This is a genomic window from Micrococcales bacterium (genome assembly GCA_016703125.1).
Classification (GTDB): domain Bacteria; phylum Actinomycetota; class Actinomycetes; order S36-B12; family UBA10799; genus JADKAV01.
Window position 1 is genome coordinate 172,430 of record JADJCR010000003.1, and the last position, 230,686, is coordinate 403,115.

At 68.5% G+C, this 230,686-nt stretch carries 207 protein-coding genes, 5 tRNA genes and 14 pseudogenes (2 of these 226 cut by a window edge); 133 read left to right on the forward strand and 93 right to left on the reverse strand.

Features of this window, described 5'->3' with window-relative positions; all coding sequences use genetic code 11:
* Positions 1–276 carry the 5' end (the start) of an alpha-1,4-glucan--maltose-1-phosphate maltosyltransferase gene (locus tag IPG68_05155; protein MBK6762689.1) on the reverse strand. 1,698 nt of this gene lie to the left of the window's left edge, so 276 of the gene's 1,974 nt are visible here — the first part of the coding sequence; the start codon lies at positions 274–276; its stop codon lies beyond the left edge, outside the window.
* Between the two features lie 317 nt (positions 277–593).
* Between IPG68_05155 and IPG68_05160 the strand changes: the two genes are divergently transcribed.
* Positions 594–1,556: a hypothetical protein gene (locus tag IPG68_05160; GenBank protein ID MBK6762690.1), complete on the forward strand. Its 963-nt coding sequence runs from the start codon at positions 594–596 to the stop codon at positions 1,554–1,556.
* Positions 1,557–1,559: 3 nt separating this feature from the next.
* Here IPG68_05160 and glgX read toward each other — a convergent pair whose 3' ends face one another.
* On the reverse strand, positions 1,560–3,563 hold the full coding sequence (glgX, locus tag IPG68_05165; GenBank protein ID MBK6762691.1) for a glycogen debranching protein GlgX: 2,004 nt from the start codon (positions 3,561–3,563) through the stop codon (positions 1,560–1,562).
* Between the two features lie 112 nt (positions 3,564–3,675).
* On the opposite strand from glgX, the gene IPG68_05170 reads away from it, so the two are divergent.
* The 5 genes and pseudogenes from IPG68_05170 (at position 3,676) to IPG68_05190 (ending at position 7,906) form a co-directional block, all read left to right on the forward strand.
* A complete protein-coding gene (locus IPG68_05170) occupies positions 3,676–4,443 on the forward strand; it encodes an enoyl-CoA hydratase/isomerase family protein (GenBank protein ID MBK6762692.1) in 768 nt (255 codons plus the stop codon).
* 3 nt (positions 4,444–4,446) lie between these two features.
* Positions 4,447–5,383: pseudogene (locus IPG68_05175) on the forward strand (class I SAM-dependent methyltransferase).
* Positions 5,380–6,081 carry an acyltransferase gene (locus tag IPG68_05180; GenBank protein ID MBK6762693.1) on the forward strand — a complete coding sequence of 234 codons (702 nt, stop codon included), beginning with the start codon at positions 5,380–5,382 and terminating at the stop codon, positions 6,079–6,081. Before IPG68_05175 ends, IPG68_05180 begins: the two are co-directional and overlap by 4 nt.
* Positions 6,082–6,135: 54 nt before the next feature.
* Positions 6,136–7,605 carry an ATP-grasp domain-containing protein gene (locus tag IPG68_05185; protein MBK6762694.1) on the forward strand — a complete coding sequence of 490 codons (1,470 nt, stop codon included), beginning with the start codon at positions 6,136–6,138 and terminating at the stop codon, positions 7,603–7,605.
* Positions 7,606–7,621: 16 nt separating this feature from the next.
* A complete protein-coding gene (locus IPG68_05190; GenBank protein ID MBK6762695.1) occupies positions 7,622–7,906 on the forward strand; it encodes a hypothetical protein in 285 nt (94 codons plus the stop codon).
* Position 7,907: 1 nt separating this feature from the next.
* On the opposite strand, the gene IPG68_05195 is transcribed toward IPG68_05190, so the two are convergent.
* The 3 genes from IPG68_05195 to IPG68_05205 are packed head-to-tail and all read right to left on the reverse strand — an operon-like array spanning position 7,908 to position 11,295.
* Positions 7,908–9,104, reverse strand: a complete 1,197-nt coding sequence (locus IPG68_05195; GenBank protein ID MBK6762696.1) for a glycosyltransferase family 4 protein — start codon at positions 9,102–9,104, stop codon at positions 7,908–7,910.
* Positions 9,104–10,543, reverse strand: coding sequence for a DUF1957 domain-containing protein (locus IPG68_05200; GenBank protein MBK6762697.1), 1,440 nt, complete (start codon positions 10,541–10,543; stop codon positions 9,104–9,106). Before IPG68_05200 ends, IPG68_05195 begins: the two co-directional genes overlap by 1 nt.
* Entirely contained in the window at positions 10,540–11,295 is a 756-nt protein-coding gene (locus IPG68_05205; GenBank protein ID MBK6762698.1) for a class I SAM-dependent methyltransferase, read from the reverse strand. Before IPG68_05205 ends, IPG68_05200 begins: the two co-directional genes overlap by 4 nt.
* An 81-nt stretch (positions 11,296–11,376) precedes the next feature.
* Here IPG68_05205 and IPG68_05210 point away from each other — a divergent pair, with 81 nt between their 5' ends.
* From IPG68_05210 to mnmA, 7 genes and pseudogenes are all read left to right on the forward strand, one after another.
* Positions 11,377–12,159 carry an electron transfer flavoprotein subunit beta/FixA family protein gene (locus IPG68_05210; GenBank protein ID MBK6762699.1) on the forward strand — a complete coding sequence of 261 codons (783 nt, stop codon included), beginning with the start codon at positions 11,377–11,379 and terminating at the stop codon, positions 12,157–12,159.
* A gap of 14 nt (positions 12,160–12,173) precedes the next feature.
* Positions 12,174–13,127, forward strand: coding sequence for an electron transfer flavoprotein subunit alpha/FixB family protein (locus IPG68_05215; GenBank protein ID MBK6762700.1), 954 nt, complete (start codon positions 12,174–12,176; stop codon positions 13,125–13,127).
* Positions 13,128–13,632: 505 nt separating this feature from the next.
* Entirely contained in the window at positions 13,633–15,153 is a 1,521-nt protein-coding gene (locus IPG68_05220; GenBank protein ID MBK6762701.1) for an MBOAT family protein, read from the forward strand.
* Positions 15,154–15,163: 10 nt separating this feature from the next.
* A complete protein-coding gene (locus IPG68_05225; protein MBK6762702.1) occupies positions 15,164–16,276 on the forward strand; it encodes a DUF459 domain-containing protein in 1,113 nt (370 codons plus the stop codon).
* Positions 16,188–18,688: pseudogene (locus IPG68_05230) on the forward strand (glycogen/starch/alpha-glucan phosphorylase). Before IPG68_05225 ends, IPG68_05230 begins: the two are co-directional and overlap by 89 nt.
* Positions 18,689–18,720: 32 nt before the next feature.
* A complete protein-coding gene (locus IPG68_05235; GenBank protein ID MBK6762703.1) occupies positions 18,721–19,830 on the forward strand; it encodes a cysteine desulfurase in 1,110 nt (369 codons plus the stop codon).
* Complete coding sequence (gene mnmA, locus IPG68_05240; protein ID MBK6762704.1) at positions 19,830–20,888, forward strand: tRNA 2-thiouridine(34) synthase MnmA; 1,059 nt, start codon at positions 19,830–19,832, stop codon at positions 20,886–20,888. Before IPG68_05235 ends, mnmA begins: the two co-directional genes overlap by 1 nt.
* On the opposite strand, the gene IPG68_05245 is transcribed toward mnmA, so the two are convergent.
* Together IPG68_05245 and IPG68_05250 are read right to left on the reverse strand one after the other, a co-directional pair.
* On the reverse strand, positions 20,866–21,549 hold the full coding sequence (locus IPG68_05245; GenBank protein ID MBK6762705.1) for a TRIC cation channel family protein: 684 nt from the start codon (positions 21,547–21,549) through the stop codon (positions 20,866–20,868). The two genes, mnmA and IPG68_05245, sit on opposite strands and share 23 nt — an antisense overlap.
* Positions 21,546–22,226: a TRIC cation channel family protein gene (locus IPG68_05250; protein MBK6762706.1), complete on the reverse strand. Its 681-nt coding sequence runs from the start codon at positions 22,224–22,226 to the stop codon at positions 21,546–21,548. Before IPG68_05250 ends, IPG68_05245 begins: the two co-directional genes overlap by 4 nt.
* Positions 22,227–22,308: 82 nt before the next feature.
* Here IPG68_05250 and IPG68_05255 point away from each other — a divergent pair, with 82 nt between their 5' ends.
* Both IPG68_05255 and ligA read left to right on the forward strand, forming a co-directional pair.
* On the forward strand, positions 22,309–23,214 hold the full coding sequence (locus tag IPG68_05255) for a methionine synthase (protein MBK6762707.1): 906 nt from the start codon (positions 22,309–22,311) through the stop codon (positions 23,212–23,214).
* Entirely contained in the window at positions 23,214–25,316 is a 2,103-nt protein-coding gene (gene ligA, locus IPG68_05260) for an NAD-dependent DNA ligase LigA (protein ID MBK6762708.1), read from the forward strand. Before IPG68_05255 ends, ligA begins: the two co-directional genes overlap by 1 nt.
* 45 nt (positions 25,317–25,361) lie before the next feature.
* Here the strand turns inward: ligA and IPG68_05265 are convergent, their stop codons facing one another.
* Entirely contained in the window at positions 25,362–26,120 is a 759-nt protein-coding gene (locus IPG68_05265; GenBank protein ID MBK6762709.1) for an SDR family oxidoreductase, read from the reverse strand.
* A 74-nt stretch (positions 26,121–26,194) separates the two neighbouring features.
* Here IPG68_05265 and gatC point away from each other — a divergent pair, with 74 nt between their 5' ends.
* The 9 genes from gatC (at position 26,195) to IPG68_05310 (ending at position 35,962) form a co-directional block, all read left to right on the forward strand.
* Positions 26,195–26,491: an Asp-tRNA(Asn)/Glu-tRNA(Gln) amidotransferase subunit GatC gene (gatC, locus tag IPG68_05270; GenBank protein MBK6762710.1), complete on the forward strand. Its 297-nt coding sequence runs from the start codon at positions 26,195–26,197 to the stop codon at positions 26,489–26,491.
* A gap of 1 nt (position 26,492) precedes the next feature.
* A complete protein-coding gene (gatA, locus tag IPG68_05275; protein ID MBK6762711.1) occupies positions 26,493–27,953 on the forward strand; it encodes an Asp-tRNA(Asn)/Glu-tRNA(Gln) amidotransferase subunit GatA in 1,461 nt (486 codons plus the stop codon).
* Positions 27,935–29,437: an Asp-tRNA(Asn)/Glu-tRNA(Gln) amidotransferase subunit GatB gene (gene gatB / locus IPG68_05280; GenBank protein MBK6762712.1), complete on the forward strand. Its 1,503-nt coding sequence runs from the start codon at positions 27,935–27,937 to the stop codon at positions 29,435–29,437. Before gatA ends, gatB begins: the two co-directional genes overlap by 19 nt.
* Positions 29,438–29,444: 7 nt before the next feature.
* A complete protein-coding gene (locus IPG68_05285; protein MBK6762713.1) occupies positions 29,445–29,957 on the forward strand; it encodes a VanZ family protein in 513 nt (170 codons plus the stop codon).
* Positions 29,958–30,026: 69 nt separating this feature from the next.
* A complete protein-coding gene (gene sbcD / locus IPG68_05290; protein MBK6762714.1) occupies positions 30,027–34,094 on the forward strand; it encodes an exonuclease subunit SbcD in 4,068 nt (1,355 codons plus the stop codon).
* The gene (locus IPG68_05295) at positions 34,091–34,435 is read left to right on the forward strand and encodes an MGMT family protein (protein MBK6762715.1); all 345 of its coding nucleotides are present in this window, start codon (positions 34,091–34,093) and stop codon (positions 34,433–34,435) included. Before sbcD ends, IPG68_05295 begins: the two co-directional genes overlap by 4 nt.
* A gap of 16 nt (positions 34,436–34,451) precedes the next feature.
* Positions 34,452–34,802 (forward strand): metallopeptidase family protein, encoded by a 351-nt coding sequence (locus IPG68_05300; GenBank protein MBK6762716.1) that lies wholly within the window; start codon positions 34,452–34,454, stop codon positions 34,800–34,802.
* A gap of 36 nt (positions 34,803–34,838) precedes the next feature.
* The gene (locus tag IPG68_05305; GenBank protein ID MBK6762717.1) at positions 34,839–35,603 is read left to right on the forward strand and encodes a hypothetical protein; all 765 of its coding nucleotides are present in this window, start codon (positions 34,839–34,841) and stop codon (positions 35,601–35,603) included.
* Positions 35,600–35,962 carry a DUF2089 domain-containing protein gene (locus IPG68_05310; GenBank protein ID MBK6762718.1) on the forward strand — a complete coding sequence of 121 codons (363 nt, stop codon included), beginning with the start codon at positions 35,600–35,602 and terminating at the stop codon, positions 35,960–35,962. Before IPG68_05305 ends, IPG68_05310 begins: the two co-directional genes overlap by 4 nt.
* 4 nt (positions 35,963–35,966) lie before the next feature.
* Here IPG68_05310 and IPG68_05315 read toward each other — a convergent pair whose 3' ends face one another.
* A complete protein-coding gene (locus tag IPG68_05315) occupies positions 35,967–36,713 on the reverse strand; it encodes a 1-acyl-sn-glycerol-3-phosphate acyltransferase (protein MBK6762719.1) in 747 nt (248 codons plus the stop codon).
* A gap of 15 nt (positions 36,714–36,728) precedes the next feature.
* A complete protein-coding gene (locus IPG68_05320) occupies positions 36,729–37,484 on the reverse strand; it encodes a hypothetical protein (protein ID MBK6762720.1) in 756 nt (251 codons plus the stop codon).
* Between the two features lie 108 nt (positions 37,485–37,592).
* On the opposite strand from IPG68_05320, the gene IPG68_05325 reads away from it, so the two are divergent.
* A complete protein-coding gene (locus IPG68_05325; GenBank protein ID MBK6762721.1) occupies positions 37,593–38,051 on the forward strand; it encodes a hypothetical protein in 459 nt (152 codons plus the stop codon).
* 495 nt (positions 38,052–38,546) lie between these two features.
* Positions 38,547–38,990, forward strand: coding sequence for a hypothetical protein (locus IPG68_05330; GenBank protein ID MBK6762722.1), 444 nt, complete (start codon positions 38,547–38,549; stop codon positions 38,988–38,990).
* Between the two features lie 179 nt (positions 38,991–39,169).
* Here the strand turns inward: IPG68_05330 and IPG68_05335 are convergent, their stop codons facing one another.
* Positions 39,170–39,850 (reverse strand): hypothetical protein, encoded by a 681-nt coding sequence (locus tag IPG68_05335; GenBank protein ID MBK6762723.1) that lies wholly within the window; start codon positions 39,848–39,850, stop codon positions 39,170–39,172.
* A gap of 285 nt (positions 39,851–40,135) precedes the next feature.
* A tRNA-Arg gene (locus IPG68_05340) sits at positions 40,136–40,210 on the reverse strand.
* 655 nt (positions 40,211–40,865) lie between these two features.
* On the opposite strand from IPG68_05340, the gene IPG68_05345 reads away from it, so the two are divergent.
* Genes IPG68_05345 through thrB form a run of 6 tightly spaced genes read left to right on the forward strand, consistent with a single transcriptional unit; the run spans position 40,866 to position 47,900 of the window.
* A complete protein-coding gene (locus tag IPG68_05345) occupies positions 40,866–42,512 on the forward strand; it encodes an arginine--tRNA ligase (GenBank protein MBK6762724.1) in 1,647 nt (548 codons plus the stop codon).
* Between the two features lie 11 nt (positions 42,513–42,523).
* The gene (locus IPG68_05350) at positions 42,524–43,318 is read left to right on the forward strand and encodes an SDR family oxidoreductase (GenBank protein MBK6762725.1); all 795 of its coding nucleotides are present in this window, start codon (positions 42,524–42,526) and stop codon (positions 43,316–43,318) included.
* A 43-nt stretch (positions 43,319–43,361) separates the two neighbouring features.
* Positions 43,362–44,753, forward strand: a complete 1,392-nt coding sequence (lysA, locus tag IPG68_05355) for a diaminopimelate decarboxylase (protein MBK6762726.1) — start codon at positions 43,362–43,364, stop codon at positions 44,751–44,753.
* Between the two features lie 53 nt (positions 44,754–44,806).
* A complete protein-coding gene (locus IPG68_05360) occupies positions 44,807–46,102 on the forward strand; it encodes a homoserine dehydrogenase (GenBank protein ID MBK6762727.1) in 1,296 nt (431 codons plus the stop codon).
* Between the two features lie 8 nt (positions 46,103–46,110).
* Entirely contained in the window at positions 46,111–47,142 is a 1,032-nt protein-coding gene (locus IPG68_05365) for a threonine synthase (GenBank protein ID MBK6762728.1), read from the forward strand.
* Complete coding sequence (thrB, locus tag IPG68_05370; protein ID MBK6762729.1) at positions 47,142–47,900, forward strand: homoserine kinase; 759 nt, start codon at positions 47,142–47,144, stop codon at positions 47,898–47,900. The genes IPG68_05365 and thrB overlap by 1 nt, the downstream gene beginning before the upstream one ends.
* Positions 47,901–47,978: 78 nt before the next feature.
* Here the strand turns inward: thrB and IPG68_05375 are convergent, their stop codons facing one another.
* A complete protein-coding gene (locus IPG68_05375; GenBank protein ID MBK6762730.1) occupies positions 47,979–48,650 on the reverse strand; it encodes a metalloregulator ArsR/SmtB family transcription factor in 672 nt (223 codons plus the stop codon).
* Between the two features lie 57 nt (positions 48,651–48,707).
* Here IPG68_05375 and IPG68_05380 point away from each other — a divergent pair, with 57 nt between their 5' ends.
* Together IPG68_05380 and IPG68_05385 are read left to right on the forward strand one after the other, a co-directional pair.
* Positions 48,708–49,058 carry a DsrE family protein gene (locus IPG68_05380; GenBank protein ID MBK6762731.1) on the forward strand — a complete coding sequence of 117 codons (351 nt, stop codon included), beginning with the start codon at positions 48,708–48,710 and terminating at the stop codon, positions 49,056–49,058.
* Between the two features lie 7 nt (positions 49,059–49,065).
* Positions 49,066–50,214 (forward strand): cysteine desulfurase, encoded by a 1,149-nt coding sequence (locus tag IPG68_05385; protein MBK6762732.1) that lies wholly within the window; start codon positions 49,066–49,068, stop codon positions 50,212–50,214.
* An 8-nt stretch (positions 50,215–50,222) separates the two neighbouring features.
* Here IPG68_05385 and IPG68_05390 read toward each other — a convergent pair whose 3' ends face one another.
* Complete coding sequence (locus IPG68_05390; protein ID MBK6762733.1) at positions 50,223–50,696, reverse strand: CoA-binding protein; 474 nt, start codon at positions 50,694–50,696, stop codon at positions 50,223–50,225.
* A 298-nt stretch (positions 50,697–50,994) separates the two neighbouring features.
* Between IPG68_05390 and IPG68_05395 the strand changes: the two genes are divergently transcribed.
* The 7 genes and pseudogenes from IPG68_05395 (at position 50,995) to prmC (ending at position 56,301) form a co-directional block, all read left to right on the forward strand.
* Positions 50,995–51,342, forward strand: coding sequence for a Rho termination factor N-terminal domain-containing protein (locus IPG68_05395; GenBank protein MBK6762734.1), 348 nt, complete (start codon positions 50,995–50,997; stop codon positions 51,340–51,342).
* Positions 51,302–52,636: a transcription termination factor Rho gene (gene rho / locus IPG68_05400; GenBank protein ID MBK6762735.1), complete on the forward strand. Its 1,335-nt coding sequence runs from the start codon at positions 51,302–51,304 to the stop codon at positions 52,634–52,636. Before IPG68_05395 ends, rho begins: the two co-directional genes overlap by 41 nt.
* 243 nt (positions 52,637–52,879) lie before the next feature.
* Complete coding sequence (locus IPG68_05405; protein ID MBK6762736.1) at positions 52,880–53,215, forward strand: PadR family transcriptional regulator; 336 nt, start codon at positions 52,880–52,882, stop codon at positions 53,213–53,215.
* Positions 53,212–54,126: a hypothetical protein gene (locus tag IPG68_05410; GenBank protein MBK6762737.1), complete on the forward strand. Its 915-nt coding sequence runs from the start codon at positions 53,212–53,214 to the stop codon at positions 54,124–54,126. Before IPG68_05405 ends, IPG68_05410 begins: the two co-directional genes overlap by 4 nt.
* A 101-nt stretch (positions 54,127–54,227) precedes the next feature.
* Entirely contained in the window at positions 54,228–54,443 is a 216-nt protein-coding gene (rpmE, locus tag IPG68_05415; GenBank protein MBK6762738.1) for a 50S ribosomal protein L31, read from the forward strand.
* A complete protein-coding gene (gene prfA / locus IPG68_05420) occupies positions 54,444–55,520 on the forward strand; it encodes a peptide chain release factor 1 (GenBank protein MBK6762739.1) in 1,077 nt (358 codons plus the stop codon). It begins immediately after the preceding gene.
* Positions 55,517–56,301 (forward strand): annotated as a pseudogene (gene prmC, locus IPG68_05425) (peptide chain release factor N(5)-glutamine methyltransferase). Before prfA ends, prmC begins: the two are co-directional and overlap by 4 nt.
* Before the next feature lie 30 nt (positions 56,302–56,331).
* On the opposite strand, the gene IPG68_05430 reads toward prmC, so the two are convergent.
* The gene (locus tag IPG68_05430) at positions 56,332–56,949 is read right to left on the reverse strand and encodes an L-threonylcarbamoyladenylate synthase (protein ID MBK6762740.1); all 618 of its coding nucleotides are present in this window, start codon (positions 56,947–56,949) and stop codon (positions 56,332–56,334) included.
* Between the two features lie 100 nt (positions 56,950–57,049).
* On the opposite strand from IPG68_05430, the gene IPG68_05435 reads away from it, so the two are divergent.
* The 11 genes and pseudogenes from IPG68_05435 (at position 57,050) to IPG68_05485 (ending at position 67,115) form a co-directional block, all read left to right on the forward strand.
* Positions 57,050–58,312, forward strand: a complete 1,263-nt coding sequence (locus tag IPG68_05435; protein ID MBK6762741.1) for a serine hydroxymethyltransferase — start codon at positions 57,050–57,052, stop codon at positions 58,310–58,312.
* A gap of 10 nt (positions 58,313–58,322) precedes the next feature.
* Entirely contained in the window at positions 58,323–59,414 is a 1,092-nt protein-coding gene (locus tag IPG68_05440; GenBank protein MBK6762742.1) for an undecaprenyl/decaprenyl-phosphate alpha-N-acetylglucosaminyl 1-phosphate transferase, read from the forward strand.
* Between the two features lie 33 nt (positions 59,415–59,447).
* A complete protein-coding gene (locus tag IPG68_05445; protein MBK6762743.1) occupies positions 59,448–59,912 on the forward strand; it encodes a hypothetical protein in 465 nt (154 codons plus the stop codon).
* 312 nt (positions 59,913–60,224) lie between these two features.
* On the forward strand, positions 60,225–61,010 hold the full coding sequence (atpB, locus tag IPG68_05450; GenBank protein ID MBK6762744.1) for a F0F1 ATP synthase subunit A: 786 nt from the start codon (positions 60,225–60,227) through the stop codon (positions 61,008–61,010).
* A gap of 56 nt (positions 61,011–61,066) precedes the next feature.
* A complete protein-coding gene (gene atpE / locus IPG68_05455) occupies positions 61,067–61,297 on the forward strand; it encodes an ATP synthase F0 subunit C (GenBank protein ID MBK6762745.1) in 231 nt (76 codons plus the stop codon).
* Positions 61,298–61,304: 7 nt separating this feature from the next.
* Positions 61,305–61,853, forward strand: coding sequence for a F0F1 ATP synthase subunit B (locus IPG68_05460; GenBank protein ID MBK6762746.1), 549 nt, complete (start codon positions 61,305–61,307; stop codon positions 61,851–61,853).
* Positions 61,853–62,671 (forward strand): F0F1 ATP synthase subunit delta, encoded by an 819-nt coding sequence (locus IPG68_05465; GenBank protein MBK6762747.1) that lies wholly within the window; start codon positions 61,853–61,855, stop codon positions 62,669–62,671. Before IPG68_05460 ends, IPG68_05465 begins: the two co-directional genes overlap by 1 nt.
* Before the next feature lie 27 nt (positions 62,672–62,698).
* The gene (locus IPG68_05470; GenBank protein MBK6762748.1) at positions 62,699–64,333 is read left to right on the forward strand and encodes a F0F1 ATP synthase subunit alpha; all 1,635 of its coding nucleotides are present in this window, start codon (positions 62,699–62,701) and stop codon (positions 64,331–64,333) included.
* A 3-nt stretch (positions 64,334–64,336) separates the two neighbouring features.
* Positions 64,337–65,281 (forward strand): annotated as a pseudogene (locus tag IPG68_05475) (F0F1 ATP synthase subunit gamma).
* A 5-nt stretch (positions 65,282–65,286) separates the two neighbouring features.
* Positions 65,287–66,732, forward strand: coding sequence for a F0F1 ATP synthase subunit beta (gene atpD, locus IPG68_05480; protein MBK6762749.1), 1,446 nt, complete (start codon positions 65,287–65,289; stop codon positions 66,730–66,732).
* Positions 66,733–66,734: 2 nt separating this feature from the next.
* Positions 66,735–67,115 (forward strand): F0F1 ATP synthase subunit epsilon, encoded by a 381-nt coding sequence (locus IPG68_05485; GenBank protein MBK6762750.1) that lies wholly within the window; start codon positions 66,735–66,737, stop codon positions 67,113–67,115.
* A 135-nt stretch (positions 67,116–67,250) separates the two neighbouring features.
* On the opposite strand, the gene IPG68_05490 is transcribed toward IPG68_05485, so the two are convergent.
* The 3 genes from IPG68_05490 to IPG68_05500 all read right to left on the reverse strand — a co-directional run bounded on the left by IPG68_05490 (position 67,251) and on the right by IPG68_05500 (position 68,872).
* Positions 67,251–67,565, reverse strand: a complete 315-nt coding sequence (locus tag IPG68_05490) for a hypothetical protein (GenBank protein MBK6762751.1) — start codon at positions 67,563–67,565, stop codon at positions 67,251–67,253.
* A complete protein-coding gene (locus IPG68_05495; GenBank protein MBK6762752.1) occupies positions 67,540–68,028 on the reverse strand; it encodes a hypothetical protein in 489 nt (162 codons plus the stop codon). The genes IPG68_05490 and IPG68_05495 overlap by 26 nt, the downstream gene beginning before the upstream one ends.
* A gap of 280 nt (positions 68,029–68,308) precedes the next feature.
* Positions 68,309–68,872: a cob(I)yrinic acid a,c-diamide adenosyltransferase gene (locus IPG68_05500; GenBank protein ID MBK6762753.1), complete on the reverse strand. Its 564-nt coding sequence runs from the start codon at positions 68,870–68,872 to the stop codon at positions 68,309–68,311.
* Between the two features lie 72 nt (positions 68,873–68,944).
* On the opposite strand from IPG68_05500, the gene IPG68_05505 reads away from it, so the two are divergent.
* From IPG68_05505 to murA, 3 genes and pseudogenes are all read left to right on the forward strand, one after another.
* Positions 68,945–70,879, forward strand: a complete 1,935-nt coding sequence (locus tag IPG68_05505; GenBank protein ID MBK6762754.1) for an alpha/beta-hydrolase family protein — start codon at positions 68,945–68,947, stop codon at positions 70,877–70,879.
* A 57-nt stretch (positions 70,880–70,936) separates the two neighbouring features.
* Entirely contained in the window at positions 70,937–71,638 is a 702-nt protein-coding gene (locus IPG68_05510) for a CPBP family intramembrane metalloprotease (GenBank protein MBK6762755.1), read from the forward strand.
* Between the two features lie 92 nt (positions 71,639–71,730).
* Positions 71,731–72,992 (forward strand): annotated as a pseudogene (gene murA, locus IPG68_05515) (UDP-N-acetylglucosamine 1-carboxyvinyltransferase).
* Here the strand turns inward: murA and IPG68_05520 are convergent.
* The gene (locus tag IPG68_05520; GenBank protein MBK6762756.1) at positions 72,973–73,302 is read right to left on the reverse strand and encodes a hypothetical protein; all 330 of its coding nucleotides are present in this window, start codon (positions 73,300–73,302) and stop codon (positions 72,973–72,975) included. The pseudogene murA and the gene IPG68_05520 overlap by 20 nt on opposite strands.
* A 58-nt stretch (positions 73,303–73,360) precedes the next feature.
* Here IPG68_05520 and IPG68_05525 point away from each other — a divergent pair, with 58 nt between their 5' ends.
* The 3 genes from IPG68_05525 to nucS are packed head-to-tail and all read left to right on the forward strand — an operon-like array spanning position 73,361 to position 75,311.
* Positions 73,361–74,206: a 3-hydroxyacyl-CoA dehydrogenase family protein gene (locus tag IPG68_05525; GenBank protein ID MBK6762757.1), complete on the forward strand. Its 846-nt coding sequence runs from the start codon at positions 73,361–73,363 to the stop codon at positions 74,204–74,206.
* On the forward strand, positions 74,203–74,640 hold the full coding sequence (locus tag IPG68_05530; GenBank protein MBK6762758.1) for a hypothetical protein: 438 nt from the start codon (positions 74,203–74,205) through the stop codon (positions 74,638–74,640). The genes IPG68_05525 and IPG68_05530 overlap by 4 nt, the downstream gene beginning before the upstream one ends.
* Entirely contained in the window at positions 74,640–75,311 is a 672-nt protein-coding gene (nucS, locus tag IPG68_05535; GenBank protein ID MBK6762759.1) for an endonuclease NucS, read from the forward strand. Before IPG68_05530 ends, nucS begins: the two co-directional genes overlap by 1 nt.
* Positions 75,312–75,317: 6 nt before the next feature.
* Here the strand turns inward: nucS and IPG68_05540 are convergent, their stop codons facing one another.
* On the reverse strand, positions 75,318–76,172 hold the full coding sequence (locus IPG68_05540) for a GNAT family N-acetyltransferase (protein MBK6762760.1): 855 nt from the start codon (positions 76,170–76,172) through the stop codon (positions 75,318–75,320).
* 41 nt (positions 76,173–76,213) lie between these two features.
* On the opposite strand from IPG68_05540, the pseudogene IPG68_05545 reads away from it, so the two are divergent.
* Together IPG68_05545 and IPG68_05550 are read left to right on the forward strand one after the other, a co-directional pair.
* Positions 76,214–77,887 (forward strand): annotated as a pseudogene (locus IPG68_05545) (3-hydroxyacyl-CoA dehydrogenase family protein).
* A gap of 28 nt (positions 77,888–77,915) precedes the next feature.
* Positions 77,916–78,164, forward strand: a complete 249-nt coding sequence (locus IPG68_05550) for a hypothetical protein (GenBank protein ID MBK6762761.1) — start codon at positions 77,916–77,918, stop codon at positions 78,162–78,164.
* Here the strand turns inward: IPG68_05550 and IPG68_05555 are convergent.
* Positions 78,158–78,565: an OsmC family protein gene (locus IPG68_05555; protein ID MBK6762762.1), complete on the reverse strand. Its 408-nt coding sequence runs from the start codon at positions 78,563–78,565 to the stop codon at positions 78,158–78,160. The genes IPG68_05550 and IPG68_05555 overlap by 7 nt on opposite strands.
* A gap of 188 nt (positions 78,566–78,753) precedes the next feature.
* On the opposite strand from IPG68_05555, the gene IPG68_05560 reads away from it, so the two are divergent.
* The 9 genes from IPG68_05560 (at position 78,754) to IPG68_05600 (ending at position 86,760) form a co-directional block, all read left to right on the forward strand.
* The gene (locus tag IPG68_05560; GenBank protein MBK6762763.1) at positions 78,754–79,737 is read left to right on the forward strand and encodes a sensor domain-containing diguanylate cyclase; all 984 of its coding nucleotides are present in this window, start codon (positions 78,754–78,756) and stop codon (positions 79,735–79,737) included.
* 30 nt (positions 79,738–79,767) lie between these two features.
* Positions 79,768–81,012, forward strand: coding sequence for an ATP-binding cassette domain-containing protein (locus IPG68_05565; GenBank protein ID MBK6762764.1), 1,245 nt, complete (start codon positions 79,768–79,770; stop codon positions 81,010–81,012).
* A gap of 153 nt (positions 81,013–81,165) precedes the next feature.
* Positions 81,166–82,248 (forward strand): hypothetical protein, encoded by a 1,083-nt coding sequence (locus tag IPG68_05570; protein MBK6762765.1) that lies wholly within the window; start codon positions 81,166–81,168, stop codon positions 82,246–82,248.
* Between the two features lie 13 nt (positions 82,249–82,261).
* Entirely contained in the window at positions 82,262–82,996 is a 735-nt protein-coding gene (locus IPG68_05575) for an alpha/beta fold hydrolase (GenBank protein MBK6762766.1), read from the forward strand.
* Complete coding sequence (locus IPG68_05580; protein ID MBK6762767.1) at positions 82,993–83,751, forward strand: SDR family oxidoreductase; 759 nt, start codon at positions 82,993–82,995, stop codon at positions 83,749–83,751. The genes IPG68_05575 and IPG68_05580 overlap by 4 nt, the downstream gene beginning before the upstream one ends.
* 45 nt (positions 83,752–83,796) lie before the next feature.
* The gene (locus IPG68_05585) at positions 83,797–84,201 is read left to right on the forward strand and encodes a hypothetical protein (GenBank protein MBK6762768.1); all 405 of its coding nucleotides are present in this window, start codon (positions 83,797–83,799) and stop codon (positions 84,199–84,201) included.
* A complete protein-coding gene (locus IPG68_05590; GenBank protein MBK6762769.1) occupies positions 84,198–84,929 on the forward strand; it encodes an alpha/beta fold hydrolase in 732 nt (243 codons plus the stop codon). Before IPG68_05585 ends, IPG68_05590 begins: the two co-directional genes overlap by 4 nt.
* A gap of 92 nt (positions 84,930–85,021) precedes the next feature.
* Positions 85,022–86,671 (forward strand): ABC-F family ATP-binding cassette domain-containing protein, encoded by a 1,650-nt coding sequence (locus IPG68_05595; protein ID MBK6762770.1) that lies wholly within the window; start codon positions 85,022–85,024, stop codon positions 86,669–86,671.
* On the forward strand, positions 86,638–86,760 hold the full coding sequence (locus IPG68_05600) for a hypothetical protein (protein ID MBK6762771.1): 123 nt from the start codon (positions 86,638–86,640) through the stop codon (positions 86,758–86,760). Before IPG68_05595 ends, IPG68_05600 begins: the two co-directional genes overlap by 34 nt.
* Here IPG68_05600 and IPG68_05605 read toward each other — a convergent pair.
* The 4 genes from IPG68_05605 to mce all read right to left on the reverse strand — a co-directional run bounded on the left by IPG68_05605 (position 86,754) and on the right by mce (position 89,430).
* Entirely contained in the window at positions 86,754–87,119 is a 366-nt protein-coding gene (locus IPG68_05605; GenBank protein MBK6762772.1) for a VOC family protein, read from the reverse strand. The two genes, IPG68_05600 and IPG68_05605, sit on opposite strands and share 7 nt — an antisense overlap.
* A 62-nt stretch (positions 87,120–87,181) precedes the next feature.
* Positions 87,182–87,571, reverse strand: a complete 390-nt coding sequence (locus tag IPG68_05610) for a PPOX class F420-dependent oxidoreductase (protein ID MBK6762773.1) — start codon at positions 87,569–87,571, stop codon at positions 87,182–87,184.
* Positions 87,571–88,905, reverse strand: a complete 1,335-nt coding sequence (gene ccrA / locus IPG68_05615) for a crotonyl-CoA carboxylase/reductase (GenBank protein ID MBK6762774.1) — start codon at positions 88,903–88,905, stop codon at positions 87,571–87,573. Before ccrA ends, IPG68_05610 begins: the two co-directional genes overlap by 1 nt.
* A gap of 102 nt (positions 88,906–89,007) precedes the next feature.
* The gene (gene mce, locus IPG68_05620) at positions 89,008–89,430 is read right to left on the reverse strand and encodes a methylmalonyl-CoA epimerase (protein MBK6762775.1); all 423 of its coding nucleotides are present in this window, start codon (positions 89,428–89,430) and stop codon (positions 89,008–89,010) included.
* A gap of 49 nt (positions 89,431–89,479) precedes the next feature.
* On the opposite strand from mce, the gene IPG68_05625 reads away from it, so the two are divergent.
* Entirely contained in the window at positions 89,480–90,664 is a 1,185-nt protein-coding gene (locus IPG68_05625; protein ID MBK6762776.1) for an acetyl-CoA C-acetyltransferase, read from the forward strand.
* Positions 90,665–91,579, forward strand: a complete 915-nt coding sequence (gene meaB / locus IPG68_05630; protein MBK6762777.1) for a methylmalonyl Co-A mutase-associated GTPase MeaB — start codon at positions 90,665–90,667, stop codon at positions 91,577–91,579.
* Here the strand turns inward: meaB and IPG68_05635 are convergent.
* Together IPG68_05635 and IPG68_05640 are read right to left on the reverse strand one after the other, a co-directional pair.
* A complete protein-coding gene (locus IPG68_05635; GenBank protein MBK6762778.1) occupies positions 91,576–93,312 on the reverse strand; it encodes a fibronectin type III domain-containing protein in 1,737 nt (578 codons plus the stop codon). The genes meaB and IPG68_05635 overlap by 4 nt on opposite strands.
* Positions 93,309–93,680, reverse strand: coding sequence for a hypothetical protein (locus tag IPG68_05640; protein ID MBK6762779.1), 372 nt, complete (start codon positions 93,678–93,680; stop codon positions 93,309–93,311). The genes IPG68_05635 and IPG68_05640 overlap by 4 nt, the downstream gene beginning before the upstream one ends.
* Positions 93,681–93,906: 226 nt before the next feature.
* Between IPG68_05640 and IPG68_05645 the strand changes: the two genes are divergently transcribed.
* Positions 93,907–94,767 (forward strand): universal stress protein, encoded by an 861-nt coding sequence (locus IPG68_05645; GenBank protein ID MBK6762780.1) that lies wholly within the window; start codon positions 93,907–93,909, stop codon positions 94,765–94,767.
* 15 nt (positions 94,768–94,782) lie between these two features.
* On the opposite strand, the gene IPG68_05650 is transcribed toward IPG68_05645, so the two are convergent.
* The 6 genes from IPG68_05650 to trmB all read right to left on the reverse strand — a co-directional run bounded on the left by IPG68_05650 (position 94,783) and on the right by trmB (position 100,043).
* Positions 94,783–96,174: a wax ester/triacylglycerol synthase family O-acyltransferase gene (locus IPG68_05650; protein MBK6762781.1), complete on the reverse strand. Its 1,392-nt coding sequence runs from the start codon at positions 96,172–96,174 to the stop codon at positions 94,783–94,785.
* Positions 96,175–96,272: 98 nt separating this feature from the next.
* On the reverse strand, positions 96,273–97,202 hold the full coding sequence (locus IPG68_05655; protein MBK6762782.1) for an alpha/beta hydrolase: 930 nt from the start codon (positions 97,200–97,202) through the stop codon (positions 96,273–96,275).
* 9 nt (positions 97,203–97,211) lie between these two features.
* A complete protein-coding gene (locus IPG68_05660) occupies positions 97,212–98,048 on the reverse strand; it encodes a biotin-dependent carboxyltransferase family protein (GenBank protein MBK6762783.1) in 837 nt (278 codons plus the stop codon).
* Positions 98,045–98,614 carry a carboxyltransferase domain-containing protein gene (locus IPG68_05665; GenBank protein MBK6762784.1) on the reverse strand — a complete coding sequence of 190 codons (570 nt, stop codon included), beginning with the start codon at positions 98,612–98,614 and terminating at the stop codon, positions 98,045–98,047. Before IPG68_05665 ends, IPG68_05660 begins: the two co-directional genes overlap by 4 nt.
* The gene (locus tag IPG68_05670; protein MBK6762785.1) at positions 98,611–99,357 is read right to left on the reverse strand and encodes a LamB/YcsF family protein; all 747 of its coding nucleotides are present in this window, start codon (positions 99,355–99,357) and stop codon (positions 98,611–98,613) included. Before IPG68_05670 ends, IPG68_05665 begins: the two co-directional genes overlap by 4 nt.
* Complete coding sequence (gene trmB / locus IPG68_05675; GenBank protein MBK6762786.1) at positions 99,354–100,043, reverse strand: tRNA (guanosine(46)-N7)-methyltransferase TrmB; 690 nt, start codon at positions 100,041–100,043, stop codon at positions 99,354–99,356. The genes IPG68_05670 and trmB overlap by 4 nt, the downstream gene beginning before the upstream one ends.
* 40 nt (positions 100,044–100,083) lie before the next feature.
* Here trmB and IPG68_05680 point away from each other — a divergent pair.
* A tRNA-His gene (locus IPG68_05680) sits at positions 100,084–100,159 on the forward strand.
* Positions 100,160–100,359: 200 nt separating this feature from the next.
* Here IPG68_05680 and IPG68_05685 read toward each other — a convergent pair.
* The 7 genes from IPG68_05685 to IPG68_05715 form a co-directional block, all read right to left on the reverse strand.
* The gene (locus IPG68_05685; protein ID MBK6762787.1) at positions 100,360–102,378 is read right to left on the reverse strand and encodes an EAL domain-containing protein; all 2,019 of its coding nucleotides are present in this window, start codon (positions 102,376–102,378) and stop codon (positions 100,360–100,362) included.
* Positions 102,375–102,953, reverse strand: a complete 579-nt coding sequence (locus tag IPG68_05690) for an MASE1 domain-containing protein (GenBank protein MBK6762788.1) — start codon at positions 102,951–102,953, stop codon at positions 102,375–102,377. Before IPG68_05690 ends, IPG68_05685 begins: the two co-directional genes overlap by 4 nt.
* On the reverse strand, positions 102,953–103,630 hold the full coding sequence (locus IPG68_05695; protein ID MBK6762789.1) for a pyridoxamine 5'-phosphate oxidase family protein: 678 nt from the start codon (positions 103,628–103,630) through the stop codon (positions 102,953–102,955). Before IPG68_05695 ends, IPG68_05690 begins: the two co-directional genes overlap by 1 nt.
* A 149-nt stretch (positions 103,631–103,779) precedes the next feature.
* Positions 103,780–104,823 carry an L-glyceraldehyde 3-phosphate reductase gene (gene mgrA / locus IPG68_05700; GenBank protein MBK6762790.1) on the reverse strand — a complete coding sequence of 348 codons (1,044 nt, stop codon included), beginning with the start codon at positions 104,821–104,823 and terminating at the stop codon, positions 103,780–103,782.
* 403 nt (positions 104,824–105,226) lie between these two features.
* Positions 105,227–105,748 (reverse strand): oligoribonuclease, encoded by a 522-nt coding sequence (orn, locus tag IPG68_05705; protein ID MBK6762791.1) that lies wholly within the window; start codon positions 105,746–105,748, stop codon positions 105,227–105,229.
* 54 nt (positions 105,749–105,802) lie between these two features.
* Entirely contained in the window at positions 105,803–108,265 is a 2,463-nt protein-coding gene (locus tag IPG68_05710; protein MBK6762792.1) for a hypothetical protein, read from the reverse strand.
* Entirely contained in the window at positions 108,265–111,048 is a 2,784-nt protein-coding gene (locus tag IPG68_05715) for an MMPL family transporter (protein ID MBK6762793.1), read from the reverse strand. Before IPG68_05715 ends, IPG68_05710 begins: the two co-directional genes overlap by 1 nt.
* 111 nt (positions 111,049–111,159) lie before the next feature.
* Here IPG68_05715 and IPG68_05720 point away from each other — a divergent pair, with 111 nt between their 5' ends.
* The 6 genes from IPG68_05720 (at position 111,160) to IPG68_05745 (ending at position 118,127) form a co-directional block, all read left to right on the forward strand.
* Complete coding sequence (locus IPG68_05720; protein MBK6762794.1) at positions 111,160–111,993, forward strand: crotonase/enoyl-CoA hydratase family protein; 834 nt, start codon at positions 111,160–111,162, stop codon at positions 111,991–111,993.
* A gap of 38 nt (positions 111,994–112,031) precedes the next feature.
* Positions 112,032–112,724 (forward strand): NAD(P)-binding domain-containing protein, encoded by a 693-nt coding sequence (locus tag IPG68_05725; protein ID MBK6762795.1) that lies wholly within the window; start codon positions 112,032–112,034, stop codon positions 112,722–112,724.
* Positions 112,725–113,147: 423 nt separating this feature from the next.
* Positions 113,148–115,565 (forward strand): PAS domain S-box protein, encoded by a 2,418-nt coding sequence (locus IPG68_05730; GenBank protein ID MBK6762796.1) that lies wholly within the window; start codon positions 113,148–113,150, stop codon positions 115,563–115,565.
* A 58-nt stretch (positions 115,566–115,623) separates the two neighbouring features.
* Entirely contained in the window at positions 115,624–116,508 is an 885-nt protein-coding gene (locus IPG68_05735; protein ID MBK6762797.1) for an amino acid ABC transporter substrate-binding protein, read from the forward strand.
* Positions 116,509–116,511: 3 nt separating this feature from the next.
* Positions 116,512–117,384: an amino acid ABC transporter permease gene (locus IPG68_05740; GenBank protein MBK6762798.1), complete on the forward strand. Its 873-nt coding sequence runs from the start codon at positions 116,512–116,514 to the stop codon at positions 117,382–117,384.
* A complete protein-coding gene (locus IPG68_05745; protein ID MBK6762799.1) occupies positions 117,381–118,127 on the forward strand; it encodes an amino acid ABC transporter ATP-binding protein in 747 nt (248 codons plus the stop codon). The genes IPG68_05740 and IPG68_05745 overlap by 4 nt, the downstream gene beginning before the upstream one ends.
* Before the next feature lie 9 nt (positions 118,128–118,136).
* Here IPG68_05745 and IPG68_05750 read toward each other — a convergent pair whose 3' ends face one another.
* Positions 118,137–119,768 carry a SulP family inorganic anion transporter gene (locus IPG68_05750; protein MBK6762800.1) on the reverse strand — a complete coding sequence of 544 codons (1,632 nt, stop codon included), beginning with the start codon at positions 119,766–119,768 and terminating at the stop codon, positions 118,137–118,139.
* 83 nt (positions 119,769–119,851) lie between these two features.
* On the opposite strand from IPG68_05750, the gene IPG68_05755 reads away from it, so the two are divergent.
* The gene (locus tag IPG68_05755) at positions 119,852–120,931 is read left to right on the forward strand and encodes a GGDEF domain-containing protein (protein MBK6762801.1); all 1,080 of its coding nucleotides are present in this window, start codon (positions 119,852–119,854) and stop codon (positions 120,929–120,931) included.
* A 1-nt stretch (position 120,932) separates the two neighbouring features.
* Here the strand turns inward: IPG68_05755 and IPG68_05760 are convergent, their stop codons facing one another.
* The 6 genes and pseudogenes from IPG68_05760 to IPG68_05785 form a co-directional block, all read right to left on the reverse strand.
* On the reverse strand, positions 120,933–122,108 hold the full coding sequence (locus IPG68_05760; GenBank protein MBK6762802.1) for an endonuclease/exonuclease/phosphatase family protein: 1,176 nt from the start codon (positions 122,106–122,108) through the stop codon (positions 120,933–120,935).
* Between the two features lie 316 nt (positions 122,109–122,424).
* Entirely contained in the window at positions 122,425–124,296 is a 1,872-nt protein-coding gene (locus IPG68_05765; GenBank protein ID MBK6762803.1) for a propionyl-CoA synthetase, read from the reverse strand.
* A gap of 119 nt (positions 124,297–124,415) precedes the next feature.
* The gene (locus IPG68_05770; protein MBK6762804.1) at positions 124,416–125,126 is read right to left on the reverse strand and encodes a hypothetical protein; all 711 of its coding nucleotides are present in this window, start codon (positions 125,124–125,126) and stop codon (positions 124,416–124,418) included.
* The gene (locus IPG68_05775) at positions 125,123–126,118 is read right to left on the reverse strand and encodes a HAMP domain-containing protein (GenBank protein ID MBK6762805.1); all 996 of its coding nucleotides are present in this window, start codon (positions 126,116–126,118) and stop codon (positions 125,123–125,125) included. The genes IPG68_05770 and IPG68_05775 overlap by 4 nt, the downstream gene beginning before the upstream one ends.
* 164 nt (positions 126,119–126,282) lie before the next feature.
* A pseudogene (locus IPG68_05780) lies at positions 126,283–127,253 on the reverse strand (fibronectin type III domain-containing protein).
* Positions 127,189–127,608 carry a hypothetical protein gene (locus tag IPG68_05785; GenBank protein MBK6762806.1) on the reverse strand — a complete coding sequence of 140 codons (420 nt, stop codon included), beginning with the start codon at positions 127,606–127,608 and terminating at the stop codon, positions 127,189–127,191. The pseudogene IPG68_05780 and the gene IPG68_05785 overlap by 65 nt, the downstream one beginning before the upstream one ends.
* Before the next feature lie 1,246 nt (positions 127,609–128,854).
* On the opposite strand from IPG68_05785, the gene IPG68_05790 reads away from it, so the two are divergent.
* Both IPG68_05790 and IPG68_05795 read left to right on the forward strand, forming a co-directional pair.
* On the forward strand, positions 128,855–129,013 hold the full coding sequence (locus IPG68_05790; protein MBK6762807.1) for a hypothetical protein: 159 nt from the start codon (positions 128,855–128,857) through the stop codon (positions 129,011–129,013).
* Between the two features lie 109 nt (positions 129,014–129,122).
* A pseudogene (locus IPG68_05795) lies at positions 129,123–131,643 on the forward strand (cation-transporting P-type ATPase).
* A 57-nt stretch (positions 131,644–131,700) separates the two neighbouring features.
* Here the strand turns inward: IPG68_05795 and IPG68_05800 are convergent.
* The 3 genes and pseudogenes from IPG68_05800 to IPG68_05810 all read right to left on the reverse strand — a co-directional run bounded on the left by IPG68_05800 (position 131,701) and on the right by IPG68_05810 (position 133,963).
* Complete coding sequence (locus IPG68_05800; GenBank protein ID MBK6762808.1) at positions 131,701–132,408, reverse strand: Ig-like domain-containing protein; 708 nt, start codon at positions 132,406–132,408, stop codon at positions 131,701–131,703.
* A gap of 16 nt (positions 132,409–132,424) precedes the next feature.
* Positions 132,425–133,699 (reverse strand): annotated as a pseudogene (locus IPG68_05805) (IgGFc-binding protein).
* A 117-nt stretch (positions 133,700–133,816) separates the two neighbouring features.
* Entirely contained in the window at positions 133,817–133,963 is a 147-nt protein-coding gene (locus tag IPG68_05810) for a hypothetical protein (protein MBK6762809.1), read from the reverse strand.
* Between the two features lie 437 nt (positions 133,964–134,400).
* Here IPG68_05810 and IPG68_05815 point away from each other — a divergent pair, with 437 nt between their 5' ends.
* Positions 134,401–134,586: a hypothetical protein gene (locus IPG68_05815; protein MBK6762810.1), complete on the forward strand. Its 186-nt coding sequence runs from the start codon at positions 134,401–134,403 to the stop codon at positions 134,584–134,586.
* 25 nt (positions 134,587–134,611) lie between these two features.
* Entirely contained in the window at positions 134,612–135,127 is a 516-nt protein-coding gene (locus tag IPG68_05820) for a DUF664 domain-containing protein (protein MBK6762811.1), read from the forward strand.
* Positions 135,128–135,132: 5 nt separating this feature from the next.
* Here IPG68_05820 and IPG68_05825 read toward each other — a convergent pair whose 3' ends face one another.
* Positions 135,133–136,362 carry a saccharopine dehydrogenase NADP-binding domain-containing protein gene (locus tag IPG68_05825; protein MBK6762812.1) on the reverse strand — a complete coding sequence of 410 codons (1,230 nt, stop codon included), beginning with the start codon at positions 136,360–136,362 and terminating at the stop codon, positions 135,133–135,135.
* 131 nt (positions 136,363–136,493) lie between these two features.
* Between IPG68_05825 and IPG68_05830 the strand changes: the two genes are divergently transcribed.
* Positions 136,494–138,035, forward strand: coding sequence for a peptidase S15 (locus IPG68_05830; protein MBK6762813.1), 1,542 nt, complete (start codon positions 136,494–136,496; stop codon positions 138,033–138,035).
* A gap of 61 nt (positions 138,036–138,096) precedes the next feature.
* Here the strand turns inward: IPG68_05830 and IPG68_05835 are convergent, their stop codons facing one another.
* The 4 genes from IPG68_05835 to IPG68_05850 all read right to left on the reverse strand — a co-directional run bounded on the left by IPG68_05835 (position 138,097) and on the right by IPG68_05850 (position 141,119).
* Positions 138,097–138,522, reverse strand: coding sequence for a DUF805 domain-containing protein (locus IPG68_05835; protein ID MBK6762814.1), 426 nt, complete (start codon positions 138,520–138,522; stop codon positions 138,097–138,099).
* Positions 138,523–138,613: 91 nt separating this feature from the next.
* Complete coding sequence (locus tag IPG68_05840) at positions 138,614–139,780, reverse strand: hypothetical protein (protein ID MBK6762815.1); 1,167 nt, start codon at positions 139,778–139,780, stop codon at positions 138,614–138,616.
* Positions 139,780–140,289: a hypothetical protein gene (locus IPG68_05845; protein MBK6762816.1), complete on the reverse strand. Its 510-nt coding sequence runs from the start codon at positions 140,287–140,289 to the stop codon at positions 139,780–139,782. Before IPG68_05845 ends, IPG68_05840 begins: the two co-directional genes overlap by 1 nt.
* Positions 140,274–141,119: a hypothetical protein gene (locus IPG68_05850; protein MBK6762817.1), complete on the reverse strand. Its 846-nt coding sequence runs from the start codon at positions 141,117–141,119 to the stop codon at positions 140,274–140,276. The genes IPG68_05845 and IPG68_05850 overlap by 16 nt, the downstream gene beginning before the upstream one ends.
* Before the next feature lie 280 nt (positions 141,120–141,399).
* On the opposite strand from IPG68_05850, the gene IPG68_05855 reads away from it, so the two are divergent.
* The 3 genes and pseudogenes from IPG68_05855 to IPG68_05865 all read left to right on the forward strand — a co-directional run bounded on the left by IPG68_05855 (position 141,400) and on the right by IPG68_05865 (position 145,334).
* Positions 141,400–142,971, forward strand: a complete 1,572-nt coding sequence (locus IPG68_05855) for an FAD-binding oxidoreductase (protein MBK6762818.1) — start codon at positions 141,400–141,402, stop codon at positions 142,969–142,971.
* Positions 142,968–144,526: pseudogene (locus IPG68_05860) on the forward strand (FGGY-family carbohydrate kinase). The gene IPG68_05855 and the pseudogene IPG68_05860 overlap by 4 nt, the downstream one beginning before the upstream one ends.
* Positions 144,523–145,334 (forward strand): annotated as a pseudogene (locus IPG68_05865) (uracil-DNA glycosylase). Before IPG68_05860 ends, IPG68_05865 begins: the two co-directional pseudogenes overlap by 4 nt.
* 6 nt (positions 145,335–145,340) lie before the next feature.
* Here the strand turns inward: IPG68_05865 and IPG68_05870 are convergent.
* The 5 genes from IPG68_05870 to IPG68_05890 form a co-directional block, all read right to left on the reverse strand.
* Positions 145,341–146,228 carry a fructose bisphosphate aldolase gene (locus tag IPG68_05870; GenBank protein MBK6762819.1) on the reverse strand — a complete coding sequence of 296 codons (888 nt, stop codon included), beginning with the start codon at positions 146,226–146,228 and terminating at the stop codon, positions 145,341–145,343.
* Positions 146,229–146,353: 125 nt separating this feature from the next.
* A complete protein-coding gene (locus IPG68_05875) occupies positions 146,354–148,318 on the reverse strand; it encodes a hypothetical protein (protein MBK6762820.1) in 1,965 nt (654 codons plus the stop codon).
* Between the two features lie 3 nt (positions 148,319–148,321).
* Positions 148,322–148,525 carry a hypothetical protein gene (locus tag IPG68_05880; GenBank protein MBK6762821.1) on the reverse strand — a complete coding sequence of 68 codons (204 nt, stop codon included), beginning with the start codon at positions 148,523–148,525 and terminating at the stop codon, positions 148,322–148,324.
* 13 nt (positions 148,526–148,538) lie between these two features.
* A complete protein-coding gene (locus IPG68_05885; GenBank protein ID MBK6762822.1) occupies positions 148,539–150,068 on the reverse strand; it encodes a hypothetical protein in 1,530 nt (509 codons plus the stop codon).
* Positions 150,035–151,234 carry an adenylate/guanylate cyclase domain-containing protein gene (locus tag IPG68_05890; protein ID MBK6762823.1) on the reverse strand — a complete coding sequence of 400 codons (1,200 nt, stop codon included), beginning with the start codon at positions 151,232–151,234 and terminating at the stop codon, positions 150,035–150,037. Before IPG68_05890 ends, IPG68_05885 begins: the two co-directional genes overlap by 34 nt.
* 122 nt (positions 151,235–151,356) lie before the next feature.
* On the opposite strand from IPG68_05890, the gene IPG68_05895 reads away from it, so the two are divergent.
* From IPG68_05895 to IPG68_05915, 5 genes are all read left to right on the forward strand, one after another.
* Complete coding sequence (locus IPG68_05895) at positions 151,357–151,764, forward strand: hypothetical protein (GenBank protein ID MBK6762824.1); 408 nt, start codon at positions 151,357–151,359, stop codon at positions 151,762–151,764.
* Positions 151,765–151,772: 8 nt separating this feature from the next.
* Positions 151,773–152,825 carry a ferritin-like protein gene (locus IPG68_05900; GenBank protein ID MBK6762825.1) on the forward strand — a complete coding sequence of 351 codons (1,053 nt, stop codon included), beginning with the start codon at positions 151,773–151,775 and terminating at the stop codon, positions 152,823–152,825.
* A 274-nt stretch (positions 152,826–153,099) separates the two neighbouring features.
* Positions 153,100–154,434: an MFS transporter gene (locus tag IPG68_05905; GenBank protein ID MBK6762826.1), complete on the forward strand. Its 1,335-nt coding sequence runs from the start codon at positions 153,100–153,102 to the stop codon at positions 154,432–154,434.
* Positions 154,435–154,443: 9 nt separating this feature from the next.
* The gene (locus tag IPG68_05910) at positions 154,444–154,743 is read left to right on the forward strand and encodes a DUF4333 domain-containing protein (protein MBK6762827.1); all 300 of its coding nucleotides are present in this window, start codon (positions 154,444–154,446) and stop codon (positions 154,741–154,743) included.
* 262 nt (positions 154,744–155,005) lie between these two features.
* Positions 155,006–157,579, forward strand: a complete 2,574-nt coding sequence (locus IPG68_05915) for a DUF4062 domain-containing protein (GenBank protein MBK6762828.1) — start codon at positions 155,006–155,008, stop codon at positions 157,577–157,579.
* Between the two features lie 11 nt (positions 157,580–157,590).
* Here the strand turns inward: IPG68_05915 and IPG68_05920 are convergent, their stop codons facing one another.
* From IPG68_05920 to IPG68_05930, 3 genes are all read right to left on the reverse strand, one after another.
* Entirely contained in the window at positions 157,591–159,399 is a 1,809-nt protein-coding gene (locus IPG68_05920; GenBank protein ID MBK6762829.1) for a cation:proton antiporter, read from the reverse strand.
* Between the two features lie 66 nt (positions 159,400–159,465).
* On the reverse strand, positions 159,466–160,560 hold the full coding sequence (locus IPG68_05925; GenBank protein ID MBK6762830.1) for a DUF222 domain-containing protein: 1,095 nt from the start codon (positions 160,558–160,560) through the stop codon (positions 159,466–159,468).
* 90 nt (positions 160,561–160,650) lie between these two features.
* Positions 160,651–162,219 carry an RDD family protein gene (locus IPG68_05930; GenBank protein MBK6762831.1) on the reverse strand — a complete coding sequence of 523 codons (1,569 nt, stop codon included), beginning with the start codon at positions 162,217–162,219 and terminating at the stop codon, positions 160,651–160,653.
* Positions 162,220–162,324: 105 nt separating this feature from the next.
* Between IPG68_05930 and IPG68_05935 the strand changes: the two genes are divergently transcribed.
* Complete coding sequence (locus IPG68_05935; GenBank protein ID MBK6762832.1) at positions 162,325–163,989, forward strand: glycerol-3-phosphate dehydrogenase/oxidase; 1,665 nt, start codon at positions 162,325–162,327, stop codon at positions 163,987–163,989.
* Between the two features lie 9 nt (positions 163,990–163,998).
* On the opposite strand, the gene IPG68_05940 is transcribed toward IPG68_05935, so the two are convergent.
* Positions 163,999–164,865 carry a universal stress protein gene (locus IPG68_05940; GenBank protein MBK6762833.1) on the reverse strand — a complete coding sequence of 289 codons (867 nt, stop codon included), beginning with the start codon at positions 164,863–164,865 and terminating at the stop codon, positions 163,999–164,001.
* 73 nt (positions 164,866–164,938) lie between these two features.
* Between IPG68_05940 and IPG68_05945 the strand changes: the two genes are divergently transcribed.
* Together IPG68_05945 and heR are read left to right on the forward strand one after the other, a co-directional pair.
* Positions 164,939–166,324, forward strand: coding sequence for an APC family permease (locus IPG68_05945; protein ID MBK6762834.1), 1,386 nt, complete (start codon positions 164,939–164,941; stop codon positions 166,322–166,324).
* A 240-nt stretch (positions 166,325–166,564) separates the two neighbouring features.
* Positions 166,565–167,362 (forward strand): annotated as a pseudogene (gene heR, locus IPG68_05950) (heliorhodopsin HeR).
* Positions 167,363–167,377: 15 nt separating this feature from the next.
* Here heR and IPG68_05955 read toward each other — a convergent pair.
* The 4 genes from IPG68_05955 to IPG68_05970 all read right to left on the reverse strand — a co-directional run bounded on the left by IPG68_05955 (position 167,378) and on the right by IPG68_05970 (position 172,518).
* Positions 167,378–169,528, reverse strand: coding sequence for a penicillin acylase family protein (locus IPG68_05955; protein MBK6762835.1), 2,151 nt, complete (start codon positions 169,526–169,528; stop codon positions 167,378–167,380).
* A gap of 228 nt (positions 169,529–169,756) precedes the next feature.
* Positions 169,757–170,341: a hypothetical protein gene (locus IPG68_05960; GenBank protein MBK6762836.1), complete on the reverse strand. Its 585-nt coding sequence runs from the start codon at positions 170,339–170,341 to the stop codon at positions 169,757–169,759.
* 243 nt (positions 170,342–170,584) lie between these two features.
* The gene (locus IPG68_05965; protein ID MBK6762837.1) at positions 170,585–171,364 is read right to left on the reverse strand and encodes a hypothetical protein; all 780 of its coding nucleotides are present in this window, start codon (positions 171,362–171,364) and stop codon (positions 170,585–170,587) included.
* Between the two features lie 83 nt (positions 171,365–171,447).
* On the reverse strand, positions 171,448–172,518 hold the full coding sequence (locus tag IPG68_05970; protein MBK6762838.1) for a DUF222 domain-containing protein: 1,071 nt from the start codon (positions 172,516–172,518) through the stop codon (positions 171,448–171,450).
* Positions 172,519–172,773: 255 nt separating this feature from the next.
* Between IPG68_05970 and IPG68_05975 the strand changes: the two genes are divergently transcribed.
* From IPG68_05975 to IPG68_05990, 4 genes and pseudogenes are all read left to right on the forward strand, one after another.
* The gene (locus tag IPG68_05975) at positions 172,774–173,370 is read left to right on the forward strand and encodes a hypothetical protein (protein ID MBK6762839.1); all 597 of its coding nucleotides are present in this window, start codon (positions 172,774–172,776) and stop codon (positions 173,368–173,370) included.
* A gap of 23 nt (positions 173,371–173,393) precedes the next feature.
* Complete coding sequence (locus tag IPG68_05980; GenBank protein MBK6762840.1) at positions 173,394–174,026, forward strand: DUF1298 domain-containing protein; 633 nt, start codon at positions 173,394–173,396, stop codon at positions 174,024–174,026.
* A gap of 133 nt (positions 174,027–174,159) precedes the next feature.
* Positions 174,160–174,987 (forward strand): beta-lactamase family protein, encoded by an 828-nt coding sequence (locus IPG68_05985; GenBank protein MBK6762841.1) that lies wholly within the window; start codon positions 174,160–174,162, stop codon positions 174,985–174,987.
* Positions 174,870–176,252, forward strand: a pseudogene (locus tag IPG68_05990) (serine hydrolase). The gene IPG68_05985 and the pseudogene IPG68_05990 overlap by 118 nt, the downstream one beginning before the upstream one ends.
* A gap of 573 nt (positions 176,253–176,825) precedes the next feature.
* Here the strand turns inward: IPG68_05990 and IPG68_05995 are convergent.
* The 4 genes from IPG68_05995 to IPG68_06010 all read right to left on the reverse strand — a co-directional run bounded on the left by IPG68_05995 (position 176,826) and on the right by IPG68_06010 (position 180,231).
* Positions 176,826–178,097: a hemerythrin domain-containing protein gene (locus tag IPG68_05995; GenBank protein ID MBK6762842.1), complete on the reverse strand. Its 1,272-nt coding sequence runs from the start codon at positions 178,095–178,097 to the stop codon at positions 176,826–176,828.
* Between the two features lie 342 nt (positions 178,098–178,439).
* On the reverse strand, positions 178,440–179,174 hold the full coding sequence (locus IPG68_06000; GenBank protein MBK6762843.1) for a hypothetical protein: 735 nt from the start codon (positions 179,172–179,174) through the stop codon (positions 178,440–178,442).
* Between the two features lie 417 nt (positions 179,175–179,591).
* Positions 179,592–180,014, reverse strand: coding sequence for a PIN domain-containing protein (locus IPG68_06005; GenBank protein ID MBK6762844.1), 423 nt, complete (start codon positions 180,012–180,014; stop codon positions 179,592–179,594).
* A complete protein-coding gene (locus IPG68_06010; GenBank protein MBK6762845.1) occupies positions 180,004–180,231 on the reverse strand; it encodes a ribbon-helix-helix protein, CopG family in 228 nt (75 codons plus the stop codon). Before IPG68_06010 ends, IPG68_06005 begins: the two co-directional genes overlap by 11 nt.
* 175 nt (positions 180,232–180,406) lie before the next feature.
* On the opposite strand from IPG68_06010, the gene IPG68_06015 reads away from it, so the two are divergent.
* Positions 180,407–180,919, forward strand: coding sequence for a hypothetical protein (locus IPG68_06015; GenBank protein MBK6762846.1), 513 nt, complete (start codon positions 180,407–180,409; stop codon positions 180,917–180,919).
* A gap of 787 nt (positions 180,920–181,706) precedes the next feature.
* Positions 181,707–182,288: a class I SAM-dependent methyltransferase gene (locus IPG68_06020; GenBank protein ID MBK6762847.1), complete on the forward strand. Its 582-nt coding sequence runs from the start codon at positions 181,707–181,709 to the stop codon at positions 182,286–182,288.
* Positions 182,289–182,676: 388 nt separating this feature from the next.
* On the opposite strand, the gene IPG68_06025 is transcribed toward IPG68_06020, so the two are convergent.
* Positions 182,677–182,749 (reverse strand) — tRNA-Arg (locus IPG68_06025).
* Positions 182,750–182,806: 57 nt separating this feature from the next.
* Entirely contained in the window at positions 182,807–183,679 is an 873-nt protein-coding gene (locus IPG68_06030; protein MBK6762848.1) for an LLM class flavin-dependent oxidoreductase, read from the reverse strand.
* Positions 183,680–184,097: 418 nt separating this feature from the next.
* Here IPG68_06030 and IPG68_06035 point away from each other — a divergent pair, with 418 nt between their 5' ends.
* Entirely contained in the window at positions 184,098–185,249 is a 1,152-nt protein-coding gene (locus IPG68_06035) for a beta-lactamase family protein (GenBank protein ID MBK6762849.1), read from the forward strand.
* An 8-nt stretch (positions 185,250–185,257) separates the two neighbouring features.
* Here the strand turns inward: IPG68_06035 and IPG68_06040 are convergent, their stop codons facing one another.
* Genes IPG68_06040 through IPG68_06065 form a run of 6 tightly spaced genes read right to left on the reverse strand, consistent with a single transcriptional unit; the run spans position 185,258 to position 189,241 of the window.
* Positions 185,258–186,028, reverse strand: a complete 771-nt coding sequence (locus IPG68_06040) for a Pr6Pr family membrane protein (GenBank protein ID MBK6762850.1) — start codon at positions 186,026–186,028, stop codon at positions 185,258–185,260.
* 44 nt (positions 186,029–186,072) lie between these two features.
* Positions 186,073–186,828: a sulfite exporter TauE/SafE family protein gene (locus IPG68_06045; GenBank protein ID MBK6762851.1), complete on the reverse strand. Its 756-nt coding sequence runs from the start codon at positions 186,826–186,828 to the stop codon at positions 186,073–186,075.
* A 6-nt stretch (positions 186,829–186,834) separates the two neighbouring features.
* Positions 186,835–187,188 (reverse strand): rhodanese-like domain-containing protein, encoded by a 354-nt coding sequence (locus IPG68_06050; GenBank protein MBK6762852.1) that lies wholly within the window; start codon positions 187,186–187,188, stop codon positions 186,835–186,837.
* Between the two features lie 7 nt (positions 187,189–187,195).
* The gene (locus tag IPG68_06055; protein MBK6762853.1) at positions 187,196–188,632 is read right to left on the reverse strand and encodes an MBL fold metallo-hydrolase; all 1,437 of its coding nucleotides are present in this window, start codon (positions 188,630–188,632) and stop codon (positions 187,196–187,198) included.
* Positions 188,629–188,925 carry a rhodanese-like domain-containing protein gene (locus IPG68_06060; GenBank protein ID MBK6762854.1) on the reverse strand — a complete coding sequence of 99 codons (297 nt, stop codon included), beginning with the start codon at positions 188,923–188,925 and terminating at the stop codon, positions 188,629–188,631. Before IPG68_06060 ends, IPG68_06055 begins: the two co-directional genes overlap by 4 nt.
* A gap of 58 nt (positions 188,926–188,983) precedes the next feature.
* Positions 188,984–189,241 carry a metal-sensitive transcriptional regulator gene (locus IPG68_06065; protein ID MBK6762855.1) on the reverse strand — a complete coding sequence of 86 codons (258 nt, stop codon included), beginning with the start codon at positions 189,239–189,241 and terminating at the stop codon, positions 188,984–188,986.
* Between the two features lie 230 nt (positions 189,242–189,471).
* Here IPG68_06065 and IPG68_06070 point away from each other — a divergent pair, with 230 nt between their 5' ends.
* From IPG68_06070 to IPG68_06080, 3 genes are read left to right on the forward strand one after another with little or no spacing between them, the layout of a single operon-like run.
* Positions 189,472–189,831, forward strand: coding sequence for a carboxymuconolactone decarboxylase family protein (locus IPG68_06070; protein MBK6762856.1), 360 nt, complete (start codon positions 189,472–189,474; stop codon positions 189,829–189,831).
* Between the two features lie 49 nt (positions 189,832–189,880).
* Positions 189,881–191,569 (forward strand): energy-dependent translational throttle protein EttA, encoded by a 1,689-nt coding sequence (ettA, locus tag IPG68_06075; GenBank protein MBK6762857.1) that lies wholly within the window; start codon positions 189,881–189,883, stop codon positions 191,567–191,569.
* Positions 191,569–191,958: an acyl-CoA thioesterase gene (locus IPG68_06080; GenBank protein MBK6762858.1), complete on the forward strand. Its 390-nt coding sequence runs from the start codon at positions 191,569–191,571 to the stop codon at positions 191,956–191,958. Before ettA ends, IPG68_06080 begins: the two co-directional genes overlap by 1 nt.
* Here IPG68_06080 and IPG68_06085 read toward each other — a convergent pair.
* The 6 genes from IPG68_06085 to IPG68_06110 form a co-directional block, all read right to left on the reverse strand.
* Entirely contained in the window at positions 191,948–192,850 is a 903-nt protein-coding gene (locus tag IPG68_06085; GenBank protein ID MBK6762859.1) for a diguanylate cyclase, read from the reverse strand. The genes IPG68_06080 and IPG68_06085 overlap by 11 nt on opposite strands.
* A gap of 44 nt (positions 192,851–192,894) precedes the next feature.
* On the reverse strand, positions 192,895–194,397 hold the full coding sequence (locus tag IPG68_06090; GenBank protein MBK6762860.1) for an SDR family oxidoreductase: 1,503 nt from the start codon (positions 194,395–194,397) through the stop codon (positions 192,895–192,897).
* A gap of 42 nt (positions 194,398–194,439) precedes the next feature.
* Positions 194,440–194,856: a globin gene (locus IPG68_06095; GenBank protein ID MBK6762861.1), complete on the reverse strand. Its 417-nt coding sequence runs from the start codon at positions 194,854–194,856 to the stop codon at positions 194,440–194,442.
* The gene (locus tag IPG68_06100; protein MBK6762862.1) at positions 194,853–195,254 is read right to left on the reverse strand and encodes a hypothetical protein; all 402 of its coding nucleotides are present in this window, start codon (positions 195,252–195,254) and stop codon (positions 194,853–194,855) included. Before IPG68_06100 ends, IPG68_06095 begins: the two co-directional genes overlap by 4 nt.
* Before the next feature lie 65 nt (positions 195,255–195,319).
* Positions 195,320–195,685: a DUF4386 domain-containing protein gene (locus tag IPG68_06105; GenBank protein MBK6762863.1), complete on the reverse strand. Its 366-nt coding sequence runs from the start codon at positions 195,683–195,685 to the stop codon at positions 195,320–195,322.
* A 393-nt stretch (positions 195,686–196,078) separates the two neighbouring features.
* Positions 196,079–196,996 carry a mechanosensitive ion channel family protein gene (locus IPG68_06110; GenBank protein ID MBK6762864.1) on the reverse strand — a complete coding sequence of 306 codons (918 nt, stop codon included), beginning with the start codon at positions 196,994–196,996 and terminating at the stop codon, positions 196,079–196,081.
* Between the two features lie 54 nt (positions 196,997–197,050).
* Between IPG68_06110 and IPG68_06115 the strand changes: the two genes are divergently transcribed.
* The 3 genes and pseudogenes from IPG68_06115 (at position 197,051) to malQ (ending at position 200,814) form a co-directional block, all read left to right on the forward strand.
* The gene (locus IPG68_06115; GenBank protein ID MBK6762865.1) at positions 197,051–197,359 is read left to right on the forward strand and encodes a LapA family protein; all 309 of its coding nucleotides are present in this window, start codon (positions 197,051–197,053) and stop codon (positions 197,357–197,359) included.
* Positions 197,356–198,754: pseudogene (locus IPG68_06120) on the forward strand (amidase). Before IPG68_06115 ends, IPG68_06120 begins: the two are co-directional and overlap by 4 nt.
* Positions 198,748–200,814, forward strand: coding sequence for a 4-alpha-glucanotransferase (gene malQ / locus IPG68_06125; protein ID MBK6762866.1), 2,067 nt, complete (start codon positions 198,748–198,750; stop codon positions 200,812–200,814). The pseudogene IPG68_06120 and the gene malQ overlap by 7 nt, the downstream one beginning before the upstream one ends.
* A 130-nt stretch (positions 200,815–200,944) precedes the next feature.
* Here the strand turns inward: malQ and pepN are convergent, their stop codons facing one another.
* Entirely contained in the window at positions 200,945–203,500 is a 2,556-nt protein-coding gene (gene pepN / locus IPG68_06130) for an aminopeptidase N (GenBank protein ID MBK6762867.1), read from the reverse strand.
* 99 nt (positions 203,501–203,599) lie between these two features.
* Here pepN and rpiA point away from each other — a divergent pair, with 99 nt between their 5' ends.
* From rpiA to IPG68_06165, 7 genes are all read left to right on the forward strand, one after another.
* On the forward strand, positions 203,600–204,280 hold the full coding sequence (gene rpiA / locus IPG68_06135; GenBank protein ID MBK6762868.1) for a ribose-5-phosphate isomerase RpiA: 681 nt from the start codon (positions 203,600–203,602) through the stop codon (positions 204,278–204,280).
* Positions 204,280–205,041: a putative protein N(5)-glutamine methyltransferase gene (locus tag IPG68_06140; GenBank protein MBK6762869.1), complete on the forward strand. Its 762-nt coding sequence runs from the start codon at positions 204,280–204,282 to the stop codon at positions 205,039–205,041. Before rpiA ends, IPG68_06140 begins: the two co-directional genes overlap by 1 nt.
* A 9-nt stretch (positions 205,042–205,050) precedes the next feature.
* Positions 205,051–205,452, forward strand: a complete 402-nt coding sequence (locus IPG68_06145) for a hypothetical protein (GenBank protein ID MBK6762870.1) — start codon at positions 205,051–205,053, stop codon at positions 205,450–205,452.
* Positions 205,453–205,492: 40 nt separating this feature from the next.
* Positions 205,493–205,735: an acyl-CoA-binding protein gene (locus IPG68_06150; protein ID MBK6762871.1), complete on the forward strand. Its 243-nt coding sequence runs from the start codon at positions 205,493–205,495 to the stop codon at positions 205,733–205,735.
* Entirely contained in the window at positions 205,735–206,478 is a 744-nt protein-coding gene (locus IPG68_06155) for a methyltransferase domain-containing protein (protein ID MBK6762872.1), read from the forward strand. The genes IPG68_06150 and IPG68_06155 overlap by 1 nt, the downstream gene beginning before the upstream one ends.
* A 136-nt stretch (positions 206,479–206,614) precedes the next feature.
* Positions 206,615–207,202, forward strand: coding sequence for an ankyrin repeat domain-containing protein (locus IPG68_06160; GenBank protein ID MBK6762873.1), 588 nt, complete (start codon positions 206,615–206,617; stop codon positions 207,200–207,202).
* A gap of 417 nt (positions 207,203–207,619) precedes the next feature.
* Complete coding sequence (locus tag IPG68_06165) at positions 207,620–208,153, forward strand: hypothetical protein (protein MBK6762874.1); 534 nt, start codon at positions 207,620–207,622, stop codon at positions 208,151–208,153.
* 125 nt (positions 208,154–208,278) lie between these two features.
* Here IPG68_06165 and IPG68_06170 read toward each other — a convergent pair.
* Positions 208,279–208,352, reverse strand: a tRNA-Gly gene (locus IPG68_06170).
* Between the two features lie 28 nt (positions 208,353–208,380).
* Between IPG68_06170 and IPG68_06175 the strand changes: the two genes are divergently transcribed.
* The 6 genes from IPG68_06175 (at position 208,381) to IPG68_06200 (ending at position 212,955) form a co-directional block, all read left to right on the forward strand.
* Positions 208,381–208,453: transfer RNA gene (locus IPG68_06175), tRNA-Pro, on the forward strand.
* A gap of 43 nt (positions 208,454–208,496) precedes the next feature.
* Positions 208,497–209,924, forward strand: coding sequence for a trigger factor (locus IPG68_06180; GenBank protein ID MBK6762875.1), 1,428 nt, complete (start codon positions 208,497–208,499; stop codon positions 209,922–209,924).
* Between the two features lie 108 nt (positions 209,925–210,032).
* Positions 210,033–210,650, forward strand: a complete 618-nt coding sequence (locus IPG68_06185; protein ID MBK6762876.1) for an ATP-dependent Clp protease proteolytic subunit — start codon at positions 210,033–210,035, stop codon at positions 210,648–210,650.
* Entirely contained in the window at positions 210,650–211,276 is a 627-nt protein-coding gene (locus IPG68_06190; GenBank protein MBK6762877.1) for an ATP-dependent Clp protease proteolytic subunit, read from the forward strand. Before IPG68_06185 ends, IPG68_06190 begins: the two co-directional genes overlap by 1 nt.
* A gap of 108 nt (positions 211,277–211,384) precedes the next feature.
* Positions 211,385–212,656 carry an ATP-dependent Clp protease ATP-binding subunit ClpX gene (gene clpX / locus IPG68_06195; protein ID MBK6762878.1) on the forward strand — a complete coding sequence of 424 codons (1,272 nt, stop codon included), beginning with the start codon at positions 211,385–211,387 and terminating at the stop codon, positions 212,654–212,656.
* Positions 212,653–212,955, forward strand: coding sequence for an antibiotic biosynthesis monooxygenase (locus IPG68_06200; GenBank protein MBK6762879.1), 303 nt, complete (start codon positions 212,653–212,655; stop codon positions 212,953–212,955). The genes clpX and IPG68_06200 overlap by 4 nt, the downstream gene beginning before the upstream one ends.
* Here IPG68_06200 and IPG68_06205 read toward each other — a convergent pair.
* The 4 genes from IPG68_06205 to IPG68_06220 form a co-directional block, all read right to left on the reverse strand.
* Positions 212,949–213,761: a hypothetical protein gene (locus IPG68_06205; GenBank protein ID MBK6762880.1), complete on the reverse strand. Its 813-nt coding sequence runs from the start codon at positions 213,759–213,761 to the stop codon at positions 212,949–212,951. The genes IPG68_06200 and IPG68_06205 overlap by 7 nt on opposite strands.
* Positions 213,762–213,812: 51 nt before the next feature.
* Positions 213,813–214,790, reverse strand: a complete 978-nt coding sequence (locus tag IPG68_06210) for a hypothetical protein (protein ID MBK6762881.1) — start codon at positions 214,788–214,790, stop codon at positions 213,813–213,815.
* A 36-nt stretch (positions 214,791–214,826) separates the two neighbouring features.
* Entirely contained in the window at positions 214,827–217,355 is a 2,529-nt protein-coding gene (gene valS / locus IPG68_06215) for a valine--tRNA ligase (GenBank protein ID MBK6762882.1), read from the reverse strand.
* 374 nt (positions 217,356–217,729) lie between these two features.
* Entirely contained in the window at positions 217,730–219,319 is a 1,590-nt protein-coding gene (locus IPG68_06220; protein ID MBK6762883.1) for a PD40 domain-containing protein, read from the reverse strand.
* A gap of 89 nt (positions 219,320–219,408) precedes the next feature.
* On the opposite strand from IPG68_06220, the gene IPG68_06225 reads away from it, so the two are divergent.
* Together IPG68_06225 and IPG68_06230 are read left to right on the forward strand one after the other, a co-directional pair.
* Positions 219,409–220,734 (forward strand): dihydrofolate synthase, encoded by a 1,326-nt coding sequence (locus tag IPG68_06225; GenBank protein MBK6762884.1) that lies wholly within the window; start codon positions 219,409–219,411, stop codon positions 220,732–220,734.
* A complete protein-coding gene (locus IPG68_06230; protein MBK6762885.1) occupies positions 220,731–221,048 on the forward strand; it encodes a DUF4233 domain-containing protein in 318 nt (105 codons plus the stop codon). The genes IPG68_06225 and IPG68_06230 overlap by 4 nt, the downstream gene beginning before the upstream one ends.
* Position 221,049: 1 nt before the next feature.
* On the opposite strand, the gene IPG68_06235 is transcribed toward IPG68_06230, so the two are convergent.
* On the reverse strand, positions 221,050–221,553 hold the full coding sequence (locus IPG68_06235) for a hypothetical protein (protein MBK6762886.1): 504 nt from the start codon (positions 221,551–221,553) through the stop codon (positions 221,050–221,052).
* Between the two features lie 96 nt (positions 221,554–221,649).
* Here IPG68_06235 and ndk point away from each other — a divergent pair, with 96 nt between their 5' ends.
* The 9 genes from ndk to IPG68_06280 form a co-directional block, all read left to right on the forward strand.
* Entirely contained in the window at positions 221,650–222,060 is a 411-nt protein-coding gene (ndk, locus tag IPG68_06240) for a nucleoside-diphosphate kinase (protein ID MBK6762887.1), read from the forward strand.
* 87 nt (positions 222,061–222,147) lie between these two features.
* On the forward strand, positions 222,148–223,188 hold the full coding sequence (locus IPG68_06245; protein MBK6762888.1) for a rod shape-determining protein: 1,041 nt from the start codon (positions 222,148–222,150) through the stop codon (positions 223,186–223,188).
* Between the two features lie 2 nt (positions 223,189–223,190).
* Entirely contained in the window at positions 223,191–223,919 is a 729-nt protein-coding gene (locus IPG68_06250) for a rod shape-determining protein MreC (GenBank protein ID MBK6762889.1), read from the forward strand.
* Positions 223,916–224,419, forward strand: coding sequence for a rod shape-determining protein MreD (gene mreD / locus IPG68_06255; protein MBK6762890.1), 504 nt, complete (start codon positions 223,916–223,918; stop codon positions 224,417–224,419). Before IPG68_06250 ends, mreD begins: the two co-directional genes overlap by 4 nt.
* Positions 224,416–226,341, forward strand: a complete 1,926-nt coding sequence (locus IPG68_06260; GenBank protein MBK6762891.1) for a penicillin-binding protein 2 — start codon at positions 224,416–224,418, stop codon at positions 226,339–226,341. Before mreD ends, IPG68_06260 begins: the two co-directional genes overlap by 4 nt.
* Before the next feature lie 98 nt (positions 226,342–226,439).
* Positions 226,440–227,477, forward strand: a complete 1,038-nt coding sequence (locus tag IPG68_06265; GenBank protein ID MBK6762892.1) for a rod shape-determining protein RodA — start codon at positions 226,440–226,442, stop codon at positions 227,475–227,477.
* A 54-nt stretch (positions 227,478–227,531) separates the two neighbouring features.
* Entirely contained in the window at positions 227,532–228,146 is a 615-nt protein-coding gene (locus tag IPG68_06270) for a disulfide bond formation protein DsbA (protein ID MBK6762893.1), read from the forward strand.
* A gap of 62 nt (positions 228,147–228,208) precedes the next feature.
* Positions 228,209–230,113, forward strand: a complete 1,905-nt coding sequence (locus IPG68_06275; GenBank protein MBK6762894.1) for a TIGR03960 family B12-binding radical SAM protein — start codon at positions 228,209–228,211, stop codon at positions 230,111–230,113.
* 53 nt (positions 230,114–230,166) lie between these two features.
* A protein-coding gene (locus tag IPG68_06280) for a DUF2344 domain-containing protein (GenBank protein MBK6762895.1) crosses the window boundary here: on the forward strand, positions 230,167–230,686 show its 5' portion. Its footprint extends 110 nt past the window's final position; 520 of the gene's 630 nt are visible here — the first part of the coding sequence; the start codon lies at positions 230,167–230,169; its stop codon lies beyond the right edge, outside the window.

Consider the following 230,686-nt stretch of genomic DNA (forward strand, 5'->3'; position numbering starts at 1 on the left):
TCCCTCGGTGTTGGGCCGGAAGTTGCCATCCCACACGTCGGTGCCGTTGTCGCGCGAGATCATCGGCACGCGCACCGAACGGCCCTGCGGATCGGTGGCCACGAGGTCCACGCCGATCGTGTCGTGCCCCTCGCGGAAGGCCACGCAGTTGACCATGACCATCTCCCCGACGACGGCCTTCACCGGCCGGCGGCCACCCTCGACCCGCGGCCAGACGTCGAGTACGGGGAAGCGGCCGGTGAGCGTCTCCGGCGGCGTGAGGTTGTGCGAGGGCAGGGTGTTCCAGTAGTCGACGGCGGCCGCCGATGGCGCACCCGAGCCTGCTGTGGAGTTGTCGCTCACGGATTCGACGGTAGTCGCTGCGAGCGACGGATGGCGCGGCGCGTCCGTCCGGGGAGGCGGCGCCTGGCCCCGGTTGCGATCAGAAGATGGCGCGGGGTCGAATCCGTCCGATGTCGCGTTCTTGCGGTCTCAGCGCGGCAAAGCCGGCACACGATCAGCCCCACGCGGGTGACAGCTTCGTGACGGCTTTCAGTCGTGGCTGCTGACTGCTTCAGGTGTAGTATCGGCCGAACCGGTGCGAGGAGTGGGCCATGACAGCTAGAGCAACGATCGTCATTGCGACCGCGGCGGCCCTCACTTCGGCTCCGGTGGTGCTGGGGGCGCCTGCTCAGGCGGCGGAGGGCCGTCCGGCGACAGTCCAGGCCAAGAATGATCTGGCCCCGCTGCTCAAGACCAGGCAGTTGATCGCGGGGGACACCTGGCGCCAGACCGTGCGGGTCAAGGGCTACCGACAGATCAAGCTTCAGGTCAGGTCCGGCGGTGGGCCGTTCCGGACCGTCAAGTCCTACAAGGTGCCGAAGAACGGGAAGGTCAAGTTGTCCCGCACCTTCGCGACCCCCGGGCAGTACTCCTTGCGCAGCATCGCGGTACCCGACGGTGCGGGGCGCGATGTGAAGTCGCGGCCGGTCATCATCACGGTGTTCGCGAGGCAGTACCAAGGGAGTTTCGGCGGGGAACAGAACTCCGGCACGTCGTGGAACGGATCCATCACGTACCAGTACCAGGAGCGCGACCCCATCATCAACACCCGGTGGAACGACGGCGCGATCCACTACACAGGCATCGCGGGCTCGGTGACGTGGAACTACGACGCCTCCGTGCTCAACGGCGGGATCCGGCGCAACTGTTCAACGGCGCAGAGCAGCGGACAGTTGGACGTCAGCACCTTGGATGCGACGATGACCGTCGACCAGAAGACGGATGATACGTACAAGGGCCGCAGGTACGACCTGAACGTGTCCGTGTCCCCGACGCCGCGGATCTCCTACACCTGCGAGTACTTCGATGGTGAGTTCTGGGTGGCCGAGACGCGCGAAGCGGGCCTGACGTTCGGGCCGAACCTGGGGGATCTGTTGACGAACGGCCTCAGCGTCGATGCGACCGGAGTCGCTGGCCGTTACACCAAGAGTCTGGCCGCGCCCCTGGTCGGCGACATCAACCGCCCGCCGGAGGCCGTGACGAACCGGTGGTACTGGAACCTCACGGCCGGCTGAGGTCTACTCGTCCTCGGGGAGCACCTCGGCGACCACGATCGAGTAGCAAGGAACTCTCACCCCGGCGGAGGGGTCGACGCCGGTCAGTGTCACGTCCTCGCTGGCGAGCACCACCCGCGCGGGCATGGGGAAGATCATCTCGACGATCTCCGGGCCCGTGTTCAGGCACAGCAGGACCGACGGCTCGCCCTTGAACATGGCCTGCACCACCCGGACGTCGGGGTCGTTCCACTGCTCGGAGGTGAGCACCGTGCCCTCCTCGTTGAACCAGTGGAGATCCTCCGGGGAGGGGTGCACGCTGGGTCGCAGCACGGCGTAGCGATCACGGATCCGGAGCAGCAGCTTCGTCCAGTCGATGAGTCCGCGGTCCAGGTTCTCCCAGTCCGTCCAGGACAACTCGTTGTCCTGGCAGTACACGTTGTTGTTCCCCTGCTGGGTGCGTCCGGCCTCGTCGCCGGACAGGATCATCGGGGTGCCCGCGGACAACAGCAGCGTGGCCAGCAACGACCGTTGCCGGGCCCGGCGGTTGGCCAGCACATCGGGGTCGTCGGTCGGGCCCTCCGCGCCGCCGTTCCAGCTGCGGTTGTCGTTGCTGCCGTCGTTGTTGTCCTCGCCGTTGGCCTCGTTGTGCTTGTCGTTGTACGAGACCAGGTCGGCCAGGGTGAAACCGTCATGGGCGGTGATGAAGTTCACCGAGTGGTAGGGGCGCCGCCCGTTGTGGGCGAACCGGTCGGCCGAGCCGGTCAGCCTCGCGCCGAGTTCCGACAGCGAGCCGATGGAGCGCCACGTGTCGCGCACAGTGCCACGGAAGACGTCGTTCCATTCGGCCCAGGGTCCGGGGAAGCTACCGGCCTGGTACCCACCGATGCCGATGTCCCAGGGCTCGGCGATCAATTTGACCTGTGACAGCACCGGGTCGGCGGCCATGGCCGACAGGACGGGGGCCCAGGTCGTGACCATGGCCGAGGTCCGGGCGAGTGTGGAGGCCAGGTCGAAGCGGAAGCCGTCGACGTGCAGGTCCGTCACCCAGTAACGCAGCGACGACAGGATCAGCTCGACCATGCGTGGCGACTCCGCCCGGATGGCGTTGCCACACCCGGTCGGGTTGTCGTACATCCCGCCGTCGAGCATCCAGTAGGTGTCGGCGTTGGCCGCGCCCTTCCACGCCAGCGTGGGTCCGAGGTGGTCGCCCTCGGCGGTGTGGTTGTAGACGACGTCGATGATGACCTCGAGCCCGGCGGCGTGCAGCGTGTCGACCATGTCCCGGAACTCCGCGATCTGCTCCCCGCGCTCACCGGCGGCGGAGTACGCGGCGTGGGGCGCGAAGAAGCCCACGGGGTTGTACCCCCAGTAGTTCGTGCGCCCGCTGCCGAGCAGCAGCGGCTCGGGTACGAAGTGCTGTACGGGCAGCAACTCGATACTGGTGACGCCGAGGTCCTTCAGGTACTCCACGACCGGCGGTTGGGCCAGCCCGGCGTAGGTCCCGCGCAGTTCCTCGGGGACCTCCGGGTGGAGTTTCGTGAAGCCCTTGACGTGGGTCTCGTAGATGACCGTGCGGTCCCACGGGATGCGCGGCGGGGAGTTCGGGCTCGGCGCGAGCGGTGGCACGTACACGCTGTGCGGGACGTAAGGGGCCGAGTCGGTGTCGTCGATCAGGTCCGGATCCTGCATCTGGTAGGAGTGGATCGCGTCGTTGACCTGTAACTCGCCGGTGATGGCCAGGGCGTACGGGTCGAGCAGGAGTTTGGCCGGGTTCAGCCGCAGGCCGAACTCCGGCTCCCAGGGTCCGGTCACCCGAAATCCGTAGGTGGTGCCGGTGGGCGGGGCGGGAAGCTCAGCGGTCCAGTGCCCGTACGGGCCGGGGGCGAGGTCGACGTGGTCGCCGGACTCCAGGAACTCGAGGGTCACACTCTGGGCGGCGGGGGCGAAGTGGTTGACGGTCGCCCCTCCCGGGTTGTCCGGATCCGGACGCAAGCCCATCGGCGGCAGACCCTCAGGCGTTCGCATCTTCCTCCTGTCGACAGACCTCCCGACGGTGAGGTCTGTGTGTGAGGTTAGCCTGCCGTCGTGGACGAAGGAGACGGACGTGGGCAATGAAGGCACCGGCGGTACTGGGTACGTGACCCTCGAAGTGGTCGACGGGGTGGGCGTGCTGACGCTCGCGCGGCCTCCCATGAATGCGCTGTCCGTGGCGGTGCAGCAGCAGATCGCAGCGGCCGCCCGGGAGGCCGACCAGCGCCGGGACGTGGCCGCGCTCGTGGTGTATGGCGGCCCGAAGGTGTTCGCGGCGGGCGCCGACGTCAAGGAGATGGCCGACTGGGACCACCAGACCACGGTGGAGCGCTCCCCGGCCCTGCAGGCGGCGTTCACCGCCCTCGCCGAGGTCGGCAAGCCCACGATCGCCGCCATCACCGGCTACGCCCTCGGCGGTGGCCTGGAACTGGCGCTGTGCTGTGACTTCCGGGTGTGCGCAGACAGCGCCAAACTCGGCCTGCCGGAGATCCAGTTGGGCATCATCCCGGGCGCCGGCGGCACGCAGCGCCTCCCGCGACTCGTGGGCCCGGCCCGCGCCAAGGAGATGATCTTCTCCGGGCGCCACGTGAAGGCCGACGAGGCGCAGCGCATAGGACTGGTGGACCTCGTGGTCCCGGCGGATGCGGTCCACGACGAAGCCATGACCTGGGCGCGACGTTACGTGGGCGGTCCGGCGATGGCGCTGCGGGCGGCGAAGACCGCCGTGGACCGCGGGATCGAGGTCGACCTCTGCAGTGGCCTGGAGTTGGAGCGCCAGCAGTTCGCCGGGCTGTTCGCCACGCACGACCGCACCGTCGGCATGGGTACGTTCCTGGAATCCGGACCCGGCCAGGCCCGATTCGAAGGACGATGAAGCATGACCCCACCCACCTCTGAGCAGATCCAGCAGGCCTGGGACGACCCGAAACTGGCCAACCTCCTCTACCACGACTGGGAGGCCGACAGTTACGACGACAAGTGGTCGATCTCCTTCGACGAGCGCTGCATCACCTACGCGACGGACCGCTTCCGCAACGTCGCCGGCGAGGATGCCTGGCCGTACGGCAGCGCGCTGGAGCTGGGCTGCGGGACGGGCTTCTTCCTGCTGAACCTCAAGCTCGGCGGCGTGCTGGACGAGGGCCACGTCACCGATCTGTCCCCGGGTATGGTCGACGTCGCCAAGCGCAACGGTGCCCACCTGGGCTTCGACGTCGAGGGCCGGGTCGCCGACGCCGAGACGCTGCCGTATCCCGACGAGAGTTTCGACCTGGTGATCGGGCACGCGGTGCTGCACCACATCCCGGACCTCGACCAGGCCATGCGCGAGGTCTTGCGCGTGCTCAAGCCCGGGGGCCGGTTCGTGTTCGCCGGCGAGCCGACCGCAAAGGGGGACATCGTGGCGCGCCGGCTGTCGCACCTGACGTGGAACGTCGCCAAACGGATCACCCACCTGCCCGGCCTGCGCGACAAGTACGCCAAGACGGATGCGGAACTCGACGAGTCGTCGCGGGCAGCGGTACTCGAGGCAGTGGTGGACATCCACACCTTCGACCCGGCCGAACTGCGGCGGCTGTGCGCGCGTGCGGGTGCCATCGACGTGCGGACCGTGACCGAGGAGCTGACCGCCTCCTGGTTCGGCTGGCCCGTGCGCACGGTCGAGGCCGCGGTGAAACCCGGCTCGCTGGGCTTCCGGGCGGGCGTACTTCGCCTACGGGACGTGGCTGGCCCTGTCGGCACTGGACGCCAAGGTCATGACCAGGATCGTGCCCGCGCAGTACTTCTACAACGTGAGTGTCACCGGAACCAAGGCGTGAGCCGGGACCCGCGCAACGCACGCTTCCTCACCTGGGCGTCGCTGAAGTGGGTCGTGCGCAATCGTGCCTGGTCGTTCTGGTACCTCGTTCGCTACTGGCGGTTCTTCTGGTTGAAAGTGCGCCATCCGCACATCGTCACCGAGGGCTTCGTCTTCATCGGCCGGCGTGCGGAACTCTACGCCCGGAAGGGATACGGTCAACTGATCCTCGGGCGCTGGGTGCATGTTGGGGAGGAGAACCGCCTGCGCGTGCACGAGGGGACGCTGCGGGTCGGCGACAAGACGGTCTTCGGCCGCGACAACACCATCAACACCTACCTGGACATCGAGATCGGCGCCAGCTGCATCGTCGCGGATTGGGTGTACATCTGCGACTTCGACCACGTCTTCGACGATGTGAGCCTGCCGATCAAGGACCAGGGGATCGTGAAGAGTCCGGTGCGGATCGGCCCGGACTGCTGGCTGGGCGCGAAGGTCACCGTCACCCGCGGCACCTTCGTGGGCGAGGGCTGTGTGCTGGCCGCCAACTCCGTGGTCCGCGGCACGATCCCGCCGAAGTCCGTGGTGGGTGGGGTGCCTGCCCGCGTGCTCAAGGACCGGCAGGTGCAGTTCGACGCGGCCGCCGCGCGCCGGGCGGCGCTGGCCGACATCGCGCGCAAGACCCGGGTGGCCGCCGAGGAGCAGCGCCGGCAGGGATGACAGGCCGGGCGAACACGGGCCCTCCGGACCCCGTTTACGGCTACCCTGATCGGCATGAACGGGCACCCCGAATTCGAGGCACTCGAAGCCGCTCTGCCCGACATGGCCCGCACCTTCGTGGCCGATCCCGCGGCGCCGCACTGCCTCGTGGTGGTGCCGAGCATGTCGTTCGACCAGCAGTTGCTGCGCAACGTGGTCGGCGTCGAGCACTACGAGGAGCGATTGCTGGCGATGCTGCTGCAGTTGCACACCCCCAACGTCCATGTGGTGTTCTGCTCCAGCGGCCCGATCAAGGATGTCATCGTCGAGTACTACCTTGACCTCATCCCGGGGGTGCCGGTGTCGCACTCCCGGCCCCGGTTGACCATGATCAGCTGCGACGACCTCTCGCACCGCCCGCTGACGGAGAAACTGCTCGAACGGCCCGGCCGCCTGCGGGAGATCCGTGAGGAGGTGGACCGTTCCCGGGCCGCCGCCATCGTGTGTATGAACACCACTGACCTGGAACGCAAGCTCGCGACGGAACTCGGCGTGCCGTTGCTGGGCAACCCGCCCGACCGCGACCACCTGGGCTCCAAGTCCGGCAGCCGGGACGCCTTCCGCGAGGCCGGCATCGACTTGCCCGCCGGCTTCGAGCACCTGACCTCCATGGACGACGTGGTCACCGCGCTGGCCGCCCTCAAGCGCGAACATCCCGACCTGCTGGCGGGGGTGGTCAAACTCGAGGAGGGCTTCTCCGGCGAGGGCAATGCGATCTTCCGCTACGAGCACGGCACGGATGAGGCGTCGATCCGGGAGGCGCTGCCGAAGCACCTGAAGATGCAGGCGCCGGCGGAGGACTACGCGTCGTTCAGCGCCCGCTTCGAGGACATGGGTGGCATCGTCGAGGAGTTCGTCAACGGGGTCTCGGCCTCCCCATCCGGGCAGGGCTACATCGGCCCGCTGGGCACCCTGCGGGCGCTGAGCACGCACGACCAACTCCTCGGCGGCGCCGATGGTCAAGTGTTCGAGGGCTCGACGTTCCCCGCGGCCGCGCGGTACCGGCGGCGCGTTCAGGACGACACCATGAGAGTCGGCGAGGTGCTGCAGGCGCAGGGCGCCCGGGGACGCTTCGCTGTGGACTTCGTGGAGGCGGGCGACCGGCTGTGCGCCATCGAGATCAACCTGCGCAAGGGCGGCACGACACACCCGATGCTCACGATGGCGGTGATCACCGAGGGGCACTACGACCCCGGATCCGGAGTGTTCCGAACCGGGTCGGGTGCCGAGAAGTGCTACTACGCCACCGACAACCTGCGTTCGGAGTCCTACCGGGGGATCTCGGTGCCGGACCTGCTCGACGCTGCGGTGACCCGCCGGTTGACGTTCGACCCGGTCACTGAGCGCGGCTGTGTGTTCCACATGCTCGGCGCACTCTCGGAATACGGCAAGGTCGGCGTCACCTGCATCGCCGACACGCTAGAGGACGCGATCAGCGACTACCGTGCTGTCGTGGACATGGTGGACGCACTGGGCGCCCACTGAAGGCCGGAGGTCACCCATGTGTGGTTGCTTCGTCGTGGCGCTTGGCGCCTTCTTCCCGCGCGTCGCACTGGTGTTGCTGTGGCTGTTCGGCGACACCGTGGAGAGGGCGTTCGACAACAACTGGCTCATCCCGCTGCTGGGCCTGCTCCTGCTGCCGTACACGACCCTGTCCTACGTGCTGCTCTACTGGTGGCTCGGCGAGGTGACCGGCTTCACGTGGTTCTTCATCGTGCTGGCCTTCTTCCTCGACCTCGGGTCCTACGCGAGTTCGGCGCGGACGCGCAACTACCGGGCGGCCTGAGTCACCAGACCGGGTGGCGCGGGGCGGCCGTTGCCCTTTGCGGGTGCGGTCCGCGGGTGCAGGTGCGGTACACCTGATCGGTGCGCGCCGCGATGTCGGACCACCGGTAGTGGCGCAGAGCCGCTGTTGCGGCATCGCGGCGGCGAGCGGTCCCGACCGGGTCGGACCACGCAGCGTTGATCTGGTCGGCCAGGTCCTGCGGGTCACCAGGTCGGCAGCGGCGGCCCCGGTCGTCGGTGACGAATTCGGCGAGACCTCCGGTGTCGCCGACGACGAGCGGCACCCCGGCCGCAGCACCCTCGAGGGCCACGATCCCGAACGGTTCGTAGGAACTGGGTGCGATGAGCAGGTCGGAACTCCCGTACACCGCCTGCAGGGTCGCTTCGTCGACGTGTCCGAGCAGGGACACGTGGGACTGCAGGCCGGCCGCGGCGATCCGGTCGGCGACCTCATGGGACTTGCCGCCGGTGCCCACCATCCGCAACCGGGCTTGTGGGTGTGCGCGCAGGACGTGCGGCATGGCGTCCACGGCGGTGAAGACGCCCTTCTCCCATTCGAGGCGTCCAACGAAACTGATGCGTGGCGACCCGTCGAGAAGATCCGCGGGCACGCGGACGGGTTCGGTCCGGGCCGCAGGGTCGATCCCGTTCGGGATGACCGTGATGCGGCTGCGGTCCACGTGGTGGCCGCGGACCACCTCCTCGGCCATGCTCGACGAGCACACGATCAGGCCATCGGCCTCGTCGACGAGCCACTGCTCCACAAGATGGACCCCGCGCGCGACGTCGTCGGGGAGCCAGCCGTTGTGCCGCCCCGCCTCGGTGGCGTGCACAGTCGCGATCAGCGTCACCCCCAGGTGCGTCGCAGCGGTGCTGCCGGCGCGTCCGACCACCCAGTCGTGGGCGTGCAGGACATCCGCGCCCGTCACAGCGCGCGCCGCCTGCCCGATGCGGGCATCCAGGCTGCCGACCCAGGTGAGCAGGGACGGGAGGTGGTAGGGGAACGGTCCGTCCGGTGCCACCCGCACGACCTCGACCCCGGCCAGTTCCTCGCGTGACGCTGCACCTTCGGGCTGCTGGGTGACCACAGTGACCTCGTCGCCATTGGCTGCCTGCGCGGTCGCGAGTGCATGCACGTGCCGGCCCAGACCGCCGTAGACGACCGGTGGGTACTCCCAGGTCAGGTGGACGACGTGCACTACAACAACCGCGGGTCTAGGTGGCCGAACGGCCGTTCCGCCAGAGGTGCCTGCGGCCGGCCGGTCTCGATGGCTGCGGCGATGCGTTCGAAGTGCCGGTGGTGCTCGTCGTGGCGTTGCCGCGCGTACCCGGCAGCGCTGTCCTTGGTCACCATGAAGGCCCAGTCGCTGGAAAGGGCCAGCAGGGCCTGGGTCGCGAGGTCCACCCTTCGGGCGTCGCGGCTCTCGGGGTCCGCCGATTTCAGCCAGCGCCGAACGAGATCTTCGTTGTCGTCGATCATGTCCGACACCTGCGGACCGGCCCACACCCGGAAGTCCTTGCCGCTGCCCCATGAGCCCGGCCCGGGGTCGATGCGCCCGGCAACATCGGTGCTGGCGCGGGCCAGGGTGGTGATCTCGACGCCGGCCTGCGGCAACAAGGTGAGGACCCGTTCCAGCCACTGCGGCCCCTCGTGCCACCAATGCCCGAACAACTCGGTGTCGTAGGCGGCAACGACCAGTGGATCGGGCCGGGTCCGGCGCAGTTCCAGGAGGCGCCGGCGGACCACGGTGACGAAGTCCTCGGCGTCGCGTTCCACGGCCCGGGCTGCGGCAGCCTCGTCGTAGGGTGCCTTGTCCGTGCCGTGGACGGCGCCGGAGGTCACCCGGCGGGTCCGGAAGCCCGCATCGTCCACCACGTGGAAGTCCCGGTACTCGTGGTGACCCGGGTATCCCTTGCGCGGCGACCAGACGCGGTACGTCACATCCAGGTCGCGGCCGAACGCGACCACGCCGGTGTCCCCGACGGTCCACGCACTGTGCGTTCCCCGGCCGACGTGCAGCATCGTCGGGCCGTCCAGGAGGAAATGACGTACGCCGGCGCGGTCGTAGACCTCCTCCAGCCCCGGCCGGTACCCGCACTCGGGCGCCCAGATGCCCTGCGGGGCGGTGCCGAAGCGGACGGTGTGGTCGTCGAGTCCCGTCCGCAGGCTGAACGCCGCGACCCGGTCCTCGAGCAGCGGCTGGAACGGGTGCGTGGCGGGCCCTGCGAGCAACTCGATGACACCGGTGTCGGCCAGGGCACGCAGCGCAGGTGAGAAGCCGGCCCGGTATCGGCCCTCGAGGGCTTCTAGCGCCGCGCGCGCGGCCCGGGCCTCGCGCGCCGCCGCTCCGGGATCGTGAGCGGCGAGTTCCTGGGTGCGCCACAGCCAGTCGGCGACCCACGTGCGGGCTCCTGCCAGGCACTGCGGATCGTCGAGTTGCGCTGCGAGGACTGGGGTGACGCCGATGGTCACGAGGTCGCGGGCGCCGGTGTCGGCCAACCGTCGCAGGGCGTCGAGCACGGGGATATAGCTGGTAGCGACGGCCTGGTTGAGCCATTCCTCGCCGACCGGCCACCTGCCGTGCCCGCGCAGCCATGGCAGGTGGCTGTGCAGGACGAGTGCGAACCGCCCGATCATGAGGCCACAACCACGAGGTCCAGGCTTGTGTCCACGTCGTAGCCCGTGACGGTGAAGTCGTTCACCGTCACACTGCTGACGAATTCCTCGAGTTCGGCCGGCCAGTGCCCCGACAACGACGCATCGATCTGATCGGCGATGATGGCTGGGCGCTGGGACAGACGTGCCCCGTGGTGCACGCCGAACATCTCGATACGGGTGAACCCCGCTGCGCTCAGCAGGTCCACGAGCTGTTCGGCGTCGAACTCCTCGACGTGGAACGGGTTGGTGGGCTTGGCCCCCCGCGGCAGGCCGGGGGAGAACGTGAGCCGGTTGGGTGTGCTCAAGCAGGCCCACCCCGCGATGCGCCGGACCTCGCGCAGGAAGCCCGGCAGGTCCCACAGATGCTCCACCACCTGCAGGCTGACGACGGCGTCGAGCGGCGCGAAGGGCAGCCCGGCGAGGTTCGCCCGCACGTGTGGCAGGTCGTAGGTCGCCGCGCTGTGCTCGATCGCAGCCCGGTCGTAGTCGACGGCGACCACCCACGCGCCGGCCTCCCGCAGGATCTGCGCGCCGTACCCCTCCCCGGAGCCCGCCTCGAGGATGCGCTGGCCCGGGCAGCGGCCCGCGAGCCACCGGTAGACGACCTCGTGCCGGGCGAACCAGTACTGCTCGCGGGCGATCCCGGGCACGGTCCGCTCGCCGGTGAGGGGCAGGGGGGAGGGCACGCTTCCCAGGCTACGGGCAGGGTGAGGGGGCAGTTCTGGCGCCATTCCTACTGGCGAGTAACATTGGTACACGTGCCGCGTGCGACAGTGCCCGGCCAAGCGCACCCGAGGAGGTTGACCGCGCCCATGAAGATCGTCGTCTGCGTCAAGCAGGTCCCCGACACCTGGTCGGAGAAGAAGCTCGACCCCGCCACCAAGACCCTCGACCGGGCCTCCGTGGACGGAGTGATGAACGAACTCGACGAGTACGCCGTCGAGGAAGGCCTGAAGATCGCCGAGGCCACCAGCGGTGAGGTGGTCGTGCTGTCCATGGGTCCCGAGCAGTCCACCGAGACCATCCGCAAGGCCCTGAGCATGGGAGCCGATGCCGGCATCCACATCGTCGACGACGGCCTGGCCGGCTCCGACGCCGTCGCCACCTCCCTGGCCATCGCCAAGGTGATCGAGGGCCGAGGCGTCGACCTGATCCTCTTCGGCTCGGAGTCCACTGATGCGCGCATGAGCGTGGTGCCGGCGATGGTGGCCGAGCGCCTGGGCCTGCCGCAGTTGACCTTCGCGAACAAGGTGGAAGCCCCGGGCGACGGCTCGGTGAAGGCCCACCGTGTGACCGACTACGGCTACGACGTTGTCGAGGCCAGCACGCCTGCAGTCGTCTCTGTCGTCGAGAAGATCAACGAGCCCCGCTACCCGTCCTTCAAGGGCATCATGGCCGCGAAGAAGAAGCCCGTCGAGACGATCTCCGTGGCCGATGCCGGGATCGAGCCGGCCGCCGTCGGCCTGGGTGCCGCCTGGAGTGAGGTGGCCGAATTCGCCGCCGCGCCGGCCCGCGCCGCGGGCACGATCGTCACCGACGAGGGTGACGGTGGCGTGAAGATCGCCGATTACCTGTCCGAGCAGAAGTTCATCTAGGGAGAACGAACACAATGGCTGAGATTCTGGTACTCGTCGACCACGTCGACGGCTCGGTGAAGAAGACCACCCTCGAACTGCTGACGCTGGCCCGGTCCCTGGGTGAGCCGTCGGCGGTGTTCGTCGGCGGTGGCAGCGACAGTGCGGCGGCCACCCTGGCCGAGTACGGCGCGGCGAACATCTACGTCGCCGACGCCGCAGAACTGACCGACCACGTGGTCGCCCCCAAGGCCGAACTGCTCGCGCAGCTCGTGTCGGAGAAGTCCCCGGCGGCGGTGCTCATCACCTCCACCGCTGAGGGCAAGGAGATCGCCGGTCGGCTGGCGATCAAGGCCGGCAGCGGCGTCATCACCGACGCCGTGGGTGTGTCCTCCGATCTAGTCGCCACGCAGTCGATCTTCGGCGGCTCGACCATCGTGCAGTCGAAGGTCACCCACGGCACCCCGATCATCACGGTGCGTCCGAACTCCACGGCGCCGGAGGCGGCCCCCGCGGCCGGTGCCCGCAGCGACGTGTCGGTGTCCCTGAGCCCGTCGGCCACGGCGGCGAAGGTCGTGGACCGGGTCAAGGAGGAGAAGGGCGCTCGCCCCGAACTCACCGAGGCCGCGATCGTGGTCTCCGGCGGTCGTGGTGTGGGCGGTCCGGAGGGCTTCGCACTCATGGAGAAGCTCGCTGACTCCCTCGACGCAGCGGTGGGTGCCTCGCGGGCGGCCACCGACGCCGGCTGGTACCCCCACCAGTACCAGGTGGGCCAGACCGGCAAGACCGTGTCGCCGCAGTTGTACATCGCCAACGGCATCTCCGGGGCGATCCAGCACCGCGCCGGCATGCAGACCTCGAAGACGATCATCGTGGTCAACAAGGACCCCGAGGCGCCGATCTTCGAACTCGCCGACTACGGCGTGGTGGGTGACCTCTTCGAGGTCGTCCCGCAACTGACCGACGAGATCAGCAAGCGCAAGGCCTGATCCGCGAGCAGGCCCCGCCACCAACGCATCCCGGTGGCGGGGCCTGGTCGTGTTCAGGTGGGCCGGGCCACGGTTCGGTTCCGGGGCGGGGGCGGTGGCCGCGGGTTTCGTAGGCGGGAGTGGTTCGGACGTTGGGGAGTGAAGGAGACCGGTTGGATCGCTCCCGGGTGTACGGATCTCTCCCGGGTGAGTCTGGAGGGCAGCCAGCGCTCCCCGGTGGCCGCGGGTTTCGTAGGCGGGAGTGATTCGGATGTTGGGGAGTGAAGGAGACCGGTGGGATCGCTCCCCGTTGTACGGATCTCTCCCGGGTGAGGCTGGAGGGCGCCGCCAGGCCCGTCTCCCGGGTGAGGCTGGAGGGCGCCGCCAGGCCCCGAGCCCGGGTGACCCGCGACCCGCCGACGTCGCCTGAGCGCGAATGTCCCCACCCCGGGTTAGCCTCGCGATAAGTCACGCGAGCCCTTCCCCATCGCGTGACCCAGGCAGGTGATGGACCGAGGGGTTGCGCGTGGTTTTTCCGACGATCGAGTTCGCGGCGTTCTTCGTCGTGGTGCTGCTCGCGTCGTGGTTGCTCATGCCCACGCCGAAGTACTGGAAGCCGTTCATCTTCGCCGCGTCGTTGGCGTTCTACGCGGCGGCCGACTGGCGCTGGGTGTTCCTGCTGCTCGCCTCGATCATTGGCAACCAGGCCGCCGCGACACTGATCAGCCGGATGGCGCGGGGACCCGGGCGCAAGGCCGTGCTCGTCGCGGCGGTCGCGGGCAATCTGCTTCTGCTTGGGGTGTTCAAGTACCTCGGGTTCTTCGTCGACAGCGTGAACGGGCTGGTGAGCGCGTTCGGCTTCGAGGGCGAGCAGCAGGTGCTGGAACTGGCCCTGCCGGTCGGGATCTCGTTCTTCACGTTCCAGGCGATCAGTTACGTGGTCGATGTGTACCGCGAAAGGGCGCCGCTGGCCACGCCGATCAACACCGCCGTCTACCTGTCGTTCTTCCCGCATCTGGTCGCCGGACCGATCGTGCGGGCCACGGAATTCATCCCGCAACTGGCCACGCCGCGCAGCCCGCGTAGCATCCCGGCAGCGCCGGCGCTTTTCCTCATCGCCGGCGGCTTGTTCAAGAAGGTCGTGCTCGCGGATTTCCTGGCCGTCAACCTGGTGGATCCGGTCTTCGGCAGTCCGCAGGCGTTCGGAGCCGTCGACACCGGTGTCGCGATCCTCGGGTACGCCGCGCAGATCTACTGCGACTTCTCCGGCTACACCGACATCGCGATCGGCCTGGCGATGCTGCTGGGATTCTGGTTCCCGCAGAACTTCGACCAGCCCTACCGGGCGGCCAGCCTGCAGGAGTTCTGGCACCGCTGGCATATGACCCTGTCCCGCTGGCTGCGCGACTACGTGTACATCCCGCTCGGCGGCAGCCACAAGGGTCCCCGTCGCACCTACATCAACCTCATGCTCACGATGATCCTCGGTGGGCTGTGGCACGGCGCGGCGTGGACGTTCGTGATCTGGGGCACCATGCACGGGTCGGGGCTGGCGGTGGAGCGCTGGGCCCGGCAGCGCGCTGCGAGCCTGCGCGCCCCCCGGGACATCGACCTGCGCGATGAACCGGAACCGGCAGGTGGTGGCGACGTCACCCGCACGATGGTGATGGTCAAGCCGGCCCGCCTCGACGCGGTCGTCTCCCGCACGTACCCGAAGCCCGTGCTGTGGCTGGTGACGTTCGCGTTCGTGTGCTTCGCGTGGGTGTTCTTCCGGTCCCCGGATGTCGGCACCGCGCTCACGGTCCTGTCCCGGTTGGTGGTCGGATGGACCACTGCCGCGACGCTGGTCACGCCGGCCGTTCTGGTCGCTCTGGTCGTGGCGTTCAGCACGCAGGTGACGCCCGCACGGCTGTGGGACCGCGTGGCGGTGCAGTTCAGCCGGCTGCCCTACTGGGCGCAGGGTGTGCTGTTCGGTGTGTTCCTGATCGTCATCGACACACTGGTCGGCCAGCAGGGTGTGGCCCCGTTCATCTACTTCCGATTCTGAAGGCCCGGCCATGACACACACCCTCCACGAGCCCCCCAAGGCCGACACCCCTGCGCCGCAGAAGCGCAACCGCGCGGACAGCTATCACCCAGCCATGCACGGCTTCGAGGGCAAGCGGATGCCTGCCGGGCACATCTGGCTGGTCGTGGTCATCGCCCTGGGTGTGGCCGTCATCTTCAACTCCGGCGGCTTCCTGCGTGACGCCAACGGCATGCGACCCGGTGTCCTGAGGACGGTGGTCGTCGCGCTGGCCACTCCGATCGACGCCGCCGCGCAGTGGCTGCGCCTGGATCGTCCGCAGCAGGCGCTGGCGGGCGTGCTCGGCCAGGACACCGATGATGCCGACGGTGCGGCGCTGGTTTCCGACGAACCGGTCGCCGAGCCCGCCCCGGTGGCCACGGCCCCACCGATCACCAGCCCCACGGCTGCCGATCCGTTGCAGGTACTGGTCCTCGGTGACTCCCTGTCGACTTTCGTCGGCCAGCAGATGGCGGCGCAACTGGCCGACTCCCGGCTGGTGGACTTCACTTCCGTGTGGCGCAACGGCACTGGACTGACCAACCCGGCGTTCTTCAACTGGGAATCCGGAGCCCGGTCGATCATCCGTGACAAGCGCCCAGAAGCCGTCGTGATGCTCGTGGGAGGCAATGAACGCAACGACATGACCGTGCGCGGGCAGACGCTGGTCCCCGGCACCGAAGCCTGGGAGAACGAGTACGAGCGCAGGGCGCGGGTGGTGATGCGGGCCATGATGCAGGAGGGCGTGCAGCGAGTCTTCTGGTCGGGGCCCCCGACTGCGCGCGACCCGCAGTGGAACGACGTCTACGCCGACGTCAACGCCGCACTGGCCCGCGCCGCCGCGTCCGTACCCGGGGTCACGTACGTCGACCTCTACGACGAGGATGCCGGGTTCGCCATGGAGGAGGTGGTCGACGGCGAGCAGGTGGTGGTACGGCAGCGCGACGGCATCCACTGGACGTACCCGGGATCGCTCACACCTGCCCGCGCCGAGATCGCGGCCATAGAGAGCGCATATGGTGATCTCCGGAACCAACGCCCGCCCACCACGGAGGTCCCCAGTGACACGCAGCCAACGACCGGGGCCGAACCTTCACGACCCTGAGAAGTTCGCCCGGGAATTCACCGAAGAACTTCGCTTCGGCCAGGGCGTCGACTTCGTCCGCGCCTCCGAGAGCGACCTGTACATGGCGCTGGCGCGCACTGTCCGCCAGGCGATGATCTCGCGCTGGATCGACACCCTCGAGACCCAGATCGGCCGGGGTTCCAAGGCGGTGGTCTACCTGTCGGCGGAGTACCTGCTGGGCAGGCAGTTGGACAATGCTTTGCTGGCGACAAACCTGCAAGCCACCGCCCGCCACGCGCTGGCCTCCCTGGATCTCGACCTCGACGAGTTGCGCGAGTTCGAGATCGAGCCGGGTCTGGGCAATGGCGGTCTGGGTCGCTTGGCGGCATGCTTCCTCGACTCGCTGGCCACGATGTCCATCCCGGCGGTCGGGTACGGCATCCGCTACGAGTACGGGATCTTCCAGCAGAAGTTCAATGAGGACGGCCGGCAGGTCGAGGTGCCGGACTCGTGGCTGCGGCATGGCAACCCGTGGGAGTTCCCGCACCCGGAGATGTCCGTCAAAGTTGGCTTCGGCGGCACGATCACGCACAGCAACAACGGAAGCCGCCGGGCGACGTGGACTCCGGAGACCACCATCGTCGCCGTGCCCTACAACTACATGGTTCCCGGCTATCGCTCGGACGCGGTGAACACCCTGCGGCTGTGGCGGGCCCAGGCGGCCGAGAACCTGGACCTGAAAGAGTTCAATTCGGGGACTTCCAGGCGGCGGTGCGCGCCCAGACCCAGGCTGAGTCGATCTCCAAGATCCTGTACCCCGAGGACTCCACCCCGGCGGGCAAGCGCCTGCGCCTGCAGCAGCAGTACTTCTTCGTCGCGGCGTCCATCCACGACTTCATCCACAACGTCCTGCCCGGTGACTTCGACCTGCGCCGCCTGCACGAGCGGGTGGTGTTCCAGCTCAACGACACCCACCCCGTGATCGCCATCCCGGAACTCATGCGCGTGCTGATGGACGAGAACGGCTTGCGCTGGGAGGAGGCCTGGGCGGTCACGCGCAAGTGCTTCGCCTACACCTGTCACACCTTGCTGCCGGAGGCGCTGGAGGTCTGGTCGGTCGAGTTGCTGGAGGAGTTGCTACCCCGGCACATGGAGATCATCTACCGCATCAACTCGCTGTTCCTCGAGGAGGTCGCTGACGCGTTCCCGGGCAACGACTGGCGCGTGCGCCGGATGTCCATCATCGAGGAGCACCCGGAGCGCGCAGTGCGGATGGCCTACCTGGCCACGGTCGGCAGCAGCAAGGTCAACGGGGTGGCCGAGTTGCACAGCAAGCTGTTGCGCGAGCGCGTCCTGCCGGACTTCGCGGAGCTCTACCCGGGTCGCTTCACGAACGTGACCAACGGGGTCACCCCGCGCCGTTTCCTGAAACTGGCCAACCCCGAACTGTCGGAGCAGATCACCGAACGGATCGGTCCGGACTGGGTCACCGACCTTGAGCGTCTGCGGGAACTCGACGCCTTCGCCGACGACCCGGAATTCCTCGAGGCGCTTCGCAAGGTCAAGTACCAGAACAAGATCCGGCTGGCAGAGATGCTCAAGAAGCGCGACGGCCTGAGTCTCAACGTCGACACCATGTTCGATGCGATGGTCAAGCGGCTGCACGAGTACAAGCGGCAGTTGCTCAAACTGCTGCACGTCGTGGTGCTGCACCAGCGGATCGGCGACGGCCAGCAGATCAAACCCCGCACCGTGCTGTTCGGGGCGAAGGCCGCCCCCGGCTACCTGATGGCCAAGGAGATCATTGGCCTCATCAACTCGGTTTCCCAGACCATCGCCGAAGACCCCCGCGTCCAGGGGCAACTGGCCGTGGTCTTCCCGCCGAACTACAACGTCACTCTGGCCGAAACCCTGATCCCCGCCGCGGACCTGTCCGAGCAGATCTCGCTGGCGGGGAAGGAGGCATCCGGGACCGGCAACATGAAGTTCGCACTGAACGGTGCGTTGACCGTCGGAACGCTGGACGGTGCGAACGTCGAGATCCGGGACCTGGTCGGGAAGGACAACTTCTTCCTGTTCGGGATGACCGAGGAGCAGGCCCATGCGACCAAGGAGGCGGGCTACAACCCGCTGACGTACTTCGAGAGCGACCCGGTGCTGCGGCGGGCCCTTGAGGCGATCAGCCGTGGTGACTACTCAGGTGGGCGGTCGTTCGAATTCGGCCACGTCGTGGACTCGCTGCTCAGCGACGACCCGTACATGGTGTTGGCCGACTTCTCCTCCTACCTCGCCATCCAGGACGAGGTAGGAGAGGCGTGGGCCGATCCGCAGCGTTGGGGGCGGATGGTGGTGCACAACATCGCACGTTCCGGGTTCTTCTCCTCGGACCGGTCGATCCGTGACTACCTCGACCGGATCTGGCACGCACCCGCGGTGCCGGTGCGCCACTGATCGGTCCTGCCGGACGCACCTACCATGCACAGGTGCACTACCTGGATCATGCCGCGACCACCCCGCTGCGCCCCCAGGCGCGCGAGGCGATGCTGCGGCAGTGGGGCGAAGTGGGCAATCCGTCGAGCCTGCACACGGCCGGCCGGCGCGCGCGGCGGGTGGTGGAGGAGGCCCGCGAGCAGATCGCGGCCCTGATCGGGGCGAAGCCCGCGGCCGTCATCTTCACCAGTGGCGGCACTGAGGCCGACAACCTGGCGATCAAGGGTCTGGCGCGAGTGGGCGACCGGCGCCGGGTGCTGGTCTCGGCGATCGAGCACCACGCCGTGCTGGATCCGGCCGTGGCCCTTGCCGACGAGGGTTTCGTCGTCGATCGGATCCCGGTTGACCGCTGGGGCCGCGTGGACCCTGAGGTGCTTGCTGCGATGCTCGATGACGACGTCGCGCTGGTGGCTGTCATGTGGGCGAACAACGAGGTGGGCACCATCCAGCCCGTCGCGGACATCGCGCGGGTGTGCCGGACGCGGGGGGTGCCCTTCCATTGCGACGCCGTGCAGGCACTGGGGCAGATCGATGTGGACGTCGCGGGGATCCCGTCGGTCGCCCTGTCCGCGCACAAGGTCGGTGGCCCGGTGGGCGTGGGCGCCCTGGTGCTGGACCGGGACCAGCCGGTCGCGCCCCTGGTCCACGGCGGCGGCCAGGAGCGCGATGTCCGGTCCGGCACTCTGGATGCCGCCGGCATCGCGGGGTTCGCCGCTGCTCTGGCTGCCGACACCCACGACCTCACCGGGCTGCGGGACTCCTTGATCGACGGGATCCACGCGGCGGTTCCGGAAGCGGTGCTCAACGGGCATCCGGAGGACCGGCTCGCCAACAACGTCCACTTCTCGTTCCCGGGATGCCCCGGGGATGCCCTGTTGATGCTGCTGGATGCCGCCGGCATCGCAGTGTCCACCGGGTCGGCCTGCACCGCCGGCATCCCGCAGCCCAGTCATGTGCTGGTGGCCATGGGCGCCGATGAGGCGGTCGCGCGCTCGTCGTTGCGGTTCTCCCTGGGCTGGAACAGCACGCAGGAGGACGTGACGGCGGTTGTCGAAGCGCTCCCGGCCGTGGTCCAGCGGGCCCGGCGGGCGGGGGGCCTGTGATGCGGGTCATCGCCGCACTCTCCGGCGGGGTGGATTCCGCGGTGGCGGCCGCACGCTTGGTGGATGCCGGTCACGAGGTGACCGGGGTGCATCTGGCGCTGGCCGAGAAGCGCTACGCCGGTGGCGGCCGGGGGTGCTGCACGCTCGAGGACGTCCACGACGCACGCCGCGCCGCCGATGTGCTCGGCATCGCGTTCTACGTGTGGGACTTCGCCGAACGGTTCCGGGAAACGGTGCTCGACGACTTCATCGAGGAGTACCGCGCCGGGCGCACGCCGAACCCCTGTGTGAGCTGCAACCAGCACATCAAGTTCGCCGCGGTCCTCGAACGTGCCGTCGCCTTGGGGTTCGATGCAGTGGGCACCGGCCACTACGCGCGCACGGTCGACGGCCCCCACGGGGTGGAGCTGCACCGCGGCGTGGATCCGGCCAAGGACCAGTCGTACGTGCTGGCAGTTCTCGATGCGGAGCAACTGCGCCACTCGCTGTTCCCGTTGGGCGACACGTGCAAGCCCGACATCCGGCGGGAGGCCGCAGAACGCGGCTTGCTGGTCGCCGAGAAGCCGGACAGCCACGACATCTGCTTCATCCCGGACGGCGACACCCGCGGCTTCTTGCGCGAGCGGATCGGTGCGTCCGCCGGCCCCATCGTGGATGCCGAGTCGGGCCGGACACTGGGCGAGCACCCCGGGGCCGTGGGCTTCACGATCGGCCAGCGCCGGGGGTTGCATCTGAGCCAGCCCGCTGCCGACGGTCAGCCGCGGTACGTCGTGGAGGTCGATGTGCCATCGAACACCGTGTTCGTGGGGACGCCGCGCAGACTGCGCGTGGTGGGCTTCGAGGTGGACCGGTTGCGCTGGACCGGTGACGTGGTGGACCAGGCCGAGGTGGAGGTCCAGATCCGCGCGCACGCCGATCCGGCGCCGGCTGTGCTGTTGGGCGGGCGTGTGGAACTGCGGCAGGAGATGTCGGGGGTGGCAGCCGGGCAGATCGCCGCGTTCTACGACGGCACCCGCGTGCTCGGTAGCGGGCGCATCACGTCGACGACTGGTGCGTGAGTGCCTCCGGCCGGTGCGACCATCGCCGGCCGAGATCCATGGGCATCGGGGTGTGCAGGTCGAACGCGGCACTGACCATGCGCACCGCCGAGGCCACCACGATGCACCCGATCTGTGCCACCAGCAGGTCCCCGGTGGTCCAGAAGACGCCCGTGAACGTGCAGGCGCCGACGAGGGCCGCCGCCGCGACCCACTGGCCGGGCAGCAGGACTGCGGGGCGTTCCCCGCAGAAGATGTCACGCAGCAGGCCGCCGCCGGTGGCTGTGATGACGGCCACCAGGACCGCGGAGCCGAAGCCGAGGCCGTTGCTGAGAGCCTTCGTGGCTCCCACGAGCACCCACACGCCGATGAACAGTCCGTCGATCACCTCGAGGAGCATCGATGCCCGGCTCATCAGGCCTGAGAAGGCCCAGCCGAGGACCGTCCCGATGATGGCGTACAGGAGGAAAGTCGGCGACGTCAGGAAGACCGGCGGCCCTGACACCAGCAGGATGTCCCGGATGACACCGCCGCCGAGGGCGGCGCAGAAGGAGACCACCAGGATGCCCATGAGATCCATCCGGCGGCGGCGGGCGTGCAGCGCACCGGAAACCGCGCCGACGGCGATGGCCAGCGCGTCCAGGGACGAGGGCAGCGCGATCGTCTCGACCGGTTCGATCACCGGTCCGACTCCTGCTTGCGGTTCCAGTACGACCAGACGCGGTTGGACAGGTCGTCGGCGGGTCGGGTCTCCCATCTCCACAGAAGCGCCACGGTCCGGGTGGCGAACACCGCGACGATGACGATCACCTGGCACAGCAACGGATTCCCGGTCCAGGCCTCGAGGGCGACATAGAGGATCGAACCGCCCAGGGCGATCACCCCGAGGACCACTCCGGGCCGCAGCAGTTGTGGGGCATCCCCGCCGAGAATGTCCCGGAACAGCGGTCCGGCAGTGGCCACGATCGTGCCCACTGCGATCGCGGGGAGGGCGCCCAGGCCCGCCCGCAAGGCGCTGTCCGTGCCTACGGTGGCCAGTAGTCCCATGGCCAGTGCTTCCAGGCCCAGCAGGGCCCGGTCGAACTTGGCGATGTAGCCGGCGAAGAAGAAACCGATAACGGCAGCTGCCACCGCGGACAAGATGAAGTCGCTGTCGCGCAGCACGATCGGGCCCCTGGCCAGCAGGATGTCGCGCAGGAGCAGTCCCCCCAGTCCGGTGGCCACGGACAGGGTCAGCACGCCGATGACGTCGAAGCCGCGCCGCGCCGCGTAGGTCGCCCCGGCCAGCCCCCCGACGACCACGGCGAGGTAGAGCGTCCACGTCGGCAGAGCGGTCGCTCCCGTGTACACCTCCGGCATGGGCTCACCGTAGCGCGCGCTCCGGGGCGGGAGCGGGGAGTGCACGGGCGGCTGCGACTGCGGGGATGTGCCACGATGAGCCGTGCCGATACCGCTGTCCATACCCGTCACCGTCACCGGCATCGGATCGGTCCCGGGGACCGTCGTGACCGACTGGCCGGCCCGGGTCGCCGACCAGCTGCCTGATCTGCCGCACGTGCCGGAACTGCCCGAACGGGGCCCTGGCGCGGACATGATCGGTCGTACGCTGGGGCTGCTCAGCGAGATCAGCCCCGACTTCCGCGCCGCGACCACCGTGACCGGCTGGGAGCTCACGGCCGGAACCCGCGACATGCGGCGGGCGCGGTCGGTGCTGGCCGAGGACCTGGACGCGGTCGAACAGGCCTGGCAGGGGCACACCGGGCTGGCCAAGCAGCAGTTGGCCGGCCCGTACACGATCGCCGCCTCGGTCGAGCGCAAGGGTCGCCGGCTGCTGGCCGATCCCGGGCTCATGCGCGATCTGGTGACGGCGTGGCGCGAGATGGCCGGCCGTCACCGGCAGGACCTTCACCGGCGCCTGGCTGCCACCTGGCTGCTGCAGATGGACGAACCCGCACTCCCGGCCGTGATCGCGGGTTCGGTCAGCAGTGTCAGCGGGCTGTCGGCCTATCCGGCGGTCGAGCCGGATCTGCGCATCGGAGCCGATCTCATCCACTGCTGCGCGCAGGCCCCGCCGTGGGCAAGGATGCGCGGGTTCGCCGGGGTGCTCTTCGACATGTCGCTGCTCAACGCCGGTGACGACGAGGCGCTCGCGGAGTTGTCCACGGGCGGCGCAGTTCTGGGTTTCGGGGTGTCACAGTCACCGGGTACCGTCCGTGACGTGCTGGATTTCTTCGACCGGACCGGGCTTGCCCCCGAACCGCTGCTCCTCACCCCGCCGTGCGGGATGGTGGCCGACTACCGTCCATGGCTGCGGCTGGCCGCCGACCTGACCGAGCGGTTGTCCTGATGGCCGGGCCGGGGCAGGCGGATCGCACCCGCTGGGAGGAGTTGGTCGGGCAGATCGAGCAGGCGCGTTTCGAGTACTACCAGAAGGACGCCCCGAAGCTCTCGGATGCGGAGTACGACGCGTTGTTCGTGCAGTTGCAGCAACTGGAGGAGCGCTTCCCGGAGCTGCAACGGGCGGATTCGCCGACGCAGACGGTGGGCGGGGACCGTTCGGACATGTTCGAGCCGGTCGAGCATCTCGAGCGGATGATGAGCCTGGACAACGCGTTCGGGCTTTCCGAGTTCGCCACCTGGGCCGCGCGCATCGAGCGCGACCTCGGCGAGGTCCCGGCGATGCTGTGCGAGTTGAAGATCGACGGGCTGGCGGTGGATCTGGTCTACACCGAGGGCCGTCTGACCTCCCTGGCGACCCGCGGTGACGGCCGGGTCGGGGAGGACGTGACGTACAACGCCCGGTTCATCCCGGCGATCCCGAAACGGCTGACGGGCGCGCCGCAGCGGGTGGAAGTGCGAGGGGAGGTGTACTTCCCGGTGGCGCAGTTCAACGCCCTGAACGAGCAGATGCTCGACCTGGGCCGGTCACCGTTCGCCAATCCGCGCAACGCCGGGGCGGGGACGTTGCGGCAACGGGTGGACCGGCGTCAGGCGGAGATCGCCGAGCGGGAGACGTCGGGGCGGAAGGTCTCGGACAAGGCCCGCTCGGAATTGCAGCGCGGCATCGACTCGCTCGGCCGGTTGCAGTTGATCGTGCACGGGCTCGGGGTGCTGGACGGTCAGCGGCCGTCCCGGTTGTCGCAGGCGTACGAGCAGATGTCGGCCTGGGGTCTGCCGGTGTCCGGGCGGATGCGAGTGGCCGGGTCGCTGATCGAAGTCGAGGCGTACGTGCGCGAGTTCGAGGCCAAGCGGCACAGCCTCGACCACGAGATCGACGGAGTTGTGGTGAAGGTCGACGACCTGGCCATCCAGGACCGGCTCGGCGCCACCTCGCGGGCGCCGCGGTGGGCGATCGCGGTGAAGTACCCGCCGGAGGTGGTCCGGACCCGACTGCTGGACATCGCGGTCAACGTCGGCCGGACCGGGCGGGTGACACCGTTCGCGGTGATGAAGCCGGTGCGGGTTTCCGGCACCACGGTCTCCATGGCCACGCTGCACAACGCCCAGGAGGTCCAGCGCAAAGGCGTGCTGATCGGGGACATGGTGTTCCTGCGCAAGGCGGGCGAGATCATCCCGGAGGTGATCGGGCCGGTGGTCGAGGAGCGGACCGGCACCGAGCGGGAGTTCGTGATGCCCACGCACTGCCCATCGTGCGGGACTTCGCTCGCGCCGGCCAAGGAGGGCGACGTCGACATCCGCTGTCCCAACGCCCGCTCCTGCCCATCGCAGTTGCGCGAGCGGCTCAACCATGTGGGCTCCCGGGGCGCGCTGGACATCGAGGGGCTCGGGTGGAAGGCGGCGGCCGCGATGCTGGACGACCACTTGGTCACCGATGAGGGCGATCTGTTCGACCTCAACGAGCCCGCCTTGTTGCGATCACCGTTCTTCACGCGGTCCGGTCACGAACTGACGGAGAACGCCCGCGTGCTGCTGACGCAGCTGGGGGTGGCGAAGACCCGGCCCCTATGGCGGGTCCTGGTGGCTTTGTCGATCCGCCACGTGGGGCCGACGGCGGCGCAGGCGCTGGCCCGTGAACTGGGCAGCATGGACACCATCCGGGCTGCCAGCCTCGAGCAGTTGAGTTCCGTGGACGGGGTCGGGCCGACCATCGCGCAGGCGCTGCATGACTGGTTCGCCGTGGACTGGCACGCCGCGGTGGTCGACAAGTGGGCCGCCGCCGGGGTGCGGATGGCCGACGAGTCCGCCGGCGCCGCCGGACCGCTCACCGGCAAGACCATCGTCATCACCGGCACGCTGTCCGGGTGGAGCCGCGATGCCCTCACCGAACGGCTGCAAGAACTCGGCGCCAAAGTGACCGGTTCGGTGTCGAAGAAGACCGACTACCTCATCGCGGGCGAGAACGCAGGATCGAAGCACGCCAAGGCCGAGGCCCTGGGCGTGCCCATCCTGACCGAGGAGCGACTGGGGGAACTCGGGGTGCAGGTGTAGGCAGTGAGGTAAGTGGCGGCAGACCCCGCCCGCCGACACCTCCTGCTACGCGCGCTCCTCGGCGATCGAGTTGCCGCCGTCCACGACCAGGCATTGGCCGGTGGTGTAGGACGCGCCTGGGCTGCAGAACCAGGCGATGGCCGCCGCAACCTCCTCGGGGGAGGCGCTGCGACCCATCGGGGTGTGCCGGCCCTGCCGCGCCTCGTCCTGCGTCTGGCTGCCCGTCGCGATCCAGCCCGGTGCCACTGCGTTGACGGTGACCCCGCTGCCGGCCAGGTCGAGGGCCAGCGCCCTGGTCAGGCCCACCATGCCCGCCTTCGCCGCGGCGTACACCGGGTCGTCACGCATCGCCATCACCGGTCCCGTGACGCTCGCAACGTTCACCACGCGGCCCCAGCTCCGCGCGGCCATCGGCGGTGCGACGTGCCGGGTGACAAGGAAGGCGGTGTCCAGATTGCGGCGCAGCCCCGCCTGCCAGGTGGCCAGGCTCAGGTCCGCGAGGCGGCCGGCCTCGAAGTCCGTGCCGACGCTGACCATGCCGGCGTTGTTCACCAGCAGGTCGACGGACTGGGGCAGTGCAGCCACGTGATCCTCGTCGGTCAGATCGGCCACGACCGCCTCGGCGTCGATGCCCGCGGCCCGCAGTTCCCGGACCCGCTCCTCGATCCGGGCGGTGGTCGCGGTAACCACCACCTGGGCTCCCATGCCGCCGAGCATCCCGGCGGTGGCGAAGCCGATACCCGAAGGGCTGCCCGCACCCGTGATCAGCGCGATCCTGCCGGACAGGTCGAACGCGGGGATCATGGCCCGAGGCTAGCCGGAGCCGGGGGCACAACGCCCCGGGGTCCGACCCGGACGCGCGTCCGTAGACTTGCCGCATGCCCGCTATCTCCCGCGACGATGTCGCGCACCTCGCGCGCCTGGCGCGCATGGAACTCTCCGACGGGGAGCTCGCGCACTACGCCGAGCAACTCGACGTGATCCTCAGAGCCGTTCAGCGCATCAGTGAGGTCGCCGCCGAGGATGTTGAACCGATGTCACACCCGGTCGCGATCAGCAACGTGTTCCGTGCGGATGTCCGGGTGCCCGGGCTGAGTTCAGGTGAGGCCCTCGCCGGCGCACCGGCTGTCGAGGACGACCGTTTCCGTGTCCCGCGGATCCTGGACGAGGAGTGACATGAGCCTGACCGACACCACTGCTGTGGAGCTCGCCGCGGGAATCGCCGCCGGGGAGTACTCGGCACGCGAGGTGACCACCGCCTTCCTCGACCGCATCGCAGCGACCGACGAGCGACTCAACGCGTTCCTGGCCGTCGACACCCCGGGGGCCCTGGCGGCCGCCGATGCCGTCGACGCCGCCCGGGCCGCCGGCGAACCGCTGGCGCCGCTGGCCGGAGTGCCGGTGGCAGTCAAGGACGTCCTCACGACGGCGGGCCTGGCGACCACCTGCGGTTCCCGGATCCTCGAGGGCTGGATCCCGCCCTACGACGCGACTGTCACGGCCAGCTTGAAACGTGCCGGCGCGGTCATCGTGGGCAAGACCAACATGGATGAGTTCGCGATGGGTTCCTCCACGGAGAACAGCGCATACGGCCCGTCCCGCAATCCGTGGAACACCGACCTGATCCCCGGTGGCTCCAGCGGTGGTTCCGCCGTCGCGGTGGCCGCGCGCCAGGTCCCGCTGGCCATCGGCACCGACACCGGTGGTTCCATCCGGCAGCCGGCCGCCATGACCGGTGTGGTGGGCGTGAAGCCGACCTACGGCGGAGTCTCCCGCTATGGTCTGGTCGCCCTGGCCTCTTCCCTGGACCAGGCCGGTCCGTTCGCGACCACCGTTTCCGACGCGGCGCTGCTGCACTCCGTGATCGCTGGTTACGACCCGAAGGACTCGACGTCGTTGGACGCACCCGTGCCGCCTGTGGTCGAGGCGGCTGCCCGCGGCGACATCAAGGGCATGCGCATCGGGGTGGTGAAGCAACTCACCGGTGACGGCTTCCAGCGTGAGGTGCGTGAGCACTTCGCCCGCAGCCTGGATCTGCTCGCCGACGCCGGGGCGCAGATCGTGGAAGTCTCCTGCCCGCACTTCGAGTACGCTCTGGCGGCCTACTACCTGGTCATGCCCAGCGAGTGTTCGTCGAACCTCGCGAAGTTCGATGCGATCCGGTACGGACTGCGCGTGGGTGACGACGGTCAGAAGTCCGTCGAGCAGGTGATGGCCATGACCCGCGAGGCAGGATTCGGGCCCGAGGTGAAGCGGCGGATCATGCTCGGCACCTACGCGCTGTCCAGCGGTTACTACGACGCGTACTACGGCCAGGCGCAGAAAGTGCGCACCCTCATCGCCGAGGACTTCGCGAAGGCGTTCGAGGTCGCAGCTGTGCTCGCGACGCCGACTGCGCCGACGACCGCGTTCCCCATCGGGGAGAAGGTCGACGACCCGTTGAGCATGTATCTGCAGGACATCGCCACGATCCCGGCGAACCTTGCCGGGCTGCCCGGCATGAGCCTGCCCGTGGGGCTGGACGACAAGGGCCCGCCGGTCGGACTGCAGTTCCTGGCCCCGGCTCTGGCCGACGACAGGATGTACGCCGCGGGTGCCGCTCTGGAGGCGGCCATCGGATGCGAGGCCCGGCCATGAATTTCGAGCAGGCGGTCGCGCAGTTCGACCCGGTCCTCGGGCTCGAGGTGCACGTGGAGCTCAACACCGAGACGAAGATGTTCTGCGGCTGCGCCACCATCTTCGGCGGGGAGCCGAACTCGCAGGTGTGCCCCGTTTGCTTGGGGCTGCCGGGTTCCCTGCCGGTGGTCAACGGCGCCGCAGTGGAATCAGCCGCACGCATCGGACTGGCGCTGAATTGCCGCATCGCGCCGCGCTCGCGTTTCGCGCGGAAGAACTACTTCTACCCGGACATGCCGAAGAACTACCAGATCTCGCAGTACGACGAGCCCATCGCCATCGAGGGGTACCTGGACGTGGACGTCGATGGCCGGACCTATCGCATCGGGATCGAACGTGCGCACATGGAGGAGGACACGGGCAAGTCCCTGCACATGGGCGGGGCGACCGGTCGCATCCACGGCGCCGACTACTCGCTGGTCGACTACAACCGCGCCGGCATCCCCTTGATCGAGATCGTGACCAAACCCATCACCGGTACCGGGGACAAGGCCCCCGAAGTGGCCAAGGCCTATGTCACCGCGTTGCGTGACCTGCTGCGCGCCCTCGGCGTCTCCGATGTGCGCATGGAGCAGGGGTCCCTGCGCTGCGACGCCAACGTGTCGCTGCGTCCCAGCCCAGACGCCCCATTCGGCACCCGGTCCGAGACGAAGAACGTCAACTCGCTGCGCTCGGTGGAACGTGCCGTGCGCCACGAGATCGAACGGCAGGCCCAGATACTGACCGAGGGCGGCACCATCGTGCAGGAGACGCGGCACTGGCACGAGGACACCGGCCGGACCACGTCCGGGCGCACCAAGGAGGAGGCGGAGGACTACCGCTACTTCCCCGAGCCCGACCTCGCGCCGGTGGTCGCCTCCGAGCAGTGGGTCGAGCAGTTGCGCGCGACTCTCCCGGAGCCACCGGCTGCGCGCCGTTCCCGCCTGCAGGAGCAGTGGGGGTTCACCGATCTGGAGATGCGCGACGTCGTCAACGCCGATGCGCTCGACCTCATCGAGCAGACTGTGACCGCCGGGGCCACGCCCGCCGGGGCGAAGAAGTGGTGGCTTGGCGAACTGGCCCGACGCAGCAACGACACCGGCGTGGCGCTGCCCGACATGGCCGTCGACGCGGCCGCCGTCGCACGCATCGAGGAATTGGTCGCCACCGGCTCGCTGAACGACAAGATGGCCAGGCAGGTGATCGACGGTGTGCTCGCCGGCGAGGGCGACCCCGACGAGGTGGTGGCCGCCCGCGGCCTGGTCCTGGTCTCCGACGACGGCGCGCTGACCACAGCCGTCGACGAGGCCATCGCCGTCAATGCGGACGTGGCTGACAAAGTGCGCTCAGGCAAAGTGGCTGCGGTGGGGGCGCTGGTCGGTGCGGTCATGAAGGCCACCCGCGGCCAGGCCGACGCCGGCCGCGTGCGGCAGTTGCTGCTCGAACGTCTCGGCGTCGAGGAGTAGACGCCGCGTGGGGGCAGCAGCGCGGGCGTGGATCACCGCTGTGCCCCTGTTCCCGGTGGTGTTCGGCGCCGGGATGGTCTTTGCGGCGGTCTTCGCCCGATCGCTTGCGCAACGACTCGGTGTGCCCCCGGGGATCGTCTTCGGGCTGCTGGCGAGCCTGTCACTGATCGTGGCGGCCACCCTGGCCCCGGGGTCCGGTGGGGTGTGGGGCTCGTGCTTGCGCGACCTGGTCCATCCGCTGGGACCGCGAGGCCTGCTGACCGGCGGGGACCGGGCGCTCAACACGTGGCTGTTCGTCCCGCTGGGGGTGTTCGCGGCGCTCGCCGCGGGTCGTCGGCCGTGGATCCTGCCGCTGGCGTTCACCGTGCCGTTCGTCGTGGAAGCCGTGCAACGGACGGTGCCCTGGCTGGGCCGTCGATGTCAGTTCCAGGATCTTGTCGACAACGCCTGGGGGCTGGTCCTGGGTGCCGTCGTCGGGCTGCTCATCGGGCTGGTCGCCGGCCGTCCGCAACCCCGCTGAGCGCGTCTGCCGGGTTTTGTCATACCCCCCGGGGACGATGGTTCCACTGCTCCGAAAAGGGGGGAACCGATGAGGATCCTGCACACCTCCGACTGGCACATCGGCCGGACGTTACACAAGGTCCCGATGCTGGACGCACAGCGTGCGGCACTGCGACAGATCTGCACGGTCGCCGGCGACGAGGATGTGGACCTGGTCGTGGTGGCCGGGGACGTGTTCGACCATGCCGTGCCGTCCGCCGACGCCTTGGAGGTCCTCGAGGACACTCTGGCGTCCCTGCTGCAGGTGACGCCGGTGGTCATCACCGCCGGCAACCACGACTCCCTGCGTCGTCTTGGCTACGGCTCGCGGTTGTTCACCGAGCGGCTGCACGTGTGCACCCGGGTTGCGGACGTGGGCCGGGCGCTGGTCTTCGGCGACGTGCGCGTGTACCCGCTGCCGTACTTGCACCCGGACACCGCCCGCGTCGACCTGCAGGACGGGGATGAGTCGCTGGCGGCCACCCACCATGCGGTCATGTCCGAGGCGATGCGCCGGGTACGTTCTGATCTGGCCGGACACCCTGGCGCGCGATCGGTGGTCGTGGCGCACGCCTGGGTGGCAGGGGCCGACCCCAGCGATTCGGAGCGCGACGTCTCGGTGGGGGGGACTCGGAACCATCGCGCCGGCGGCCTTCGAAGGGGTCGACTATGTCGCTCTGGGTCACCTGCACGGTCCGCAGGAGCCCCGGCCGGCCGGCTCCACCCGCCTGCGCTACAGCGGCTCGCCTCTGCGCTACTCCTTCAGCGAGGCCACTCACGAGAAGTCGGTGACGATCGTGGAGTTCGGCTCCGCAGGGGCGGTGGACCTGCGGGCGGTGCCGATCTCGCAGCCGCGGGGCATGGCGGTTCTGAGCGGCCTCATCGACGAACTGCTGGATCCGGCTCTGCACGCCGATCACCTGGCGGACTGGGTGAGCGCCGTGGTCACGGACGACCGCCGGCCGACCCAGATGTGGCCGCGCCTCCAGGAACGCTTCCCGCATCTGCTGCAGGTCAGGCACGAGCCGACATCGGGCTTCGTGAACGACCGCCCGGCAATGGTGAGGTCGGAGCAGAAACCACTGGAAGTCGCCGGCGATTTCGTCGAGTACGTGACGAACGGGCAGATCGCCGCGGCCGAGAGCGCAGCCTTCGAACAGGCTGTGCAGACGCTGCGGGGCAGGGAGCAGGCATGAGGCTGTTGCGTCTGGCCTTCGAAGGGGTGGGTTCCTTCGCCGATCCCATGGAGATCGACTTCGAGACCCTCGGCAGTGCCGGGCTGTTCCTGATCGAAGGGCCCACGGGTTCGGGCAAGTCGACGATCCTGGATGCCATCGTGTTCGCCCTCTACGGCTCGCCGGCGGGAACGGAGTCCGATCCCGGTCGGCTGGACTCCCATGTCCGCAGCAGCAACCGCGAGCCGTTCGTGGAGTTGGACTTCACCTGCCACGGGTCGGCCTACCGCATCCGGCGCACGCCCAGACACGAGCGGGACAAGCGGCGCGGCACCGGGATGAAGACCGATGAGGGCGGGGTGTCGCTGAGCCGGCTGCGCCCCGACCCCACCGGGATCAGCCACAAGGCCCGCGAGGTCGGTGACTGGATCGTCGACCATGTGGGACTGACGAAGCAGCAGTTCGTCTCCACCATCGTCCTGGCGCAGGGGGAGTTCTCCACGTTCCTCAACGCCGACACCAAGGACCGCACGCCGATCCTCGAGAAGGTGTTCGGCACGCAGTTCTACCAGCAGGTGGAGCAGCAGCTCGCCGTGATGCGCAAGGACGCCCTCGCCGACCGCAACCGGTCCGGGGACCGATTCAGCGAGGCCGTCGACCGCTGTCTGGGCCTGCTGACGCTGTCGACCGATGAGGATCCGGTGGCCGCCATCGACGCGGAGATCGAGCGGCTCGGCCAGGAGTTAGCCGACCTGGCGCTGCGGGAGCAGGGGTGCCGCACGTCATTGGTGGCCGCTGAGGACCAACTCGCGGCAGCGCGGGCGTTCGTCGACAAGCAGCGGTCCAAGCGGGCATTGTCCGAGCAGCGTGCCGGACTCGCGCAGCGCGAGCCGCAGATGACCGAACTGCGCGCCGGGCTGGTCGATCATGAGCGCGCCCGTCCGGCGATGGCCGCCCTGCAGGCCTGGCGATCCGCCCAGCGCGACGTGCTGGCTGCCCAGGCGCAGGTGGCCGTGCACGCCGACAAGTTGTCGGGCCTCGGGGAGTCCTCGGCAACACCCGCCCGCCTGACGGAGGTGGTCAATCTGCGCGGTGAACTGGCCACAGCGCTCGCCGCGGAGCAGGAGTTGCCCGGGGCCGATGCGCACGCGGCCCAGTTGCGCGAGGCCCTGGATTCTCACGGCGACGAACTCGCGCAGGTGAAGGCCGCCAGGGACCGCACTGCTGCCCAGGTGGCCGCCGATCAGCGGGCCGCGGACCGCCCGCAGGGGGACGCCGAGCGGCTGGCAGCGCTGAAGGTCGCGCAGGCCGAACTGGTGGCTCGGGCCGACACCGTGGGTCGCCTTGCGGTGGTGATGGCTGATGTGGCCTCAGCCGCGCAGCGACTCACCGAGGCGCAGGACGCGCTGGCCGGGTCCGAGCAGCAACTCGCGCACGGCCGGCAGGCGCAGCTGCGCAATGCCGCGGCGACACTGGCCCAGGAACTCGTCGAGGGTGACCCGTGCTTGGTGTGCGGTGCCCGAGAACACCCGGCACCGGCTCGGCCGAGCGCCGACGCCCCGGATGTCGGCGACCTTGAGGCGCTCGTCGAGGCGCGCCGTCGGGAACTGGTGGACGCCCGCAGTGCCCACGATCGCCTGGAGTCGGAGGCGGCGGTGCTGCGTGGAGGCCTGCCCGACGAGGCTGTTGACCCCGGCGCTCGGCAGAAGGAGGTCGAGGAGGCTCTGACACTCTTGCGCTGCGAGGTGACCGAAGCCCACGCCGCGGGGGAGCGGGCCGGTGCCGGGCAGACCGAACTTGAGGAACTCGACCGCCGGGTCGAGCAGGACCGGGTGCGCATCGAGGACCTTCGGTCGCAGTGGAGCGCCGCTGCGGAGAAGGTGCGTTCGTTGCGGGCCGCAATCGAGGTGGCCCTGGCAGGGTTCCCCTCAGTGGCCCAGCGCGTGGCCACGCTGGTGGACGTGCAGGAGGTGCTGACGGACGCCCTTGCGTCGCATGACGCCCTGGCCACTGCGCAGCAGGCCGTGGCTCAGTCCGGGCAGATCCTTACGCGGACACTGGCGGAGGTCGGCCTGGCCGATGCCGGAGCTGCGGAGGCTGCCCTGCTGAGCGAGTCCGAGGCCGACGAGCGCCGCCGTGCGATCGATGGGTACGACGAGCAACTGCGTGAGGTCGAGACCCGGTTGCGGGAGCTCGCCGAGATCGACACCGAAGTCGACACAGACATGGATGCGCTGACGGCACAGGCCCGGGAACGCATGGACGCCCACGGCAGCGTGCAGAGGGAACTGGGCCGCGTGCAGCACACGCTGGCACAGGCCGTGCCACAGCGTGAACTTGTGGCGCACCGCGAGCAGGAGCGGGACGAGGTGTTCGAACGGACCGTTGGTGTGATCCGCATGGCAGATCTGGCCACCGCTTCGCGGGGCGAGGTGACCCATCGGGTGAGGTTGTCGGCGTTCGTGCTGATGCGCCGCTTCGAGTCGGTGGTCGAGGCGGCCAACGACCGGCTGGATGCTATCTCCGAGGGGCGCTACCAACTGAAGGTGCTGCACACAGGGTTGGACAACCGCGGTCAGGCGGGGCTGGACCTGATGGTTGAGGACCAGCGGACCGAACGGTGCCGGCCGACGACGTCGCTGAGCGGAGGCGAGAGTTTCTACGTGTCGCTGGCGCTGGCGCTGGGCCTGGCCGACGTCGTGCGCAGCGAATCCGGTGGGGTCTCGCTGGGAACCCTGTTCATCGATGAGGGGTTCGGGTCGCTGGACTCCGATGTGTTGGAGGAGGTCGTCGACATGCTCGAGCAGGTGCGCGCCGGCGAGGACCGGGTCATCGGGCTGGTAAGTCACGTAGAGGTGCTCAAGCAGCGCATCGACCCACGGATCAGCGTGCGGCGGGATCCGGTGCGGGCGGGCGTCAGCACGCTTGACGTCCGGGTATGAACCCGTCGCCGCGCGAAGAAGCCGTGCTGGCCGTCGCCGCGCACATCCCGCGCGGGCGATTGGTCAGTTACGGGGACATCGCGGCGATGCTGTCGGACCTGGCGTGCACACCCCGGCAGGTGGCTGGGGCGCTGTCCCGGTACGGCGGCGGTGTGCCGTGGTGGCGGGTGGTGCAGTCCGCAGGCACGCTGGCACCCCAGGTCGCCGAGACCGCCACCGAACGCCTGCGCGCGGAGGGCGTGGAGGTGCGCGGACGCCGGGTGGACCTGGTTGCGCTGCGGTGGGAGCCCGACGTTGAGGACCTCCAGGCGATGGTGCGCGGCGGCGGGCCCGCCGGGTAGGTGACACGATGGCGCCATGATCGAGGTGACGCCACAGCGGTTCGAACAACTCGTGGCGGCTGCCGTCGACGCCATCCCCGAGACTCTCGCCCGCTACATCGACAACGTGGCGGTCGTCATCGAGGACGAGGCGCCGGCGGAGGACCCGCGTCTGCTGGGCCTGTACGAGGGGATCCCCCTGACCGCGCGCGACTCCTGGTACATCGCCGCACTGCCTGACCGGATCCGCATCTTCCGGCTGCCCATCCTGCGCATGTGCCAGACCCAGGCCGATGTGGTCCGCGAGGTGCACATCACCGTCGTCCACGAGGTCGCGCACCATTTCGGGATCGATGACGAGACTTTGCATGCCTTGGGCGTGGGTTGACTTCCCAAAAGTGAAAGTGCGTTTTACACTTTTCATATGACTGATGAAATCCGCAATCTGTTGGAGGATGTCGCTGCCGGTCGGGTGTCGCCCGATGAGGCGTCGACGAGGATTCACGACCTGCAGCCCGAGGCGGCGGCGGAGGGCACGGCTGTGGATGAGCCGGTCCGCCGGATCGTGGTCAAGGGCGGAGCCATCCGGCTGACCATCATCGGGGATCCCAGCGTGGCCGAGGCGGTCGCGGATGGACCTCACACGATGCGCCGCGAGGGTGACGCACTGCTGATCAACACGAACACCACCCAGGGTGACTATGCGGTGGAACCGCCGCGCTCGGCGTTCATGACCTGGGTGGGTCAGATGGTCAACCGGGTCGGTGCCGCTCTGGAGGTGCGGGTGAACCCCGATCTGCCCCTGCAGGTGCTGCTGGTCGGTGGCGCCCTGGATCTCAGTGGGGTGCGGGCCGGGGCGTCGGTGGGCGTCGAAGCGGGTTCGGGCCAGCTCAGCGGCAGCGGTCCGTTGCTCTTCGACGTCGCCAGTGGCAGCGGGAAGGTCGACTGGTCTTTCAGCGGGCAGTCGCGCGTGCGTGCCGACATGGGTTCGGTGTCGGTCACCGTCCGCCCAGATTCCGATGTTACGGTGAGTGCCGATTCCTCGTTGGGCCAAGCCCTGGTCAAGACCCACACCGGCAATCTCAAGGCGGCGGCGGATGCGTCCACTCCGCCCGTCGTTGTGGGGGCCGGCACCGGAAACCTCACCGTCAGCGCCCGCATGGGCGCTGCCCAGGTGACGATCGCATGAGTGACCTGCCCGCGCCGCCCTCGACGTGTCCGGTGTGCCGCGAGGAACTGCTCACCACGCGCCTGAGCTGTCCCTCCTGCCACACCGAGATCTCGGGGACGTTCACGCCGTGCCGGTTCTGCCAGCTCGGGTCTGAGGACCAGGAGTTGTTGGGGGTGTTCCTGCGCTCACGCGGCAACATGCGCGACGTGCAGGCGCACCTCGGCGTCTCCTACCCGACCGCCAGGCAGCGCTTCAACGAGTTGCTGGGCCGCCTCGGCCTCGATGAGCCCAGTCCGCACCCGGATCAGGTCATGCAAGATCTCGCGGCGGGCAGGATCAGTGTGGAAGAGGCCCAGGCGCTGCTGACCGGGCAATGAGGCGTCAGTCGGATCCTTCGCGCTGGGCGCGGTCTTCCCTTTCCTTCTCTCGCATCTCGTCGAGCGTGGGCGCTGAGCCGCCGTAGCGGGCGGGCCACCACCAGGCGCCTGGTTCCGGCTTGGGTTCGTACTGCTCGATCGTCTGTTCGTACAGGTCCTGCATGACCGAGCGCACGTGGGCGGTGGCCTCGACCGGGTCGTCCTGCTCGGTCACGGTGATCGGCGCACCCACAGTGAGTGCCACCAACGTGCCGCGCGTCATCTCGCGCTTGTGGCCCTTGGTCCACATCCGCTGCCCCCCGAACGTGATCATCGGGATGATGGGAACGCCGGCCTCAGCAGCCATTCGCACGGCCCCGGACTTGAAGTCCTTGACCTCGAACGACTGACTGATCGTCGCCTCCGGGAAGACCCCCACGATCTCTCCCTGGCGCAGCCAGTCGATGGCGTGGTCCAGGGAGGCGGCCCCGGCCGCACGGTCCACCGGGATGTGGTGCATGGAGCGCATCAGCGGACCTGAGATCGCATGGTCGAAGGTCGACTTCTTGGCCATGAACCGCACGAGCCGCTTCGATGGCCGGGCCGCGTAGCCGCAGAAGATGAAGTCGAAGTAGGAGACGTGGTTGCTGGCCAGCACGGCGCCACCGATGCGGGGCACGTGCTCACCGCCGGTGAGCGTGAACCGGATGTTGAAGGCCCGGAAGAAGCCGTAAGCGGTAAGGACGATAGGTGGATAGGTGATGTCCCGCACACAGGCCACCGTAGTTCACTTCGGTGCGGGAGTGTCCTCGGAGATCCCGAACAAGTGCGAAGCGATCCAGTCGCGGACAGGCTGTTGCCGTCGCTGCCACTTCGCGGCCCGCGCTGTGGCGCGCTCGAGCTTCTGCGGGCGCTGTTTGTAGCGGAAGTGCGCCCACGGCGAGGCCGGCCGGGCCAGTCGGACCGCGGCCACCCACGCCACAGGGATGAAGAGGATCGCCAGGGTCGCCAGCCAGACCTTGCCCTTGAGGATCGTGACTGCGATGGGTAGCAGCCACATGCCCAGGAACAGCAGGGCGGAGACGAAGTTGAGCCAGAAGCCGGTCACCTCGTCGGGGTTCGGCCGGTTCGGTGCGATCACCAGCAGCGCGCAGAACAGCACCACGGCTGCCAGGGTGACGGCGTCGGCCGACAGGCGGCCCTCGTTGCTCCAGTAGACGTCGTCCATGTGCAGGACCATGGCGAACTCGTCGAGCACCAGTGCCGCGCCCATCCCGAACATGATCCCGGCGATCTGGCGCCAGAGCCCGTCCTGACCCGAGCCGAGGGCCAACACGCCACCGGCTAGTAGGACGATCAGTCCCGGCACCACGTGGTGCACGTGGACTTCTCCGGTGGACACGTTGCGGAACGGCCCTTTCCCAGCGCGGATCATCCGCGTGATCATCCGCGTGACCAGGAACGTGAGGAGGAACGCGAGCAGGGCCAGGAACATGGGTTGTCGGCCCGGCTCAAGGATCTCCTGGCTGTACCAGTGCAGCATCCGGCCAGCGTACGGGCATTGCGGTACGCCGCGCCCACACAGCGTGAGTTCGCAGATGCGCTTCGCGTAGATTGTCCTGTGTGAAGCGACTGCCCGGCGACGTGGCCAATGGCTGACGTCCTCGAGGCCAAGTTGGCGCTCGCCCGTGACACGCGTACGCCGGGGAAGACCCTGGCCAAACTCGCAGGGCACAAGAGTTGGGCGCTGCGTGCGGACGTGGCCAGCAACCCCCGCACCCCGTCCAAGGCGCTCGTCAGACTGGCCGACGACAAGCGGTGGGAGGTGCGCACCGAGGTGGCACTCAACCAGAATTCCGGCAGCAAGGTCCTGGACGCGCTCGCCCTCGACGGCCACATGGCCGTGCGCACCGCCGTGGCCCTCAACCCCAAAGCGCCGAGTTCGGCGTTACGCCGGCTGGCCAAGGACAAATCGTCGGTCGTGCGGCTGCGCGTGGCGGAGAACCGCAGCGCCCCAGCAGGGGTGTTGCGCCGATTGTCCTCCGACGACGACCGTGACGTCCGCCGAGCAGCCGGGGCGAACCACCACACGCCCAAGAAGGTGAAGTAGTGCACCTCGGGGGGATGACCGCGCAGGAGATCGCGGACCTGCAGTGGACGGTGCGCCCGGAGCCGCTGCTGGGACCACCGCCGCCCTCCCCGATCATCGCGGACCCGACGTTCCTGCCCCCGGACCGGACTCCGCACGGGGACTGGCGGCTGTGGGCGCACTCCCTGCTCGGACTGCACGCGTACCGCAGCGACGACGGCATCGACTGGCAATGTTCCGGGACGGTCACGCGCAATGCGCTGCGCGGGCAGGTGCTGGAAGTGCCGCGGGCGCCGCGTTATCGGTTGGCCTACGAGAAGACCCGGTTGTTCATGCCCCTGGGGTTGCCCTGGTCTTCGTGGATCGAATCGCGTCGCAGCTACGACCTGGAACACTGGAGCGAGCCGGTGACGCTCCTGCGGCCCTCCCTGGCCTGGCACGTGCGGGGCCGGGACCGGTCGGTGTCCAACCCGTGCCTCGTGGCCCAACCCGACGGGGCGTGGCGCCTCTACTACAGTGCCGGGCTCACCCAACTCACCGACTGCGGATTCCCGGAACCCACGTATATCGGGGTGGCCGAAGGAGAGTCCCGACGGGCCGTTCGAGCCCCTGGCCGAGCCGCTGCTGGGCCCCGGCGACGGCCCGGCCAGTCTGTGCGCGGGTGCGCTCAAGGTGCTCGCCTGCGCGGACGGATGGGTGGGCTTCCAGAACGCCATCACGTGGGACGGCGAGCACTCCAGCTCGCAGATCTGGGTGATCGGATCGCCAGACGGGCTCGCGTGGAAGGTGCTGTCCGGAACCCCGGCGCTGGCCCCGCGCGGGACCGGGTGGATGGCCACGCACGTGTACGCACTGGATGTCCGGGACACCGAACTCGGCCCGCGGATGTACTTCAACGCCCGGGACGGGTACCACTGGACCCGGGGCCGGGAACGGATCGGCGTGGCAACGCCCGCGTAGGGCGCGGCGCCGCGGTGGCGGCACCCGGGGGAGGTTCGTACATCGGGGGGAGATTTTGCAGGGTTGGGTCGCTCCCGGCCAGCGGCTTGTCTCTCAACTTCAGGTAGTGAGCGACCGCCGGGGCTGAAGGGAGCGGTCCATCCGCTGCGGGCATTCGGCTCCACGCTGATGAACGCGCGTCAGCCGTTGCAGGCTTTCCCCAGGCGGGCGGCGGCCTGTGCGCGCTTCTTGACCGCACGGTCGAGCCGCTTGCGGAGCTTGGCCTTGCCCGCCTCGGACTTGGTCTGGCGGATGTCGCGACGCAACTGGTTGACCTTCTTGAGCGCGGAGCCGTAACTCTTACGGGCTGCCAGGCACTTGGCGGTGGACGATTCGGACACCGTGCCGGTGACCTCGACCCAGGCCTGGGTGCCGTAATTCCCCTGCGCACGTGCGAGCTGGTCGGAACAGTCCAGCGGGTAGGCGGGGTTCGGGGCGCCGGCGCGCGAGCTCCAGCCGACCTGGAACCAGTTGGCGCCGCCGGTGGCATAGAAGGCGGTGTGGGCGATCTCCTGCTTGTTGTGGAACGGTGGTGAACCACTGATCGTCTTCTCCACGCGTGCGTCCGCCGGCCCGGAGAAGTAGTGGCCGGTCCAGCCAGTCGGCTCAAAGCCCTTGACCTCGGGGTCCTTCCACTCCAGGATCACCAGCACGCCGCAGTTACCGGGTATCACGGGGCTGGCCGCGTTCTTGAAGATGATCGTTGCCCCGACCTTCTTGACCACGGTCGTGTCCGCGTTCGCTGGTGGCGCGGCGACCACTGTCATTGCCACCAGAGCCGCCACGAGCGCGGCGAGCAGTCTTGAAGCCTTGGCCATCATCGTCAACCACCTGTTCGGAGTGTCCGCATGACGGTATCCGACGGATCGTGGCACGGCAATGGTCCCTCTGGACAACTATTCACCAGGTGCTCCACGTGCCGGGTGCGGCCGCTCAGTGCCTGCGGACCGCCGTCTTACTGCAACCGGGAGAGGTTCGTGCATCGGAGAGAGGTTCTGCAGGGTTGGGTGTCTCCCGGCTGACGGCTTCTCTCCCACCCTCAGGTAGTGCGCGCGGAGGCGTTGGGTGAGGGTCGCACATCTGGGGCGGTGAACCGGGACCGGCGCTGGTGCCCCCGGCAGGATTCGAACCTGCGCGCATGGCTCCGGAGGCCACTGCTCTATCCCCTGAGCTACGGGGGCCGCAGGGTTTCTCCCAGCCTAGCAACGCCCGCCTTGATCCGGTCGGGCCGGATGGCGCAGTACCGTCGGGTTGTGCGCTGGAGAGTCTTGGTCGGGGTCGCCCTGCTGGCGGGGTGCCAGCAATTAGAGCCCACGGTGCAGCCGACAGCCTTGCCCGGACCGGTGCAGGCCGGCGTTCCGGACACGGGGATCAGCGTTTCGGGCCAGCAGTGGCGGACATGCACGCGCAAGCAATTGCGCCAGTACCCGCCGGTTCTCGATGCCCCTGCCGCCACCTACTACGCGGGGCCTTGGTGTCAGGAGGCTGACGGCGGCAACCGGTACATGTGGCTCTATGCCAAGCCGTTGTCCCCCGCAGAGACCCCCGAGGAGGTCCGCGGATACGTCAACGAGGACGGGTCGCTGCTGGTGCGGGGCCTGCGCACGACCGGCTACCTGCCAGTGCGTGCCGGCGCCCGCGAGGATGACATCTTCTACGAGGCCCGCCGGCCCACATCGCCGAACCTCGTCAGCATCGCCGTGCTCGGCGACGAGGTACCGCCGCACGGACAGTCGTACAGCGGTGACAACCCCTGCGGGTCACTGTCGCCGTGCGCAAGGCGCGGCCGGAGGATACGCCGAGTCCGGTTGCGAGCCAGAGCCCTAGTCTGGGGGCATGACTCCCGAAGCCCTCGCGACCGCCATCAGCGACGCTCTGGCCGGCATCCCGGAGCTCGACGGACACACGGTCGAGGTCAAGGTGGAACGCCCCAAGAACCGCGATCACGGTGATTACGCCACCAACGTGGCTCTTGTCCTTGCCAAACGGGCGGGGGTACCGCCGCGGGACCTGGCAGCACGGATCGTTGCGGGTTTGCAGGCCAACCCGGGGATCGCCGCGCTGGACATCGCCGGACCCGGCTTCATCAACATCACCCTGGCCGCCGATGCGGCCGGCGAAATCGCCCGCACGATCGTGGAGCAGGGCAGCACCTACGGCACGATCGATGCGCTGCTCGGGACGGCGATCAACCTCGAGTTCATCTCGGCCAACCCGACCGGACCACTGCACCTCGGGCACACCCGCTGGGCGGCGGTCGGGGACGCGATGGCCCGCGTGCTGGCCGCGGCGGGGGCGCAGGTCACCCGGGAGTTCTACGTCAACGACCGCGGTGTGCAGATGGACAAGTTCGGTCAGTCCCTGGAGGCGTCCGCGGTCGGGCAGCCGGTTCCGGAGGGCGGCTATCAGGGTGAGTACATCCACGACCTCGCCCGGCAGATCGTCGCCGACGACCCGGCCATCGTGGACCTGCCGGCCGACGACCGCTGGGTCGCGTTCCGGGAGGCAGGCTACGCGCTGCAACTGCAGCAGCAGAAGGACGTGCTGGACAACTTCCGCACGCACTTCGACGTCTGGTACTCCGAGCGCTCCCTGCACGAGACCGGTGCGGTGGACCGCGGTATGGCCAAGTTGCGCGAGCAGGGGCACGTGTTCGAACTCGACGGCGCCGTGTGGCTTCGGACATCCGATTTCGACGACGACAAGGACCGAGTGCTCATCAAGGCCGATGGGGAACTGACCTACTTCGCCTCCGACACCGCCTACTACGTCGACAAGCGCGCTCGGGGCTTCGACGTCTGCATCTACCTGCTGGGCGCCGACCACCACGGATACGTGAACCGGTTGCGGGCAGTCGCCGCCTGCGCCGGCGACAACGCCGACTACAACATCGAGGTCCTGATCGGCCAGTTGGTGAAGATGTTCAAAGGCGGCCAGGAGGTGCGCCTCAGCAAGCGGGCCGGGGCGATGGTGACCCTCGAGGACCTGGTGGACGAGGTCGGTGTGGATGCGGCGCGTTACACCCTGATCCGGTATCCCGCGGACAGCCCGCTGACGATGGACCTGGACCTGCTCGTGCAGCGCACCAACGAGAACCCGGTCTACTACGTGCAGTACGCCCACGCACGCATCTCCTCGGTCCTGCGCAACGCCGAGGATCTGGGCATCGACTGGCGGGCCGCCGGGTTCGACCCGGGACTGCTGGTCCACGAGCGGGAGTCCGCACTGCTGGGCGTACTCGCAGAGTTCCCACGGATCATCGGCACCGCCGCCGAACTGCGCGAACCGCACCGGGTCAGCCGTTATCTGGAAGAGGTCGCCACCGCGTACCACAAGTTCTACGACTCGTGCCGGGTCCTGCCGCGTGCCGAGGAGCAGGTCGGACCTCTTCACGTGTCGCGACTCTGGCTGTGTGCTGCCGCCCGGCAGGTGATCGCCAACGGCCTGGACCTGTGCGGCGTGAGCGCTCCGGAGAGGATGTGATCGCAGGGCGCGTGGCTCTGGTCACGGGGGCCTCGTCGGGGATCGGTCTGGCAACGGCGCGAACCCTGCATGCCCGTGGCGCCCGGGTCGCCCTGCTGGCGCGCTCGACCGACCGCCTGAACGAGATCGCGGGCGAACTGGGCGACGGCGCCCTGGCGCTTCCGGGGGACGTGGCCGACGTCGCGTTCCTCCACCAGGCGGTCCAGAGGGTCGTGGCGGAGTTCGGGGGTCTGGACATCCTCGTCAACAACGCCGGGATCCACTACCGCGGGTCGATGCTGCGGCACAGCCCCGAGCAACTGGCCCAGATGATCGCAGTGAACACCGCCGGTCCCATCGCCCTGACGAGGATCGCCGTCGACCACATGCCACCGGGCTCGGTCATCGTCAACGTCGCGAGCCTGGCCGGAAAGCTGCCCGTCCCTGGGGCCGCCACGTACTCCGGCAGCAAGGCCGGGGTGCGGTTCTGGGCGATGGCCGCCGCGGAGGACCTCGCCGAGCGGGGCATCCGAATCGCCACCGTGAACCCCGGGCCGGTGGACTCCGGCTTCTTCGACGCCGATCTCGACAACGTGACGCCGATGACGCTCAGCCAGCCCATGAGTACCGTGCAGCAGTGCGCTGACGCCGTCGTGCGCGCGATCGAGTCCGACGCCTCGCCGTTGGAGATCGACCTGCCGTCCGCCTCCGGCAGACTCGCCACGTTGGGGTACCTGTCCCCGCCGCTGCGCAGGCTCCTGCGGCCGGTCCTTGAGAAGCGCGGCGCGAAGGTGAAGGAGCAGTTGAAGCGGCGCAAGGGCCTGTGACGCGGCGTCGGGCACCCGTCCTCCCGCAGATACTCTGAGCGTCATGCCCGCACACCCGGCCGGACCGCGCCACGAGGACATCGTGCACGCCGCTTCCCTCGGAGAACCGCCGACGGATACCAATGCCTTGGCCGCAGCGGTGTGGCCGCAGTCGGCGGACCGTGTCGACGGCGTGCTACACGTGGGTGGGGTGCCCGTGACCCGGGCCGTGGCGCAGTACGGCAGCCCTGTGTTCCTGCTCGACGAGCAGCACTTCCGGGTCGCCGCCCGCGCATATGCCCAGGCGTACGCAGGTGCCGACGTCTACTACGCCGCCAAGGCGTTCCTCACCTCGCGGGTGGCGCAGTGGGCCGTCGAGGAGGGACTGCGCATCGATGTGTGCACCCAGGGGGAGATGGAGGTGGCCCTGCGGGCCGGCGTCGACCCAGCGCTGCTGCTCTTCCACGGCAACAACAAAGGCGACGTGGAACTGCGCAGGGCATTGCAGGTGGGTATCGGTCGCATCGTGGTCGACTCCCGCACCGAGATCCTGCGCGTGGCGGCCCTGGCCGCGGAACTCGGAGTGCGGCCGAAGGTGCTGGTCCGGGTGACCGTCGGCGTTGAGGCGCACACCCACGAGTTCATCGCCACCGCCCACGAGGACCAGAAATTCGGACTCGCGCTCGCCGGCGGGGCGGCGCAATCCGCGGCCAAGGCCGTGGCGGCCGAGCCGGTGCTGCACCTGGCCGGATTGCACAGTCACATCGGTTCCCAGATCTTCGACGCCGCCGGATTCGAGGTTGCAGCCCACCGGATGGCAGGACTGGTGGCGGACCTGGTCACCGACGGCATCGGGATCGAGGAGCTCAATCTCGGCGGCGGCATGGGCATTGCATACACCGCCGCCGACGACCCGCCTCAGGTGGCGGACATGGCAGCGCAGCTGATCGCCATCGTGAACCACGAATGCGAACTGGCCGGTGTCCCCGTTCCGCGCCTGTCCGTGGAGCCGGGCCGGGCCATCGTGGGCAGCGCGGGGATCACCGTCTACCAAGTGGGAACGGTCAAGCCTGTGGACCTCGGGGGGCGATCGCGGCTGTACGTTTCCGTCGACGGCGGCATGAGCGACAACATCCGCGCGGCCTTGTACGGCGCGGATTACACCGTCGTGCTGGCCAATCGGGTGTCGGAAGCCCCGCCGGTGGTGGCGCGCGTGGTCGGCAAACACTGCGAGAGCGGGGACGTCGTGGTCCGTGACGCGTGGCTGCCCAGCGACGTGGGACCGGGTGACCTGCTCGCGGTTGCCGCGACCGGGGCCTACTGCCGCAGCATGGCCAGCAACTACAACTACCTGCCCCGACCGGCGGTGGTGGCCGTGGCAGGTGGTGCGTGCAGCGTGGTCCTGCGCCGCGAGACCTTCGACGATCTCTTCGCCGTCGACCCTGGCCTCGCCTGAAACGTGAACCGGGCGTGCGGAAGTCGGTTGTCCGTTCGTGGGAGACTGTGGGCGTGTCTGATTCTGTGCGTGTAGCGCTGCTCGGGGGCGGGACCGTTGGCTCGCAAGTCGCCCGGCTGATGGCTGATTCCGCCGACGATCTGCAGCAACGCGCGGGTGCGCCCCTGGAACTCGTAGCGGTCGCGGTGCGCGACCTGAGCAAGCCCCGGCCCGGCATCGCGCCGGAGTTGCTCACCGATGATCCGTTCGCGGTCGTCAAGCGCGAGGACGTCGACATCGTCGTCGAGGTCATGGGTGGCATCGAGCCGACCAAGGAGCTGCTGGAGACAGCCCTGCGCAATGGTGCCAGCGTGATCACGGCCAACAAGGCCCTGTTGAGCGAGCACGGCGCCGCGTTGCACGAGTTGGCGCACGAGAACGGGGTGGACCTGTTCTACGAGGCCGCCGTGGCCGGCGCGATCCCGTTGCTGCGCCCGCTTCGGGAGTCCCTGGCGGGCGACCAGGTGCAGCGCGTGCTCGGCATCGTCAACGGCACCACGAACTTCATCCTCACCAAGATGGACGAAGAAGGCGCGGATTACGCCGAGGTGCTGGCCGAGGCGCAGCGACTCGGTTACGCCGAGGCGGATCCCACCGCCGATGTCGAGGGTCACGATGCGGCCGCCAAGGCTGCGATCCTGGCCACCCTGGCCTTCCACTCCAACGTCACGCTGTCCGACGTGTACTGCGAGGGCATCAGCACCGTCACCCTGCGCGACGTGGACGCTGCCCGCGACCTCGGGTTCGTCATCAAGTTGTTGGCCGTGGCCGAACGCACCCCGGACGGCGAGGGGGTTGTCACCAGGGTCCACCCGGCGATGGTCCCCCGCTCCCACCCGCTGGCCAGCGTGCGGGACGCCTTCAACGCCGTGTTCGTGGAGGCCGAGTCCGCCGGTCAGATGATGTTCTACGGCAGGGGCGCCGGCGGGGAGCCGACGGCGAGCGCGGTCCTGGGGGATCTGGTGACCGCCGCGCGCAACCGGCGCGCCGGAGCGGGCGGGCAGGCTCAGTCGGTGTACGCCGGGCTGCAGCCCCGGCCGATCGGCGAGGCGGTCACCCGCTACACCGTCAGCCTCGACGTCGCCGACCGGCCTGGCGTCCTGGCCCAGATCGCCACGTGTTTCGGCGACCATGACGTCTCCATCCAGACCGTGCGGCAGGACACCGACGAGCAGACCGGGCGCGCGGCGTTGCTGATCCGCACGCATGCCGCCACCGAGGCGGACCTCGCGGCGACAGTGGGCGTCCTGCAGGACCTCGACAGCGTCAATGAGGTGGTTGCGGTCATGCGTGTGGAAGGTGACGAGTGAGCGCGCACGTGTGGCGGGGGATCATCGAGGAGTACCGCGAGCGCCTACCGGTCGGCGAACAGACCCCGGTCATCACGCTGCGCGAGGGTGGCACCCCACTGGTGCCCGCGCACCGGCTCAGCGAGATGACCGGATGCGACGTGTACCTCAAGGTCGAGGGCGCCAACCCCACCGGTTCCTTCAAGGACCGAGGCATGACGATGGCCATCTCGCAGGCCGCGCAGGAAGGCGCCAAGGCGGTGATCTGCGCCTCGACGGGGAACACCAGTGCCAGTGCCGCCGCCTACGCCGTGCGTGCCGACATGGTGTGTGCCGTGCTGGTGCCCGCGGGCAAGATCGCCATGGGCAAACTCGCGCAGGCTCTTGTCCATGGGGCACGTCTTCTGCAGGTCGACGGCAATTTCGACGACTGCCTCACGCTGGCCCGGCGATTGTCCGACGAATACCCGGTCGCCCTGGTGAACAGCGTGAACCCTGCCCGCATCGAGGGCCAGAAGACCGCCAGCTTCGAGATTGTCGACCAGCTCGGCGCCGCGCCCGACATCCACTGCCTGCCCGTGGGCAACGCCGGCAACATCACCGCCTACTGGAAGGGCTACCGGGAGTACACAACCTCCCCGCGGATGTGGGGGTTCCAGGCCGCTGGGGCCGCGCCGATTGTGCGTGGTGCCCCTGTGCGGCGGCCGCAGACCATCGCCACGGCCATCCGGATCGGCAACCCTGCGTCCTGGGCGCAGGCCGAAGCCGCCCGGGACGAATCGGCCGGGGTCATCGAGATGGTCACCGACCGGCAGATCCTCAGTGCGTACAAGTTGCTGGCCGCCGGTGAGGGCGTGTTCGTCGAGCCGGCGTCCGCCGCCGGGGTGGCCGGCTTGCTGGCCAAGCACGCGGCCGGAGAACTGGATGCGGGTCAGACCGTGGTGTGCACCGTCACCGGCAACGGGTTGAAGGACCCGCAGTGGGCGATCGCCGGTGCGCCTCAACCGGTCGGCATCGCGGTCGATGCGCAGGCGGCTGCGGCGGAATTAGGCCTTCTCTGATGCCCGTGGTCGTGCAGGCGCCCGCCACCTCCGCGAACCTCGGTCCCGGTTTCGACTGTCTCGGCCTGGCGCTCGAACTGCGCGATCGCGTGACCTTCACGCCGGCCGACACCACGAGCGTCCGCGTCGTGGGGGAGGGCGCGGGGGAGGTGTCCCTCGGCCCCGACCACCTGGTGCTCGCCAGTTTCCGCGCGGCCTTCGCCGAGTGTGACCTGCCGGCCCCCGAGGTGGCAGTGCACTGCGAGAACCGGATCCCACACGGGCGCGGACTGGGCAGTTCTTCTGCGGCCATCGTGACCGGCCTGGTCGGCGCGCGGGCGATGGGCGCAGATCTGGACGACGCGCAGGCACTGGCCCTGGCCACCCGGATCGAGGGGCATCCCGACAACGTCGCCCCCGCACTGCTCGGTGGCTTGACTGTTTCGTGGGTGCAGGACGGTACCGGTCGGGCGGTCAGGATCGATCCGGCCGCAGGACTGCGAGCGGTGGTGGCCATCCCGGACACCAGGCTCAGTACGGCCACCGCCCGCACCTTGTTGCCGCAGACTGTGCCGTTCGCCGACGCGGCGCACGCGGTGAGCCGCGCGGCACTTGCTGTGGCTGCTTTCGGTGGTCATCCCGAGCACCTGTTGGCTGCCACCGAGGACCGCCTGCACCAGGACTACCGCAAGTCCGCGTACCCCTCTCGTGGGAACTGGTCCAGCAATGGCGTGCGGCGGGTGTTCCGGCGGCGATCTCGGGCGCGGGACCCACAGTGATCGCCTTCGCCGGCGGCATGCAGGCGCCGCCCGGCTGGCGGTGCGAGGAATTGCGGATCGCCGATCAGGGAGCGACGGTCAGCGCGCTCTGACCGTTTCAGGCCGCAGCGCCCTCTCGCGCCACTCGGGGTAGCCGCCCGTCGCGCGCCGCGCGTCGAACCCGGCCTGCCGCAGCCGGGCTACCGCCGTCGCCGCCATGACGCAGTACGGCCCGCGGCAGTAGGCGACGATGTGTGCGTCGCTCGGCAGGTCCGGCATCCGGTCGGCGATCTGGGCGAGGGGGATGTTGATCGCGCCGTCCACGTGGCCGTTCTCGTACTCACTGGCGGGGCGGACATCGACGATCATCGCCCTGCCCGATCGTGCGATTCTGTCGAGTTCGTCGAACGACACCGGCTCGAGCCCGTCGGCCTGCGAGAAGAAGGCCTCTGCCAGAGATGTGACCTCGGCGATGTGCGTCTCGGCCAGGGACACCAGAGTCCGATAGGCGGCGGCGACGCCGGGATCCGTGAGTCGGTAGATCCGGGCCGTGCCCTCCGCGCGCCGGGTCACCAGTCCTGCGGACGCCAGCACCTGTAGATGGTGCGAGGTGGTGGCGATGCTTGCGGAGATCTGCTCGGACAGGGATTCGACGCTGCGCTCTCCCTGCGCCAGTACGTCGACGATCTCGACCCTCTTGGCATGACCGAGCGCAGCGCCGATGCGTGCGAAGTGCGCGAACGACTCGTCTTTGAATTGGCGGGGGTGCATGGATCGATCCTCCTCATCTACAGTGTATTCAAAGAATCACTTGAATATGGAGTTGCGATGCAGGCCCTGATGATCATCAACGGCTCGGCCTACGGCCTGGACTCGACGTACAACGCAATTCGGCTGGCCGCATCGATGGCCAAGCGTGATGGTGTCCAGATGACGGTATTCCTGATGGGCGACGGCGTGACGGCTGCGATGAAGGGTCAGAAGACCCCCGACGGCTACTACAAACTCGACCGCATGCTCGGCACGGTCGCGCGCAGCGAGGGCGCCATCTTGTGCTGTGGCACGTGCATGGATGCCCGCGGCATCACCCCCGAGATGCTTGTCGACGGGGCGAAGCGGTCCACCATGGAGGAACTCACCGATCACACCCTGGCCGCGGACAAGGTCCTCGTTTTCTGAGGCTGTGATGACCCGATCCCACCCCGCGCTCATCGGACGAGGCGTGTACCTCGACTACAACGCCACGACGCCCGTCGATCCGAGGGTGGTCGATGCCATCACGAGCGTGCTGCGGCATGAGTTCGGCAACCCTTCCAGTGCTCACGAGTACGGCCAGACCGCGGCCGGCGCGATGGCCAGGGCACGGGCGCAGGTCCTCCGACTGCTCAACGGCACGGCCGGACGCCTCATCTTCACCGGCAGTGGTTCTGAGGCGGACGCGCTGGCCATCAAAGGTGCCGTGACGGCGCAGGCGGACGCAGTCGCGACGCCGCATGTGATCACCCAAGCGACCGAGCATCCCGCGGTGCTGGCCGCGTGTGCGGAACTGCACGCCGCCGGGATCGAGGTGACAGTGCTGTCCGTGGACAGTGACGGCCGCCTTGATCCAGATGCCGTGCGATCCGCCATCCGGGCCGCAACGGTCCTGGTCAGCGTGATGCACGCGAACAACGAGACCGGGACCATCCAGCCGATCGCGGAGATCGCCCGCGTGGCGCACGAGCACGGCGCACTCATGCACTGCGATGCCGCTCAATCCGTGGGCAAGGTCCCCGTGGACGTGCAGGAACTCGGTGTCGACATGCTCACCGTGGTCGGACACAAGATGTACGCGCCCAAGGGGGTGGCGGCGCTGTTCGTCCGGGACGGCGTTGGCCTGCAACCCCTTGTGGCTGGCGGCGGGCAGGAGTACGGGTTCCGGGCCGGCACGGAGAACGTCGCGTACATCGTGGGGATGGGCGTCGCCGCTGAGCTGGCCTCGGAGGCCCTGGTTGCAGGCGAGGGGGTCCGGCTGGCGTCATTGCGCGATCTGCTGGAGAACCGACTGCGGGCCGAACTGCCAGGCCGCGTGCTCGTGAACGGCGACCCTTTGCAGCGGCTTCCCAACACCTCCAACCTGAGTGTGGAAGGTCTGGTGGTGGACAACGTGTTCGCACGTATCGCTGCGTCGGCCGGCTCGGCGTGCCACGCGGGTCAGCGATCGCCCTCGCCGGTCCTCACCGCGATGGGACTGTCGGCCGAACGCTGCGACTGTGCCGTGCGATTCTCCTTGGGCCGCTGGAGCACCGAATCAGATGTTCACCGCGCGGTCGACGCGGTCGTCAGCGCGGTCTGAGGCGCAGGTCAGACCTCCCGCGGCACCCTGCCCGTGATCTTCATCATCCGGCACATCATCCGGTGACCGCCGTCGGAAGCCTTCCCGAACATCAGCGGGCAGCCACCGTCGATGACCATGATCCCGGCCTCCCGCCCGATCCGGGTCGCTTCCTCCGAGACACTGCCGGCGCCGAAGGAACGGTGCATCCAGACGTACTGGACGCCGAGGTCAACCGCTTCGCGCATGGTCGCCGGCGCGTGTTCGGCGCTCGTGGCGATCACCACGGCGTCCACGCCGCCGGGGATAGCCGCCAGGTTCGGGTACGCTCGGTCGCCCTCGACCTGCTCGGCCTGCGGGTTCACGGCGAAGACCTCATAACCTCGTTCCCGCAGCCGGGTGTACACGGCGTTGCTGCCGTGGCCCTCCGCTTTGCGGGCCACACCCGTCACGGCGACCCGGTGCTGGCCCAAGAACTGTTCTGCCGCCTCCGCGATCTTCATCGCAGCCCTCCTCTCACACCACCTTCCAGGCTACGCCCGCGGGCACGACGACGAGTGGCGTCTACTGCGACACCGGCGGTGAAGTGCGCCCTTGGGTTCCCCCGGTGTTGCCGGGGTGTTACAGTGACCGTAGCCAGGGCGTTCGAACCGTGGCGATCCATCGGGCAAGTTTTCTTAGCCCTATCTCTCCACCTGACGCCCTTCGGCATTACCTGTCCGCTGTGAGCGGTGGTTGTCATATTCACCGTTCACCTTGTGGGGCGCAGCGCGCCTCGACGTCCATGAAGGGACGTTCCAGTTGACTGACACCACGATCGAAGTGCAGCCGTCGACCAAGCGGCGCTCCGGCCTGTCCAGCATGTTGCTGGCCGATCTGCGAAAGATGGCCGCCGACAAGGGCATCTCCGGGGCCTCCTCCATGCGCAAGAGCGAGTTGATCGCCGCGCTGGGTGGGTCTGCCCCGAAGGCCGCCCGCGACACTTCCGCTGAGCCTGCGGGTGAGTCGCAGAGCACACCGTCCGAAGACCCGCCCCAGCAGTCGTCCGAGAAGCCCGCCGGCGAACAGCCCGAGCGCACTGAGCGCCCAGAGTCCCAGGAGAACCGGGATGGTCAGCGCGACGAGCAGCGCCGTGAGGGGCAACCGTGACCAGAACCGTGATCGGGATCGGGACGGTGGCAGCCGTAACCGCCGCCGCCGGGGCCGGGACCGCAACCGGGACCGCGACCGCGACCGTGATCGCCGTCGTGACGAGAATGAGCCTGAGGTGTCCGAGGACGAGGTGCTCGTACCCGTGGCCGGCATCCTCGATGTGCTGGACAACTACGCGTTCCTGCGCACCACCGGCTACCTGCCCGGTCCGACCGATGCCTACCTCAGCCTCGGACTGGTCAAGAAGTACGCCCTGCGTAAGGGCGACCACGTCGTCGGAGCGATCCGACCGCAGCGCGAGAGCGAGGGCAGCGCCCGCCAGAAGTACAACCCGCTCGTGCGCATCGACAAGGTCAACGGCTTGGAGCCGGACAAGGCCAGGGAGCGCAAGGAGTTCGGCAAGCTCACCCCGCTCTACCCGCAGGAACGTCTGCGGCTGGAGGGCGAGAGCCACAACATGACCACCCGGATCATCGACCTGGTGGCACCGATCGGCAAGGGCCAGCGCGGGCTCATCGTGTCCCCGCCCAAGGCGGGCAAGACGATGGTCCTGCAGCGCATCGCGAACGCGATCACCACGAACAACCCGGAGGTGCACCTGATGGTGGTGCTCGTCGACGAGCGCCCCGAAGAGGTCACCGACATGAAGCGTTCGGTGAAGGGTGAGGTCATCGCTTCGACCTTCGACCGTCCCGCCGATGACCACACCACCGTGGCCGAACTCGCCATCGAACGCGCCAAGCGCCTGGTGGAGATGGGCCAGGACGTCGTGATCCTGCTGGACTCGATGACCCGACTGGGCCGGGCCTACAACCTCTCGGCGCCGGCCTCCGGGCGCATTCTGTCCGGCGGCGTCGACTCGGCCGCGCTGTACCCGCCGAAGAAGTTCTTCGGCGCGGCGCGCAACATCGAGGAGGGTGGCTCACTGACCATCATCGCCACCGCACTGGTCGAGACCGGGTCGCGGATGGATGAGGTGATCTTCGAGGAGTTCAAGGGCACCGGAAACATGGAGCTCAAGCTCGACCGGCGCCTGGCGGACAAGCGTGTCTTCCCGGCCGTCGATGTCGACTCCTCCGGCACCCGCAAGGAGGAGTTGCTCATGACCAAAGAGGAACTCGCCATCGTCTGGAAGTTGCGCCGGGTGCTGCACGCCCTCGACACCCAGCAGGGCATCGAACTGCTGCTGAGCAAACTGCGCGAGACCCAGAACAACTACGAGTTCCTCAGGCAGGTCCAGCAGACCACGCCGGCCGGGCTCGAAGCTGAGGCCTCGACCGGGGAACTGTGACCGGTCACTAGGACGCACGAAAGGGGCGGCGGCTCGATGGAGCCGCCGCCCCTTTCTGTTTGTGGTGTCGAGCCCGGCGCCGACGACCGGGCAGTTTGGTCACGTGGTTGGAGAACCTTCACCAGGGTGGAGGACCCACACGTGGCTCCTCCAACGTCGTTCACGGACTCCAACCTGGCGGGCAGCGGGCCCGGTCCCGAATCCCCTTGCCAATAGTGTGTGACACACAGTATTGTGAGATGCGTGGGTGATCAGCGGGAACTACACCAGCAGGAACTCCGGCGGGGCACGGTGGTGCTCGCGTGCCTGCTCCTGCTGCGCCGCAGCGAGTACGGCTACCAGTTGCTGGAGGCCTTGCAGGCGGCAGGCATCGAGGTGGACGCCAACACGCTGTACCCGCTGCTGCGCAGGCTCGAGAAGCAGGGCCTGTTGGAGAGCCGGTGGAACACCGAGGATTCCAGGCCCCGCAAGTACTACACGACCAGCGTCACCGGGCGGCAGGTCGCTGCCGACCTCGCGACCGAATGGAAGGCACTCGACGGGGCCCTGCGCGCCCTGATGGAGGAAGGAACATCATGACCACGTTGACCCAGCGGTACGTGAACGCCGCGGTGGCGGGGCTGCCCGAGCCGCAGCGAGACGATGTGGCCGAGGAGTTGCGCGCGTCGGTGGCCGACGCGATCGACGACCTCGTCGCCTCCGGCCTCAGCCCGCAGGAGGCGGAGTCCCAGGCCCTGACCGACCTCGGCGACCCCGCGGTCCTCGCCGAACGGTTCGGCGGGCGGCCGCGGCACCTCATCGGGCCGGCGTACTTCGGGCAGTACCAGCAGTTGCTGCGCACGCTGCTCATCGTGGTCGTGCCGATCGTGGGCGTGGTCTGCCTGGCCGCCCAAGCGCTGGCCGGTGCGGCACCATTGGCCGCGGTTCTCAGTTGTGCCGGGGTGATGTTCCAGGTCGGTGTGCAGATCGCCTTCTGGGTGACAGTGGTATTCGCACTGCTCGAACGCACACACACGCCGGTGCCCTTCGCGCAGTGGACCCCGTCCGACCTACCAGAGGTGGCCGAACGCCGTATCGGCCTGGGCGACACGGTCTTCGGGATCGCGATGCTCATCCTGGCGATCTGGGCGATCCTCTGGCAGCGGGACCACTGGCTGGTCACCGTGGACGGGACGGCCGTGCCGGTGCTCAACCCGGACGTGTGGGCCCCCTGGCTGGTCGTGCTCCTCGGCGTGCTCGCGGCCAGCATCCTGCTCGCAGTCGTCACCTACCGCGTCGGGCACTGGACGGTGCCGCTGGCGGTCGTGAACACCGTGCTCAACGGCGCATTCGCGGGCATCGTGCTCAGCCTGTGGGCGCAGGGCACCTTGCTCACCCCCGGCGTGGCTGAACTGGTACCCGCAGGCCTGCTCAACCCCTTGCCATGGATCGTGGTGGGCATCGCGGTCCTCGACACTGTGGAGGCCTGGTGGCAGGTGCTGCGCCGGTGAGGCGGGCGTGGAATAGTCCGTCCGGCCCGCCCGTTACACTCGAAGAGCCTCCGGTTCACGCTGCACTGTTTCGGCGACCCGGAGACCATCAAAGGAGAGTCATGAAGCCCGACATTCACCCGGAGTACGTCGAGACCACGGTCACGTGCTCCTGCGGCAACACCTTCACCACCCGCAGTACCGCCAAGAACGGCGTGATCCACGCTGAGGTGTGCAACAAGTGTCACCCGTTCTACACCGGCAAGCAGAAGATTCTGGACACTGGCGGTCGCGTCGCCAAGTTCGAGAAGCGCTTCGGCAAGCAAGCCACCAAGTAAGTGTTCGAGCGGGTCGCCGCGCTGGTCGATGAACTGCGGTCGTTGGAGGCCGCTCTCGCCGACCCGGTCCTGCACTCCGACCCTGCGCGGGCGCGGGCGGTGGGCAAGCGACACGCGCAATTGCGTCCCGTCGTCCAGACCTACGAGCGCTGGCTGACCGTCGGTGAGGACGAGCAGGCGGCACGCGAACTGGCTGATGCGGACCCCGCCTTCGCTGTGGAGGCAGAGGAACTGGCGGCCGAGCGCGCCGATCTCGCTGAACGCCTGAGCGAACTGCTGGTGCCGCGCGATCCGCTCGACGATTCCGACGCCATCCTGGAGATCAAAGCCGGTGAGGGCGGCGACGAGTCCGCGCTGTTCGCCGGGGACCTGCTGCGCATGTACGAGCGGTACGCAACTGCGCGCGGCTGGCGCATGGAGGTCATCGACCTCGAGGAGACCGCGCTGGGCGGTGTCAAAGACGCGACCGTGTCCGTCAAGGCCAAGGGTCGCACCGAGGTCGACGACATGCCGTTCGCCCGGCTCAAGTGGGAGGCCGGTGTGCACCGGGTGCAGCGTGTGCCCGTCACCGAATCCCAGGGTCGGATCCACACCTCCGCGGCCGGGGTGCTGGTGTTCCCCGAGACCGAGGACGTGGCAATCAGCATCGACCCCAACGACCTGCGCATCGACGTCTACCGCTCGTCCGGCCCTGGCGGTCAGAGCGTGAACACCACCGACTCCGCCGTGCGGATCACACACGTGCCCACCGGCGTGGTCGTCTCGTGCCAGAACGAGAAGTCCCAACTGCAGAACAAGGAGCAGGCGATGCGCATCCTGCGGGCCAGGCTCGTGGCGCTCGCGGAGGAGGAGAAGGCCGCCGAGGCCTCCGCCACCCGCAAGGAGCAGGTGCGCACGGTCGACCGCTCCGAGCGCATCCGCACGTACAACTTCCCGGAGAACCGGATCTCCGACCACCGCACCGGGTTCAAGGCCTACAACCTCGAGCAGGTGCTCGCCGGCGACCTGGATCCGGTGATCCGCAGTTGTCTGGACGCCGACCTTGCGCAGCGGTTGGAGTCGGCGGAGTCGCTGTGAGCGTGCGCCGGCTCGTGGTGGGCAGGCTGCGTGACGCCGGCGTCCCGTCACCGGAGGCCGACGCGGACGCCCTCCTCACGTTCGTCACCGGCGACCGCAGTTTCGCGCCCGTCCTGTCCGATGCGCAGCGGGGTCATCTCGACGAGTTGGTCGCAGCGCGCTGCCGGCGGGTTCCGCTACAGCACCTGACCGGCACTGCCGGCTTCCGCTACCTCGATGTCCTGGTGGGACCGGGGGTGTTCGTGCCCCGCCCGGAGACCGAGGTGCTGGTCGACGTGGCATTGCGCGAGCCGTTCCGCAGTGCCGTGGACCTGTGCACCGGCAGTGCGGCGATTGCGCTGAGCCTGGCCACGGAAACCACGGCCGCCGTGGTGGCAGTGGAGGTCGACCCCGGTGCGCTGGAATGGGCGCGACGCAATGCCGCGGGCAGGGTCGAGGTGCTCCAGGCGGATGTCTGCGCCGATGACCTGAGCCACCTGGGGCCTGTCGACCTTGTGGTGAGCAACCCGCCCTACATCCCCGACGCCATGGTTCCGCGGGACCCGGAGGTGGCGCTGCACGACCCGCCGCTGGCTCTGTACGGCGGTGCTGACGGCCTTGACGTCGTGCGGTGCGTGATCGCCCAGGCGCGTCGCCTGCTGAGACCCGGGGCCGCCTGCTGCTCGAGCACGGCGAGCACCAGGCGGGCCAGATCCGGGCGTTGCTGGTCGGGTTCGCCGAGGTGACCACATGGCAGGACCTCACCGGACGCGACCGCATCACCGGCGGGCGCCTGGGCTGAGGAGCGGCGTGGCGACGGATCGACGCCCCCCTACTTGCCCAGCGCGGCCAGCACTTCCGCTGCCGGGATCGCCCCTTCGCGCACAACCTCGACCCCGGAGCGCAGGTCCACCACGGTGGACGCGGCGCCCCCGGACAACTCGCCGCCGTCCAGGCCGATCGACACGGCGCTGGAATCGCACGATGACAGTTGTGTCGGCGGGAGTTGGCCCGGGACCTGCGCGCCGGTGGCCGCGAGCGGTCCCACTTGCGCGACCAGTTGCAGCATCCACGGGTGCAGGGGCATGCGCAGGGCGACGGCGTCCGCCACCCCGGCCGTCCACGCCAGCGACAACTGCGGCTTCCCGATCAGGGTCAGCGGCCCCGGCCAGAAGGCGCTCGCCAGCACCTCGGCGTCGCGGGGCACCCGGCCCCACAGCGCGTGCATCGTGGTGCGGCGGTCGATGAAGACCGGGATGGCGGAGCCAGCGGGAATGCCGCGGACCTCGCGCATCCGTGCGACCCCGGTTGCCGAGAAGGCGTCGGTGAGCACCGCGTAGTGGAAATCCGCAGGGGCCAGGACCAGCCGACCCGAACGCAGGGCCGTCACCGCGGCGCGGGTTCCGGCCGCGCGCAGTTGCGGGTCGTCGCCGGGGTAGGTCCTCATCACGCGGTCATTGTGGCATCGGCCACGCGGGCTGGACGCGCAGTGCCGGGCCGCGCCGCAGCCTCCCCGTACACTGGCGCCAGACCTCGTCACAGGAGAATCCATGAGCAACGTCCCATTCTGGGGTCCGGACTTCGGCCGGCTCGAAGCTGAGGACCCGGAGATCGCAGGGATCCTGCTGAGCGAACTCGACCGGCTGCGCAGCGGCCTGCAGTTGATCGCCAGCGAGAACTTCACCAGCCCCGCGGTCCTGGCGGCGCTCGGCTCCACGCTGAGCAACAAGTACGCCGAGGGCTACCCCGGCCGGCGCTACTACGGCGGCTGCGCCGAGGTGGACAAGGCCGAGACCATCGGCATCGAGCGGGCGAAGGCCCTCTTCGGCGCCGATCACGCCAATCTGCAGCCGCACTCCGGTGCCTCCGCGAACATCGCGGTGTACGGGGCGTTCGTCAAGCCGGGGGAGAAGGTGCTCGCGATGAGCCTTCCCCACGGCGGCCACCTCACCCACGGCACGAAGGTGTCGTTCTCCGGGAAGTGGTTCGACGCGGTGCACTACGGGGTGAATCCCGAGACCGAGGACATCGACTACGACCAGGTCCGGGACCTGGCCCGGGAGCACCAGCCCAGGATGATCATCTGCGGCGGTTCGGCGATCCCGCGACTCATCGACTTCGCCGCCTTCCGGGAGATCGCCGACGAGGTCGGGGCGATCCTCATGGTCGACGCGGCCCACTTCATCGGCCTGGTGGCCGGTGGGGCCATCCCCAGCCCCGTTCCCTTCGCCGACGTCGTGACCTTCACCACGCACAAGGTTCTGCGCGGCCCGCGAGGCGGCATGATCCTGGCCACCTCCGAGCACGCGGCGGCCATCGACAAGGCGGTGTTCCCGATGATGCAGGGCGGCCCGCTCATGCACGCGGTGGCGGCCAAGGCCGTGGCGCTGAAGGAAGCGGCCACCCCGGCGTACCAGCAGTACGCGCGCGATGTCATCAGCAACGCCCAGGCCCTCACAGCCGGGTTGGAGGCCGAGGGCATGCGCGCGGTGACTGGTGGCACCGACACCCACCTGGCCCTGCTCGACCTGCAGGCACTGGGGGTCACCGGGGCGCAGGCCGAGCAGCGCTGCGATGCCGCGGGGATCGTGCTGAACAAGAACGCCATCCCGTTCGACCCGCAACCGCCGAGCGTGGCCAGCGGGATCCGCGTGGGCTCGCCGAGTGTGACCACCCAGGGCATGGGCGTCACCGAGATGAAGGAGATCGCCTCCCTGATCGCACGGGCCGTGCGGGAGCCGGACGCAGCTGACGAGGTACGGGCCGGGGTTGACACCCTGGTGCGGGCGTTCCCCGCCTACCCGGCCGGCTGAGCCACCGGTCGTGCGCGAGTACCTGGTCTGCTTCCTCGTCGCCGCAGCCGTCACCTACCTGCTGACGCCGCCGGTGCGCAGGCTGGCCATCCGTGCCCGGGCCATGGCCGAGGTGCGCGACCGGGACATCCACGCCACACCCACCCCGCGCTGGGGTGGGCTGGCCATGTACGGAGGCTTCCTCGCCGGGCTGCTCATCGCGAGCAAGTTGCCCGGGATGACCGTGGTGTTCGAGGGCAGCCGGCAACCGCTGGCACTCGTTGTCGGCTCCACCCTGATCGTCGGACTGGGCCTGCTGGACGACCGCTACGGCCTGGACGCGCCCACGAAGTTCGCCGGGCAGGCGCTGGCGGCTGGCTCGATGGCGTTCCTGGGCATCCAGATGGTGTGGCTGCCGATCGGCGGGACGCTGGTCCTCGACCCGCTGACCAGCGTGCTGCTCACCGTGCTGTTCGTGGTCCTCACCATCAACGCCGTCAACTTCGTCGACGGCCTCGACGGCCTGGCCGCCGGGATCGTGGGTATCGCCGCGACCGCGTTCTTCGTCTACGCCTTCCTGCTCTCCGTGGACTTCGGCTTCGACCGGGCGACCCTGGCGGCCCTGATCTGTGCGCTGCTGGCGGGCATGTGCGTGGGGTTCCTGCCGCACAACCTCAACCCCGCGAAGCTGTTCATGGGGGACACCGGCTCCATGCTCATCGGCCTGCTGCTGGCGGCCAGTGCGATCACCCTGTCCGGTCGGGTCGACCCCAGTGCCGTGCGTGGGGAGCTGCTCCTGCCGGCGATCCTGCCGTTGCTATTGCCACTGGCGGTGATCGCGGTGCCGCTGCTCGACGTGGCGATGGCCGTGGTGCGCCGGACGCGTCGCGGCCGCAGCCCGTTCGCCCCGGACAAGGAGCATCTGCACCACCGGCTGCTGGAACTCGGTCACTCCCAGCGTCGTGCGGTCGGTCTGATGTACGCGTGGACGGCCCTCATCGCCTTCTCCGCGGTTGCGGTGGCACTGATCCCGTGGCCGATGGCCCTGGTCATCTTCCTGCTCGGGCTGGGGGGCCTGGCGTTGCTCGTCTCGCGGCCGGCAGGGGCCGCGTCCCGGCGATAAGCCCGGTTTACTCTCCGGTTACAGTGGAGGGACATGAATCCCGATTCCCCTGTTGCGGCCCGGACCATCGTGCGTCCGGCGATTGGAACTGTGGTGGCCGGCCTGATCGGCACAGTGTGGGGCGGGATCGTCGCCGGTAGTGCCGGCGTGGCGGCGGGGATCATGGCCACCGTCGTCGTGCTCCTGTTCTTCGGCCTCGGCCAATTGGCTGTGCAGAGGGTGATTGCCAACAACCCGGCGATGGGGCTCAACGTCGCGCTGGGGGTGTACCTCGGGCAGATCCTGGTGCTGTTCATCCTGCTGCTGGCCCTGCGCGATGCGACATTCTTCGATCCCAAGGTCTTCGCGGGCACCATCGTGGCCTGCGCCCTGGTCTGGACCGCGCTGATCGTGGTCGGCCTGTCGGCGCGGCCCCGCACCTACGTGGAGCCCGAGTCTACCCTGGGCCTCTCCGACGATCCTGAGGTCGTTTCCCGGCTGCGGAAGAACGGCTCGTGAAGGCGCGGGCCGACCACGGGACGGCGTGGGGGTGCTGGTAACTTGAGCCAGGACATGAGAGTTCCGAAGACCGACCGTGAGACGCCCAACGTCGCATGGTCAGTGATGAACAACCTCATCGCCGGGATCCTCGTTTACGGGGGATTGGGCTACCTCATCGGGCTCTGGCTCGGTAACGCCCTCCGTCGGTCTGGCCATCGGTACCGTCGTCGGGCTCGTGGCGAGCACGGTCTTGATCATCTTCCGCCTGCGGCAGTTGGATGGCGGTCCTCACACACAGCGGGAGGCGTAGTGCTGGGCGCAGTCGTTCCGATGTCCGAAGTGGAGCCGGGGTGCCACCTCGGGTCCGGGTGCGGATTCCCCGCCCCTGATGCCTCGATCTTCGAGATCGAGCCCTACTTCGGCAACTTCACCAAGCCGGTGTTCCTGTTGCTGCTCGGCTCGCTGCTCATCATCATCTTCTTCCTGGCAGCCTTCCGCCGGCCGCAGTTGATCCCCAGCAAGTTGCAGAGCATCGGGGAGATGGGCTACCTGTTCATCCGCGACGGGATCAGCCGTGAGGTGATCGGCAAGGACGGCGACCGCTTCGTGCCGCTGCTGTTCACCATCTTCTTCTTCGTGTGGATCGGGAACCTGTGGGGCATCATCCCCGGTGCCCAGTTCCCGGTGAACTCCCGGTTCGCCTTCCCAGTGGGCCTGGCGATCACCGTGTGGGTCATCTACATGTACCTCGGGATGCGCCACCAGGGCCCGTTGAAGTTCTTCACCAACATGATGTTCCCGCCGGGGATGCCCAAGCCGATCTACGTGATCCTGGCGCCGATCGAGTTGATCTCCAACATCGTGGTCCGCCCGGTCACGCTGTCGATCCGGTTGTTCGCCAACATGTTCGCCGGTCACCTGCTGCTGACGGTGTTCACCGTGGCGGCGTTCTACCTGGCCAGCCCCTCGGTCATCGGGATCCTGGGCTCGGCCACCTCGTTCCTGATGACGGTGATCTTCACCGCCTTCGAGGCCCTGATCCAGGCCTTGCAGGCCTATATCTTCACGCTGCTGACCGCGGTGTACATCGCCGGATCACTGCACGCCGAACACTGACCGCACAACAACAGACGTACCCCCTGCCAGGGGGTCCGAGAGGAGAAGGAACCGACATGGTGGACCTGATTGCCGAAATGACCGGCTCAGTGGGAAGTATCGGATACGGCCTGGCCGCCATCGGCCCCGGCATCGGTATCGGCATCATCTTCGGTAACGGTGTGCAGGCCATCGCACGCCAGCCCGAGGCGTACGGTGTCATCCGCCAGAACATGCTGCTGGGCTTCGCGCTGGCCGAGGCGCTCGCGCTGCTGGGCTTCGTGGCCCCGTTCGTCTTCGGTACGTGAGGCAAACATGACCTGGATGCTTGCTGCCGAAGAAGGCGGAAGCAACGTCCTGCGTATCCCGATGTTCGAGTTCGTCATCGGGCTCGCGGCGTTCTTCATCGTGTTCGGGGTGCTGGCGAAGATGGCCCTGCCGAAGATCAAGCAGACGCTCGAGGAGCGGGCTGACGCGATCGAGGGCGGGATCAAGCGCGCGGAGGAGGCGCAGGCCGAGGCCCAGCGCACCCTTGAGCAGTACCAGGAGCAGATGGCTGCTGCCCGTGCCGAAGTTGCGGAGATTCGCCAGCAGGCCGAGGCGGAGCGCGCAACGGTCATGGAGGAGGCGCGCAAGGCTGCTGAGGTGCAGGCCCAGCAGATCGCTGCCAACGCTACCGCCCAGATCGAGGCGGAGAAGGCGAAAGCACTGTCCGAACTGCGACGCTCCATGGGTGGCGTGGCCACCGACCTCGCCGGCCGGATCGTGGGTGAGTCCATGACCGACGACGCTCGTGCATCCTCCGTGGTCGACCGCTTCATCGCTGAGTTGGAACAAGCCGGCCAGAACGGCGGGCAGAACTGATGATCGGGGCCAGTCGCACGTCCCGGGCGGCGCTGCGGGAGGCCGTGGACGCGCGCTTCGACAGCGCCGACGCGGCGGCCCTGGCCGACGACGGCCAAGCGGTGCTGTCATTCGCGGCTCTGCTGGGACGTGAACGGACTCTGCGGCAGACGGTGGCCGACCCGGCGCTCGACGCCGATGCCAAGCGCGGCCTGCTGCAGCGCCTGCTCGAGGGCAAGGTGACCTCCGGGGCGTTCCACCTCATCGTGGAGACGGTCAGCAAGCGCTGGTCGACCGACCGCGACATGGTCGACGCCATGGACGAGGCGGGTGCCGGCCTGCTGCTCATGTCCGCGGAGAAGGGCGGCCGTCTCGACCGGGTCGAGGAGGAGATCTTCCGCTTCGGCCGGATCATCGATTCTCACCCCGACCTGCAGATGGCGCTGACGAACCCGGCTGTGGATGAGGCCAGCAAGGCGGCCATCACCGCACAGTTGCTCGATGACAAAGCGGACCCGCTGACGGTGCGGCTGCTGCAGACCGCCACCACTGAACTGCACGGCCGGCCCGTGCAGATCGCGGTCGCGGACCTGAGTGCGCTGGCAGCGCAACGGCGCGGCCGGGTGGTCGCAGAGGTGCGCACCGCCATCCCGCTGTCGCCGGAGCAGTCGTCCCGGCTGACTGCGGCACTGCGGAGCATCCATCACCGCGACGTCCAGCTCAACGTCACCGTCGACCCCTCCATCGTGGGTGGTGTGGAGGTCCGGGTCGGCGACGAAGTGATCGATGGAACCCTTTCCACCCGTATTGAGTCGGCGCGCCGCCGGCTCACCCACTGACGAAGAACTAGCACGAGAGGCACCGACATGACCGAACTTTCGATTTCGGCCGACGAGATCCGCGCCGCGATCGAGGCCAACGTCTCGACTTTCGCTCCGGAGAACGCCCGCGAGGAGGTCGGCCGCGTCGTCGAGACCGGTGACGGCATCGCCCGGGTGGAGGGTCTGCACTCCGCCATGGCCAATGAGCTGCTGGAGTTCGAAGGCGGCCTGCTCGGCGTGGCGCTGAACCTCGACGTTCGCGAGATCGGTGTCGTGCTGCTCGGTGACGCCAGCGGCGTCGAGGAGGGCCAGACGGTTCGCCGCACCGGCCGCGTGCTCTCGGTGCCTGTGGGTGACGGTTTCCTCGGGCGGGTGGTCGACCCGCTGGGCAACCCGATCGACGGCCTCGGTGACATCACCGCGGAGACCGACCGCGCCCTGGAACTGCAGGCGCCGACAGTCGTGCAGCGGCAGCCTGTGAAGGAACCCATGCTCACCGGCCTGAAGGCCGTCGACGCCATGACCGCGATCGGCCGTGGCCAGCGCCAGCTGATCATCGGTGACCGCCAGACCGGCAAGACCGCCATCGCGCTCGACACGATCCTCAACCAGAAGTCCAACTGGGAGTCCGGCGACCCGAAGAAGCAGGTCAAGTGCATCTACGTCGCGATCGGGCAGAAGGGCTCGACCATCGCGGCGGTACGCGGGGCGCTCGAGGAGTACGGCGCGCTGGAGTACACCACGATCGTCGCGGCCCCGGCCTCGGACTCTGCCGGCTTCAAGTACCTCGCGCCGTACACCGGCTCGGCCATCGGCCAGCACTGGATGTACAACGGCCAGCACGTGCTGATCATCTTCGATGACCTGTCGAAGCAGGCCGAGGCCTACCGCGCCGTGTCGCTGCTGCTGCGCCGCCCGCCGGGCCGTGAGGCGTACCCCGGTGACGTCTTCTACCTGCACTCCCGCCTGCTCGAGCGCTGCGCCAAGCTCTCCGACGAGCTGGGCGGCGGCTCGATGACCGGCCTGCCGATCATCGAGACCAAGGCCAACGACGTGTCGGCCTACATCCCGACCAACGTCATCTCCATCACAGACGGCCAGTGCTTCCTGGAGTCCGACCTGTTCAACTCCGGTGTGCGCCCGGCCATCAACGTCGGCATCTCGGTGTCCCGCGTCGGCGGGTCCGCGCAGCCGAAGGCCATCCGCAAGGTGGCGGGCAGTCTGCGGCTGGACCTGGCCCAGTTCCGCGAGCTCGAGGCATTCGCCGCCTTCGGCTCCGACCTGGACAAAGCCTCGAAGGCGCAGTTGGAGCGCGGCTCCCGGCTGGTGGAGTTGCTCAAGCAGCCGCAGTACAAGCCGTTCTCCATGGAGCGCACCGCGGTGTCGATCTGGGCCGGTACCACCGGGCAGCTCGACGACGTGCCGCTTGAGGACATCCGTCGCTTCGAGTCCGAGTTCCTGGACAACGTGGAGTCGCAGCACGGCGGCGTGCTGGCCGCCATCCGGGAATCCGGTGAGTTCTCCGACGAGTCGCTCGGCGCCCTCGAGAAGGCCATCGACGCCTTCAAACGGACCTTCATGACCAGCGAGGGTCACCTGCTGGTCAAGGATGTCCCGGTGGAGGCGTTGCCGGAGGAGGACATCCACGTCGCCACGGTGACCCGTCAGGTGCGCGGCTGAGCCATGGGTGCCCAACTACGCGTCTTCCGCCGCAGGATCAAGTCGGTCCAGGCGACGAAGAAGATCACGAAGGCGATGGAGCTGATCGCGTCCTCGCGGATCGTGAAGGCCCAGCAGCAGGTGCAGGCGACCGAGCCCTACGCCCGGGAACTGCTGCGCGCCGTGGGACTCGCCGCGTCCCACACCAAGGGCCACCACCCGCTGACCGCCAAGGCCCGGCTGCAGCAGCGAGCCGCCATGTTGCTGGTCACCGCCGACCGTGGTCTGGCCGGCGCGTACTCGGTGAACGCCATCAAGGAGGGCGAGCAGCTCACCGAGTTGCTGCGCACCGAGCGGAACATGGAGGTCGTGCCCTTCATCGTCGGGCGCAAAGGGTTGGCGTTCTACAAGTTCCGCGACCGCGAGGTCGCCGGGAGTGGACCGGTTTCACCGACGCGCCGACGCTGGAGGACGCCAAGCCGATCGCGAAGGCGTTGCTGGAACGCTTCGTCATGAGGACCGAAGAGGGCGGCGCCGACGAGATCCACATCGTCTTCACCCGGTACTGGAACCGGGGCCGCCAGGAGGTGCAGGTCCTGCGCATCCTGCCGCTGGAGGTCGTCGAGGAGGTCGTGGACACCTCCGCCTCGACGATCACCGGCGGTGACAATGCCGGCGGTACCCCGGTGTGGCCGCTGTACGACTTCGAGCCCAGCCCCGAGGAGGTGCTGGACGCCCTGCTGCCCAAGTACGTCGAGTACCTCGTGTACGCGGCGCTGCTGCAGGCGTCGGCATCTGAGCACGCGGCCCGCCAGCGGGCCATGAAGTCGGCCACGGACAACGCCGACGACCCTCATGAAGTCCCTTACCCGTCAAGCCAACCAGGCCCGCCAGGCCGAGATCACCCAGGAAATCAGCGAGATCGTCGGTGGTGCCGACGCGCTGGCCTCCGCAACCTCAGGGAGCTGAAACCCATGACCGCGACCCAGGACACGACCACTGGCGTCGGCCGCGTAGCCCGCGTCACCGGCCCCGTCGTCGACGTTGAGTTCCCGGCAGAGCAGATGCCGGAGTTGTTCAACGCGCTGCACGTCGACGTCACGTTCGACGCCGGTGAGGGTGACATCGAGCACCGCGTGCTGACCCTTGAGGTGGCGCAACACATCGGCGACAACATGGTCCGCGCGATTTCCATGCAGCCGACCGACGGCCTCGTGCGAGGGGCCGCGGTCCGCGACACCGGCGACGCCATCACGGTGCCCGTCGGCGACGCGACCCTCGGCCACGTGTGGAACACCCTGGGCAAGCCCCTGGACGTCGAGGAGTCCTCCCTGCAGATCACCGAGCGGCGCGGCATCCACGCGCCGGCACCCAGTTTCGACCAACTCGAGTCGAAGACCGAGGTGTTCTGGACCGGCATCAAGGTCATCGACCTGCTGACCCCGTACGTCAAGGGCGGCAAGATCGGGCTGTTCGGTGGCGCGGGCGTCGGCAAGACGGTCCTCATCCAGGAGATGATCAACCGCGTCGCCGAGCAGTTCTCCGGTGTGTCGGTGTTCGCCGGTGTCGGCGAGCGCACCCGTGAGGGCAACGACCTCTTCCTGGAGATGACCGAGTCCGGCGTCATCAACAAGACCGCCCTGGTGTTCGGCCAGATGGACGAGCCGCCGGGCACCCGCCTGCGCGTCGCGCTCACCGCGCTGACGATGGCGGAGTACTTCCGGGACGTGCAGAAGCAGGACGTGCTGCTGTTCATCGACAACATCTTCCGGTTCACTCAGGCCGGGTCCGAGGTGTCCACGCTGCTGGGCCGCATGCCGTCGGCGGTGGGCTACCAGCCGACCCTGGCCGACGAGATGGGTCAACTGCAGGAGCGGATCACGTCGACGCGCGGTCACTCGATCACCTCGCTGCAGGCGATCTACGTGCCCGCAGACGACCTGACCGACCCGGCGCCGGCGACGACGTTCGCCCACCTCGACGCCACCACGACGTTGAGCCGGCCGATCTCCGAGCTGGGTATCTACCCGGCCGTGGACCCGCTGGACTCGACCTCGCGGATCCTGGACCCGCGGTACATCGGAGACGACCACTACGCTGTGGCGGCCCGGGTCAAGGAGATCCTGCAGCGCTACAAGGACCTGCAGGACATCATCGCGATCCTCGGCATCGACGAGCTCTCCGAAGAGGACAAGATCCTCGTCAACCGGGCCCGTCGCATCCAGCGCTTCCTCAGCCAGAACATGTTCGTCGCCGAGGCCTTCACCGGCCAGCCTGGCTCGTTCGTGCCCGTGGAGGAGACCATCGCCTCCTTCAAGGCGCTGGCTGACGGCGACTACGACCACATCCCGGAGCAGGCGTTCTTCATGTGCGGTGGGATCGAGGACGTCGAGCGCAACGCGGCGAAGTTGGCCAAGTAGTCATGGCGAGCCTCAATGTCGCGATGGTGTCGACCCGGCGCAATGTCTGGGAGGGCGAGGCGTCGCTGGTCGTGCTGCGCACCCTGGATGGCGAGATCGGGTTGATGCCCGGTCACTCCCCGATGATGGGGATGCTGGCTGACGGTCCGATCCTCATCCGCCCGACCGAGGGTGAGGACCTGCGGGCGTACATCCACGAGGGTTTCGCCACGATGGACGGCAACCGCGTCATCATCCTGGCCGAGTGGCTCGAGTTGGCCGGCGAGATCGACGTCCGGCAGGCCGAGCAAGAGCTTGAGGCGGCTCGGGCCAAGGGCACCGAGGCCGAGGTCCGCAAGCAGGAGGGCCGGCTGCAGGTCGCAGTGGGTCCGCGCCACCACTAGTCCCGCCCGCCCGCGCCTTTGTGACGAAGGTGCGGCCCTAAGAAGTCCGTTTGTGACGAAGGTGCGGGGTCTCCCCGCCGGAGACCCCGCACCTTCGTCGCATTGCGACGATGGTGTCTCGCACCTTCGCCACAATCACCCTGTCCACCCTCGGGTCCGCATGACGCGTTCCACTTGGTCGACGGAAGCGTGAAGGTCCCGGAAATGGCGGCCGGTCCACACCAGGCACTCCCAGCCGTGCTCGGCGTAGGCGTTGCGGGTCTGCGCGTCCTGGTGTCGCTGCCGGCGCTCACCGTGGTGGATTCCGTCGTACTCGATGATCAGGCGGTACGCACGCCACACCAGATCACCGCAGCCGAGCCATTCGCCTTCTTCGATGATGTCCAGGTTGATCTCCGGGGCGGGCAGGCCGCGCTGGTGCAGTTCAACCCGCAGCAGGGACTCTCGCACCGACCGGCTCCGAGGGTCGGCCAGCGCGGCCGCGTCCCGCAGAACGGGCGCACCTCTGGTGCCCGGTGGCACGGCGAGGTCGGCGAGCAGTCCACGGCGCTCCTGCGAGGTCCATCCATGTCCGCCGGTAGCCGGTCACGGGCACGGCACCGATGGTGAGGACCTCGCTCAGCCCTCGCTGGTGCCACGCGACGGCCTTGCGAGTGCCACGTCTGGTCGGCACGGTGACGTGGAAAGGCCGGCCATCCGGGTGCGGGGTCGGCAGGCCGAGCAGTTGGGCCGCCGTGGTGTGGGAGAACGCTGCGTCCGTGGGCAGAGTCAGAGCCACCGCCGCCACGTCGTCGAGCCAGGAGCGTGCGGCGGCGTCCGTGCGCACCCCGCGAGTCGGCTTGCGCAGGCCGGCGCGCCGCGACTGCGCATACGTGAGCTCAGGGGTTCCGCTCTTGGTGATGAGGAAGGGCACCGGTCCAGCGTGGGACACCGAACGGGTGGGGAACGAGCCGCTGCGGAATCTGTGGACGAGCGATTGTGGCGAAGGTGCGGCCCCGGTGGGTCGGTTTGTCACGATGGTGCGCGGTGTGCCCGCCGGAGACCGCGCACCTTCGTCACAATGCGACGATGGTGTCTCGCACCTTCGTCACAATCACCCTGTCCGGGCTGTCGTGACGTAGAACTGTCCGCCATCTCACGAGAGACACCTTCGCCACAAAGGGGGCGGCAGGGGCGACGAAGGGGCGGGCCGCCTACCGCTCCCCCCCTGGCACCCACAGCACGTCCCCGCCGGGGTTCGCCACCCGCGCCAGGATGAACAGCAGGTCCGAGAGGCGGTTCAGGTAGTGGGCGGTCAGGGGGTTCATCGCGGCGTCGTACTCGCCGAGGGCCCGCCAGGTGGACCGCTCAGCGCGACGGGTGACGGTGCGGGCGACGTGCAGCAGCGCCGAGGCAGCGGTGCCGCCGGGGAGGATGAAAGAACGCAGGTTCGGCAGGTCCTCGTTGAACCGGTCGCATTCAACTTCGAGTCGGTCGATGTAGTCCTGGGTCACCCGCAGCGCCGGGCCCTCCCCTCCGAGCGGCGTGCAAAGGTCCGCCCCCACGTCGAACAACTCGTTCTGGATCCGCTGCAGAGCCGGCGCGACCGGAGCGGGGGGTTCGCCGAGGGCCAGCACAACGCCGATCGCACTGTTGGCCTCGTCGACGTCGGCGTAGGCCTCCAGACGCGGATCCGTCTTGGACGTGCGACTGAAATCGCCGAGAGAAGTGGACCCGTCGTCGCCGGTGCGGGTGTAGATGCGCGTCAGGTTCACCATGCTTTCGACCCTAAGGCAGAATGACGCACATGGTGGACGCCCGAGATCGGTTTTACATCCAGGGTGGCGACCATGGCTTCCATGGCTTCGATCGCCATGTCCTACCAGCCAGGTCTGCTGCCCCGCAGTGTCGGTGACCAAGCGATCCTCACGGGTCTGACCAGCGCCGTGAACTACGGTCTGGTGGCCGTGACCGGGTCGGCGGTGGAGGGTGTGGCCACTGCGCTGGTGGGCCGCGAGCGCATGCAGCGACCCGGTGTGGCGGCCACGACCCACGGGGTCGCGCACGCCACCGTCGCTGCCACCAGCGTCGCCGTGCGCCGCATGCTCCCTCCCCGCGACGGTGAGCCGTTGCGGCGTGCCACGTTGCGCAGCGCGGGTTGGGTGGGGGCCGTGACCGGGGTCACCGGCCTGATCGCCTCCGGCATCCTCGGCATCGGGGAAGTCATGGAAGCGCGCACCGGGCGCAGCTACCGCCGGTTCGTCGGTCCGGGGACACTGGCTGTCGCCACCGCCACCGCGGTCGCCCTGACCGCACGGACCCGCCGTGACGCCAAGCGCGACCTGCTGCCGCCGCCCGTGGACCCCTTGCCGCTGTCGGAGCAGGCCGTGGCCTTCGAAGAGCGCCAGGTCGCCAAGTACGAGAAGGTCCCGGCGTTGACCCGTTCGCTGCTGTTCGGGGCGGGGGTGAGCGCAGGCCTACAGGGGGCCGCCTTCGCCGAGTCGCTGGCTGCCGAGGGCATCGCTGCCGGCGTGCGCAAAGCCGCACCCTCCATGGCGCCGTTCGCCAACTGGCTGGGGCACACAGTCACGCTTGGCGCGGTCGGGGTCGCCGTCGTGTCGGGGCTCGAATACGTGAACCGGCAAGCCGACGCCGGTGGCGCGGCCATCGAGGCCGCCTACAACAAACAGCCCACCATGCTCACGGTCTCCGGCGGCCCCGGCTCCCAGATCCCGTTCGACACCCTCAGCCGGGAGGGCCGGCGGATCGTCAACATGGCGCTTCCCGCCCACGAGATCGCCGAGGTGACCGGCAAGCCCGCCATCGACCCGATCCGTGCCTTCGCCGGGATCGCCACCGCCGAAATGGTCGATGAGCGCGTCGATGTGCTCATGCGCGAACTCGAGGATATGGGCGCGTTCGAGCGCAAGGTCCTGTGCTTCTGTTCGCCCACGGGGACCGGCTACCTGAACTACGTGATGATGGAGACGCTGGAGTACCTCACCGGCGGTGACTGTGCGACGTTCGCGCTGCAGTACTCGCTGCGCCCCTCGTTCATCTCCCTGGACCGGGTCGCGATGGGCCGGGAGCAGAACCGGGCGATGCTGCATGCACTCACCTGGCGGCTGCGGGCGATTGCGCCGGACAAGCGCCCGAAGTTCGTGGTCTTCGGGGAGTCGTTGGGTGCGCACACCATGCAGGACGCTTTCCTGCACGAGGGCATCAACGGATTCGCGCGGGCCGGGGTGGACCGGGCGCTGTTTATCGGCACCCCCGCCGCCAGCGGCTGGGCGAAGCGCTGGCGGGAGGACAAGGAGAAGACCGACCCGCAGGGCCGGGTCGTCGAGGTGGCAGGTTTCGAGGAGTACCTCGCACTGCCGCAGGAACAGCGCGAAGGGGTCGACGTCTTCCTGGTCAGCCACCATGAGGACCCGATCGTGAAGTTCGAGCCGGAACTGGCGGTGCGGGTGCCCCGCTGGTTGCGGCCACCGCGCGAGGACGGCGTGCCCCGCGGCATGCGCTGGCGGCCCGTCGGCACGTTCCTGAACGTCGGCGTGGACCTCAAGAACAGCACGGATGTCGTGCCGGGGGTGTTCGTGGCTCGTGGCCATGACTACCGGGCCGATCTGGCGCGTTTCACCGCCCTGGCGTTCGACCTGTCAGCCGAGGAACAGACCCTGTTGCGTGTGGAACGGGCCTTCGTGCCCGCGAACTGGAATGGGCCACCGACCGGGTCCAGGCCGAACAGTTGCAGCGGGCGTCCGAGGCGTTGCAGCGACAGTTGAGCCAGTGGGGGATCTCCGACCTGTCGGGGTCGATCACGGCGCCGATCGCATAGTCCGGTGACCCTCGATCTTGTAGTCCTCGGGCTGCTGATCATCGTCAACATCCTCAACCACTCGCCGTACATCGCACAGCGCTGGTACGTGCCCACGGGCATCGTGGGCAGCGCCCTCATCGTGTGGATCGGGTACCGCGCCGGTGTGACGCTGGCCGACATCGGCCTCGGCCCGGACAGTTGGATCCGCGGGCTCATCTGGTCGGCCGGGTGCATCGGCGCCGTGACCGCGGTCTACGTCATCGGGGGGTCGATGACGTTCACCCGGCGGTTCCTGGCCGACGACCGCGCCGTGCTGGGCCCGCGCACGCTGCTGTACAAGACCCTGGTCAATGTCCCGCTGGGCACCGTGTTGTTCGAGGAGTTGGCCTTCCGCGGCGTGGGCCTGGCGCTGCTGTCCGACTGGTTCCCGACGTGGCAGGCCGTCTTGGTCTCGAGCCTGCTGTTCGGCTTCTGGCACATCATGCCGAGCCTGGTCATGCACGACGCGAACGCCGCGGTGGGCGACCTGCTCGGCCAGGGGGTCTGGGGGCGGATCCAGTCGGTGGTGTTCACGGTGCTGGGAACGGCCGTGGCGGGGGTGGTGTTCTGCGCGCTGCGGATCTACAGCGACTCCCTGATGCCGCCCATGGCGCTGCACTGGGCGATCAACGGCCTGGGGTTCATCGCCGCCTCGTGGGTGCACCGGCGGGCCGGCCGGATCTGATCGGGCCGCGCGACGACCGACCCGCACACCTGTCGCAATAGCCGGGCGCCTGCGGGGAACCGGCCACGCGGCCGGCGACCCGGACGTATCCTGTGGCGGTGACGTTCGAGGTGGTGGGCGGGAACCGCCTTTCGGGTACCGTCCGGGTCCCCGGGGCCAAGAACAGCATCCTCAAACTGATGGCCGGGGCGTTGCTGGCCGAGGGCACGACCACGCTCACCGAGGTCCCGGCCATCCTCGATGTGACGATCATGGCGGAGTTGCTGCGCAGGCTCGGGTGCCAGGTGCAGCACGAACCCGCCGCCGGCACCCTCGTGATCGACGTCCCGGAGCGGCCGGGGCATCAAGCCGACTACGACCTCGTGCGCCAGATGCGCGCCTCGATCTGCGTGCTGGGTCCCCTCGTGGCCCGGGTGGGGGAGGCCGACGTGGCACTGCCCGGCGGTGATGCCATCGGCTCGCGGGGTCTGGACATGCACGTCAACGGCCTGACCCGCCTCGGTGCGGAGGTCACCAGCGAGCACGGGTTCCTCATCGCCAGGGCCGGGCAACTGCACGGTGCCTCGATCTGGCTGGACTTCCCGAGTGTGGGTGCCACCGAGAATTTGCTCATGGCTGCCGTCCTCGCGAAGGGGGCCACCGTCATCGACAACGCCGCGCGCGAACCGGAGATCGTGGACATCTGCCAGATGCTCGTCGAGATGGGGGCCCGCATCGATGGGGTCGGCTCCTCCACGCTGGAGATCGAGGGTGTGGACGCACTGGAACCGGTGACCCACCGGACCGTCCCGGACCGGATCGTGGCCGGGACCTGGGCCGTGGCCGCGGTCATGACGCAGGGCGACATCACCGTCGACCAGGGCGTCAGCAAGCATCTCGAGATCGCGCTGGACAAACTCGTGTCTGCCGGTGCCATGGTGGAACTCGTGCCGGCGGGGTTCCGGGTCAGCATGGACCGGCGGCCGAAAGCCGTGGACGTCGTCACGTTGCCGTACCCGGGTTTCGCCACCGATCTGCAGCCGCAGTTCATCGCGCTCAACGCCATCTCGGAAGGCGCGGCCATGGTGACCGAGAACCTGTTCGAGGCACGGTTCCGGTTCGTCCACGAACTCACCCGTCTGGGCGCCGACGTCCACACCGACGGCCACCATGCGCTGGTCCGCGGCCGCGCCCGACTATCAGGGGCGCTGGTCGAGGCCACCGACGTGCGAGCGGGGCCGGCCTGGTCCTCGCCGGTCTGGTGGCAGACGGTGTGACCACCGTCCACGAGGTGCATCACATCGACAGGGGTTACGCGGGTTTCGTCGAGAGCCTGCAGGGGCTCGGAGCGAAGATCACACGCCTCCCCGGCTGAGCACCTCGAGGGCACGGTCCCGGTCGGCTTCCCACACCATGAGCCGCGGCCCGTCGGTGGTCCGCACAAGGTTGACCCGGACACCGCTGTCGACCAGTAGGCGGCGCTGCATCTCGGCACGGACGTAGTCCTCGGCGCCCGCGACCGGCACCATGAGTCCGTATTCGTCCGAACCGCCGGCCTGCGGATCGCGGGCCACCAGCGAGCCGCCCCCTGAGAACGCCCACCGCAGCAGCAACACGATCACGGCCATGATCACCAAGGCGACCAGCGGGCCGAACAGGAACGAGTATGTGGACCAAGCCGGCACGAGACCATTGTGCGCCCCTCCGGGCGGAGCCGCATCTGAGCGCGGTTAGCCTCGGAACATGAGAATCGCGGTGGTGGGGGCCGGCCTGATGGGCGGCGGGATTGCACAGGTTTCGGCAGTGGCGGGTCACGACGTGATCCTGCAGGACATGAGCGGGGAGTCGGTCGCACGGGGACGCGACGCCATCGCCGCGTCCCTGGAGAAGTTCGCAGACAAGGGCCGGATCACCGGCGAGCAGGCGCAGGCCGCGCTCGAACGGATCACCACTGTCACCGATCTCGATGCGGTCGGTGAGGCCGACATCGTGGTGGAGGCGGTTTTCGAGAAGTTCGAGGTCAAGGCCGAGGTGTTCCGCCGGCTCGATGCCGTCTGCAGCGACGGCACGCTCCTGGCGACCAACACCTCGGCGATCCCGATCACGTCCATCGCGGCGGTGACCAGCCGACCGGAGCAGGTCGTGGGCACGCACTTCTTCTCGCCGGTCCCGCTGATGAAGCTGTGCGAGCTCGTGCGCGGGTACAAGACCAGCGACGAGGCCATGGCGCGCGCACGGGAGTTCGCCGAGGGGGTCGGCAAGACCGTCGTGGTCGTGAACCGCGACGTCGCAGGTTTTGTCACCACGCGTCTGATCACGGCATTGGCGATGGAGGCGATCGCCCTCGTGGAGTCCGGTGTGGCCAGCGCCGAGGACGTGGACACCGCCTGCCGACTCGGTTTCGGGCACGCCATGGGTCCCCTGGAGACAGCCGACATGACCGGCGTGGACATCATCTTCAACGCCACGTCGAACATCTACGCCGACAGTCAGGACGAGAAGTTCAGCCCCCCGGAGGTGCTGCGCCGCATGGTGACCGCAGGGGACCTGGGGCGCAAATCGGGCAAGGGCTTCTACGACTACTCGTGATCTCCCGCCTCGCCGGCGTCGTCTCCGGCACGCTCACGCTCTTGGCCGTGGTCGCCGCCACCACAGCCAAGGGCTACCTGAGCACGATCGGGGAGTTCTGCTTCGTGGTGGCCGTGTCCGCCGTCGCCATGTTCGTCGCGCACTTCTGGTCGCACCTACTGGCGATCCGCCTGACCAAAGGTGTCGACCGCCGCGCCATCCTGCACGAGGCGGTGAGCAGTTCGGCCAGGCTCGTGCCGGCGGTTGTGCTCCTCGTCGTCGCTCCGCTCGCATACCTCGTCGCAGGGTCCATGGAGGTCGCGGTGACCGCGGCCATGGTGGCCCTCACCGTGGCCCTGTTCGCCTACACCTGGTTGGGGACCCGCGCCTTCATGTGGTCGTTGGGTACGGCAGCGGTCGGGCTTCTCATGACGGTGTTCAAGGTCGTGGTCTGATGCGACTGGTGGTGGCCGAGTGCCAGGTCGACTACGTCGGCCGGCTCTCCGCGCATCTGCCGATGGCGCGCAGGCTCCTGCTGATCAAGGCCGACGGGTCCGTGTCGGTGCACGCCGACGACCGCGCGTACAAGCCGCTGAACTGGATGAGCCCGCCTTGCGCGCTTGCCGAAGTCGCCGACGACGAGCACACGGTGTGGGAGGTGACCAACAAGGCGGGGGAGCGGTTGATCATCCGGATCGCCGAGATCGAGCACGAGTGGTCCGGCACCCTGGGCCAGGACCCGGGTCTGGTCAAGGACGGGGTCGAGGCGCACCTGCAGGAGTTGCTGGCCGAGCAGGTCCATGCGTTCGGCGACGGCTGGACACTCGTGCGCCGCGAGTACCCGACGGCCATCGGCCCGGTGGATCTGCTGTGCCGGGATGCCGGTGGGGCCGCTGTCGCCGTCGAGGTGAAACGTCGTGGGGACATCGATGGTGTGGAGCAACTGACCCGCTACCTGGACCTGCTCAACCGCGACCCCCTGCTGGCCCCGGTCGCCGGGGTGTTCGCCGCGCAGGAGATCAAACCGCAGGCCCGCACCTTGGCTCTCGACCGCGGGATCCGGTGTGTCGTGGTGGACTACGACGCCCTGCGCGGCTACGACGACGAGGAGTCGAGGCTGTTCTGAGCCGGATCAGTCGGCGGTGAGGTCGAGCGCCCAGTGGGTGAAGGAGCGTTCGACGGTCATGCCCATCCCGGTGTAGACGTCGAGGGCGCCGGTGTTGGAATCCGTGGACAGGCGCACATGGGGGTAACCGGAGCGCACCGCCCGGGAGCGGGCGGCGGCGATCAGGGCGCGGGCGTACCCGCGGCGCCGGTGGGTGGCGGCCACGGCCAGTTTGTCGACCCAGATCTCCTCGGACTCGATGAAGAACGCCGCTGCCACGGGCCGCCCGGCGTCGCGGATCACGACCAGGTCCTCGGGCTGGAACCCCAGGCGGTCGACCGTCGAAGTGCGCCAGCGCTGTGGCGGTACGGGCAAGCGGTCCGGATGCTCGGCGAAGGCCGTCTCGATCAGGGCCAGCACCTCGTCGTATTCCTCGGGTGCCGCGGGCGCGGCGGGACTGTCGATCGCGGCCGCCGGCGTGGCGAGGATCCATGACGTGTAGCGGGGCGTGTATCCGTGGGCGGCGAACCACTCGGCGACGTCGGTGCGGACATCGTCGATCGTCTGTCCGATGCGATCGGCACCCAGCGCCCCCGCACGCCACTGTGACCACCGCAACAACCACTGGCCGATCCCCTGACCACGGGCATCGGGGTGGACGTCAGCCCACCGCTTGCGGTTGTCCCAGAGCAGGCCCCAGCCGACGATCCGGCCGGCCTGTACGACGACCACGGCGTCGCGCTCCCGGTCGATATGGACGAGGTCGCCGACAAGATCAGCAGCCTCGAACATCACCTCACCGGAATCGGCGAGTTCGCAGGCGTTGACCAGGGAGACCACCTCGGGGACGTCCCGGTCGCCCAACGGGCGTGCGTGCCACACCCACCTATTGTCCCTGATGGGCCCTTTGCCAGACTTGGGGCATGGCAGACAAAACGGTGGCAGTCGTCGGAGTGGGCACGGTCGGATCGCAGGTGGCTCGCATGGCCGCGGACGCGGGGTGGACCGTCATCGGGATCGAGAAGGATGCTGACAGCGCCAAGGCCGCCAGTGAACGCTCGGGCCTCGAGGTCGGGACCTCACTGGCCGACGCCGCCGGTGCGGCGATCCTCATCGAATGCCTGCCCGAGAAGAAGGGCGTCAAGCACGCGGTCATCGCTGAGGTGGGCGCGCTGGCGGCCGATGATGCTGTGCTCGTCACCACGGCCACTGCACTGTCCGTCACGGACCTGGCTTTGAGTTCAGGAAGGCCCAACCGCGTGCTGGGGCTGTCCCTGCCGCACGACCCCCAGCGCACCCACGTGGAACTGGTGAGGCCGGACTTCGCCGACGGCGACGCCGTGGACGCGTTGCAGGCCTTCCTCGCCGACGTGGGCCGGGAGGCCACGGTTGTTCGTTCCAAGCCCGGCTACATCGCTGATGGTCTGCTCTTCGGCTACCTCAACCACGCCGTGACCATGTACGAGAGCGGGTACGCCAGCCGCGACGACATCGACGCCGCCATGCGCTTCGGCTGTGGCTACCCCGTAGGGGCCGTTGGCGCTGCTGGACAAGATCGGCATCGACACCGCCTACGACGTGCTCGACGCGCTGTACTCCAGCACCGGACGCCGCCTGCATGCCCCGGCCCCGATCCTCAAGCAGATGCTCGCAGCGGGACGCACCGGGGAGCAGGCAGGCATCGGGTTCTACGACCACTCCGGGGCTGCAGGCGAGGCAGGCGGCGACGCCGCCACGGCCGAGGTGCGACCAGTGGCCAGCGTCGGTGTCGTGGGCACCGGCACCATGGCCTCCGGCATTGTCGAGGTCTTCGCGAAGAACGGTTACGACGTGGTCTTCGTGGCCCGCAGCGACGAGAAGGTCGCGGGGGTGCGTGCCGCAGTGGAGAAGTCCCTGGGCAAGGCGGTCGCCAAGGGCAAGATGACCGAGCAGGCCCGCGATGAGGTCCTGGGCCGGATCACCGGCGCGACGGCCCGCGAGGCCCTGGCCGACGTCGACCTGGTGGTCGAGGCGATCGTCGAGGACCTCGACGTCAAACTCGAGCTGTTCCGCGACCTCGACCGCGTCTGCAAGCCCGGTGCGATCCTGGCGACCACCACATCGTCCTTGCCGGTGGTGGAGATGGCCGCAGTCACCAGCCGTCCGCAGGACGTGGTGGGCATGCACTTCTTCAACCCCGCGCCGATCATGAACTCGTGGAGGAGGTCAGCCCGGTGACCACCGGCGAGGACGTCACCGCCACGGTGGTGGAGTTGTGCGCCAAGATCGGCAAGCACCCCGTGAAGTGCGGCGACCGGGCCGGGTTCATCGTCAACGCCCTGCTGTTCCCGTACCTCAACGACGCCGTCCTGCTGCTGGAGTCGCACTACGCCACCACTGACGAGATCGACACGGTGATGACGAAGGGCGCTGGCTTGCCGCTGGGACCGTTCGCGCTGCTCGACGTCGTCGGCAACGACGTGTCGCTGGCCATCGAGCAGGTCCTGCACAGCGAGTTCCGGCTGCCCGAACTGGCCCCGGCTCGCCTGCTCGAGCAGATGGTCGAGGCCGGGTACCTGGGTCGCAAGACCCGCCGCGGGTTCCGCGTCTACGGCTGATCACGGGTGGCCCTCTACCCTGGAGGCCATGGCCCGCCGCAACCGACGTCGTCCGGACGCCGCACGTCCGCTGTCGCCGGGTTACGCGAGCCGGCGTGACGAGGGCGACTACATCGTCCAGAACGTGACCGGAGGTCAGGCCGGCAAGGCGTACATCTGCCCGGGCTGCAACCAGGAGATCCGCCCCGGCGTCCCGCATGTCGTGGCGTGGAACCGGCACCACGGGGCCGACGACCGCCGGCACTGGCACTCGCCGTGCTGGCGGCGGTCTCACTGAATCCGGGTGGCCACCGGCGTCGGCAGTTCGAGGCTGCGGCCCACGGTGCACAACCGGTCGTGGGACCGCTGCACGGCAACTGGCAGCACGTCGCGGGCCGCGTCACCGTCCGGACCGTCATCGAAGCGCAGGGAGAAGGTCACCGTGACGTTCTCCAGGTGGTTCCCAGTCGTCGGGTCCGACACCTTGTCCGCCTCGACGGTGATCTCGAACCGGCTGGGTTCGCTGCGCCGTGACGTGAGGTGGTCGACGTCAATGCCGGTGCACCCGCCGAGCGCTGCCAGCAGCAGCTCGACGGAGGAGAACTGATCCTCGCCCTCGCCGAAACCCAGTTCGGTGCCGGCTTCGTTCGTGGCGACGTACTGACTGAGGGCAGTCCGGGTGATGCGCACGGTCGACATGGGCAAACCCTAGTGTGACAGTGACTCACAGTGACCACGAGGTGGGAGAACAGCGGAGCGTTACGTGGGTTCCTCCCGGGGGCGGGCCCGGGATGGGGGTGGGGGCACCGCGTCAGGAATCCCTCGCCGACCGGCTTCAGGGGCGATCGGGGGCGTACCCTGTTCAGAACGTGTGACAGGAGGGCCGCGTGCGCGAAGAGGTCTATCGCACCATCCTCGAGCAGATGGAAGACGGGGGGTACTTCGTCGACCTCGACCGCCGGATCACCTTCTGGAACGCCGGCGCGGAGCGCATCACCGGATACACCGCCGACGAGGTACTGCAGCATCCCTGCTCGGAGGGGATTCTGCGTCACGTGAGCGAGGGCGGCACCCAGTTGTGTGTCAACGGGTGCCCACTGCAAGCCGTGATGCAGGACGGCAAGAGTCGCGAGGCGCGCGTCTACCTGCACCACAAGAAGGGCTACCGCGTACCCGTCGTGGTCAAGGGCAGCCCCATATTCAACGACAAGGGCGAGATCATCGGCTCGGCCGAGGTCTTCAGCCGGCGCCGAGCCACCCGGTTCGCCGAACTCACCGACCAAGAGCGCATGGACGACGCGTTCATCGACCCGTTGACGGATCTGGGCAATCGGCGCTACGGGGAGTCACAGTTGGAGTCCCTGCTCGAGGCCGCGCGTGCCCAGGACAAGGCGTTGGGCATTGTCTTCATCTACGTCGACCACTTCAAGAACGTCAACGACACGTACGGTCACCGGACCGGGGATGCGGTGCTGCGCATGGTGGGCCAGAACCTCGCGCACGGACTGCGCGGCACGGACGTGCCGATCCGTTGGGGCGGCGAGGAGTTCCTGGCCATCTTGCCCGGTGTGACGCCGGAGGCTCTGCGGTTCGTCGCCGAGCGCTTGCGGATGCTCGTCGAACACTCCTGGCTCGAGGTCGAAGGCGAGCAGTTGCGGGTGACGATCTCCGCCGGCGCGGTGATGGTCGCCGACGACGAGACGGTCGAGCAGGCTCTCGACCGCGCCGACCGGCTGATGTACGACAGCAAGCACGCCGGGCGGAACCTGGTGATCGCCGAGGATGGGCCGGTGAAGCGGCGCGAGGATGGCACCAAGCAGCTGCACATCAGTCCGCGGCCGCCCAAGCAGACCGGCCTGCGTGGCGCCTGATCAGTCGGTTGCCGGGAGTACCGTTGAGGTATGGCACCGGTCATCGACGCCCGGGGCGTCGTCAAACGGTTCGGTAGCACGGTGGCCCTGGACGGCCTGGATCTGCAGGTGCAGTCCGGCGAGGTGCACGCGTTCCTTGGTCCCAACGGCGCCGGGAAGACCACGACGTTGCGCATCCTGTTGGGAATGCTGCGCATCGACGCCGGCACCATCGCACTTCTCGGCGGGGACCCGTGGCGGGACGCGGTCGAATTGCACACGAAGGTGGCGTACGTCCCCGGCGAGGTGGATCTGTGGCCGCAGTTGACCGGTGGTGAGGTCATCGACATGCTCGGTCGGCTGCACGGCGGTTTCAACCCGGCACGGCGGGACCGCTACCTGGAGATGTTCGAACTCGACCCGACGAAGAAGTCGCGGGCGTACTCCAAGGGCAATCGGCAGAAGGTGGCACTGGTCTCGGCACTGTCCACGGACGTGCCCCTCCTGCTGCTCGATGAGCCCACATCCGGTCTGGATCCGCTCATGGACGCCCGCTTCCGGGAATGCGTCCGGGAGTTCCGTGGCAACGGCGGCACGGTGCTGCTCAGCAGCCACATCCTCAGTGAGGCCGAGGCGCTGTCGGACCGGGTGACGATCATCCGCAACGGCAAGGCGATGGAAAGCGGCACGCTGGCGCAGTTGCGACACCTGTCCCGCACGAAGGTGGTGGCCACTGTGGCGAGCATCCCCGACGGGCTGGACGCGATCCCGGGCGTGCATGAGGTGATCGCCACCGAGGGAAAGGTGACCTGCTCGGTGGACGAGGCCGGCATGGGGCCGTTGATGAGCCTGCTCGCCGGAGCCGGCCTGCACACGCTGACCAGCCAGCAGGCCAGCTTGGAGGAGGTGTTCCTGCAGCACTACCAGGACGGGCCGTCCGATGGCTGGCTGACAGGTTCGCGGGCACGCTGCCCCTCGTCCGCCTGGCCCTGCGGCGCGACCGGATCCTGCTGCCGGCATGGATCATCGGCTTCGCGGGTATGGCGGGCTTCTCCGCCTCCGCCACGACGGGGCTGTATCCCGGCGAGGCGGAACGCGTGGCCGCTGCCGAGGCCGTCAACTCCACCAGCGCGATGGTCGCGCTGTACGGCCGGATCGCCGATCCGACGTCAGTCGGGCAGCTTTCGCTGTTCAAACTCACGGCCTTCGGGGCCGCGCTCACCGGCGTCCTCATGGTCTTCATCGTCATCCGGCACACCCGCGCCGACGAGGAAGCCGGCCGCCTCGAGCTCATGACGGCGGGCAGTCTGGGCCGTCTCGCCCCGCTTGCGGCATCCCTGCTGGTGGCGACCGGGGCCAGCCTGTTGCTGGGCATGATCAGTGCGCTGGCGCTCATCGGTGCCGGACTGGCCGTGGCGGGTTCGTTCGCCTTCGGCCTTCGGATGGGCGATGACCGGCGTCGCATTCGCAGCGGTGGCCGGCATCTGTGCGCAGGTCACCACCGGCGCCCGTGCGGCGCGCGGTCTGGCCCTGCTCCTGGTGGCGCTGGCGTACGCCGTGCGTGCCGTCGGTGACCTCTCCGAAGGCACGTGGCTGTCGTGGCTCTCACCGATCGGCTGGATGCAGCAGGTGCGCGCCTATGCCGGGGACCGGTGGTGGGTGCTCCTGCTCCCGGTGGCGCTGACCCTGGTGTGCGCACCGGTCGCGTTCTGGTTGCGGGACCGCCGAGACGTGGGAGCCGGTCTCATCACCGACCGTCCCGGACCGGCCACAGGCAGCATCTCCGGGGTCTTCGGGCTGGCCTGGCGGCTGCAGCGCGGGACCCTGGCGAGCTGGTGTGCCGGGTTCGCCGCCTTCGGACTGCTCCTGGGCTCGATCTCCGACTCCGTCACGGGATTCCTGGACTCCCCGCAGGCACGGCAGTTCCTCGAGCAACTCGGTGGTACGCAGGCGCTGGCTGACGCGTTCCTGGCCACGGAGTTGAGTTTCGCGGGGATCATCGTGGCGGCCTATGGCATTGCGGCAGCATCGCGCCTGCACTCCGAGGAAGTCGAAGGCCACCTCGAGCTCCTGCTGGCCACGCCCACCTCCCGGGTCCGGTGGATGCTCAGCCACGCCGTTGTCGCCCTGGTGGGTGTGGCGGTCATCCTGCTCGTCGGTGGCCTGGCGATGGGCATCGGGAACGCCATCGCCCTGGGCGAGGCCGACCGTGCCGGCGCGCTGCTGGCGGCCTCCCTGGCGCGCGTGCCAGCGGCGTGGGTCATCACCGGTGTCCTGCTCCTGGTGTTCGGGTGGTTGCCACGCCTGGTGCCGGTGGTGTGGGGCGTGTTCGTCGCCGCCCTGGTGATCGGGGAGTTCGGACCGCTGTGGGATCTGCCGCAGTGGCTCATGGATACCTCCCCGTTCGTGCACTCGCCGCGCCTGCCGGCCGTCGATGCCACGCTGTCCGGATTGATGCCCCTGACCGTCGTGGCCGCCGCGCTGGTTGCGCTGGGTGTCGTGGGATGGCGCCGCCGGGATCTGCACGGCTGACTAGGCTGCAAGGGTGGAGCGGATTGCTGCGAACTCGGTGCTGCCCGCCCTCCGCGAGCCACTGACCCTGGTCACGGGCGACGGCCTGCACCTGGTGGGCGAGTTGGCGCTGCCCGCGGAGCCACCCGCCGCCACGATCGTGTGCGTGCATCCGCTGCCCACACACGGCGGCATGATGGATTCGCACCTGTTCCGCAAGGCCGCGTGGCGACTTCCCGCACTGGCCGGTCTGGCGGTCCTGCGGTTCAACACGCGAGGGACCACAAGTGCGGCGGGAACCTCCGAGGGGCAGTTCGACGCCGGCACCGCCGAGGGCCTGGACCTTGCGGCTGCGGTGGATCTCGCGGCTGCTCGCGACCTGCCCGACATCTGGTTGGTCGGGTGGAGTTTCGGCACGGACGTCGTGCTGCGCCACGGCCTGCTGCCGCGGGTGCGGGGGGCGATCCTGCTCAGCCCGCCGATGCGGTACGCGACCGACGACGACCTTGACCGCTGGGCGCAGGACGGCCGCCCGCTGACGGTCCTCGTCCCAGAGTTCGACGACTTCCTGCCGCCATCGCTGGCACAACCACGGTTCGACCGCGTGCCGCAGGCGCGGTTCACCGCAGTCGCTGGGGCGAAGCACCTGTGGGTCGGGGAGAAGTACGCCTCGATCGTCCTCGATCAGATCACCGCGACCACGACCGGTCGTGCGACGCCTTTGCCGTCCGAATGGGACGGCCCGATGAGTAAGTGGAGCGACCTATGAGCCAGTTGCAGGGCAAGAAAGCCATCGTCACCGGGGCGTCCCGGGGGATCGGCCACGAGATCGCGCTGGAGTTCGCGCGCCAGGGTGCCGACGTCGCGGTCATCGCCCGCAGCACCGACCTGCTGGAACAACTCGCCGCGCAGATCGGGGACCTCGGGTGCACGGCCGTGGTGCGCGCTGCCGACGTCACCGATGCCGAGCAGATCGGTGCGGCGATCCGGGGCGCGGTCGACGAGTTGGGCGGTTTGGACATCGTGGTGAACAACGCGGGCGGGAACAGCTTCTCGGCGCCGCTGGTAGGGATGCGGTTCAGCGGTTGGCAGAAGACCCAGCGGTTGAACGTCGAATCCGCGGTGCATGTCCTGCAGACCGCCGCACCCATCCTGCTGGAGCAGAAGTCCGGCTCGGTGGTCAACCTGGCGAGTGTGGCCGGGATCGTCGGGGCGCCCCTGATGAGTCACTATGGGGCCGCGAAAGCCGCGATCATCTCCTTGACCCGCAGCCTGGCGGTGGAGTGGGCGTGGGCAGGGGTCCGCGTGAACACCCTGCTCCCCGGATGGATCGAGACCGACCTGACCCAGTTCCTGCGGGATGCGCCCGACGGGGGTGCCGGCGCACTGGCGAGGGTCCCGATGCAGCGGTGGGGGACGACCGCCGAGATCGCCGCCGGGGCCGTCTTCCTGGCCTCGGATGCCTCATCCTTCATGACCGGCCAGGAACTCGTGCTCGACGGCGGCTTGACAGTGATGCCGTGAGCCGGCGACTTGCCTGCAACCACAGCCATCGGAAAGGGTGGAGTCATGGGTAACCGAATCGACACGTTGCGCTCAGGCCTGGAGACCGTCCAGGAGGCTCTGGCCAGCGTGGACCACGTAGTGAAGAACGCCGACACCGCGCTGACGGACACCGACGGCGTGTTGGGCAAGGCCGATGACGCGCTGGAACTGGCCGCCCGTGGTCTGGAGAAGGGCAGGCGCTACCTGCCGAAGGTCGCGCTGGGCCTGGCGGTGGTGGGGGTGGGGATAGCCGCGGCCGTGGTGGTCCGCAGGACCCGCCTGGGGCGGGCAGCGGCGAAGGAACAGGTGCTCGAACAGCGAGAAGAGCCTGCGGCGCCCGTCAGCGTGCAGGATCTGGCTGAGGACTCCGGCACCGACGCCAGTGACCTCGCGGACGCCGCCGACGCCGTGGACGGCGAACGCGGATGACCCAGGTCGTCCTGCTGCACGCTTTTCCAGTCAACCGGCATCTCTGGGACGCCCAGGTCGAGTACCTCACGAAGGTCGGCTTCAAGGTCACGGCGCCGGATCTGGGCGGCTTCGGGGATTCCCGGGCGCCGCAGGACCCGACGATCTCGGCCATGGCCGAGCAGGCACTGTCGCACGTGAGCCGACCGGCGGTCTTCGTGGGCCTGTCCATGGGCGGGTACCTGCTCATGGAGATCCTCCGGCAGGCACCGGAGGTCGTCACGGGTGCCGTCTTCATGGACACGAAGGCCACCGCCGACCCCGACGAGGGCCGGACGCAGCGCCTGGCCGTGGCGCAGGCGGTGCAGGAAGCCGGTCACACGCGTGACCTGGCCGAGACGATGTTGCCGCACCTGCTCGGCGCCACCACCCGGGCGCAACGCCCCGAAGTGGTCGACCGGGTCCGGACGTGGATCGAGAACGCCCCGGTGGAGGCGGTGGTCAGCGCCCAGCACGCGATGGCTGGCCGACCGGACTCGGTGCCCACGCTGCGCACGTACGAGGGCCCGGCGCTGGTGGTGTGGGGGTCTGAGGACACGATCTCCCCGCCGGCCGACCAGAAGGTGTTCCTGTCGGCGATGCCGCAGGCAGTGGGCCGGGAGATCCCAGCCGCTGGGCACTTGAGCGCGGTGGAGACCCCCGACGATGTCAACGACGTGCTGCTCGAGGCCCTGACCGACTGGAGTTAGGCAGGCGGCCCGGTGGTGCACCGTGGGTCACGCGTCGACGCGCTGGGGTGGCCGCGCTCGGCGCGTGAGCGCCCACACCTAGGCTGGGAGGCGTGCCTGCGCTGGTCGTCACCGATGCCGTGACCGTGCGTCGGGGCACGGCCACGATCCTCGACGAGGTGTCCCTGGGACCGTCCGACGGGGATCGTGTCGGGGTGGTCGGGCGCAATGGTGCGGGGAAGTCGACGCTGCTTCGGACGCTGGCCGGGGACGGCCTCCCCGATGCGGGGCGGGTCACCTTCAGTGGCGGTTGCCGGGTGCGGCTGGTCACCCAGCACGACGTCCTGTCCGGTGAGACGGTCCGTGACGTTGTGGTCGGGTCGGGACCCGAACACGAATGGGCCGCTGATCCGCGGGTCCGGACGATCGTCAACGGGCTGCTTGAACCGTCGTGGATGGAGCGGCCCACATCGGCACTCAGCGGTGGGCAGTCGCGCAGGGTGGCCCTTGCGGCGGCACTCGTGGCGCTGCCCGATGTGCTGTTGCTCGACGAACCGACCAATCACCTCGACCTCGCCGCGATCGGCTGGCTGGCCGACCACCTGAACACCTGGCCAGGCACCCGGCGTGCGCTGGTCGTGGTGACGCACGACCGGTGGTTCCTCGACGCGGTCACCACCCGGACCTGGGAGGTGGGTGGGGGAGCAGTGGACCAGTACGACGGAGGCTACGCCGCCTACGTGCTGGCCAAGGCCGAGCGCGACCTGCAACGGCAGGCGCAGGAGTCGCGCCGCCGCAACCTGTTGCGCAAGGAGTTGGCGTGGCTGCGTCGCGGCCCGCCTGCGCGTACGTCGAAGCCCAAGTTCCGCCAGGATGCGGCACTGGCCCTCATCGAGGATGAACCACCGCCGCGCGACCGGCTGGCTCTGCAGCGGGTGGCCATGAGCCGCCTCGGCAAGGATGTTCTGGATCTCGAGGACGTCGGGGCTGGTCCCGCGCCCGGAGCCGACCCGGTCCTGCGCCACCTCACGTGGGGGATCGGGCCGGGCGACCGGGTGGGGGTGCTCGGGCCCAATGGTGCGGGCAAGACGACCTTGTTGCGGGTCCTGTCGGGCCAGTTGCCGCTGAGCGCGGGGCAGCGCCGGGAGGGCAAGACCGTACGCACCGCGGTGGTGGACCAGCGGCTCCCGGCCGTGGATGCCGACGCCCGTGTGCTGCCATGGCTGCAGGAGGTGGGCCAGCACATCGTCGTGGCCAGTGGCGAGGACCTGACCCCATCGCAGTTGCTCGAGCAGTTCGGCTTCACCGGTGATGCCGCCTGGAAGCGGCTCGGCGACCTGTCCGGCGGCGAACTGCGGCGTCTGCACCTGCTGCGGACGTTCCTGTCAGGGGCGAACGTGATCATGCTCGACGAGCCGACCAACGATCTGGACACCGAGACGCTGACGGTGCTCGAGGACGTGCTGGACGGGTGGTCCGGCAGCCTCGTGGTGGTCTCCCACGACCGGTATTCCTGGAACGGGTCTGCGACGACGTCTGGGCGCTGGCCGACGGGCAGGTGCGGCACCTGCCCGGAGGGGTGGACGAGTACCCTGCGACACCGGCGCCGCCAGCGCGTGAGCCGGAGCGCCCCCGCGGTGGCGACACCCGGGCAGCCCGTAGAGAACTGGCCCGCATCGAACGCGAAATGGGCAAGGCGCAGACCCGGATCGACGACATCCATGCGCGCATGGCGGAGGCCGCCACCGATGGGGAGGCGCTGATCGGGCTAGGGCGCGACCTCAGTGCCGCACAGGTCGACCTCGAAGCCCTCGAGGAGCGCTGGCTGGCGGCGGCGGAAGCCGCTCAGTGACTTCCGGCCTGGTTGGGGAGCTCCCACAGTTCGATGGGCAAGCCCTCAGGGTCGTGCACGCGCACGAAACGTCCGTACTCTGCCTCCCACTCAGGTCGACGCTCGACGGCAATCCCGGCGGCTTCGAACCGGTTCACCACGTCGTCCAAGTCAGTGACCCGGAGATTGAGCATGAACGGCTGGTCATCCGGGAAGTAGTCACTGTCGGCGGCGAACGGGGCGAACACGGTCATCCCACTGTCCTGGTGCCACATGGCATCCGCGCCGGCTTCGATGCCGAGGTACTCGCGGTACCACGCGACCCTGGATTGCGGATCGCGACTACGGAAGAACAGTCCACCGATTCCCGTGACAGCCATGCCCGCAATCTAGTTCGTCCCAGCCGCAGCGCCAATGGGTCGGCCTGGCTGCATGGTCCCGGCTAGCGGCTGACCACCTTGTCCGCGATGAGCCGCACGACGACGCGCACGTTGTCGGTGCCGTCGTCGGCGGGGTAGCGCTCCCAGCCCTGGTAGGCGCGGGCGAACTCGTCGATCAGTTCCCGACCACCCTCGTGGGTCATCTCGACGTGCCCGCGGACCTCCACGTAGGAGTACGGGTTGTCCGCGTCGTACACCAGCACGGTGCATCGCGGGTCACGCGCCAGGTTGCGGTGCTTGCGGCGGCCTTCGACCGTGGAGATGAGCAGGTCGTCCCCGTCGCGCTTGTACCAGACGACACTGCTCTGCGGCTGGCCGTCGGGCTCGATGCTGGTGATGACGGCGAACTGCTTGGGCTTGTCGAGCAGGTGGACCGCCTTCTCCTCGAACATCAGGTGTTGCGGAACCGGTTGATCTGGGGCTCGAACTTCGCGCGCTTCTCTGCGTCGCGCACGCCCAGGCCCTCCTCCGGGGACAGGCACCGCACGCCGACCTTGCCCTGGTGCTGGTTGCGGTGCACCTCGTAGGCGGCCTGCCCGGTCTGCTCCAGCGGGAAGCTCTTGCTCAAGGTCGGGTGGATCATGCCCTTGTCGATGAGCCGATTGGCCTCGAAGGACTCCTTGTAGTTGGCGAAGTGGGAGCCGACGATGCGCTTGAGGTTCATCCAGAGGTAGCGGTTGTCGTACTCATGCATATAGCCCGACGTCGAGGCGCAGGTGACGATGGTGCCACCCTTCTTCGTCACGTAGACGCTGGCGCCGAAGGTCTCGCGGCCGGGGTGCTCGTAGACGATGTCGACGTCCTCACCGCCGGTGAGTTCCCGGATCTTCTTGCCCAGGCGCTGCCACTCCTTGGGGTTCTGGGTGTGCTCGTCCTTCCAGAACTGGTAGCCCTCGGCGTTGCGGTCGATGATGTACTCCGCACCCATGGCGCGGCAGATCGCCGCCTTCTCCGGGCTGGAGACGACGCACACCGGGATGGCCCCGCCATTGAGCGCGTACTGGGTGGCGTAGGAACCCAGGCCACCGGAAGCGCCCCAGATGAGCACCACGTCGCCCTGCTTCATGCCCGCGCCGTTGCGCGACACCAACTGGCGGTACGCGGTGGAGTTCACGAGCCCGGGAGCGGCGGCCTCCTCCCACGTGAGGTGGTTGGGCTTGGGCATCAGCTGGTTGGACTTGACCAGTGCGATCTCGGCCAGGCCGCCGAAGTTGGTCTCGAAGCCCCAGATCCGCTGCTCCGGGTCGAGCATGGTGTCGTTGTGGCCGGCCGGGTGCTCCAATTCGACCGACAGGCAGTGCGCGACGACCTCGTCGCCGGACTTCCAGGCGTTCACCCCCGGGCCGGTGCGCAGCACGACGCCGGAGAGGTCCGAGCCGATGATGTGGTAGGGCAGGTCGTGGCGCTTGGCCAGCGGGTGGGAGCGGCCGTAGCGCTCGAGGAAGCCGAACGTGGGCATCGGCTCGAAGATCGAGGTCCACACGGTGTTGTAGTTGATCGAGGACGCCATCACGGCCACCAGTGCCTCGCCCGGGCCGAGTTCAGGCACGGGAACGTCATCGAGGTGCAGCGACTTGCGGGGGTCCTTATCCCTGGTCGGCAGATCGGCGAACATGCCCACGTCATCCTTGTGGACGGTGATCGCGCGGTAGGACTCCGGAATCTCGATGGACGCGAACTCTTCGGCAGGGGCGTCGTTGAGGATGGCGTCGAGGATCTTCTGCATCGCTGCTCCCATTCGTGAACCTACTTGCACGTTAATAGGTCACTCCTCGCAACCGTCACCAGGGTGGGACCCCGTGGATCCCACCCGGAAATCGTGCCTGGGTCAGTGGCCTTCGCCCGGTTCCACCAGTTCGATGAGCACCCCGCCGCAGTCTTTGGGGTGGGCGAAGTTGACCCGCGATCCCGCGGTGCCCCGCTTGGGCGCTTCGTAGAGCATCCGCACCCCGGCGGCGCGCAACTCGTCGGCTGCCACCTCGATGTCGCTGACCCGGTAGGCCACCTGCTGGATGCCCTCACCGTTGCGTGCGAGGAACTTGCCGATGGGGGAGTCCTCAGACAGGGGCGCGAGCAACTGGATGCACGAGCCACTGTCCCCGACGGCCATCATGGCCTCGCGGACACCCTGCTCCTCGTTCACCTCCTCGTGCACCAGTTGCATGCCGAAAGCGTCCTGGTAGAAGGCGATGGCCTGGTCCAGATCCTGAACAGCCAGTCCTACGTGGTCGATCGCAGTCACAAAACCCATGGCGTTATCGTGGCACTAAGTGTCTACCCACGGACTCAGGAGGTCTGGCATGGCCGGAAACGTGATTGTTGCCGGAGCACGCACCCCGATGGGGCGCCTGCTCGGATCGTTGAAGGGACTCTCGGCCGCTGACCTCGGCGGGTTCGCGATTAAGGCCGCGCTGGAGCGGTCCGGGGTGTCGGCGGCCCAGGTCGACTACGTGATCATGGGTCACGTCCTGCAGGCCGGCGCCGGTCAGATCACCGCGCGTCAGGCGGCCGTCAAGGCCGGGATCGGCATGGATGTGCCCGCCCTGACCATCAACAAGGTGTGCCTCTCCGGTATCGACGCCATCGCGCTGGCCGACCAGCTCGTGCGCGCAGGGGAGTTCGAGATCGTCGTGGCCGGTGGCATGGAGTCGATGACGAACGCACCCCACCTGCTCGTGGGCTCCCGCGAGGGTGTGAAGTACGGCGACTGGAAGGCCATCGACTCGATGGCGTTCGACGGTCTGACGTGTGCGTTCGACCAGTGCGCCATGGGTGAGTCCACGGAGTCCTACAACTCCAAGTACAGCAGCCTGACCCGCGAGCGGCAGGACGCGTTCTCCGCGCGCAGCCACCAATTGGCGGCGATCGCGGAGAAGAACGGTGCGTTCGCCGAGGAGATCGTGCCGATCGAGATCCCGCAGCGCAAGGGTGACCCCGTCGTTTTCAGCATCGATGAGGGTGTGCGTCCCGACACCACGGCCGAGAGCCTGGGCAAGTTGCGCCCGGCATTCGCCAAGGACGGCACGATCACCGCGGGCAACGCCTCGCAGATCTCCGACGGCGCAGCAGCCGTCGTGGTGATGTCCAAGGCGAAGGCCGAGGAACTGGGCCTCACGTGGTTGGCCGAGATCGGCGCCCACGGCGTGGTGGCCGGCCCCGACGCCTCGCTGCACCTGCAGCCCGCCCAGGCGATCAAGGCGGCATGCGAGAAGGACGGCATCACGCCGGCCGATCTCGACCTGCTGGAGATCAACGAAGCCTTCGCGGCCGTCGGCCTGGCCTCCACCGACGAACTCGGGGTCTCCGAGGACATCGTCAACGTCAACGGCGGTGCCATCGCGTTGGGCCACCCTCTGGGGATGTCGGGAGCCCGGATCGTGCTCTCGCTGGCGCTGGAACTCAAACGCCGTGGCGGCGGGGTCGGCGCAGCGGCCCTGTGCGGTGGTGGCGGACAGGGCGACGCCCTCATCGTCCGCGTTCCGTAAGTGCAGCTGGTCGATCGGGCACGCGCGGGGGACCCCCGCGCGATCGCCCGGTTGCTCAGCATCGTGGAGAGCGCCTCGCCGCAGTTGCGTGAGGTGAGCGCGGAGTTGATGCGCCACCAGGGCCACTCCCATGTCATCGGGCTCACGGGAGCGCCGGGGGTGGGGAAGTCCACCACCACCTCGGCCTTGATCGCGGCGTACCGTCAGGCGGGCCATCGGGTGGCGGTACTTGCCGTCGACCCCAGTTCGCCGTACTCCGGCGGTGCGGTCCTCGGCGACCGCGTGCGCATGCAGGCCCATGCCACCGATCCCGATGTCTTCATCCGCTCGATGGCCTCGCGCGGCCACCTCGGTGGTCTGGCTGCCGCGGCGCCGCAGGCCTTGCGGGTGCTCGACGCCTGTGGGTTCGACGTGGTGCTCGTCGAGACCGTAGGGGTGGGGCAGTCAGAGGTGGAGGTCGTGGGTCAGACCGACACCGTCCTCGTCCTGCTCGCCCCCGGGATGGGCGACGGGGTGCAGACAGCCAAAGCCGGCATCCTGGAGATCGCCGACGTGTTCGTCGTGAACAAGGCCGACCGCGATGGCGTGGCGCACACCACCCGTGATCTGCGCGCGATGCTTGCTCTCGGGCCGCCGGGGCCGGATGGGTGGGTCCCGCCGATCATCACCACGGTGGCCACCCGGGAGCAAGGCATCGAGGATGTGATCGCGGCGATCGAGAGCCACCGGCAGTGGGCGCGGACCTCGGGGGATCTGCGGGAGCGCAGGCTGCAGCGCATCCAGCGCGAGATCGAAGCGGTCGCCGCAGACCTGGTCAAAGAGCGTCTGGGTAACGCCCGCGACCTCGCCGAACGCGTGCTCGTCGGCGAACTGGACCCCTACCTCGCCTCGCAGTTGCTCATCGAGAGCCTCTAGCGCACTGCGCGGGTCGTCACCGGGCTGGTGCCGCCCCGGCCCACGGCCTTCACCTGGACCGCTGTGACCCCCGGTGTGTCCGCGAACCGGGCTCGTGGTGCGCGCACAACTGCCCAGGTGCCCACCCCGCCGTTGCGTTGGCGCAGTCGGACCCAGTACACACGCGCGCGGCGGGCGGGCCGCCAGGACACAGTGAGGGCGTCGCGGGAGGATCGCACCTGCAGCCCCGCCACAGCAGGGGGCGCGGCTTGTCCGGCCAAGGGCTCGATCGGCAGCGAACCGGGAGAGGTCAGACCGACCCCGGCCCGGTTCTCCGCGCGCACCGTGACGCTGTAGGCGGTACCCGGCCGCAGGTGGGTAATGGTGCACCGCCGCGCCGACCTCGCCGCACAGGTGTTGCCGCCGGGCCACGCAGTGGCCACATAGCGGGTCACCGGTCGCCCTCCGTCGTCCAAAGGTGCACGCCAGCGGATCTGCAGTGCCGATGCCTTGGCCGCCGCACGGACGTTGCGTGGGGCGCCGGGCGTGCCGTGGGGTCGCACGAAGCGGTCGGCCGTGGCCGCAGCACTCGAGCCGGTCGATGCCCGCGCGATCACCGTGACCGTGTACGCGCGACCGTTGCGCAGGCCGTCGATGGTGCAGGCCAACTGCTCGGTGGAACAGCTCTTGCCGCCTGGCGTGGCGGTGGCCACGTACTCCCGGATCCCGTCGCTGGGGGAGGGCGACCAGGTGACGGCCAGAGCCCGGTCCGCGGACGTGACCCTGACATCGCCCGGTGGTCGGGGTGCGGGTCCGGAGGCCATCACGAATGTCTCGCCGGTGACGGCGGGCGAACCCGATCCGATGCGGTTGGTCGCCACCACGGAGAACGTGTAGTCCTGGCCGTTGGACAGCCCGGTCACCGTGCATGTGAGGGCGGTCGTGGCGCACGCCGCGCCACCTGGGGAGGCGGTGACGGTGTAGCCGGTGATCGGGGCGCCGCCGTCGTCTGCCGGGGGTGACCACGCCACGACGGCTTGATGGTCACCAGGGGTCGCGCGGGCCTCCCGCGGCGCCCCCGGTGCGGATCGCAGCGTGAGGTCGCGGAACGTGGGGGATTGCAGGTCGACCAGGGCAGCAGCGGTGTCATTGCCGTCTGGGGTGGTCAGGGAGTACCTGCCGCGGGGCAGTTGCAGCGTGTACGCGCCCTGAGCGTCAGTGGTCGTGCGTGGGGCGAAGGTCGTCTCGCCGTCGCGGGTGGCGACCACAGGTGCGCCGGATACCCCTGATCCGCCACGTGTGCGCACGGTGCCGGACAGCGTGAGCGACTGCTCGACTTCCGCGGTGAGGATGTGCAGGTCGCACAGCGCCGTGTCCGCTGGGTTGCAGCCGGGGGCGTTGCCGAAGTGCACGATCGCGGCGGTGTCCTGCGAGTACTGACGGGGCCAGTACTGGGTGGCGAATCCCGGGCGCTCCACCCGCAACCGGTAGCGGCCGAAGGGCAGGCTCACGGCGTGGTAGTACGCCGATGTCGACGGGTCGCCGTACGCAGGGACCGGGTAGACCAGCCCGGAGTCGACGTTCTCAGCGGTCACCAGGGCGCCCGCCAGTGGCCCTGATCCCCCGCCGGTGTAGCGGGCGGTGAGGCTCAGCCCCAGGGTCCCGGTGCTGACGGCGTGCGCGGGGGCGGGTAGGACCAGCGCGGTGACTGCCACCAGCAGGGGCAGGAGCAGGCGACGCAGGTTCTGGCTCATGTGGGGTCCAATGCGGTGTTCGGGGAAGCGGGATTCGGGGGCTGCTCGGGGCCGACCACGGTGAGGTCACCGGACGATGCCGGGTCGTCGGCCGCCGCAGGGGTGCCCGGCGACTGGGCCCGGGTGCTGGTGAACGGTGTGGCTGCCGCCGTGGGAGCGGCCGACGCCGTGGCAGGGGTGGCCTGCCGGCGTTCGGCCAAGCGGGCGGCAGCGGCGAAGTCAGCGCGGACGCGGTGCAGCACCGCCGTCGTGTGGTCGTCCGGTCGGCGGGCTGCGAGATCGGCCAGTCCCATGACATCGATGCTGCCGGTGACCGGCGTTGCCTGGAAGGGATCATCGGCAGTCTGTGGACGAAGCTCCAACGTCATCCACACCCCCGCGCCGGCCACCACGACGCAGGCGGCCAGAAGGGCCCAGTTGGGACCACGCCGCCGCGGTGGTGGCGGCTCTTGGCCCAGAATCCGGATCCTGGCACTGGCTGGGCGCGCCGAGGAGGCACCTGGGTGTGCGAATGTCATGGTGCCCCCCGGCAGCGACAGATGGCTTTCAGAACTGTAACCCCGTGGTTATGGTGGGCCTGCGGGAGGTGTGGATATGGCGGTGGTTGTCGGTTACGACGGGTCGGATGTCTCCAAGCACGCAGTGGCGTTCGCCGCCCAAGAGGCCCAGATCCGGCGGCTACCGCTGCAGGTGATCACCGCGTGGGATCAGCCGATGGTCGACCTGGGGATGGGTGCCGGCTCGGTGGTCGACCCCGACCTCTCGCAGGTGATCGAGAACCGGGCCGGTGAAGTGGCGACGGAGGGTGCCGACCTCGCGCGCCCGGCCGGCGGGGAGGTCACCACGACTGTGGTCCCCGGCCCTGCCGCAGCGGCCCTGGTGCAACTGAGCCAAAGCGCGGACGTGGTCGTCGTGGGGTCGCACCGGCGCCAGATGATGGCCGATCTGCTGCTTGGCGGAGTCTCCCGGCAGGTGGCCACCCACGCCTCCTGCCCGGTCATCGTGGTGCGCGGCCGAGCGGACGCCCACCAGCGCGTGGCGGTGGGGATCGATGGCTCGGAGGGTGCCCGCCGCGCGCTGGACTTCGCGTTCGACGAGGCGAGCCGCCGGGGCTGGGAGCTTCGGGTTGTGCACGCCTGGGATGTCGCTGTGATCGGCTTCGACGTCGACGCCTCCACGTATCCGCCCGGCGGCATCCTCGACGATGTCCGCGATGTGGAGACCCGCTTGAGTGCCGAGGTGCTCGCCGGCCACACTGCGCGGTACCCCGAAGTCCATGTGCAGATCCGCGTGGAGCGGGGCAGCGCGGCCAGGGTGCTGGTGGACGCCGCGAGTGACTGCGACCTGCTGGTGTGCGGCTCCCGCGGCCGCGGAGGCTTCTCCGCACTCCTGTTGGGATCGGTCAGTCACAAGGTGCTTCACCACTGCCCGTCCAGCGTGGCGATCGTGCCCTGACGCGACGCCGGTCGGTCAGGTGTCGGCGACTCCGGCGACGACTGCTTTGCGCAGACCGTCCAGCGTGGTGGACACCCCTTCCAGGAACACCGGCAGGTCGCGCACCGAGTCGTAGTCGGCCGTCACGCCGAAATTGATCGTTCCGTTGTAGGACACGATGGCCGTCGAGATGCGCAGCCCCGGTCCCAAGGGCACGAACGGGATGAGCGCCTCCAACTGGCGGCCCTGCATGAAGAGCGGGATCTGCGGGCCGGGCACATTGGTCGTCACCGTGTCGAAGGCTCGCAGGTTCACGTTGGCAGTGACCCGGCCCGCGGTGGCGAAGAGCATCGGAGGCACGAAGTCGGCCATGCCGATGATGGAGTCGACCGTCAGGGGCGTGCCGCTCTTCTTCACCCGGTCCATCTGACGTGTCATCGCGTGCAGACGGTCCACAGGGTCGTCGACGCCGATGGGCAGCTGGGCGAACATCGCCGAGACTTGATTGCCGCCGGTGGTGTCGCCCGGCAGGCGCATCGAGACCGGGATCATCGATTGGATGTCGGCGGTTCTGGTGTCGATCCCGCGCGCTGCCAGCAGCGCGCGGAACCCCCCGCTAACCGCGGTGAGGATCACATCGTTCACCGTGCCGCCGAAGGCGTTCTTCGCGGCCTTGATGGTCTCGAGGTCGCCCTCGACCCACCCCCACCGGCGGTGGGCGCTGATCGGGCCACCGAGGGTCGACTCCGTGCTGAGCAGACGGCTGCCGACCGAGGTGCTGCCGACCACGCGCACCGCGACGTGCTCTGCGAGCTCGCGGGGCCTGGCGACCCGGCTCACGATGCGGGTGAGGTGCTCGCCGGGTCGTTTCACCGAGTCGATCAACGCATCGGTGACCAGTTCCGCGGTGCCCGGGGCGGGATCAGGTTGCCAGGAACTGGGCGGGTTGTCACGACCCTCGGGGTCGGTGTCGAGGATGACCTCCATGATGTCGTGGCCCGAGAGCCCGTCGATCATCGAGTGGTGGGCCTTGTTGATCAGCGCCCAGCGGCCCTTCGGCAATCCCTCGACCAGCCACATCTCCCACAGCGGCCGGTCGAGGTCCAGGCGCTGGGACAACAACCGGCTGGCCAGACGCTGCAGCTGAGCCGCGCGCCCGGGCTTGGGAACTGCCGTATGCCGCACGTGGAACTCGAGTTCGAAGTTCTCGTCGTCGACCCAGACGTGCTGGCCGAGGTGCAGGGGGACCGACTGGATCCGCTGGCGGTAGCGCGGCACCTGATCCAGGCGGGAGTCGAGGTACGCGCACAACTGCTCGTAGGACGGTGCGGGGCCCTCGAAGACCATCAGGCCGCCGATGTGCATGGGCTGACCGTCCCGCTCGAGCAACAGAAAGGTCTGGTCGAGCGGGCTCAGGCGATCGGTCACGAGAACCTCCTTGGCTGCTTTTCAGTCTAGATCACGGTTGACGGGGGCTGGGTCCGTGCGGTCCGTTGCGTCGCCACACGGCCGGTTGGACGGCCCCGTCAGACCCTCGTCGCCAACGCGGCGTCGCGGGCCACGTCAGGGTTCTCCTCGAGCCACTGCAGGATCGTCTGCGCGGTCAGCGCGGGCTCCTCGAGTTGCGGGACGTGGCCGACGTCCTCCATCAGGTGGAAGGTCCATTCGGGCCGGCGGGCGGCGGCAGCGTGTGCCGAGCGTGCCGAGACGATCCGGTCCCGGCCGCCGTGGATGAGCAGGACAGGGGTCGCGAGTTCCTGCAGGCGTTTCACGTAACTGCGGCCCTGGCTCATGAGTACGACCGACCGGGCCGCCTCCACCAGGTGCCTGGCGGTACCACGGAACTGCCGCCGGACCTCCGCTTGTGCAATGGCTGCGTCGACGGCCTCGCGCGGGAACTTCGTCGGGTCGGCCGCCACGACCCGTAGCATGCGGGCCACTTGTGCCTCTGCGGAGGCCAGCCTCGTCCACAGATCCACGATCAAGGAACCGACCCCGGGGGTGGCCAGAACGGCGAACTCGAGGATCATCCGTAGGTCGCCGACCATCACGCCGGCCGCGGGGAGGGCGGGGGCGATGAGGACCACGCCGCTGGTGGTCCGCGGCGCAGAGGTGGCCTGCACGACGGCCAGCAGCCCACCCATGGAATTGCCCATGAGGACCGCCGGGGAACCTGTCACCTCGGTGAGGAAGCGGTGGACGATGTGCTGGTTGGCATGCACGCTGGTCGATCGGCGGCCCGCCTCGGTCAGCCCGTGGCCAGGCAGGTCCAGTGCCACGACCCGGCAACTGCCCGTCATATGGGTGGCTACGAGGTCCCAGTTCAGCGCCGAGCCGCCCAGGCCGTGGACGCACACGACCAGTGGCCCGTCCTCCGGACCTCCGTAGTCGCGGTAGTGGACGGGACCGTCGATGTCCACCCAGTGGTCGGTGCTCTGCCCTGTCGTCACACTCACACTGCACACCTAAGCACGGCGGAAAGTCCGCGGTCCGCCGGACCACTGTGCGACATCACACATACTTTCGGCTGTCACCACGGCGATCACCGGGTAGCCGCCCGTGGTGGGGTGGTCGGGCCCCAGCACGATCGGCAGTCCGTTGGGCGGCACCTGGACCGCACCCAGAACCATCGGCTTGCTGGGCAGTGGGGTGGCGGGCGCCGTCAGTGGTTCACCTGCCAGGCGCACGCCAATCCGGTCGGATTGCGGATCGAGTTCCCAGGTGCGTCCCAGGAGTTCGGCCAGCGCCGCCTCGTGACCGTCCGGACCGGGCAGGACGGCGAAGGACGTCGACGGGGGGTGCACCGGCACGTGATCCACGAGGGGGTGGCCGGCGCGCTGAGATCCGGCGCCCAGGACCTGCCCTGCTGCCACAGGCGGCGGGCCGAGTCGGCCGAGGGTGTCGTACGACCGGGAACCGAGCACGGGACCCACGTCGATGCCGCCGGCGAAGGATACGTAGTAGCGCAGCCCGATCAGTGGCGGCCCGAGGTGGACCTGCTGGCCGGGTGACACGTGAATGGGCGTGTTGGTGGACACGTTCCGACCGTCGATGCTGATGCTGCCGACGGCCCCGGCGACTGCCATCGTGACGTGCCGCAGAGATACCCAGGTCAGGCCCCCGGCCAGGCATTCGAGCGCCGCGGCCTGCTCGGTGTTACCCACGAGTCGATTGGCCAATCGCCAGGCCCGGGTGTCGAACGCGCCCGCCCTGGGCACGCCGAGGTGGGCGTGGCCCCGGCGACCCGCGTCCTGGATCAGCGTCAGCAGCCCGGGGGACAGCACCTTGATCGTGTCCCTCATGTGAAGCGCACCCGGTCGCCGGGGCGCAGGAGCGACGGCGGGTCCCGGTACGGGCTGAACAAGGTGGCGTCGCAGGTGCCGAGGAGGTGCCAGCCGCCCGGGGATGACGTCGGGTAGACCGCACAGTAGCCCGCGGCGATCGCGATGGCACCGGCGGGCACGCTGGCACGAGGCCGTTCCCGCCGGGGTAGGTGCAGGCGTTCATCCACTCCCGTGAGGTATCCGAAGCCGGGGGCGAAGCCGCAGAAGGCCACAGTGAACGTCGAGCCTCGCATCGTCTCGACCACATCGGCCTGGGACGTGCCCGCACTGTCGGCCACCCCGCCGAGGTCGGGCCCGTCCCAGACGGCCGCGAGGACGATGGGAGCGCGCGGTTGACGACGGGTCGGGACGTCGGCCAGCGAGGCCAGTGCGGCCTCGACCTCGGTCCGGCGACCGCGCAGCAGCACGTGACTCTGCCCCGGAACCACGTCGTCGAGGCGGCGGGCGTCGATCGCAGTGGCGACTGCGATCGGATCGTCGACGGCGATGAGCCACCCGTCCTCGCCGAAGGGCGTGATGTTCATGGCCGCGCCCGCACGCGGATGCCGGTGGAGTCCAGGTGGGTGCGCACCCGGCGAGCGAGGTCCGCAGCTCCGGGCGTGTCCGAATGCAGGCACACGGATTCGGCGCGCAAAGCGATGAGTCGGCCATCGACCGTGGTGACGCTCCCGCGTGCCAATCGGGTGACCTGGCCCAGCACCGCCTCGTCGTCGGTCAGCACCGAGCCTGGTTGGCTGCGGGGGACCAGTTGCCCGTCCGCCCGGTAGGCGCGGTCGGCGAAGCCCTCGTGGATGACGGGCACGCCGTGCGAGCGGGCCAACTGCAGGTACTGGGAACCGGGCTGCCCCATCAGCGCCAGGCGAGTGCCCAACTCCTCGGCCGCCGCCAGTGCGGCGGTGACGACGGCCGCAGCAACGTCTTTGTCCTGGGCCGCCGCGTGGTACAGCGCGCCGTGCGGCTTGAGGTATTCGACCGGAGCCGGGCTGTTCCCGGCCAGCCTGAGGACCTGGTCCTGTATCTGCGCCGCCAGTAACCCGGGCGGAACCTGCTGATGATGACGTCCGAAGCTCTCGCGGTCGAGGTAGGAGGGATGGGCGCCGATACGCACACCCGCATCGGCGGCCAGTGAACTCACCGTCCGCATGGTGGAGTCGTCCCCGGCATGCCCGCCGCACGCGATGTTGACGCTGCTGACCACCTCGACGATGCGCTCGTCGAGATCCGCGGCCATCTCGCCGACGTCGGCGTTGAGGTCGATGGTGGTCATGACATAGATGCTGCCTGCAACCGGTACATCAGATCAATGGCGTGGCGCCCTGCCCGTTCCCCGGCCTGCTCGTATTTCGTGCGGGGCCGCTGTTCGACGCGCGGGCCGTCATGGATGCACACGAGTTCGGGATGCCTGCCCAGCACCTCGCGCATGACCTGTGCATAGTCCCGGTCATCGGTCGCCAGGTGCAGCGTGCCACCCGGTGCGAGGACGCGACTCACGGCCGTCGCGAACTGTTCGCGCACCAGTCGTCGTTTGTGGTGCCGGGACTTGGGCCAGGGGTCGGGGAAGAAGACCAGCACCGACCGCATCGAGGCAGCTGCCAGCCGACTGGTCAGCAGGTCCAGCGCGTCCCCGTGCACGACGCGCACGTTGCTGAGGCCTCGTTCCCGCATCTGCAGCAGGGTGCGGGCGATGCCTTTGGTGTGGACATCCGCGGCGATGAAGTCCAGGTCCGGGTTCTCAGCCGCCATGAGCAGCACGGTGTCGCCGAGTCCCGAACCGATCTCGAGGATCCGCGGGGCCCGGCGACCGAAAACATCGTCGAGATCCAGGGGATCGGGCATGCTCGCCACGTCGTACGCGGAACCCCATGTCAGAGCCTCGCGCTGGCGTAGGGACAGCCGCCCCCGGCGCGCGTGGTAACTGCGGATGGCTTGGTTCACGGCCGTCACGCTACCGATACACTGAGGTCGGCCTTCGCGCAGGCGGGGCCGATCCTTGGTGGGTGTAGCTCAGCCGGTAGAGCACCTGGTTGTGGTCCAGGGGGTCGCGGGTTCAAGTCCCGTCACTCACCCCACGATGGAAGACCCCGCAGGCTTGCGGGGTCTTTTGTCGTGTTGGGGGTGGTTCTGCGGGGCTTGGGAGGAGGGCGCCGGAGGCGGCCGACGGCTCCCGTCACTCACCCCACGATGGAAGACCCCGCAGGCTTGCGGGGTCTTTTGTCGTGTTGGGGGTGGTTCTGCGGGGCTTGGGAAGCCCCGACCGTCCGGGGCGCTGTCACTGCGTTGCGGGCACATCCTGCGCGCCCCCCGCGATTTCGGACATCAGCCGCCCGATCGGCTTGGGCCGGCTCCACAGGAACCCCTGCCCCCGGGTGCACCCGAGCCGCCGCAGCTCCTGGGCCTGGTCCTCCGTCTCGACCCCCTCCGCAACGATCGACAGGCCCAGCGCATCGGCCAGCCCCACGATGGCGTTGACGATCGCGCAACTCCGCGGATCCGTGAGCATCGCCGCGATGAACGACTTGTCGATCTTCAGTTCGTCCAGGGGGAGGTGGACCAGGCGGCTCAGAGAGCTGTAGCCCGTGCCGAAGTCGTCCACGGCGATGCGTACCCCCGCGCCCCGCAGGTCCTCCAGCTCCGCGGTCAGGGACCCGCGTACCGACTCCAGATCCGCTTCGGTGAGTTCGAGCACCAGGCCACCGGCAGGAGCCCCGGATCGTTCGAGTGCTGCCAGCACCTGCTCGGCGAGGTCGCCGCGGCGTAGCAGTGGCGCGGAGATGTTGACGTGCATGCGCGGGTACGTGCCATCACGCGACCAATCGGCCAGCATGCGGCAGGACTCAGCCACGATCCAGGACTCCAGGTTGGCGCCGTTCGGTCCGGAACACACGATGTCCAACCACTGGGCGGGATACAGCAGCCCACGGGTCGGGTGCTGCCAGCGAACCAGTACCTCCGCCGCAACAGTCTTACCGGAAAGCAGGTCGATGATGGGCTGGGCGTACAGCGCGATCTCCCGGCGTTCGATGGCACCCTCGAAGTCCGCTGCCACGGTGGCGTCGCGCACGACCTGTTCGTGGAAGGACTCGTCGAACCAGGTGGACCTGCCGCGGCTCTGGGACTTTGACATGTACATGGCAGTGTCGGCGTCCCTCAGCAACTGCTCGACACTGCTGCCCGGCTCACTGGCCGTGACGCCCATGCTGGCGGACACCCGATAGGTACCCGACGAGACGCTGAATGGCTTGTCGAAGGCGGTCCGCAGGCGGGAGGTGATCGCCGTGACCACAGGGCCGCCGGCACCCGGCAGCACGATGGCGAACTCGTCACCCCCCAGGCGAGCCACCGTGTCCCCTTCGCGCACGATCGCACTGAGGCGGGTGGCGGCTTCCCGCAGGATCTCGTCGCCCACGGCGTGCCCGGCCGCATCATTGACCCGTTTGAAGTCGTCGAGGTCCAGCACGAGGACGGCCGCCGGCTGCCCGGTCCGGCCGGCGTCGGCCACCGCTCGCTTCAGCCGGTCCTGCAGCAGAGAGCGGTTGGGCAGGCCGGTCAGGGTGTCATGGATCGCAAGGTGCTCCAGTTGACGTTCCATCGTCTTCCGCGAGGTCGTCTCCGCGAGCTGGATGACGAGCAGCCCCGGCTCGTCCGTCAGTGGGGATACGGCGATGTCGGCCCAGCGCGGGCGTTCCCTCCCGGCGTGCAGTTCGATCTCGTCCCGCCAGCCCGGACTGTGTCCGTCGGCGATGTCGGTCAGGATCGCCAGCGCGACGGGGGCTGACCGGCCGAGGAGCTCGTCCCAGGGGATTTCGGCGCGCTCATCGACATCCAACAGGTCAGCAGCCACCGCGTTCATCTCGACCACCTCGAGTTGCCCGCTGACGCTGGTGAGGATGACCTCGCCCAGCAACGCGTCCTCGAAGCCGCCGCGCAGGATGCGCTCACTGCGCCCCACCTGGGCGAGGATGAGCCGGCGCTGGTGTGCGGTGAGGGCGGGCGACAGGATGACCACCAGGGTGCTGACCACGAAGAGTTGGGTGAGCATGAAATCGGTCAATGACAGCGTGCCGGGCGGCGTGTTCGCCGGGGTCAGACCCAGGGCGCTTGACAGGGGGCCCAGGCCGAAGGCGGTGAGGGTCAGCGCTGCCATCAGGGACAGTGAGACCTCAAGAGTGGTCACCCGGAGGGGGAACCGCATGGCTGCCCACAGCAGGGGGACCAGCAGCAGGAAGGCCTGACTCAGCCTCGGCTCCACGCTGAAGATGAGAATCGTGGACAGTGCGACCAGGCTCACTGGGCCCAGGCCTCCACGCGGGGTGACGTCATCCGGTCCGTGGGCTGGCGCAGGACCAAGGGGACCACGAGCAGGGTGGCGCTGGCATGGGAGGCGAGCAGGTGCAGGAACAGTGGCCAGGGTGCGCCGTCGGTCAGGAGCACCACCGTCGTGGTCGCACCCACCGCGACGACGAAAGCCCCCAGGGCAGCCGCCACCAGCAGTCGCCACAGGTCGTTGAGTGTCTCCAACGAAGGCCTGCCGACCCTGCCCCGTAGCAGCCACCATGCCGCGGTGGCAGCTTCGGCCGCATTGCAGATCCCGAACAGCGCAGACAACGTGAGGGGGCGCCCGGCGAGGACGTTGCCGGCCAGCGAGGCGAACAGCACGATAAGCACGATGACCGCGCGGGCCCGCGGCACGGCCGTGATCACCGCGGCCACGGCGACGCCGGCCGCCGGCCACCACAGGGCCACGCCGTCGGTCAACCTGCTGCCTTCCACCGATGCCCAAGCGATCACGAGGATGACGACGGCTGTGCCGAGCGCGTGCGCCCACGGCTGGACTCGTCGTCGAGGCACGGTGAGCGGGGACATCAATGCGTCCGCTCCGGCGCGGCGGCGGAGTTGAGCCGCTGAAGGACGGGAGCGATCGCATCGACGGCAGGCACCGGGATGCGTAGATCGGGGGCGTCGACCGGTTCAAGCGCTGTCAGCCGCAGCGGAAGGGTTCCCGCCCACACTGGTGCGCTGAGGTCGGCGGGGTCGTCATCCGGCGGTCCGTCGCTGATCTTCACCGACCACTCGGCCAGCGGCAGGGCCACGATCGAGGTGGCTGCCAGTTCCTTGCGGGAGGGGGTCCGCAGAGTGTCCCACCTGCCCGGCAGAAGGTGCTCGGTCATGACCTGCAGGCCGGCCAGCAGATCATCCCCTGCCAGCGGCTCAGCGACGCCGAACACCATGGCGCAGCGGTAGTTCATGGAGGACTCGAACGCGCTGCGGGCCAGCACCAGGGCGTCGAGGTGCGTGATCGTGGCACAGGTCGCGGCGCCCGCCGCCAGGGTGCGCATCAGCCTGCTTCCGGTGGATCCATGCAGCAACAGTCGCTCGCCGTCGCGCGCGCAGGCCATCGGAAGAACGTAAGGCTGCCCGTCGTCGACGATGCCCACGTGGGCCACCATCGCGGCATCCAGGATGGCGTGCAGCGCGCCCCGATCGGCGACCGCCTTCTCCGGCAGTCGTCGCACCCGGTTCCGGGGCGTTTCCGTGGCCATGTGTCTCATCATCGGCCGTGCGGCGCAAAGTTCGCATTTCGGAAACCAGCCGCCCGCCCAGGTGACTCGTGCAGGGCGGCGTGTGCTTGCACAGAGTGATCAGTCCCCTGCGTCGCGCTTAGACCCGCCGCTTCGGCGGTCCCGTGGCCTCAAGGGATCCGCGTCGGATCCTCCCAGATGTTGATCCCGGCATCGTGGGCGAACGTGTCGATGGCGGCCAGTTCCTCCGCCGAGAAATCGAGGTTGGCGACCGCGCCAAGGGTGTCGTGCAGTTGCGCCACGCTGCTGGCACCGATGAGCGTCGAGGTGACGCGGCGATCGCGCAAGGTCCAGGCCACGGCCAACTGCGCCACGGTCTGCCCCCGCGACTCGGCGATCTCCTGCAACCCACGGATCGAGGCGAGGTACTGCGCGGACAACCACTCGGGATCGAGTGACGCGTCCCGGGCAGCCCGGGAGTCCGCCGGGATGCCGTCGAGGTAGCGCGTCGTGAGCATCCCTTGGGCCAAGGGGCTGAAGCCGATGCAGCCGACGCCCAGATCGTCGAGGGTGTCCAGCAGATCGGCCTCGATCCAGCGGTTGAACATCGAGTACGACGGCTGATGGATCAGCAGCGGGACACCCATGTCGGACAGGATCCCGGCGGCGCGCCGGGTGCGCGACGGGGAGTAGGAGGAGATGCCGACGTAGAGCGCTTTGCCCTGGTGGACCGCTGACGCGAGTGCACCCATGGTCTCCTCGAGCGGGGTCTGCGGATCCGCGCGGTGGCTGTAGAAGATGTCGACGTAGTCCAGGCCGAGTCGCTGCAGGCTCTGGTCCAGGCTGGCCAGCAAGTACTTGCGCGAACCCAGGAAACCGTACGGTCCGGGCCACATGTCCCAGCCCGCTTTGGTCGAGATGATCAACTCATCGCGCAGGCCACGGAAGTCCTCGCGCAGGATGCGACCGACGTTGAGTTCCGCGCTGCCGTAGGGCGGTCCGTAGTTGTTCGCCAGATCGAAGTGCGTGATCCCGGCGTCGAAGGCCGCACGCATGATCGCCCGCTGGCGTGACAGTGGGGTCTCGTCGCCGAAGTTGTGCCAGAAGCCCAGCGACACGGCCGGCAGCGTGAGGCCGCTGACACCGCACCTGCGTTGCGGCATGCGATCGTCGTAGCGGTCGGGGTCGGGCAGATACGTGTCCAGCAGTCCCATGGCCCCATCTTCGCCCATCGCAGCCGGACGCGGCACCAGCGACGGCGGGTGCGTCGGGGCGCGATCCGGGCATCGGGGCGAGATCCGACCGGTTGTCGTGCCCGAAGGGGGGTCCGGCAGGTGCATCGGGGAGCGATCCGGAAACCGGGGGAGCGATCCAACCGGTCTTTTTCGCTCCCGGGTGTCGGTTTCACTCCCGGGTGGGTCTGGCGGTGCACCGGGGCGCGATCCGGGCAGCGGGGCGAGATCCGACCGGTTGTCGTGCCCGAAGGGGGGTCCGGCAGGTGCATCGGGGAGCGATCCGGAAACCGGGGAGCGATCCAACCGGTCTTTTTCGCTCCCGGGTGTCGGTTTCACTCCCGGGTGGGTCTGGCGGTGCACCGGGAACGCACTCTGGCAGGTCTCAGGAAACCCCGGGCGGCGGCAGCATCACCGCTGAGCGGTAGTAGGCCAACTCCGCGATCGAATCCTGGGTGTCGCCGAGGGCGCGGTGGTTGCCGGTTTTGGTAGGGGCTGAGTAGTAGATCTTGGGGTACCAGCGCCGCACCAGTTCCTTGATGCTCGAGACGTCCACGAGCCGGTAGTGCAGGAAGGCGTCGAGATCCGGCATGAACTTGGCGAGAAAGCCCCGGTCCACATAGATGCTGGAGCCGCACAACGGGGCCTTGCGGGCAACCGGGATGTGCGACTTGACGTATGCCAGGACCTGGGTCTGGGCGTCATCGAGCGGCATCCCGTCGGCGATCTCTGGAAGCAGCCCCGACTCCTCGTGCATCTGGCGCACGACGTCGGGCATATGGGACATGGCCTTGGCCGAGGCGCTGATCACGAAGGAGACGCCGGCGTCGAGGGGAGTGAGGTCGGACTCGGTCACGATGCACGCGATCTCGACCAGTTCGTCCCTCTCCAGGTCCAAGCCCGTCATCTCGCAGTCCAGCCAGACCAGGCGGTCGCCGGGGTTGTTCGTCACCGTCACAGCCTAGTGCGGGCCGTCGCCGCCGGGACGGAAGAACCAGTCCTGATCATGAGTGTCGCTCTGCGGTGGGGCGAAGGGCTCGAACGGCTGGTCGGCCGGAACCACGGGGTGCAGGCGCCGCCATGCCACCGCAATTCCGGCGGCGAGGATGACCGCGAGGAGCCCCCAGGCGGCCAGGGTGCTGCCGGTAGAACCACTGGTGGTGGAGCCGGGCATCGTGTAGATGTACGAGACCTTGCCGGCTGCCCCTTCGGGCGCCCCGTACGGAAGTGCGTCCGCGGCCCGGGCTTCACTGGCTGCGAGGTATGCCCGGGCGAAGGCGGGGTCCTTGGACGCTTTGATGACGCCGGCCAGGATCGCTGAGGTGCCTTGTGCCTGCAACTGGTCGGCGCCCTGCGCCAATGCGTCCGCGCCCTGCGCCGCGCTGTCGACACCCTGGTCGATCTGCCCCAGGGCTTCGCCCACGGCGGCCGTTCCCGCCGCCTGCTGCCGGGTACCGTCCGCCAGCGTGCCGGATCCATCGGCCAGGTCGGCGCTGCCGTCGGCCAGGTCGCTGGCGCCGTCGGCCAAATCGCTGCTGCCGGTCGCCAGATCATCAAGACCCTCCGTGAGATCCTGCGTCCCAGTCGACAACTCATCAGCGCCGCCTGCGGACTGCGCCGCACCGTTGGACAGTGAGACCAGCCCGTCAATGGTGGCGGTCAGGCCATCGGTCAGAGCAGCCAGACCTTCGTAGACCCCCGGCGCATCGGTGCTGCCGCTGACCAGGGCCACGGAGATCTGGGTGAGTGCCGTATCCAGTGCGCCCAGCGCCGCGGTGATCCCCTGCAGTGCCAGGGCGATGGCCCGCACTGCCAGGGCCTGCGCGCCCACTCTCAGCGCCTGCCGGCCCACGCCGACGCCCACATCGGTGGCGCTCTGTCGGGCCTGGTCGGCCTCGTCAGCAGCCTGTTGGAGATCCGCGCACTGGGCAGGGCTGAGGACCACCGTGTCCACGCATGCTTGCTGGTACAGCGCCGCGGTCCGGGCGGCGGCGGCACCGGCCAGGGCCGACGCCTGCGCACTGTCCGCCGCCAGTTGCGTGAGTTCTGCGGCGATGTCTTTGAGGTTCGCGTGCACCCGGTCGGCCCCGGCATAGCTGATCCCGCTGATCCTCTGCACGGCCAGGACGGCCTCGATCAGGGTGCTCGCCTGGGTGGGTGGGAACGGGCCGGCGCCGTCCTGCGGGGTTCCGATGACATCGCGCAGTCGCAACACGGCCTGGGCGAGTTGGTCGGAACTGTCACGGGCGGAGGGCAGCGCAGACGGTTCGAGCAGCTTCTGCAGACCGTCGTACAGATCCAGCAGCCCGTCGCTGAGCTGCTCGGCCCCGTCCTGCAGCGACCGGGCGCCGTCGTAGGCGGACTTCGCGCCCTTGGCGGCGTCGCGCTGCCCCTTCGCCAACTTCTTCGCGCCCTTGGCGGCGTCGCGCTGCCCCGTGGCCAGCGCGTCGGCACCCTCGGCCAGCTTGCGGGATCCGGGTACCAGTGTCTGGTCCACCTGCTGGGTCAGCGTGGACGTGCCCCTGCCCAGTTGCTTCAGACCCGAACCGAGCTCCCCGGCACCGACGGCCAGTGCGACCGCCGACTGGTCCAGTTCGGTGAGGCCATCGGCGAGATCGGCGTTGCCGTCCACACTGGCCGACAGTAGATCGCTGCTGAACCCGAGCAGCGGATCCTGACCGGAACGGACGGGCATCACCTGCATGTTCAGGGCGGGCACGGCCAGCGGCTCGCCACTCACCAGCAGTTGCGCGGACTGCTGGTAGTCGCCCATGGGCGGGTAGAGCACCAGGTTCCACAGAAGGCGGGTGCGGCCGTCCTCGGTGGTGCTGCGCACCGCCTTCGGCGCCTGCAGCAGCGTCAGCCCGGCGGGCAGGGTGACCATCAGCGTGCCGACGAACGGGGCGAACACCGGCTCGCGGGTCACGGTCCACCGGCCGCCGGCGTCGCGGTAACGGATCGTCTTCTGTTCCGCCGAGGTGTTGGTCACCGTGTAGGTGATGCGCATCTGCCCGGATGTGGACTCCACACTGTCCGGCGCCAGTACGTCCGGGCCCTGGCGATACTCCGCGTGCAGTGCCACCGGCAGCGGCTTGTCGAACGTGGCACGGGTGGTCACCGACGTCTGACCCGGTCCGCCGATGTCCACCACTACCGCGTCCCCGTCAGTCGGCACCGTCCCGCGGCGGTCGACGTACACCACGTCGGTGATCGAGGAGGGGTCGCGCACCGGCCCCGCGGGGTAGTCGCGGGCCACGAGTCGGCTGTAAAGGGTCGCATCCTGCGGCAGGCCGGAGGCGTCGACCTGTGCCACCACGAGTTCCTCGTTGACCAGTGGGGGCTCGGGGTCCGCCGCCATGGCCGGCAGTCCCCCGACGGCGAGCGCCATCCCGGCGGCTGCGAGAGCCGTCAGGTGTGCTCGCATCAGGGTCTCCCGACTCGCAGCGGTTGGTCTTCGGCCGTGGGCTCCATGGTGTCCCCCCGGTCGGGGAAAAGGTTGGCAAACACGCTGATGATCAAGATCGTCACCAGCGCGGGCAGCAACGTGGCACCGAACAGGACCTGCAGCGCGGCGTCGGTGCCGGTCAGCACAAGGCTTACCGCCAGCGCGACCGCGCCCAGCACCAAGGGCAGTGCCATGGTGCGGCTCACCACGAGCACGGCCAGCAGAGCGGTAGCGACGATCGCCCACGCCGTCATCGGGGCCGACGGGGCCTGCGCCGGTGGGACCAGGGCGACGATGATGGACGACACGAGCAGTGCCAGCAGCGCTCCGAGTCCATAGCCGGCGGCACGTGACAGGCGGCCTCCGCCGAGGCTTGCGGGCAGGAGCCCGAGCACGGCTCCCAGCACCGCGCTGATGGCCACCGACGTGGATGCGGGCTCGGGGATGAAGGCCAGGCGCGAGATGAGCACCCATGCCAGGGTGACCCCCACGATGGCGCCGATGACCGGCGCGGGGCGGTAGACGGCCAGGGGTCCCGGCGTGCCGGGCCGGTCACTCGTGGCGGCCGCTGCGTCCAGTGCCCGCGGATCGCCCTCGACGTGCAGGTGCGGGAGCAACTGGTCCAGCCACCCCGGCAACCACCATGTGCCCTTCTGCGCGAGAACCATGATCGCCGGCACCAGCAGGCAACGCACGATGGTCGCGTCCACGGCCACGGCGGTGGCGAGACCGACGCCGAACATCTTCACGATGGCGTTGTCGGACAACAGGAAACTGCCGAAGACGACGACCATGATCGCCGCCGCGGCCGTGACCAGGTGGCCGGTGTCCGCCAGACCGCGGCGCACCGCCGAGGTCATGTCGCCGGTTCGCTCCCAGTGCTCACGGAACGCAGTGAGTAGGAAGACCTCGTAGTCCATGGACAGTCCGAAGAGGACCGCGAACATCATCATGGGCACGTACGACTCGATGGGGACCGGGCCGTCGAGTCCGATGAGTTGGGCGCCCCACCCCCACTGGAACACGACGGTCACCACCCCGTATGCCGCGGCGATGGACAGCAAGTTCATCACGGCGGCCTTGAAAGGGATCAGCAGGGACCGGTAGGCCACTGTCAGCAGCAGGAAGGACAGCAGAACCACGCCGGCGATGAAGTAGGGCGTACGGGCGGCGATGATCTCGGAGAAGTCGGTGACGGCCGCCGTTACGCCACCCACATGTGCGCCCATCCCGCCGCCCGCGACTGCCGCCGGGAGTACCTGGTCGCGCAGTTCGTGCACCAACTCCTCAGTGCGCGGGTCCGCCGGACCCCACTGCGGGGCCACGCGGACCACCGCCACCCCGCCGTCGGGACTGACGATCGGAGCGTCAGCCGATGCCACCCCGGGGGCCGCCGCCAGTTCGTCCTGCAGTCGCTGCAGCCGGGGGTCCAGCGTGCGCGGATCGGTGCCCGGTTCGGCGTCGGCGTCGTCGGGCGCCTGCGCGATGGCGTACATCTGCGTGACGACGGCCAGCGGACCGTTCTGGCCGGGCCCGAAACCATCCGCGATGAGGTCATAGGCCTGCCGTGCGGACGTCTCCTCCGGCAGGATGCCGTTGTCGCTGTGCCCCAGGGTGAGGGTCGCGGTGGGGGCGGCCATGACCAGCAGCAGCGCCGACGAGGCGATCGCGAAGGTCCAGGGGCGGCTCGTGACGGTGTCCGCCAAACGCCCCCAACCGGTTCGGTCGAGGTCGTCATCGGTGTGCGTGTGCAGCCCCTTCTTGGGCATCACGCGGTACTGCATGACGCCGAGGATCGCCGGCACCAGTGTGATGGAAGCCGCCACGGCGATCGCCACCACGATGGCCGCTGCGTAGCCGAGCCAGGCCAGGAACGAGATGCCGGTGAGCACCAGTCCGCACACCGCGGCGATGAGGGTGCTGCCCGCGAACACCATGCCCGCGCCGGCGGTCCCGGAGGTGCGCCCGACAGCGTCAGTCACCTCGAAGCCCTGATGCAGCAGGATGCGGTGGCGCGTGAGCAGGAACAGGGCGTAGTCGATACCGACCCCCAGCCCCAGCATCGTGCCCAGGGTCGGCGCCACGTCGGGGATGAACACGAGGCGGCTGAGCAGCCCCACGACCGCCAGGCCCAGCCCGACGCTGAACAGGGCGCTGGCCAGCGGCACGAACGTGGCGCCCCATCGGCGCAGGGTGAGGAAGAGGATGAAGACCGCCGAGACCAGCCCGAGGGCCTCGCTGAGGTGGGTGTCGGGCTGGGCCAGTTGACGGCCCAGGAAACCGCCGATGGTCACCGTGACGTCCGGACCTGCCGCCGTCTGGGCGGTGGTGAGCACGTCCTGCGCGACACCGGTGTCAGTCGCGAAGCGCTCGTTGATGAGCACGGAGATGATCGCCGTGTGTCCGTCGTCGCTGAGCAGATCCGCGCGCTGCTCGGGCCCCGTCACGGACGTGACCTGTGGGATCTTGCGCACGTCCCGGACGACCCGCTCGACCGTGCGATCGTCCAGGGCCCCGAGATCGCGGGCCGGGTCGTACACCACGATCGGGGTCGCCTCCGCCGACGACCCCGGGAAGGCGCGGTTGAGCAGGTCCTGTGCTACGGAGGAGTCTGTGCCCTTCAGGACGAAGGAATCGGCAGACTCCCCGCCGAAGAGGCGGTTGGCGCCCATGATCACCAGCGCCACCACCAGCCAGACGCCGATGACCCGCCAGCCCCGCTCGGCGCTGCGTCGTCCGAGCCGGTAGAGGAATCCGGTCATGATCGACCGGCGGTTGCCGACACGGGGCAACGATAGTGAGCCCGGGCCGGGGTTGCCGGGTCGCGGTGGCTGCGGGGACCGCGCGTGCCATGCTGCAGGGGGAGGGTAGCCATGGAATTGACATGTTTCGACGTGACCGTCGAGGAGAAGGTCGCCCACGTGCGGTTGAACCGCCCGGAGGCCATGAACACGATGATCCCGGCCTTCTGGTCGGAGCTTCCGGTGCTGATCGGGCACCTCGGTGACCGCGGTGATGTGCGCGCCGTCGTGATCAGCTCCACCGGAAAGCACTTCAGTGCCGGCATGGATCTTTCGGTCTTCACATCCAGCGGACTGTCGATGGATGGTGAGCCAGGTCGTCGCAACGCCACGTTCCTGCTGCTCGTCAAGCGGCTCCAGGAGAGTTTCACTGCGCTTGAGCGGGTGCGTGTGCCGGTGCTGGCGGCTGTGCACGGTGGTGTCATCGGCGGGGCTGTCGACATGGTGTGTGCGGCTGACATGCGTTATGCCAGTGCCGACGCGTACTTCGTCGTCCAGGAGACCAACATCGGCATGACCGCGGATGTGGGAACACTGCAGCGACTGCCGAAACTCATCCCCGACGGCGTCGCCCGGGAGCTGGTCTACACCGGCCGGCGGCTGACCGCCCAGCGCGCATACGAGGTCGGCCTGGTCAACCAGGTCTTCGACGACCACGAGTCCTTGGTGCAAGGCACGCTGGACATCGCCGCGGAGATCGCCACCAAGAGCCCCCTGACGTTGTGGGGTGCCAAGGAGGCATTGGTGTACGCCCGCGACCATGGGGTGGCGGATTCGCTGCACCAGATCGCCCTGTGGCAGACCGGAGCGTTCCAGCCCGCGGACATGATGGAATCGTTCGCGGCCAAGGGTGAGAAGCGCTCGCCGTCCTACGAGGACCTGCCGCCGGCACCCTCCGGCATCTGAGGCTGGACGCGGCGGCCCTGCCGCGAGAGGATCGCGGCGTGGACATCGCAGTGCTGGGAACCGGTTCGGTGGGTACGAGGCTGGCGGCGGGGTTCGCCGCCGCGGGTCACGATGTGCACCTGGGGACCCGCGATCCGGACTCCACCCTGGCGCGACCCGAACCCGATCTGCGGGCCTGGTTGCAGCAGCATCAGGGGGTGCGGCTCGGGACCTTCGCGCAGGCCGCTGGGTCTTCAGAGGTGGTGGTCAACGCCACCGCCGGGGAGTCCAGCCTGCAGGCCCTGCAGGCCGCGGGCGCCGACAACCTGGCGGGCAAGGTGCTCATCGACGTCGCCAACCCGTTGGACTTCTCCGAGGGATTCCCGCCCCGCCTGTTCGTGCAGGGCACGGACTCGCTGGGCGAGCAGATCCAGCGGGCCTTCCCCGCGGCGCGGGTCGTGAAGACCTGGAACACGATGAACGCCGGGCTCATGCTCGCCCCGGACCGGCTCGACGCCCCGACCGCCGTGTTCCTCTCCGGCGACGACATGCGAGCCAAGGAACAGGTACGGGATCTGCAGGTCTCGTTCGGCTGGCGGCAGATCATCGACCTCGGCGGGATCGAGACGGCGCGGGCCGCCGAGATGCTGCTGCCCATGTGGCTGCGCTTGCTCGGTGCCGTGGGGAGCGCGGATTTCAACTGGGCGATCGTGGGTCCGCGCGGCAGTGCGCCGTTGGGCTCCCAGGCATGAGAACCGCCATGGCCGCCCTCGGTGCTGCCGCCGTGTTCGCCGTCGCTGGCTGCTCCTCCTCATCGCCAAGCCCCACACCGAGCGCGTCCGCCTCACCGGAGGCCAGCATGATCGGACCCATCATCGTCGAGCCGTCACAGACCGACGTCGAGGCCACTGTGGGGCGCTACATCTCGTTCAACGTCGAGGACCCGGGCCGTTGGCAGATCAGCAGTTCGGACGAGTCGGTCGTCTCTGTCGAGGCCGGCGGGGAGCGGGACGGAGCGACCTTCAACCCCGGCGGCCAGGCGCTCGAGACGGGGAGGCCACCGTCACCCTCACGGACTCGAAGGCGGCGATGCTTTGGAGTTCACTGTCACCGTCACGGAGTAGGCGGGTGCTCGCTGACTGGTCGCCGAACCGCGCACGCGCGGTACTTGGCGCGTGAGAGCCGCAGAGGGGGGTGCCGGGGATCCGGCGGCGCGGCTGCGCGCGACGCTGGACAGTCTGCTCGACCCCCATGTGGTGCTCACCGCCGTTCGTGACGGGAACGGCGAGATCGTCGACTTCGAATACACCGATGCGAACGCTGCCGCCTGCGACTACAACGGGCTCAGTTACGACGAACTGATGGGTACCCATCTGCTGGAGTTCCTGCCCAATCACCGTTCCACCGGCATGTTCGACCGCTACAAGCACCTCATCGAGACCGGCGAACCACTGGTGATCGACGACTTCGTGTACCCGCTCGAACGGCGCGGTGGCCAGGAGGTCCACTTCGACATCCGGGGTGTGGCGCTCGGGGACAGCATCGTGTACTCATGGCGCGACATCACCGACCGCCACGAGCAGATGAAGGCCTTGCGGGAGGCGGAACGCGAATACCGCAGCCTCGCCGAAGCCACCACAGATCTGGCGTACCGCACCGACGCCCAACGACGGATCGTGTGGGTCTCGCCCAGCGTCACCCGGGTTCTCGGGTGGGACCCGGACGACATGCTGGGCCGAACCATTCAGACCTTCATCCCTCCCGAGGAGATGGCGAGTCATCGTGACAACTGGGACAGCGCCTACAGCGGCGACTGGGTTCCCGACGGCCCCCAGTCGCGGGTCTTCCCGGTGCTGACGAAGTCCGGTGACACATTGCCGATGACGACCGTGGTCACCCGCGACATGGACGACGACGGGCAGTGGACCGGCGGGTTGCTCATCGGGCTGCGTGACGTCACCGACGTCCTGCGTGAGCAGGAGGCCGCCGAACGCGAGCGCGAGAAGGCCGAGCGGCTGCAGTTGTCCATGGATCGGGCCGCCGTGGGCCTGGCCATCTCCGGCCTGGACGGCGGCTTCGAGTATGTCAATCCGGCGCTGTGCCGGATGCTGGGCTACCGGCAGGAGGAACTCGCCTCGATGTCCTTCAGTGACATCACCCACCCGGAGGATGTCGATGCCAGCCAGGCCATGATGGGTCGCCTGCTCAGCAACGAGGTCGACGAGTTGACCATGCGCAAGCGGTATCTCACCGCCACCGGGGAGACGATCTGGGTGGACCTCGCCGTGGGCGTCGCGAGACGGCGGGACGGCGCGCTCGACCACTTCGTGGCCCAGGTCGTGGATGTGACTGCAGAGGTCGAGTACGCCGAGGCCCTCGAGACGACCGTGCGCAGGTTCCGCGAACTCGCGGAGAACGCCTCGGACATCGTCTACGAGATGGACGCCGACTGGCGCATCCGCTGGATCTCGCCGTCGGTGCAGAACGTGCTGGGCTGGGATCCTGAGACCCTGGTCGGTGCCAACGCCCCGGATATCATCGCCGGCGGCCAGGAGGAACTGCTCGCCGACTTCCAGAGGCAGTTGCGGGCCGGCTATTCGGTGAACGGCACGTCGTTGAAGTACTCGACCGCTTCGGGCCTGACACGCTGGATGTCGGCCATGATCAACCCGATCTCTGACGGAGATGACATCGCCGGGGTCATCGTCGGCCTGCGCGACGTGACCAACGAGGTCGAGGCCCGGCAGGCTCTGGCCAGGGTGCAGGAGCGCTTGCGCCTGGCGGTCGACGCGGCCCCCAACGGCATGGCCATCACGGACGACAACGGCCTGCTCGTCGATGTCAACCGCCAGTTCTGCCGATTGCTGGACTCCTCAGAGCAGGAGGTTGTGGGCCTGCCCCTCGAACAGGTGCTGACTGTTGCGGGGGCCGGGACCTGCGCCGGGGATCGCGTGCTGCACGAGCACCGGCGGTTGGTGGGCGACACCGTGGAGTGGATCGAACACGAGGTCGCGGAGGTTCCCGATGAGGGTGGCAGCAGCGGCTACCTGGTGCACTTGTTCTCCAACGCGACGCGGGAACACCGGGTACGCGAGGAGTTGCGGCACCTGGCCACGCACGACGTCCTCACCGGCGTGGCCAACCGGCGCTGGTTCGCAGACCGATTGCAGCACGTCGGCGACGCCGACGATCGCGGGACAATCGCGATCGTGTTCTGTGACGTCGACCGGCTGAAGGAGGTCAACGACACGCTCGGGCACGCGGCCGGCGATGCGGTTCTCACCGCGGTCGCCGAACGGCTCGCGAGTGCCATCCGCGCCAGCGATGACATCGGGCGGCTCGGTGGTGACGAGTTCGTCGTCCTGCTCGAGGGCGTGGCGTCCGCCGCGGATCTGCAGGCGATCGCCGAGAAGATCCGGCGTCAGGTCGAGGGTGATGTGAGCTTCCAGGGCCGGTCGATCCGGGTGTCGACCAGCGTCGGCGCCACCTTCGTGCGGCCCGGGGAGGATCCGGACGCGGCGCTGCAACGGGCGGACGCGGCGCTGCTACTGGCGAAGTCGCAGGGCCGCAACCAGGCGGTCGTCACGGGTTGACGGGGTGGTGCCCCTGTGTGGGCGCGGGATGCGGCACGATAGGGGGCACCGCGACTCGATGGGAAAACCAATGCGCCGATCCTTGCTGCTGTCCGCCGCCCTGCCCGCCGTCGCCGCACTGGCCCTCGCCGGATGCGCCAGTGAGGCCGACACGACCGCTGGCAGTTCGTCGCCGAGTCCGAGCACGAGCGCCGACTGCTCGCCGGAGACGCTGCAGACACTGACGCCGGGCACCCTGACGGTGGCGACCGATTCCCCGGCTTACCCCCCGTACTTCGAGGACAACGACCCGAGCAACGGCGAAGGATTCGAGTCGGCGGTCGCCTACGCCGTGGCCGAGCAGCTCGGTTTCAGCCAGGACCAGGTGACCTGGATCACCGAGCCCTTCAACAAGTCGTATGCCCCGGGGGCCAAGGACTTCGACTTCGACATCAACCAGATCTCGATCACCCCCAAGCGGCAGAAGGCCGTGGACTTCTCCGAGGGCTACTACACCGTCAACCAGGCCGTGGTGGCCCTCGAGGACTCACCCATCGCCAATGCGACCACTCTGGCCGAACTGCAGAGCGCCAGACTCGGCGCGCAGGTGGGGACCACCAGCCTGGACTTCATCACCGAGCAGATCCAGCCCACCCAGGAGCCGATGGTCTACAACGACACCAACGACGCCAAGAGCGCCCTGGAGAACGGGCAGATCGACGCGATCGTGGTTGACCTGCCCACCGCCTACTACGTGACGGCGGCGGAGTTCGACAACGCCAAGATCGTCGGTCAGTTCGCCGCTCAGGAGGGGGGTGAGGAGTTCGGCCTGCTGATGGCCAAGGGCAGCCCCTTGGTGCAGTGCGTGAACCAGGCTCTCACCTCGCTGAAGGACTCCGGGCAGTTGCAGGAGATCCAGGACACCTGGCTGGTGGGTGAGGACGCCCCGTACTTCACCGAGTGATGCATGACCACGCCGGCTGAGGCGCCGCTGGAGGCGCCGGGTATCCCCTACGTCGACCCGCATCGGCGGCAACTGTCCCGCAGGAGGGCGCGTCGCGACGGGATCGTGGCCAGCCTGTCCACTGTCGTCGCATTCGCCGTCCTGGCCTACCTGGTCACGTCCTCGCCCGGCTGGCCGAAGGTCCAGGAGACCTTCTTCAACCTCGACGAGGCCCTCGCCGCGTGGCCGTCGCTGGTGAAGGCCTTCGCGCTCAACATCAAGATCTTCCTGGTGGCGGAGTTCTTCATCCTGATCCTCTCGCTGCTGATCGCTCTGGGTCGGGGGTTGCGGGCGCCGGTCGCGCTCCCGGTGCGCATCCTCTGCACGATGTATGTGGACTTCTTCCGGGGTGTGCCCACGATCCTGGTGATCCTGCTGCTGGGTTTCGGGGTGCCGGCATTGCAGCTCAAGGGGGTCACCAATTCTCCTGTCGTGTGGGGCACGGTGGCGCTGATCCTCAGTTACACCGCCTACGTGGCCGAGGTGTACCGGGCGGGTATCGAGTCCATCCACCCGTCGCAGCGCGCTGCGGCGCGATCGCTGGGCCTGTCATCGATGCAGACCACGCGGTACGTCGTACTGCCGCAGGCCGTCCGCCGGGTCACCCCGCCGTTGCTCAACGACTTCATCGCACTGCAGAAGGAGACGGCACTGGTCTCCCTGCTCGGACCCATCGAGGTCCTCCGCGCGGCGCAGATCAGTGCCTCCTCGAATTTCAACTACACCGCATACGTGGTGGCGGCACTGTTCTTCGTCGCCATCACGCTGCCGCTGACCCGGTTCACGGACTGGCTGCAGCGCAAGGACACCCGTCGGCGGATGGCGGGTGCGGTGTGAGTTTCGTCGACGTCGCCGGTGTGCACAAGGCCTTCGGCGAGCTCGCCGTGCTCAAGGGGATCGACCTTGCGGTGGACCTGCATGATGTTGTGGTCCTCATCGGCGCGTCGGGTTCGGGCAAGTCGACCCTGTTGCGCTGCATCAACGGCCTGGAGACCGTCGATGCCGGGCAGATCCACGTGGGTGACCTCGACGTCACCGGCCCGGGCGTCGACGTGGACGCGGTGCGACAGCGGGTGGGCTTCGTCTTCCAGCAGTTCAACCTGTTCCCGCACATGTCCGTGCTGCAGAACGTGACGCTGGCTCCGCGCAAGGTGCTGGGACAGTCTGCCGCGACGGCGGAGGCCGCGGCCATGGAGTTGCTCCAGCGGTTCGGACTCGCCGAGAAGGCCAAGGACTTCCCCGACCGGCTCTCCGGCGGTCAGCAGCAGCGCGTCGCGATCGTCCGGGCGCTGGCGATGAAGCCCGAGGTGATGCTCTTCGACGAGGTCACGTCCGCGCTCGACCCCCTTCTCGTCGCCGAGGTGCTGGACGTGATCCGGGAACTGAAGGCCGAAGGCATGACCATCGTGATGGCGACCCACGAGATGGGATTCGCACGCGAGGTCGCTGACCGGGTCTGTTTCCTCGACAGCGGAAAAGTACTCGAATCCGGTTCCCCCGATGATCTGTTCCTGTCCCCGCAGCACGAGGCCACGCAACTGTTCCTGGCCCGGGTGGCCCGCGCCGACCGCGGACTGTGAGCCAGCGGCTCAGGCGGCCAGGAAGCGCTTCCGGTACGCCTGGACCGCCGCCCCCAGCGTGGGGTACATGTTGTCGTCGCCCACGATCTGCGCCACCCCGTGGTCGCGCATGGGGATGAGAACGTCGTTCTTGACGCGTGCGAGCCACAACTCGATCCCGTCGGTCGTCAGGGTGTCGTGCAGTTCCTGCAGTACGTTCAGGGCCGTGGTGTCGAGCTCGACGTTGGCCTCCATGTTGAGGATGACGACCTTCGTGCCGGGCTCCAGGGCGCCGGTCACCTTGTAGAAGAAGTCGTACGCGTTCATGAAGAACAAGGGGGCGTCGTAGCGGAACGCGACCATACCGGGAACGGTGATCGTGGAGTCGTGATCGTCCACGTCGTGCATGCCGGGGTAGTTCGGGACGAACCCCAGCACTCCGTCGTGCGGCCGCGCCAGGCGGGCCATGAACTCCGTGATGGACAGGGCGATCGCGATGATGACGCCAGGCAGGATGCCGAACAGCACGACGGACACCGCGCAGGCGGCGGCGATGGCGAACTCAGATGCCCGGAAGCGCAGCAGTGCCGCCCACTCCGCCGGGCGGACCAGGGTGAGGGCGGCGTAGACGATGACGCCGGCCAGTGCCGCGACGGGCACTTCTGCGATCACGCCCGGGATGAGCAGTGGCCCGGCGATGATGACCGCGATGACGATCACCGAGTAGAACCGGGTGGTGGATCCGGAAGCGAACGCCAGTGCCGTGCGTGACGATGAGGCGGACATGGGGTAGCCACCGACTGCGCCGGTCGCGAGTTGGGCCGCAGCCAGGGCCCGCATCTCCGTGGCGGAGTCCGGCCGGGTCTTGCCGGCGAAGGCGCGGGACGTGATCATGACGTCGGTGAAGGACACCACCGCGATGCTCAGCGCCGGGACCAGCAACGCGGCGACCACCTCCAGGGAGATCCCGGAGAGGTCGAGGACGGGCAGTTCCAGGCTGACCGGGCCGACCTTCGGGATGTCCATGAAGGCGCCGATGATGGTCGCGACGATCAGCCCGATGAGCGGTCCCGGGATGCGGGGGGAGAGCCTGTTGATGGCGAAGGCCAGTATCACCACGACGGCCGCCACACCCACCGTCTGCCAGTCGGGCGTCTGCCACGACGAGTTCCACAGCCCCGAGATGGAGTCGCTGTTCAAGTCGTAGTTCACGATCTTCGGCAACTGCGACATGATCATGAGCACGGCGACGCCGGTGAGGTATCCGGTCAGGATCGGGTAGGACAGCAGGTCCGCCAGGAAGGAGGCTTTGACCAGCCAGCCGATACCCAGGATGATCCCGACCAGCGCCGAGGTCACGGCAAGAGCGGTCGTCCAGGGCAGTCCGTACGCGGCCGCCACCGGGGTGACCGCGGCTGCGGCCATCAGCGCAACCGCCGACTCCGGTCCCAGGGACATGTACGGATTGCGGCCCAGCAGCATGTATGCGATCAGGGGCACCGCGGCGATAGTCAGGCTCACCGACGGGGAGACCCCCGCCAGGGAGCCGTACGCCATGGCCTGCGGGATGAGGTAGGCACCGACGGACACACCGGCCACGACGTTGCGCACCGAAAGCATCTTCGGCCGTGCCGGCTTGGTGCCCGCCTGCGTGTTGGTCACTGACGTACCCTAGCCGTTCACCGGCAAGACATGTTCCGTTCGCCTGCCTTGTCCTGCGCCACCCGCGTGCCGATGAACGGGGTGTGACCATCAACCGATGGGTGGGCCCGCTGCTGGCGGTCGACTCGGGGGACCCCGACTACGACCGGCGGGCGCGCACGCTCAACGCCATCGTGCTGGTCGCCATGCCCTCGGCGGTGATCACAGCGATCGTTGTGCTGCCGTTCCCCAATGGCCTGGTGAGCGCGGCGGTCCTGCTCCTGGCAGCACTGCTGCTCCCGGGCATCCTCTGGTTGTCCCGGCGTGGCCAGCTGGATCTGGCCGTTGTGTCCTTCGCCGTCGGCGTGTGGTTGGTGACCGTGGGACAGCCGGTGCTGACCGGAGACCTGAGTACGAACCCGATCATCGTGCCCATGGCGGCGATGATGCTGCTGTACGTGATGCCACCGCATCACTGGTGGTGGCTCGTCGTCTGGGTACTCGGCGCGCTCCTCACCTTGTACGTCGGGACCAACGACACCGACACCGTGATGCAGACGCGATTCTCATGGCTGCTGAACGCGGCCATCGCCTGCGCGGTGTCGGTGGCCGTCGTGGCCTATGGGGCCCGCCAACTGGCCGACTCGGTGCGCAAGGAGCGGAAGCTGTCGCGGGAGTTGAGCGCCCGCGAGGCCACTCTGCTGCGCCTGGAGGAACTGGCCAACACCGACCCGCTGACCGGCTTCCTCAACCGACGGTCGCTGGAGAGCAGATACCGCACCGTGCCGGCCGGCTCGGCCATCGCCCTGGTCGACCTTGACCACTTCAAAGGAGTCAACGATGACTTCTCACATGCGGTGGGGGACCGGCTGCTGGCCGATTTCGCAGGGCTGCTGGCGGACTGTGCGCGGCCGGACGACCTGCTGTACCGGATCGGCGGTGACGAGTTCCTGGTGTTGCGGGCCCGCAGCACGGCCGCAGGGTTGGGTACCTGGCTGCACGAGGTGCGGGAGCGCGGACGCCACGGATCGTGGGCACAACTGCCCCCCGGGGCTGCTGTCACGTTCAGCGGCGGCGTAGTGGCCGTCGATCACGGCAAACTCGACGCCACCATCGGCCGGGTCGACCGCGCCATGTACGCGGCCAAGGAGGCCGGCCGCGACACGATCGTGGTGATCGACTGAGCTACTTCAGCCGCACTGCCGCGGCGTAGAAGTAGTGGTCGGACTGCCACTTGGGCTGCTTGTTCTGCATCAGTTTCCTGCCCTCGATGCGCGTCCACACGGCCTTGGCTTTGCGGGTGAGCACGAGGTCGATGCGGGTGGGGATCACCGGGTCGCCAGAATCCAGACGCTTGCTGCTCTTCAGCGTGCCAGTCTGGCAGCAGGTCGCGCCGACGGCCTTCCCGAACTTCCCACCCGCCTGCTTCCAGGAGTCCTTGAAGTAGCTCTTGGTCAGGTTCCGGTACGTCGGGCTGTAGTAGCCGTTGGCATCCGAGTTGAAATCCCCGGCCACAACGACCCGGCCCTCGGTCTCCTTCGCCTTCTGCTTGGCGATCGTCAGCAACTGCCGGCCTTGCGCGACCTGGACCTTCGACGGCCAGTTCTTGGGGCCGTACTTGTTCTTCTTGCCCTTGCCGTCCTGCGACTCGACCTCAAGGTGGGCGGTCATCACAGTGACCGCCTTGCCGCGGTACGTGAAGGCGGCCGACGCCCAGCCGCGCTTGAAGGACAGTTCCGAGCCGGCAACCTCGAAGGTGGTCTGCTTCGTGAAGTTGCCGTGGTCGCTGGTGCCGGTGAACTGCAGGTCGGTGCTGGCGGTGTTGTACAGGATCGCGTCGCGGTCCTTGAGCCGGACCTGGCAGCGCAGGGCCGCCTCGATCGGGAACAGTTGGTCGCAGCCGGGCTTCTTGGCGTTGTAGTAGGGGATGCCGACCGTGTCGGAGTAGCCGATGTCGGCATTGGGGGAGAGGCTCGCCAGCTGGAAGTCCATGCCCTCGTTGGCCAGGGCGTCCTGCAGGATCGGCAGGTAGTCGTAACTGGGCAGCGTCGCGCCACTGGAACTGCTGGTCACCCACTCCGTCAGCTCGTTGAGGGTGATGACGTCCGGGTTCTGCTTCTTGACGGTCTTGGCGATCCACTGGGCACGCAGCGGGAAGTCGGTCTTGACAGCCGTGTCGTAGACCTTCGCGGCGGCCGGCAGGAACTCCACGATGTTGGCGGCGGAGTTGATGGCCTCGCTGAGGGACCCACCGAGGTAGAGGTTCAGCGTCATCACGTTCAGTGCGTCGTCGGGCGCCGGCTTCGCCGTCGCGGGGGCGGCAGCAAGCGCCCCGGCACCGAGCAGAGCCGCGACGGACACAGAAGCGGCCAGAGTACGGGTCGTTTTCACGGGAAGGGCTCCTCGGATGGGGGTCTGCCTCAAGATACGCAGCCGTCACTGCCGTTGTCGAGCCTGGGGTGGTCGGGCTGCCCCAACAGGGGATCGGCGCGCCACGGCTCGTGAGCAGCAACTGCACGTACCCCGCAGAAACCCGCGTTGGGTGGGGGTCGTGCAGTAGGTTGACGCTCGTCGCGCGGTGAACGTCAACCAACTGTATGGGCGTCAACCAACTGCATGGGCGTCAACCAACTGCATGGGCGTCAACGAACTGCCGGCCCACTCACCCAGTGCCGCGTCAGCCCTTCAAGTACGGGGTGATGTCCTGTAGCACCCGGCCATCTTCAATCGTGGACGGCACCGCTTCCTCCCGGCCGTCGGCGATCCCACGCATCGTGCGGCGCAGGATCTTGCCGGAGCGGGTCTTCGGCAGTCCGGGCACGACCACGACCTCCTTCATCGCGGCCACCGGCCCGACCAGTTCGCGTACCGTCGACACGATCTGCTTGCTCAGTTCGCCCGGATCGATGTCCGCCCCGGACTTGAGCACGACGAAGGCGCGGGGGGTCTGGCCCTTCATCGCGTCGTGCACACCGATGACCGCGCACTCGGCGACGTCCGGGTGGGTCGCGATCGCCGCCTCGATGACGCCGGTCGACAGCCGGTGTCCGGCCACGTTGATGACGTCGTCCGTGCGACCCAGCACATACAGGTAGCCGTCCTCGTCGATGTAACCGCCGTCGCCGGTCGTGTAGAAACCGGGGAACGCGGCCAGGTAACCGTCGATGTAGCGCTGGTCGGCGTTCCACAGGGTCGGCAGCGTTCCGGGGGGCAAGGGCAGCCTGATGACGATGCTTCCCTCCGTACCCGCCGGCACCTCTTGGCCCTGGCCGTCGAGGATGCGCACGTCGTAACCGGGCACGGCGACCGAGGGCGAACCCTCTTTGAGCGGCAGCTGCTCCAGCCCGCGGGGGTTGGCGGCGATAGGCCAGCCGGTTTCGGTCTGCCACCAGTTGTCCACCACCGGGATGCCCAGGGTCGCAGTGGACCACTGATAGGTGTCAGGGTCCAGGCGTTCCCCGGCCAGGAAGAGTGTCTGCAGACTCGAAATGTCGTGGCCGGCGATCAGCGCGCCTTCGGGGTCCTCCTTGCGGATCGCCCGGATCGCGGTGGGCGCGGTGAACAGCGCCTTCACGCCGTACTTGGCGATCACTCTCCAGAAGGCCGCCGGGTCAGGGGTGCCCACCGGCTTGCCCTCGTAGACGACGGTGGCCGCACCGACGAGCAGCGGCGCGTACACGATGTACGAATGACCGACGACCCAGCCGACGTCCGAGGCCGCCCACCAGGTGTCGCCCGGACCGATGTCATAGATGTTGGCCATCGACCAAGCCAGGGCCACCGCATGCCCGCCGTTGTCGCGGACCACGCCCTTCGGACGGCCGGTCGTCCCCGACGTGTAGAGGATGTACAGCGGATCAGTGGCACGCACATCCGTGCATGCGACAGGGGTGGCCTGAGCGACCAGCTCGTGCCAGTCGTAGTCCCTCCCGCCCATCTCCGCGGCCAGTTGCGGGCGCTGCAGAATCACGCACGCCTCCGGGGAGTGGGAGGCCTGCGCGAGCGCGTCGTCCAGCAGTGGCTTGTATGCGACGACGCGGCTGGGTTCGATGCCGCAGGAAGCCGAAAGGATGACCTTGGGTTCGGCGTCGTCGATGCGCGCGGCGAGCTCGTGGGCGGCGAACCCGCCGAAGACCACCGAGTGCACGGCCCCGATGCGCGCACACGCCAGCATGGCGATGACTGCCTCCGGCACCATCGGCATGGACAGCACGACCCTGTCCCCGGCGCCGACTCCCAGGTCGGTGAGAACGCCGGCGAATGTGCTGACCTCGTCGAGCAACTGCGCGTAGGTCAGCGTCTTGGCGCTGGCGGTGACCGGACTGACGTAGTGCAGTGCGGGTTGATCACCCCGGCCGGCGGCCACGTGCCGGTCCACCGCGTTGTAGCAGGTGTTGAGCACGCCATCGGAGTACCAGCGGTACAGGGGTGCGGCCGAGTCGTCGCAGATGACGGTGGGCTCAGTTGTCCACTCGATCGTGGCCGCTGCCTCGCGCCAGAAGGCGTCCGGCTCGGCCAGACTGCGCTCGTACTCCTGCCTGTAGCCCATCTCTTGCTCCTCCGCGTCGACGACTCCAGGGCCAGTCTGGCCCACGGGACGCCACCGGGATAGCGGGAAAGGGGCCCGGTGTAGACGAACGGGTGGACGGGGCCGACCAATGGTGCCCGCTAGCCGGCCAGGCGCCAGGACTCGGCCGAATGCAGCATCCGCTGGACCTGCGGCAGGTCCTCGGGCAGACCGTAGTAGTCGAGCAGGAAGGCTCGCAGGGCCTGACCTGCCACCAGTCCCGGAGGCAGGCTCCGCGCGACCGGCATCGTGCGCACCATGGCCGCCTGCTGGATGAAGGCGACCGGCGTGCGGTGGTAACGACCTCCGGCCGGCTCCCCGTACTCCAACGGCAGGTGCTCGTACCCGAGGCGGGTCCACTTGTGGATGTGGTCGTCGGGCACCTCGCACATTCCCGCGAGCAGGTGCCGCCCCCGCCGCCGGCAGTCATGCTGTCCCTGAGCCAGGAAGGCCTCGGTGACGCGCCCGAGCCATCCCCGTGGGAACGTCGTGCGAACGTGCTCGTCCACGGCGAAGAAGTGGAACAGCGACACGCCACGTCGGATGTTCGTGTGCACCACGAACTCGCCCACGGGCCGGCCATCGCGCACGGCCAGCCAGATGTGAAGGACCACGTCCGGGACCGGCCAGCCGCGTGCCCGCCACTGCTCGAACTCGTCGAGCATGTGCGGGTAGTCGTCGAAGTGGCGCAGGTGGACCGCCGCCAGACCGTCGAGGGCGGCGCGCGTCTGCAGCGGTGTCAGGCTGCTTTCACCCACATCCACGAAGTCCAGTGGGACGCCGGGAACGGAGAACGTCGGCAGGGGGTTCACAGGTGCTCCTTCCTGCGCAACGCCGCCCGCAGCTGGTCGGCTTTGCCGCTGAGATCCTCGAAGAAGTCCGTGCTGGTGATCTCGCGGACCGCCTCGTCCCGTTTGCTCTGGTCGATCTCCACCCGCAGGCGTTGCACCTCTTTGGTCAGGTGCCGTTCACGAGCCGCCACCTTCTCGGCCATCACCGCGAACGACTGGCCGAGTTCGTACATCTCGTCGGGGAAGCGGGACTTCACCAGGGACCGCACGTCGAGGTCGTACTCGCCGTCCGCGATCCGGCGCGTGGCGGCGGTCAGTCTGGCCAGTGGGCGCACCAAGGTGCTCGACAGGATCAGGACGAGCAGGAGCAGTGCGACGTAGCTCCCGCCGAGCACCACGAACATGTTGCGCTGGACGTCCTTCTGAACGGTGGCGACGTACGCCAGGGAGTAGTCGATCCCGATCGCCCCCACGACCTTGCCGTCCGAGTCGAGAATCGGGCTGTACACGGACACCCACGAGCCGTACTCGTCGGTGTACGGCGGTTCATCGGTCGTGCTCGTCAGGCCCTCGGCCATGCGCTGGTACGTCTGCTGGTCCGCGACGTTGGCCACCGGTTCCTTGTACATCACCCCGAACTGCGGGGTGTAGAAGTAGCCCGACGAGACCGCGAAGTACAACTCGCCATCCTCAGGGTTCAGGTAGTACGTGTACGGGTTGGCTTCCGGGACGATGTCCTTGACCGAGAACAGTTGTCGTGCCAGATCGACGTACGCCTGACTGTCGGGGTACCCGAGCCCGGCTGGATTCGACGGGTCGGGCACGGCTGGGACCGTGGCCAGCAAATCAGCGAACTGGTCTGCGTCCAGCGAGCGAGCCGCACCCACCGCCGTGTTGTTCAGCTCGGTCACGAGCCGGTCCCGGGCCTTGGTCCCCGCGTCGTGGATGACCCACACCGCGATGAACCCGAAGACGATGCTGAACGCCCCGCGAACGCACCGAGCAACTTCCACTTCATGGCCACTCGCGGCCGCCGGTCGAATGCGGGCGACGCGACTGCCCGCTCGGCGACGGCGGTCATCGCCGTATCCATGGCATGCGCGAGCAGACGTGTCCCACATAGACCGCATCGGCAGAATCGGCGTGTGTGGTTAGGTACCCGTTCGGGGGTAGCCCGCTACTTCTTCACCTTCCACTTCTTGCTGAAGGAGTACGCGTTGTACTGGGCGGTGGCCGGCGCGGTGAGTTTCAGGGTCACCTTCAGCTTCTTCTTGCCGGTCGTCTTGATCGTGACCTTCCCCTTCTTGGAGATCGTGACCTTGGCGTACTTCTTGCCCTTCGGCTTCACCGTCACCTTGGCCTTCGCCTTCTGATTGGCGTTGGTCGTGACGGCCTTCTTGAGCAGGACGGTCTTGCCCTTGGGCTTGATCTTCTTGGCCGTCTTCACCGTGGCCGTCTGGGCGGCGCTCTGCGGGGTGACTGCGGCGGTCGCCGCGCTCGGCGGACCGTCGCCAGCGGCGTTCGTGGCGACCACTGTGAAGGTGTAGGCCTGACCGTTGGTCAGCCCGGGCACCGTGCAGCCCGTACCCCCGGTGGTGCAGGTCGACCCACCGGGCGCTGCGGTCACCGTGTACCGGAGATGGCCGCGCCGCCGTCGCTGGCCGGTGGGGACCAGGTCACCGAAGCGTCGGTGTTGCCTGGCGCGGCGGAGGCGGATTGCGGTGCACCCGGTGGGCCCGCTGGCGTCACTGCCGCCGACGGCGAACTGGCTGCACTGTCCCCGGCGTCGTTGCGCGCCTTGACCGTGAAGGTATAGGGCTGGCCGTTGGTGAGCCCGGGTACCGTGCACTGCAGCGGGTCAGGATCCACCCCCGGTGTCGTGGAGCAGGTCGCTCCACCTGGGGAGGCGGTGACCGTGTACTTCCAGATCGGTAGGTCGGGGGTTGTGGTCGCCGCGGCAAAACTCACGTTCGCATCCCCGTTGCCCGGGGTTCCGCTGATCGAGGCCGGAGCGGATGGCTTGGCGCCGTCGCAGCCGGGGAACTTGAACTTGGCGATCCTGGTACGCCATGCGTTTCCGGAGTTATTGCTCTGCACGTACTCGTTGGTGTACCAGAACGTGCAGTCGTCGACCGGGTCGACGTTCATCGCCGAGTAGTCCCCCCAGCGACCGGAGTAGGTGGTGGAGCCTCCGGTCTGACACCTTGCGCCCGATGTACCGGATGGACGGGAACGAGTTCGGTCCAGGGGTGGCGTCAGATGTGCTGTAACCCAGAGCCGTGTTGCCCTGCTTGTCCATCGCGATGGAGGCCATCCACCGGAATGTGCTGCCGTTGGGATCGGCGGTCACGCCATCCTGATGGACCTGCGGGGTCGCGGCGTTCGGCTGGCGGATCTCGTACCAGCCGACTCCGGTCTGGCTGGTCAATCCGACGTTGCCGTCCATGGCCACCGTGTGGTTGGTCACCAACGACTCATGATCGCCGTAGTTGCGGTACGCCAACCGGAACATGGTGCGGCCGCCGAGCGATTCGAGCCGCTGACTCGTCCCTGGCTGCGGGACGCAGCGGCCGCGGCCCACGCCCAGCCAACAGGCCCCTGTGTAGGGCGCTACGGGCAGAGATCGGTCCGGTGTAGGTCGAGTTGGCCGGCGTCGCCCAGTCGACGTGGAACTTGTACATCGTCAACTTGTCGTTGTCCGTCCAGTGTTCGCTGAGGATGTAGTTGGGGGACCCCGCCGGGGGAGGCGTTGACCCGTCCGCGTCGGAGGGGAGCTGGGACCACTCTTCTGCGCGGTCAAAGCAGACCTGGGTGGCCGCGAGCCCAGCCAGCATGTTGGAGCGATCCAGCGCACAGGTCTTGGCGCCGGTGAAGCCCAGAATGTCGTCAAACATGTTGTACGTGACGTAGTAGCCGTCGGGCCAAACCCCGAACTTCGGGTAGTCGGGTAGGTCGGGGTACGTGATTCGTACCGGTACCAGGCGCCGGTCGGGTCAGCGGTCTGGGAAACGGCGATGCACTCGTGGTACGCGGCCCCGTTGACGGAGAACTGGGAGACGAGCCACCGATCGGCGAACTGGTCGTGCAGGACAATGGGGGTCCCCGTCGTTGGTGGTCCCGCATTCGCCGACGCCTGTCCAGATGGTGTTGTTGGCGATCGGTCCCAGCAGGCTCGTGCCCGACTTGTCCCAGATCTGCATGTGCACATTGGTCATCTGGACGTAGTGGTTGGGACCGAACGTCGCCGACCGTGTCTGGCGGGTTGTACCCGCGATGTTGCTGAGGCCCTCGAAACTTCCTGCCAGGGCGGGCATCTCGGTGTCGGGAGCAGGGCCGGTGTCGCTGGGTATGACGGGGGGAACCCACGTGCCGCCGTTCAGGACCGCGTCGATCCGGTCCTGCGGGATGGGTCGGTTGATCACCGCGCGGGGGTTTGTGGGCTGTGTGGCACGACCGCTCTGACGGGCCAAATCCCTCAGCGGGGCGGATGTGCCGAGGGAGGTGATCTCCGAGACCTCCGGGCTGCTGTCGACGGGAGGACCGTCGGAGTCGGCCACGACCGGGGCAGTGACGATTATGCCGCCCAAGATTGCCAGTGCTGAGAAAATCGATGCGATGTGCCGTCGCGCCATGATGCCTCCCGGGGACCGCCCGTCACGGTACTCCCTAACATCCGCGGATGGGGCCTCTTCGGGCAACGGAAGATCCACGAGTACCTGTTTGTCGCCCCCAGCGCTCAGACTGGAGCCATGATCACCACCATCGAGATCTCCGCCGACAGTGTCGACCACGCCCGGCAGGCGGCCATCGACCAGGCTCGCGCTCAGGGCTACACCCGGATCGAGGCGGTCTTCACCACGCCGATCGGCGACCGCCTGTATCGCGTGCAGATGACGGTCAGCCGCTAACCGCCCTTTCGTGTGGCGGGCCCGCCGACCGGCACGGACCAGTCCACCGGGCGGATAATGGGTGCAGGCGCAGGCGTCCCCGGGGGCGGTGAGATGCGTGGATGCGGACATGGAGCCGGTCACCCTCGGCCTGACCGCCGGGCAGGCCGCAGAGACGCTGGCCCGGGTCGGGCCCAACGCCATGGCGCACGTCCAGCCGGTGCCGCTGTGGCGGCAGTTCCTGGGCCAGTTCGTCCACTTCTTCGCCATCATGCTCTGGGCCGCGGCCGGGCTGGCGGTGGTCGGGGGCCTGCCGCAACTGGCCCTGGCCATCGTGCTGGTCGTCATCGTGAACGGTGTGTTCGCATTCGTGCAGGAGTACCGGGCCGAACGCGGGGCGGGCCGGCTGCGCGAACTCCTGCCCGCCCAGGTGACGGTTCTGCGCGACGGGGTGGAGGTGATCGTCGAGGCCACGGCTGTGGTGCCCGGCGATGTCGTGGTGCTGGGCGAGGGGGACCGGGTCCCTGCGGACATGACCTGCCTGCAGTCCACCGGCTTGTTGGTGGACACCTCCACCCTCACGGGGGAGAGCGTCCCCGAGCCCATCGGACCCGATGGTGGCCTGTACGCCGGGACCTTCGTCGTGCAGGGCGTGGGCAGGGCGGTGGTCGCTGCGACCGGCGACAGCACCCGGTTCGCTCAGATCGCGCGCCTCACCCTGTCCCAGGCCCGTCCGCACACCCCGCTCGAGGCGGACATCAGGCGCCTGGTGCGAACCATCGCCGTGGTCGCCGCCAGCGTCGGGGTGGTCTTCTTCGTCGTGATGCTGCTGCTCGGCGTGCCGCCTGCGCAAGGGTTCATCTTCGGCATCGGGGTCACGGTGGCGCTGGTCCCCGAAGGGCTGCTGCCGACGGTGACCCTCTCGCTCGCGGTCGGAGCCCAGCGGATGGCGGACCAGAACGCGCTCGTGCGGCGACTGGAGTCCGTCGAGACCCTCGGCGCCACCACGGTCATCTGCAGCGACAAGACCGGCACCATCACCGAGAACCGGATGAACGTTGTGGCGGTGTGGACCCCGGTCGGCGAGGCGGTCGTCGCCGGTGAGGGGTACGAGCCCGTGGCGCGTGTCGACTGTCCGGCCGTGGGGTTGGCCGCTGTCCAGGACGTGGCCACCGCGGCCCGCATGGCTTCGCGCGGGGGGATCCGGGAACGCGACGGCCAATGGCTGGCACACGGCGACCCGATGGATGCGGCCATCGACGCTCTGCTGCGCCGACTGGGGCTGGCGGAACCCGATACCCGCGACGAGGTTGAGTTCGTGCCCTTCGATCCGCTGCGCCGCATGAGTTCCTCCCGGAGGCCCGGTCGCACAGTGTGCAAGGGCGCCCCGGAGGCGGTGATGGGCGCCTGCCCGGTCGTTCCGGAGGGGCCGGGGACGCGCTGCACGGTTACGCGGTCCGTGGCTTGCGGGTGCTGGGCGTCGGGCAGCGCGACGACGCTGCCGGTGCGATGCAGTTGCTGGGCCTGCTGGCCTTCGAGGACCCTCCCCGGCACGGGGTCGTAGACGCGGTGAAGTTGTGCCGTCAGGCCGGCATCCACCTGGCCATGATCACCGGCGACCACCCCAAGACGGCGCGGGCGATCGCTCGGGAGATCGGGCTGGCGCTGCCGATTCTCCGATCGTGCAGGGTGATGACCTGCCCGCAGACGAGGCCGCCCTCGGGGAGCTGGTGGATCACGACGGCATCGTGCTCGCTCGCGTCTCACCGGAGGACAAGTTGCGGATCGCCCGTGCGCTGCAGTCGCGGGGTCATGTCGTGGCGATGACCGGCGACGGTGTCAACGACGCTCCGGCATTGCGGGAGGCCGACATCGGCGTGGCGATGGGGGAGGGCGGCACGGACGTCGCTCGCGAGGCTGCCGACCTCGTCCTGCTCGACGACCACTTCGCGACGATCGTGGCGGCCGTCCGGCAGGGCGGGGCACCTTCCTGAACGCCCGGCGCTTCCTGACCTACCACCTGACCGACAACGTGGCCGAACCGCACCCTTCCTCGTTTGGGCGCTGTCCGCCTCGCGCATTTCCCGCTCGCTCTGGGCGTGCTGCAGATCCTGGCCCTGGACCTGGGGACGGACACCCTGCCGGCTATCGGCCTCCGGGCTGAGCAGCCGGCGAAGCGCGTCCTGCGCAGGCCGCCGGTCTCTGGTGGGTTGCTGGACCGGACCGTGGCCGTGCGGGCCTTCGGGGTGCTGGGTCCGACCGAGGCCGTTGCGGAGCTTGGCGTCTTTGTCGCTGCCTTGTTCGCGGCGGGATGGCGACCCGGTGCGGCCTGGCCCACCGGTGGGGCTTTGTTGGCCGCCTCGGGCGCGGCCTTCTTGACGGTGGTGGTCATGCAGTGCGCCAACGCATTCGCTTGCCGGAGCACCCGGTTGTCAGCCTGGCGGCTGCGGTGGCACGGCAACAGGTTACTGGTGGTGGCGGTGCTTGGGGCGCTGGCCTTCGGGGTGGCCTGTCTGGTCGTCCCGCCCGCGGCCACCGTGCTGAGGCAGGCCTGGCCACCGCTGGCGGTACTGCCGCTCATCATCGCGAGCGCGCCGCTGCTCTGGACCGTGGATGGGTTGTGGAAGGCATGGAGTCACCGCGGCCGGTGACGCAGTTGGGGCGCCCCCCCGGGTGTGGAGGGCGCCCCAACTGCGTGGTGCTGGAGGTCAGGTGCGGACCTTCCAGGTACGGGTCCAGGTGTTGGACTTCCAGGTGTCCTTCTGGCCCTTCTTGGGTGTGGCGCGGACCTTGACGGTGACTTTCAGCGTGTCGTAGCCGGTGGACCGGACGGTCACCTTGCCCTTCTTGCTGACGGTCACGTCGCAGAACCGCACCTCACCGGCCGCGTTGCTCTTGGCCGGCCGGCAGAACGCCCGAACGGTGGTCTTGCCGTTCTTGTTGGTGGTCAGGCTCTTGACCAGCACGACCTTGCCGTTCTTCAACTGGGTCGGGGATTTGGCCACGCCCTTGGCGTTGATCGGCAGCTTCTTCTTCTTGACCACCGGCGGGGTGGGGGTGCCGGAGGTCCACGCCACCGTGGCGCTGGCGCTGAGCGTGTTGAAGCTCGCGGTGAACGTGTCGGTGCCCGTAGCGGCGCTGGTGTAGCAGTACTGGTAGGTACCCGCCGCGTCGGTGCGCACTGTGGTGTCCAGCGGGTTGACCCCGGTGGCCTTCAGGTTGACCTGGATGCCGGGTAGGCCCTTGCCGTTCTGGTCGGTCACCCCGGTGGTCACGCAGGCCTGGGTGTTGATCGTCTTGTCCTGCGTGGCCGGGGTGAGGCTCAGCCCTGCCACGTCGTTGATGGCCGCGTACGCTGCCCCACCCGGGTAGCCGTACGAGTCGGCCTGGTCGAACCCGTAGACGTAGATGCCCAAGGGCTGGCTCGACGTGATCGTGGCTGCCCAGGGTCAGGTCGAGTTGCGCCCCGGAGAACCCGGTCGACCCGATCGGGGTGAACGCCCCGCCCGGAACCACCGCCCCGTCGAGTTTCACGTCACCGACCGAAGCGGTCGGGGCCACCACGTTCACGAAGTTCTCACCGAAACCGCTGGCCGGTGTGGTGAACGTGTAGTCGGACAGGAACTGCTCGGTCGGCGAGACCAGCATCATGAACGGGTCACTGGTGACGCCGTCATAGGTGGTGCCGTTGGAGTACTGGGCCAGCAGGATCGGCTTGTCCGCGGTCACCGTGGACTGCCCGTCGATGATCTGCTGGTGGACCTGTCCCTTGTTCAGATTGGCCACCACTGCGCCGTTGACCGACACGGTCGTGCCGTCCTGCTGGGCGAGCATCCGGAAGGTGTCCCCATTGAGCCGGGTCTTCAGGGGAACCGTGAGGAAGGATTTGCCCCACGTGCCGGTGCCCGGGAGTTGCTCCACCAGGTAGTCGCAGGCGAGGGTGCCGTTGTTGGGGACGTTGGCGCACCGGTGGCCGCCGAACACCGCGACCGGTTTCGTGGACGTGATCGACGTCCCGCTCAGGTCACCGGTTGCGGACTCCACCGGCAATGCCTCGCCAACGTTCAGCGTCTTGGTGGTCGGAACACCCGCGATCACTCCCGAGGTGGTGTCGGCGGTCGGCGTGTACGTCACCTCGGTGCCGTCCTGCGTCGCGACCACGGCGAACTGCGAGTTCAGGCTCGGGGCGACGCCCGGAGCCGGCCAGCCCAGCACGAAGTACTCAGATGTCAACACATCGACCGGCAGGGCCATGAAAGCGTCGGTGGAGGCAGGCACGCGATTCAGCCCGTACACGCTCACCTCGTCGGCGGCTGTGACGTGGATGGCCCGGTTCTCCGGGTCGCCCGAACTTCCGTTGCCCAACTGTGCGCCGACGGGGATGACCACGGTGGTGACCGCACCGGGGGTCACATTGAAGTCCTCGGAGAAGGCCAACCCCGGGACGCTCACGTTTCCGCTTGTGGCTGTTGGCGCACTGATGAAGAGGGACAACTCCGGGGTCTGGTAGTTCTGGGTGAACGTCACCCAGAAGTCCTTGCCCAGACTGTCCGGGCGTTCGGCCGCACTGGCAGGCGCAGTGGCCCCCAGTACGGTAAGGCCTGCTGCGACCGCCATCGCCGCAAGCGACGCCACCCAACGTGGTTTGCCCATGATTCCCGCTCCCTCTGCGAAGTCACTCCGTTGAACCCAACGTAGAGGTTCCATCACCCGTTTGGCCTAATAAGGCGCAACTAATGCAGTGGCCGGGGGCGGGTTGCGTGGGATATCCGTTTCCCGGTGATCAGTGATCGCTGGCCGGGTCGGTTCCTGCAGTGCAGAGGGTCACATGGACCGGGGAGTGGCTTGCGGCCGTGCGTGGCTGTGACGCAGCAGTTCGCGCTTGCGCTGGCGCATCTCATCGATGCGGGTGCCCTGCACAACGGCCAGCATGAAGAGGACGAAGACAATGATCTGGGGGCTGATGTCCATGACGCCTCCTTTCCGTACTTCCTGTGTTTCGGCCGGAACCTTCGATTCCATTAGCCGCAACGTCAAGTTTTGTTAACCTCTCGTTCATCTTGCCACACTCGGGCGGCCGGTGGGTGCAGGTGGGGGATGTTTCACACCGTCGTGTGACCCGGCGCAGCCGTTGGCCGGCCCGCCGCTCCCCACCAACTCCAGGGGGGGAGCGATACGTACGTCGGGGAGTGATCCAACCGGTGCGTTTCGCTCCCAGGTTGAGGCAACTCTCCCGCCTCGAGCTGGACCGGCCCGCCGCTCCCCACCAACTCCAGGGGGAGCGATACGTACATCGGGGAGCGGAATTGCACCCTTGGGTCGCTCCAGCCTGCATGTTGGTCTCCCCGTTTCACCCCCGGCGACGGTGGCATCGGCGAGTAGCGTTGGACCCGGAGAGGGTGGTTGCGATGGGCAACAGTAACTCGAACGCCGGCGCGGCCGGCAGCGGTGCGATCTACGGACTGGGGATCTTCGGGGCCTGGTTCTACTTCTTCGGACAGGCGGACGCCTTCTGGGAGTTCGTCTGGGCGTTCTTCCAGGGGCTGTTCTGGCCGGCGTTCATGGTGTACGAGGTGTTCAAGGTCCTGGGCTGAACTCCGGATGCCTTAGCCTCGGCTCATGGCGGCACGCGGCGTGGTCCTGCTCACCGATGGCTTCGAGCGCGTGGCCGAGGAGGTTCCGCGAGTGTTGTCCGGCCTCACCCCGGCGCAATTGGCGTGGTATCCCGGCCCGTTCGCAAACTCAATCGGCTGGCTGATCTGGCATCTGACACGTGTTGAGGACGACCACATGGCTGGGGTCGCTGAGAGCGAACAGGTCTGGCAGTCGCAGGGGTGGTGCGACCGGTTCGCGCTGCCCTACCCAGCCGGCGACATCGGGTACGGCCAGAGCGCGGACCAGGCGCACCGGCTCGAGGCGACCGAGGAGTTGCTCGCCGGGTACTACGCCGAGGTTCACACTCGCACCATGGAGATCCTCGCGGGCCTGGTGGACGCCGAACTCGACAGGATCGTCGACCGCCGATGGGATCCGCCAGTGACCGCGGCGGTGCGGATCGTGAGCGTGCTGAACGACGTGACCCAGCACATCGGGCAGGCTGCCTACGTCCGTGGCCTGCTGGACGCACAGCAGTAGCGCGCTCAGAACGCCAGCGGAATCTCCTGGCGCTGTCCGTCCGGTCCGATGTGTTCCAGGTGCATGGCGCTGCGATCCGCGCCCGCCCCGGAACTGACATCGCCCCACATCTGGAACGCCAGGGGGAGGAACGGCAGCGGGTCCACGGCTGCCTCCGGCGCCACCACCCCAGGGCCCGACACCTGACCACGCAGCATCAGAGCCGCTCCCACGGCAGCCGGGATGCCGGTGCCTTCCCCGGCCCCGGCGACCGTCGACGACAACTGGAAGACGTAGCGATGCTCGGCGCCGTCCTTCCGTCCGGAGACCTCCACCGCCAGGCACCCCCGTGGCCCGTCGACCCCCGCGTCGCGCAAGAAGCCGGGCCGCTGCAGTTGGAGCAGAGCGACGGCCAGGTCCAGCGGGACCACCTCGTGCTCGCCGACCCGCACCGGCTCCTGACTGCACGCGCCGGTGCGCACCAGGTCCTGCGTGCGCCGGAAGTATGCGAGCGGGAGGATCGCCCCGAGGTTCGTCACCCGGGTCAGCGACGGGAAGTGCCGGGGCAGCGTGATCGTCTCCGGGTGGGGGTACGGGAAGACCGGCATGGGTCCCACATCGCGGAAGTCGAACTCCCGTACGTGCACCTGCCCGTCCGGCTCCAACTGGTGGACCTCGACGAATCCGCCGTCGATGTACAGCGGGACCGGATCGGTCATCGCATGGATGCGGTGCTTGATGACCGCGGCGCCTTCCTCCGGCTCGCCGCCGTGGACGTGCATGATGTCGACGCTGCGGATCTCGTCGAGAAACTGCTCGGCGCACAACCGGGCGAACACGTTGGCCAGCCCGGGGGAGTTGCCCATCCCGATCAGAGCGGTCACCCCGGCCGCCCGGGCAGCCGGGTCCATGTCAAGCATGATCCGGGTGGGCGCGAGGTCGTCGCAGACGTCGACGTAGTCCACGCCGGCCGAAATCGCGGCCTGCAGAACGGGCGGCCCGAAACGGTAGAACGGGCCGATGCAGTTGAGCGCCACGTCCGCGCCGTCCAGCGCGCGCGCCAATGATGGGGCTGACGTGGCGTCCACTGAGGTCGTCGTGACCGCGTCGTGCGTGAGACTCCCCGCCATATCCGCGAGCCGCTCGGTGTCCACATCCGCGAGCCGGATCTCGTCGATGTCCGCCATGGTCGCCAGCCCACGGGCGGCCACGCTCCCGATGCCGCCGGCGGCCCCGAGTACCACTATGCGGCTCATCGACAGACCTCCTCACCGCGCCGGCCGGGCAGGCGCTGGGCCAGAACCTACCAACCGGCTGCGGGTGGTCTCCAGCGTGACCGATACTGGACGAGGCCATGCTCTGTGGCCCGGCAACGGAAGGTCCTGAGATGAAGTCGGTCGCCCCCGGGGTGCTGGTGCGGCGCTCGATCGCCGTGGCGTCGGTCGTCTGTTTGAGTGCCACGGGTGCCGCGCCCGGCCATGCCCAGGACGTCAACACCGTGACGTCCTTCGACGGGACACCGATCACCTTCTACTGGTTCCCGGCTGCCGGCCTGACGGAGGGGCAGACGGCTCCCACCGTGCTGCAGGGCCCCGGGTTCGGCGGCCAGGCGCAGAGCAACCCGGACGCGCAGAGCAGCCCGGCCATGCCTGGAGTAGGGGACTTGCGCCGCGCCGGCTACAACGTGCTGACCTGGAACCCGCGGGGCATCTCGCCGTCCGGTGGGCAGGCGCAATTGAACAACCCCGACTACGAGGGCCGCGACGTCATGGCGCTCATCGACTGGGTGGCCGACCGGCCGGAGGCGCAGATGGACGCGACCGGCGACCCGCGTGTGGGTATGACCGGTGGCTCCTACGGCGGCGGCATCCAACTGTCGACGGCCGGCATCGATCAGCGCATCGACGCGATCGTTCCGGTGATCGCTTGGAACTCCCTGCAAACCAGCCTCTACAAGGCCGACACGATCAAGACGGCGTGGGTGAACGCGCTCATGGTCGGTGCGACCCGGCCGGGCAACACGTTCAGCCCGTCCATCCTCGCCGGCCGCGGGCAGGCGCGGAAGGGCACCACTTTCAGCCCGCGCGTGGTGGACTTCGCAGAGGCGGCGGGCCCGGACCGTGTGCTGGCGGCCATCACCGCGCCGACGCTGATCCTGCAGGGCACGATCGACAACCTCTTCCCACCGTCGGAGGCGATCGCGAACTACAAGGCGCTGCGCGCCAGCGGTGTGCCGTTGACGATGATCTGGTTCTGCGGGGGGCACGGAGTCTGCTTGACCAAGGGCGGCAACTCCACGCTGCCGCTGGAACAAACCTGGCGGTGGCTGGAGAAGTACCTCAAGGGCGACACCACGGTGGACACCGGGCCCGGCTTCACATGGATCGACCAGCGCGGCCGCTTCCGCAGTGCCGACACCTATCCGCTGCCCGCTCAGACGTTGAAGGCCGTTGGGCGCGGGCGGCTCGTCCTCAAGGACAAGGGAGGCTCCGGGCCGTACACCGGCACGTTGCCCTCGGCGATCTCGCCCACGTTCTCGCTGGTCCTGCGGCCGACCATTCCCGCGCCGGCGCGCAATGCGATCACAGTCAGCGTGAAGGCGAAGCGGCGGGCGGTCATCGTCGGCTCCCCGAAACTGCGCCTGGCCTACCGCGGCACGTCGACGAACCAGAGGGTGCGTGTCCTGGCACAGATCGTGGATCCGCGCACGAGGACGGTGGTGGGCAACCAGATCACGCCGTTGCCTGTGGCGCTGGACGGCAAGCGGCACACGGCGACCCTGCGGCTTGAGGCGATCTCATACGACCTGCGCAAGGGTCGGCGGTTGCAGGTCCAGGTCGTGGCCCAGAGCAGCGCCTACGACGTGCACCCGAAGGGCGGCACGGTCCGTTTCTCCCGGATCGGCGTGCGGCTGCCGTTGGCTGGCTGAGCGCACGACGAACCCCGCGCCCCTGCCGAGCAGGTGACGCGGGGTCCGAGGAACAGGTCGGTCAGATGGCTCCGGCCGTGTTCGGCGGCGGGCCGTAGTTGTTGTCGCCGGGGTCACCCTGCTTGATGTAGAACGCGAACAGCAGGATCAGCGGTCCGATGCAGCAGATGACGTTGAGCCACCACCACCAACCGGACTTGTTGACGTCGTGCAGGCGGCGCACCGAGACGGCGAGGGTGGGGAGCAGGACGACCAGCGCCCAGATCGACGTCAGGTAGCCCGCGTTGTAGGCGTAACTGATCGTGTTGCCGGTTTCCGTGTTGGTGGCAGTGGTGACCTGCCACCCGAACAGATTTTCGATGATGCCCAGGACGATGCTCACGATGATGTAGAACAGGACCCAGTACCAGAACTCTGACCGCGACGCTCTGCCGCGGAAGGTTGCGTACTTCTTGAAACATGTGCTGACTGCTTGTCCGAATGACATGGCGCACACCTCCCTCTCTCGCTGCTGAGAATGGGAGAACCGGCACCAGGAATGTGGAACGCCGCGAACATGATGCCCGCGTGTCGCGCGGTCAGCCTGAAGCGCTCGGCATGCTGGCAGGCACCACCGCGGCCACTGCCGCCACCACGCCGGCGGCCAGGGCCGACTGCCAGCCGAACGTCATGTGACCGGTCCAGGTGAGCGTCGCGACGCCGATGATGGCGGCCGCCAGCCCGATCTGCGTGCCACGCTCCCCACGGCTGCCGAGCAGCGCGGCCGCCACCAGACTGGTGGCGATCACGACCCAGTCCAGCCCCGGGTCGATCAGCGCGAGGACCACCGCGGCGATGCCGCAGATGACCAGCCACCGGATTCCGCCGTCCAGGCGCCGGATCCCGGTCAGCGTGCTGGCCACCAGCGCGGTGAACAGCACGGTGAGCACGGCGATGAGGGTCCCCGCGAGCCCGGGCAGGGCGTCGATGTTCGCCGGGACCACGAAGAACTGCATGGACGGCGCCATGACGGCGCCGCCGAAGAACATGAGCAGGCCTGTGCAGATCAGCAACACCACCAGGCCCACCCCCACGAGCATGCGGGCGGGCACCCCAGTGCTGTCCCCGCCGGCCGCGGCCATCCCCGGATCCGACCACCCGAGCACAAGGAAAGCCACGATCAGCCCCAGGGCCGAAGCCCACTGCACGCCGGTGACCTCGATGATGGGCGACACCGCCTGGCCGGGATCGCCAAGCAGCACGCCGAGTGCCAACGAGATGAGCACCGGCACGATCATCAGCCACATCGCCAGCGAGCCGACCCGTCCGCGGGCAACCAGCGCCTCCTGGGCCACCAGCAGCCCGGCGAGCCCGGCGATCACGACGACGACCACCCGGGGGTCGACGATGCCTACCATCGACAGGGTCTGTCCGGCAGCGATGAGCATCGCAGCGGTCAGCCCAACGCCGATGAGGCGACGGGTCCAGTCTGCGGTCGGCCCGGCGACCGACCGTGACCTCCCCGCCAGTGCGGCGAACGCTGCGACGCCCAACAGCACCAGCAGGAACAGCAGTCCGATCCAGGTCATGCCCTGCCGGACCAGCGCTTGCGCCGCGATGAGCGCGTAGACGAGCAGTCCGATCATGCCCGCCCGGCGCAGCACCCCACTGCTCGGCGGCCGGGTCGTGCGGTACACGGCGACGACAGCCAGCAGCAGGCCGACGGTGATCCCAAGGACGGCTTCGGGGAGGAATTCCCGGTTCATCAGGGGTTCACCCCCGTCGTGGTGTTCGCCGTGCCCAGCAACTGGTTCGCGCAGTTGTCGGGTGCCGGTTCCCCAGCCCATCGGTCGGCCATCCAGTCGATGGCCGAGGGCTGGGTCTCGCGTGCCTGGAAGTTGATGGACGGGTGGTCGTCATCGGGGTAGCGCACGTACCAGACAGTGTCGCCGAGCGCGCAACGCGACATCACCTGGGCGTGGGTGAACTGCGGCAGGATCGTCTTGTCCTTCAGCCCCTGCACGATCATGGCGGGCATCTCCAGCGGCACCGTCCCCGGCATCGCCTCGCCCAGTGCGGTGACCAGGCCGGAGTCGACCGGGGAGTTCAGCATCTGGCTCAACGGGATGTCCACCACCCGGTCGGCGAGATCCGTGCCGCAGTAACGCTCCAGCAGCGCCAGTCGCTTCTTGCCCCCCTCGCTGAGGATGGCGTCGATGCTCGTGTACTGCGGGTAGTTCTCGGCGAACGACTTCGCGATCAGGAGCACGAACATGTTCTGGCTGGTGCTCGTGGGGTTGCCGGCGACCGCGTTGAGGACACCTTGCAGTGCCGGGGTGAAACCCGGCGCCAGCGAGACACCACCGGCGATATCGAGATCCGGTGCGTAGGTCGGGGCCAGTTCCATGGCCGCCAGCGCGGCCTCCCGCCCTGAGACTTGCCGTAGATACCCAGTTTGCCGGCGTCGATGGGTACGGATCCGGTCTGTGGTGACGGCTGGAGGACTGCGCGCATGGAGTCCAGAACGCCCCTGCCCTCCAGCGGTCCGACCAGGTACGAGGACGGACCGGGGGCGCCGAGGCCGGAGTAGTCACTGGCCACCACGGCCCAGCCCTGCCGGACCAGCGGTTCGATGTGCGGGACCCAGGCGCTGTAACCGGGGGTGTTGGGGGTCAGCGGGGTCTGACTCATCCCACACGCCTGCGCTACACCGGTGGTGCCGTGCGCGAAGCCGATCAGGGGGTACCCGCCTGCGGGGGCCGGTCCGTCGGGTGCCGCGTACAGGCCGGTCACGGGAATGGCGTTGCCCTCAAGGTCGGTCGACTGGTACATGATCCGGTACAGCTTCGTGCCCGCGGGTGCGCCCTCGATCGGCTCGGCGCGCACGAGTTGTCCTGGCGGTCCGGGCTGCCACCCATCGATGTCGTAGAAACCCGACACCTCCGGCGTGACGCTGGTGTCGATGCTGTCGGTCACGTCCTGGGGGACCTGGTACATCGGTGCATCCACCAAGGAGGTGGCGGGCGCGGTCGCGAACAGCAGCGCACCGCCCACCACCGCTGCTGCCGTGGCGGCGATCGCCGCTTTCGCTCGGGTGCTGGCCATGATCTCCTCCATCGCCGACCGCCTCGCAGCCTAGTCGCAGGTGGCCCCCCTTGCTCTGCTGTGCACATCGCGAGCCGGGCCTGCGGCGACCAGGTACCGATCAGCGCATCCGGCACCCGGGAAGTGTGACGATGGGGGAAGGAGTGAGGAGGGGACCGTGGCGTCCAAGAAGAGCATCAGTCCCACATGGCGGGAGCACCTCGCACGCGCGGGGTCGTACCGAGCGGCCTTCAGTTTCGACCCGGAACGGATCAAACACCCCAGCGCTGGCTGGGTGGCGATGTTCCAGGACGAGTTCGGGATGGCCGACGCCGACTTCCAGCGGCCGCGCTCTCAGGGCGACGCACCCGTGAGCCTCGGCGACCGGCCGGGAATGGACCCGCAGCACAGGACGGCGATCGCGCAGATCGTCGGGGAGGGCAACGTCGAGGACGACGACTTCAGCCGGGTGCGCTACGGGCACGGCAAGAGCCTGGACGAGAACCTCGCCCTGCGTGCCGGCCGCGTCGAGGCGGTGCCGGACCTCGTGGTGCATCCACGCGACAAGGCCGACGTCGCCGCGGTCGTCGCGTACTGCGCCGAGCACGCGATTCCCGTGATTCCTTACGGTGCGGGCTCGGGGGTGGTCATCGGCAGCCGCGCCGACCGCGGCGGCGTGGTCCTCGTGATGCGCACGCACATGAACCAGATCCTGGGGATCAACGAGCGGAACATGACCGCGGTCGTGCAGCCGGGGCTGATCGGCTCGGACTTCGAAGCCGAGCTCAACGACGCCCCCCGCCTGCGGGGGACCGCCCTGGCCTATACCTGCGGGCACTTCCCGCAGTCCTTCGAGATGGCCTCCGTCGGCGGCTGGATCACCGCGTTGGGGTCCGGGCAGGCCTCCACGTACTACGGCGACGCCTACGACCTGATCATCAGCCAGGAGTACGTCACCCCGGTCGGCACGATCCGGACCCGGGACGTCCCAGCCTTCGCCGCCGGGCCGAAGGTCAACGACATCCTCAAGGGCAGCGAGGGCACGTTCGGGGTGCTCGTCGAGGCGACCGTGAAGATCTTCCGCCACCGTCCGGAGAACACCCAGCGCTTCGCGTTCATGTTTCCGCATTGGCAGGCGGCCGTGGAGTTCAGCCGGGAGACCGTCCAGGGCGAGTTCGGGATGCCCGCCATCCTGCGCATCTCCGACCCGGAGGAGACCGAGCGGGGACTGGCACTCAAAGGCTTCGACGCCGGCATGGCAAACGCGTTCCTGACCAAGCGGGGATTCAAACCCTGGCAGCGTTGCCTGTGCGTGGGCACCGCAGAAGGGGAGAAGGGTTTCGCGAAGAACGTGGCCGCGCAGGCCAAACGGATCGCCCGCGCGCACGGCGGGATGTCGCTGACGTCCTTCGCGGAGAAGCAGTGGGAGCACGGCCGGTACGCCGACGCCTACATCCGCGAGGACATCCTGGACTTCGGGATGGTGATCGACACCCTCGAGACGGCGGTGACCTGGGACACCATCTACGACGTCCACACCGGCGTGCGGGAGTTCGTGAAGAGCCGGCCGGGCACGGTGTGCATGACGCACGCGTCGCACTTCTATCCGCAGGGGACCAACCTCTACTTCATCCTGATCCTGCGTCCGGAGGACGAGCAGGAGTACTTCCGATTCCGCGCGTCGGTCATCGACAAGATCCTCGAGTTCGGCGGCTCGACGAGCCACCACCACGGCGCGGGCAACCTCTTCGGTCCCTGGATCGAGGGGTACCTGGGGACAGCCGAGATGGATGTGCTGCGCGCCCTGAAGAGGCATTTCGACCCCGACGGGATCATGAATCCCGGCAACACCCTGGGTCTGGGTGGATCATGAGCGCGCGGGACGGCGTGGTCGTGGCGATCGATGCGGGCACCCAGTCGATCCGGGCGGCGCTGGTGGACTTCGAGGGCACGATCCTGCACCTGGTGAAGACGCCGATTCAGCCCTACTTCTCCGTCGAGCCGGGCTGGGCGGAGCAGGATCCCGAGTACTACTGGCAGATGCTGTGCCGGACGACCCAGGAGTTGCTCGCCGGTCAGGACACGGGCGGCATCGTCGCCGTCACCCTCACCACCCAGCGCGTGACCATGATCAACGTCGACCGGGACGGGCAGCCGCTGCGTCCGGCCATCGTGTGGCTGGACCAGCGCAAGGCCGACATCCACAAGGTGCTGCCCGGCTTCGCGATGCCTGCCCTGAAGGCAGCTCGGGTGTATCCGCTGGTCGAGTACGCCACGCAGTTCAGCCGGTCGAACTGGATCCGGCAGAACCAGCCGGAGATCTGGGAGCAGAGACCCACAAGTTCCTGTACCTGTCGGGGTACTTCACGTTCCGGCTCACCGGGGAGTTCCGGGACTCCACCGGCAACATCGTGGGCACCATCCCGTTCGACGTGAAGAAGTCCGACTGGGCCGGCAGCCTGGACCTCAAATGGCGGATGTTCCCCATGGAGCGCGAGAAGCTGCCCGATCTGGTGAAGCCGACCGAGCACCTCGGCGAGATCACCTCGCAGGCGGCCGAGCAGACGGGACTGCCCGTCGGCCTGCCGTTCGTCGCCGCGTCAAACGACAAGGCCTGCGACATCATCGGGGCGGGCTGCCTCACCCCGGAGACCGCGTGCATCAGTTTCGGGACCACGGCGACGATCAACACCCAGAACCAGAAGTACGTGGAACTGCGTCCCATGCTGCCGCCGTACCCGTCTGCGGTGCCGGGGGAGTACTACACCGAGGTCGCGGTGGTGCGCGGACTGTGGATGGTCTCGTGGTTCAAGGACGAGTTCGGCCTGCAGGAGCGACTGACGGCCGCCGACTCCGGGCAGGCCCCCGAGGACCTGCTGGAGGAACTCGTGCGCGGGGTGCCGGCCGGCTCACAGGGCTTGATCTGCCAGCCGTACTGGACTCCCGGCCCCGACCTCGAGCCGTACGCGAAAGGTGCGGTGTTCGGGTTCGGCGACGTGCACACCCGGGCTCACCTGTACCGCGCGATCCTCGAGGGGATCGTGTTCGCGATGAAGGACGGCGCGCAACTCACCCAGAAGAAGACCGGCGTCCCGATCGTGGAACTGCGGGCCACCGGCGGCGGCTCGCGCAGCGATTCGATCATGCAGATGACCGCGGACATCTTCGACCTGCCGGTCTACCGGCCGCACACCCCGGAAACATCGGTGATTGGTGCCGCCATGGATGCGGCGGTGGGGATGGGGGTGTACTCCGACATCACCCAGGCCGCCGGCCACATGACCCAGCGGGCCGAGGAGTTCAGCCCCGATCCGGCCACGCGGGATTTGTACGGCGAACTCTATGAGCGGGTGTACTCGAAGACCTACGGCCAGTTGCGTCCCCTCTACAAGGAGATCCAGAAGATCACCGGGTACCCGAAGTTGTGAGCGCGGCGCCGCACCCGGTGACCGGTCAGCACTTCGAGTCTCCGGTGACCCCGGGATCGGGGTGGCCCGGCGACCCCGCGGACGCCTCGACGCCGATCGCACACACCGCCGCGCAGGTTCGCGACCTGGCCGCCGGGGCATCGGATCTGGCGGGGCTGCAGGCGCGCGTCTCGGTGTGCCGGGCCTGCCCGCGGCTGGTCCGCTGGCGGGAATCAGTCGCCCGCGACGGGAAGCGCGCGGCGTTCGCCGGTCAGCCCTACTGGGGCCGGCCGGGGCCGTCGTTCGGCGATCCGGACGCCGCAGTGCTGGTGGTCGGGCTGGCGCCTGCGGCCAACGGGACCAACCGCACCGGGCGCATGTTCACCGGCGACGCGTCGGGGGACTTCCTGTACGCCGCACTGCACCGGACGGGCTGGGCCTCCCAGCCGGCCTCCATGGCTGCTGGCGACGGTCTGCGCCTGACAGGCATGCGGATCGTTGCGGCGGTGCGGTGTGCGCCGCCGCAGAACAAGCCCACTGCCGAGGAGCGGGTCACGTGCCGTGCCTGGCTGGCGCGCGACCTCGAACTCGCGGCGCCGGTCCTGCGCACGATCATGTGCCTCGGCGGGCTGGCGTGGGATGCGGTTCTGGCCACCACCCGGCAACTGGGCTGGTCTGGGGGCGGCCCAAGCCGGCCTTCGGCCATGCGCGGGAGGTGATCCTGGGTGCGCCCGATGGCCGCAGCGTTCGGCTCGTCGGCTGCTACCACGTGAGCCCGCACAACACGTACACGGGCAGGCTCACTCCCGCGATGCTGGACGACCTGCTGGTGTCCTCAGGTCAGCGACGCCTCGTAGATGCTCTGGATAGAGGCGTCGAGCATGGCGTTGAACTCCTCATCCGACTGCTGCGCCGACAGCCCCTCGGTCAGCGCCCGCGAGAAGCTGGCGATCATGCCGTGGTTGGCGCGCAGCAGGCCGTCGGCCTCTTGGCGCGAGTAGCCGCCGGACAGGGCCACCACCCGCAGGACCTTCGGGTGCGCGATGAGGTCGGAGTAGAAGTCCGCCTCGCTCGGCAGGGTCAACTTGAGCATGATCTGCTGCCCGTCGGGCAGCGCGTCGACCTGCTCGGTCATGGCGCTGCGCAGCAGATCCTCGGCCGCGGCCTTGGTGGGGCTGTGGATATCGACTTCCGGCTCGATGATCGGTACGAGTCCGGCGGCCAGGATCTGCCGGCCGATTTCGAACTGCTGGTCCACGACCGCCGGTACCCCGGCCGCATCGGCGGTCTTGATGACCGAGCGCATCTTGGTGCCGAACACGCCCTTCTCGGTCGCCCTGGCGAGCAGGTCGTCCAGGCCCGGCATGGGCTTCATCACCTGCACACCGTTCGCCTCGTCGGCCAGGCCCTTGTCCACCTTCAGGAACGGCACGACGTGCTTGACGGTCCACAGGTACTCGGCGCTGCCGAGCCCCTCGATGTCGCGGTCCATGGTCTGTTCGAAGAGGATCGACCCGAGGATCCGGTCGCCGGTGAACGCGGGGCTGGTGATGATCCGCGTGCGCATCTGGTGGATCAGGTCGAACATCTGCTCCTCGCCGGAGTAGGCGTCCTCTTCTACGCCGTACAGCCGCAGGGCCTTCGGGGTGCTGCCGCCGCTCTGATCCAGAGCCGCGATGAAACCGCGGCCAGTACCCATCTGTTGGCGTTGTTGCTCGTTCATGCCTGCCTCCCTTCATCTTCACGGTACGTCGCCTTGCGATGCCGGTGGTCGCGGTTCAGCGAGTCGTTCACCGTCCGTTCGTTGGGTGGCCCCCGATCAACTGCACCGGCATCACCCAACGCGCCTCACCCCCGACGGGTGGCCTCCAGCGCTGCGACCAGGCACACGCGGGCCACAGCTTCGGGATCGGGCTCGTCCGCCGGCGATGCCTCAAGGGCCGTGGCCAGCTCGGCGACGGAAGTTGCCCCGGCGTCCGCGGCCAGGCGTACCAGTCCGGCCAGCGCGGCGGCGAGGTCGTCCGCTGGCGCCGAGAGCCCGGCACCGGCGCGCCAGCCGGCATCCGGAGCAGCGGCGGTCAGGACCTCCGCGACCGCCTCCTGCCCACCGGAGACCGCGTCGGCGATGGCCTGCGCCCAGGCCGAGACGACACTGAGATCCAGGCCTGTGAGCGCCGCCGTTCCGGTTGGGGCGGAGGGTTCGCCAGCCGGACCGTCCGCTGCCGTGAGTTGGTGCACGCCGGCGATGTAGAAGTCCGTCACGTCATCGACGGGCTGCCGGCCGTCGGCGGCGTGACGGGTCGAACGGTCGATCACAGCCTTGAGCAACACAGCTTGGGATCCGGGTTCCATCGGGATCTCACGCACACCCCGCACCGGGTCCTTCCACATGGCGATGACCCGGCTGGGCGGCACCCCCCGCGGCTGCGAGCGCGTGGCCATGCCCAGCGCGGTGAGGGTGAGCACGGCTGAACCGGGATCGTCGGCCAAGACACCGGCGTACCGAGACGTCCAGCGCGACGCCAGTTGCGGCCCGTCGAGCAACAGCGTCATCACCAGGGTCGGGCCCACCGAGCGCAGCAACTCGGCGACGCCATCCAGGCGGGCCAGGTCCTCGCACACCACCGCAGCGACCGTGATCCCACCGCCCAGTTCGAGGAAGTGCACGCTACGCTCGGGGATCTCCATCGCCTCCCACCAGCGCACACTGGGATGTAGCGCCCCGGCGATGTTGTACGCCTCGATCTGCCCGGCGTCGAGGAACCACCGGTGGTGCTTGTTCTGCCGGTAGTGCCACCACCTGCCGCCGAGGAACAGTCCTGTGTGCACCGCGTTCATGGCGAACCGGTCCGGCGCGGCAGGCTCCGGCCGGAAGCCGGTGACGAGCATCGTGACCCCGCGTCGCCCGAGCAATGTCTCCATGGCCACGACGTCCGCCTCGTCGAGGCATCCCTCCGGCAGCACCACGACGTCGACGGCGTCCACCTCTTCGAGGGCGGCATCCAGCAGGCGATCCACGAGGTCCAGATCAAGAGCCTCGGACGGCGCGTAGGTGAAGAAGCCGAATGGTTCGCGCTCGGGCCGCTGGACCGACCCGGGCACGGGCACGAAGTCCGACTCGCGAATGCGCAACGGCCAGGGCAGCAGGAGAACGTTCGCGTGCCGGGGCACGGGCCCGCTGTCGCGACGCCGCATCGGGACCCGGTCCCACACCACGGGAATCCCGCCGGTGGTGGTGCAGGTGTACCGGGACAACGACCTGTGGGTGATGCCCACGCCCGTGGTGCGCGACTTCGGCAACTGGGCCACGCGATCGGCCGGTAGTCGCGCCAAGGACCCGGTCCGTGCCAGCAACTCGCGTGCCCGCGCGCGGAAGGTGAATCCCGGCCCCCGCGCCGATCCGCCGCCAGCACACCCGGCGGAGGCTTCATCGGCGATCGCGTGCAGTGCCAGTGCGGCCTCGCACACTTCCCAAGGCCGTCCGGCACCGATGTCGCCCAGCGGCGTGTCGAGGTGTTCGATGACCGTGGCCCAGCAGCGCCGCACGATCTCAGGAGCCTCGCCGGTGCCGGCGTCCATCGCCGCCCGCCATTGTGCCGCTGCCGACCGGACCCGCTGTGCCCATGGTTCATCGCCCGCAGGTGGCCATTGCGCCCCCGGCGGTGGGGAGACCACGAACCGGAAGGCGTGCGATCGCTCGATCAGGACGCTGGTCAGGGCGGCCACGTCAGGGGCCCACTCCAAGGCCCTGTCTGACACCTGGCCGGCTGTCAACCAGTCCCAGAGCTGCGCGATGCTCAGACCGTCGGCCATAGGTCAGTGGCGGGTCTTGAGGAAGATCCCCACGTCATCCGGGACGCGGCGATCCTTGCGCCCCTTGCGCTTGTGGATGCCGGCCTTGTCCAGGGAGTCCGCGACGGCATCTGTGAGTTCGCCGGTGACTTCCGAGCTCAGCGCTTCGGCCTTCTGCTTGTCTGACAGCCCTTTCCACCAGCGTTCTAGATCATCGTTCTTGCCCATGGTTCCTCCTGTGTCATCGTGATCCGGCTTCGGCTTGTGTGCGTCGGGTGGTCTGTTCGGGCGGGGGGCCGGGCCGGGGGGTCGTCGCCTCCGCGACGGCTTCCTCAAGTCCCATCGCTGCGCCCTTGCGCAAGGCGTCGTTCCAGGTCTGTTCTGCCACCCGTACCCGCGCGGGTTCGATGAACCGGTCGAGATGCTGCTGGTCCGGGGCGGCGCGCGGGATACCCGCGATCCTGCGCTGCTTCTCGGCTGCCCCCAGCAGGGTGGCGGCCCGCGGCCCGTGCCCCAGACCGGCCCAGATGGCCGCGGACGTCTCGATCACGTCGATGGACAGGTCGATGTCCCCGAGTGCCACCGCCTTCGGGGCCACTTCGCGCAGCTCCTCGTAGGCGCGTTCTGGACCCTCGCCGTTCAGCAACGCCTCCACCAGGTTGGCATGGTCGATCGCGAGTCCCCAGGGGTCATCCAAGGCTGCGTCCGCGGCGATCGCCTGCTGCGCCGCCTCGATCGCAGCCGGGTAGTTGCCGACGTCCATGTGCAGGTGCACGACGTTGCTCAGAGCGGTCGCCTCCCGCTGTGGGCTCCCGATCTGGCGAGCCAGGTCCAGGCTGCGCTCGATCAGCGCGCGCGCTTCGGCGGTTTCGCCGGCATCGCGGCGGGCGATGCCAAGGCTGTTGGATTCCCGGGCCTCCCGGTCCAGGTCACAGAGGCGGTGGGCCATGGCCAGCGCGCGCTCGAGAGCGTGGGTGCCGATGATCAGATCGCTTTGCTGCAGGGCGAGGATCCCCTGACCATGCAGCGCATCGACGACCTGGACGCTGTCGGGCACCGCGTCGTTGGCCAGCAGGCGCAGCGCGCGATCGTGCCATCCCCGGCCCTCGGCGATGTAGCCGAAGCGGTACCAGTAGCCGTCCATCTGCTGCAGCAGCGCGTACCCGCACTCTGCGCGCTCGCCGGTGGGGTCCACCTCCGGGTCGAGGCACCAGTCGAGCGCCGCGCGGATGTCCTCCTCCACGGCGTTCATGCGATCCAGTGCGCTCATCTGGCGCGGGCCGTGCAGCAGTGCGTTGATCTTGGTCGCCACATCCAGGCACCAGCGGGCGTGGGCCAGGCGCACTGCGTCATGGTCGTCGGACGCCGCCAATTGTTCGCGAGCGAACCGGCGGATGGTCTCGAGCCAGAAGATCATCGGTTCGCCGTCCGGGCTCTCGGCGATCTCCAGCAGGCTGACATCCACGAGGTGGGCCACGACGTCCAAGGGGTCCCGGTCCTGCTCGCCGAGAACCTGTTCCACCGCTTCGAGGCCGAACCGGCCGGAGAACACCGCGAGCTGGGTGAACACCCGCCGGTCGGACTCCTCGAGCAGGTCGTAACTCCACGAGATCGTGGCGGCCAGGGTGCGCTGGCGCTGCGAGCGCCTGGTCAGTGTTGTCGCGTCGGACAACCGGTCATCCAGGCGGCGCAGCAGGGCTTTCGGGCTGAGCAGTCTCGTGCGGGCTGCGGCCAGTTCTATCGCCAGGGAAGGCCGTCGAGATGCCGGCACAACGTGACGACATCGGCGACGTTGGCCGGCGTGAGCGCGAACGAGGGCTTGACCATCCGGGCGCGACGCACGAAGAGGTCGACCGCGCCGGTCTGGACGTCGGTGAGATCGCCGTTGTCGGGGCTGGTGGGGACGGCCAACGGGGAGACCGGGTACTGCTGCTCGTCCACGAGGTGCAACGGCCGCCGCGATGTGGCGAGGATGCGCAGTCCAGGTGCCGCATCCAGCAGGCGGCTTACCACGACATCGGCCTCCGTGATCTGCTCCAGGTTGTCCAGGACGAGCAAGGCGGAACGGTCAGCGAGGAATCCGAGTGTGCGCTCGTGGGGCAGTTGGTCGGAGTCGCCGGGGGCATCCACCGCCTCCGCGATGCCGGACCACATCAACGCCGATCGGTCCGCGGTGTGCAGATCGGCGAAGTAGATGTCGGAGCCCAACTGGTTCTCTAGTTCGTGGGCCACGGCAACGGCCAGGCGGGTCTTTCCGGTCCCGCCGGTGCCGGTCAGAGTGACCAGGCGGGCACCGTTTCGCTCGATCGCCGCGCAGATCTCCGACACCTCCCGGGAGCGTCCGATCAACTCCGTGGCGTACGTCGGCAGGTTCGCCCGGCTGCCCAGGCTGCGCACGGGAGGGTGCTCCGCGACCAGTCCCTCGGCCTGCACGTCGAAGAGATGCTCGGGTTGGGTCAGGTCCTTCAGCCGGTGCCACCCGAGGTCGCGGAACTGGATGTCCCCGGGCTCGGCGCCCACGAGTTCCTGGGTGGTGGCCGACAACACGATCTGCCCGCCATGTGCGGTGGCGGCGATCCGCGCGGCACGGTGCACGTCGATACCGATGTACCCGTCCTCGTGGCGCTCCGGCTCACCGGTGTGCAAACCCATGCGCACGCGCAGTGCCGCGCCCCCGGGCCATGGGTGCTCTCCCAGTCGCCGTTGCGCGGACACGGCCGCGGCCAATGCCTCGTGGGCGGAGGTGAAGACGATGAAGAAGCTGTCACCCTCGGTCCCCATCTCGCGGCCGTGGTAGGCGGTGAACTCCGCGCGCAGGATGCGGCGCTGGGCGGACAGGGCCTCTCCCCATCGCGTACCCAGTCCCTTGAGCAGCGACGTCGAACCCTCGATGTCGCTGAACAACATCGTCAAGGTCCCCGTCGGCAGCGGGTTCATGGGCGACAGTATTCCCGCTCAAGGCGCATGTGTCACCGTTCGCACGTCCGGTAACCCTGTTCAGCAACGGATTCCAGGCGTACCCTTGGCGCCTACGGACCGCGCAGATGGAGGAGTGCATCATGTCTCGCTCGCGTCGCCTGGCAGTCGGGGCGGCGGCTGTTGTCGCTACCACCGTTCTGATCCCGACCACCGCCACCGCCGCACCCGATCAGAACCTGCGGGGTCTGCGGCTCAGTGGGGAGGGTTGCGCTGGGCTGAAGACAGTCGTCGTCACGCCCCGCACGCCGTTCCTGTTCGCCCCGCTGCAGTTGATCAATGCAGAGGACGCCAAGCCCTCGGGCAAGTGGCTGTTCCCCTACGAGATCGCCGTCTTCGGGGAGGGGTTGAAGACCCGCCATATGATCCCGGGGGAGACGTACACACGCCCGGGGAGGCCACCGAAGAACCAGGTGACCTGCTCGTTCACAGGTGAGACGAAGGAGGGGCCCTTCTCTGTCGACGTCACCGGACCCATCCGCGGACGGTGAGGGCCGGCATGCCACATCCGCGGATCGTGGTGGAGCACCGCAAGGAACTGTCCTACTTGCTGTGCCAGGCCGCAGAGATCGAGCACCTGGCCATGGGGCAATACCTCTATACGGCCTTCAGTCTGCGCAGCGAGGTCGGCCCGGGTGTGACGGCCGAGCAGTTCGAGGCGGTGGAACGCTGGCGGCGGGTCCTGCTGAGCATCGCAGCCGAGGAAATGCTGCATTGGGCGATGGTCAACAACTTGCTGACCGCGATCGGTTCGGCGCCGTACGTCTCGCGGCCCAACTACCCACAGCGGGCCAAAGGTTACCCGCCGTCGGTGCAGTTCGAGCTGCTGCCGTTCAGCGAGGACGCCTTGCGCCACTTCGTCTACTTCGAACGCGCGATGGGGGTGGACGTCGAGGACGCTGGCGCGTTTGCGCACGTCGGTGAGGAACCCCCGCCGATGGCGCCCACCGAGTTGCAGCCGCGGCCGCAGGCCTTCCTCACACAGGGCCAGTTGTACGGTTCCCTCGGCGATGCGCTGCGCGACTTGACCGAACGGCTCGGGGAGGACGGGCTGTTCATCGGCCCGCCGTGGGCGCAGGCGGCACCGGAATCCTTCGGATGGAAGGACCTGGTGCCGGTGCACGCCCTGCAGTCGGCGCTGGCCGTCCTGGCGATCATCGTGGAACAGGGTGAGGGGGCGACCGAGGACGTCGAAGGGTCGCACTTCGGGCGCTTCCAGGCAGTTCTGGACGAGTACGTGGCGATGCAGGCAGCGGATCCCTCGTTCGTGCCGGCCCCCGGTGACCGCGGCGGTCGCGCGAGGGGTGGAGGGTCATGCGCTGACCGGACCGCTCATCACCGACCCCACGACGGCTGCTGTCTCGGATCTGTTCAACGTCATCAACGACCTGATCCTGCAGATGGTCTGCCGCTTCTTCGCGTTCGGCCACGAGTCCGACGAGCAACTCGCGACCCTGGCCGATGCCGCCGTGGGACTGATGTTCGGCGCCATCAAACCACTGGGGCTGCTGCTTGCAACGATCAACCCGCAGTTCGGCGCGGCGTTCGGTGATCTGAACCCCTGAGCGCCCGACGTGGCCCGGCCGCTCTCCCGCACCTATCCGTTAGTGATGCGGATGGGCGGGAGCGACAAAGACCGTCTGTATCGCTCCCCTTCATCCGTATGGCTAACCCCTTGCACGGTGCTGCTGTCCATGGGGACTTCGACCGACGGGCGAGCGGCCGTTCAGTTGATGTCGTCCGATGCTTGATCACCTAGGCTCGCGGCGAGGCCAGCGGCAGGGGCACCCGTGACATACACGAGCACATTGCGCACAGGCCCGTTCGTGCGCATGTTGCTTGGCCATGGCTTGGCCACTGTTGGGCAGTTGCAGTTGATCATGGCGGTCGGCATCCATGCCCTCGCCGCGACCGGCTCGGGTCTGTGGGTCTCGGCTGCGGTCTCGCTCGGGTTCTTGCCGTACGTGCTCTTCTCCACCAGCGCCGGCGTCCTGGCCGACCGCTACAGTCGCAGCGCCGTGCTCCGGTGGTCGATCGGGCTGCGCCTGGTCCTGGCGGTTGCCATCACCGGCGGAGTCCTTCTCGGGTGGCCAATACCGGCACTCATTCTCCTGACTGCCCTCTCCGCGACCCTGGGCACCCCGGGCTACCCCGCGCTGGCGGCGGCTACCCCGGAGTTGGTCACTGAGGAGGACCTTCCGGCCGCGAACACCCTCGCCACCGGCGTCGAGAATGCCGGCTGGGTGGCGGGACCCGGGTTGCTCGGCCTGCTGCTGCTGATCGGGGCGCCGGTTGCCGGGGGAGGGATCGCTTCCGCTGTGTGTTTCCTCGCGGCATTGCTCGCGCTCGGACGCCTGAACCTGCCTGCGGCAGCACCTGAACTGACCGCCCGCAGTCGCGCTGCGTTCACCGGTGCGCTGCGCGTAGTCACGCGCAACCGCAGGATTCGCATGTTCATGGCATTGGCAACCCTGGACAATGCTCTGTACGGATACTTCGTCGTGGCGCTGGTCCTCGTGGGGGAAACGGCCCTGGTGGCAGGGCAGTCGGGGATCGGATGGCTGAATGCGGCGTTCGCCGCGGGTGCCTTCACCAGCATGGTGATCGCCCCGCGCCTGGCATCGACCCGGAACTTCCGTTGGCTCATCGCGACCCTGGTCCTGTTCGCCGGGTGGGGGGTGGTCCTGTCGCTGGCGCGGACGCTGTCGGTGGCGGCGATCGCGGTGTTCTTCGCGGGGCTCTTCACCGTCGTCGCCGAGATCATCGCAGTGACGGCCATCCAGCGGGTCACCCCCAATGCTTTGGCATCACGGGTCTTCGGCGTCTACGACACCTGCGCCATCTTTGCGATCGCTGTGTGCACGGGTCTGGCGGGGTGGCTCAGTGAGATGCTGGGCGTCCGCACGGCGCTCTTTGGCGCGGCCGCCGCGACAGCCGCCGTGGCTCTCATCAGCGCGGTGGTGGTGAGAGGCTACGGCGCGGGCACGCAGGCCGCGGTTGTGGGCGTGCTGCCGCGGCTGGGCACGGGTCGGGCCAACCCGGTCCCGGCGTCTCGCCTGCATCCGTGGGTACCCATGGTTGTGCACCGGCCCGCCGCGATCACTGCCGACTCCCATGCCCGAATGACGTTTGCATCGCGCCAAGGCGCCGTCCGCGGCTAGGCTGCCAAGATGCGCGCTTCGCTTGCTTACATCGGTGCCGGCCTTCTGCTCGGCACGACAGTCCTGTCGGGTTGCTCGAGCTCCACCCTCGACATCGACAAACTGGAGACCAACATCGCCACGGAGATGCAGTCCCAGCTGAGCCTCTCCGGAACCCCGACCGTGACGTGCCCGGACTCGGTGCCGATCGAGCAGGGCAATGTCTTCACGTGCACCGCTGAACTGGACGGCGACACGGTCGACGTGGAGGTCACGCAGACAGACGACAAGGGCAATGTGACCTGGGAGACCGTGCAGCCGACCGGCTGAACCTCGGCTGGGGCGGGACGGGCCAACCCGAGCCTCCCCGACGACGGCTAAGCCGCCGGCAGGAACCCGGAGCACATCTGCGCCAAGCTGGGCGTGTCGAGCCGCGCTGCCGCCACCCTGCACGCCATGCGCCTGGGGCTGCTGGAAACCACGGACATCGAGGGCTGAGCGAGTTCCCACCCTGGCGCGCGGGGTGCGTGCTGGGGCAGACTGGCCGGGTGTTCGGGCATGCGACCGCTCACCCGGCGTCAAGGGTTCGTCCATGAGTGCCGGAGCAGGCGGTGAGGTCCCCTACGGCATCCTCACCCCCGATCAGCGGCCACGGGTGTTCATCAGTTCCACGCTGGTCGAGATGGCAGAAGAGCGGGTGGCCGCCCGCCGGGCCGTGGAGAGCCTGCGGCTGATACCGGTGATGTTCGAACTGGGCGCCCGTCCGCACCCGGCCCGCTCGTTGTATCGCGCGTACCTGGCACAGAGCCACATCTTCGTGGGCCTCTACGCAGAGAGGTACGGATGGGTCGCACCGGAGGAGTCGATCTCGGGGCTTGAGGACGAATACCACCTCTCGGCAGGACTGCCCCGACTGGTGTACCTGCGCACCCCCGCGGAGCGGGAGGCCCGTCTGGAGGCGCTACTGGACCGTGTGCGGGAGGACGACACCGTCAGTTATCGGTCGTTCCGGGATTCCGAGGAGTTGGAACGCCTCCTGCGCGACGACCTGGCTGTCGTCCTCGCGGAGCGGTTCCTGGTGGGCGACCGGATAGAGCCCGCCCGCGGTGCCGAAGCGAGCCATCAACTGCCGCGTCCGCTGACCGAACTCGTCGGCCGTGAGGCTGAGACGGCACACGTGCGCAGCCTTCTCGATGGGGGAGCGCGTTTGGTGACGCTGGTCGGTCCCGGCGGTATCGGCAAGACGCGGGTCGCTCTCGAGGTCGCGCATGGCGTGGCCCGGACCGGGCGCGAGGTCGCCTTCGTCCCTTTGGACGCCGTCCGCGATCCGCACGCGGTACTGCCGGCCATCGGCGCCGTGCTCGGCATCGGGTTGGACGGCTCGGTGCCCGCGGCGGAAACCCTGGGACGTGCCCTGCGCAACCGCAATCTGCTGCTGGTGCTGGACAACATGGAACAGGTCGTGGAGTGCGCCCCCGAGGTGACCGCGGTTCTGCAGGAATGCCCCGACGTCACCGTGCTGGCCACGAGCCGTGCCGGGCTGCGGATCCGGGGCGAGCAGCAGGTTCCGATCGGGCCGTTGACCACGCCGAACGGAGAGCGCGGGGATCTTGACCAGTACACGGCGGTGCGACTGTTCCTCGAACGGGCGCGGGAGGCCCGTCCCGGTCTCACCCTGGATGACCCCGCCGAGGCGGCAGCCGTCGCCGAGTTGACGAAGCGTCTGGAGGGGATCCCGCTGGCGCTGGAACTGGCGGCGGCGCGCAGCAAGACCTTGCCTCCGCGCGCCCTGCTGGCACGTGTGGGCTCCGCTCTAGATCTCAGCAGCGGTGCGGTGGACGTGCCCGCGCGACAGCGGACGCTGCGGGACACGGTGGCCTGGAGCGAGGAACTGCTGCCCCCGCTGGCGCGCCGACTCTTCGCGCAGTTGTCGGTCTTCGAGGCTCCGTGGACGCTGACCGACGCGGAAGCCGTCGCCAGCACGGAGTCCGGCGACGTCCTCGACGGGGTGGCCGATCTGGTGGAGCAGAGCCTCGTCTACCCGTCCACGCGCAGCAGTGGTGAGCCCCGCTTCCGGATGTACGACGCTGTCCGGGCCTACGCCCGTGAGCGCCTGGATGTGTCTGATGCCATCGCGACTGGGGACCGCCTGATCGCTCGCATGGCGAGAGTCGTCGGGGAACTCGACGTCGGGTTCCGGTCGGCGGAACATGATCGGTGGCGCAGCGAGTTCCGACTGGTGTGGCCGGATATCAAGGCGGCCTTCGAACTCGCCGTCGCCCGGGAACAGGCGGCACACGCGACGCACCTGTCGCGGGCATGGGTGGGGATGTGGATGGACGGTCGGGTGCGTGAGATCGAGCCGCTCATGCAGGCCGCCATGGACCTCGTGGATCGGCTCGAGCCGCCCGAGCAGGGCGACATGCTCCTGGCCGGCGTGGGCCTGCGGTTCAACATGGGCGACTACGAGGCGGCCCGAGCGCTCATCGACCGCATCCGTGGCGGTATCGCGCTGCTATCCGAGGACGAGGAGTTGCCCGGCACCTTGGAGCTGTACGAGGGGTACCTCGCTGCCGGTGATAGCGACATGACGGCAGCGGAGCGCCATCTGCGGGAGTCCATCCACCTACTCGCGCAGTGCGGCCCGGGAGGCGGGTGGATCGAGGCCTTCGCGCACAACGGGCTGGGATCGTTGCTCGCACTGCGCGGCGACCTGGCCGGGTGGCGCCGTGAGATGCAGCGCTCCGGTGAACTCGGACGGCAATACGGCAACGTGGGTGCGCAGTTGCAGAGTCTGGTGTTCCAGGCCGCCGGACTGGCCCAGACCGGGCAGATCGAGGAGGCGAAGCAGTTACTGGGTGCGGCAGCGGACCTCGTTCAGAGGTATCCGTTCTACGAAGCCAACGCCTACTGCGTCGAGGTGGCCGGTCTGGTCGCCCTGCAGGAGGGTGACGCCCCGGCCAGCGCCCGGGCGCTGGGGATGGCCGATGCCCTGCGGGAGGTCGTCGGCGCCCGCGTCTGGCCGTTGCTGGCGATGCTACGCGCGGCCATCGAGCAGGCAGTCAGGTCCGCTCTCGACGACGACGCCTACCACCGGGAGGTGGCGCTGGGCCGGGAGGTGGATCTGATGACCCTGGCCGATGTGGTGCGGGGCCTGGTGCGGTGAGGGGACCGCGGCTATTCCAGGACTTCGCGGCGCCAGTCCGGTTTCCCGTCGTCGCGCAGTTCGCCCAGGTTGCCGTCGAGGGCGGCTTCGACAGCACGGGCAGCGGCCAGAGCTGCCTCGACGCGGGGCATCAGCACGAAGTCCGCACCCGCGGCGTACAGGCGTTTGCGCTCGGGGAATGTGGTGGCGGTAGCGATGAGCGCCGCCGAGGGGTTGACCTCGCGGATCACGTGGACCAGTTCCACCGTGCTGGCCGATGTCAGCACGTCGTCGGGAAGGGTGCACAGGACAACGCGGGCACGGTCCACACCAGCGTGGTGCAGGATTTCGGGGCTGGTCAGGTCCCCGTAGGCGACCCGTGGGCCCAACTTGGCGATGTCCGGATGGATCGCAACGTTGAAGTCGACCACCAGGGTCCGGTCGAGAAGATCGGGGACGGACTCACCGAGTTCGTGTAACAGCGACGAGGCGGTGCGATGCACGCCCAGCAGGGCGAGGTCGAAGCTCTCGGAGCGGTCGGTGTCCTCAGTGCGCCGTGGTCTCATGCCGACGCGACCGAGCCACGGGGCGAGTCGGTCGTACACCGTGTCGGCCTTGGTGAACAGGGTCGGCGTCAGGACGGCGGTGAGCACGAAGGCGAAGATGATCGAGGAGTTGAGGGCTGCGTCGATGTGGCCCAGTTGTAGGCCCAGGAACGCGATGACGAGGCTGAACTCCGACATCTGTGCCAGCTTGGTGGAGGTATGCGTCGCGATCCGTACATCCAGCCCGCTCACGTTCAACAGCGGAAGCATCACCAGGAAGCGGCTCGCGACGGCCAGCGCTGCCAGGCCCACCGCGAACACGATCACGCCGGCCCCGTCCGGGGCCGGGATCGTCATGCCGAGTCCGACGAAGAAGAGTGTGACGAAGAAGTCGCGGACCACCGACACCTGACGCACGATCTCCTCCCGGAACGGCAGGCTGGCGATCGTGGCCCCGGCGACCAGTGCGCCCATCCCGGCACTCACCTGCAGGGCGGTGTCGGCATCGGTGACGGCCTCGATCGCCGTGTCGATGTTGAGCCCCGCCAGCACCACGGCGAAGCACCACGCAAGCGCCGCGATGAGGATGGTGGATGGTTGCTTGGCGATCCACCGGAAGCCGATCGGCAGCACGGAATGGGCCACGGCGAGTGCCACCGCCCCCAGGAGCAGGACACCCGCGAACGCCGAGAGGATCGGCAGCACCTGCGGATCCGAGAGGTTGGGCTGAACGGCCAGCACGATGATCGCCCAGACATCCTGGAACACCAGCAGGGCCAGCGATACCCGGCCCGTCTGGGTGTCGAGTGTGAATGTCTGCTGGAACAGTGCCACCACGAGCAGGGTCGATGAGGCAGCGATGACCAGGCCGACGTAGAGCGTCGCGTAGTCACCTTGCAGCACCCCCAAGGTGACACCGACGAGCACCAGGCCCTGCGCGACGAGGAATCCCAGCAGGGCAGTCAGTGGATACTGCAGAGCCCCTGACACGAAGACGGCCCGCCCGCTTGCCAGCAGACCCTTGACGTCGATCTCCAGCCCGATCAGGAAGAGCAGCAGGATGAGACCCAGCTGGGCGATGGTGTCGATGTTGACCGGATCGTTGATCAGTCCGGTGCCCGTCGGGCCCAGCAGAACCCCGGCAAGCAGGAACGCGGCGACCGTCGGGATCCGCAGTCCCGTGAACGCGATGGCGAGCACTCCCGCTGCGACGAGACTCATCCCGATGTCGAGCACCAACACAGGAAGTCCGGTGTCGGCCGCCATCGCGGCGGGGACGGCAACGAGCACGTTCATGGACGGATACTAGGGCGCGGTCAAGGGAATACCCGTGGCATGAGGCGCATGGCGCCGGGTTCTGGCCTATGGGTCTTCGAGGGTGCTGGTGTAGGTGTGGCCGCGGGGGCTGGTCCAGGTGAGGTCGCCGGTGTGGGTGGTTCGGACCGTCCAGTCGGTGTGGGTCTTGATCCGGTGGTGGTATCTGCAGAGGCACTGCAGGTTGACCTCGACGGTGGATCCGGTGGGCCAGGCGGTGATGTGGTCGAGGTCGCAGTGGACGGCGGGGCGCCGGCAGCCGGGGAAGCGGCAGTGCCGGTCGCGGGCTTTGACGTATCGGGTGAGTTGCGGGCCCGGGCGGTAGCCGATGGTGGGGCGGGGCGGGTCCAGGTGGATGCGCGGTGCGGTGTCGCACAGGTGCTGGGCGTGGGCGTCGCTGATGGGCCCGTAGCCGACCAGTTCCGGGCCGGTGGGGGTGATCAGGACCTGCACCGGGACGGGCTGGTGGGCCTGGATGCCGCTGATCCGGGCGACCAGTTCGTCGGCGCGGGCTGTGTCGACCGGTCCGTCCTGGTTGGCCGCGGCGATCCGCAGGCTGTCGTAGCAGGCCTGTGCTTCTTCGGCGGTGAGGTAGGCGCCGAGGGTGGCCATGCCGTCGGTTTCGGGCTGCACCCAGACCCGCCGCCGGGTGCGGGCCTTCTTGCGCCGGGCGGTGGCGGCTTCGGGGTCCAGCCGGGTGATCTGTGTGGCCAGCCACGCCCGTAGTTGCCCGCGGGTGTGGCTCGTGGCGTAGTCGCAGGCGGCCCGGGCCAGACCAACCCGGGTGGCGGGGGTCAGCCCGAGGGTGCCGGCGGTGATCTCCTGGGCCTTTCCGAGGTCGATCAGCCCGGTGCGCAGCGCGTCGAGGACCTCGGGCAGGTCCTCGTGCAACTCGTGGGCCAGGTCCACACGCCGGCTGGCCGCGGCCGGGGTCCAGGCCAGTGCGCAGGCGATCTCGGCCGGGGCCGGGTCGCACAGGTTCCCGGTCGGGTCTGTGGTGGCCGGGTTCTCCTGGCTGACTTGGTGGATAGCCCCGAGCTGGCGGGCGTCACTGAACGCTTTCACCGCCTCCGCTGCGCACGCCACGTCCAGCGGGTCCGCACCCGCGGTGTGCAGCAACTCCCACGCCTGGTGAACATCCATGGCCCAACGTTAGAACACAGGTACGACATCTTCGGGGCCGCCGAAACCCACCGGATGTGGACAATCCGGTGGTCGGCTGACAGGTCTGCGCTAGGGACCCCCGGCCGCGATGACCCGCTCCTGGACAGCGTCGCGGACATGGCGGCGCTGCTGGGTCTCGGGAACCGAGTAGCGCACCTCGGTGTGGACCAGGAGGTCCATAAGACTGCGTCGCTTGGCGTCGACGAGTGCGATGGCTCCGGTCGCCAGCCAGAAGACCAGGCCGAGCATGCCCACCCAAGCCCGGACCATGGCGCGCAGGAAACCGGGGCGTCGCCCGTCCGGGGTGCAGACCCGAATCCCGACGATGCCCATTCCCAGACTCCGGCCGAGGGCCCAGTAACACATGCCCAGGTACGCCGGTATGACCGCTGCCGCGATCGCAAGGAGAGTGAGCGTCAGCCAATCCGGAGGCGTGCCTGAGAAGAGGGAATCGAGCAGGCCAGCCAGGGTCGAGAAGAGAACTGTGTTGAGGTATCCCACCACGAAGAGGTCGATGGCCAGGCCCAACAGACGGGTGACCGCTCCTGCGTACGTGAAACTCCGTCCAGGTGGCGCGGGGGGAGCGGGCAGAGCGCGCCAGACGGCCCGTTGCTTCGAAAGGTCCTCCACCGCAAGGCGCACCGGCTTGGTGTCATCTGGCGACGTGTCGGCAAGGACGATTTGCAGAGCCGTCTCAGCTTCCCGGCGGGGTGGTCGGCGCAGGAGCCGCCGGCCCACGGTGTCCACCAGGGTGTCGAGGTCGGCCAAAGCCCCTCGGAACCCCTCAAAGGCGTCGAGGAACAGGCCTTGACTCTGTTCCCGGATGAGGTCGCGGATGCGCGGGTCGTCCACGATGTCGTCCAGTATCTGGGGCGGGGGGGGTGGGGGGGGGGGGGGGGGGGGGGGGGGGGGGGGTTTTGGGGGGGGGGGGGGGGGGGGGGGGGGGGGGGGAGCGGTCTTGGGCGGCGGTTGGGTGCGCTGGGGCGCGAGCAGGTCGGGAGCGACCTGGTCGCGGATCTTGGGCATGAGAGCGTCGACGAGTTGGGGTGCGATCTCGGCAGTGATCAGGGGCATGAGCGTGTTCACCAGCTGGGGAGCGACCTCGTCGCCGAGTTTCGGCATCAGCGCGTCGATGAGCCGGGGTGCGATGGACTGCTCGAGGTACGGGACCAGGCCATCCACGATCTGCGGCACAAGTTGCTGCTCGAGGTAGGGCTGGAGATCGGTCAGCAGGCGGGGCAGCAGGTCGTCCACGAGCCGAGGGGTCACACCCGCGACGACCTCTGGCACGGTGACCTCGACGAGGTGGCCGGAAACGCCATCGACCACTTCGGGAATGGTGACGGTCGTCAGGTGGTCGGTGATGCCCGCGAGGACCTCCGGGACCACCTCGTCGGTCAGGTAGGGCGTGATGCCCGCCACGATTCGGGGAATGGCCTCCTCGACCAAGTACGGCTCGAGGTCCTCGATCACCTGCTGAGCGGTGGCGTTGGTGGCCTCAAGCGCTGCTCCGCCCACCGAATGCCCCACGCGTCCCACCGTGGCGTCGAATGCGCTGTCCGCGGCGTCCCGCGCACCTCCGGCCACTCGGCGGACCGCTCCTCGCAGCCCGCGCTCGGAGTCCGGTGGCGGTGTCATGCAGGCAGGCTACGCCTCACAGCCCATGGTCGCCGGGTACCTCGCCGGTCAGCACCGATGACTGCAGGCGCGGTGTCGGGAACGCGCCGCGCCTAGGATCGATATGTGGGACTACGCGAATCCAACATCGACCAACTCGACGGCGGCATCTTCGACGTACTCATCGTCGGGGGCGGGATCAACGGTGCGGTTTCTGCGGCCGCCCTTGCCTCCAGAGGCGCCCGGGTGGCGGTGATCGACCGCGGGGATTTCGCCGCCTTCACGTCCATGCAGTCGAGCAACCTGGTGTGGGGCGGTTTCAAATACCTGGAGAACTACGAGTTCAAACTCGTCCGGGATCTGTGCATGTCACGCAACCATCTGATCAAGTCCTACCCGGCCAACCTCAAAGAGATCCGGTTCATGGCGGCGCTGGACGAGAACTCGCCGTACTCGCCGCCCTTCGCAGGGATGGGCGCGACCGCCTACTGGGTGATCGGGAACGGCTTCACGAAGCCACCCAAGGTGCTCAGCCCGGAGAAGATCACCCAGCGTGAGCCGATCGTGCGCACCGACAACCTGCTCGGCGGGATCGAGTACTCCGACGCGTACATCGTCGACAACGACTCCCGTTTCGTGTTCGGCTTCATCCGCTCGGCTTTGAACTCCGGGGCCACCTGCGCCAACTACGTCTCCTTCGAGTCGGCCCGGCGGGTGGCCGACCGGTGGCACGTGCAGATGCGCGACACGGATACGGGAGCGCAGATGGCAGCCACGGCGAAGATCATCATCAACGCCGCCGGGCCCTTCGTCGATCCGATCAATGCCGCCCACGGCATCCGCACGAAGCACAAGATCGTGTTCTCCAAAGGCATCCATCTGATCGTCCCGAGGTTGTCCAAGCAGGAGCGGGTGCTGGCCTTCTTCGACGACACCCAGCGACTCTTCTATGTGATTCCGATGGGCACCCGTTCCATGATCGGGACGACCGATGACCGGGTGAGTGACCCCGATACCGATGTCACCAACGAGGACCGCGACTTCCTGCTCAACCAGATCAACGAACGCCTCGACCTGGAGACGCCGCTGACCCCGCGTGACATCATCTCGACCCGCAGCGGGGTCCGGCCGTTGGTGGTGGAGACCGACAACACCACCTCCGACCAGACCGATTGGACCTCGCTGTCGCGCAAGCACGCGCTCGAGGTCGACGCGGATCGGTCCTGGGTGACGGTCTTCGGCGGCAAGCTGACCGACTGTGTGAACATCGGCAACGAGGTCAGCGCGATCGTCAAGAAGCTCGGCGTGCCGCTGACGAAGGACAAGAAGTCCTGGTACGGCGAACCCCCGAAAGCCACCCGCGAGGAGTTCTTGCGACAGGCCCGCCTGATGGGTCTGGATCACATCACGACCAAGTCCAGCTTCGAGACCCTTTCGACGCGACTGTGGCGGCGCTACGGGCTGCGGGCTTTCGCCATGCTGGAGGCCCTGCGCGACGACCCCACCATGGCCGACGAGGTGATGGAGGACGCCGACTACGTGCGGGTGGAGTTGTTCTACGCCGCCAAGACGGAGATGATCACCAAGCTCGACGACTTCCTGCGCCGGCGCAGCAAGATCGCGCTGGTCCTCGACCATGATGAGGTGCGCGACGCCGACGGTATCCACGAGGCGTGTGAACTGCTGTTCGGCGAGGACGCACAGCGACGTTTCGACGAGTACTTCACCGAGGAGCGCAGGGCGCAGCTTCAGGCGTATCGGCAGCCGAGCGAATCGTTCCCGGAGGGCTGAGCGCGTCCCTCAGTCCTCCGGGGCGTAATCGCGCGGCACCACGACCATGGGAACCGGCAGCACCCGCATGAGTTTGGTCGCCGTGCGCCCGAGGAAGAGTCGTCTTGGTTGCGCCAATCGGCTGGATCCGACCATCACGATCTCGCTGTCGGAAAACTCGAGAGCGTTGACGGCCTCCACCAGTGTGCTGCCCTGGCCCACCACCGTCGTGACCGGGCACTCCGCCGGGAGTTCCTCGGCAGCCTTCTGCGCGATGGTCGAGACGTGGAGCTCTGCGAGTTCCGTCCATTCCTGGCGCCGATCTTCGGACCCATCCTCGCCGACCGCCACCAACGACATCAGTCGCAGTGGGACCTTCCACTCGGCCGCGGCGCGAATGGCGAATTTCACGAGGACCTCGTGGCCCTCCCGGACCCCTGTGGCACAGGTGATCCGGGTGATGGCCGGCTGGGCCGGGTAGTCCGCAGGAGTGAGAGCGACCGGCACCGACGCGGAATGCAGAAGCGCGTCGGCGATGCTGCCGAGGCGGAAGTGATGCGACGTGCCGACCACGATCATGCCGGCCTCGCCGCCCCTCCCGGGTTCCTCGGCCTTCTCCATGAGGCCCTCGCTGATCGACTCCGCGTTCACCAGATGCCCCTCGGCCGCCACATCGGCCGGCACCTTGCTCAGACCGTCGGCCAGCCATTCGCCGCCCTGCTTGCGCAACTCGGTGTTGTAGGCGTGATCCGGGGAGTACATGTGGAAGGTGGGCGTGTCGTCCGGCAACACGGCGACTAGATCGAGGCTCGCCCCTGATGACCTGGCCAAAGTGGACGCCAGGTTAATGGCGTCTAAACCGCGCTGCTGGGGTCCGTACCCGACGATGTACCTCATAAGTCCGTAATCTAGCCCTCCGAGGCCCTATGTTGAGGCGGGTAAGAGTCAGCGATTTCGCAGGGAGTCACATATGGCCGCCGAGGGAACGACGAACACCACCTCCGAAACGGGTCAGTCCTCCCACCTGGTGAGGACGCTGGGGCTGTGGGCGATCGTCGGTCTCGGACTCGGCTACATGACTCCGACCGTGGTCTTCGACACCTTCGGCATCGTCTCGGAGGAGACCGGTGGGGTGGTCCCCACGTCCTACATCCTGGCCCTCGTGGTGATGCTGTTCACCGCGATCAGCTATGGACGGATGACCCGCGTCTTCCCTTCCGCCGGCTCGGCCTATACCTACACCTCGCGGACGATGAGCCCGAACCTGGGCTTCTTGATCGGTTGGGCGGCCCTACTCGACTACTTGTTGCTGCCTTTGGTCAACGCCCTCATCATCCGCAGTTACATGTACTCGTTCTTCCCTGAGGCGCCGGCGTGGATATGGGTGGTTGTCTACGTCGCGGTGATCACCACCATGTGCCTGGTCAGCATGACCAACACCTCGCGGGTGAACATGGTGCTGGTCACGTTCTGTGTGGTCCTGATCGGAGTCTTCTTCCTGCTGTCGATCAAGGCCCTGATGAACGGGACCGGCAACGGCACCATCTTCTCGGTGGACCCCGCGTGGCACGAGGGTGTCGACCTGGGACTGGTCATCACCGGCGCGACGATCGTGGCTTTCTCCTTCATCGGTTTCGACGCGATCACCATGTACACCGAGGAGGCCAAGGAGCCGTCCCTGGTGCCCAGGGCCATCCTCCTCGCGCTGCTGATCGGCGGCGGGATCTTCTTCGCCGCCGCATGGTTCACGCAGTCGATGTTCCCGGACGTCTCGAACTTCAGCGAGGAATCCCTGGAGAACAGCGCCCTGCCGGAGATCGCCTACAACGTCGGCGGTCAGTTGTTCAAGATCCTGCTGACCGCGGCGGCATTCGCGGCGACGATGGCCTCGAGCCTGGCGTCGCACTCCTCAGTGTCCCGGTTGCTCTATGTGATGGGCCGCAACGGACGCGGCCCGGCCTCCCGCTTCTTCGGATACGTGCATCCGACCTTCCGCACGCCTGCCTATGCCATCGTCTTCGTCGGGTTGGTCTCGCTGCTCGCGATTTCCTTCAACCTGGACTTCGTCGCCTCGCTGATCAACTTCGGGGCCCTTATCGCATTCACATTCGTCAACCTGACGGTGATCGCCCACTTCGCCTTCCGCGAGCGCGAGGTTCACGGAGCACGGGACATCTTCCGGAACCTCGTGCTGCCGGGCATCGGTGTGGCCCTCACCGTCCTGCTCTGGGTCTACCTGTCGGCCGAGTCGACCCGGTACGGAGCGATCTGGTTCGCCATCGGCATCGTGGTCCTGCTGTGGATCACGCGCTTCCTGCGGCGGCCGCTGACGGTGAACATGGGCGAGGAGGCCTGACGCCCGGACGGACGACGCAGGTCTGCGCACGCTCGACGGCCCCTTGAGGCCCCCTGGGGAGCGGTGAAGAATCCAGGTGGTCATGGCCATGTTGGACGGACCGGCCCGGTGATCCGTGTCGGCGTTGCACGCCCGCTTCAGGAACCCGCATCGCTCACCGCACGCCACTCCCACGGCATGCAGTTGTGTGTACTGATTCGCCACGTTGCGCGGCGGTGGCCAGAAGCTAGCGTAGAGGCCATGAACCCCTCACCCGCCGGCATTCCCGCGCAGGACGCCGTGCCGGTCGAGCCGGGCCGCCTGGCCCGTCTGCGCCAGTACAACATCATCGTGGGGCTGATCCTGGTCGCGCAGGCGGTGGCTGTGGTCGCGCTCTCCAACGACTTCACCCTGCCTGTCACCGCCTCCTACCTCGAGGGGCCGCCCGGCACGATGCCCGGTGACCCCGTCACGTTGCTGAACACCCCGATCGGGCTGGGCCGCGGCCGGGTTCCTGGCCCTGTCCGGAGTGGCGCTGCTGATCGTTGCCACCGTCTGGTTCCGGGGATATGCCGCGGATCTGGCCCTGCAGCGGAACCGGGCACGGTGGGTCGAGTACGCGCTGACGTCGTCGATGATGATCGTGCTGATCGCCCAGATCACCGGCTTGACCGACGTCGCGGCACTCGCAGCGATCTTCGCCGTGAACGCGGCCATGATCTTCTTCGGCTGGCTGCAGGAGGTCTACGAGCACCCCGGCGGCGGTTTCCTGCCGTTCATCTTCGGATCCATGGCCGGTATCGTGCCGTGGCTGATCATCGCGTTCTTCGTCATCGCCCCCGGTCCACCTCCTCGGCCGAGCCGCCCGGGTTCGTGTACGGGATCATCGTGTCGTTGTTCCTCTTCTTCAACGTGTTCGCCCTCAACCAGTACCTGCAGTACAAACAGGTCGGGCGTTGGGCCGACTACCTCGCCGGGGAACGGACCTACATCACCTTGAGCCTGGTGGCCAAGTCCCTGTTGGCCTGGCAGGTCTTCGCCGGCACCCTGGCCGGCTGACCCTGGCCGCATTCGTCAGGGTCGCAGCGTCTTCAGGTGACCGGCCCGCCAGTGGTCGAAGTCGCTGGCATACCACCGGGAGCGCACCCGGTCCGACGGACCTCCGGCCAAGACTGTGTGCGCCGACTCCTCGGCGAAGTCGGTGACGAACCTCAGGGTCGGCATGAACGAAGTGTCCGCCCCGGCCGACCGGAAGACCTGGCCCTGCTGGACCGTGCCGCGGCCCCCGGCGAGGGGGAACGGGCCGCGATCGAACCCGAGCCGGGCCAGGGGAGTGCCACCGAACAGCAGGTGACGCGCGGTCGTCGGCCGGAGCTCGCCCCAGGGTCGGACCGGACCCGGAAGCGTTCTTCTGGCCACTTGGGCGTAGACGTCGGCCCGTGATCGTCCGCCGAACCAGGCCGAGTCCTCGCGCAGCAGCACGTTGTCGAAGTTGCCCTCGAAGTCGGCGAGGATCCCGGTCTCGGTGAACAGGTAGCCGATGACGTCAGCCCCGAGCACACCGCCGAACACCTCCTCCACCAGGCCGCGGTGCCAGCGCTCGAAGAGGGTAGCGCCGATCGAGTCCACCGTGTACGAGCAGTCCCACTCGCGCAGAGTTCTCTCGTTCTCACTCTCACCCAGCAACGGCAGCAGTACCTCGAGGTAGGGGCGGGGGTGGGCCGCGACGAGGTCGAGCTGCAGCCGCTGGGTGTCCTCGACGGTCCAGGAATCGTTGTCATGCAGGGTTTCGGTGATCCGCGCGGCACGCGAGTCGCTCATCGGCAGGTTGATCGGAGCCCGCCGACCCAGGTGGTTCAGGTCGTCGTTCGCGGTCACGATGAACCCGGTCTCCACATCCTTCGCGCGCGGCAGGTCTTCAACCCGGGCGTAGCCCTGCCAGGCGGTCTCGGGATCCCAAGCCGGCCGTGGGGCCAGACCGGAGTCGGGCAGGTCCCGCAGCGGCATCCGGCCGGACATCTGGTACCCGATAGAGCCGACCTGGTCGGCCAGCACCCAGTTGAATGCCATCTCCAGCTTGCCCAATGCCGCCATGCCCGCGTCGACGTCCTGAGCGCGGAGCACCTGCACCATCGCGGTCATCGACGCGGCGCCGCCGTCAGCACCGGACCAGCGGGTGGCCAGGCGTAGGCCGTCGACAGCCGGGTCGCCGTCGAGAAGGCCCCGGTCGGTCTCGTGGACGACCAGCCGCACCGGCTCACCGCGCCGTACGGCGATCTCTTCCACCCGGGTCGCGACCGGCACCCACGTCGTCTCGCCCCCCACGTCCCGGCGCACCCGGCCGTCGCGGCATTCCTCCACCCACGAGTCGGTGGCGTCCATGAACGCGTAGGTCGGCGTCCAGGCCAGCGCGTCGGTCCGGCCCACCAGGAAGGCCGGCAGTCCCGGCATGGTCGCGGCGATCACCCAGTGCCCCGGCCAGGTGCCGACGATCTCGCTCCAGATCGCGGGGAGCCTGAGCTCGAGGTGCGGGTCCCCGGACAGCACGGCACGCCCGCTGCGGGTCCGGTCCGGGCCCACGACCCAGTTGTTCGAGGCGATCGGGCGCGGTACGTACGGCGTCCAGCGCACCTCCGGAGGGACCAACGGCTCGCCGAGGTCGAGCCGCGAGACGAGTTCGGCGTCCAGGCCGTCGAGGCCCCTCGGGAACATCTCCGCCAACAGATCACCGGGCACCCCGGCCTTCACCATCTGCACCAGCAGCCGCTCCATCTCGCCCTGGCTCTGGGCCAGACCGACGAAGCCGACCAGCCGGGCGAGGACCACGCTGTCGGCGGGCGTCCACGGCTCCGGGTGCTTGACGCCGAACAGCCGCAACTCCCACGGCGCCTTTCCTCGTAGCGCCCGGTTCACCCCTTCGCAATAGGCCGCCAACAAGGTGTAGACGTCGGGCGGCAACGCCGCAACCTGCTCCTCGGCGCCCAGGTGGAAGCCCAGCCGGCGGAAGGTCTTGTCCGCGGCGAGCAGTTGTTCGCCCGGCAGCCGCTCGGCGAGCCTGCCACGCCCCGCCATCCGGGTGAGCAGCAGTTGCAGGGCGCGGTCGGTGCCGTGCGCCCACCCCAGCCCCCGGTAGAGGTTCGTCTCCGAGTCGGCGTCGATATGGGGAACACCGTGGGCGTCCCGGGTCACCGACAGCCCAGGCATGGTGAGCAACTGCTTCTTCACGACGTCACCCTAGCCCTGGATCTTTCACCGCAGCCGAGTGTCAGCGTGTTGATCTTGTTCGAGTTTCGGCGCTGGGGGTTTCGTCCGTACCTCACGTGAACACGATGGTGCCCTGGCCGGCGCGGGTGGGTCGAGTCAATGCCGCCATGAACGCACGGAAGACCGCAACCACCTTCGACCCCCGAAACATCCGACCGATTGCTGGGGCGCAGTGCGTGTGTTGGGCGCCTATTCCCCGGGAGCACGCTCGGCCCGGCGACGCAAGAGCCCGAGGATACCGATGACGGTGACGTCGGCGATGAGGGCCGCGTAGACCCATGCCGCAGGTGTCCATGCGAACTGGCTCTGGTAGCGGGCCATGCCCACCAGGAGCAAGGCCGCCAGGACCAGGCTCGCGATGACAGCCGGACGGATGCGTTCGGCGTCGTCCTCCCACGCCATGGTCGCGAATGCCGCCCCCATCGCCACGACCCAGGAGCCGATGGCTCTGCTGGTGAGCGGTGTCAGCGGCCACGCAGCGACGTCCATGACGACGCCCGGGACCACAACCATGGCCAGGCCCAGAGTGAGGAATACCGCTGAGGAGGCCACAAGCAGACCGCGGTACCCCCTGACCAGGTCCCGTGAGCGCGGCGGATCCTCCCCGGGCGAACGCGTCTGGATGACCAGTGCGACCGTCACCAGAATCGGGTCGACGATGTAGATCACCAGCCATGCCCACGCTGCGAAGCGAGCCGTCCCGGGTCCCGAGAAGTGGAACTTGTCGAGATGGATGACGGTGGTGAGCAGCGTCAGCCAGAGGAACAGGGTCACGCCCGGAACCCCGACCCGTGCCATGACCCAGGTCCGGCGCCGCCAGCTGAGGAAGGACAACACGCTCGCGGTCAGAGAAGGCACCCATGATGGTTGCGCTGGAGCCGGCCGCGATGGTCCACGCGAAGAACTCCTCGGTGTGGTCCGTCAGCACATACAACTGCATGCCGGAGGCGAAGGTGAGGATCGTCCCCAGGATCAGGGCGAAGCGCATCAGCGGGATCGTCTGCCGATTCGTTGCGGTCATGATGGCAGCACCACACCGAATCCGTGACGGGCGAGTTTGAGCAGCACATGCCCGGGCTCCAACAACTGCGTGACCTTCTCCGCGGACACCATTTCCAGGGCACCCAGCGCGCGCATGTACGCGGTGTCGCCCTCCTGTCGTGCCGCAGCCAGGACGTGTGTGTTGCGCCATACCTTGGCGCGTGCCTCGCGCAGGAAACGCTTGGTGCCGAGCCGGTTCAATGGTTTCAGCGCGGTGTCGACCCACGTGCGGTCCCCGGGCATCTCCTCCGGACGCAGCAACTCGTCCTCGGCCGCCACCTGGGCGGATAGCACGGCGTCGATGCGCTGGTGGTCGGCGTGGCGGCGGGCCATGACCTGCTCGTCGCGGAAGTCCGCGTCCGGGATCACCGCCACCAGCGCCTGCGGAAGGTCGTAATTGATGTGGGCGTTCATGCCCAGCAACACGTGACGCAGGGGGGCGAGCCTGGTGAGGGAGGCTTCGAAGGCGACTTGCCAGGGTCGCGACGGATCCCCCTTCCCGCGCCAGGTGTCCAGGGCGTCCAGGTAGAACCCCGCGAAGGCCACGTCCCAAGACTGGACCCAGTCGTTGTCGATGAACCCATCGCTGGCGATCTCCGCGCGGACGGCGTGGGTGATGCGGTTGTAGGTGGCGTGAAAAATGCGGCATCGATCGTCGTCCGCGACCAGTTCCGCCTTGAGCACGTCCATCCGCCCGATGAGTGCGTCGATGCGCGCCGTCGAAGCCTGGGCCCGGTCGTGATCGTTCGGGAACACGCTGGGAAGGTACCGGATTCACGTGCTTGATCGCCGGGTGTGGGCCGTCAGGATCGGGACGGCCCACACCGCCGGGTTCTGGCCTATGGGTCGTCGAGGGTGCTGGTGTAGGTGTGGCCGCGGGGGCTGGTCCAGGTGAGGTCGCCGGTGTGGGTGGTTCGGACCGTCCAGTCGGTGTGGGTCTTGATCCGGTGGTGGTATCTGCAGAGGCACTGCAGGTTGACCTCGACGGTGGATCCGGTGGGCCAGGCGGTGATGTGGTCGAGGTCGCAGTGGACGGCGGGTCGCCGGCAGCCGGGGAAGCGGCAGTGCCGGTCGCGGGCTTTGACGTATCGGGTGAGTTGCGGGCCCGGGCGGTAGCCGATGGTGGGGCGGGGCGGGTCCAGGTGGATGCGCGGTGCGGTGTCGCACAGGTGCTGGGCGTGGGTGTGGCTGATGGGCCCGTAGCCGACCAGTTCCGGGCCGGTGGGGGTGATCAGGACCTGCACCGGGACGGGTTGGTGGGCCTGGATGCCGCTGATCCGGGCGACCAGTTCGTCGGCGCGGGCGGTGTCGACGGGTCCGTCCTGGTTGGCCGCGGCGATCCGCAGGCTGTCGTAGCAGGCCTGTGCTTCTTCGGCGGTGAGGTAGGCGCCGAGGGTGGCCATGCCGTCGGTTTCGGTCTGCACCCAGACCCGCCGCCGGGTGCGGGCCTTCTTGCGCCGGGCGGTGGCGGCTTCGGGGTCCAGCCGGGTGATCTGTGTGGCCAGCCACGCCCGTAGTTGCCCGCGGGTGTGGCTCGTGGCGTAGTCGCAGGCGGCCCGGGCCAGACCAACCCGGGTGGCCGGGGTCAGCCCGAGGGTGCCGGCGGTGATCTCCTGGGCCTTGCCCAGGTCCAGGCGCCCGGTGCGCAGCGCGTCGAGGTCCCCTGGCAGGTCCTCTTGCATCTCGTGGGCCAGGTCCACACGCCGGCTGGCCGCGGCCGGGGTCCAGGCCAGTGCACAGGCGATCTCGGCCGGGGCCGGGTCGCACAGGTTCCCGGTCGGGTCTGTGGTGGCCGGGTTCTCCTGGCTGATCTGGTGGATGGCACCGAGCTGGCGGGCGTCACTGAACGCTTTCACCGCCTCCGCGGCGCGCGCCACATCCAGCGGGTCCGCACCCGCGGTGTGCAGCAACTCCCACGCCTGTGAACATCCATGGCCCAACGTTAGAACACAGGTACGACATCTTCGGGGCCGCCGAAACCCACCGGATGTGGACAATCCGGTGGTCGGCACGCGGGCGTGTGTGGGCCGGTACCGAGCACTCGATCATCCGTCACGAAGGGGTCGGACGCGTACGGTTGACGTGTGGGCACGGGTCGCACAGGGCATCCGATCGAGCGCGCAGGTCCAGCCGACCTGATGTTCCTGGCTCTGCAAGGAGCGACCGTGCCGGAGCAGTTTGGCGTGGTCCTGGTGATAGAGCCGGACGGCCCCTTCGACGCGGCGGCTGCCGTGCGACTGGTGGCCTCCCGCATCCCCGCCGTCCCCCGGCTGCGGCAGTGCATCCAAAAGGTGCCGCCTGGCTGCGGCCGGCCGATCTGGGTCGATGACGCCGACTTCGCCGTCGACCGGCACATCGATGTAGTGGACTGTCCGCCTCCGGGCGATGAGACCGCCATGCTCGCCGCGGCCGAGGAGTTGCTGCTGAACCCGCTGCCCTTGGACCGCCCTCTTTGGACGGCCCGCTTCATCACCGGACTGACTGGTGGTCGGGTCGCGCTGGTGGTCGTCGCCCAGCACGCACTGGCCGACGGGGTGGGCGGGCTGGCTGTCTTGGGGGCACTGCTGGACGGATCTGCGCCATCGCCCGACCGGTCCTTCCCCGTTGCCGGGCCGTCGCACGGAGAACTGGCCGCGGAGGCCTGGACCACCCGCGTGCGGGCCTTGTACCGGCTCCCTGGACTGCTGCGCCGCACGCCTCGTGGTGCGCGGGAGGACGCGCGGAGTACCGGGTCGGCCGGGCTACGCCCTGCTCGCTCTTGACGACCACGGGACGACGTCGCCGGGTGACCGTGGCAAGCGGTGATCTCGCAGCGATCCGCGCCACCGCGCACCAGACTGGCGCCACGGTCAACGACGCCCTCGTGAGCGCCGTCGTTGGTGCACTGCACGCATGCCTGGAGCGGCGCGGGGAGGACCCCCCGCCATTTGTGCTCGCAGTGCCGGTGGCCGTGCGTCGCGGGACGACCGCAGACGATGTGGGCAATGCCTTCACGGAGGCCCGAGCGCGCGTCCCCGGGGGAGGCATGCCACGCGAGCGGCTCGCCAACGTCGCGGCGATCATGCGGGAGCGCAAGGCCGCCGTGATGCAACCGGCGGCCCTGTTCGTGGCTGCGCCGGCTGTCCGGGCGATGGTGGCCGTCGGAATCTACGGGTGGTACATGCGGCGCCAGCGCTATCTGCACACAGTGCTGACGAACCTGCGCGGCCCGGCCCTGCGGGTCACGTTGGCGGGTGCACCGATCACGAGGATGCTGCCGCTGGCGGTCGGCGGCGGAGGCAACGTCACTGTCACGTTCGCCGCACTCTCCTACGCGGGTACCTTCGCCGTCACGGTGACCGCAGACCCCGCGGTGACCCCCGACCTCGGTCTGCTGACCGCCGATCTGCAGGCGGAACTGGACCAACTCGGCGGGTAGTCGCTCTGCCGGCCGCCCGCATTGGAGTCCTCATCGAAAGGTCGAGGCGGGCGCATGGTTCGACAGCCCGGTCCTGGACCATCTACTGTCTGGTCATTGCACCGCGGCCCCGCGTGCAGGAAGCGGGATCGGCATGCGCATCGGCAGGGTTCTGACAGCCACGATGGCCGCGGCGATGGTGCTCGGAGGCGCACCAGCCGTCAACGCCGTTCAACCGGCGAAGAAGCAGCCCCCGTCTTTCGACACCACGATCAGGGAGGGTCGCAAGGCCGTCCGGTCCGCCCTTAAGCAGACCAAGTCGACGTCGGCGTCGGTGGCTTTGGTGTCGGACGGCAAGGTCGTGTGGAGCCAGACCTTCGGTCGCATCAACCCGGCCGGCAAGAAGCCCTCGCCGACCACGCAGTTCGGGGTCGGGTCGGTGAGCAAGGTGGTCACCACGATGGCTGTGATGCAGTTGGTGGACGCCGGCAAGGTCTCACTGGACGCTCCGGTGACGCGCTACATCCCGGACTTCTCAATGAAGTCGCCGCAGTACAGGCAGATCACCGTGCGGATGCTGCTGAACCATTCCGCCGGTGTCCCCGGCACCGACTACGCCGACGCCTGGAGCAACGAGCCGATCCCCTCCTACGTTGATCGGGCCCTCGGGGGGTTGGCGAACTCGCACCTGAAGACCACCCCGGGTGCGATGAACGTCTACTGCAACGACTGCTTCACGTTGGCCGGGGAGGTCGTCGAACGGGTGTCGGGGGTGCCGTTCCAGGACTACGTGACCGCCAATATCTTGAAGCCGCTGGGCATGGGTCACTCCCGGTACCAGACGTCGGTGCCGGCGCCGGGAAACGTCGCCCCGATCATTCAAGGAGGCAAGGCGCAGCCCATCGAGATCACCAACCTGTTCGCCTCGGTGGCCTCGTCTCCACGTCCAAAGACATGGCTCAGCTCGCCAGAGTCTTCATGAACGATGGCGTGGTCGGCGGCAAACGGATCCTTTCGAGTTCGGCCATCCAGCAAATGGCTGCCGACGAAACCGCCACCACACTGCGCGTCGGGCCTCCCAGCTTCCTGCGTTACGGGCTGGGCTGGGACACCGTCGAGGACCCGGCCTTGAGATCCGCCGGTGTGCTGGGCTGGACCAAGGGTGGCGACACCGTCGACTACCACGCCTCGTTCGCGATCGTTCCCGACCACGGGCTGGGGGTCGTCGTTCTGGGCGCTGGCCGGAGTTTCAGTTCGATCGCTGCCGAAACCGTCGCGCAGACGGTGCTGCTGAACGCGCTGGTCGAGACCGGCGCGATCAAGAAGATGCCCGAGCAGGTCGGCGGCACGCCTGGCAAGGGCAAGGTGACGTCGAAGATGGCCAAGAAGAAGACCAGCAGACTGACGGGCACGTTCCTGGCACAGAACTCGACGCTGCGGCTGACGAAGGTCAAGCAGCGGTCGCTCAAGGCAGCGACACTCGTTGACGGCGAGTGGGTCGACAACCCTGGCCGTTTCGAGTTGCGCAACGACGGGGCGTTCTGGTCCACGAAGAGTCCCGGGACCTCGATCCGGTCGGTCAGGGCGTGGGGCCACACCTATGTGGTGCAGCGCAGCATCGGGGGAGTGGGCACTTACTACTCGCACATCGCCAGGGGGCAGAAGATCCGCTCGGGGGGCGCGCTGTCGCCGGCCTGGCAGGCGCGATTGGGCGCGAAGTGGCTGCTGGCCAACGAGAGTCCGAAGTCGCTGACCTGGACACTGTCCGGCACTCCCGCCGTGGAGATCGCGTCCATCCCCGGTCTGTCCGGGTACCTCCTGGCCAGCGGCGCGCTGGTTGAGTCCGTGCCCTTCGACGCCACCACTGGCGACGCCCTGGGCACGATGTTCCTCGAGATCCCCCTGGGGTTCGGCCGCGACTTGTACGACTTCGACTTCTCCATGAAGGGCGGGGAGGAGTACCTGTCGTTCAGCAGCAGCGTCCTGCGGCCCGCGGCGACCGTGCCCAGCCTGAGTCCGGGCAGCAACACGGTCAACATCGACTCGAGCGGTTATGTCCAGTGGTACCGGGTGCCCACTGCCGCTGGGCTGACGATCTCGGGTCAGAGCGACTGGAAACTGTTCGACGACAGCCTGTCGATGGTCGACTACGGAGGCGCGGACACCGCGGTGAAACAGGCTCCGGCAGGGGCCTACCTGGCGGTGTTCGGGCCGCCGGGGAGCACCGCGACGGTGGTGGTCCCGTAGTCGCCAACGAGGCCGGAAGGAAGTCGGCGCCGGCCGGGGTGCTTCTTACTGGGTACTGGGTCGCGCTGACCGCCGGTACTCCTGGGCTGGGGGAGTGCGTCGCGAGGGGGCGTGGGTACGCTCAGCGGCAAGGTCTCGGGGGCGGGTTGTCGCGTTGGATGGGGCTCGTGCAGTTGGTTGACGCTTAGGCGGCGACGGACCTCAACCAACTGCACGAGCCCCATCCGACTGCACGAACGTCACCAAACGCCCCGACCAGGCAGGCCGAACATTAACGGTTCCGGCGACCATGCGGTTCACCATCGAACGTGCTGCCGCCGGAGGTGTGGCGCGTGGCACGTGTGTGAAGCCCACGCGGGCCAACAGGAAGAAGAAGAGTTGCACGCGCTACCGGAAGGCGAGCAGCGTGAAGGTACCTGGCATCGACGAGGGGAAGACGTCCCTCCGAGTCACCGGCAGGCGCAGTCCGGCCAAGGTTTTGTCTACCGGTGATTACCGGCTGGTTTCGATCGCTGTCGATGCGAAGGGTGTTCGCAGCAACCGGGCCACAGCCACCTTCAGCATCACGAAGCGTTAGGGGCGTCGGGGTCCGGAAACATAGGTGGCGCGCCGTGACATCGCCCGCGAGAGCATGATCTGCCACGCGGGCAGTGCCAGGAATCCGGCAACTCCCATGGCCACCCCTGTTGCGGCCACAGCGCTACGCGGTCGTGAACCGCGGGGCAGCGCAGCACCCGCGGCGGCCAGCGCCATGCCACCCAGCCCGGTGCCCCCGATGATCCGCGCGGCCCGGGCCAACCGCCGCGGCAGCACCCCGCGGGTTGCAGCCGATCGGCCGACGGCCTCGGTCCACAGCAACAGCACCGCGCCGAAGCCGGTGCCGATGACTGCTTGGACAGGGAAGCTGATCGCCCCGGTGAGTAGCAGCGCCGAGCTTGCGGCCGACGCGGTCCCGCCGACCGCCACGGACCGGGTCAGCAGCGGCAGCCGACCCGGTGAGCCGAGCAGGTCGCACACGCCGGCCGTCATGGGGATCATGCTCAGCGCGGCGACCGCCCCGACCGCATCGTTGGCCGGTCCGGTCCATTCGTAGGACTCGTCCCCCGGCAGTCCTACGGTGTACAAGGCCAGCAGCAGCCCGTTCGCGGTGCAGCCCGTGACGCCGGCGACCAGCGCCCATCGCTCGACCCGACGTGCGGCCGACTCGTCCAGCGCCACGTCCGGGGACCAGCGGACCTTCGCCCGGCGCCGATAGGAGGGCCCGAAGCCGTAGATGAGCACGAACCTGAGCACCGGCGGGACTGTGTGCACCACGACGTCGTACCCCTCGGGGTCGATGTCCTCAAGCATCCAGTGCCCTTCCATCGCCAGTTCCTTGGTCGACTTCGACTTGAGGAAGTACCGCTGCTCGATGTCCTTCCACTCCCGGTCGCTCATGCTGGCGGACACGACGGGCATGGCCTCGGCCACCTCCCGGTCCAGATGCGGCACCAGCACGGCGAGCAGATCATCCAGCGCCCCGACCAGGGCGACCCTGGGGGCGTCGGTCGCGGTCGCGGTGTACTCAGCAGCGGCCTTGGCCGCGGCGTCGGCGGCAGGGGCTATCCGCGCGTGGTCGGCCTCCATCGAGTCCGGGAGTTCGGACGCCCCCGGGCTGCGGTCGCGGACCAGTGGCCAGACTCCCTGGTCCTCACCGCTGTGGTGTCCGTGCAGGAACTCCAGCATCCACGACACGTGTTCGCCCAGCGCCACCCTCTGGCGGCCTCGCGGTGGCGGATCGTCAGCGAGCACGTCGCGGGCTCTTGACAGGTCGCTCTTCAGTGCGGCATGGACGATGCCCATCATGCGGGTGTCGGCCGGATCGTCGGCTTTCATGTTTCCTCCTCGTTTCTCGGGTTTCGCCTGCTCATGGGTTCGTCGGTGTGGTCGCTGCCGATGAACCGCGCTCCTTCCACATCACCGGCCCAGTCGTCGCCGGCCCGCCGGTACTGACACTGGGCGGTCGCCGTCCCAGGTGTCATGGGGCTAGGTCCCAGGTCGGGTCGGGAATCTTGTCCCGAGGCGTGTCGCACCTATTGCGTGACGCCGCCCTTGGCCCGAACGGTGGAGGGATCATGATCCGCGAGGAACTAACCTCTCATGGGCGCGTTCGTGGCCCACCGGCTGTTGCCCAGCGCAAGGACGTCGTCAACGAGATGCGGCCCACTGAGGGATTACCCCATCGGGTCTGGGCGCCCAGCAGCGTGCCGTCCGGACCAGATCAAGGCCAGCCGCACCGCAGGCGTTGTTCGGCCAGTCGGCCACGGGATCGGCCGTCCGTGGGGAGCAGAACACCGGGGGTGTGCAAACGACGTGCTCTTCCGGGCCAATGGCGTTCACCACCAGCACAAGTGGGCTCAGTTGGCCGCGAGGTCGAAGGTCAGCGGGCCCCAGCTGCAGCCGTATCCAAGGGCGTTGTCGACCCCGTAGGTGGTGATCTTGTGCACCGTGCCGGTCACCGCACGCTTGGTGAACCGCCCTTTGAAGGTCCACTGGGGCTCCGTTGTAGAACTCGGTCTGGCTGAACCGGCCCTTGCGTACGCGGCCCTCCCACCTAGTGATCTGCAGTCGCGCAGTGATGCGCTTCGGCGTGGGCACGAATTCGGTGCCGTTGAAGATGTCGCATGTGGCCTTCACCTTGGTCCAGGTGATGAACGGAGCCATGTAGACGCGCTCCGTGGTGGAGTTCCAGGTCCGCTTCAACTCCAGGGTGACCTTGCCCCCGTTGGCCGTCCCACCGGTGTAGATCGTGCCGGGCTTCGGCTGGACCGCGTTGGGGGCGGCGGAGGCCACACCGGGCATCCCTGCGAGCAGTGCTGCGGCCATGACCGCAGTACCGGCCAGCCGGCCGACCGGAGCGTGGCGTGCAGGGGAGGGAGCCATGATCGGACAGTAGGTGGCGAGGGGCGCGGCGTCAACATACAGGCGCGCCGGTCAGGCCTTACCTGCCGCACGGATCGAACCGAGAGGGTCTTCCCTCCGTACTCCTCGAACCCTGGTGCCCCATAGCCTTGGCGGGTCCGGGCTCGTGTGTTAGACAGCCTGCGGCGACGAGCTGGTCAGCGACCTGTCCCGTGGAGATCGCTGTCGACGCGAAGGGTGTGCGCAGCAACAAGGCCGCGGCCACATTCAGCATCAAGAAGGTGACGAAGCGATAGGTGCAGTCGGACGACTTTGATGAGGCGAGTGCGATACCTAGATGTGGGCGTGGCCGGCAGGCGGCAATTGGTCCCGCTGGTGTCGGGTGGGGCTCAGACCGCGTAAGCCGCCCTGTACCACCTCGGGCGTTGTTGCACCTGCTCATGCCAAGGGGTTGAACCACCGGCACTGGGGGAAGCGCGCGAAGTCGCTGTCGTTGCTGGCCACCGCGACGCCGTGCTCGATGGCCATCGCGGCCAGTTGCGCGTCGGGAATGAGATTGCCCGTCACACCTCCGGCAAGGAGGCCACCGAGGATCTCGGAGGTGCGCTCGCCTGCCGGTGGGATCCATACCTGCGGTTGGGCGAGCCAGTCGCTGACGAACGACCACGCCGTCGCCGAGTCCAGCGGGTTGGCGGTCACCCGCGGGTGGGTGACGATCCGCAGGAATGCTCCGATTGTCTGCCACGGCAATCCGATCCGCAGTGGACCGGTCATGGCCTCCTCGAGCCAGCCCGACGCGACGCGGTGGTGTGCGCTCGTGTTGTCCACTGCGTACAGGAGCAGGTTGGCGTCAACGATCATCGCTGTCCAGGATCTCCAGCACTTCCGCAACGTTGCTCACGTCGATGCGCAGGCCAAGGGGCATCGATCGCTGGCGGAACGGTCGGGCGACAGGCCGACGCGCCATGCCTGCGCGGGCCAGTTCGTTGACGGCGGCGCTCAAGCCGATGCCGCGCTCATGGCGCAGACGCTCCACTTCTGCTGCCACGTCGTCGCTCAGGGTCACGGTGGTGCGCATGGCGACACTGTAGCATCTCGATGCACATAACTCAGCATCAAGATGCTAAGGATGAATCGTCCTGTCATGGCGGTCCTGCCTGGTATGCGCAACATCGTGCAGGCGACGAGCCACTCCTCGGGTTCGATACCAGATGGTGGATGGATCATGATCCACGGCGGGGTAGCCTCCCGCCATGAGGGCCCTATTCGCCAGTGCCATCCTTGCGTGCTCACTGCTCACTGCGGTACCGGCGCACGCCGACAGCACATATGCGGGCTGTGATAGGCCGACATTCTCGAAGTCGGTGAAGTTCAAGAACAAGTTCGCCTACAGCATCGAGCAACCGGTGATCGGGTGTACCGAACACTTCGACGTGGGCGGATGCAAGATGCTCGTCAGCGCCGACTCGCTGGAGCAATTCGCCGTCATTGAGGTGGGTAACAAGGTGCGGAGTTCGCGACCATGGACTGCTGGCCAACGTGTCGAGCAGCCCATCATTCCCGGGTGCGCGGATGCCACGACGGGCCCCCAGCCGCCCTACGTAACGACGAAGCACCAGGCAGCGTTCCTGCTGACGTGGAAGGGCAAGAAGTACATCGCCCGCCCCAGTCTCAAAGTGACGTTCAACGGGTACAACACCGAAGGCAGCATCGTGGCGTTCAAACCCACGGGGCAGTGGGACTTCAAGAGGTTGACGAAGAACTAGATACTCAAGGACGTCCCGCGGGGACGTGTGGGATTTCCCACCAACATGCCCGTGTCCCCAGGAGGCGGCCGCAGCGCGGCAAGTGATCGAGGCGATCGCGCATGCCCTGGGCGCAGCGGCCGAGCCGCTCTTGATGCCGGAGGTGCATTCGACCTGCGTCAGCAGCATGGAATCGACGGTCGGATTGTCCAGCTCGGCCGTGATTTGCACTCCGCAGATCCGCCACCCCGCCTTCACCTGCCACGACGCGAACTGGGGGTCGGCTGGATTGGCGAAACTCACGGCGCCCTGCTTCGTACCCAGCGGGAGGTCCGGCTCCCCTCGACCGGCTCTGCGGGCGCCTGCGCCGTCACCGTCTCTGCGCACCCTCGCGGTCCCGCAGTATTGGGCGGCCACAAGCCGCCAGGACTGGCGCGAGTAATGGGCGGTACCTCGGCGCGCATCGTGAAGAGCCGAAGGCGTATCCACGTCTCCACGACCCGACCGCACGCCCTGCTCGGCTGAGCGACCTGGACGGCCGGGAGCCCCCCAGTCCATGGGCATCGCCGGACGGCGTGCCGAGGCAGCCTCGCACCCGGCCGGGTGTTCGCGGCGACTGCATCGCCTGGCGGTCCAGCCCGCACCGAGCGGGCAGCCGCCGCGGGTGGCGGCGCGTGGGCGCGCGTCGGCCCCGGTTGCTGCGGGGACCGTGCACGATCGGCCCCGGCACCGAGGCCGGTTGGGCCCGGCGGATCTTGCGCGGCGCCTGCCACGGTGCTTCCATCGAGAGATGGGGCTGTACGACGCGATGTACCGCGTGGGCTATACGCCGTGGGAGCACCCGGGTGAGGCCTGGATGTCGCAGTTGGCGCAGCGGCTCGACACTGAGGAGGCCGAACGGGCCAAGCCGCTCGGCCGGGTCCTCGATTTGGGCTGCGGCCGCGGGCAGTACGCCCCGCAGTTGGTCCGGCGCGGCTGGGAGGTCGTCGGAATCGACTGTGCCCCCCGGGCCATCGATGAGGCGCGACGTCAGGGCATCGAAGGCGCAACCTACATGGTCGGCGATGTCAGCGACCTGCCCGTGGACCGGCTCGGCACCTTCGATTTCTTCTTCGACGTCGGCTGCTTCCAGCACTTCGACGCCGGTCAGCGAGTAGGTGCCGGACGCGGCATCACCGCGCTGGCCAACCCGGGGGCCACGCTGCTGATGATGGCCTTCTCGCGGCCCACACCGATCGGGTCCTTCGTCAAGGGTGTCTCCCCCGACGACGTGCAGGCGGCCCTCCCCGGCTGGGACCTGCTCGGTGTCGACGATGCCGACACCGGCGGGATGGACTTCCCGATGCGGCGCATGCAGCCGAAGTGGATGCGGCTGCGCCAAGGGTCCTGAACTACAAGGACCCGGCCGGCCGCGTGATCCATCAGAAACCCGCCACTTCCTTGCTGGACCCGCCGCGTGTGGCGGGTCCAGCCGAGTGGCGTGCTCCAGTGTGGTCGAGGCTCCGGTCACGTTGCGGACCGTTGGGCCGATCGCCTCAGTCGGCCACAGGGTCGCTGACCCGCGCGGAATCCATGTGAGGCCCGGTCGACCGGCATCAGCGCAGGTCAGCCATGTAGTTGCTCAACCAGGTAGTCAACGCTCCCGAACATGCTGACCAGTGTTACGGCGTTGAGGTGTGGGTAACCGTTGCTGCGTTCAGCCAGGACGAGCTGCCTCCTCTGCCGATGGACTTGCGCGACGTGATCGTCCTCTTTGAAGATCATTCCCCCCACGTGAGCGCGCCCGGAGGGATTCGAACCCCCAACCAACCGGGTAGAAACCGGTCGCTCTATCCGTTGAGCTACGGGCGCTAGTACTCCCTGCATTCTGTCAGAGCCGACATTGTCCCCTTGCCGGCCTCGGGCGGCTCAGCCCTCTACCGCCTCGCGCACCGCGGGTGCGACCTCGAGGGTGAACCGTTCCAACTGCGCGTCCTCGTCCTCTGCCCTGGGCCACAAGACGAATGAGTCCATACGGTGCTCCGTGACCAACGTCGAGAGCTGCTCCACCCAGTACTCCAGCGGCCCACGAATCGCCTTGGGATCGGGTTCGACGCGGTCCTGCATGGTGCCGGAGATGTTGTAGATGCGGCGGATGGTGGCCGGGTCGCGACCGGTGGACACCGCTGCATCCTCCAGCAGGGCGGTCCGCTCGGGAAGGGCCGTCGGTGGCAGGTAGGCCATGGACGGAATCCAGCCGTCGGCCAGTTCGCCGATGAGCCGCATCATCCGTGGCCCGTAGCCGCCGATCCAGATCCCGACGTCGTGCGCCGTAGGAGGCCCGCCGTGCACGCCGGTGAGGGCGTAGTGCTCGCCGCCGACTCGCAGGCCGCGCTGATCGCTCCACAGCGCCCGCACAACGGCAATTGCCTCTCGCAGCGCATCCAACGACTCCCGCGGGTTGCGCCTGGGTCCGCCCATCGCCGCGATCGCATCCCAGAACCCGCCGGCGCCGAGGCCGAGTTCGAAGCGCCCTCCCGACAGCAGGTCGATGGTCGCCGACTGCTTGGCGATCATCGCGGGTCCGCGCAGAGGCAGGTTGGCGACGTCGGGGAACAGTGTGATCCGTTGGGTCACTGCGGCCAGGTGAGCCATAAGCGCGAAGGTGTCTGCGAACCGCCTCTGGTAGGGGTGGTCCTGGATGCCGATCAGGTCCAGTCCGTTGGCCTCAGCCCACTTGACCCGGCGCACGACGTCCGGCAGTCGATCCGCTATAGGCGCGGGGAAGAAGCCGAAGCGCAGAGTTCGCACAATGCCCGAATCTACCCCTGAACTGGTGGTGACCGCCTGCACTCTCAGGAGGGCTCCCTGGCACAGCGCCACTGGGGCCGACCCCGTTGACAGCCACGCGTTCGTTCCCAATCAGGCCATCCCAGTACCGGTGCTCGTGACGCCCCGGCCGGGGTCGCCCAGGGAGGCACAGTGCAACAGGAGTTACAGAGGGGGTTTCCCACCGCGGTCGCCGGTGTGAACTCGAGGTCGGGCAGTGATCGCGTCCCTGCGCCTTGAGCGCCATGCTCGCGCCCAGGCCATGCGCCCACGGGCGGGGGAGCCATGCAGGTGCGAGAGCACGGTGATCACCCGACTTCCAGTCCACGGCTCGGCTGGTCGGAACCGGTTGGAACGCTGACCGCTGACTGACACCCCGTAGGCTGTCGCAATGCTGCCCTTCTCCCGTCTCGCCGTGCCCGTGGTCGCCGCCCTCGCTCTGACCGCCTGTTCGTCGGGGGGCGACACCGGGGACCCTACCTCGGCCCCGCCGACCCCTGCCGCGCAGACCCTGCCCGCCCAGACCACGGAGGCGCTCGAGACCCAACTGACCAAGACCATGGCGCGCAACAACGTGCCGGGGGGCGCGGTCGAGGTGTGCGTGCCGGGGTACGAGGACTGGGCGACAGCCCAGGGGGTGGCCGACGTCGACAGCGACACCGCCATGACCACCGACATGTACTGGCCCCTGCGCAGTGTCACGAAGTCGGTGACCGTGACCCTGCTGCTGGAACTGGTGGACGAGGGCAAGGTCAGCCTCGACGACACGATCGACAAGTGGGTCGACGGAGTTCCCAACGGCGACACAGTCACATTGAGGCAGTTGGCCGACATGAGCAGCGGGGTGCCGGAGTACACCACCCAGGCCTGGATCGAGGACTACGTGGCGGATCCGGAGAGGGCCTTCACCACCCAGGAGCTCATCGACTACGCCAACGCAGAACCCGCGCAGTTCGCCCCCGGGGCGCAGAAGGTCTACACCAACACGAACACGCTGCTGCTCGGTGAGGTGGTGGCCCAGGAGTACGGCCAGCCTTTCGACCAGGTCGTCACCGAGCGGATCGTGCAGCAGCTCGGCCTGGACCAGACGCGTTACGAGACGGCGGTGAACGACTGGCCAGGGGAGCATCCGACCGGCTACCAGCCCGACGACCAGGGCCAACTGCAGCCGCAGGACAACAACTTCACCACGCTCGGCCCGGCGGGTGCGATGACTTCGACGCTGCCGGACATGTGCCGGTGGGGGGCCGCCCTGGGTTCCGGGGAGTTGCTCGAGTCCGCCACCCAGCAGGCGCGACTGCAAGGTGCGCCGCTGGACAAGGGCCCGGAGTACGACACGTACGGGCTGGGCATCGGCACCCTCGAGGGCTGGGTCGGCCACACCGGGGAGGGGTTCGGCCACACGGTGCTGGTCATGCACAATCCCGCGTCCGGGGCGACCGTGGCGGTCGGCATGAACGTGTCCAACCTCGGCAAGCACGCGCCCACGCGCTACTTCCGCAAGATAGCCCCGATCGTCGATGCGGTGCCGCCGGCGGCGTAGACAAGTGATCAGGGCAGAGGCGTCGCCCGTTGTCCCTTGCTGAGCCAGCGGTCGAGGCCCAGGAACAGGAATCCGAACGCCAGGCCGAGCAGCACGATCACCACGATGTTGACCCCCACGCCGGCGTACCCGCCCAGGTCGGCGGCCCCGGGGATCAGCGGGCTGGGGTCGTTCACGTCGATGAACGGGTACGGGTACCAGTGCTGCGGCTCGCCCAGCGTGGTGGCCGGGGCCTCGGGCGGCGGTTGCACGAGCAGCAGCCCCCGCAGCAGGGTGTAGACCAGCCACACGACCGGGATCGCGAGCATCGTGAACACCTCGCGGCGGCTGAACCGTGGCCGCGGGCCGAACAGTAAGAACCCCAGGAATGTCGCCCACGGCACGATGTAGTGGAACCCGAGGTTGGTGTAGACACCCAGCCCGACCGGCTTGTACAGCGGCGCCAGCACGATGGCGTAGACCAGGCCGGTCACGGTGATCATGACCAGGCTGGTCATCCGGAACCAGCGGAAGCCGCGGCCGTCGCGCTGCGGATCGGCCGCGAGCATCCAGTTGGCGATGAACGCGACGATGTTGCTCCACACCGTGAAGTAGCTCAAGGTGAACCACAGGCCGTTGAGCGCACCCCCGTTGCCTTCCTGCGTGGCCGAGATGTAGCAACTGAGCAGGAACGCGCCGGTGCCGACCGCGGCGACGATGGTCCAGTAGATCCTGGCGGCGCCCACCCGGGCCCCCTGCGGTGTGACCGTGACGGTCCCGGACTGCTCGGTGGTGATCATGGGCCAAGGGTGCCGTCTGCGGCCGTCGGTTGCCAGGCGATGGTTCAGGCGCCGGAGGCCTGCGCCACCGTGAGCAGTGACATCGCCAGCACCAGGCTCGCGAAACCGATCCCGAGGTGGCGCTCCGACCAGCGGTTGGACCACCGCGCCGCGGCCGCGCTGCTGATGAGGACGAACACCGCTACCACGGCGGTGGCCGTGAGATCCAGTGCCTCGCCGGCGCGGGGGATGAACGCCACCGCGGAGTTCAAAGTGATGACCAGCAGCGCAGTGGCGGTGGCCTGGTACATGCCCATGCCCATGACCAGGGCCAGCGCGGGCACGACGAGGAAGCCGCCGCCCACCCCGAAGAAGCCGGTGAACAGTCCGACCGCGGCGGCTGTGACCACCACCAGCCACCAGGCCCGTCTGGTCCGCTGGTGCACCTCCCCGCCGTGATCTGTGCGCAGCGCTTTGCGCAACATCAGCGTCCCGGCCACCACCAGGACGACTGCGAACCCCCACAACTGGATGCGGTCGTCGGTGAACAGAGCCAATTTCGAACCGGCGATGGCCCCGACGGCACCCAGGGCGCTGAAGAGGAACCCCTCGCGCCAGGCGATCCGGCCGGCGCGGGCGTGAGGGATGAGCCCGCCCATCGCCCCGATGCCGACGACCACCAGGGAGGTCGTCCCCGCCTCATCGGTCGGTGTGCCGGCGGCGACCAGCAACGGTATCGCGAGGATGCCGCCGCCGCCGCCGAACAGGCCCAGCGACAGTCCCAGGGCGACCCCGATGAGGGCGTACTCGAGCAGCTCCACGACCGCCTACGCGATCCTGCCGGGGCGCCCGCGGCGGTCGAGGACCTGACCGCCGGCGGACTCCCAGGCGCGCATCCCGCCGCTGAGACTGTAGGCCGCGATCCCCTGCTTGCGCAGCAGCGAGGTGACGGACCGCGAGCGGTTGCCGGACCGGCAGACCACGACGACGTCCTTGCCCTTGCTGACCCGGCTGAGTTGCGTCGCAACTTGCGCCTTCGGGATGTGCATGGCCTGCGGGGCGTGCCCCGCGTTCCACTCGCCGTTCTCACGGACGTCCAGCAACTGCGCGCCGGAGCGCACCCATTCCCGGGCGTCCGCACCGGACACCGAGGGGACCTTGAACCGGTCGAAGAGTCCCATGCTGACCTCAGTCCGTGTAGGCGCTGCCGAGCATCATGGCATGCTCGTCGCGCACCATCGGCAAACCGGCTTTGGCGGCGTTCTCGAACTGGTCATCCACGACCACGACCGGCACCCCGGCTCGCACCAGCAGCGAGGCGCCGACCATGGCGCGGAAGCCGCTGCCGCAGGAGATCCAGACCGTCGCGTCGGCGCCGGCGTGCGCGGCGGCGTCGCTCCAGGCTTTGATCTGACCGATGCTGTCGGGCAGGTCGTGCAGCGGGACGTGCCGGGCGCCCGGGACGTGGCCCTCCTGCCACTCCGTGCGGCGCCGGGCGTCGACCACGAGCAACTCGGGGTCCGCGTCGAGGGCCTTGGCGAGTTCCTGGAAGTCGGCGCGCTGCACCGATCCCAAGTCCTGCGTCCCGCGCGCCCACGAGGTCGGCTGTCCGACGTTCTGGGCGGCGGGCCGGTCGATGCCGATACGGACCAGGTCGCGCTGGAACTCGCTGATCTGCTCCTGGGTGGCCCCGAGCAGGGTGACCGGGGTCCCCCAGGGGATCAGCCAGCCCAGGTAGGTGATGGCGTTGCCCTCCGCGTCGAAGCTGAGGCTGCCCTTGATGTGCTCGGCTGCCCACAGCCGGCGCTGGCGAAGGTCCACGATCCACTCTCCAGCCTCGATGCGGCGGCGCAGTTCGTCGGGGTCGGCGGTCTCGGCCGGGCTCAGGTCGATCGCGCGAGCGCCCAGTTCGTTGGCCGGGCCCATGTGCTTGTAGTAGGCGGGGAAGGCGTCGAGGCCGGCGAGCAGCTCGGTGACGAACTCCTGCTCGTCGAGCAGCGCGGCGGGATTGGACTGTGCCTGGTGGGCGACGGTGGATTCCAGACCGACGGTCGCCGTCGCGCTGCAGAAGGAACCGAAACCGTGGGTCGGCATGACAGCGGCATCGGAGTCGACACCGTCGATGAGTTTGCGCACCGAACGCCACTGCGCGTGGGCCAGTCCCTCTGTGGCCTCCGGCCCGATGAGGTCCGGCCGTCCGACACTGCCGAACAGCAGGGAACCGCCGGTGAAGACCGCCTGATCGGTGCCGTCGAGGGCGACGGCGTAGGAGACGTGGTGCGGGGTGTGACCCGGGGTGTGCAGCACTCGCCAGGCCATGTCACCGGAGGTGAACGTGTCACCGTCACCCATCTCGGCGGCGGTGAACTGGTAGTCGTGGCCGACGGGCACGACGTAGGTGGCGCCGAGTTCCTCGGCCAGCACCAGGCCGCCGGATACGTAGTCGTTGTGCACGTGGGTCTCGACCACGTGGGTCACGGTCCAGTCGTGCTCGGCGAGTACCGCGTGGATGCGGTCGATGTCGCGCTGGGGGTCGACGACGACCGCCGTGCGGGCGAACCCGACGACGTAGGAGCGGTCGCCGAGGTCGGGGGTGTCGATGATGACGATCTCGGGGGTGTTCATCGCGTGTAGACGCCCTCCTGTGAGCCGGTGACGATCTGGTAGCCGTGTCGGTGCCACATCTCGGTGCCGCCGGCGACGTTGATGGCGCGGATGCCCTGCTGGGCCAGCCACATCACCACCTGCCCGGAGCGGTTGCCGGTGCGGCAGACGACGTAGGTGGGGGGATGGGAGGTGAACTCGTCCTTGCGCAGGGGCACCAGGGACATCGGGATCCACACGGCGCCGGGCAGGTGGCCGGCGTCGTACTCCCATTTCTCGCGCACGTCGATCAGGTGCGGTGGGTTGGTGTCCATCAGTGCTTTGAGGTCGTTCACCGAGATCTGGTCGATCACGTGGTCGTGTCCTTTCGGGTCAGGCGAGGGAGAGGAAGAGCTTCTCGAGGTCGGCCAGGTCGCGCGCGTCGTGCGCCTCGGGGTGGGTGCTGCACTCGCGCAGGCTGCTGGCGACGATGGCGAAGCCGGCCCGGTCGAGGGCCTTGGACACCGCGGCGAGCTGCGGGACCACCTCCCGGCAGTCCCGCTCCGCCTCGAGCATCCGGATCACCGCGCCGATCTGTCCCTGGGCCCGCTTGAGGCGGTTGATGATCGCCGGGCTGTCCTCCGCGGGGATGCCGACAGCGGTCACTGGCACTCGCAGCGCTGGTCGGCGGGGAAGCGGCTGAGAATCTGGGCAGCGTGCATGCCGCAACCGGAGTAGGTGACCTTCTGGCAGTTCGAGCAGGTCGCGGGGCTGCACATTCGGATTCTCCTATACAGGCGGGGGGTATGTGTCGCGTTGAGACGACTATACCCCAGGGGGTATCCTGGTGCAAGAAGCACCCGCCACTCGAGGAGGAACACATGGCCTACGGCCAGCAGGTACTGGACGACCTACGCCCGGAGACCCGGGAGTTGCGCAGGATGATCCCTGACGTCTACAAGGGCTTCGCCGCACTGCACGGCGCGGCGTTCGCGCCGGGGGTCCTGGACACCAAGACCAAGGAGCTCATCGCGCTGGCCATCGCAGTCAATACCCAGTGCGACGGGTGTATCGCGTCGCACGCCCGGGCGGCGGCGAAGAACGGCGCCACCCCGGAGGAGGCAGCAGAGGCCATCGGGGTGACCCTGCTCATGGGTGGCGGCCCGGCCTCGATCTACGCGCCCCGGGCGTATGCGGCTTTCCTGGAGTTCCACGCGGAGGTACACGCCGACAGCCAGTAGCCGCTGACGGCCCTGCGGTGCGCTGTGGCCGACGAACTACCCTGGCGTGGTGGCTGAATTCATCTACACGTTGCGCAAGGCCCGTAAGGCACACGGCGACAAGGTCATCCTCGATGACGTCACCCTCTCGTTCCTGCCGGGCGCGAAGATCGGTGTTGTCGGCCCCAACGGCGCGGGGAAGTCGACCCTGCTGAAGATCATGGCCGGGACCGAGACCGTGTCCAACGGCGACGCGATGCTCTCGCCCGGCTACACCGTCGGCATCCTCGAGCAGGAGCCACAACTCGACGAGTCCAAGAACGTCCTGGAGAACGTCGAGATGGGTGTCGCCGGGACCAAGGCCCTGGTGGCACGGTTCAACGAGATCGGCGAGGCGCTGGCCGACCCGGAGGCAGACTACGACTCACTGCTGTCCGAGATGGGCAAGCTGCAGGAGGAACTCGACCACCGCAACGCGTGGGACCTCGACGCCCAGCTCGAGCAGGCGATGGACGCGCTGCGCTGCCCCGCCGGCGATGCCGACGTGTCCGTGCTGTCCGGTGGCGAGCGCCGCCGGGTCGCCCTGTGCGCCCTGCTGCTCAGCCAGCCGGACCTGCTGCTGCTCGACGAGCCCACCAACCACCTCGACGCCGAGAGCGTCCAGTGGCTCGAGCAGCACTTGGAGAAGTACCCCGGCACGGTGGTCGCGATCACGCACGACCGGTACTTCCTGGACAATGTGGCCCAGTGGATCCTTGAAATGGACCGCGGCCGCTGCTACCCGTATGAGGGCAACTACTCGACGTACTTGGAGACCAAAGCCTCGCGACTGAAGGTCGAGGGGGCCAAGGATGCGAAACTGCGCAGGCGCCTGACCGACGAACTGGACTGGGTGCGGTCCAACCCCAAGGCGCGGCAGGCGAAGAGCAAGTCCCGGCTGGCGCGCTACGAGGAGATGGCCGCCGAGGCCGACCGGACCCGCAAACTCGACTTCGAGGAGATCCAGATCCCGCCGGGTCCGCGCCTGGGCAGTGTGGTGGTCGTGGCCGATCACATGGACAAGGGCTTCGGCGACCGTTTGCTCATGGACGACCTCAACTTCGACCTGCCCCGCAACGGCATCGTCGGCGTCATCGGCCCCAACGGGGTCGGCAAGACCACCCTGTTCAAGATGATCGTGAACGCCGCCGGCGGCCTGAGTGACGAGACCCCCGACTCCGGCACCTTGCGCGTCGGCGACACCGTGCTGTTGTCCTATGTGGACCAGAGCCGGGCCGGTCTTGACGCCACCAAGACCGTGTGGGAGGTCGTGTCCGACGGCCTGGACTACATCAACGTCGGCAAGGTGGAGATGCCCTCGCGGGCCTACGTCTCCGCCTTCGGGTTCAAGGGCCCGGACCAGCAGAAGCCCGCGAAGGTGCTTTCGGGAGGCGAGCGCAACCGACTCAACCTGGCGCTGACCCTGAAGCAGGGCGGCAACGTGCTGCTGCTCGACGAACCGACCAACGACCTCGACGTCGAGACCCTCGGCAGCCTGGAGAACGCCCTGCTGGAGTTCCCCGGCTGTGCGGTCATCACCAGCCACGACCGGTGGTTCCTCGACCGGGTCGCCACACACATCCTGGCCTACGAGGGTGACTCGCAATGGTTCTGGTTCGAGGGCAACTTCGATGGCTACGAGCGGAACAAGGTCGAACGGCTCGGACCGGAGGCGGCTCGCCCGCACCGGGCCACCTACCGCAAACTCACGCGCGGCTGATGTACCGCGCGCGCGTGGCCCTGCGCTGGTCCGACATGGACGCCCTGGGGCACATCAACAACTCGGAATACCTGCGCTACTTGGAGCAGGCCCGCATCGAGTTCCTCGCCGATGCCGGTGCGGCCGGCGTGCCTCGGGAGGCCGGCCTGCTGGTGGCCAGGCACGAGGTCGACTACCGCAAGCCGATGCCCTACCGGCGGGAGCCCATCGAGATCCCCACATGGGTCGACCGGATCGGCAGCACGTCGTTCACCTTCGGCCACGAGGTTGTGGCCGACGAGGTGGTGTACGCCCGGGCCCGAACGGTGCTGGTCTGCATCGACGACGGGGGCCGTCCGACGCCGGTGCCCAGCGCCCTGCGCAAGCACCTGGAAGGCTTCACCCGCTGACGCCGGGGTGCACCACCACCTGATCCCGCCCGCCGCTCTTGGCTTGCCGCAATGCGTCATCGGCGCGCTGCATGAGAACCGTGAGGTCCGTCTGCGCCCCGCTGGCCACCCCCACGCTGACGGTCACAGCCGGTAGTTCAGCCTCCGCGAGCGCGTCGCCCAGGGCGCGGCGGATCCGCTCGCCGACCCGGCCGGCCGCGGAAGGGGAACTGTCCAGCAGGACCAGCGCGAATTCGTCGCCACCGAGGCGGACCGGGTAGTCGGCCTCCCGCATCGATGTGATCAGGACCTCGCCCAGGACCGCCAGCGCGCGGTCGGCGACGAGGTGCCCATGGTCGTCGTGGAGCTTCTTGAACCCGTCGATGTCGAGCATGACGACGGCGTTGGTGGTCTGGGGGTCGTTGCGCCACGCCGAGCCGATCATGTGTCGCAGGGCCCGGCGGTTGAAGAGGCCGGTCAGCGGGTCGGTGTTCGCGGGCGACCCCAGTTCCAGTTCGCGGAGGGTACGGGGCGTGACGTCACGCTCGATCGCGGCGAAGTGCGTGATTCTGCCGTGGTCGTCGTGTAGCGCGAAGATGTGCATGTCCAGCCAGTAGGCGGTGCCGTCCTTGCCGAAATTCAGGATCGGGCCGTCGAACCGGTCACCGAGTTCCAACTGACGCCGCACTGCGGCCGTGGTCTCCGGGTCGGTGAGACCGGGCTGCTGCAGAAAGCGGGGGCTGCGTCCCAGGACCTCCTGCTCGGTGTATCCGGTGAGGTCGGTGAAGGCCTTGTTCACGTAGACAATCCGGGGACCTGGCTCGTCGAGAGGCTCCGCTTCCGTGATCACCACGATGTCCTGCGCGACGTCCACGAACTGGCGGAACTCAGCCGTGGTCAGAGCCTCGCTCACGCCGTCATCATGACGCAGGGCGAATCGGTGTTGCCAGTTGCAGGTCAGCCGACCGGGTGCGCCTCGACCGGTTCGGTGGCACGGGGTAGGGCCTCGGCCTCCTCGGCCATTCCCCGGATCATGGGTGGGAAGACGAAGGCGTGGAACGGTGCCACCGCCCACCAGTAGGCATGCCCGGCAAGTCCGCGCGGGAAGAACACGGCCCGTTGCCGGAGGTGGGTGCGGTGCACGCCGTCGGCCGTCAGCCGCCACTCGATCCATGCCAGGCCAGGTACCTTCATCTCGGCACGAAGGCGCAGCAGGCTCGGCGGCTGGTGGGCCTCCACCCGCCAGAAGTCCAGCGCATCGCCGACCTGCGTCCGGTTCGGGTCACGCCGGCCGCGACGCAGCCCCACGCCGCCGACCGCTCGATCCGCCAGGCCCCGGATGCGCCACATCCAGTTGGCGCTGTACCAGCCGTGCTCCCCGCCGATGCCTTCCACCACGTCCCAGACCCGGGTGATGTCGGCCGCCACGACCCGCTCCCGCACATCCGTGTACAGGGAGCCACCGGCCCAGTCCGGGTCCTCCGGCAGGGGGTCGCTGGGGGCCCCTGCCACCGAGGCACTGGACCACCGAGTGGCCACGTCGGCATCCTGGATCCGCTTGATCGCCAAGCGCACCGCCTCCCGGAAGGACAGGAGACCCGCCGGTGGGTCGGGCACGATGTCGGCGATGTCGTGGTCGCGGGCAACGACCTCCACCTTGAGCGAGTCGACCAGCGGCCGGGCGATGCTGTTCGGCACCGGGGTGACCAGTCCCACCCAGTGCGCGGACAGCCCGGGGGACAGCACGTTGACCGGCAGCAGGACCCGGCGGGGCAGGCCCGCGACGGAGGCGAATCCGTGCATCATGCCTGCGTAGGTCGTGACGTCCGGGCCGCCGATGTCGTAGGCGCGGTTCACCTCGCCGTCGTACTCCATGGCCCCGATCAAGTAGTGCAGGACGTCGCGCACGGCGATCGGCTGGGTGCGGGTCTTCACCCACCGGGGTGTGATCATCACCGGCAGGCGCTCGGTGAGGTAGCGGAGCATCTCGAACGACGCCGACCCCGATCCGATGATGACCCCGGCGCGCAACTCGATGGTCGGGACGCTACTGGCCCGCAGGATCCGGCCGACCTCAGCGCGGCTGCGCAGGTGCGCGGACAACTTGCGCTGCGGGATGTCCGGCACCATGCCGCCCAAGTACACGATGCGCTGCACCCCGGCCTGTTCGGCAGCCTCGGCGAACACCGTGGCCATGGTGCGTTCCTGATCCTCGAAGCCATGCCCTGTGCTCAAGGAGTGCATCAGGTAGTGCGCGCCCTGCATCCCGGTCATCGCCCGCCTGAGGGCCTCCGGGTCCGTGGCATCGCCGGCGAAGATCTCCACGCGGTCCGCCCACGCCCGCTCGGATAGCCGCTCGGGGTGGCGGGCCAGCACCCGCACCTGGTGCCCGCGGTCGAGCAGTTCGGGGATCAGGCGCCCTCCGATGTAGCCGGTGGCGCCGGTGACGAGCAGTCGCATTGTCTCAGTGTGACGTGGCACCGGCCGGCCCGCATCCGTGGGTCACGCGCGTGTTGGTGGATCCAGCGGCATGCCCCGCACGGGGTTGGTGGGCTGGTTCACCATGCTGTGGGCGGCCATCACAAGGTAGTCCCACATCCTGGCGTCCTGTTCGGCGTCCAGGTGGCGCTTGTCCAGTGCGTCGCGCATATGCCGCAACCAGAGGTCGCGGTGGTGTTCGGTGATCTCGAAGGGTGCGTGGCGCATGCGCAGTCGCGGGTGGCCACGCTCGTCGGAGTACGTGCGCGGGCCACCCCAGTACTGCTCCAGGAACATACGCAACCTGCGCTGCGCCGGTCCGAGGTCCTCCTCGGGATACATGGGCCGCAAACCCGGATCGGCGGCCACGCCGGCGTAGAAGTCGGCGACCAGCGCGGTGAAGAACGCCTCGCCGCCGAACTCGTCGTAGGGCGTCGTCATGGTTCCAACGTAACCTCTGGCCGCGGGCGTCCCGGACGGGCGGTGACCCGGGGGAAGAGGTAGCCGATCACCACCGCCAGTGCGAGGATCCTGACCGCGTTGAACAGCAAGCCGATGAGGAAGTACCGGGTCGCATCCGCCGTCTCGGTGAAGTACTTCGCGGGCACCTCGACGAGGACCGTGACGGCGACCAGCGCGATGACGCCCAGCAGAAGGGACTTACGCACGGCGCTGCGAGCCGGGATCCGTTCGTAGTAGCGCAGCAGGCAGTAGCTGACGCCGAACCCGAGGATGAGGCCTCCCACCAGCGCCTGGACGAGCATGGGGAGGTAGGAGATGTCGAGGCCGGCCCGGTAGTCGGCCGCGATGGGTGTCAGCGAGATCGCGAAGTTCGCCACCCAGAAGGCCGCTCCGCCCGCGAGGGACAGGAGCGACGCGCTGCGCCATCGTCCGGCGTCCGCGCTCATTGCTGTTGTGCCGGGTCGGGGGCCTCAGATTCGGCCACGCCGACGATGAGCAACCACAGCATCAGGCCGACCTCGGCGAGCAGGCTCACGAAGGTCCCGGGGGTCCGGATCTCCGGATGGTCCGGCAGGAGCAGGGCCTGGAAGAACCAGATCAACTCGGCGACGCCGTCGAGGATGAGCAGAACGCCCAGCACGCGGGGCAGGAACCCGGACTTGTAGACCAGGTAGCCCAGGGGAACAGCCAGGTGCCGTAGAACAACTGCGCGGTCACGAAGCCGGTGCGGTACACCTCGATGGCGACCAGCGCGGGCTCGCCGACTGCAAATTCCATGGCGGACACCAGGTGGAGTTGGCTCGCGCACTGCACGGCGACACCGACCGCGTTGAGCAGCAGGAACAGCAGGGCAAGGTCCCGGTTGACCGGTCGCAGCAGGACGTACAGTCCCCAGGCGGCCATCAGGAAGAAGAACGCCGAGAGGAACGCGAAGACCAGCCCCGCGCGGAAGGCGTCCGGGCTTGTGGCAAGCGATTCTGCGACCTGTTGGGTATCGCCCAGGCCGATGTTCGCCATGGAGTCCGCGAGCACGGAACTGACCATGAACGCGAGGTACAGGCCCCCGGTGATCCTGGCGAACGCTGACCGGCTGAGGTGATCGATCTGGAATCTCATCAGCACTGCTCCGTCCCGCTGGCAGGCACTGCGCCCTTCTCACGGTACCGCCGTTCCTGATCCAGTCGGGGGCCAAGCGGCCACGTCACCTCGGGGGCGGCTGCGCACCACCGGGAGGCAGCGGGGGGCGGGCCACGACCGGTACTCGCACCCCGACCCGGTCGAACGACTCCTTGATGCGTGCCCGGATGGCACGGGTCAATGGGATCTGCTTCTCCGGCGCCGCCTTGGCGATGATCTTGATGAACACGGCCTCCCCGCTGACCGACTCCACGCCGGCGTAAGAAGGTTTGCCCAGCAGCATCTCGTCGTATTGGGGGTCGGAGTACATGTCTTCGGCGACGGCCTCCACGCATTCGCGCACGCGGTCGAGGTTCTCGTCGTAGGCAACGGGGACGTCCACGGCGGCCAGCACCCAGCCCTGGGATTGATTGGCCACGCGCAGGATCTCCCCGTTGCGCACGTACCAGACCACACCGGACAGGTCGCGGAGCCGGGTGATGCGCAGCGTGACGTCCTCCACGACGCCGACCGCCTCGCCGAGGTCCACCAGGTCGCCCACACCGTACTGGTCCTCGAAGACCAGGAAGATGCCGGACAGATAGTCCTTGACCAGGCTCTGGGCCCCGAAGCCCAGCGCGACCCCGAGCACACCTGCGCTGGCGAGCAGAGGCGCCACGTCGATGCCCAGGATCGGCAGGATCAGCAGCAGCCCGATGATGACCACGGTCAAGGTGATCACAGACCGGAGCAGGGCGCCGATGGCTTCAGCGCGCTGCTGGCGGCGCTGGCTCATCAGCACCTCGCTGAGTTCCTGCGTCCGTTCGGCACGACGGGTCTCCCCGAGCCGCTCGCGCCTACCTTGCGCGGCCATGCGCTTGATGATGCGGTTGAGGATCGCCACGGAGATCAACCGGATGGCCACGGCCAGGACGACGATGATCAGGATCTGCAGCGGCGGCCCCTGCAGGTACTCCCAGAACGTCTTGGCGTCATCCACCATCCCATTCTGCTAACGGAGTCGCGTAGGTTGCCCGCTTCTCGTCAGAATCGTCCTATGGCCAACCAGGACAAGACCCCCGACGCCACCCCCAAGCCGACTGAACGACAGGACCACGTCTACGGCACACCACCGGGGGCGGGGGACTGGCGGCGGATCACCCGCCTCGTGCTGCTGGCCGTCCTGGTGGTCTACACCGTCCTGTTCTTCCTGATGAACCGGACCTCCGTGGATGTCAGTCTCGTCGTGACCACGGTGAACATCCCGCTGATCTGGACGCTGATCGGGACCTTCCTGCTGGGGGCGGTGGTCATGTACCTGCTGATGTACCTACGCCGCCGTGCCGAGCGCAAGGCGCGAACGTGACTCTGCACGACCTCACGGCACTTGAGCAGGCGACCGCGATCCGGGACGGCGAACTCACGGCAGTGGAACTCACCGAGCACTACCTGCGCCGCAGCGAGTTGGTATCCGGGGCCTTCGTGACGCTGACCCCGGATATGGCCCTGGAGCAGGCCCGGGCCGTGGATGCCGCCGTCGTGGCGGGCACCGCGCAGGGTGACTTGTTCGGAGTCGTGTGCCCCGTGAAGGACCTGCATTTCATGGTCGGCGCGAACGCACGGATGGGGTCGGCGGTGTTCGACCTGCCCTCTTACGAGGACGACTACGTCGTGAAGGCCATGCGGGACGCCGGGCTGGTCTTCACCGGAAAGACCAGCACCCCGGAGTTCGACTGCCCTGCTACACCGAACCGGAGCCGCAGGTGGGCGCGCCGGCACGCTGTGTGTGGGACCCCGACCGCACCGCGGCGGTTCTTCAGGAGGGGGCGGCCGTCGCGGTCGCGTCCGGGCTGGCCCCATCGCGCACGGCTCCGACGGTGGTGGTTCGGTGCGGATCCCGGCGTCTGCCAACGGGTTGGTGGGCATCAAACCGAGCCGGGGCCGGGTGAGCAACGGCCCGATCCGCGACCCCATCGGGGACCTCGTCACCAGTGGCCCCCTGGCGCGCACAGTGGCTGACGCGGCAGCGCTGCTGGACGTCATGGCCGTGGAGTTCCCCGGCGACCCGTTCCACAGCCCGCCGGCGCGGGGTTTCCTGGCCGCGGCACGCGCCCCCATCGAAACCCTGCGGGTGGCGGTGTGCACCGAGCCGATCATCGCCGACGTGGAACTGGACCCGCAGAGCCGGATCGCCGCCGAGAACGCCGCCGGCCTGCTGAGCGACCTGGGGCACCAGGTGGAGACCACGGGCCGGCCGTTCGGCCCGGACCTCGTCGCCCAGTTCGAAGCCGTCTGGCACGTGCTGGCCCTGCTCACGCCCGTCATGCCGGATGATGAGTCCCGCCTGCAACCGTTGACGCAGCATCTGCGGGAGTTGGGGCGCGGGGTGAGCGGCATTCAACTGGCGATGGCGGTGTCGCTGCTGAGGATACAGACCCGCGCCACCCTCGCCCGTTGGTCTCAGTACGACGCGATCGTGATGCCGACGGTCAACGGTCCGGCTCCGCTGGTCGCCGATATCGTGGACCGTGATGACCCTGCCCAGGACTTCGAGAACCAGAAGCGGTGGGCGGCCTTCACCGCCGCGTTCAATATGACCGGGCAACCCGCGGTGAGCATCCCGCTGCACTGGACGCCCGACGGGTTGCCGATCGGGGTGATGCTGGTCGGCCGGATGTTCGAGGAGGAAACGTTGATCGGGCTTGCGGCGCAACTCGAACAGGCCCAGCCCTGGCACCACCACAAACCGGCCGCGTGGTGACTGCCCGCGAGCAGCTGGCCACCTCCTGCGGCGTGGCCACGGAGTACTGGGATCTGAGCGGTGCCCTGCGCACCGTGCCGGACAGTACCGTCGAGGCCACGCTGTCGGCCCTGGGGGTCACCGCGGACTCCGAGGACGAGTACGACGCGGCGCTGTCGGCCCGCCGCGCCGAGCACTGGCGGCAGATGCTGCCCGCACTGTGGGTGGTGCGTGAGCAGGACACGAACGGGCCGTGGGTGCACCACGCGGAGGGCAAGCCGCCGCTGATCTGGGTGGAACTCGAGGAGGGCGGGCGCCGCTACGACCTCCCGTGCGAACCGGTGGAGACGATGAAGGCGGGGACCCAGCGGCTCACCGAGTCCAGGATCCTGCTGCCCCCGGACCTGCCCATGGGGTGGCACGAACTGTGGATCCAGCAGGACGACGGCGGCCGGTACGACACGGCGCTGGTGGTGGCGCCGCGACGGCTGCCCGAGGCTGCGCGGGGGTGGGGGCTTGCGGTCCAGCTCTACTCGGTGAGGTCCCACCGTTCCTGGGGGCTCGGCGATCTGGAGGACCTGGCAGATCTCGGGGTGTGGGCCGCCGATGAACTCGGCGCGGACTTCGTTCTGGTCAACCCGCTGCATGCTGCGGCGCTGAAGGACCCCATGGAGAACTCCCCGTACCTGCCCTCGACCCGCCGGTTCGGCCACCCCATCTACATCCGCCCGGAGAAGATCGAGGAGTTCGCCTACCTCGCGCGCCCAGATGCCCAGGAGGCCGCGGACATCGCACAGCGGCTGCGCCGGTCCAACACCACGGCGGACCTGCTGGACCGGGATGCCGTCTGGGACGGCAAGCGCCGCGTCCTCGAGAGGGTGTTCGACGTGCCGCGCTCGCCGTCGCGGGTGGTGGCCTTCGCCCAGTTCGTCGAAGAGGAGGGCGAGGATCTGGAGCACTACGCGCGCTGGTGCGCGCTGGCCGAGCGCTTCGGCCCGCGGTGGGACCAGTGGCCCCCGGATGCCGACCAGTTCCAGCCCGATCCCGACCGGCTGGAGTTCTACGCGTGGCTGCAGTGGATCTTCGACGAACAACTGGAACACGCGCAGCGGGAACTCGAGCGGGCGGGCATGAAGATCGGCATCGTCCAGGACCTACCCATCGGCGTGCACCCCTTCGGTGCCGACACCTGGGTGATGGGAGACCTGCTCACGCAGGGCTTCCGGGTGGGTGCCCCGCCGGACATGTTCAGCCCCGCGGGGCAGGACTGGAGCCAGCCGCCGTGGAACCCGGTGGCGCTGGAACACCAGCGGTACCGGCCCTTCCGGGACATCCTGCGGTTCGTGATGCGACATGCCGGAGGCTTGCGCATCGACCATGTCATCGGGTTGTTCCGGCTGTGGTGGATCCCGCCGGGCGCGGACGCGGTGGACGGCACATACGTCCGCTACGACCATCAGGCGCTCATCGACATCCTCTGCCTGGAAGCCGCCCGCAAGGGGGTCACGCTCATCGGTGAGGACCTCGGCACGGTCGAACCATGGGCCCGGGACGTGCTGTCGGACCGGGGGATCCTCGGTACGACCGTGCTGCTCTTCGAACGTGACGCGGACGGCATTCATGACCCCAACGGCTGGCGCACCGAGTGCCTCGCGTCGGTCACGGTGCACGACCTTCCGCCCACCGCGCAGTACGTCGCCGGCGCGCACGTGAAGTTGTGGCAGGAACTCGGTCTGCTCGACCGGCCCTACGACGAGGCGCTCGCCGCTCAGCAGCGGGAAGTGGCGATCTGGGTCGACGTCCTGCGCGCAGAGGGACTGCTGGCCCCGACCGGGACGCCGAGCCCGGACCAGATCACGGTGGCCATGCACCGCTTCACGTCGCGGGCGCCGAGCCGGCTGCTGTGCCTGTCCTTGGTCGACGGGGTCGGGGACCGGCGCACGCAGAACCAGCCGGGCACGGACCAGCAGTACCCCAACTGGCGGTTCCCGCTCACCGATCCGCAGGGGCGACCGGTGCTGATCGAGGATCTGGTGCAGTCCGACCTGCTGCGCGCGCTGGTGAGGTCCTTGAGCCGCTGAGAACCGGCGGCCTCCACCGCCGGGTGGCCACGAGGTTGGAGCGTTCACGAGGTTGGAGGCACCACGTGTGGGTTCTCCAACGCCGTGCGGGTTCTCCAACCTCGCGCTGTGTGCCCCGGCGGCCCGAGCCTCAGGCCCCGTCGCGCTTCTGGCACCGCAGCGACCGCAGCACGCCGTCGCGGCCCTCGGCCAGCAGCCGGCGCGCACCGCGGGGGATGTCCACGGCACCCTGCAGCACCGCGTCGGTGCGCTCCACCGTGGCGGTTTCGACCAGTGCGTGCGGGTACAGCCCCAGCGTGATCTCCTGGGCGATCTCGTGCGTGCGATCCCGCCACAGCTCGGGCAGGGCCGCGAAGTAGGCATCCACGTGCGGGCGCATGAGCTCCCGGTGGTCGGGCACCGCGATGCCGGCGATGGTGGCGGCCAGCATGTGGTTGGGCAGGGAGGTGTCGTGCAGACACGCGTCCCAGGCGGTGGCCTTGGCCTCTGCGGTCGGGATCGCAGCCCGGCAGGTGGCGGCATTCAGGCGGCCGGCAGCCGTGTCGTCACGGGCCACCTCGGCGTCGATCGCGTCGCTGCCGGCCTTCCCGAGCACCACGAGGCGGCGCAACAGACTCCAGCGCAGGTCGGTGTCGACCGTGAGCCCGTCGAGGTGCTGGGTTCCGTCGATAAGGCCCTGCAGCAGCGCCTCGCGCTCCGGCGTCCGGGCGAACGAGATCAACCCCCGTACGTACGCGAGTTGGTGGTCGCTACCGGGTGCGGCTGCGCGGGCGAGCGACTCCAGCAGTCCTGCCAGCCGGTCGGCGTAGGCGTCACGCTTGTCCGGAGCGCCGTAGAGCGCCACAGCGCTGTCGGCCTGGCGCAGCACCTGCTGGACCATGCCCACCTCGGTCTCGTCGGCCAGCCCGCTGGCCACCGTCTCCAAGAAAGCCCGGGTGCTCATCTCCGCGTCACGGGTCATGTCCCACGTCGCTCCCCACAACAGAGCGCGTGCCAGCGGGTCGGCCACCAGCCCGAAATGGCCGGTGACCGTGGAGAGACTGCCCTCATCCAGCCGGATCTTGGCGAACGTGAGGTCGTCGTCGTTGAGCAGCAGCAGGTCGGGGCGATGGCGCCCGGCCAGAGCGGGCACCTGCGTACGTGGACCGGTGACATCGACCTCGACCTGGTCGGTGCGATGCAGATCGCCGTCGAGTTCGTACAGCCCGATCGCGATCCGGTGGTCGCGCAGCGTCGGTGCCACGCCCTGGGGCAGCGCCGGCGGGCTCTGCACGACGGTCACCGAATCCATCGAACCGTCCGGGGCCAGGGAGATCTCGGCCTGCAGCATGTTCACCCCGGAGGTCTGCAGCCACTGCTGGGTCCAGTGGCTCAGATCACGGCCGCTGGCGTCGGCCAGGGCTGTGAGCAGGTCGTTCAGCGAGGTGTTCGACCAGGCGTAGTGCGCGAAGTAGGAGCGCAGGCCCTTGAGGAAGTCCTCCTCGCCGACGAACGCGACCAACTGCCGTAGAGCCGATGCGCCCTTGGCGTAGGTGATGCCGTCGAAGTTGACGTACACCGCCTCCAGATCGACCATGTCGGCGGCGATGGGATGCGTCGAAGGCAACTGGTCCTGCCGATAGGCCCACGCCTTGCGCTGATTGGCGAACGTGGCCCACGCGTCGGTGAACCGTGTGGCGTGGGTGTTCGCGTAGTGACTGGCCCACTCGGCGAACGACTCGTTGAGCCACAGGTCGTCCCACCAGCGCATGGTCACCAGATCGCCGAACCACATATGGGCCATCTCGTGCAGGATCGTGTTCGCGCGGTTCTCGTACGCCGCGTCGGTCACCCGCGAACGGAACACGTAGTCCTCACGCAGGGTCACGCAGCCGGCGTTCTCCATAGCGCCGGCGTTGAACTCGGGGACGAACAACTGGTCGTACTTACCGAAGGCGTAGGGGACTTCGAAGACGCGCTCGAAGAACTCGAAGCCCTGCTTGGTGACCAGCAGGATGTCGTCGACGTCGAGATGTTCGGCCAGCGACGTGCGGCAGAAGACCCCGAGCGGGTAGTCGCCGTGCGGGCCCGAGTACACGTCGCGCACCACGTGATAGGGGCCGGCCACCAATGCCGTGATGTACGTCGAGAGGGGCTTGGTCGCCGGGAACTCCCAGCGGCTCACCCCATCGCGGACCTCGGTCGGCTCCGGGGTGGGGCTGTTGGAGGTGACCACCCAGTGGCTCGGTCCCTCCACCGTGAGTTGCCACGGGGCCTTGAGGTCCGGCTGCTCGAAGCATGCGTACACACGGCGGGCGTCGGCGACCTCGAACTGCGTGTACAGGTACGTCTGGTCGTCGACGGGGTCGACGAAGCGGTGCAGGCCCTCGCCGGAACTCATGTATGCGCAGTCTGCGAGGACCTCGACGGTGTTGCTGGAGTCCAGGTCGAGCAGTTCGATCCGCGAGTCCAGGAAGTGCTGCGCGGGGTCGAGTTCGCGACCGTTGAGCCGGATGCTGACCACCGACGGGGCGATGAGGTCCAGCCAGGTCGAGGCGCCCGCGACCGTGCAGTGGAAACTGACCGTCGTGCGCGAACGGTAGGTGGGGCCCGTACCGCTGAGGTCGAGTTCCACGTCGTAGGCGACGTCGGTGATGATGGCCGCCCTGGCGGCGGCCTCCTCCCGGGTCAGATTCTGTCCTGGCATGGCCTCCATCCTGCCCGATGCCGGCCCGCACATACTCCATCGGCCGTGCCGGACGGTCCCGCCGCGGACTAGGGTGCCAGCGTGGATGTGCAACAACGCATGAAGAAGATGGTCGCCGCCGAAGCCGCCGCCCGCGTCGAGTCCGGGATGATCCTTGGCCTCGGATCCGGGTCCACTGCGGCACTCATGATCGAGGAAGTCGGGCGGCGCTGGCGGGCTGGCGAGATCACCGGCATCGTGGGTGTGCCGCCCTCCTTCCAGGCAGCTGCACTGGCGCAGGAGGACGGGATCCCGCAGATCACGCTCAACGAGATCGACCAGATCGACCTTGCCATCGACGGCGCCGACGAGGTGGACCCACAGCGCAACCTCATCAAGGGCGGCGGCGCATGCCACACCCGAGAGAAACTCGTGGCGAGCCGGGGCCGGCGTTTTGTGGTGGTCGTCGACGAGACCAAACTCACCGATGTCCTCGGGTCGACGTTCGCACTGCCGGTCGAGGTCGTGCCTGAGGCGTACCGGCAGGTGATCGAGGCCCTGTCAGGATTCGGTGCGGACCCGGAACTGCGGATGGCCGTGCGCAAGGCGGGGCCGGTGGTCACCGACCAGGGCAATCTCGTCATCGACGCGAGGTTTGCCGCCATCGAAGACCCGGCCGAGCTCGAAGCCCGGATCAACAACATCCCCGGCGTGCTCGAGAACGGCTTGTTCGTGGGGATGGCCGACGAGGTGCTGGTGGGCGAGATCCATGGGGATGCAGCCCGGGTACGCACTCTGTGATGGATCTGGCCGCGCGGCTGCGGGCCGCCGGGTGCGTCTTCGCCGAGGAGGAGGCCGCGATCATGTCCGCGCAGGCACGTTCACCCGCCGACCTGGAGCGGCTCGTCGCCCACAGGGAAGCTGGCGCGCCACTGGAGTACGTCGTCGGGTGGGCCCAGTTCGCCGGGCTGCGGATCGCCGTCGGGCCTGGGGTGTTCATCCCGCGCCGGCGCAGCGAGTCCCTGCTCGAGACAGCGGTGGCACGCGTGCCGGAGGGCGCAACGGTGCTCGACCTGTGCTGCGGCGCCGGCGCGCTGGCCGCCGCCATTCTGGCCCGGCACCCCGCGACGCGGATGTGGGCCTGCGACGCGGACCCGGCTGCCGCCTCCTGGGCGCGGCACAACCTGCCTGCGTCCGCTGTGGTCGCGGTGGGGGACCTGTTCGCCGCGCTGCCCGCCGATATGCGTGGCGGATTCGACGTCATCGTCGCCAACGCGCCCTATGTCCCCTCGGCAGCGTTGGCCCTGTTGCCTGCGCAGACCCGTCATGAACCGGTGATGGGTCTCGACGGCGGGCCGGACGGCTTGCGCCTGCACCGGCGGATCGCAGCCCAGGCTCGAAACTGGCTCCGGCCCGGCGGGGCCCTCCTGGTCGAAGTGACCACGGCGGAGGCACCGGTACTTGCCGACGAGTTCGAGGCGCATGGGCTCGCGGCCACGATCGCGGTCGATGCGGGCCGGGATGTGGCGGTGGTTACCGGTGAGTCGCTTCCGATCTCCTAGCCTGGGGTCATGTCCTGGGTCTGGATCGTCCTCGGTGCGCTGCTCATCGCCCTCGTGGTGTCGGTGCTCTTCGGCTTCTTCGTATGGCGGCCGCGGGCACAGAATCGCGTGACTCACGCTACCCAGGCACTCGCTGGGGAGTTGCACGGGCGCGAACCGCTGCTGCTCTCTGCTGCACAGTGCCGCCGGGCCGAAGTGCGAGACGGTGAGTCGCTGCCCGGCTTGGGGGTACTCGCGCTGACCGAGCAGGCCGTCCTCTACTCCAGCGGCGATCGGGTCGTGATCCTGTCGCGGGAGGGTCTGGTCCTGCAGCCCAAGGGCAACACCCTGGAGTTCGTGTCCCAGGTGCCGCAGGGCCGCTTGACCGTCACACTCCCGGACACCGCACCCTGGGTCGCAGCGCTCACCTGACCGGTGGACACCGTCGTCGGGTCGCACCTACGGTCGGGGCATGTCCGAAGAATTCGACGCCGCCGTCGAGCGGGTCGCGCAATTGTCCGAAGACCCTGGCAACGACGTGAAACTGCAGTTGTACGGGTTGTTCAAGCAGGCCACCCAAGGTGACGCGCAGGGCAAGCGACCCGGGTTCACCAACCCGGTGGGGCGTGCCAAGTACGACTCCTGGGCCGGATTCGCGGGGTTGTCGGCCGAGGACGCGCAGGCTCAGTACATCGCGCTGGTGGACAGCCTGTAGTGCACTGGGACGCGGCGGCCTACGACCGCGACTTCGGGTTCGTCACCGAGTACGGGCGGGATCTGCTGTCGTTGCTGGACGTGCCGGCGCCCGCGTCCGTGATCGATATCGGGTGCGGCACCGGCATCCATGCCGCTGAACTCGCCGCCCGTGGGTACGACGTGCTCGGGGTGGACGTCGATGTGGCGATGTTGGAGCGGGCAGCCGTGGAGCACCCGGAGGTGACCTTCCTCGCCGGGGACGTGCAGACCCTCACCCTGGATCGCCGGTTCGATGCGGCGATCAGTAATGCAGCGCTGCACTGGATGCCCGACCAGGCGGAAGCCCTGCGTGCCATCCGGGCCGTGCTGCGACCGGGGGCGCAGTTCGTCGCCGAGATGGGCGGCAAGCGCAACGTGGAGATCGTCGACGAGGCGCTTACCAAAGGAGTCGTCGCCCTCGGGCTGCCGTCGCCGACGATCCGCAAGTTCTTCCCCAGCGTCGCCGAGGAGTCCACGCTGCTCGAGACGGCGGGTTTCGAGGTCACCCTGATGACGTGGTTCCCCCGCCCCACCCCGCTGGCCGCGGGCCAGACGCCCGCCGATTGGACGCGACTGTTCCGGGCAGACGTGTGGGCCGCGGTGCCGGCAGGACAGCATGCGGAGTTGGCCAGGTTGGTCGATGCATCCTGCGCGAGTCTGCGGTCCGGCGACGGGTGGACCATCGACTACTGGCGGCTGCGGTGGGTCTGCCATGCCGCGTGACGTCTGCGTCGTGGTGGGCTTGTCATGCCTGATGCTCCTGGGTTGTACATCGGAATCACGAAAGGCACCCGCGGGGATGCCGGTGCTGCCCGGGGCGTCCGCGGGGGTGGCGTTCACGCCGCCGCGTGTTCCCGGCATGGACGACCGGTTGATCGCCGCCGCCGGCAGGGGCGACCTCGCCGCCGTGAGGCGGGCACATGTACGCGGGGCGTCAGTCGAGGCCCGGGACCGGCGTGGGCGGACTGCGCTGGTCGCCGCCGCTTACGGCAACCACCTGGCGGTCGCCAGATTCCTCATCGCGGCGGGGGCGGATGTCAACGCCAAGGATGAGACGGTCCAAAGCGCCTACTTGATCTCCACGGCGGAGGTGGGCGACGATCCACGCCTGCTGGACCTGACCATCGCCAGCGGTGCCCGGATCAACGACAAGGACAGCTTCAACGGAACCGCGCTGATCCGGGCTGCCGATCGGGGGTATCCACGGGTGGTGCGGCGGCTGCTGCGCGAGGACATCGACATCGACCACGTGAATCGCCTTGGGTGGACGGCCCTGCACGAGGCGATCATCCTCGGCGACGGATCCCAGCGCTACGTCGAGGTCGTGAGGCTTCTGGTCGATGCCGGCGCGGACGTGTCACTGCCTTCTCGGGACGACGGGCTCACGGCGCTGGAGCATGCGCAAGCGCGCGGGTACCGGGCGATGGTGGAGATCCTGCGGGGGTGACCTCCGGCAGCAGCTGCGGCCGGTGATGGGGGTCTCCGGTCAGGGGTGACCGGGCCATCCCGGCGGGTGGTACTCCAGCGCCAGGCGTTAGCGAAACCACAACCCGGGAGCGATCCAACCGTGCAGGATCACTCCCCGACGTACGGACCTCTCCCACCTTCAGCCCAGGCGGCGGAATGCCACCCCGGCGGGCGGGGCCATCCCGGCGGGCGGTACTCCAGCGCCAGGCGTTAGCGAAACCACAACATGGGAGCGATCCAACCGTGCAGGATCACTCCCCGACGTACGGACCTCTCCCACCTTCAGCCCAGGCGGCGGAATCGAGTGCGTGACCGGATTCACTCCTGCGGGCGTGTGTGAACTTCCGTGCGCGGGTAGGGGCTGGCTACCGTGTATTCGTAACGAAGGGAGCACATCATGCTTATGCGAGTTGCAGCGGGCGCTTTGGCAGGCACCCTGGCGGTCGGTCTGGCGGGGCCGGCGATCGCCAAGGGGAAGCCCGACGACAAGGGCCCCAAGGCGAAGGTCAAGGGGACGACGTCGTTGATGTTCACCAAGTCGGTGAAGAACAAGTTGGCCAAGGACGGCATCAAGGTCGACGCCGTGGCGCCGGGCAAGAAGGTCAACAAGGTCAAGTTCGTGTTCACGGCGTCCCAGACCCGGCCGCAGTACATCGACCACACCGGTGGCTTGGCCTTCACCCGCGCTGATGCCAGTCTGACCGCGACGGACTTCGTGTTCGACCTGGCCGCCCAGAACGTCGACCTGACAGTTCCGGGGGTCGGCGTCGTGGACGATGTCTTCGTCCTCGGGAAACTGAAGATCAACAAGAAGACCGTGACTGCCAAGCTCAAGGTCGCCCCGGGCAAGGCGGTGCTGCTCAACGACACGTTGAAGACGTCGCTGTTCACCGACGGCATGTTCGTGGCGAAGTCCAGCACGAAGTTCTGACGACGGGCGGAATCTGGGCACTCTGGCACAACTCAGTCGTCTGTGGTTACCCAGACCCTCCGGCTTTGCGCCAGTGCGGCCTGAATCGAAGAGGGACCCCCAACGCTTGGGGGTCCCTCTTCCTTTGGAGCGGGTGACCGGGATCGAACCCGCACCATCAGCTTGGAAGGCTGAGGCTCTACCATTGAGCTACACCCGCAGGAATCATCAGATTACTACGGGTTCGACGGGGCGTAGCGTAGTGGCTAGCGCGCTTGCTTTGGGAGCAAGAGATCGTGGGTTCGAGTCCCGCCGCCCCGACGTCACAACCCGTATCGGCGACCCGCGCCCGGCGGATCGTACGATGAACACTGTCCAATGGGCCTGTCGCCCACCCTTGTGCGAGGAGTTCGAGTCCAGCGTGAAGAGCACCGTCGAGAACCTGTCCGAGACCCGCGTGAAACTCACGGTGGAGATCCCCTTCGAGGACCTGAACGACTCGATCCAGAAGGCGTACCAGGACATCGCCTCCCAGGTGAACGTGCCGGGCTTCCGCCGGGGCAAAGTCCCCACCCGCATCATCGACCAGCGGTTCGGCCGCGAAGTGGTGCTCGAGGAGGTCGTGAACAAGGAGGTCCCGAAGGCCTACGACGAGGCGGTGCGTGAGAACGAACTGCGACCGCTGGGGCAGCCCGATGTCGAGGTCACCCAGATCGAGGACGGCGAACTCATCGCCTTCACCGCCGAGGTGGACATCACGCCGCAGTTCGATCTTCCCGAGTACCGGGGGCTCGAGGTCGAGGTCGCCGATTCGGTGGTCTCCGACGAGGACGTCGAGGAGCAGGTCGAGCAACTGCGCAAGCGGTTCGCCACGGTGACGCCGGTCGACCGGTCCGCCGAGGTCGGGGACCTCGTCCTGGTGGATGTGAAAGGTGAAGTCGACGGGGTGGAGTTCGAGGACTTCGCCGGCACCGCGCTGACGTTCGAGGTCGGCGCCGACGGTCTGATCGACGGGTTCTCGGAGGCCGTGACCGGGGGTTCGGAGGGCGACACCATCACGTTCGACCACTCCCCGGACGAGGGTCCGCACGAAGGCGACACCGTCTCGGTCACCGTCGACCTCAAGGGCGTTCGGTCCCGGACTTTGCCGGACGCCGACGACGAGTTCGCCCAGCTGGCCTCCGAGTTCGACACCATGGACGAATTGCGTGCGGACCTCCGGACCAAACTGCAGGGCAACCGCCTGCTCGAGCAGGGCTACGAGGCCCGGGAGAAGTTGGCCGAGAAACTCCTTGAACTCGTGGACTTCCCGCTGCCGGAGGCCTTCCTGCAGTCCCAGGTCGACGAGCACTTCGCCGATGGGCATGGCGACGAGGGGCACCGCGCGGAGGTGGCGGAGAACACCCGCCAGTCCTTGAAGACCCAGTTGATCCTGGACAAGATCGCCGATGCCGAGGAACTCGGCGTCGAGCAGGCCGAGTTGGTCCAGTGGCTGGTGCAGCAGGCTCCTCGCTACGGGATGTCCGCCGAGCAGTTCGCCAACGCCCTGGCCGAGGCCGGTCAGGTGGGTACGGCGGTCGCCGATGTGCGCCGCGCGAAGGCCTTGGCGCTGGTCATGCAGAACGCGAAGGTGGTGGACGCCTCCGGGCAGGCCGTGGACCTCAGTTCGCTGGATGCCGGCGAGGTCGACGAACTCGCCGACACCATCGAGGACGAGATGCTCGAGGAGGAGTACGAAGCGGAGTACGCCGACGACGAGGACGACTCCGACGAGGCTGACTCCGACAAGTAGGCGGTATCCACGCCGACAGCGAACAACCCCCCTTTCCGGGATGGTGGTGTCAGAGGTCGGCGTTAGGGTCAATATGACGCACAGGACCACCCACGGAAGGCAGCCGGAGTGAACGACCTCAGCCCCCAGGCCAGGGGACCCCAGCCGGGTCCGACGGCCTACGACGACTCGGTGTTCCAGCGCCTGCTCAAGGAACGCATCATCTTCCTGGGCTCGCCGGTGGAGGACACGGTCGCGAACCTGATCTGCGCCCAGATGTTGCTGCTGGCAGCCGAAGACCCGGACCGCGACATCTACCTGTACATCAACTCGCCGGGTGGTTCGATCTCGGCGGGCATGGCGATCTACGACACGATGCAGTACGTCCGCAACGATGTCGCCACCGTGGCCATGGGCTTGGCGGCGTCCATGGGCCAGTTCCTGCTCAGCTCGGGTGCACCCGGCAAGCGGTACAGCCTGCCGCACGCGCGGATCATGATGCACCAGCCCTCCGGCGGGATCGGGGGCACCGCCTCCGACATCAAGATCCAGGCCGAGCAGATGCTCTACATCAAGAAGCAGATGGCGCGGCTCATCGCTGAGCAGACCGGCCAGACGGTCGAGCAGATCGAGGCCGATTCCGACCGTGACCGCTGGTTCTCCGCCGACGAGGCCAAGGAATACGGGTTCATCGACCACGTGGTGCAGCGCGCTGCCGACGTCGCCGGAAGTGGAGGGACCGCCTGATGGACGCCCAATCGCTGTTGCAGCCGCAGAGCCGGTACGTCCTGCCGGAGTTCCGCGAGCGGACCTCCACCGGGGAGCGGATCCACAACCCCTACACCAAGCTCTTCGAGGAGCGGATCATCTTCCTCGGCGTGCAGATCGACGACGCCAGCGCCGACGACGTGATGGCGCAGTTGCTGTGCCTGGAGTCGATGGACCCGGAGCGCGACATCCAGATCTACATCAACTCCCCGGGCGGCTCGTACACCGCGATGACGGCGATCTACGACACCATGCAGTTCGTCAAGCCGCAGGTCCAGACCGTCTGCTTGGGACAGGCGGCCTCTGCTGCGGCGGTGCTGCTGGCCGCCGGGGCACCGGGCAAGCGGTTCGCGCTGCCTCACGCGAGGATCCTGATCCACCAGCCGTACACCGAGGGTGGCGGCCAGGGTTCCGACATCGAGATCCAGGCCAACGAGATTCTGCGCATGCGGGCCGAGATGGAGGGCATCCTCGCTCAGCACACCGGGCGCAGTGTGGAGCAGATCCAGCGGGGCATCGAGCGGGACAAGATCCTCACCGCCCAGGACGCCCAGGAATACGGCGTGGTCGATCAGGTCATCGGGTCGCGCAAGGCGGGTTCCTAGCCGCTGTGGGCGAATCCGTCGCCGCAAGTGCGCGCCACGCGGCGCGTTCCGGACGGAGTCGGGGTACCGTCGAAGACGTAGTCGACACACCCGCGGAAGGAAAAACTGGTGGCTCGCATCGGTGAGGGGGCGGATCTGCTCAAGTGCTCGTTCTGCGGAAAGAGCCAGAAGCAGGTCAAGAAGTTGATCGCGGGCCCCGGGGTCTACATCTGCGACGAGTGCATCGATCTGTGCAACGAGATCATCGAGGAGGAGTTGCACGAGACCTCCGATCTCCAACTCGGTGACCTGCCCAAGCCACGCGAGATGTTCGAGTTCCTCGAGCAGTACGTCGTCGGCCAGCAGACGGCGAAGAAGTCGCTGGCCGTGGCCGTGTACAACCACTACAAGCGCGTCCAGGCGGGCAGTTCCGGCGGCCGGCGCGACGACGGGGTGGAACTGGCCAAGTCCAACATCCTTCTGCTCGGACCCACCGGTTCCGGCAAGACGCTGCTGGCCCAGACCCTGGCCCGGATGCTCAACGTCCCGTTCGCGATCGCCGACGCCACGGCGCTCACCGAGGCCGGTTACGTCGGTGAGGATGTGGAGAACATCCTGCTGAAACTGATCCAGGCCGCCGACTACGACGTCAAGAAGGCTGAGACCGGCATCATCTACATCGACGAGATCGACAAGGTCGCCCGCAAGAGCGAGAACCCTTCGATCACCCGGGATGTGTCCGGTGAGGGGGTCCAGCAGGCGCTGCTGAAGATCCTGGAGGGCACCCAGGCGTCGGTCCCGCCGCAGGGTGGGCGCAAGCACCCGCATCAGGAGTTCATCCAGATCGACACCACCAACGTGTTGTTCATCGTCGGTGGTGCCTTCGCCGGACTCGACCGGATCATCGAGGCCCGGATCGGCAAGAAGGCGCTGGGCTTCACCGCGGAGATCGTCGAGGACACCAACCCCGGCGACGTCTTCAGCGAGGTGCTGCCCGAGGACCTCCTGAAGTTCGGCATGATTCCGGAGTTCATCGGCCGCCTGCCGGTGTTCACGTCGGTGACGCAGCTGGACCGGGAGGCCTTGATCGAGGTCCTCACCGAGCCGAAGAACGCGCTGATCCGTCAGTACCAGCGCCTGTTCGAGCTGGACGGGGTCGAGTTGGAGTTCGACGAGGAGGCGCTGTCCGCCATCGCCGACCAGGCACTGCTACGGGGCACCGGTGCGCGCGGCCTGCGGGCGATCCTCGAAGAGGTCCTGCTGAACGTGATGTACGACGTGCCCAGCCGTACGGACATCGCGACCGTGCGTATCACGCGCGAGGTGGTCGAGGACAACGTCAATCCGACGTTGGTGCCGCGCAAACCTACCCGCAGGGAGCGTGGCGAGAAGACGGCGTGACCGTCGCCGTCATCTTCATCAACACCCGCACGGCTGAGGACGAAGCCGGATACGCACTGATGGCCGAGGCCATGGAGCAGCTCGCGGCCGATCAGCCGGGGTATCTGGGCATCGACTCCGTGCGAGACGAATCGGGCGAGGGGATCACCGTGTCCTACTGGGCCGACGAGGACTCGGCACGCGCCTGGAAGCGGGTTGCGGGCCATGTCGAAGCGCAACGGCTCGGCCGAACGCGGTGGTACTCGCAGTACCGCGTCATCGTGGCCGAGGTGACCCGGGAGTACGCGGGACCTCAGTAGGAGCAGTCCTTCGCGCCACGCATCCAGGTCAGGCCCGACGTCTGGTCACTGGCCGGTCCGCCCGGGTTCACCCCGGGCCCCCAGTAGAGGACGGCTGCCGAACCGCTGGCCGCGACGTTGACGGAGTAGTAGACCGTGTCGCCGTAGGAGTTCATCGCATAGTCCACCCGCCATGCTCCGTCGGCCTTCTGCGCCGCGTACAGGATCTGGGTGATCGTTCCGACCGATCGGATGTCCGACCCGGAGTTCGGCGTGAGCCGGCAGTACCACTGGGTGCCATCGCCGAAGATGCCGTACCGCTGCTCCACGGAGCAGCCGACCCCCCAGCCGGCTGGGCAGTCGGTCAGCGTGGAGTTGAGGAAGTACTCCTTGACCGCCTGGTACGCCGGATCCCCTTCCTTATCAACCCCAGGGGCGGCGAACAGCGGTGTGGTCCCGGTGCCCGGCCCCGTGGGCGGGGTCGTGGTGGTGCCGCTGATGGTTGTCTTCACGGTCTTCTTCTTGCCGCGGACCGTCACCTTCACCGTGGCCTTCGCGCCAGCGAACCGGTTGAGGACCGCCGCGGAAAGCGACTTGGTGCGCCAGACCGGGCCTTTGCGCTTGAGCGGGTAGCGCTTCCCGGAGACCACGAGCGCGGCCTTGCTCGGTTTCGGTCCGCTGATCGTGACCACAACCCGGCTACCCGCCGTCACCGCGCTGGCCTTGGCGGCCAGAGCCCGGTCAGTGTCCGCGGCGGCTGGGCCGGCGACGAGCCCGAGCACCAAGGCACTGATTGAGACGAACGCGATGATGATCTTGCGCAGCATGCCTGGCAGAGTAGCGGGTCGAGTGTGACGAGCCAATCCCCCGATCCGGCGTCAACGCCCCATGCGGATGAGACGGTCGGTGTCGCCGTGGACCTCCAGGCCGGCGGACGTCCCGACATCGTCCAGCAGGACGCGTCCGCCGGCATCCAGCAACTGCACCTCGATCCGCGAATCCAGGGTCTCCTCGACGCGCTTGTGCATCTGGGTGCGGATGGGTGCGTGCAGGAACGCGCCGTCGGGGCGGGTGGCCTTGATCCGCAACGTCACGTCGCGTCCACGCACCGTGAGCCAGACGTGCTCGTCGTCGATGCGCAGTTCCTGGACCTTCGCCCCGGTGTAGGAAGCGAGCCGGTGCAATCGGTCCTGGTGCCGGACGCCGATCAGCAGGCCCTGGAAACTGCCCCGCAGCCAGGGGATGATCGCCACGGAGGCCATCAGGCTGACCGACGGGTCAGCGAAGTGGTTGGAGTGCATCCACACGTAGCCGGAGGGGAAGGCCTGGCCCCAATCCTTCTCGATGTAGCCCTTCCCGCCGGTGAAGTCGACGGTGCTCTCCTGCAGGCGCAGCGTCCCGGACAGTCCGTGTCCGAAGGAGACCACGCCGTGGTAACACTCCATGAACGGCATCCAGGCGTACCAGCCCATCGCGCCGGGCGAGCGCCACGTGACCGGCCAGGGGTCCAGGGGACGGTCGAAATCCACGCGGCCGGACAAGCCCACCTCCGGAAGATCGAGGACCACTCCGCCGGTCGAGAAGCGGTTCGGCCCGACCTGCACGGCGAAGGTCTGCGGGTGCGCGGTGAACTCGGACATGGGGTACGGGACGTACCAACTCCGGCCGGTCGCCCCGTCGAGCACCTGCACGAAGGCCTCATGTGGACCGTCTTCCTCCGGGGCCAGGAAGACCCCGGGGATAACAGCCAGGCGGGCCTGCTGGGCGGGATCGACCATCTTGACGTACCAGCCCTCGAAGTACCGCGAGGAGCGGCCGTCCCCGTGGTAGCCGGCCGGCTTCAGCACTCTGCGCACCGTTCCAGGGTGCCAAACTCCGGCCGGGCGCGCCGATCAGCCGGCGAGTTCGGCGACCACCTCGAGCGTCTCGGCCTCTTCGGTGCGCAGTCGGGTGTCCAGCCCCCCGGCAGCTTCGAGGTCGGTGCGGGCGGCTTCGACCTGTGCCACCTGGGCAGCGGGCGCCTTGACCATGCAGTGGGCCAGGCGCGCGCGCATGGACACCTTGTTGTCGCTTTTCACTTTCCGCATGGCACTGAGGATCTGCCCCGCGGTGCTCAGCGTTGCGGCGTCACCGGTGTCCGGCAGTTCGTCGGCCACTGGCCACGGAGCCTTGTGCACGCTGCCCTGCTGCCACCACGACCACACCTCTTCGGTGACGAACGGCAGGATCGGTGCGAACAGCCGCAATTGCACCGCCAGGGCCTGGGCCAGTGCGGCCCCCGCGGAGGTGGCGGCCTGCTCGCCGAACGAGCCGTGGGCGCGTTCCTTGACCAGTTCGATGTAGTCGTCGCAGAACGACCAGAAGAAACTCTCCGTCACCTCCAGGGCGCGTGCGTAGTTGTAGTCCTCGAACGCCTCGGTGGCCTGCTCGACCACCTGTCGCAGCCCCGCGAGCATGGCCAGGTCCAGCGGCTCGGTGACCGGCGCTGACGGATCTCCGGCGAACGACAGTGCGAACTTCGACGCGTTGAGGATCTTGATGGCCAACCGGCGGCCGACCTTCATCTGCCCCTCGTCGAAGGCGGTGTCGGTGCCCGGCCTGCCGCTGGCCGCCCAGTACCTCACCGCATCCGCCCCATGCTGGTCGAGCAGACCCATCGGCGTGACGACGTTGCCCTTGGACTTCGACATCTTCTTGCGGTCGGGGTCCAGGATCCAGCCGCTGATACCCACGTGCTGCCACGGCAGGCAGTCATCCTCGAGGTGCGAGCGCACCACCGAGGAGAACAGCCAGGTCCGGATGATCTCGTGGGCCTGCGGGCGCAGGTCCATCGGGAAGACCCGCCGCCACAGGTCGTTGTCCCACTCCCAGCCGCCGGCGATGTGCGGGGTCAACGAACTGGTCGCCCACGTGTCCATCACGTCCGGGTCGGCCATGAAGCCGCCGGGCTTGCCGCGTTGGTCCTCGCTGTATCCGGGCGGCGCCTGGTCGGAGGGGTCCACCGGCAACTCCGCCTCGTCAGGCACGAGAACCGCGTCGTAGTCCGGGTTGCCGTCGTCGTCGACGGCGTACCAGACCGGGATCGGCACGCCGAAGAACCGCTGCCGGGAGATCAGCCAGTCGCCGTTGAGGCCCTCGACCCAGTTGCGGTAGCGGACCTCCATGTGTGGCGGATGCCAGTCCAGTTCGGCGCCCCGCGCGATGAGGGCGGTGCGCAAGTCCTCGTCGCGGCCACCGTTGCGGATGTACCACTGGCGGGTGGTGACGATCTCGAGGGGCTTGTCGCCCTTCTCGTAGAACTTCACCGGGTGGGTGATCTGCCGGATGTCGCCGTGCAGGTCCCCGGACTCCCGCAGCAGGCCGGCCATCCGCTCCTTGGCGGTGAACGCGGTGGCTCCTGCGATGTGCTCGTAAGCTGCCCGGCCACTGTCGGAGGTGATCCAGTCGGGGACGCCGGGGATGATGCGCCCGTCCCAGCCGATGATCGGGCGGGTCGCAAGCTGCAACTCCCGCCACCACGTGACGTCGGTGGTGTCGCCGAACGTGCAGATCATGGCGATGCCGGAACCCTTGTCAGGGTCGGCGAGTTCATGGGCGACCACCGGCACCTCGACACCGAAGACCGGCGTGGTGACGGTCTGCCCGAACAGCGCCTGGTAGCGCTCATCGGACGGGTGGGCGACCAGCGCCACGCAGGCAGCGAGCAACTCGGGACGGGTCGTCTCGATGAACACCCGGTCGTCGCCGTGGTGGAAGGACACCCGGTGGTATGCGCCGGGCCGCTCCCGGTCCTCGAGTTCGGCCTGCGCGACCGCGGTGCGGAAGGTGACGTCCCACAGCGTCGGGGCCTCGGACTGGTAGGCCTCCCCACGGCCGAGGTTGCGCAGGAACGCGCGCTGGGAGACGGCGCGGGCGCGTTCGTCGATGGTCTGGTAGTTGTGCTCCCAGTCCACGGACAGGCCCAGCCGCCGCCAGAGGTCCTCGAAGGCCTTCTCGTCCTCCTGCGTCAGCCGCTCGCACAGTTCCACGAAGTTGCGCCGGGAGATGGGTCGCTGCTGCTTGCCGCCGGGATCCACCTGCAGATCGGGGTCGTAGTGCAGTGAGGGCTCGCATCGCACGCCGAAGTAGTTCTGCACCCGGCGCTCGGTGGGCAGGCCGTTGTCGTCCCAGCCCATCGGGTAGAACACCTCGAGGCCGCGCATGCGCTTGTACCGGGCGATGCAGTCGGTGTGCGTGTAGCTGAAGACGTGCCCCACGTGAAGGGACCCGCTGACAGTGGGGGGCGGGGTGTCGATGCTGTACACCTCGTCGCGGGTCCGGGTCCGGTCGAAGGCGTACAGGCGCTCGCCGTGCCACTGCGCTGCCCATTTGCCGTCGAGGCCGTCCACGCTCGGACGCTCGGGAATCCGGGGGTTGTCCATAAGGCCGAAGTCTATTCGGCGTCGGGGGAGGTCCCGTGGGCTGCTGCCGCGTAGGGGAGGTGTTGTGGCTGATTCCGGGATCGGGGCGGGGGTTGCGCGGCATCGGGGAGAGGTACGGACATCGGGGAGGGATCCAACCGGTCCTTTTCGCTCCCGGGTGTCCGTTTCGCTCCCGGGTTGTGCTGGGGGTCCGGGCCGCCGTGGGTGACCGGGGGTTGCGCTGGGCCCCGGTCCGTCCGTGGGAGGTTGCGGGTTGCGCGGCATCGGGGAGAGGTACGGACATCGGGGAGGGATCCAACCGGTCCTTTTCGCTCCCGGGTGTCCGTTTCGCTCCCGGGTTGTGCTGGGGGCGCCGGGCCCGGACCGGCGCCGAGCTACAAGGCCGCCACGAACACGTCGCTCACACCGTTGGCGTCACCGGGTGCCAGGCTGGGGTAACTGGTGGCGAAGGCGATGCTGGTGCTGTCCGGCGACCACGCCGGCTCCGAGGCCTCGAAGTACTCGTACTGCTCGCAGAACTGCTCGCCGCTCTCCTCATCGATGTCGTACGAGATGCACCGCATCCCGTTGGTCGGGTCGACCAACTGCGTGACCGTGCCGGTGATCAGGTTCTTGACCAACACTGTCGAGGGGCCGTCGCCGGTGGCCACGTAGGCGACCTTCTGCCCGTCCGGCGACCACACGGGGTCGGTGGTGTCCCACACCGTCTGTTCGCCACCGGGGCCGGCAGAGATGCGCGTCGCGGGGTTCCCAGTGGTGTAGATGTCCGCCGAACCGTTGGTGTCGGAAGCGAGCAGAGCGCTGCTCGTGCTGAAGGCGAGGTCCCCGGCCGGGGACCACGTCGGCGGGCCGAGGACCCCGTGATCACCGGTCACCGCCGTGACCGAACTGCCGATGCCGGTGGCCGTGTGAACGTCGTACACCGAGTTCCAGTCCCCGGTCTCAGGGTCGAGCACGTCCGTTCCGGCGACGAAGGCGATCCGGCCGTCGGTCGACCACCGCGCGCCCCCACTGCGCTCACCGCCCCCGGTGCGGACCACGGTCCCGCTGGCCAGTGTCCTGATGTACACCTGTCCGGAGCCGGCGGCCAGGTTTGTGGCAGTGGACCGGAACATGATGCGTGTGCTGTCCGGGGACCACTGGGGATCCTCGGCCACCGCCGGGGAGCCCTGCATGTCCGCCCCGCCGCTGGTCTCCGAGACCCGCTGCGGGCTGGCACCAGCAGCCGTCACCACGTAGACGTCCTTGTTCGTGTCGGTGTCCCCTGGTTCGAGTCTCTCCAGCGTGGTGAAAGCCAGGTGCTGGCCGTCCGGGGCCCAGGCCGGTTCCCCGCCCCAGTCGTAGATGTCAGTCAACCTGGTGTTGGGCAGGCGGGTCACCGAGCCGTCGGACACCCGCGCGGTGAACACATGGCAGCGGTTGTCCGCAGTGCCGCCGAGGTTGGTCGCACAAGAACTGAAGGCGATCGTCTGCCCATCCGGGGACCACGCCGGGTCGCGCGAGGGCTTGTCCCCCGCCACCCCAGCGGGGGTGCGCGAGACCAAGCTCACCGAGGCCGGCGCGAGGACGCCAGTGAAGGGCGTGGGGGTGAAGTCCGGTTCGTCATTGGGGGCGGGCGAGGCCTTCGCCGTGTACACCACGCGCACCCGGGCGCCTTTGCGCTTGGTCACCCCGACCTTGGCGGGGCGGGCTTTTCCGATCCACGTCCCGGCGGAGGTCCTCAGCGTGCGCGGCAGTACGCGGTACGTGCCTGGCCGCAGGTGGCGCACGGTGCGCGAACCGTGCGTTTTCACGGTCTTCTTCAGGTGCTTGGGACCCTTGATGACTATGCGGACCTTCGCATGTTTCGGGACGCCCTTCACCACCAGGGCCAGGGATCGTCCGGGAGGCGGTTGCTTGGCGAGGGCGGGACCGATCGGCAGCGCCAAGGCCAACACGACGATGATCGCGATCCTGGACCACACCGCCCCCACCTCCGTCCAGGACGGCCCCCACTTCGGTCCAATTCTACGCTCGTGACGGCCACGGGCACCCGGCGTCGTAGCCTGATCCGGTGACTTCTGACCATGAGGCAGCGGAGTTCGAAGCTGTGCAGCGAGCACTGCTGGCGCGCTGGCCCGAGCACCGGATCGCCCCCGACCTTTCGCGGATCGAGCAGTTCTGCGACCTGTTGGCCGCGCCCCAACTCACCTCACCGGTGATCCACATCGCCGGTACGAACGGCAAGACGTCGGTGGCCAGGATCATCGAGACGCTGCTGCGCACCATGGGACTGCGCACCGGGCTGATGACCAGCCCCGCCCTGCGCGACCTGACAGAGCGACTCGAGCTGGACGGGGAGGCGGTCTCAACCCATCGGTTCACTGAGATCTACCGGCAGATCGAGCCCTACCTGGACATCGTCGATGCCGCCTCCGTGGCCGACGGTGGGCCGCCCATGACCATGTTCGAGGTCATCACCGGGCTCGGTTACGCACTGTTCGCCGATGCCCCGGTCGACGTTGCGATCGTGGAATCAGGCATGGGTGGCCGCTGGGACGCGACGAACGTCAACGCCGCCCAAGTCGCCGTGATCACGCCGATCGGCATGGACCACACCGATTACCTGGGAGACACCCTCGCCCAGATCGCAGGGGAGAAGGCGGGGATCATCAAGCCCGGCGCCGCAGTGGCCCTGGCCGCCCAGGAACCCGAGGTGCTGGCGGTCCTGATGCAGGCAGCCGATGACGTCGGGGCCAAGGTACTGCTGCCGGGCGTGGCCTACGAACTGGTGTCGCGGGGGCTGTCCGTCGGTGGGCAGGTGGTCACCATACGCGTGGCCGACCACACCTACGAGGAGGTGTTCCTCAACCTGCACGGCCGGCATCAGGCGGACAACGCCGCGCTGGCGCTGGCGGCCGTGCATGCATTTCTCGACCGCCTGCCGGAACCGGACATCGTCACTGAAGCGTTCGCCGAGGTGCACTCGCCGGGCCGGCTGGAGATCATCGGCCGGCACCCGCTCACGCTGGCCGACGCGGCGCACAACCCGCACGGGATGCAGGCGACCTGCGTGGCGGTTGCGGAGTCGTTCACCTACGACAGACTGGTGGCGGTCCTGGCGATCATGGGCGACAAGGACGTCGACGCCATGCTGGGGACCTTGGCGCAGATCGTGGACGAGGTGGTGCTGACGGTGAACGGATCCCCGCGCTGCCTCCCGCTGGCGGACCTGGCGCAGCGGGCCCACAGTATGTGGCCCGCGGCAAGCGTGCACGAAGTCGCCGACTTCGACGCGGCCATGGTCATGGCCCGGGAGATCTCCGGGCCGAAGGGCTGCGTGCTGGCCACCGGTTCGGTGGTCACGGCCGGACGAGCGCGCAGTTGGGCCCAGTCATGAGGGTCATTGCGTCGGCCACATTGGTCTTCCAGGCTGTGGTCTTCGGCCTCGCCATACCGGTCGCCGCCGCGCTCAAGCCAGGGGTGGGGGGCTGGGTTGCGGGGGGTCTGATGATCATGGCGGTGGTCGGTGCCATGACGGCCCGCCGCGGGGATGTCCTCGTCGGCAGCGCCACGCAGGTCGTGTCGGTCCTCGCGAGCCTGTTCACCCCGATCGCGATCCCGTTGGCACTGGTCTTCGCGGGCCTGTGGGTGACGGCGGTGTACTACGGGCGCAAGGCGGACGCGGCCGACGCCGCGCGCGCAGCCGGCTGAGTCAGCGGGCGCATAGGACGTTGAGGTAGACGCTCTGCCCGGAGTCGAGGCTGAAGACGATCGACCATCCATCCGGGTTCTCCGCCCCACTCGTGGCCACGGAGTTGCCCTTCATGGGCAGAGACCTATGGACGTTGAAGTGCGTGGCCGTGCCGCCGGAGGTGTAGCCCGCGCTCAGTGCCCGCTCTCCGGGCTGGCAACTGCCGGTGAGGACCTGCACCTCGCCGGGTCCGGTGGCCGTGCCCTGCACCTCGAAACGCCGGTTGACCACCGTGGAGACCGAACCGGCCGGTCCCACCGGTCCCACGGCACCCACCGGTCCGGCCGGACCCGGCACGCCGAGCTGCTTGCGCAAACCCTTCGACAGGTCCTTGGCCGTGATCGACCCGTTGCGGATCTGCTTGCCCGTGATCATCTGGGCGGCGGTGGCGGTGCCCGCGGTGGCGACACCGATGCCCACGAGGAATGCGACGGCGGTGGCCGGTGCGACCCGGATCTTCTTCATGCTGGCCTCCTGAGGTCCGTTCGAGCGTAGGCCGGTGCCGACCCTGCCGACAACCACCGGACGCTGGTCGGCCCGGCGCTGCGTACCCTGTGAGCCATGGCGATCGAACGAACCCTGATCCTGATCAAGCCCGACGGTGTCGAGCGCGGACTCGTCGGCGAGGTGCTGTCCCGCATCGAACGCAAGGGCTTCACCCTTGTTGCGCTGGAACTGCGCACGCTCGATGTGGTCACCGCGCAGACCCACTACGGCGAACACGAGGGCAAACCGTTCTTCGGCGAGTTGGTGGACTTCATCACCTCCGGGCCGCTGGTGGCCGGGGTCATCGAGGGGGAGGACGCCATCGCCGCGTGGCGGACGATGATGGGGGCCACGAAGCCGGTCGAGGCGACGCCGGGCTCCATCCGGGCCGACCTGGCCACGGAGATGGGGCGCAACATCGTCCACGGATCGGATTCCGAGGCGTCCGCGGCCCGCGAGATCTCCCTGTTCTTCCCCCAGGTGTAGACCCGCCCAGCAATCGGGGCAAACGGCCCCCGGGGTGCCGGACCCCCTACGTACGATGGACGCGCCCGACGGGAGGTCACCTTGGCGATGTTGGCGGACACACGCCCCCGACCGCGCTTGAGCCTCGGACGTGACCTGGCCGTGGACCTCGGTACCTCCCGCACCCGCATCTTCACCCGTGGCGCCGGGGTGGTCCTCGACGAGCCGTCGGTGGTGGCCCTGCGGGGCCCGGACGTGGTGGCCGTGGGCCAAGCGGCCAAGGAGATGACCGGGCGCGCCCCGGCCGAGATCGAGGTGGTCCGACCGGTGCAGCACGCCGTGATCCGCCACTACGACGCGGCCGAACGGATGCTGCGCTTCTTCGTCCAGAACGCCCACGGGCGGTCCCTGCTGAGCCGGCCCCGCTTGGTCGTCAACACCCCTTCGCACCTCACCGGGGTCGAGCAACGCGCTGTACGGGATGCCGCGTACGCCGCGGGGGCCCGGCAGGTCTACCTGGTTCCCACTGCGATCGCCGCCGCGATCGGGGCGCAGGTGCCGATCCACGAGAACCGCGGGCACTTCATCTTGTCCATGGGGGCGGGTTCCACGGACGTCGCGACTATCGCCCTCGGCGGGATCGTGGCCGGCGAGAGCCTGCGCCTGGGTGGGGACGACTTCGACCAGGCGATCATCGACTACCTCGTGGAGCACTTCGACATCCGGGTGGGCCGCGTCAGCGCCGAGGAGGTCAAGATCGCCCTCGGCTCGGCCGTGCCGTTGGACGGGCTGCCCACGATGCCGGTGCGCGGACAGGACACGCGCACCGGCCTGCCCAAGGAGATCGAACTGTCGGCCATGCACGTGCGCAAGGCTTTGCAGCGCCCCCTCGAGGAGTTGATGTCCGCTGTGCGGCGAGTGCTGGACGCCATCCGTGCCGAGGTCGCCGGGGACCTGGTGCGCTCCGGCTTGGTGGCCACCGGAGGGGCGGCCCTGTTGCGGGGACTGCCCGAACGGCTCGAGCACGACCTGGGGGTCCCGGTCCGGCTGGCAGCGGAGCCGGACCTCAGTGTGGTCGACGGCGCCGGCAGGTGCGCGGAGAACATCTCCAGTGTCCGCCGACTGTTGTTGATCGAGCCCGCTCTGTGACGATGACACGCACCCGCAACACCGTTCTCATCCTGGTCGTCGCCTCCCTGGCTCTCATCCTGTGGGACTTGCGCGCCTCCGACACGGCGATCCGTTCCGTCGGCCAGCAGGTCGCCGCCCCCCTGCAGCGCACGGCCACCGCGATGTTCGCACCGCTGGGGAACTGGGCCCACGACGTCCAAGCCTTCGGCGATCCGGGTGCGCGCGCCCTGGCTGCCCGACCGGTCATGGCCGCGATCCCGCCCGGCTGGCGTTCGGCGACCGGACGGGTGGTGGCTGCTGACATCGCCGGGGACCGGGCCACGGTGACCATCGATGTGGGCGCTGAACAGGGCCTGCAGGTGGGCAACGCGGTGCTCGCCGTCGGCGGACTCGTCGGCAGCGTCAGCCAGGTCGCCAGTGGGTCCGCGACGGTGCTGCTCGTCACCGACCCCGAGAGCATGGTCGGGGTGCGGGTCCGCCCCAGCGGCGAGATGGGTGTGGTGACCGGCTCGGGCATGGACCGGGACCTCGGTCTGGACATCCTCAACCCCGCCGCGGAGGTGGCACCCGGTGACGAGGTGGAGACCCTCGGGTCGGTGCAGCGTGCAGGCATCCCGGCCGGCTTGCTGCTGGGCCGCATCACGCAGGTCGACGCCTCGCCCGTGGAATCGGGTCGTTCTGCCACTGTCGCTCCTGTCGCCGGCATGACCACCCTCGAGACCCTCGTGGTCCTCACGGGGCGTCGATGAGTGCGGCGGGTTCCCGGGCCGCCGGGATGCACACGCCGAGGGTCGTCACGGTGGCGGTGGTCGCGGTGCTCACGGCGTTCGTCGTGCAGACCGCCGTGCTTCCCGCGCTCGGCGCATCAGCCGCTGTGCCCGTGGTCCTCGCGACGGTGGTCGTGGTCGGGATGGCGTGGGGACCGGGTCCCGGGGCCGTCGCCGGTTTCGGGGCCGGACTGCTGCTCGACGTGACGGGCTCCGGGGTGCTGGGGATGGCCGCGCTGGTCGGGTGCCTGGCCGGTGTGGCGGCTGCGCGGATCCCCACCGACCGATGGTGGTGGTCGGGGGCCGGCTTGGCAGTGCTGCTCACCATCGCCGGGGCATGGCTGATCGCTGCCGTCAATGCCCTGCTGCACGGCCGCTACCCCGGGTGGAGCCTCGGGTGGCTGTGGGTCGCCGGAGGAGCTGCGGTGTGCCTGGCGATCCTGCTTCCCCTGCGTGGCTGGTTGCGGGAGGTCGTGCGGTGACCCAGCTCGCGACCCCTGCCCGCACGCGTGCGACCGACGGACCGGCCCGCCGTCGGCTGCGCATGCTGCAGGTGGTGATCCTCGCGGTGGGTCTGACCATCGGGGCGCGATTGATCTGGTTGCAGACCGCGCAGGCTCCGGTGTACGCGGCCAAGGCACAACGGGTGCAGACCGACGTCGTGACCGTGCCCGCCGCCCGCGGCAGCATCGTGGATCGCGACGGCCGGATCCTGGCGGGCAACCGGACCAGTCTGCAGGTGGCGGTGCAACCGCCGCTGGACGACGCGACCCTGCAACGCCTGTCCGAACTCGCCGGAACTCCTCGGGGACGCATCCTGGCCCGCACCCTGGTGTGCGGGCAGCAAGGGGCTGAGCCGGGCACGTGCTACCGGGGGGAGCCGGGCGAGCCCGTCCCCGTGCTGACCGACCTCGCCATCCCGCGGGCCCTGGCGATCCGCGACGCCGACCTGCCCGGGGTGATCGTGCAGCAGGCAGCCGTGCGCGACTACCCCTCGCAGGCCAACGCCGCACAACTGCTCGGATACCTCTCCGACGGGCAGGGCCGTTCCGGGCTCGAGGCCCAGTACGACCAGGCGTTGCGCGGGACACCCGGGCAGGCGCGGCGGACGCTGAACCGGGAGGGTGGGTCGGCCACCGACGAGGTCGAACCCGCGCTAGAGGGACAGACCCTGGTCACCACGCTGGACGTGGACACGCAGGTGGTGGCCGAGCGGGCGCTTCGCGAGGCGGTGGCGACCGCTCGCGACGCCGGGTACCGGGCCACCGGTGGCTCGGTGGTCGTCATGGACGTCCGGACCGGTGCCATCCGGGCCTTGGCGTCGTATCCGACCTACGACCCCAACATCTGGACCCGCGGCCTGACCGATGCCCAGTTCGCCTCGCTGACCGACGAGAAGGGTGGCCGGCCGCTGGTGTTCCGGCCCACCCAGGCCCTGATGCCACCGGCGTCCACGTTCAAGCCACTGACGACCGTGGCGGCCGAGGAGGCCGGGTTCCCGCTCGACGGGACCTACGATTGCCCGTCGTCGGTGGTCGTAGGAGGACAGGTCTTCCGCAACTACGAAAGCCGCGCGTACGGCCCGGTGTCCCTGGCGCGCGCACTGTCGGTGTCCTGCGACACCGTGTTCTACCGTTTGGGCTACAAGATGTGGAAGCGAGACGGCGCGCTCGTGGGCGAGGGGGCCCAGGAACACGTCGTGCGCACCGCAAGAGGTTTCGGGCTCGGTTCGGCCACTGGCGTGGACCTGCCGGGGGAGGCCGCGGGTTCGGTGCCGGACCGGGCACAGGTGCTGGCCGAGTACGACCAGCGCCGTGACGACTTCTGCCAGCGCGCCGAACAGGGGTATCCCGAGGAACCGGATCGTGGGCGGGCCCGGCTGCTGAAGGCTTACGCGCGCGATTACTGCCGCTCCGGGTACGAGTACAAGGCCGGCGATGCGATGAACACCGCGATCGGGCAGGGCCGCACTCTCGTGACGCCCTTGCAGATGGCTGCCGCCTACGCCGCGATCGCCAATGGGGGCACCTTGGTGACCCCGCACCTGGGCGCCCGCCTGCAGGGAACGGACGAGACGGACATCGAGCCGGGATCGCGGGGCGTCGCGCCGGCGGACCTGAAGACACTCGCCTACGTGCGGCGAGCGCTGGCCACCACCACCGTGGACGGCACCGCCAGCGGCGCGTTCCTGGGGTTCCCGCTCGCCGAGATCCCCGTGGCCGCCAAGACCGGTACCGCGGAGGTGGCAGGTAAGCAGTCCACGTCGTGGTTCGCGAGTTTCGCCCCGGCCGACAACCCGCAGTACGTCGTGATCGTCAACGTGGATCAGGGCGGCCTGGGGGCGGCGACGTCCGGACCGGTGGCACGTGCGGTCTACGAGGAACTCTTCGGAATCAGCCCGTGAGCGCGTCGCTGGCCCCCACGGTGGTGACCCATGCCGGGCGGCGCTTCGATGCCTGGATCCTGGTCTGCGCGGTGTCGCTGAGCCTCGTGGGCATCGCGATGGTCTACTCCACCACCTGGGTGCGGCTGATCCGCGACGGCGATCCCGGTGGCTACTTCGCCTTCCGGCAGATCCTGTTCGTCATCCTTGGCGCCGTGGCGGCCTGGGTGGTCTACCGGCTGGACAGACCCGCGCTCATGGCATTGGCCGTGTTCGGGTACGCCGCCAGCGTCGCCGGACTCCTGGCGGTCCTCACACCGCTGGGCACGACCATCAACGGCACCCGGGCCTGGCTGACGCTGCCAGGGGGCTTCACCCTGCAGCCCGCGGAGTTCGCGAAGGTCTTCGTGGTGCTGCTCGCGGCCCTGTGGCTCTCGGACCGGCGGGGGATGCGCGGGTTGGACGACCCCCCCGAGCCGCAGGCCGTGGTCGGCGTCCTGGCGGCCACCGGGGTGGTGGCCGGCCTGTTGCTGCTGCAGCCCGATCTGGGGTCGGCCCTGGTGACCGGGGCCGCGGTGCTGGGTGTGCTCTTCGTGGCGGGCGTGCGGGGCCGACTCCTGGTGGCATTGCTGGTGGCAGGCGCCCTCGGGGCGATCGGCGCGTATGCCGTCGGTGTCCTCGACGCCTACCAGGTGGCCCGGTTCACGGCCTTCCTCGATCCGGCTGCGGACCCGCAGGGAGTCGGCTACAACGTCCAGCAGGCGCTCATCGCGATCGGCACCGGCGGCGTGCAGGGTCAGGGCCTGCTCGCCGGGGCGCACACCCAAGGTGCCTTCGTGCCCTACCAGTACACCGACTTCATCTTCTCGGCGGTCGGTGAGGAGCTCGGAATGCTCGGGGGGCTGCTGGTCATCACTGGGTTCCTGGTGCTGTTGCTGCGGGGGGTGTCCGCCGCGCAGCGCGCCGACCGCTTCGGAGCCCTGGTGGCCACCGGCATCGTCTGCTGGCTGGCCGCTCAGGGCTTCGAGAACCTCGGGATGAACGTCGGATTGCTGCCGGTCACCGGCGTGCCCCTGCCGTTCGTCTCCTATGGGGGTTCGAGCGTGATCGCCGCATGGATCGGGGTTGGCCTGCTCCTGCGGGTCTCGCGGCACTGATCCGGCCCGGACCCTGCGTTCGCGCCCCCGGCAGGCCTGCCTCACCCTGGAAGCATGACCCCTGTGGATTTCTACTTCGACCCTGTCTGCCCGTGGGCCTGGATGACCTCCCGCTGGATGCTGGAGGTCGAGCAGGTGCGAGACGTCGAGGTGAACTGGCAGGTCATGTCCCTGTCGGTGCTCAACGAAGGCCGCGACCTGCCGGCGGAGTACCGCGACCTGCTCGACCGGGCCTGGGGCCCTGTGCGCGTCGTGATCGCGGCCGAGCAGGCTCACGGCCCGCAGATCGTCGGTCCCCTGTACACCGCACTGGGCACCGCGATCCACATCGACGCGACGAGCGACTACGACCTTGCCATCGCCAAGGCCCTGGCGGACGTGGGGCTTCCGGCTGACCTCGCCGCGGCGGCGCACACCGACCGCCACGATGAGGCGCTGCGAGCCTCCCACCACCGTGGCATGGCGCCGGTGGGCCAGGACGTCGGCACGCCGGTCATCCACGTGCCGGGACCCGACGGGCAGATGATCGGCTTCTTCGGACCAGTCGTCTCCCCGGCACCCAAGGGTGAGGTGGCCGGGCGGTTGTGGGACGGCGTTCTGGCGGTCGCCGGGACGCCGGGCTTCTTCGAACTCAAGCGCAGCCGGGACGTCGAGCCGATCTTCGACTGACGGCGGTGCGCCCCCGGGGTACGTGAACGGGCCCCGTGCCGCTCGTTTCGTACCCTGAGGGGGTGGAGTCCGTCTATCCCCGGCTGGAGAGAATCCTGCCGCTGGTTCGCAAGCCCATCCAGTACGTGGGCGGTGAGCTGAACGCAACCCTGAAGCCGTGGGATGCGGTAGCGGTGCGGTGGGCGCTGATGTACCCGGACGCCTACGAGGTCGGCCTGCCCAACCAGGGCCTGCAGATCCTGTACGAAGTCCTCAACGAGCGCGACGATGTGCTCGCCGAGCGGACCTACGCCGTCTGGCCGGACATGGAAGCGCTGATGCGCGAGCACGCGATCCCGCAGTTCACCGTCGACTCCCATCGGCCTGTGGCGGCCTTCGACGTGCTGGGGGTGTCCTTCGCCACGGAACTGGGCTACACGAACCTGCTGACCGCGCTGGACCTCGCGGGCATCCCGCTGCACAGTGCCGACCGCACCGACGAGCACCCGCTGGTCATTGCCGGAGGGCACGCCGCGTTCAACCCGGAGCCGATCGCGGACTTCATCGATGTCGCCGTCGTGGGGGACGGTGAGCAGGCGGTGCTCGCGATCTCGGACATCATCGGTGACGCGAAGGCCGCCGGCCGGGCCACGCGCCGGGAGCTGCTGGACGCCATCGCCGCCGCCGGGGTGGCCTACGTCCCGTCGAAGTACGAGGTCTCCTACCTGCCCGATGGGCGCATCCAGCGCGTCACCCCTGCGGATGCAGCCACCCCGTGGCGCGTGGCCAAGCACACCGTCACCGACCTCGACGAGTGGCCGTACCCCAAGGCGCCGCTGGTGCCGCTGGCCGAGACGGTGCACGAGCGGGCCTCGGTGGAGATCTTCCGGGGATGCACGCGGGGGTGCCGGTTCTGCCAGGCCGGCATGATCACCCGGCCAGTGCGGGAGCGGTCGAAGGCCACCGTGGCCGACATGGTCCAGACGTCGCTGGCCGCGACCGGTTTCGAGGAAGCGGGGCTGCTGAGTCTGTCCAGTGCGGATCACTCGGAGATCGGCGACATCGCCAAGGGGCTGGCCGACCTCTACGAGGGCACCAACACCGGCTTATCGCTGCCCTCGACCCGCGTCGATGCGTTCAACATCGACCTGGCCAACGAGTTGTCGCGCAACGGCCGGCGCTCCGGGCTCACGTTCGCCCCGGAGGGCGGCAGCGAACGTATCCGCAAGGTCATCAACAAGATGGTCACGGAGGAGGACCTCATCCGCACGGTGGCAGCTGCGTACGCCGCCGGCTGGCGACAGGTCAAGCTCTACTTCATGTGCGGGCTGCCGACCGAGACCGACGAGGACGTGCTGCAGATCGCCCGGATGGCCAAGGACGTGATCCGCACCGGGCGCGAGGTGTCGGGCCGCAAGGACATCCGCTGCACCGTTTCGATCGGCGGGTTCGTGCCGAAGCCGCACACCCCGTTCCAGTGGGCCGCGCAGCTCGGGTGGCAGCAGACGGACGCCCGTCTGGCGTTGCTGCGCGAGGCCATCCGGTCGGACCGGGAGCTCGGCCGGGCGATCGGTTTCCGCTACCACGACGGCCGGCCCGGCATCGTGGAGGGGCTGCTGGCCCGCGGTGATCGGCGCATCGGTTCGGTCATCGAACAGGTGTGGCGCGACGGCGGCCGGTTCGACGGGTGGAGCGAGTACTTCGACTTCGACCGGTGGATGGCCGCGGCGCAGGCCGTGGGGATCGACGTGGACTGGTACACCACGCGGGAACGCGACCTGACCGAGGTGCTGCCCTGGGACCACATCGACTCCGGCTTGGACAAGGAATGGCTCTGGCAGGACTGGCAGGACGCGCTCGACGAGGTCGAGGTGGAGGACTGCCGGTGGTCTCCGTGCTTCGACTGCGGGGTTTGTGACCAGATGGGCACCGAGATCCAGGTCGGACCCACCGAACGCCCGATCCTGCCCATCGTGGGAGTGTCCTGATGGCCGGGCGCACCCCGGACCGTGAGTACATCCCGCCGGTTCAGACCCTGCAGGTGCGTTACGCCAAGCGCGGTCGGATGCGGTTCGCCTCCCACCGCGACTTCCAGCGGGCGTGGGAGCGTGCATTGCGCCGCACCCGGATCCCCATGGCCTATTCCGCGGGTTTCTCGCCGCATCCCAAGGTGTCGTACGCCGGCGCCGCGCCCACCGGTGCGGCCAGCGAGGCCGAGTTCCTGGAATTCAGCGTGGTGCGGGCCATCGACCCGGATGTCGCCCGGGCGGCTCTCGACGCGGCTCTGCCGGACGGTCTGGACGTGGTGGCCATCGAACCGTCGGCCGGGCCGCTGTCGGACAGGCTGCGTGCGAGCCGCTGGCGGATCGAGTGGTCCGGCGACGTGCGGGCGGCGGTCGCGGCGTTCGGGGCCAGCACCAGCGTCGAGGTCGAACGGATCACCAAGGCCGGGCGGCGCACTATCGACGTGCGGGCACTCTGCTCTGACCTATCGGTGCCGCAGCCCGGGGTGCTCGAGGTCACCGTGGCCCACGCCGAGCCGACGCCGCGGCCTGCCGAGG

Excerpts from the sequence above, each read along its gene's own strand:
- IPG68_05160 (MBK6762690.1), top strand. The coding sequence starts at position 594 with ATGACAGCTAGAGCAACGATCGTCATTGCGACCGCGGCGGCCCTCACT.
- glgX (MBK6762691.1), bottom strand. The coding sequence starts at position 3,563 with ATGCGAACGCCTGAGGGTCTGCCGCCGATGGGCTTGCGTCCGGATCCG.
- IPG68_05185 (MBK6762694.1), top strand. The coding sequence starts at position 6,136 with ATGAACGGGCACCCCGAATTCGAGGCACTCGAAGCCGCTCTGCCCGAC.
- IPG68_05190 (MBK6762695.1), top strand. The coding sequence starts at position 7,622 with ATGTGTGGTTGCTTCGTCGTGGCGCTTGGCGCCTTCTTCCCGCGCGTC.
- IPG68_05200 (MBK6762697.1), bottom strand. The coding sequence starts at position 10,543 with ATGATCGGGCGGTTCGCACTCGTCCTGCACAGCCACCTGCCATGGCTG.
- IPG68_05205 (MBK6762698.1), bottom strand. The coding sequence starts at position 11,295 with ATGGCGCCAGAACTGCCCCCTCACCCTGCCCGTAGCCTGGGAAGCGTG.
- IPG68_05210 (MBK6762699.1), top strand. The coding sequence starts at position 11,377 with ATGAAGATCGTCGTCTGCGTCAAGCAGGTCCCCGACACCTGGTCGGAG.
- IPG68_05215 (MBK6762700.1), top strand. The coding sequence starts at position 12,174 with ATGGCTGAGATTCTGGTACTCGTCGACCACGTCGACGGCTCGGTGAAG.
- IPG68_05225 (MBK6762702.1), top strand. The coding sequence starts at position 15,164 with ATGACACACACCCTCCACGAGCCCCCCAAGGCCGACACCCCTGCGCCG.
- mnmA (MBK6762704.1), top strand. The coding sequence starts at position 19,830 with ATGCGGGTCATCGCCGCACTCTCCGGCGGGGTGGATTCCGCGGTGGCG.
- IPG68_05250 (MBK6762706.1), bottom strand. The coding sequence starts at position 22,226 with ATGCCGGAGGTGTACACGGGAGCGACCGCTCTGCCGACGTGGACGCTC.
- ligA (MBK6762708.1), top strand. The coding sequence starts at position 23,214 with ATGGCCGGGCCGGGGCAGGCGGATCGCACCCGCTGGGAGGAGTTGGTC.
- IPG68_05265 (MBK6762709.1), bottom strand. The coding sequence starts at position 26,120 with ATGATCCCCGCGTTCGACCTGTCCGGCAGGATCGCGCTGATCACGGGT.
- gatC (MBK6762710.1), top strand. The coding sequence starts at position 26,195 with ATGCCCGCTATCTCCCGCGACGATGTCGCGCACCTCGCGCGCCTGGCG.
- gatA (MBK6762711.1), top strand. The coding sequence starts at position 26,493 with ATGAGCCTGACCGACACCACTGCTGTGGAGCTCGCCGCGGGAATCGCC.
- gatB (MBK6762712.1), top strand. The coding sequence starts at position 27,935 with ATGCGAGGCCCGGCCATGAATTTCGAGCAGGCGGTCGCGCAGTTCGAC.
- sbcD (MBK6762714.1), top strand. The coding sequence starts at position 30,027 with ATGAGGATCCTGCACACCTCCGACTGGCACATCGGCCGGACGTTACAC.
- IPG68_05295 (MBK6762715.1), top strand. The coding sequence starts at position 34,091 with ATGAACCCGTCGCCGCGCGAAGAAGCCGTGCTGGCCGTCGCCGCGCAC.
- IPG68_05300 (MBK6762716.1), top strand. The coding sequence starts at position 34,452 with ATGATCGAGGTGACGCCACAGCGGTTCGAACAACTCGTGGCGGCTGCC.
- IPG68_05305 (MBK6762717.1), top strand. The coding sequence starts at position 34,839 with ATGACTGATGAAATCCGCAATCTGTTGGAGGATGTCGCTGCCGGTCGG.
- IPG68_05310 (MBK6762718.1), top strand. The coding sequence starts at position 35,600 with ATGAGTGACCTGCCCGCGCCGCCCTCGACGTGTCCGGTGTGCCGCGAG.
- IPG68_05320 (MBK6762720.1), bottom strand. The coding sequence starts at position 37,484 with ATGCTGCACTGGTACAGCCAGGAGATCCTTGAGCCGGGCCGACAACCC.
- IPG68_05325 (MBK6762721.1), top strand. The coding sequence starts at position 37,593 with ATGGCTGACGTCCTCGAGGCCAAGTTGGCGCTCGCCCGTGACACGCGT.
- IPG68_05335 (MBK6762723.1), bottom strand. The coding sequence starts at position 39,850 with ATGATGGCCAAGGCTTCAAGACTGCTCGCCGCGCTCGTGGCGGCTCTG.
- IPG68_05345 (MBK6762724.1), top strand. The coding sequence starts at position 40,866 with ATGACTCCCGAAGCCCTCGCGACCGCCATCAGCGACGCTCTGGCCGGC.
- lysA (MBK6762726.1), top strand. The coding sequence starts at position 43,362 with ATGCCCGCACACCCGGCCGGACCGCGCCACGAGGACATCGTGCACGCC.
- thrB (MBK6762729.1), top strand. The coding sequence starts at position 47,142 with ATGCCCGTGGTCGTGCAGGCGCCCGCCACCTCCGCGAACCTCGGTCCC.
- IPG68_05375 (MBK6762730.1), bottom strand. The coding sequence starts at position 48,650 with ATGCACCCCCGCCAATTCAAAGACGAGTCGTTCGCGCACTTCGCACGC.
- IPG68_05380 (MBK6762731.1), top strand. The coding sequence starts at position 48,708 with ATGCAGGCCCTGATGATCATCAACGGCTCGGCCTACGGCCTGGACTCG.
- IPG68_05385 (MBK6762732.1), top strand. The coding sequence starts at position 49,066 with ATGACCCGATCCCACCCCGCGCTCATCGGACGAGGCGTGTACCTCGAC.
- IPG68_05390 (MBK6762733.1), bottom strand. The coding sequence starts at position 50,696 with ATGAAGATCGCGGAGGCGGCAGAACAGTTCTTGGGCCAGCACCGGGTC.
- rho (MBK6762735.1), top strand. The coding sequence starts at position 51,302 with ATGGTCAGCGCGACGAGCAGCGCCGTGAGGGGCAACCGTGACCAGAAC.
- IPG68_05410 (MBK6762737.1), top strand. The coding sequence starts at position 53,212 with ATGACCACGTTGACCCAGCGGTACGTGAACGCCGCGGTGGCGGGGCTG.
- rpmE (MBK6762738.1), top strand. The coding sequence starts at position 54,228 with ATGAAGCCCGACATTCACCCGGAGTACGTCGAGACCACGGTCACGTGC.
- IPG68_05435 (MBK6762741.1), top strand. The coding sequence starts at position 57,050 with ATGAGCAACGTCCCATTCTGGGGTCCGGACTTCGGCCGGCTCGAAGCT.
- IPG68_05445 (MBK6762743.1), top strand. The coding sequence starts at position 59,448 with ATGAATCCCGATTCCCCTGTTGCGGCCCGGACCATCGTGCGTCCGGCG.
- atpB (MBK6762744.1), top strand. The coding sequence starts at position 60,225 with ATGTCCGAAGTGGAGCCGGGGTGCCACCTCGGGTCCGGGTGCGGATTC.
- atpE (MBK6762745.1), top strand. The coding sequence starts at position 61,067 with ATGGTGGACCTGATTGCCGAAATGACCGGCTCAGTGGGAAGTATCGGA.
- IPG68_05460 (MBK6762746.1), top strand. The coding sequence starts at position 61,305 with ATGACCTGGATGCTTGCTGCCGAAGAAGGCGGAAGCAACGTCCTGCGT.
- IPG68_05465 (MBK6762747.1), top strand. The coding sequence starts at position 61,853 with ATGATCGGGGCCAGTCGCACGTCCCGGGCGGCGCTGCGGGAGGCCGTG.
- IPG68_05470 (MBK6762748.1), top strand. The coding sequence starts at position 62,699 with ATGACCGAACTTTCGATTTCGGCCGACGAGATCCGCGCCGCGATCGAG.
- atpD (MBK6762749.1), top strand. The coding sequence starts at position 65,287 with ATGACCGCGACCCAGGACACGACCACTGGCGTCGGCCGCGTAGCCCGC.
- IPG68_05485 (MBK6762750.1), top strand. The coding sequence starts at position 66,735 with ATGGCGAGCCTCAATGTCGCGATGGTGTCGACCCGGCGCAATGTCTGG.
- IPG68_05500 (MBK6762753.1), bottom strand. The coding sequence starts at position 68,872 with ATGGTGAACCTGACGCGCATCTACACCCGCACCGGCGACGACGGGTCC.
- IPG68_05505 (MBK6762754.1), top strand. The coding sequence starts at position 68,945 with ATGGCTTCCATGGCTTCGATCGCCATGTCCTACCAGCCAGGTCTGCTG.
- IPG68_05525 (MBK6762757.1), top strand. The coding sequence starts at position 73,361 with ATGAGAATCGCGGTGGTGGGGGCCGGCCTGATGGGCGGCGGGATTGCA.
- nucS (MBK6762759.1), top strand. The coding sequence starts at position 74,640 with ATGCGACTGGTGGTGGCCGAGTGCCAGGTCGACTACGTCGGCCGGCTC.
- IPG68_05550 (MBK6762761.1), top strand. The coding sequence starts at position 77,916 with ATGGCCCGCCGCAACCGACGTCGTCCGGACGCCGCACGTCCGCTGTCG.
- IPG68_05555 (MBK6762762.1), bottom strand. The coding sequence starts at position 78,565 with ATGTCGACCGTGCGCATCACCCGGACTGCCCTCAGTCAGTACGTCGCC.
- IPG68_05565 (MBK6762764.1), top strand. The coding sequence starts at position 79,768 with ATGGCACCGGTCATCGACGCCCGGGGCGTCGTCAAACGGTTCGGTAGC.
- IPG68_05570 (MBK6762765.1), top strand. The coding sequence starts at position 81,166 with ATGACCGGCGTCGCATTCGCAGCGGTGGCCGGCATCTGTGCGCAGGTC.
- IPG68_05580 (MBK6762767.1), top strand. The coding sequence starts at position 82,993 with ATGAGCCAGTTGCAGGGCAAGAAAGCCATCGTCACCGGGGCGTCCCGG.
- IPG68_05585 (MBK6762768.1), top strand. The coding sequence starts at position 83,797 with ATGGGTAACCGAATCGACACGTTGCGCTCAGGCCTGGAGACCGTCCAG.
- IPG68_05590 (MBK6762769.1), top strand. The coding sequence starts at position 84,198 with ATGACCCAGGTCGTCCTGCTGCACGCTTTTCCAGTCAACCGGCATCTC.
- IPG68_05600 (MBK6762771.1), top strand. The coding sequence starts at position 86,638 with ATGGCGGAGGCCGCCACCGATGGGGAGGCGCTGATCGGGCTAGGGCGC.
- IPG68_05605 (MBK6762772.1), bottom strand. The coding sequence starts at position 87,119 with ATGGCTGTCACGGGAATCGGTGGACTGTTCTTCCGTAGTCGCGATCCG.
- IPG68_05610 (MBK6762773.1), bottom strand. The coding sequence starts at position 87,571 with ATGTTCGAGGAGAAGGCGGTCCACCTGCTCGACAAGCCCAAGCAGTTC.
- ccrA (MBK6762774.1), bottom strand. The coding sequence starts at position 88,905 with ATGCAGAAGATCCTCGACGCCATCCTCAACGACGCCCCTGCCGAAGAG.
- mce (MBK6762775.1), bottom strand. The coding sequence starts at position 89,430 with ATGGGTTTTGTGACTGCGATCGACCACGTAGGACTGGCTGTTCAGGAT.
- IPG68_05625 (MBK6762776.1), top strand. The coding sequence starts at position 89,480 with ATGGCCGGAAACGTGATTGTTGCCGGAGCACGCACCCCGATGGGGCGC.
- IPG68_05635 (MBK6762778.1), bottom strand. The coding sequence starts at position 93,312 with ATGAGCCAGAACCTGCGTCGCCTGCTCCTGCCCCTGCTGGTGGCAGTC.
- IPG68_05640 (MBK6762779.1), bottom strand. The coding sequence starts at position 93,680 with ATGACGTTGGAGCTTCGTCCACAGACTGCCGATGATCCCTTCCAGGCA.
- IPG68_05645 (MBK6762780.1), top strand. The coding sequence starts at position 93,907 with ATGGCGGTGGTTGTCGGTTACGACGGGTCGGATGTCTCCAAGCACGCA.
- IPG68_05660 (MBK6762783.1), bottom strand. The coding sequence starts at position 98,048 with ATGAGGGACACGATCAAGGTGCTGTCCCCCGGGCTGCTGACGCTGATC.
- IPG68_05665 (MBK6762784.1), bottom strand. The coding sequence starts at position 98,614 with ATGAACATCACGCCCTTCGGCGAGGACGGGTGGCTCATCGCCGTCGAC.
- IPG68_05670 (MBK6762785.1), bottom strand. The coding sequence starts at position 99,357 with ATGACCACCATCGACCTCAACGCCGACGTCGGCGAGATGGCCGCGGAT.
- IPG68_05690 (MBK6762788.1), bottom strand. The coding sequence starts at position 102,953 with ATGTCCCCGCTCACCGTGCCTCGACGACGAGTCCAGCCGTGGGCGCAC.
- IPG68_05695 (MBK6762789.1), bottom strand. The coding sequence starts at position 103,630 with ATGGCCACGGAAACGCCCCGGAACCGGGTGCGACGACTGCCGGAGAAG.
- mgrA (MBK6762790.1), bottom strand. The coding sequence starts at position 104,823 with ATGGGACTGCTGGACACGTATCTGCCCGACCCCGACCGCTACGACGAT.
- orn (MBK6762791.1), bottom strand. The coding sequence starts at position 105,748 with ATGACGGGCTTGGACCTGGAGAGGGACGAACTGGTCGAGATCGCGTGC.
- IPG68_05710 (MBK6762792.1), bottom strand. The coding sequence starts at position 108,265 with ATGCGAGCACACCTGACGGCTCTCGCAGCCGCCGGGATGGCGCTCGCC.
- IPG68_05715 (MBK6762793.1), bottom strand. The coding sequence starts at position 111,048 with ATGACCGGATTCCTCTACCGGCTCGGACGACGCAGCGCCGAGCGGGGC.
- IPG68_05720 (MBK6762794.1), top strand. The coding sequence starts at position 111,160 with ATGGAATTGACATGTTTCGACGTGACCGTCGAGGAGAAGGTCGCCCAC.
- IPG68_05735 (MBK6762797.1), top strand. The coding sequence starts at position 115,624 with ATGGGAAAACCAATGCGCCGATCCTTGCTGCTGTCCGCCGCCCTGCCC.
- IPG68_05740 (MBK6762798.1), top strand. The coding sequence starts at position 116,512 with ATGACCACGCCGGCTGAGGCGCCGCTGGAGGCGCCGGGTATCCCCTAC.
- IPG68_05765 (MBK6762803.1), bottom strand. The coding sequence starts at position 124,296 with ATGGGCTACAGGCAGGAGTACGAGCGCAGTCTGGCCGAGCCGGACGCC.
- IPG68_05790 (MBK6762807.1), top strand. The coding sequence starts at position 128,855 with ATGATCACCACCATCGAGATCTCCGCCGACAGTGTCGACCACGCCCGG.
- IPG68_05810 (MBK6762809.1), bottom strand. The coding sequence starts at position 133,963 with ATGGACATCAGCCCCCAGATCATTGTCTTCGTCCTCTTCATGCTGGCC.
- IPG68_05815 (MBK6762810.1), top strand. The coding sequence starts at position 134,401 with ATGGGCAACAGTAACTCGAACGCCGGCGCGGCCGGCAGCGGTGCGATC.
- IPG68_05820 (MBK6762811.1), top strand. The coding sequence starts at position 134,612 with ATGGCGGCACGCGGCGTGGTCCTGCTCACCGATGGCTTCGAGCGCGTG.
- IPG68_05825 (MBK6762812.1), bottom strand. The coding sequence starts at position 136,362 with ATGAGCCGCATAGTGGTACTCGGGGCCGCCGGCGGCATCGGGAGCGTG.
- IPG68_05830 (MBK6762813.1), top strand. The coding sequence starts at position 136,494 with ATGAAGTCGGTCGCCCCCGGGGTGCTGGTGCGGCGCTCGATCGCCGTG.
- IPG68_05835 (MBK6762814.1), bottom strand. The coding sequence starts at position 138,522 with ATGTCATTCGGACAAGCAGTCAGCACATGTTTCAAGAAGTACGCAACC.
- IPG68_05840 (MBK6762815.1), bottom strand. The coding sequence starts at position 139,780 with ATGAACCGGGAATTCCTCCCCGAAGCCGTCCTTGGGATCACCGTCGGC.
- IPG68_05845 (MBK6762816.1), bottom strand. The coding sequence starts at position 140,289 with ATGTTCGTGCTCCTGATCGCGAAGTCGTTCGCCGAGAACTACCCGCAG.
- IPG68_05850 (MBK6762817.1), bottom strand. The coding sequence starts at position 141,119 with ATGGCCAGCACCCGAGCGAAAGCGGCGATCGCCGCCACGGCAGCAGCG.
- IPG68_05855 (MBK6762818.1), top strand. The coding sequence starts at position 141,400 with ATGTTCCAGGACGAGTTCGGGATGGCCGACGCCGACTTCCAGCGGCCG.
- IPG68_05870 (MBK6762819.1), bottom strand. The coding sequence starts at position 146,228 with ATGAACGAGCAACAACGCCAACAGATGGGTACTGGCCGCGGTTTCATC.
- IPG68_05875 (MBK6762820.1), bottom strand. The coding sequence starts at position 148,318 with ATGGCCGACGGTCTGAGCATCGCGCAGCTCTGGGACTGGTTGACAGCC.
- IPG68_05880 (MBK6762821.1), bottom strand. The coding sequence starts at position 148,525 with ATGGGCAAGAACGATGATCTAGAACGCTGGTGGAAAGGGCTGTCAGAC.
- IPG68_05890 (MBK6762823.1), bottom strand. The coding sequence starts at position 151,234 with ATGAACCCGCTGCCGACGGGGACCTTGACGATGTTGTTCAGCGACATC.
- IPG68_05895 (MBK6762824.1), top strand. The coding sequence starts at position 151,357 with ATGTCTCGCTCGCGTCGCCTGGCAGTCGGGGCGGCGGCTGTTGTCGCT.
- IPG68_05900 (MBK6762825.1), top strand. The coding sequence starts at position 151,773 with ATGCCACATCCGCGGATCGTGGTGGAGCACCGCAAGGAACTGTCCTAC.
- IPG68_05910 (MBK6762827.1), top strand. The coding sequence starts at position 154,444 with ATGCGCGCTTCGCTTGCTTACATCGGTGCCGGCCTTCTGCTCGGCACG.
- IPG68_05915 (MBK6762828.1), top strand. The coding sequence starts at position 155,006 with ATGAGTGCCGGAGCAGGCGGTGAGGTCCCCTACGGCATCCTCACCCCC.
- IPG68_05920 (MBK6762829.1), bottom strand. The coding sequence starts at position 159,399 with ATGAACGTGCTCGTTGCCGTCCCCGCCGCGATGGCGGCCGACACCGGA.
- IPG68_05925 (MBK6762830.1), bottom strand. The coding sequence starts at position 160,560 with ATGGATGTTCACCAGGCGTGGGAGTTGCTGCACACCGCGGGTGCGGAC.
- IPG68_05930 (MBK6762831.1), bottom strand. The coding sequence starts at position 162,219 with ATGACACCGCCACCGGACTCCGAGCGCGGGCTGCGAGGAGCGGTCCGC.
- IPG68_05940 (MBK6762833.1), bottom strand. The coding sequence starts at position 164,865 with ATGAGGTACATCGTCGGGTACGGACCCCAGCAGCGCGGTTTAGACGCC.
- IPG68_05945 (MBK6762834.1), top strand. The coding sequence starts at position 164,939 with ATGGCCGCCGAGGGAACGACGAACACCACCTCCGAAACGGGTCAGTCC.
- IPG68_05985 (MBK6762841.1), top strand. The coding sequence starts at position 174,160 with ATGCGCATCGGCAGGGTTCTGACAGCCACGATGGCCGCGGCGATGGTG.
- IPG68_05995 (MBK6762842.1), bottom strand. The coding sequence starts at position 178,097 with ATGATGGGCATCGTCCATGCCGCACTGAAGAGCGACCTGTCAAGAGCC.
- IPG68_06000 (MBK6762843.1), bottom strand. The coding sequence starts at position 179,174 with ATGGCTCCCTCCCCTGCACGCCACGCTCCGGTCGGCCGGCTGGCCGGT.
- IPG68_06005 (MBK6762844.1), bottom strand. The coding sequence starts at position 180,014 with ATGATCGTTGACGCCAACCTGCTCCTGTACGCAGTGGACAACACGAGC.
- IPG68_06010 (MBK6762845.1), bottom strand. The coding sequence starts at position 180,231 with ATGCGCACCACCGTGACCCTGAGCGACGACGTGGCAGCAGAAGTGGAG.
- IPG68_06015 (MBK6762846.1), top strand. The coding sequence starts at position 180,407 with ATGAGGGCCCTATTCGCCAGTGCCATCCTTGCGTGCTCACTGCTCACT.
- IPG68_06020 (MBK6762847.1), top strand. The coding sequence starts at position 181,707 with ATGTACCGCGTGGGCTATACGCCGTGGGAGCACCCGGGTGAGGCCTGG.
- IPG68_06035 (MBK6762849.1), top strand. The coding sequence starts at position 184,098 with ATGCTGCCCTTCTCCCGTCTCGCCGTGCCCGTGGTCGCCGCCCTCGCT.
- IPG68_06040 (MBK6762850.1), bottom strand. The coding sequence starts at position 186,028 with ATGATCACCACCGAGCAGTCCGGGACCGTCACGGTCACACCGCAGGGG.
- IPG68_06050 (MBK6762852.1), bottom strand. The coding sequence starts at position 187,188 with ATGGGACTCTTCGACCGGTTCAAGGTCCCCTCGGTGTCCGGTGCGGAC.
- IPG68_06055 (MBK6762853.1), bottom strand. The coding sequence starts at position 188,632 with ATGAACACCCCCGAGATCGTCATCATCGACACCCCCGACCTCGGCGAC.
- IPG68_06060 (MBK6762854.1), bottom strand. The coding sequence starts at position 188,925 with ATGGACACCAACCCACCGCACCTGATCGACGTGCGCGAGAAATGGGAG.
- IPG68_06070 (MBK6762856.1), top strand. The coding sequence starts at position 189,472 with ATGGCCTACGGCCAGCAGGTACTGGACGACCTACGCCCGGAGACCCGG.
- IPG68_06080 (MBK6762858.1), top strand. The coding sequence starts at position 191,569 with ATGTACCGCGCGCGCGTGGCCCTGCGCTGGTCCGACATGGACGCCCTG.
- IPG68_06090 (MBK6762860.1), bottom strand. The coding sequence starts at position 194,397 with ATGCGACTGCTCGTCACCGGCGCCACCGGCTACATCGGAGGGCGCCTG.
- IPG68_06095 (MBK6762861.1), bottom strand. The coding sequence starts at position 194,856 with ATGACGACGCCCTACGACGAGTTCGGCGGCGAGGCGTTCTTCACCGCG.
- IPG68_06110 (MBK6762864.1), bottom strand. The coding sequence starts at position 196,996 with ATGGTGGATGACGCCAAGACGTTCTGGGAGTACCTGCAGGGGCCGCCG.
- IPG68_06115 (MBK6762865.1), top strand. The coding sequence starts at position 197,051 with ATGGCCAACCAGGACAAGACCCCCGACGCCACCCCCAAGCCGACTGAA.
- pepN (MBK6762867.1), bottom strand. The coding sequence starts at position 203,500 with ATGCCAGGACAGAATCTGACCCGGGAGGAGGCCGCCGCCAGGGCGGCC.
- rpiA (MBK6762868.1), top strand. The coding sequence starts at position 203,600 with ATGAAGAAGATGGTCGCCGCCGAAGCCGCCGCCCGCGTCGAGTCCGGG.
- IPG68_06140 (MBK6762869.1), top strand. The coding sequence starts at position 204,280 with ATGGATCTGGCCGCGCGGCTGCGGGCCGCCGGGTGCGTCTTCGCCGAG.
- IPG68_06145 (MBK6762870.1), top strand. The coding sequence starts at position 205,051 with ATGTCCTGGGTCTGGATCGTCCTCGGTGCGCTGCTCATCGCCCTCGTG.
- IPG68_06150 (MBK6762871.1), top strand. The coding sequence starts at position 205,493 with ATGTCCGAAGAATTCGACGCCGCCGTCGAGCGGGTCGCGCAATTGTCC.
- IPG68_06160 (MBK6762873.1), top strand. The coding sequence starts at position 206,615 with ATGGACGACCGGTTGATCGCCGCCGCCGGCAGGGGCGACCTCGCCGCC.
- IPG68_06165 (MBK6762874.1), top strand. The coding sequence starts at position 207,620 with ATGCTTATGCGAGTTGCAGCGGGCGCTTTGGCAGGCACCCTGGCGGTC.
- IPG68_06180 (MBK6762875.1), top strand. The coding sequence starts at position 208,497 with ATGAACACTGTCCAATGGGCCTGTCGCCCACCCTTGTGCGAGGAGTTC.
- IPG68_06190 (MBK6762877.1), top strand. The coding sequence starts at position 210,650 with ATGGACGCCCAATCGCTGTTGCAGCCGCAGAGCCGGTACGTCCTGCCG.
- IPG68_06205 (MBK6762880.1), bottom strand. The coding sequence starts at position 213,761 with ATGCTGCGCAAGATCATCATCGCGTTCGTCTCAATCAGTGCCTTGGTG.
- valS (MBK6762882.1), bottom strand. The coding sequence starts at position 217,355 with ATGGACAACCCCCGGATTCCCGAGCGTCCGAGCGTGGACGGCCTCGAC.
- IPG68_06230 (MBK6762885.1), top strand. The coding sequence starts at position 220,731 with ATGAGGGTCATTGCGTCGGCCACATTGGTCTTCCAGGCTGTGGTCTTC.
- IPG68_06235 (MBK6762886.1), bottom strand. The coding sequence starts at position 221,553 with ATGAAGAAGATCCGGGTCGCACCGGCCACCGCCGTCGCATTCCTCGTG.
- ndk (MBK6762887.1), top strand. The coding sequence starts at position 221,650 with ATGGCGATCGAACGAACCCTGATCCTGATCAAGCCCGACGGTGTCGAG.
- IPG68_06245 (MBK6762888.1), top strand. The coding sequence starts at position 222,148 with ATGTTGGCGGACACACGCCCCCGACCGCGCTTGAGCCTCGGACGTGAC.
- IPG68_06250 (MBK6762889.1), top strand. The coding sequence starts at position 223,191 with ATGACACGCACCCGCAACACCGTTCTCATCCTGGTCGTCGCCTCCCTG.
- mreD (MBK6762890.1), top strand. The coding sequence starts at position 223,916 with ATGAGTGCGGCGGGTTCCCGGGCCGCCGGGATGCACACGCCGAGGGTC.
- IPG68_06265 (MBK6762892.1), top strand. The coding sequence starts at position 226,440 with ATGGTCTACTCCACCACCTGGGTGCGGCTGATCCGCGACGGCGATCCC.
- IPG68_06270 (MBK6762893.1), top strand. The coding sequence starts at position 227,532 with ATGACCCCTGTGGATTTCTACTTCGACCCTGTCTGCCCGTGGGCCTGG.